Below are 230,686 nucleotides of genomic sequence, written 5' to 3'. Positions count from 1 at the left end.
GGTGCCACGATAAGGACAGTCACTCGCAAAGGCTATACAGAAGAATGCCCAAATGTGGGTAAACTACTAAGCAATCTAGAATTTGGCCTGAAGATGGAGAATGAAATAATCGCTTCAGCTGAAAAACCAGAGCAAGCAGCCGCCAGCTGGATTAAAGCTCATCCTGAAATATTAGATAAATGGCTACAAGGTGTAACAACTTATGATGGAAAACCAGCATTACCAAGCGTCAAAAAACAACTTGGCCTAATGTAGCGCAAATTTAAAAACTAAAAAACCGCACAATTTGACATTATGCGGTTTTTCATTCCAGTACTTCCAGCCTTATAAATTACCAAACTTTACTGGCGCGTTAAACGATCATTCCCTAACACCAATGGCGCTGTTGAACGATATGGATTGATATCCAATCCTCCACGCCTTACATAGCGTGCATAGACAATTAAACTCTCAGGCTTACACTGACGCATGATATCAATAAAAATCCGCTCAACACATTGCTCATGAAAGTCCGTATGCTCACGAAATGAAACAACATACTTCAACAAGCTTTCGTGGTGAATCTTAGGCCCTTTATAATCGATAAAAACTGATCCCCAATCTGGCTGATTGGTCACAGGACAATTTGATTTTAAAAGATGGCTCACTAATCTCTCTTCGACCACCCCCATTGATTCATCAGTTTCTAACAAACCAGAATTTGGGTGATATTCTGATATATCAACATCCAATTCATCGATGCAATAATCAGGCGTTAATACCACCAATGAAGCCATTGAATCAACATCGCGAATAATAACCGTCACTTCTGCACCAGCAGCACTTGAAAGATCCTTCTCGAGTATGGCCTGCACTTCTTCAACTGAGCCATACCGCATTTGATTCAATGAATTCAAATACAATTTAAAGGATTTGGATTCAATGATATTTGGCGAATTACAAGGCAAACGAAATTCAGCCAAGGCAACCATTGGCTTACCTTTCAAATTTAGCCATGACAACTCATAAGCATTCCAAACATCTTCACCAAAAAATGGTAGACGCTCAGACTCAATAGCCATCTCAGTCCATTTATCAACTCTTGCAATGGGGTAAAGCAACCCTGCATCGTATTCAGAAACATATTCTGTTTGCTGACCTAAGGGTAAAAAGCCCATATAACACTACCTCAACTTCTAATACCTTTGCCCTGATTGAGCAAACGTAGACCGAACCCAAACAACACCACAATAAATACGCAAACAATGACAAGTGCCCAATATACGTTGATATCAGAAACACCCAAAATACCGTAACGAAACGCATTAACCATATAAAGAACTGGGTTTAATAGCGAAACAGATTGCCAAAAATCAGGCAATAAATCGATAGAATAAAAAACCCCGCCTAAATAAGTGAGCGGTGTTAAAATAAAAGTCGGAACAATAGATACATCGTCAAAACTTCTAGCGTATATAGCGTTAACAAAACCGCCTAGAGAAAACATAATTGCAGTCAAGCACACCACAAGAATGGTTAGAAACAAACTCTCTAACGCTAAATGAGTAAAAAACAACGACAGCACGGTAACAATCAAACCAACACACAAACCACGAGCCACACCGCCAAGCGTGTATCCCATTAGAATCACCCAATTTGGTGTAGGTGAAACCAATAATTCTTGCACACTATGTTGAAACTTCGCAGAGAAAAACGACGAAGAAACATTCGAATAGGAGTTGGTAATGACAGACATCATAATCAAGCCCGGCACAATGTACTGCATATAACTAAAGCCACCCATTTCACCAATTCGATCACCGATTAAGTTTCCAAAAATAGCAAAATATAATGTCATCGTAATGGCTGGCGGCAATAATGTTTGTGGCCAAATACGAGTAAATCGACGAATCTCTCTTACCAAAATCGTATAAAATGCGACCCAAATTTCCGAATTTTTCATCTATCTAGCCTTTAATTAATTTAACGAAGAGCTCTTCGAGTCGATTAGACTTGTTACGCATACTCACGACGTTAACGGAAATTGCATCAAGCGCTTGAAAAATAGCGTTGATAGACTGCCCTTTAATCACTTCAACTTCGATCGTACTCGCATCTTTACTCATTACCACACTGAAGCCAGGCAAAGCCCAGCCATTGGGCAGACTAGTATCTAAATCCAAAATAAAGGTTTCTTGATTAAGTGTTTTCAACAAAGCCTTCACACTGGTATTTTCAACAATCTCACCAGCATTAATAATGGCAATATTGCGGCATAACTGTTCTGCTTCTTCCAAATAATGTGTGGTTAAGATAATTGTCGTACCTTGCTCATTAAGTTTTTTAATGAATTCCCACATTGAACGACGAAGCTCAATATCAACCCCTGCAGTGGGCTCATCTAGAATAAGCACTTCAGGCTCATGAATTAACGCCCTTGCTATCATCAGGCGACGTTTCATACCACCAGATAACATTCTCGATTGATCGTTTCTTTTATCCCAAAGATCCAACTGCTTCAAATATTTTTCCGCTCGCTCTTCTGCTACGGAGCGACTAATGCCATAAAAGCCCGCCTGAGTTACCACCACATTAAAGACGGTTTCAAAAACGTTAAAATTAAACTCTTGAGGTACAACACCTAAATATTTTTTAGCTTTAGCAAAATCCTTATCAATATTTGTACCAAAAATGGAAACATTGCCCGATGTTTTATTCACTAACGAGCATAAAATACCGATTGTCGTAGATTTGCCCGCTCCATTTGGGCCGAGTAACGCAAAGAAATCTCCTTTTTCAACTTTTAAATCGATACCTTTTAGTGCTTCAAAGCCGCTATCATAGCGCTTTTTAAGGTCACTAATTTCGATTGCATATGTCATAATTGAAGTTCTCGTACGGCAGTAGCCGACTAAATAGTTACTTAATTAAATAGGGTTTTACGTGGAATCACGCACACAATACATACTTGACGCTTTTGCTGATTTACGTCAGCGCATCGCAGAACACACACCTTTTGATCAGCCAGAATTGGCAGAAGAAGAATTAGACTTCTTAGAAAAGTGGGACGACCTGATAAAAAATATTCAGGAAAACACCCATGATTATACTTTTGATGCCCAAGAAGTATTATCACGCTTCATACGATGCTACGCAAATCTAGTCCCACTAATAAAGAGGGAGCTATTATGGTTTATCGGTGGCGAATGCCTGCATTTTCTAGGTGATGAGGAAATTGCTCTTTATCAACAGCTAGAAGATCATTTATATGAGCTAGACAGTCAAAATAAAAGCTATGATATATCAAAAGAAATTAGTGCATTACGCGGCACACCAACTCAAATCCATTAAAAAGTTAGCTAAGGTGGACGGATAATAATCCGTCCACACAGTAGTGCCTAAGATATTTTCTTAAACACCAGCGTTCCATTCGTCCCACCAAAACCAAACGAGTTGTTCAAAACAACGTCTATTTTACGTTTTTGAGGCGTTCCAGGAACGTAATTTAAATCGCAACCTTCACCAGGCTCTTCTAAGTTAATCGTCGGTGGTGCAACCTGATCTCGAATGGAAAGTATCGAAAATATTGACTCGACTGCCCCAGAAGCACCAAGCAAATGCCCTATCATCGATTTAGTCGAGCTCATAGCAACATCCGAAGCATCTTCACCCATAAGAGCTTTTACAGCCTGTGTCTCCGCAAGATCACCGGCAGGTGTCGATGTACCATGGGCATTAATATAATCAATATCTAAAGGCGTGAGATGCGCATCTTTCAAAGCTGCTCTCATCGCAGATGCTGCGCCTTCACCACCTTCAGGTGGTGCTGTCATATGATATGCATCATCACTCATACCAAAGCCAGCGAGTTCGGCATAAATCTTCGCACCACGAGCGACAGCATGTTCGTATTCTTCTAACACTAAAATACCCGCACCATCCCCCATAACAAAACCATCACGGTCTTTATCCCATGGTCGACTTGCTGTTTTGTGGTCATCATTGCGAGTAGACAAAGCTCTAGCCGCCCCGAAGCCACCAATACCTAATGGGGTAATGGCCATTTCAGCTCCGCCAGCAATCATTACGTCAGCATCGCCATAAGCAATCATACGGCCAGCCATACCAATATTATGCGTACCAGTAGTGCATGCAGTAACTATAGAAATATTAGGGCCTTTAAAACCAAAACGAATTGCAACATGACCTGAAATCATATTAATAATCGCGCCTGGAACAAAAAAAGGAGAAATACGTTTTGGGCCTGACTCATTCAACAGCTCTAAGTTCTTTTCAATCATTGGCAAACCACCAATTCCTGAACCTATAGCGCAACCTACACGGTTTAAATCCGCCGTATCGGCATTAAGATTGGCATCATCCAAAGCTTGCACTGCGGCTGCGATACCATATTGAATGAAAAGATCCATTTTGCGAGCTTCTTTGACACTCATATACTGAGTCGCATCAAAACCATTTACTTGCGCTGCAAAACGGGTGGAAAACTGGCTAGCGTCAAAAGAAGTGATCTCCGATACACCACTTTTGCCTTCCAATATATTATCCCACGTATCTTTCACATTATTGCCAAGGGGTGTCACCATTCCCATTCCTGTGACTACAACCCGACGACGAGACATAAGATTTCTCCAGCAATTCGCCCTAAATTCTCTAAGAGCTATTAATAAGAAAAGCCGCTGTAAAGAATACAAGCGGCTTTTCGGAAAACTCAGTTCACCAATATCTTACAAGTTAGCGTTGATGTAATCGTTCGCTGCTTGTACGGTAGTGATTTTTTCAGCTTCTTCATCAGGAATTTCAGTATCAAATTCCTCTTCAAGAGCCATTACAAGCTCAACTGTATCTAGGGAATCTGCACCTAGGTCATCAACAAAAGATGCTGAAGCAACAACATCCTCTTCTTTAACGCCTAGTTGTTCACAAACGATTTTCTTAACGCGTTCTTCAATGCTACTCATTAGAAGTTCCTACTCTACTCATTAACAGCTCAGTGTGAGCATATTATAAAAATTCGATCACCAAAAAAAGTGTGATTCTCGACATGAACCGGAGACGTATTTTCGTTGAATTAAATATAAAATTCAACTCAAATTACGACATATACATACCGCCATTGACATGTAATGTCTCGCCGGTGATGTAAGCAGCGCCATTAGACGCCAAAAATGCGACTGCTGCCGCAATTTCTTCTGGTTGACCAAGGCGTGATGAAGGCACTTTTTCGACCAATTTGGCCTTGTGCTCTTCAGGCAACACTTTAGTCATATCTGTTTCAATGAATCCTGGAGCAACACAATTTACAGTGATACCACGAGACGCAATCTCTGCCGCCAAAGAACGACTAAAACCTTCTAGTCCAGCTTTTGCTGCAGAGTAATTGGTTTGTCCGCCATTGCCCATAGAACCAACAACAGAGCTAATACTAATGACACGACCGAATTTTGCTTTAGTCATGCCGCGTAAGCAAGCTTTTGTAACACGAAAAACAGAAGTTAAATTGGTGTTGATCACTTGATCCCACTCATCTTCTTTCATTCGCATCATTAAATTATCACGAGTAATGCCGGCATTGTTAACAAGAACCGTTGGCGCACCAAATTCCGCAGTAATTTCTTTAATTACCGCATCAACTGACTCACTTGATGACACATCAAGTACCCAGCCTTTACCATTAGCACCCAAATATTCAGTAATACTTTGCGCACCAGACTCGCTAGTTGCCGTACCAATAACGGTTGCACCCTGCTCAACCAAAGCAACAGCAATCGCTTTACCAATGCCGCGAGTAGCTCCAGTTACCAGAGCAATTTTCCCTTCAAGACTCATGCTTGCCTCCAACAATCTATTTCAAAAAATGCATTTCGGATCGTTTGTTACGAACCATGCACTTGTAGTACCTATAATAAAATTCTATTACGCAGATAAAGCCGCTTCAAACCCAGCCAAATCACCCAGAGAAGAAACCTCCAAGCCTTTAACGATGCGCTTATTAAGACCACTAAGCACTTTACCAGGCCCACATTCTACCGTCGAAGTTACACCTAACTCGGAAAGCAATATAACAGATTGCGTCCACAAAACTGGCTCGCTCAATTGAGTAACCAAGTTTGCCTTAATTACAGAAGGGTCAGAAACTGCTTGAGCCGTAACATTCTGCACCAAAGTACAAGAAGGCGAATTAAATATAATCGTCTCAAGCTTTTCAGCCAACTTAGCACCCGCTGAAATCATAAGCTCACAATGAGACGGAACACTCACTGGTAAAGGCAAAGCACGCTTAGCACCCGCTTCTTTTGCATTTACCATCGCAGCTTCTACCGCCGCTACATGACCTGCAATAACCACTTGACCAGGCGAGTTAAAGTTAACCGCACTAACAATACCTGGAGCCGCCACGCACGCAGCAACCACTTTGTCATCACCAAGACCGATGATGGCAGCCATAGCACCTTCACCTGCAGGAACAGCTTGCTGCATGTATTCACCACGCAACTTAACAAGTTCTACCGCGTCAGTGAAAGCAATCACACCAGCACAAACCAAAGCAGAATACTCACCAAGACTATGACCTGCAACATACGCAGGCTTATCACCGCCTTGCTGCTCCCAAAGGCGCCATAAAGCAACACTAGCCGTCAACAAAGCGGGTTGCGTTTTATCCGTTTGACTAAGTCTCTCAGCATCATTTTGCACAAGATCCCATAAATCATAACCAAGAACATCAGATGCTTCGGCGAAAGTTTGCTTTATTATATCGTGTTTTTCCGCCAAATCAGCCAACATCCCCAACTGCTGAGAACCTTGACCCGGAAAAACAAAAGCTAATTTAGTGCTCATTTAATCTCCTAGCTATAAAGCCTAACTACAAAGACGCGCTTCTATCGCAGAATATAAATCTGCTCGCGCAATATCAATTCCATACTCAATTGCACCGATCATAGCAGACAAATCTGAACTACCATGACCTTTTACCAAATTGCCACGCACTCCAACTAAACAAGCGCCATGCCTGCGTTCAGTTTGGTAAAAAGTCTCAAATAAGGATGACACACCGTCCACCCCTTTAAACTTACTCATCATAAAAGACAAAAGCCCTTCTGATGCTTTTAGCACAGCATTCCCAACCATACCATCACAAACAATGACGTTTTTATCGCCATCAAACAACTCAGTACCTTCAGCATAACCAAAATACGCCGGCCATTTTTTACTAGCTAAAAGTCGATCTGTTTCTCGGATAACTGCACTTCCCTTCGAGCTTTCAACACCGACATTTAGCAGCCCAACTCTTGGCTTTTCATCACTTAACGCTTCAATATACGCTGCACCTAATTCAGCAAAACCAACCAGCATGGATGGCGGACAATGAACATTGGCACCCAAATCCACCAAACAACGCAACGGATTAGAATAAAGTTCTCTTATTAACGCAGGATACAATTTAGGACGTAACACACCCAGTATGTGACGCGCTAATGCAACCATAGCTCCCGTATTACCCAAGGTCACAACGACATCTGAAGACTGCTGAGCCAATGCATTTAAAGACTGATACAGTGTACTGTTTCGACGACGAAACAAAGATAATACTATCTCTTCATCACCATCGATAACATCAGAGCAAGCAATCAGAGATAAACGTTCATGAGGCGCAGGAAGTTCAAGACCGGAATTAGGGGAATAATAGATGGTTATGACGACATCGTGATGGCGAGAAAGAATCTCCACTGCACCGTCAAATGCAATGCGGGGACCTAAGTCCCCGCCCATAGCGTCTAAAGCTACCCTGATCATGGGTATCTTAGTTACTCACCTTTAGGGGTGATAACTTGACGACCACGGTAAAAACCATCTGCAGAAATGTGGTGACGACGGTGAAGTTCACCAGTTGTCTTTTCTACAGAAAGAGTTGGACCAGTCAAAGCATCGTGTGAACGGCGCTGGCCGCGACGTGAACGAGTTACTTTACTTTTTTGTACTGCCATTTTTTGGAGCTCCTAACTTTACTTGGCCTTTAATTGGGCCAATATACTAAATGGATTCGGTTTTTCGTCATCCGGTGCGTCATCGGTAGACGAGGCATACTTTACAGCTGTTGGGTTGCAACCACTTTCTTCGTGATAGGCGACGATTGGCAGGGCAAGTATAATTTCTTGCTCAACCATGTCTGCCAAAATTACTTCACCATCGGTCATGACAACAGGATCGTAATTGTTCGGTAGATTCTTAGCATGATCTTCGTCATAAACGAATCCCAGCGACAAATCTAACGCCAGATCATGTGAAACAGCCCCCATACAACGTTGACAAACAACTTGTACCTGAGCTGTTAATGAACCGGTAGCAATATAGCGCCTATCCTCATCAACTCTAAAGTCTAGATGAATAAAAGCATTACCCTCATCAGAGGCTAATATAGCACAAAGCTCCTTAAATTCATTAAGGGGCACGTACCCTTCGAACGCTTGCTCATAGCTAGCGTATTTACGAGGGTCAAAATATTTAGGTAACGTATCATTCAACATGGCGGGGGATAATATTGCTAAGGGCCCATTTTGTCAAAGTCTAACTGCTCTTAAAGCACTTTTTTTCACTTTTTTAAGCCATTAGAGGCAAAAAAAAGTAGAATTCTCTTTCATCCCAATAAAACGATTAGAAAACAATGCAAAAAAAACTCATACTCGGCTCATCTTCTCCTTACCGAAAAGCACTTTTAGAACGCCTAAGAATCCCTTTTGAATGCCACTCACCCAACATTGACGAAAGCCCACACCTACGAGAATCCGCTGTTGATTTAGTCAAACGCCTTAGTATTGCCAAAGCGCATGCCGTTAACCTTGAGCGTCAACAAAATAATCAAGACTCAGAAGACCTCATTATAACATCAGATCAAGTTGCAGTATTAAATAGCCAAATTTTAGGAAAGCCCCATACGGTAGAGAATGCCATAAAGCAGCTATCTAGTTTTAGCGGAAAAAAAGTAAGTTTTCTAACCGGTCTTTGTGTTTTTAATCAACAAGACCAATCTTATCAGTACTCATTAAGTGAATACCACGTCCACTTCAGGGCACTGACAACAGAAGAGATAACTCACTACGTTTATCTTGAACAACCACTTGATTGCGCTGGCAGTTTCAAATGCGAAGGCTTGGGAGTTTGTCTTTTTGAAAAAATGGAAGGAGATGACCCAAATAGCTTAATTGGATTACCGCTTATTTCTTTGTGTCGCTCACTTAGAGAGCTAGACGTAAACCCAATAGGCTAAAAGCAAACGCTAATAGCCTTTAGGGAAAGAAAAATAGCTAGACTTTGGCGACTCAAGACCATCAATCGCTTTTAAAGCGGTTTCATAACCAAATTCAACCAACTCTTTAGCTCGCCAAAACTCATAGAAGCCAGAGATATCCTTAGGTATAGAGATAAGTAAATCTGGTGGATAGCCAGCTAATTTATACTGAGTAAGAGACTCTTGCATAGTCTCAAACATCATATTAATGGTCTGTAACCTTCCCCAACTTTCTGGCGAATACTTAGCTTTCTCTTCCAATCCATCTTTGTTTTTGCCAAAAAAACCTTTAGTGCTCAACCACCAAGCAGGTCCTTCTGGATCACTATCAGAGACGCTATCAATAACACGCTCGGCAGGACCATTAAGATCAACCGCGACAATATAATCCGCTCCAGCTGGCACAGAAGGAATTATAGGCAAAGGATTCAACACCCCACCATCAACATACATTTGACCATTAAGCGTAACAGGCAGCACTAGAGACGGTATAGCAGAGGATGCTCGCATAGCGTTTATCAAATCGCCACGCTGAAACCAAAATTCTTTCTGATTCAATAAGTCGACCGCAACAGAGGTGTAGGCTATAGGCAGAGACTCAATAGTTGGTTCCCCTATCATTTCTTGAATTTTCTCAAAAAAGCGATCACCTTTTACATAACCACCGTTCAATATAGACATATCCAATAGACGAATAACATTTATTCTGTCTAATGATTCTGCCCATTCACGATATTCAGGCAGTTTACCCGCAGCAAAAACACCACCAATAATAGCGCCAATAGAGCAGCCAGAAATACTCACTATGTCATATCCACGATCTTCAAACGCTTGGATCACACCAATATGCGCATTACCACGCGCTGCGCCACTCCCCAAAACAAGAGCAACCGTTTTTTTCATATTCACTACTACCGCCTAAGGACGCACATAAACAAAAGAGATACGATTAACACCAAGAGACACAAGCCCCAGATCCGCTAAATTAATAAACCTAACCTTGGTTTTGAGTCGGTCCCCTAACCCCGCGGATAAAGTTGAGATAAGTTGATCCCCCCTCTCTATTGCACTTAAACTTCCTGTTTTCTGGCTAGTTACAAAACCAACCACATTTTGTCCTGCAGGTAAGTCATTAACAAAACGACGTATTCTAGGAATATCTTGGGCATCCATTTGAGCAACAATTTCAAACTCTGTGTCGTTCGCTTCAGTAGATTTCACTTCATCCAAACGAACCATAACATCGCCCGCGCCGCGACGATTAAGGTACAAGACCTGATAGACATCTTGCTTATTCTTCACCACAAGTAAAAATTGACTTTGATCCGAACCATACAAGAGATAATCGCCAAAGAAATTATTCGCCCAAGCATTGCTACTACCACAACTACGACTATCACACTCAAATAAGACACTACGCCCATCACTTAACATCTGCGAACGGTAATGAGCATAAACATCAGACAAAAGTGCATTGCGATTGATTTTGTATAGTGAAGAGAAATAGTCACCTTTCAAGCGAATAACTGTCTCAGGCTCCCATCCACTGCCAGCACGACGAATTTTACTTAAAGGAATCTCGACAAATTGTTCAGCCTGAGAATTACTTTTAACTAACTGTGCATCTCGATAAGGTTCAATCCCTAAAATCCCAGCAAAAGAAACACTGCTAAAAGTAGCCAATAGACATAACACAACACGAAATTTAACCATACAACCTTCCTTTCATCCTAGCTAAGGATGGGTTACGCATTAGTTTTGATCAATAAATCGCTGGATCTCAGTCGCTACTGCAAAACAAGTATCTGGTTCAAGATGAAAATGGTGATTTCCTTCAAGCCATTTCAACTTTATCCATGGGAATTGAGCCGCACGCTTTTCCACTAACTGATGATCATTTTGATAAATCCCGTCTTTAGCGACCAAAGCCAAAGTTGGGCATTTAATTTCTTGCATAAAAGCCTGAACACTTTCTTCATCCATCCGAAATGGCGAAGGAAAAGTCAATTTACCATCATGACGCCACGTCCAAATTCCATCAACGTTCTGCTTTGCACCACGCTCCACTAGCATTTTCGACGCAGATTTAGATAACTGAGTGAAACCGTCCATACGAGCAAGCACCATACCTTCTTTGGTTGGATAGCTGGTGTCTCTACCTAAGCGATATTTTGCCATTTTATTAACCGCTCGCTGCAACGTCACCACGCGATCTTCTGGTGTGCCACTTAACGGCCCCATATTATCAAGCACAATCAGCCCACGAACTTTATCAGGAGCAATAGCCGCCACCAACATAGCAACAGCCCCTCCCATACTATGACCAATCAACCAAACACTTTGCTTGGACTGGTTCAAAATAGAAACCACATCCAAAACATAATCCCATAAATGATAAAAACTTCCCGCTGGACGGTGTAAAGACAAACCATGTCCTGCAAGATCTAACGCAACATGAGAAAAATCAGACAAATGAGGAGATAAATTAGAAAAAGTGGCCGCATTATCAAGCCAACCATGCAGCGACAACACTTTAAGCGCTGATGTATTTTTAGGTAACCATTGAAGCGCTGCAATTTCAGTATGCGCGAGCTTATAAACGATTTCATTTCCCATATTTGCTTTTAACCAACCCATTAAATTCAATTAAATAATTTATGATGGTGAAACACACCAACGAAATTGACAGCATGCTCCGGCAAAAAACTCACCTTCAACAGAAGCTAACGTCGCTGTTGTCATCGCAAAACTAACAGGCAAGGGCTCATCAACTAAAAAATCTATAAACTGATGAGCAAAAGGTTGATGAGTCACTAGCAAAATAGAATCATAAGGCTGATCATTTAGCCAATTAGCCACATCCATACTTTGGCCTTCTGGTGTAATTAGAGGACAATCTTTCACCTCAACAGAAACATCAAGATCAGCCAAAAAAACTTTTGCTGTTTGCTGCGCCCTAATATAGGGACTGACAAAAACCACATCAAACATCTCGCTTTTGTTACGATAAGCACGGGCCGCTGTTTTCACCTCAGCCACCCCTAGCTCTGTTAGCTCACGACGCTCATCATGGTCATAACCATATGGTTGAGCATTGCCATGGCGCAAGACATATAGGCGCTTAAGCTTCTTCATCCGTATTCACCTGAGGCCATGGCTGAAATGGAAAAGGTTTTTCTTCTGACTCAAAAGACAAAAATGAGAAAATTTGACCGATAAAAGCCGTCACACTTTTTAACCAAGAAGACAATGTAACGGGTTCATGTTTGGAGCCTAATTTCACCAAGCTTACCAAAACAAGCAAAACACCAAATACAGTGATAGTAATATTCAAAACCACCCAATACAGCAGCATAAAAATCACACGAAACCAAAAACCTTGATCAGCATAACCTGGCTTAGACATTCTTATTCCCCTCATTTGTCGCAAATTCGACATCCCATTTTTGCTCGCCAGTCATCATCGAACCAATCAATGACTCCAGCTTAGCGCCTTCAAATAATAATTTAGATAAACCTTCCGCAAGAGGCATGTACAAGCCATGTTTATGCGCTTCATCCACCACCATTTTTAAGGTGTTAACTCCTTCCGCGACCTCACCAATCCCACCAATGGCTTCATCTAAGTCGTGACCCGAACCAATAGCAAATCCGACACGATAGTTTCGACTCAAAGGTGATGTACAAGTTGCAATTAAATCTCCCATTCCTGCCAAACCAAGAAATGTCATCGGGTTAGCACCAAAATGTACAGCAAACCGACTCATTTCAGCTAAGCTTCGAGTCATAATCATCGACATTGTGTTTTCGCCAACATTTAGAGCTTTAGCAAGACCACATACAATCGCATAAATGTTCTTCAACGCTCCAGCCAATTCAACACCGGTGCTGTCGGTATTTTCATATACTCTAAAAGTAGGAGACTTCAACAGCTCAATAACTCGCTGACGAACTTTGTCATCCGCACTGGCAATTACTGTTCCTGTCATCTGCCCTGCCGCGATTTCTTTCGCTAAGTTTGGACCGCTCAATACGCCAATTTTCTGAGTAATAGGGTTTCGACGCAAAACATCACTCATAAGTTCAAATCGATTTGGATTAAAACCTTTAGTCGTGCTAATTAATATTTTATCCGCTGTTAATAAAGGCTCAATACGCTGAACAACCTGTTCAAACGATTTAGAAGGAATTGATACAAAAATCGTATCACTATCGCGGATTGCTTGTTCTAGATTACTTGTCGCCAATAACTCACGATGCAAAGGAGCATTAGGCAAATAACGACTATTCAGCCCTGTCAGATTGATTTCCTCAACCTGCTCTTCATTACGCATCCACTGGCTAACTTGATGACCATTTTTGGCCATAATATTTGCCAAGGCAGTACCAAAACTACCACCACCTAATACACACACAGAATGCTTCATAATGACCGTTTCTCTTTAAAAAATATCGTCTTACTATATAAAAACGAACAACACTAAGACGAACAACTCACTTCTAATGACTTACCCCACTCTGGCGCCCTTTGCGCCAACGCATCAGACTCCATATGCTCATCGAATGGATGGGTGAGCACGTTCAATAAATGGCGAAAGGGCAAATAGTCCCCTTGCTCTGCGGCAAGAATCGCATCATGAGCCAAATAATTTCTTAGAATAAACTTCGGATTTACTGAGAGCATGGAAGCACTCACTTGAGCCCATTCCACACCACTTTTCATTCGCACAGATTCATAACGCTCAAGCCAAGCTAACAGCCGCTCTCGATCAATTACTTCATCCAGTAAAAATGCGAATTCGCCTTGTTCATAGTGACTTAATAAACGGAAAAACACTGTGTAATCCATTTTTTCAGCGGCCAATATTGTAAACAACGCTGGCAATAATTCATGCACATCTTGCGTAGAAGTTAATCCCATTTTGCTCATCATCAATGAATCATAATGAGTCTGCAATTCTGGCTCATAACATTGCAAAATAGCGATAAGCTGATCACGCTCAAGATGCTTTGAAAAACACCGCATCAAGCAATTGAGATTCCATAAACCCACACCCGGCTGACGAGAAAAAGCATAACGCCCCTCATGATCTGAATGATTACAAATCCAATCTGGCTCATAGTCTTCCATAAAGCCATAAGGACCATAATCAATCGTCTCACCAGTAAAAGAAAAATTATCCGTGTTCATGACGCCATGTTGAAAACCCACAGCTTGCCATTTAGCAATCATTCTAGCGGTACGTTTCACCACTTCTGTCAACATGCTTTCTAGAGGGGAATCCGTTGCCAAACACTCTGGATAATAGTGTTCAAGGCAATACTCAATAAGCTGATCCAGTTCCGCTTGCTTACCTTGATAGAAAAAGTATTCGAAGTGGCCAAAGCGGATATGCCCTTGTGCAACCCTAAGCAGCATAGCCCCGGCCTCTGGCGTTTCTCGATACACTGCTTCTCGGCTGTCATAAAGCGCCAAAGCACGAGAAGAAGGCACCGATAGAGCAGTCATTGCCTCACTGGCCAAATACTCACGAATGCAAGAACGCAAAACAGCCCGACCATCCCCGCGTCGAGAATAAGGCGTAGGCCCAGCCCCTTTCATATGCAAATCATACAAAAGGCCATCTTGACCACGAACTTCCCCCAACAATACACCACGACCATCACCCAATTGAGGTGAAAAGCCACCAAACTGGTGACCCGCGTAGACCATACTTATGCTAGAAGGCAAAGTCTCTTCGCCACTCAAAAGGCGTTTAGTTTCGGTAGATTTAATATTAATAGACAAAAAAGTAGCGAGCGATTGGTTAAATTCAACCAATCGCTGCTCTAGAAGTGGCTGGATAAGGGTTTTCGAAGAAAATGCCTCACCCAAACTTGCAAAATGGTGTTCTAAATTCATCTTATCTCACTTAAAAATTAAGCGATATTTATAGAGATGTATCAACCATGTACTCACAGCGGATGCTCTCACCAACGACTCTTTCGATTTCAGGAATCATGAAAGCATCGTCTTCACTGGCAAAACTCACAGATTTACCCGTTTCACCACCACGACCAGTACGGCCGATACGATGCACATAATCTTCTGGGTCTTCAGGTAACGAATAGTTTACAACTAATTCAACGTTGTCTACGTGTATACCACGTCCAGCAACGTCCGTTGCCACAAGAACTTGGATAATACCTTCTTTGAAGTTTGCCAAGGTTTTCACACGTTTATCTTGCGCAACTTCGCCAGACAATATCGCACAATTAATATTGGCTTTGCGTAAACGCTCATAAAGATCACGAGTTTCATCACGGCGGTTAGCAAAAATAATAGTGCGTTGGCCGCCATTTTTTTCGATCAACTGTTGCAATACTGGCCATTTTTGATCTGCTTCAACAGTATAAATAACCTGATCAATATTTTGGTTTGTCGCTTCTTTTGGGACAACAGACACTTCTTTAGGGAAGTAAGTCCATTGTTGTGCCAGTGCTTGAATATCTTTCGGAAAAGTCGCACTAAACAACATCGTCTGTCTTATTTCCTTATGCGGAGTCATACGAATAATGCTTTTTACATCTGGAATAAAACCCATAGACAACATGCGGTCAGCTTCATCTAACACCAAGCACTCCACTTTACCCAGTTGCACTTTGCGACTGCGGGCAAAATCTAACAAACGACCCGGTGTGGCAACCAAAATATCAACATTTTCAGTTTCTAATGCGATCTTTTGTTTTTCATAACTCAAGCCGCCAACTAAAGTCACAACATTCAAATGACAGTTCGACGTTAGCTTGACTGCCTCGTCAGCGATTTGTATCGCCAATTCACGAGTTGGTGCGATAATCAGACCACGTGCAAAATTATTCGCTCGTTTTTCTTCAAGAGGATAATCAAGAAAATCACTGATCATCGCAATTAAGAAAGCAGCTGTTTTACCTGTACCGGTTTGAGCCTGACCAATAATGTCATAACCTAACAATGTCATTGGCAAGGTTTCAGCTTGGATTTCACTGCAATATTCAAAACCCATTTCAGCAATAGACTTAATCACTCGATCAGGAAGATTTAAGTCGTGGAAACGCATCTTGCCTTCAACATCAGCAACAGGAAAATCTTCTATGGACCAAATTTTAGAGTTTGCATTCCCTGCAGGCTTTGTCTCATTACTTACTTGTGTATTAGCTTGAACACTTGCAGGACTATCATCATTATTTCTTGGACGCTTATTTGGGCGACGTGTACGTTTTGGTTTTGCTGTGGTTTCTGATGGTGCTTCTTGAGTTTGGTTTTCCATATTGGAATCTATACGCTTCTATTGTGTTTTGAGGTTAATAATCTTTGCAAGGAGTGTACCTAATTGGTAAAGCTTTATCACCCCTTGCTTACGCTTTGTTGAACCTAGAGAAGGTACGAATAAGACATCTTATCTCAGCATGTGGATAAAAATCTGTTATTTGCACCTTCCAAAGCTACTGATACTTATACGGCGGCAAGCTATTAATTAACTGCAAACCATAACGTTTAGTCCGCAAGCGCTTATCCAAAATATGTATTTCCCCCGTGTCTTTTTCGCTTCTTAGTAACCGTCCAGTTGCCTGCACTAAGCGTAAAGAGGCATCCGGTATGGTTATCTCCATAAATGGATTACCACCACGCTTTTGAATCCACTCGGCTAAGGTTGCTTCAACAGGATCATCCGGCACCGCAAAAGGAATCTTGGCGATATATACGCAGGTCAAATAATCACCTGGCAAATCCACACCTTCGGCAAAGCTGGCTAAACCTAGCAGCAAACTCCCCTTTCCGTCATCGATACGAGACTTATGCGAATCTAAAATAACTCGTTTAGATTGCTCACCTTGCATCAAAAGTATCTCTTGCAATCCAGCTGAAACAGACTGAGCCACTTCTTCCATTTGACGTCGAGACGAAAACAACACCAAACTGCCCTTTTCCGTATTAACATGCTTATCTAAATAAGCAACAATTTCGGCGGTATGTTGCTCTACTCTATTAGGTTCATTCTCCATATCTGGAACCACTAAAAGACCATTTTCTTGAAAATTAAACGGACTAATAACCCGCAGATATTCGCTCTCGCGAGGCACACCTGAGCGCATATTAAAACGATGAAACTGATTAAGTGCCGTTAACGTAGCAGACGTAACAACAGCACCGAAACATTTATCCCACAATTGCTGCTTTAACGTGTTCGCCGCAAGAATAGGAGAACCACCGAGTTCAATATCTTGCTCCATACCTTGACCAGATAAAACCAACCAACGAGCATTAGGTGGGTAGTTCTGATCATCTACGGCAGAATACAAACGCCATAGCCCCACACATTGCTCTAATCGACCAAGAATGACACCCAAAATAGGCTGCCAAGTTTCCGCTGTTTCAGGAGTCACGCCCATCCCTTCATTTTGCTTAGTCTTTTTACATTCGTCTTGGATACTTTCAATGTTGTTGAATAATTTTTGATAAGACGTTTGCAAACTATAAGACAACTGACGCAGCTCATCTGGAATCTGACCGAATTCAAATCGGTGTTGATTATTTTCTTGGTCCAAGCCCAAGCCCTGAATATAAGGAGCTAAACCTTGCTGTGCGTATTGGATGAAGTTAACAATGCTTTGGATTTGCTGAGGGATTTTTAATAATAACTGCCCCGTTAAACTAACATCGCCTGTTAGCTCTTGCTTCAAATTAACCAGATTTTTTTCCAACTGGCGCAACCAAGTAATGCTTTGCTGCAAACGAACTTCATGACGAAAGTGCCCTATCGCTTTATCAGGAAGATGATGACCCTCATCAAAAACATAGATGGTTTCTTTTGGCGGGGTAAGAATCGCTCCACCGCCCAATGACAAATCCGCTAATACCAAATCATGGTTGGCAACAATCACATCAGCCACTTCGATTTCAGCACGCGCTTTAAAAAACGGGCAGGCAGAATAATTAGCACAATTACGGTTAGTGCATTGCTGATGATCTGTGGTTAAGCGACGCCAATCTTGATCTCGAACGATGCCAGCCCAATTATCTTTATCACCGTCCCAATCGCCTTTTTGCAAAGCTGCGTCCATTTCTTGATATAGAACCGTATTGATATCATCTGAATGTAGATGTTGCTCAAAAAGCCCAGCAAACATATCGTCCATTGACTGCTCTTCTGAGCTCAGAAACCCCTCAAGATTATTCAAGCATAAATAACGCCCTCGCCCTTTCGCAAGAGTGTATTTAAAAGTCAGCTCTGTATGCTCAAGCAAATCAGGCAATTCTTTATGTAAGATCTGCTCTTGAAGCGCCACAGTTGCAGTAGAAATAATTAGTTTGAGGCCACGGGCTTTTGCGATAGGAATCGCCGCAAGACAATAAGACAAGGTTTTACCCGTGCCTGTTCCAGCCTCGATAACGGCAACATGCTTCTCTTCAAGGCGCTCACCTTCCGAGCCTTGCTTAATGTTACCCAAGGTTCGAGCGATCGCACCAATCATCTGGCGCTGTCCAGCCCTTGGTTTATGGGACTTCGCATCCAAAGATGCTCGGTATGCAAGTTGAATCTGTTTTTTTAGTTCGTCTGAAAGCATTTATATCATTGAGTATAGTTAGGAATGCTGTATATAATAACAGTAACTGTATAAACAACCAGATAACCTATGATTAAATTAACCAAAAGACAATCTGACGTACTAGAAACCATTCGCGAATTTATTAGTGAAACAGGTTTTCCACCGACTAGAGCAGAAATAGCGCGCCGGCTTGGGTTTAAATCTCCTAACGCCGCCGAAGAGCATCTAAAGGCCTTAAGTAAAAAAGGTGCAATAGAGATGCTGTCTGGCGCATCAAGGGGAATACGCTTAATTGATCGTGCTTCAAATGACGACCCAACAGCGGACCTTGGCTTACCTGTTATCGGCAAAGTCGCTGCAGGTTACCCTATTTTAGCTCAGGAAAACATTGCTTCCCATGTGAACATCCCTGCAAACATGTTCTCTCCTCAAGCCGATTACTTCTTGTCTGTCTCGGGAACCAGCATGAAAGACATCGGAATCATGGAAGGAGACCTATTAGCCGTCCATAAAACCACCACAGTGCGCAACGGCCAAATTGTCGTGGCCCGTATTGGTGACGAAGTAACGGTTAAACGCTTCGAACAAAAAGGCAGTATCGTTCGACTAATTCCAGAGAATGAAGAATTCAACGACATCATTGTCGACCTTGAAAGCGAAGAGTTCGCCATTGAAGGTTTATCTGTTGGTGTGATTCGTCAAGGGCTTTAAGTAAGAGCCTCCAAATCCGCACCTTGTAAATAAAAAAGCGAAGCTTAGGCTTCGCTTTTTTATTTCAGTTCATACTTCATTCCATCGACATCATCAAAGATGATTTAGTGCAAAATCTTAGGACGGAAATCTTCGTCATCAATATACTCTGAATCTTCATCAAAAAACGAATCATCTGAATATACAAAATCAATGCCCGCATGGAACATACATTTTGCCAACTCAAAATAACGGTCTTTTAAATAAGATCGAGTATCATCTGAAATCTGTAATGTTGCTAATGGAACGGTTTCCTCACCATCTTCACTGGCTGGACGCAGCACAATATCGCCATTATCCAGCTCAACAATTTCTAGGTAGGACTCTTTCATATTCAATACTCTGATGACTCTTCTCTAAAACGTAATACCAATTCGACCAACTTGGTCAAATAGAAACTCACAGACGCACCCGCATCACTTCCACGGCCAATCAGATTGTCACTTTGCACCACTGATGACATAGAAGAACGGCATTCAAACTGAACCAAATACGCTTGATTCAACTGAGAACACCAGGAATCTGTTCGCGAAGACAAGTCCGCCAACTCTGCCAATACAGGAATAACAATTTGCTTATCTTCTGACTCAGCCAATAACTTAACAACATCCAGCGACCCAGATAACGAATAAGCGGCAGTGACTTCTTTCAGCAAACCATTAAGAGCACTTCTTAACTGAAAAATAGCCGAGCTTTCCAGCCCGACTTTTAACCATGCCTCATCACTGTCTTGACTCTGCTTAATAAAGCGTCTTGCCGTATCGAGTTTTTGATTGGTTAAGCTAGCTAAACTGGCTCCGCTCATTTTTTCTTACCTTCCTCAATCACCCATTTAGAGCCAACATAAAATGCCTTCCAACCTGTTGGCTTGCCTTCTTCTTCCGTCATGACATATTGCTCTTTCGTCTTACGGCTATATCGAATGATGGCTGGGCGACCTTCAGAATCTTTTTTAGGCGCTTTTGCAAAAAAATGATACTTAGGATCTATTTGATCCATGTATGGGAGCAATTCTTCAACCAACGGTGCACGAGTTTCGCGTTTACGTGGAAATTGACTTGCCGCCAAAAACAAACCCGTTGCACCGTCACGAAGCACATAGTGATCTTCTACTTTTTGACAAGCAAGATCGGGCATTGGTACTGGATCCATCTTCGGTGGCGCAGCTTCACCACTCTTCAGTAACTTACGAGTATTTTTACACTCATCGTTAGTACAGCCAAAGTACTTACCAAAACGGCCAGTTTTAAGCTGCATTTCTGATCCACACTTATCGCATTCAAGAGTCGGGCCATCATAGCCTTTAATTTTAAAGACACCAGTTTCTACTTCGTAACCAGAACAAGCCGGATTATTGCCACAAACATGAAGTTTACGATGCTCATCCATTAAATAGCTATCCATGGCCGAGCCACAAATTTTGCATCGATGCTTATTAATAAGCGCTTTCGATTCGCCTTCTTCATCATCTACGGCAATAGCTTCATCACCACGAGTCAAGTTGATGGTTGCTTTGCAACGCTCTTTTGGAGGCAAGGCATAACCAGAACAAGACATGAACACACCTGTACTCGCAGTACGGATCTGCATTGGTCGAGAGCAGGTTGGGCATTCTATGTCTGTTGGCGTTGGCTCATTTAGCATCATGCCGCCTTCTGGCGATTCTGCTTTAGCTAACACCGAGCTAAAATCTTTATAAAACGCATTAAGCGTTTTAATCCAATCTTTATTACCTTGAGCAATATCATCTAGCTGCTCTTCCATTTGAGCCGTAAAACTGAAATTCATCAAAGAATTAAAGCTATCGACCAAGCGCTCAGTAACGATATCACCCATTTTTTCAGCATAAAAACGACGATTTTCAACGCGCACATAACCACGATCTTGGATCGTAGAAATGATAGAGGCATAAGTTGATGGGCGGCCAATTCCGCGCTTTTCAAGCTCTTTAACCAAACTTGCTTCACTAAAGCGCGCTACAGGTTTAGTAAAATGCTGCTCAGGAAATAACTCTTTAAGTGCCAGATATTCACCCTGCCCCACGTCTGGCAAAATATTATCTTCGCCTTTTTTAGCAACCGTCTGCATAGCGCGAGTATAACCATCAAAGCGCAAAATACGTCCCTTGGCTTTAAACTCGTATTCACCACTGGTCACAGTAATAGTTGTAGAGGTGTATTCCGCAGGCGTCATTTGGCAGGCCATAAATTGGCTACGAATCAAATCGTACAAGCGATGCGCGTCTTTTTCCATGCCAAGTAAATCATCCACACACACATTCACATCAGAAGGCCGAATGGCTTCATGCGCTTCTTGAGCGCCTTCTTTGCTACTGTAACGAATAGGATCAGCTGGTAAATAAGCCTCACCAAAGTTGGAAAGAATATAGCCTCTCAACGCCTCTACCGCATCAACACTTAAATTGGTCGAGTCAGTACGCATGTAAGTGATATAACCACCTTCATACAGGCGCTGAGCAAGCATCATGGTCTTCTTAACACCATAGCCCAAGCGAGTGCTTGCCGCTTGTTGTAACGTAGAAGTAATGAACGGCGCAGATGGTTTGCTGCTTGTTGGCTTGTCCTCTCGACTACTAACCAGGTATTTCGCATCATTTAAACGAGCAACATGCTCATCAGATTGCGCTTTGTTAACGGGTCGATATTCTTTATCTTGGTATTTTGCAGCCTCGAATTTAATAACCTCTTTCGATGGCGTCGCAAGCATTGCATCCAATTCCCAGAACTCATCAGGAATAAACGCACGAATCTCTTTTTCGCGCTCGACAATTAATCGCACAGCAACCGATTGAACTCGGCCAGCTGATAAACCTCTCGCCACTTTTGACCAAAGTAGCGGCGACACCATAAAGCCAACCACTCGGTCTAAGAAACGACGAGCTTGTTGAGCATTCACCCGATCCATATCTAATTCGGATGGTGTTTCAAATGCTGCTTTAATGGCTTTTTTTGTAATTTCGTTAAATACCACTCGCTTGTAGCGGCTATCATCACCACCAATGGCTTCACGAAGATGCCATGCTATTGCCTCTCCCTCTCTATCCAAATCGGTTGCGAGATAGATGGTGTCAGCATTTTTTGCCAAACGCTTTAATTCATCAACAACCTTTTCTTTACCCGGCAGAATTTCGTAGTGAGCCTTCCAGTTACTCTCTGGATCAACTCCCATTCTAGAAATTAACTGTTTACGCGCTTTGCTACTTTTATACTCAAGTTTTTCTTCCGGACTCATTTTACGCGTCAAAGCAGCTTGCTTTGCACGCTCTTGAGGCGTAGAGGTGGCAGTTGTACCTGAAGGTAAGTCACGAATGTGTCCCACACTCGATTTGACAATAAAGTCGTTACCTAGGTATTTGTTGATGGTTTTCGCCTTTGCTGGCGATTCCACGATAACCAGTGATTTTCCCATTGAACTGTGTAAGCCTTTTAATAAAGTAGGTCTGCAAATCCACGTTGCACGAAGTTTAATCTCTAGGGGCGCTGATATTAAGCAAACACCTTTTATATGACAAGCGATCCCTGTATTGTTTCACATATTAAATCTTGCTGAACTTAGTATTTCTTATTTAACATACTGAATTCGTTGCTTAAGGACAATCATGGCTACCCTTCAAATATTAACAATTGCAATTTTGATCATTATTGTACTTTTGTCTGTGGTCATTGGATCACGCGCACATCAAAAAGAAAAAGAAATTACTGAAAGACGCGTAAAACAATTGCAACTATCAAATCGTGCGGATCGCGTTGAGCAACATATCCGCGGTTTAAAGGATATTAATACCGATACCATTGCCACCGATGTGCTTTATGATTTCTATCTAGACACACTTCGAGAGCTTCTGCAATATTCTGATGATCCTGAAAAGATCGAAGTACGCATTGCAACCGCCGAAGAAGGTCGAGATAACGATCCGATTGAATTTAACCCAGAGCCCGATCTTTTTAGCTTCCAAGAAAAAACAAATTATAAAGAACGCCTTACGAAACTGGCTAAAATGTTACTTTATTTACGTCGCAAAGGACGTATAAGTAACACACACTATCAAGCCTGTTATGAATATCTTCGCTGGCTCAATTTGTGGATTCAACTAAACCGCCAAATGGTTCAAGCAAATAAAAACTTTGCCAGCGGAGATATGCGCGTTGCACAAACCCTGTATGGCGTAATATTGTCACACATTAAATCAGACGCAACAGAACGACCAGAAAAAAATACTCTCAAAAACTTCGTAACAGATCGAATGAAACAAATACTGTCACCTAAAATTGAAGCAATGAAAGACAGCGACAACCCAGAAGACGTATTGAGCGAACTCCTTCAAAACTTAGAAATCCCTAAGAACTCTTAAGCCTTTCAGCGTCACGCAATTACGTGACGCTTTTTAACTCTACCAATGAATATATTAGTGTAGACAACTCATCCAAGACCAACTCATCGCCTGCCTCATCCCAATACAATGACACACTCTCTGGTGTTATTTTTATCGCCACAAGCAATGCCCCGTGTTTTTCCAACACTTTTTGGGCATCAGCAGTCAATGGAAATAATTCACTAGACCACCACCCATCAAGCAAGGCATTATATTTCCATACCTCATAAGGTAGCAGCCAAATACAATCTGGCAAGGAAGTCACAGGCTTCAATCGGTAAAAAGCATAAGCAATTGTTTTTTGCCTATTCATTGATTTATCCCACTTGTCAGGGAGATCAATTGATGTAAGCTGAACTGTGAGACCAAGTTTTCGAGCATGCATACGTAAAGCCATGCGTTGACGCTCTTTTTTAGGAGGCATAATCCATAACGCTGACCCCATTAAAGATAATGTAATGAAAATAACAATAAGAGCGGTCATATTTTAATGTCTCTCTAGTTTTAAACTAAAATAAATAAATCGAGCCAAATTTGGAGGTGTTCTATGATGTATAGCAGAATTCTACTCGCTGTTGACTTAACCGATGAAAGTATCAAGGTAGCTAACAAAGCCGTTGCACTTTGCAAAGCAACGGGTGCGGAACTTACCATACTTCATGTTATTGAATCACTCAATTATGCCTATGGTGGTGATGTCCCAATCGATATCACAGATATCCAAGCACAACTACAAGAAACAGCCAAAGAGCGAATTGCCATCCTTGAAGCTCAATTGGATGTTCCTGTTCAAGAAAGCTGCATTTCTCAAGGCGGCATAGAAAGCGAAATACACCGCATAGCCGAAGAGAAACGAGTCGATCTGATTGTAGTTGGAAGTCATGGTCGTCACGGTCTTGCTCTATTACTAGGATCCACAGCAAATGGCGTTCTTCACGGCGCACCATGCGACGTATTAGCGGTTAAAGTGGCTAAAGACAAAGACTAACGTAAACTAATCACACAATAAAAAAGGCGATGATCCCATCGCCTTTTTCGTTTTAGATCAATACCTTAACTTCTGGTCCAAGTTGTCCCTTCTCGACTATCGAGAAGTTCAATTCCTTGACCAGCCAACTCATCACGTATCTCATCACTACGAGCAAAGTTTTTATCTTTGCGAGCTTGCGTTCTTTCGTCGATCAAAGCCTGTATTGCAGCTTCATCCAATCCCTCAGACACAGTGCTGTTTTGCAAAAAGTACTCTGGATCTTGATACAACAAGCCAAGCAATTCTGCCAAAGAGCGTAACTCTGCCGCCAACACTAACGCTTTGTCTGCATCTTCTGTTTTTGCTTTATTTAGTTCGCGAACTAGCTCAAACAACACAGAAACAGCAACCGCTGTATTAAAATCGTCTTTCATAGCCTCTTCAAAGCGCTCAGTGAAGACTGTCGGCTCAAATGATTCAGCAACTGGCTGCTGACGCAATGCAGTGTAAAGACGCTCTAGAGCAACCTTAGCTTCCATCAAACTTTGATCGGAGTAATCAATCGCACTACGATATTGACTTGAAACCATCAGGTAACGAACCACCTCAGGGTTAAACTTAGCCAAGACATCGCGCACTGTAAAAAAGTTACCCAAAGATTTTGACATTTTTTCGTTATTAACACGAACCGCACCACAGTGCATCCAGTAGTTAACATAATCCTTACCAGTCGCTGCTTCAGACTGAGCAATTTCGTTTTCATGATGCGGAAACTTAAGATCAGGCCCGCCGCCATGAATATCAAAATGACTACCAAGACAGTTAGTCGACATGGCAGAACATTCAATGTGCCAACCAGGACGACCATCACCCCAAGGAGAAGGCCAAGATACTTCGCCAGCTTTCGCTTGTTTCCACAAAACGAAATCTGCTGGATGCTCTTTGGCTACTTCAACATCAATACGCGCACCAGCTAACATATCTTCAAGCTTACGGTTATTCAGCTTACCGTAATCTTTGAATTTAGTGGCTCGATAATAAACATCACCTGAAGTGCCCTGATAAGCAAAACCTTTATCAATAAGGATTTGCACCATATCGATAATTTCTTGCATGAACTCAGTGGCTTTTGGCTCACGATCTGGCATTTTATTACCAAGACGCAGTTCATCTTCACGCTGTGCAGCAATCATACGCTCAGTTAACGACTGCGTTGATTCGTTATTTTCTTCTGCACGCTTAATGATCTTGTCATCAACATCGGTAATGTTGCGAACGTAATTCAGCTCATAACCGAGATGACGAATAAAACGCGAAATAATATCAAAGGAGATCATCGCGCGAGCATGTCCAATGTGGCAGAAGTCGTATACCGTGTTACCACAGACATACATACCCACTTTGCCTTCTTCAATGGGTTTGAAAATTTCTTTCTTCCCGCTTAGGGTGTTGTAAATCTTCAACATGCGATTAATTTCCTTTTGCTTCGATTTTCGCCCAAGAATCACGTAATGTCACAGTACGGTTAAATACCATACCGTCTTCTTTCAGATCGCGACAGAAGTACCCTTCACGCTCAAACTGGAAGCCTTGACCTTTGTCAGACGCCAACAAAGATGGCTCAACTTTAGCATTTGTCAATACCGTCAAAGACTCTGGATTAATAAAGTCTAAGAAATTCTTATCTTCATAATTTGCATCAGGCGCTTCATTTACGAACAAACGATCATAAAGATTAACTGTTGCATCTACTGAATGTTTTGCGCTCACCCAATGAATCACACCTTTTGGTTTGTAATCTTCTGGATTCACACCAAGCGTGTTTTCATCATAGCGACAAAGTAATTCGACCACTTCGCCCGCTTCGTTTTTAATCGCTTCATCACAAGTAATGACGTAACCGCCACGAAGACGAACAGCACCATCAAGTGTCAAACGCTTCCATTTACGAGGAGGCACTTCGGCAAAATCCGCAGCATCTATGTATAACTCTTTGCTAAACGGCACTTCACGAGTGCCAGCATCTTCGTTTTTCGGATGATTGCTAACAGTGAAGATTTCTTCTTTGTCTGCTGGGTAGTTGGTCAAGGTCACCTTAATAGGATTTAGCACAACCATGACGCGATTTGCGCTTGCATCCAAATCTTCACGAATAGCATGTTCTAGCATACCAACATCCACAACACTGTCAGACTTGGTCACACCAATACGTTCACAGAAGTTACGGATGGACAAAGATGTATAACCACGACGACGCAAACCAGAAATCGTAGGCATCCGTGGGTCATCCCAACCATGTACATGCTTTTCATCCACTAACTGCTTCAATTTACGTTTACTTGTCACTGTGTAGTTTAAGTTCAAACGAGCAAATTCAATTTGCTGTGGATGAGCTGTTTTTAACGTCTCCAATACCCAATCATACAAAGGACGATGATCTTGGAATTCCAATGTACATACAGAGTGAGTAATGTTTTCCAATGCATCAGACAAGCAATGAGTGAAGTCATACATTGGGTATACACACCATTTGTCACCTGTTTGGTGATGGTGCACATGGCGAACACGATAAATGATCGGATCGCGCATATTGATATTTGGGCTCGCCATATCAATCTTAGCACGCAGAACCACTTCGCCATCTTTGTATTTACCATTTCTCATGTCCATAAAAATAGCCATGTTTTCTTTAACGGTACGATCACGGAATGGGCTATTTTTACCTGGCTCTTTTAGGGTGCCACGGTATTCCCGCATTTGCTCAGCATTAAGTTCACAAGCATAAGCTTTGCCTGCCTGAATAAGCTGCACAGCAAAATCAAATAACTGATCAAAATAGTCTGAAGCAAACTTAGGTTCGCCTTTCCATTCAAAACCAAGCCATTCAACATCACGCTTAATAGACTCAATGTATTCAACACTTTCCTTCTCTGGGTTAGTGTCATCGAAACGTAGATTACATTGACCGTTGTAACGCTGCGCTAAGCCAAAATTAAGGCAAATAGATTTAGCATGGCCGATATGTAAGTAGCCATTTGGTTCAGGTGGAAAGCGAGTAAGAACCTTACCGCCATGCTTGCCTGATTCGTTATCTTTATCAATGATTTGGGTAATGAAATTACCTGGTTTAGACGTTTCTGACATGTTTGATGTAAGTCCCGATAAGTGTTGGTCTAACAATATTGTTACTTTGATCGGCAAGTATATAGTATTTAGGTTTCCATGGGATATTGAGCAGAAAATCTTTTCTGCCTTTTTCTCTTTTTTATAAAGAAAATCCGTATTTCGCCACGAAAAAAACCAAAACGCCCACTAGAATAGTTAGCAATTGCTGCTGACGCCAAATACCCACAACAAAAGCCGCTAACGCACCAAGTAACCAAGGGTTAGATAGCGAAATATCTATCTGCTGCGTTGGCATCAAAATCATCGGTGTGATGATGGCTGTCAAAACCGCAACGGGAACAAACTTCAACGCTTTTTCAATAAAAGTAGGCATGACAACTTTATCTGCTCGTGCAAACAAAACAAACCTCACGCCAAAGGTCACAGCAAACATGCCAAGAATAATGATAGTCCCTTGCCACAAAGTCATTTGCTTACCTCTTGCATACTTGCTTCTGATTTTGAAATTGTTTTATTAGAAGAATCACTCACAAATCCCATTGCCACACCGATTACCGCAGAGACCAGCAGCCCTAAATTATTTGGCAAATCAGATAGGATAATTGACGACACACCAGCACTTAACAAGCACAACCAAAAAGCTTTATGTTTCAAATATGGTGTAATGATGCCTATGAAAGTGGCAACCATAGCGAACTCCAACCCCCATTCGCTCATCCCGGGAATTAGCTCACCAGACAGTACACCCAAAACCGTGGTCACATTCCACATTACATAAAACGAGAGAAACGAACCGAGGTAGACTTTATGTCCATTTTTTTCATTCGCTGAACCTACTTCATACATGGGGCGAACCGCTGCATAAGTTTCATCAGTCAGACCAAAGCCCATGACAATTCTCATCGACATAGGTAAATGTTTCACAAACTTAACTAGATCTGCTGCGTACAAAAGATGGCGTAGATTAACGATAAAAGTTGTCGAAACAATTACCCAGATGGGTGCATGTAATGCGATCAAGCCAAGTGCGACAAATTGTGCAGAGCCAGCAAACACGAAGGCCGACATAGCAACAGCAAACCAAGGACTCAATCCATAGCTGGATGCTAACGAACCAAACAGCAAACCAAAAGGAATGCCACCAATAATCATAGGAATGGAAGCTACAGCGCCTCGACGCATATCTTGCATTGTATTCATGAAAGATCTCGATACGTATTTAATATTAATGATTTTTCCATGTAAACATCCGCTCTTGCGTACAAAGAAGGAGCGGGGAACTCTTTCTCAACAAAGCCATTTTTATCATAGAGACGCCTTGCTAATTTTAGGCATGAAGCAGTTTCTAGCGACAACACCGAAAAACTTTGTTGGCGGGCAAATGCAATGGCTGTAGAAAGTAGAGCTTGAGCCACTCCTTTTCCTTGAGCATGCTCAATAACAGACAATTTAAACACTTCGCCTTTTTTATTATTTGAAGAACCATCTTCTATAGAAGCAAAAGCAATAGTTCCAACGACTGAATCGGCCGATTTTGTTTTGCGAATTGCTACCCAAACCACTCCGCCTTTTTCAATAATTTCTTGTTGCGGATTTCGCAATATACTTCGATCTTTATCGGTGATCTGATCTGGGAAATAACGCTCAAGCCAAGCCATATTAAGATCATAGAAGGCTTTTTCGTGCTGACGTTCCAGTAAGACAATCTCAATAGACCCTAAACGATCCAATACTTTGTCAGCCAAACTTCCGCTTAAAACCTGCGATTCTAGGTAAGACAGACCATCCATAAAATTTTCACTAGAAAAACACGTCATTTTTTCAAGGACAACTTTCATTTCTTGTAAGACAGGCTCCACGCGCTGCATAGCATTTAAGCCAAACTCAGAAAGGTGCAAGGAAGATCTTCGTTGATCTTGCTCATCCACTATTTTCTCTAACAAGGTTTCTTTGATCATCTTAGTCGTTTGCTTGCTCACCGCTGGATGACTTAGATGCAAGCGTTCAGCAATTTCCATCACGGACAAACTGCCTGTTTTTTGCAATAACCTAAGGATGGGGAAGTAGGTTGCTGAAATAGGTATATCGCACTGGGAATAGATTTCTTGTACTTGAATAAACAAGTGATCACTTAACCGCTTCAATCGACTACCTAGTGTTAATACTCCAAATTGTTCCATACGATTTCCAATATACAAACTCGATTAATAAAAAACATAAAAAAATAGGTAACCAGTTACGCAAATAAAATTATCGCAAAGCTTAAGTGGTTACAAGCCCTATTTCCTCTTAGATTTCTAGTTTGAATGATTGGCTGTCTGCTATACTCCGCGCTTTATCAACCCTCGCCTTGCTACTGTAATTTTTACAGAGGCTAATGAGGTTTATTTTGAGGAGCCAAAAGATGTCTGAAAAAGCCGTCGTTGTATATTCAGGAGGAATGGATTCATTTACCGTTCTGAATACAGCAATTCAAAACGGATTGGATGTTTATGCTTTATCCTTTAACTACGGACAAAAGCACAGTAAAGAATTAGAAGTCGCCGCACGAGCCTGCCGTGAATTAGGCGTATCCCATAAAGTTGTCGATATCACCGCAATCAATAGCCTAATGGCAAACTCATCGCTCACCAGTGATGCAGAAATTCCAGAAGGCCATTACGAAGACGACAACATGAAGTCTACCGTAGTGCCAAATCGCAACATGGTCTTGCTTTCTATGGCGATTGCTTATGCCGTTTCATTAGAAGCAGGCAAAGTCTATTACGGTGCTCATTCAGGCGATCACCATATTTATCCTGATTGCCGTCCAGAATTTGTGGAAGCGATGAACGCGGTATCTAAAATTGCCAATTATCAGTCTGTAGAAATCGTCACGCCATTTTTACATTCATCAAAAGGTGAGATCTTAAAAGCCGGATTGGATATGAACCTTAACTATGCCAATACATGGACTTGTTACAATGGTCGCGAAAAATCTTGTGGTAAATGTGGCGCTTGCTACGAACGTTTAGAAGCGTTTGCAGAACAAGGCCAAACAGATCCATTGGATTACGAAGCTTAAACAAGAAGTTAGACAAAGAATTATTCCTGATTTTAGTGTGTTTGTTTTAGTGCCGATTGGTTTTTGTTCCACAAATCCCCAATTTGGCGATTAAATTATCAACTAAAGTTATAACCCTTACCTCGACTGTTTTTCGAGATGCTGCTTGTCAGTATGTAATAGGTATAACCAAATGTATTCTATTAAAGAAGCCTTTTATTCGTTACAAGGCGAAGGTGCGCATGCTGGACGCCCTGCTCTATTTTGTCGTTTTACCGGCTGTAATTTATGGTCTGGCTTAGAAAAAACACGCGCTAAATCCGAATGCCAGTTTTGTGACACCGATTTTATCGGTACAGATGGGCAACATGGCGGAAAATTCAAAACCGCCGAACTATTACGGGCCCATATAGATGCGCTTTGGCCGGAAGGTCAAGGACACAAATACGTTGTTTTTACTGGCGGCGAACCTGCTCTTCAGCTGGATACCGAGCTGATTGCTGAAATGAAGCGATACGGTTATACCATCGCGATTGAAACGAATGGCACTATGGTATTACCCGATGGGATTGATTGGATATGTGTTAGCCCAAAAACAGCTAAACCCTTAGTTGTAACCAAAGGCAATGAACTCAAGCTGGTATATCCACAATCACATATTTCACCTGATTTATTTGAAAAGCTAAATTTTCAGCACTTTTACCTTCAACCGATGGATCAAAGTCACTTAACAGCAGATCAAATTCCACTCGTTGACACTCAACAAGCCACTTTACATTATTGTTTATCGCATCCACGGTGGCGTCTTAGCTTACAAACACATAAAATGCTCAACATTGATTAGATAAACGACACTTTACTATTAATTAAACAAGGAATCTTAAATGATTATTCTACACACAAATCACGGTGACATTCACGTTGAACTAGATTACGAAAAAGCGCCTAAATCTGCTAAAAACTTTGAAGACTACGTAACTTCAGGTTTTTACGATGGTGTTATTTTCCATCGTGTAATCAATGGCTTCATGGTTCAAGGTGGTGGCTTTGAACCAGGTATGACTCAAAAAGAAACTCGTACTGCAATTGAAAACGAAGCAGACAATGGACTTAAAAATGAAGTTGGCACATTAGCGATGGCTCGCACCATGGACCCACACTCGGCTTCTGCGCAGTTTTTCATCAACGTTGCAGACAACAGCTTCCTAAACCACCGCAGCAAAACACCAGATGGTTGGGGCTACGCAGTATTTGGTAAAGTAACCGCCGGTATGGACATCGTTAACAAAATCAAAGAAGTGAAAACAACAATGAAGTCAGGACACCAAGACGTTCCTGCTGAAGACGTTATCATTGAAAGCGCTGAACTGGTAAAAAGCGAAGGCTAATGATTCGTTATTTTATTTCAGATCTACATCTAAGTGACAAACGCCCGGATTTAATCCGAGCGTTTGTACAAATGAGTAAAGAGCTTATTGCACGTGAAGAAAAGGCAACACTGTATATTTTAGGAGATTTCTACGAAGCTTGGATCGGTGACGATTATCAGGCAAATTGGAATACTGAAATAGAAAATGCCTTAACTGAGCTGTCTGAGTCTGGAATCGCTTTGTACTTTTTACATGGCAACCGAGACTTCTTGATAGGTAGCGATTGGATCAGTCGTGTTGGTGCTACGCTTATTCAAGAACAAACCAAGTTACTTCTTGAAGATAACGCTGTGCTGTTAACACATGGTGACGAATACTGTTTGGAAGATACTGAATACCAAGCATTCAGGAAAACGGTACGCTCCAGCGCTTGGCAGGAACATATTCTTGCTTTGCCGCTTGAGCAACGTGTCGCGTTAGCAGCCCAACTTCGCAATGACAGCAAATCAATGGCATCTGATAAATCCATATTAATCATGGACATCACGCCATCGGCTGTTGAAGAGTCTTTAGCGCAACACCACTGCAAAACATTGATACATGGTCACACACATCGCCCTAATGTACACAAAAGCGATCAGCATCTGCGCTGTGTACTTGGTGATTGGGATGACTCTATCTGGCTAGCGAGCATTGAAGGTAATACCTACACTCAAAGCAAAGCTTCTGTAGATAATTTCTTGCAGAACGGATTAGCTGGACTAGAAGCGATTCATAAAGAAACGCTTTATTAGATATCGCACTCGTCATTTTGAAAAGCACTACTCAAAAATGCCAGCTTAAGCTGGCATTTTTTAATGCTCATTTAACGATTCAAAAGTTCTCTCACCCAAAGCGTTTCTTCTGAATTACGAGATCGACTAAATTCAACATTGCGATTGTGCAGCATTGCTACAGCACGAAAAAAGGCATTATTAACAATCACCGGACTCAATTGAATACCGTAAGCTTGCCACCAATATTGCTGCACTTTACAAGTAAGCAATTGGTACAAGAAATCTAGCTCAAGAGATCCTTTATACATCACGTCCAAGTCTACCAAAGGGTCTACTTTCGCAATTTCCAATGCAAGCCAATACGTAACATCTGACAGGGTTTCGCTCTTATGAATGCCCATTATATTCTCCAGAAACTCTGACAATAATATGAGTGTAGCACCCTGATGAAAAGACACCATTAAGATGCGAAAGTAGATTGTGGCGTTTTGTAACTTACATCAAGCTTGTGGTGGGCCACTGTGCATACGGAACTCTTCATCAGGCTCAGTGATAAGCTTTTCTTCTAAATCGCGGAAAAAAGCCACGCGATCATCAATTGGTTCGTTTGAATATTCTTTTGCAAGCTCAAGGTAATCTTCAAAATGCCTTGCTTCTGATTTTAGCAATGAAATATAAAACTTCGACAACTCTTCATCAAGATGCGGAGCCAAGGCAGCAAAACGCTCGCAAGAACGTGCCTCAACAAAAGCACCGATAATCATAGTATCAACCAGACGCGCAGGTTCATGGGTTCGAATGTGTTTGCGAAGACCGTCAGCATAGCGTGAGGCCGACAAGTGATCGTAAGTAATCTCTCGTTTGCGCATAATTTTATGAACTTGCTCAAAATGCAATAATTCCTCACGGGCCAAACGAGACATTTTATGAAGCAAGTTATCGCGATCAACGTAGCGATACATTAGACTCATAGCCGTTGAAGCCGCTTTTTTCTCACAGTGAGCATGGTCATTTAATAGCAGAGTTTGATTTTCTAGAGCCCAATTTACCCATGCCTCAGGAGACTCACACGGAAGAAATTCAACAAGCTCTGGGTACGCTGATAACATTACTCTACCTTTTTATGTTAAAAAACGTGATTATACCCTGTATTAAGCACTTAGGCAGCAACGTCTTGATTTGGATATCAAATTCGTAATGAATGATTTTTATGACCCCAAAAAACTGAAAATTGGCCAACATGTTGGCGTCGAGCTAGATCCGTATGTTTTAAACTACCCTATGGATAGCCATAAAACCACTTGGGTTGCAGATCAGGGTGGGCGCCCTTTTGTGCTGCGTTTCTTTCAATCTAGCAAAGGAAAGGTTGAAGATTTTTTACAAAACTCTAGGAAATACGCCAGCGTAAAACACCCTGCAATCACTCCAAATTACCCGCCTTTTTATTCTAATTTGTGGGTTTTTTCATGTTCTGCTGTCTGTGGTGGTGAAAACCTCTACAGCTTTTTAGGCAAATATCCTGACGGAGCACCTCTTAATGTTGTCATTAGCTTATTCGACAATATTGCCAAGGCATTGGATCAAGTCCATCGTAACGGTCTATTCCATGGTCATTTAGATTTAAACTCTATCCATGTAGTGAATGGACTAGGTTTAATGACAGGGTTTGGTTCGCATAACTGGATGAAAAGAATTGAGTCCAGTGAGATGGACTCTCGTTTTTTTCCTCCTGAATATCTAAAAAAAGAGCAACAGCGCACACCCGCTTCAGATAGCTTTGCTTTTATGCGCCTCTTGATGGCTGCACTATTGGGCGAGTCTATTCTTGATAAAGATTTCACTACTGGACTTCCAGATACTCACCCTAATTTAAGCGATGCTACATGGAGCCGTTTACTAAAATGGAGTCGTGAAAACGAACGCCACCGCCCTAAATCCTTAACCGAAGTAATTCGGATCATCCGAGCGAATCTTTATAAACCAGAAGTAAGTGATAGTTCAGCAACAAAACGAGCAGTGAAACGCTATATTCGTACTGTGTCGCCCATCACTCTTGGTGCTGGCGCTTTTATCGCCACAAGCCTTATTGCGGCGATTGTCCTATGGCCTGATTCACCACCACCTGAAAAGGTGGTTATTACTCCTAAAGCAGAACAACCGGAAGTTGTAATAGAAACGCCATTCGAAGCCTTGCCACAAGTATTAGAAGAACCCCTCATATCTGGTGGCACAGCACCTAAAATTGAAAAAATCCCTCCTGCGACTTTTATTATGGGCGATCAAGGTCATATGGGTGACGATAATGAGAAACCGGCTCATGAAGTCGACATACCTAATGGGTTTTACATCAGTAAATATGAAGTCACCTTTGACCAATATGACAAATTCGCCAAAGCGACCAATAGAGAACTTCCTCCAGACAATGGTTGGGGGCGAGGAGAACGCCCCGTCATTAATGTCAGCTGGCACGATGCCAAGGCCTACACTGCTTGGATATCTAGCGAGACGAATGCTGAATACCGTTTGCCAACAGAAATAGAATGGGAGTATTCCGCCAGAGCAGATTCAAGCACCGCCTTCTGGTATGGCGATAATGTAAAACAAGGCTATAGCGTCTGTGATAGCTGTGGGAGCAAGTGGGACGGCATATCGTCTGCGCCAGTTGGCAGTCAAGCGAGTAATCCACTAGGCTTATTTGATATGCACGGTAACGTCGCAGAATGGGTAGAAGACTGCTATCACGACACGTATGACGGTGCGCCAACTAAAAATCAGGTTTGGTTAGCCAATCAATGTGATAACAGAGTACTTCGGGGAGGATCTTGGTTTGATATCCCACGAGTTGGCCGTAGTTCTACTCGTTATAGAGCTCAACCTGATTTAAAAGCCAGCAATTGGGGCTTTAGGGTGGTGAGGATTATTCAGCAAGCTGATGATTTAGCTAAATCAGAATAATTCCGCTAAATGTCACCTATTCGAAATTGTTATGGCGCATAGTAAGTCTTGAGCGCTTTTTTTCTATAAAATAAGTGCATCAAAAAATGATAAAAGCATCTCACGACTTATTTTTTGTTTTAAAGCAAGTCGGCGTTTTTAACATTGAGATCTGTAAAGTCAAAAAATTAAACTAAGGGGAATCAATATGCTAATAACATATTGTAGACAGGTCGAAAGACTTGTATTGGGGGACATCCCTGCATCTACCCCTTGATGCAAAAAAACGATCTGTATAGAAACAGCTAATCAAAGGAATGAAGAAATAAGGTTAGTCGCACTATTTTCTTTAGGGCAAATATAGTTAACCTAAATTCCATTATTAGCACATAACATTATCGTAAATTATTATTCAGAGGTGCAAATGAGCTTATATTTAGAGTACTTACAAGAAATAGAGAATCGTAAAAGCCAGGGATTGCATCCTAAACCGATTGATGGCGGCGACTTATTATCTGAAATCATCGCTCAAATCAAAGACACCGAGCATGAACACCGTAAAGAATCTCTAGACTTTTTCATCTACAACACCTTGCCTGGCACAACAAGCGCTGCAGTCGTTAAAGCAGAATTCTTGAAAGAAATTATCCTAGGCGAAAGTAATGTAAAAGAAATCTCACCTGAGTTCGCTCTAGAACTACTTTCTCATATGAAAGGCGGTCCATCAGTTGAAGTATTGATTGACCTTGCATTGTCAGATGATTCCTCTGTTGCAACTCCTGCTGCTGAAGTTTTAAAAACCCAAGTATTTCTGTATGAAGCAGATATGGAGCGCCTAGAATCAGATTACAAAGCTGGTAACACTATCGCTAAAGACATTTTAGAAAGCTACGCTAAAGCAGAGTTTTTCACTAAGCTTCCTGACATCAGCGAAAAAATTGAAGTGGTAACTTACATTGCCGCTGAAGGTGATATCTCTACAGATTTGCTATCTCCAGGTAACCAAGCTCACTCACGCTCTGACCGTGAACTTCACGGTAAGTGCATGATCACACCTGAAGCTCAGCAAGAAATCAAAGCATTACAAATCAAACACCCAACAGCGAAAGTTATGCTTATCGCAGAAAAAGGCACAATGGGCGTTGGTTCTTCACGTATGTCTGGCGTAAATAACGTCGCGCTTTGGGCTGGTCAACAAGCAAGCCCATACATTCCATTCGTGAACTTTGCTCCAGTTGTTGCGGGCACGAACGGCATCTCCCCAATTTTCATGACGACTGTTGGTGTTACTGGCGGTATCGGTCTAGACCTGAAAAACTGGGTTAAGAAAGTGGATGCTAATGGTAAACCAGTTCTTGATGCTAATGGCGATACAGTTCTTGAGCAAGCCTACTCAGTAGAGACAGGTACTGTTTTAACAATCAACACTAAAGAAAAGAAACTTTACAACGGCGATAAAGAATTAGTCGATGTTTCTTCCGCTTTCACTCCACAACAAGTTGAGTTTATGAAAGCCGGTAGCTCATACGCTGTTGTCTTTGGCAAGAAACTACAAACGTTTGCCGCTGAAACACTAGGTATCCCAACGCCTACTGTCTATGCTCCTGCACAAGAAATATCTAATGATGACCAAGGTCTAACGGCAGTTGAGAAAATCTTCAACAAAAATGCAGTGGGTGTTAAATCTAAAAAAGCACTACACGCTGGGTCTGATGTTCGCGTAAAAGTAAACATTGTTGGCTCGCAAGACACGACTGGCTTAATGACGGCCCAAGAATTAGAGTCTATGGCAGCTACTGTCATTTCTCCAAGCGTTGATGGTGCTTACCAATCTGGTTGCCACACTGCGTCTGTTTGGGATTCAAAAGCGCAAGCTAACATTCCAAAACTTATGTCTTTTATGAACAAATTTGGATTAATCACAGGTCGTGATCCAAAAGGCGTTTATCCTCCAATGACTGACGTTATTCATAAAGTCTTGAATGATATTACTGTTGATGACACAGCGATCATCATTGGTGGTGACTCTCATACTCGCATGTCTAAAGGCGTCGCTTTTGGTGCCGATTCTGGAACAGTTGCGTTGGCTTTAGCGACAGGTGAAGCAACTATGCCAATCCCTGAATCTGTCAAAGTAACCTTTAAAGGCGAAATGAAGAGCCACATGGATTTCCGTGACGTTGTACACGCTACGCAAGCTCAGATGCTTAAACAATTTGGCGGCGAAAACGTATTCCAAGGTCGTGTAATCGAAGTACACATCGGCACGTTGATGGCTGACCAAGCGTTCACCTTTACTGACTGGACTGCTGAGATGAAAGCAAAAGCTTCCATCTGTATTTCTCAAGACAAGACTCTTATTCAATCGCTTGAATTAGCAAAAAAACGCATTCAGATCATGATTGATAAAGGCATGGAGAATGAAGCTCAAACGCTTCATGGCTTGATTGCTCTTGCTGACAAGCGTATTGCCGGTATCACTTCAGGCGAACAACCTGCCTTGGTTCCAGACAACAATGCCCATTACTATGCTGATGTCGTTGTTGACCTTGATGAAATCATTGAACCAATGATTGCCGATCCAGACGTTAACAACGATGACGTTTCTAAGCGTTACACTCACGATGTGATTCGCCAAATATCTTTCTATAAAGATAAACCTGTTGATCTAGGTTTCGTTGGTTCTTGTATGGTTCACAAAGGCGATATGCAGATCATCGCTCAAATGCTTCGCAACCTTGAAAAACAAAATGGTAGCGTATCATTCAAAGTGCCACTAGTTGTTGCGCCACCAACATATAACATCGTTGATGAGCTAAAAGCAGAGGGTGACTGGGATATTCTGAAGAAATATGCTGGTTTTGAATTTGACGATGCTAAACCAAAAGGCGAAGCACGTACTAAATACGAAAACATCATGTACTTGGAACGCCCTGGATGTAACTTGTGTATGGGTAACCAAGAGAAAGCAGAGCCAGGCGATACGGTTATTGCGACCTCTACTCGATTATTCCAAGGTCGTGTTGTAGCGGATTCTAAAGAGAAGAAAGGCGAATCTTTGCTTGGCTCCACTCCAGTCGTTGTACTTTCTACAATATTGGGACGTTTCCCAACATTAGAAGAATACAAAGCTGCTGTAGCAGGCATTACACTAACGGATTTCGCTCCACCGCTAGATGCAATGACAATGGCTCCAGTAGAGTTTATTCCTGTAAACAACATCTAAACCCTACAGTAAAATCATATTGCTAATATGATGCAATGCCGGTGTTAATCTACAAAAAGCCTTACAGGCAATGCGTAGAGGTTAACACCGGCATTTTTTTATTGGGCTAAAACGATAAAACCAGTAACTTACAAGATAGCGACCAACAAAAACAAAAAAGCCCCGCATAAGCGAGGCTTTATCCTAGAAGATTTGGTTAACTAAATAACTTCACGCTCAACAAGCTCATCAAATTCAGCTTGCAGCTGACGCTCTATAGGGCTTTCCACATCCTTAGCGTTAATATGGTGCTGTCGACCAGCATGTTTCGCTTTATGTTTAATTAACTGTTTCTCCAACTTGCCAACTAACATGTCAAGGGCAGGTTTGAGTTGTTTATCTGTTTGTACCATTGCAAAAAGGTCATGACCAGGAATATGAACACTGGCTTCTACTATTAATTCATGAGTCCCATGCTTCTCTGTATTTAAGGTCACATTAATGGTGGTTATCTGATTATTGATACGCGCCAAGTGATCCATTTTTTCTTTTACTACTTCTTGAACTTCTTCACCAGATTGGACGTGGTGACCGCTAATATTCAATGTATACATAGAGAATTTCCTTCTGTTTTGGTCAGGTTTTTTTATTAACTTAAGTCTTGTTCCTCCTCTGCTGCCCTTACCTATAATCTAAGGATGGTATGATCAGATTTCAATGCTCAGATTGTAAATACTTGTTCAAGATCATGAACGAACCCAATAATTTACATTCCAACACAAATAAACCTCCTTAAAACACTTTATATATCAATATCATAAGTCTAAATATCTAGCAAACATTTCAGTCTATATTATTTTAAAATATGCAATTATTTTCCCTGCAACAAACTCAAGCATCACCATAACAAATCTAAATAGCCATTTTCTTTGCCTAAACTGGCTCTACATCTCGCATCAAACGGCTACTGTACAACCGATAGAGAATCGCAAGAAATACACACAATCCAGCCGGTACAGATAACGCATAAAAACTAAACTGATGAAATAGCCATGCGCCTATTGATCCGCCAAAAATAAAACCTGTCACTATGATGATAAACAAAAAAGCTCTGCGTTTATCAAGAGTCTTTCCCTGCAAAGCCCCTCCCAACATAATCCCTAAATCCGTAAAGATCCCTGTTAAATGAGTTGTTCGCACTACAGCACCGCTGTAGGTCGTTGCAAGAGCATTTTGCAGGCCGCAAGCTGCTGACGCGAAATAATGTCCAGAGGTATGATTACTTAACAAAAAATACATAGCAATTAATAAAAAAGCGGCCTCAACAATTAATAAGACATCGTACAAGCGACCCAGTTTCAACGATGTTCCCGTCAACATAAAACCAGAAAGCGCAGAGCCAAATAAGAAGCTTAGCAGTATTCCAATTAGATGCAAAAGTGTCTCAGGTATTGGGTTTAACAACGCGCTACCTATAAGTGTAGCAGTCCCCGATAAATGCGACACGGCCTGATGTTGAAAACCCAATAAAGCAACGGCATTAACACTTCCAGCGATCAAAGCGAGCAAAAATGCACCGTACTCTACCCACTTTGGTAATCTTGATAACACACACCCTCCTAGAGCTTCTATATTGTCTTGGCCACGTAATCCTACATATCAATAAATGGAGCATGCAACTCATTGATAACATCATGCCCTTACCCACCAAGCAAGCAAAAAAAAGCGCCAGTCACGAATGACTGGCGCTTTCATTTAAAGCCAAACTAGATGTATCTAGTCATTTAGTAAGATGCGTAACATGCGACGTAATGGCTCTGCTGCACCCCATAATAGCTGGTCACCAACAGAGAAAGCGCTGATATATTCAGGCCCCATGTTCAACTTACGAATACGGCCAACAGGAATGTTCAATGTACCTGTTGCCGCTGTCGGAGTTAAACGCTCCATAGTCGCTTGCTTATCATTAGGAACCACACTCACCCAATCGTTATGCTGAGCGAGCATGCCTTCTATGTCCGCAACAGGAATGTCTTTGTTTAGCTTGATAGTATAAGCCTGACTATGGCAACGCATCGCACCGATACGAACACAGAGACCATCAACTGGTATTGGTTTTCCATCAATACCTAAGATCTTGTTACACTCAGCCTGTGCCTTCCACTCTTCGCGGCTTTGACCATTATCAAGCTGACTATCGATATAAGGAATCAAAGAGCCAGCCAGTGGCACACCAAACTGATCAGTAGGCAATTTACCAGAACGCATTGTTTCTGCGACCTTACGATCAATTTCAAGAATCGCGCTAGCAGGATCAGCGAGCTCTCCGGCAACAGAATCTTGCAGCATGCCCATTTGATTGATTAATTCACGCATGTGGCGTGCACCGCCACCAGAAGCGGCTTGGTAAGTCATAGAGGTCATCCATTCAATATGACCTTTCTCGAACAACCCACCTAGCGCCAATAACATCAAACTAACGGTACAGTTACCGCCAACAAACGTTTTTACGCCATTGCTCAAACCTTGCTTGATAACATTTAAGTTAACAGGATCAAGCACGATAATGGCATCTTTATCCATACGTAGAGAAGATGCCGCATCGATCCAGTAACCTTTCCAACCAGCATTACGCAACTGTGGGTAAATAGCCTTGGTGTAATCCCCGCCTTGACAGGTAATAATAATATCCATCTTTTTCAATGCTTCAATATCGCTTGCATCTTGAAGTAATGGAATATCTTTACCAATTTCTGGACCTTTCTGCCCCGTTTGAGATGTAGTGAAGAAAACAGGATCAATATGATCAAAGTCTTTTTCTTCCATCATTCGTTGCATCAACACGGAACCGACCATTCCGCGCCATCCGACTAAACCTACAGTTTGTTTTGACATGGTTAACGTTACCTTTTTTTGTGGGGCCACTCATACCAAGAGCAGTATCCCTAATGAATACCCAATATCGTTATGATATTAAGCTTTTAATGCTGCTAGAACGGCATCGCCCATGGCTTGCGTACTAACCGTTTCGCATCCTTTTGATGCAATATCTGCCGTTCTTAGACCTAGATCTAGAACCTTACTTACTGCCGCTTCAATAGCATCCGCCGCATCTTTTGCGTCTAAAGAATAACGCAACATCATAGCAACTGACAAAATTGTCGCCAATGGGTTAGCGATTCCTTTGCCTGCAATATCTGGCGCAGAGCCGTGACATGGCTCATACATACCGCGACCTTCAGCATTTAGAGAAGCAGAAGGTAGCATACCAATAGAACCTGTCAACATGGCAGCAGCATCAGAAAGGATATCACCAAACATATTACCAGTAACCATTACATCAAACTGTTTTGGTGCACGAACAAGCTGCATTGCAGCATTATCTACTAGCATATGAGTCAATTCGACGTCTGGATACTCTTTCGCCACTTCCTCCATAACTTCTTTCCAAAGAACCGTTACTTCTAGCACGTTGGACTTATCAATTGAACAGACGCGCTTGCCACGTTGTCGAGCCGCTTCAAAAGCTGAACGACCGATGCGACGAATTTCTGACTCATTGTAAACATAAGTATTAAAGCCTTCGCGTTCGCCATTTTCTAATACACGAATACCACGAGGTTGACCGAAATAAATACCACCCGTTAACTCACGAACAATAAGGATGTCCAAGCCAGCAACGATTTCTGGTTTCAAACTAGACGCATCCGCTAGCTGCGGGTACAAAATTGCAGGACGAAGATTCGAAAACAGCTCAAGATTAGAACGTAAGCCAAGTAAGCCTTTTTCAGGGCGAACAGACATGTCTAACTTATCCCACTTAGGACCCCCCACAGCCCCAAGCAAAATAGCATCTGCTGCTTTCGCTTTTGCTAATGTCGCTTCTGGCAATGGTGAACCCGTTTCATCGTAAGCAGAACCACCAACCAAGGCGCTTTCATGCTGAATATTCAATGAGAACTGTTCGTTCACCGCATCTAACACACGAACCGCTTGCGCAACGATTTCTGGACCAATACCGTCACCCGGTAATACCAATACATTTTTAGTCATTTTAAACCCTTAAAAGCTATGTCTTTTATTTACTGACCGCGTGGCAAGAAAAGCCAAGGCGCATCATTCATACGTTTTTCTTCGTAACGGCGAATCGCAGAATCTTGTTGTAAGGTTAAGCCAATATCATCCAAGCCATTCAACAAACAATGTTTACGGAAGTTATCGACATTAAACTCAAATGTCGCACCAGAAGGCGATGTGACCGTTTGTTTTTCAAGATCGACAATCACTTGAGCACCTTCGCGCAATGCCACTTCTGCAAACAATTGATCTACTTCTTCTGCTTGTAAAACGATAGGCAACAAGCCATTTTTGAAGCAATTGTTATAGAAGATATCAGCAAAGCTTGGCGCAATAATCGCGCGAAAACCATAATCATCCAATGCCCAAGGCGCATGCTCACGGCTAGAACCACAACCAAAGTTTTGTCGAGCCAATAATACGCTCGCACCTTTATAGCGATCTTGGTTCAGCACAAAATCCTTACGTATTGGTCGACCATCGCATTCTTGATCCGGCTGGCCTTCGTCTTCATAACGAAGCTCATCAAATAAATTTTTACCAAAGCCCGTACGCTTGATGGATTTCAAGAACTGCTTAGGAATAATCATATCGGTATCAACGTTTGCCAAATCCAAAGGAGCGGCTAAACCTGTGTGTTTAGTAAAAGGACGCATGCTCTTCTCTCCTAGTGTTTAACAAACTCATTAACATCAACAAAGTGACCAGCAATCGCAGCCGCCGCAGCCATCGCAGGACTAACCAAATGCGTACGACCACCAAAGCCCTGACGACCTTCAAAGTTACGGTTTGAAGTTGACGCACAATGTTCCCCAGAACCAAGTTTGTCAGCGTTCATTGCCAAACACATAGAGCAACCAGGCTCACGCCATTCTAATCCAGCCGCTTCAAAAATCTCATGCAAGCCTTCTTTTTCAGCTTGTGCTTTGACTAAACCAGAACCTGGAACAACAATAGCTTGCTTAAGTGTTGATGCCACTTTACGGCCTTTGACAACCTGAGCAGCAATGCGAAGGTCTTCAATACGCGAGTTCGTACAGGAACCAATGAAAACGCGGTCTAGCACAATGTCAGACAACATAGATTTACCTTCGAGCCCCATATATTTCCAAGCTCGAGCGTAACCTTCTTTTTTCACTGGATCTTTTTGATCTTCTGCACGTGGAATTGGCTCATCAATGGCGATAACCATTTCAGGGGAAGTTCCCCAGGTTACTTGTGGCTTGATATCTTCGGCTTTAATTACAACAACTTCATCGAACTGTGCATCTTTGTCAGATACAAGATCTTTCCACGCCTCAACAGCCATTTTCCAATGCTCGCCTTTTGGTGCATAGGGACGACCTTTGACGTATTCAATCGTCGTCGCATCAACAGCAATCAAGCCAACACGAGCACCCGCTTCAATCGCCATGTTACAAACCGTCATACGGCCTTCCATGGATAATGATTGGATGCCAGTGCCGCCAAATTCAATCGCGTAGCCAGTACCACCCGCTGTACCGATCGCACCGATAATCGCCAAAACAACGTCTTTCGCAGACACCCAAAGCGATAATTCACCATCAACACGAACCAACATGTTGCGGCTTTTCTTTTGTACTAAGCACTGAGTTGCCAATACATGCTCAACCTCAGACGTACCGATACCATGCGCCAAAGCACCAAATGCACCATGTGTCGATGTATGGGAATCACCACAAACCACTGTCATACCTGGAAGCGTTGCACCCTGTTCTGGCCCAACTACGTGAACGATTCCTTGGCGAATGTCTTTCATATTGAATTCAGTGATGCCGAATTCGTTACAGTTATCATCTAACGTTGTTACTTGGATTTTAGATACTGGATCAGCAATACCATCTACGCCAGAAATACGTTCTTTCTTGGTCGTTGGTACGTTATGGTCTGGCGTTGCCAAACTTGAAGACACACGCCAAGGCTTACGCCCAGCCAATCGAAGCCCTTCAAAAGCTTGCGGTGATGTCACTTCATGGAGCAATTGCAAATCAATATAAATCAATGCACTGCCGTCATCTCGTTGCTGAACAAGGTGGCTATCCCACAACTTGTCATAAAGGGTTTTACCGGACATAAGTTCTCTCCTCAGAAATCTATTGCGCTATCCTAAAACTTTGGCTTAAATTACTCAAATTCATATTTTTCATGTTTTGGATAATTTTTTGGAATGATAGATATTGCCGAACTGCTTACCTTTATAAAAGTCGCCGAAACCAGCTCCTTCTCAGAAGCTGGTACACAGCTTTTTGTTACGCAACCAGCCGTTAGTAAACGCGTCGCCGCGCTGGAAAGCAGCTTAGGCGTTCGGCTTTTTGATCGCATCGGTCGCCAGGTTCAATTAACCGAAGCTGGCATTCGTCTATTACCCAAAGCTCGAAAAATGGCGGAAGACTTACAAGATATAAAACGCAGCATGACATTACAGATGCAGGACGTAAGCGGTGAATTACGCATATCCACCAGCCATCACGTTGGCTTGCATCGTTTACCTAAATCGTTAAAACGATTTCAAGAAGATTTTCCCAGCGCGCAATTGGAAATTGAATTTGCGCAATCTGAAGAAGCCTACCAAGATGTTCTGAAAGGGCGAGCAGAACTTGGGATCATTACGTTATCCAACAAAGAAAATCCGCTCATTGAGTCTCTGCCTATTTGGTCTGACCCACTCACTTGCGTCGTCAGTAAAGATCACCCTCTTGCACTTTCTAAAAATCTGAGCCTAATTGAATTAGCCCAACATGCTTGTGTTCTACCTAATAAAAATACCTTCACTAGACAAATTGCCGAGCAAGCCTTTGGTAAACAAGGACTAAAGCCCCAAGTACGAATGAATACGAACAATTTAGAAACATTGGCAATGCTGGTGAATATTGGTTGGGGATGGTCACTACTGCCTTCTACCTTAGTTGATGAAAAGCTAGTAGTGTTGAATTTGCCGGATTTGAACGTAGAAAGGAAACTAGGGGTCATTCACCACAAACAAAGAACATTAAGCCGTGCAGCCATTGCCTTTATTGAATTATTAAAAAGCGATGGCAGCAGCTTATAGATAATAACACCTTGACTAACTAGCGGCGCTGACTAATTAAAAGAATCGTTAGCGCCAGCGCACTAACACAAGCAGCCAAAGTGAAAACCCATGCTCCACCGATCCATTCCCATAAATATCCAGAAATAACCATTCCTAGCCCGCCGCCCAATCCTATAGCAAAAGCGCTGTACATGGCTTGCCCTTGACCAGCAAAACGTTCTGGAAAAAGACGTCGAATCTGTTCGATGGACACCATATGAAACAAAGCAAAGGTAATACAGTGAAGTAACTGAGTTAGAATAAGCACCCAAACTACCGATGCAAACCACCCCACCAGAAACCAACGAACGATGCCACAAATAAAACAAAGGGTGATGATGTGAACCACATCAAAACGCTTGATGGTATTACCGAAGAATAAAAACAAGAAAATTTCAATCACCACCCCCAAAGCCATTAACAAGCCTATGTACTGACCGCTGTAGCCTAAGTTCGACAGATGGACAGCAAAAAACACATTAAAAGGGGCATGAGACATAAAAGCCAAAAAAGCCAATCCGAAAAACAACATGGACTCAGGCGTTCTAAGCAAGGACAGAAAAGAAGTCGTGGCCTTTTGCGTATGAACCTCGTAAGCCTGCTCTTTAATAAAAAACGAAGTGACAACGGCAAGCGCCAAAAACACACACATTGTGGGAATAACAATGCCAATACCAAACTGACCGATCAAAAAGCCAGCGCCCGTCACCGCAAAGACATAACCAATCGAACCACCTACCCTTAAGCGCGTATAAGGCACATCTAGTTGGCGAATGCTTCTAACCGCTAACGAATCTGTCATTGGTATCAAAGCAGAATAAAACAGCGCCATAGTACAAGTTAGCAGCCATAATGTTTCAAACTGGTCATTCCAATTGAATGGAATAACAGCAATAAAACAACCTAGTATTGCTATTTGTAAGATCCGCTTTGGTAAACCTACTTTCGCCGTTAACCAGCCCCAAAAATGTGGAATCAGTATGCCAGATAAAGTAAATGTAGACATCAAGCGGCCAATCTCAGAAGCCGTTAAGCCAATCGATTTATAATACAGCGATATATAAGGCATCATCACGCCAACAAGCGCGCAGAAGAAAAAATAAAAGAAAAATAAAGGCCAAGCGACAGGACGAGCATTTTCAGAAAACATCAGGGCTCCAAAAAATTGTGATGTTTACTGCCAAATAAGACAACAAAGATCATGCATTAACTATAATGATTAAGTATGCTGGAAATATTGTGAAAAAGCACGACAGGTAATGGCGTAAATCCTCTACAAATTTAAGCAATTCTGTTAATGCTTATATCAGAAATATTCCTATTTTACAGCGAGGACAATCATGACAGACAAACAAGAATGGTGGCGTGGCGCAGTAATCTATCAAGTTTATCCTCGTAGTTTTTTCGACTCAAATAACGATGGCATCGGCGACCTTCCTGGTGTCACTGCGAAGATGAAATACATCGCTTCATTAGGTGTTGATGCTATTTGGTTATCGCCCTTTTTCACTTCGCCAATGAAAGACTTTGGTTACGATGTTTCCGACTACTGCGACGTAGACCCTATTTTCGGCAACCTAGCTGACTTTGATGAGCTGATTACTTCAGCACATCATCATGGCCTTAAAGTGATGATCGACCAAGTTCTAAATCACAGTTCAGATCAGCATCCTTGGTTTGTAGAATCGCGCAATAGTCACGACAACGACAAAGCTGATTGGTATGTTTGGGCTGATGCTAACCCTGACGGTACTGTTCCTAACAATTGGCTATCTGTTTTTGGTGGTCCGGCTTGGCATTGGGACAGCCGTCGTCGCCAATATTACCTTCATAATTTTTTAGACAGCCAACCTGACTTAAACTTCCACAACCCTGATGTCGTCGATGCTCTACTTGACACCGTCGAGTTCTGGCTAAAACGCGGTGTAGACGGCTTCCGACTAGATACAGCAAATTATTACTATCATGACATTGAGCTAAGAAGTAACCCACCTAAAAAAGAAGTGGTTGAAGGCAGTATCGGTGTTCGCCTGGATAATCCATATGCCTATCAACTACACCTGTATGATAAATCCCGACCTGAAAACATTACCTTTTTACAACGCTTACGCAGCTTGTTAGATCAATACCCAAACACCACAACAGTTGGTGAAGTGGGATGCGATTTTGCATTAGAAACCATGGCAGCTTATACGCAAGGCAAAGACAAGCTGCATATGTGCTACTCATTCGATCTATTAACGCATGATTCTTCTATGACGCACATACGCAACACAATGGAAACAATAGAAGCGGGGTTAGGCGATGGCTGGCCTTGTTGGTCGATAGGTAATCATGACGTAGAACGAGTAGCAACCCGCTGGGGCAACAATCACGACCCGATTGCCAAAAGCAAAATCTACATGGCGATGCTTTTAACTTTACGAGGTAGTGTTTGCTTGTATCAAGGTGAAGAGCTTGGACTGCCTGAGGCTGAACTAACATTTGACCAACTAGTTGATCCTTTTGGCATTGCCTTTTGGCCAGAGTTTAAAGGCCGAGATGGTTGCAGGACCCCTATTCCATGGAAAAACGAAACATTGGGAGGTTTTACTCAATCCACTCAACCGTGGCTACCTATTGCAAAAGATCAGCTAGCATTAGCGGTTAGTGAACAAGAAGGCAACCGCCATTCCGTTTTGCATGCTTATCGCGACTTTCTTCATATACGACGCAATCATCCGGAGTTACGTCATGGTGACATTAAATTTATCTACAACGATGAGACAACGCTGACATTTTTGCGCAGCTATAAAGGCAAGCGCCTTTATGTGGCCATCAATACCGCCAACCAAGACATCATTTTGCCAATCGAATTTAAGCTATCAGCATTAACATTGCCAGAAGCAATACACAGCGGATACATAGACGGCAACACTGTCATACTTCCTCCATTTAGTATTTTAATCGCATCCGTCTTAAAGTAAGGTTTTTCTAGACACAACGCCTCTAATACAAAAAAGGCTCACTCTAAAATTTAAGAGTGAGCCTTTTAGTTGGTTAGTTTTAAAAAAATGACTAAGAGGTTAGTTGTTCCTGACTTGGCCAAGCATTAATAATGGCTTTTACCAGAGTAGCCAGTGGGATCGCAAAAAATATCCCCCAGAACCCCCATATACCACCGAAGAACAACACCGCGACAATGATAGCCAACGGATGCAGATTCACAGCCTCTGAGAAAAGCAAAGGAACAAGCACATTACCATCCAGTGCTTGAACAATTAAATATGCAACCACCACATAAATAAATTCACTCTGTGTGCCATATTGATAGAAAGCCACCAATACAACCGGAATAGTAACGGCAGCCGCCCCAATGTAAGGAATCAATACTGATAAACCAACAAGCAAAGCCAGCAATTCTGCGTACTTTAAACCAAATACTAAAAAGACAACATAAGTCACCACGCCAACGACGAACATCTCAATAAACTTACCACGTATATAATTTGCAATTTGTCCATTCATTTCATGGGCAATATTGCGCATCATTTTTCTTTCTTTTGGCAACCATGACGTCAAATAACTAAGGATTTTGCTTTGGTCTTTTAACAAGAAAAAAATCACCAAAGGCACCAATACCACATAAATTACGACAGAAAACAATGACGGAATACTCGACAATGAAAAAGACAACAACCATTGCCCAAGATTTGTTGATTCGTTAGCTAGTGAGTTGGTTATTTCATCTATTGCCGCTTGGCTAACAAGTTCACTGTGCCCATCAGCAAACTGCTGTACTTCATTACGGATAACCGTAAACATCCTTGGAGCGTCTTGGACAAGTCGCACAGCCTGACGCCATATTATTGGAACCATGACACCGATAAAAACACTGCATGCTGTCAGGAAGCTAAAAAACACAATAAAAACAGAAGGAAGATGACCTAGTCTAAGTCGTTGCAACCTATCAACTAACCCCTGCAATAGAAATGCTAAAACAATAGCTATCAAAATTGGCGCTAGAATCCCGCCCCAAAATGCCAACACACAAAGTGTAGCAATCATCAATAAAAGAAAGACCACCACTTCTTCATTAGAAAAATACCGTTTAATCAGCGTATCAACAATTTTAAACATATCGAGTCCGTTTCAGCTTTTCTGAATCACAAAGGTATATACATCATTGTCTTCACATGTTGACAATAAAGAGAATCCGACAAGAGCAACATATTGAGGAATATCTTTTAACGAACCTGCATCACAGGTCGTCACACATAAACACTCTCCAACCGCCATCTTACTTAACGCCATTTTCGCCTTTAACAAAGGCATTGGGCAACGATCTTCTCTTGCATCCAAGATTACGTCATACTGATTGCCTAGATTGATCATCATTTTATAATTTACCCAATAAATGCATTAGCCATATTATGAGACTATTTTCAAACCTTACAACAGGCTTAACCATCTTAGCTGTTGTTTTTACAAGCACTTTATCCAGTGTAAGCTCTGCGAGCATCCCTGATTTAGAAGCAAACAAAGATGAAAGAGCCCTATCGAACCCATCTTACATACTAGGACAATATTGGTTTCGCAAGCTCAATGGCAGTCGGGCATTAATCGATTTCCCCCCAGCCTACGACTATTTGAAAGATGCGTTATCGCGGATTCTTCCACAAACGAATCTTTATAACACCACAGTCGAAATGACACTTTTAAATAGTTCCCAGAGCAATGCCTTTGTCATTCCTGGCAATCACCTTTTCATTTACTCAGACATTATGGAAATGATTACCAGTGAAGATATGTTATTTGGTCTATTGGCGCACGAAGTCGCCCACCTAGATCTTCGGCATTACGAGCGCCAGACCAAACATTCAGGTGAAGAATTACAAAAAACATTAGTAATGCTGGGAGCTGGTATTGCTGCAGCCCTAGCTGGAGCTGGTGGTGATGCAACAACAGCACTTTGGTTGGGAGGCATCGCCAACCAAGCGGAAAACACTCTAACCTATAGCCGCAACCAAGAACAAGAAGCAGATCGTCGCGGTCGTGAATATTTAATCAACGCAGGGCTCGCCCCAGAAGGAATGACAAAACTATTTCAGGCTTTCTTTAAAAAAGCATTAGGCCGTCCAAAACTAGAATTTTTATCGACTCACCCGTCACCTAATTCAAGACTATCTGATTCTTTTAGTACTGCAACTAAAGAAACAATATTAAGTAACAAGACAACAACAGACTTTGAATATTTTAGAGCAACTCTACTAGCTTACAGAGCCGGCATTGAAGATAAGCCATTCATCTATTTAGACCAAAAGATTCAAGACAACGATGCGAAGATTTTTGCCAAAGGGCTTTTCTCCTATCTCATTCAATCTCCTGACCGTGCTCTAGATTATTTAAAAAAACTAGAAAATCACAATCAATTTACGGACTACCTAGAAGCTCTAAGTTATGCGGCTGCAGGAAAAAAAGATCAAGGGCTTAAAATTACTAATATGCGACTGGAACTTGCACCAAAAAACATCCCTTTTTCGATGTTAGATGCAGAATTAAAAAAATCAAAACCTATTTCAGTTTATTCTAACTATATCTATGAGCAGCGCTTAATTTGGAGAGCAAACATCCAATATTACCAGTCTATAAATAACATACCTATGGCACTAAACTATCGAGCATTATTAGACTTCAGCCAAGGAAAAGACAAGACAGCAGAGTATCTAATTAAACGTGCTGAAAATGATGCAAAAGAGAATGAAAAAAACACCATTCAACAGACATCGGCAAGATTTAAAATCATTAATGAAGCAGAAAAACAAGAGGATCTAGACGAAGAAAATAACAACTAAAAAATAGACATAAAAAAGCCAAACTAGAAGTTTGGCTTTTTTATCGACAGCAAATCAGCAGCATCACTCTGCAGATTGAGCGTGAAGCTCATCAAACTGTGCTTGCAATTCAGCGTGCTTAGCTTTGTAAGCGGAAACTTTTTGATCAACGCTGTATGCGCCATTCAAGTCAACATTAGTGTCTACGTCTGCACCCATGTTTTCAAGGGTAACAGCCAATGCTTCTACACTACCTTTCGCACTTTGAATACGGTCAGTTGGGTTTTCGCCAGAAGCAGCAAACGCGCTTGTAGCCATAACAGATGCTGTAACTAATGCTAAAATCGTTTTGTTTAAAGTTTTCATAGTGTTGTCCTCTATAATCTATTAATGCGTATATTATTCAGCTGATTGAGCGCGTAATGCATCGAATTGACTTTGCAATTCTTCGTGTTTTGCATTGTAAATTGCCGCTTTTTGATCAAAAGTATAAGCACCGTTTAAATCAACGCTTGTATCTACATTAGCACCCATATTTTCTAGAGTTGCCCCCAACGCTTCTACACTACCTTTTGCACTTTGAACACGTTCAGTACCAGTCTCAGCAAAAGCAGAAGTTGTCATTACAGAAGCCGTTAATAGAGCTAGGATAGTTTTATTTAGAGTTTTCATATTAGTCACCTTAATATTAAATAGTAATAAATTTAGTTTTAATCAAAAGATAATTATTCAGCTGATTGAGCATGTAGAGAATCAAATTGTGCTTGAAGCTCATTATGTTTAGCTTTATAAACAGCTGCTTTTTGATCAAAAGTATAAGCACCATTTAAATCAACACTAGTATCAACAGTAGCACCCATATTTTCTAAAGTAGCACCTAATGCTTCAACACTGCCTCTTGCACTTTGAACACGTTCAGTACCTGTTTCAGCAAACGCAGCTGTTGTCATTACAGAAGCAGCTAATAGAGCTAGAGTTGTTTTAGTAAAAGTTTTCATATTTATCTCCTTGAGAGAATATTCGTTTATATTTAAAATCTAAATTTGTGTAACGTTTCGATAAATTCATAATAGTCTTTTATAAAAATATAAAAAGCCCCAAACCTTACCTTCCACTGTTGTTTCAAATACGAATTAATAAATGTAAGATTGCTTAAAAATCACACAAAATAGGTACAAAGCTAAATAAATAAGACTAAAAGACCACTGAATAAGGAATAAAAAGACAAACTATGACCGCCTGACATAGGCCGAATACAGGTTGAGGACAAATCGATAGGGATAGATCGAAAAATTTGCTAATATGGATCATCTGTTTGGATATAAAAGATTATGACTCCGCTTGCTTTAATAGATAATTTGGAACATTTACCCAATCCTTTTACTCAGTTCGAAGGCATTGCCGACCATCTAAAAAAAACAACCCCTCAACTTAATGACCCTGAGTATCGTCGAGATCTTCAGCTCGCGTTGTGCTTTATCTATAGCTACAACGGTTCTCTGGCAACATTTAATTCATACCGCCGGGAAGTTGAACGATTACTACTTTGGTCATGGAATATAGCCAACTGCCCAACTACTCAGTTACGGCGCGACCAAATTGAAGAATTCATACACTTTTGTATATCACCGCCAGAAAGCTGGATCGGTACAAAAAACGTTGCTCGTTTTAAATTGCACATGGGACAAAGATCTGCCAATAAAGATTGGCGCCCATTTGTTGCCCACGTTAGTAAGTTAGAATTTAAAAACGGCGATATTCCAGAAATAAAACAACATTCATTATCTCAAGCTGCTATTCGAGCAACGTTTTCTATTTTATCGTCTTATTATGGCTTCCTTATGCAAGAAGATGCCGCCCAACAGAATCCAGTTGCTCTAATTCGTCAAAAAAGTAAATTCGTTAAAAAAGAAGTGACACGCAAACAAGTAAGACGCATTTCAAATTTACAATGGGATTATGTAATCGAAACCGCTGAAATGTTGGCAGAAGAAGACCCAGCACATCACGAACGCACTCTATTTATCATGAACGCCCTACTCGGTATGTATTTACGAATTTCTGAACTCGTCGCCGATGAACGATCTGCGCCCGTTATGGGAGACTTCATAAAAGACTCTGACGGACATTGGTGGTTTAAAGTTCTTTCAAAAGGCAACAAAGAAAGACTTGTAGCTGTATCTGATGACATGTTGAATGCATTAAAACGCTATCGACAGTTCCGTGATCTGCCATTACTGCCAACCATTGCAGAAAACACACCGCTCGTACCTAAAAATCGCGGCCAAGGTGCAATGACAAGCTCAAGACAGGTTCGCAACATAGTTCAGCTCTGCTTTGACAAGGCTTACGAGCGCATGTGTGAAGATGGCATGAAAGCCGATGCAGACGACCTCCGCGTAGCAACCGTCCATTGGTTACGCCACACAGGCATATCAGAAGACGTAAAAACAAGGCCAAAAGAACATGTTAGAGAAGATGCCGGCCATGCCAGCATGGCCACGACTGATAAATACATTGATACAGAATATCGAGAACGTCATGCTAGCGGCCGAAAGAAAACGCTTCGGCCTCATTAACTACCACTCACAACAAGAACCAGCACTTCTCTTTATTGTGAGTTGTGCTATTTAGACCAGCGTTCCAGACTTTCTTCGTCATTAGTATTAGCTTCTACCCAATGACTTTGTGAGCCTTCAGATTCTTTTTTCCAAAACGCGGCTCGGCTTTTTAGGTAGTCCATTATAAAATCGCACGCTTGAAAAGCTTCGGCCCGATGAGATGCACTGACACCAACAAAAACAATCTGATCATCAACTGACAAACGACCCACACGGTGTACAACACAAACATCTAATAAAGGCCAACGAGCATTAGCTTCGTCAACAATAGCTTGTAAATTCCGCTCAGTCATTCCTGGATAATGCTCAAGCTCGAAGCTGCAAGCTTCTTTGGGTAAGTCCGAAAACTGGCGCACTAACCCAACAAACATAGCCACAGCACCTGTTTGATTAGCTTTCAGTAAACTTTTATATAAAGTATCAACTTGAAAATCCTCTTCCTGTACAAGAATCATTTAACCTCCGGTGACTGGTGGAAAAAAAGCCACTTCATTAACAGTATTAGGCACAACATCTAAGTCCCTTGCGAATTCAAAATCAATTGAGGATTGAATTCCTTTTGCAAGAAGCGCCTGTCCATTATCTAATTCATTGGCTAATTGATGTTTTAATTCACTAATGCTCAAAGGTAATGCTAACTCTGCGATATATTCACTCTGCCCAATGCTTTCTTTAAGAGATGCAAAAAAAACCACTCTAACCTTAGGCATTTCCTTTACTCCAATTGCCACTTTTGCCACCTTTTTTTTCTAACAAAGACACATGTTGAATAACTATGCCCTTATCAACCGCTTTGCACATATCATAAAGTGTTAGGGCTGCGATACTAGCTCCCGTTAGCGCCTCCATTTCAACACCTGTTTTACCCGATAGAGAGCAAGTACATAACACTTCCAACTCGCAATCGCTGATGACATTAATATCTACCGTCACTTTCGTTAGCATTAAGGGATGGCACAAAGGAATTAAGTCAGACGTCTTCTTGGCAGCTTGAATACCAGCAATACGTGCCGTTGCCAACACATCACCTTTCGGCAAGCCTCCTTCTATTACTTTCGTTAATGTCGTAGGTTGCATTAAAAGAATAGCCTGAGCAGTCGCAGTGCGCTTTGTAATGTCCTTATCAGAGACATCGACCATGTGTGCATGGCCTTGATGATCTAAGTGAGTAAGTTTGTCGCTCATAAAAATCCTAAACAGTGTACAGAGATGAAAAATGTGGCCTATATTTTAAGAAAGCCAATAGGATTGCAAGTAAAGTCTTACAAGCTGCCACCTTAACACAGCAATATGATTGCTCTAAAGCAAACACACTAACCATCAAATTTTCAATTAGGAACAGCAGGAATGGTATCCAGATGTACTCTTTTATTCCTTTTTCTAGCATCATCATTGTGGGCGCAAGGTGTAATGCTCTCAGGAAAGATAGAGGAAAAAATCAATACACCTATTCCAACATTCAAAGAAACACATGCTATCTCTGCTCAGGATGCCCTACTAACAGGTAAATTCAAACAAACTACATATGACGAATCTCAAGGTTTTTCGAAAGATGCTTATTGGCATAAATTAAGTTTCCCAAAAGTAACAACACCAAATGCAAAGAAATCGATTTATCTTGGTTTAAATTACTACGTAATTGAATATCTAGATTTTTATTTATTCCATGGCTCGCAACTTCAAGCTCAATGGAAAAGAGGCGCTTTAGAAAACTGGCAAGGTGGTACGCCGCACTACGAAGGTATTTGGATCCCAATTTTACTCTCAGATCATGATGATACAACCCTATTAATACGCAAGCAGGGTAACAGCCCACTACTGACGCCATTTAAGTTGTTTGACAATAAAAGTGCCGAAACAAAAAAAGAGCAAAAGCTCATTTTCTGGACCTTTATCATCAGTAGCTTGGCTATTTTACTCGCCCACAACGTATTTGTTTTTATCTTGCTCAGACAGCCCGGATTCATTTACTACCTAGGCTTAAACATCGTCATATTTATTGCCCTATCTGTTGTTACTGGATTCAGTCGTTGGATTTTTTCAGAAGAGGTTAGTCAATGGATTATTAAAAACCTATTTGTCATATTTGGCATAGGAGCCTGGATACTCTTTCGCTTCAGTCTGCGTTTTTTAAAAGAAGTTCAAATCCCCTCCCCTGAGTCATTGATTAGAAAATATGGCGATTCTATTTTCATCACTTTTTTAATATTTACTCAATTGCTATCAGTAAAAAACGTGGCTTTTCTTTTTGCTGCAATAGAAATTTTCATGTTTCTGATTTGTACCTATTGGGGCATAAAGGCTTATGTTAAGGGTTTTATAGCAGTTCGATTTTATCTATTTTCTTGGTTCTTTTTGATCATCGGCAGCATACTAAACACGCTAATTTTTTGGAAAATACTGCCAATAAACTTCATCACAGAGTCGATTCTTCCTGTGTTTAGCATACTTCAATTACTTGGTTTTTCTTTTGCCTTTGCTGATAAAGCGAAACAATTTGAACGCAATCGAAAACTGCAGGCACTAACCGATTCACCAACAGGTTTACCGAATCGAACCTACTATTTCAGTAAGTTGCCAGCATTAGTTGCAGAAATGGCGAAAAATCCACCACAGCTAGCACTTATCATGATAGACATCAGTAACTATCAAACTCTATGCCAAGCCTTTGGTCCCGCAAAAGCAGACTCCGCTATATCAGAAGTAATTCAAAATATTCAACGACAATTGATAAACATGGAAGGCATTTTATCTTTCCCTTTACCCAATAAAAACAGTTACAAAGTCATTCGGATAACGGCAACCAACATTATTTTGATTAGTACAAAGCCAGAGCAAATAAAACAACAAATACTTCACATTCAAGAAATTCTCGATGCCCCAACATTGGTTAACAAAATTCATTTCAGGCATCAGTACAAAATTGGTAGTGCTCTTTACCCTTCACAAGGATTAGATCTAGACAAGCTTTATCAAAATGCACTCATCGCCAATCATTCTGTTAGTTATTCGTCTGGGAGCTGGGTTGCATTTACCGATAATCTAAAAAGTAACCACGCTCATCAATTGGGCTTAATTACTCAGTTAACAAATGATATTGAACATGAAAAGCTCTATTTTCACATTCAGCCTCAAGTCAAATTAGTTGATCGAAGTATTATCGGTGGTGAAGTGCTTATTCGGTGGCACAATGAACATTTAGGGCAAGTATCACCAGCAGAGTTCATTCCGCTAGCAGAACAAACTGGTCTTATATATAAGCTCACCGATATGTTGTTTGAAAAAGTGTTTCATTGGACATCAGAACACCCTAAAGCTTTATCATTACAAAGCCTATCCATCAATATATCTGCGTTGGATTTACTACAAGAAGGCTTTGCCAAGCGCGTTATTGATCAACTTCAAACGTACCGTTTAGCGGCCAGCAAGTTCACAATAGAAATCACTGAAACCAGTATTTTTCAAAATAACGATATAGTTCATGACAACGTTAAACAGCTACATCAAGCAGGCTTTAGGCTTGCCATCGATGATTTTGGTGTCGGTTATAGCTCTATGCAAAACCTCGTAGCCTTAGAAACAGATGAGTTAAAAATTGACCAGTTCTTCGTGATGAACTTACTAAACGATTCACAAAGCCAGACCTTATGTCGCAATATGATAGATCTCTGCAAGGCTCTGAATATTGTTAGTGTTGCAGAAGGTATAGAATCAGAAGAGATATTGCAGTTATTAAAACAATGGCAATGCCAAGTTGGACAGGGTTATCACTTATACAAACCTATGTCACCGACCGATTATCTAACGCTTTTAGATGAAAAAGTTCCACCTTTGTCAGCGCCAACAAATCGTGCATAATGCGTTAGACATTTATCTACCAACCCATCCACTACAAAGACACGGTTAATAGCTGACATCGCATGAGCCTAATAGACGATTATCAACTACTGGAAATTCCAACTACCGCCAGCGAGCAGGAAGCAAAGACCGCGTTTAGACGTTTGGCGAGGCGCTATCACCCTGACAAAAATCCTGACAAAGACACAACAGAACTTTTCCAGCGTCTTCAGGCCGCTTATGAAAATGTCACCAATGCTATTCGCCAAGGGGCACAAGTCAACGACTGGAAACCTTTTACTTTCACCAAAGAAAATACGCAGAGCTCTGGTGCAAAAAATCGCTACACAAACTATTCGACCACCACAGACAAAGAACAAGAAGCCTTTGTCAAAGAACGGCAACGTGCCTACGAAGAAATGAAGCGTAACAACGCGCACCATGAAAAAACACGTAACGATGCCATCAAAGCAGCACGAAATACCCTAAATGAAAAGCGTGTTAAAGCCCTTTACGAAGAAGCCTTCAAAGCATCTAAAAACTTCACTTCACAAGGCTACAGTTACACCGACAACCAAAGCAGTGAAAAACCAGACATACCGCCTTATCAATCCTTTGTTGACGATGAAGAAGAATTTACTCAATCCACGCAGTCATTCTATAACGATCCTGTGAGCCAGCCGATTAGATTAGACGCAGCAAAAGCCGCCTTTCGCGCAGCAACCTATATTGCTTGTTTTGCTGCCGGTATTTACAGCACACTCTATTGGCAATCATCAAAGCAAGAGGCAACTGCCGAGCAAAAAGTAGCCTCCTACATAAGTGGCTTATATCCGCAGTTTCGTGTCGGAATAAGTTACACCTTGGCAGATACAACGCTTTATGCTGAACCAGATGTATCCAGTGCTATCTTGCAAACCATCCCAGTACAATCTGACCTACAAAGCATTAAATCACAAGGCAACTGGTTAACCGTAAGCTATAACGGTGTGAGCGGCTGGGTACAAGCAAAAAACATCGGCTTTGGTAGCGCGCAACATGCAATCCAAACTGGCTGCTACGGTCAACCCGGTGCCGCACCTCAGCATGGTGAGTTAATTGGTGTAGCTGACGGAAGTAGCCGCTTACGCATTCTCAATCAATTACCTGAGCACAGCATGCTCACCTTCGAGTCCTATGACGGACAAGCACCCTTTTCCATCTATTTGTATGGAAAACAAGCTTACGCAGCCAATTACATCCCAAGAGGCAACTACCGGTTGGTGTTGGAGACAGGTTCCCTGTATCATCACGCCTGTAACCAATTCCTCTTTAATGACACAACCAAAGTCATCTTAGACAATGTCGATTTCGCCAGCACCGAGCAATCACTCACGCTGAAGCCATAATCACCCTAACTGATAAACAACCCTGAGTACTTCACGACCCATGCTAAGTAACATCCGAATCGTACTGATCAACACCTTTCATCCTGGTAACGTCGGCGCTATTGCCAGAGCCATGAAGAATATGGGACTAACCAACCTTTATTTGGTTGACCCAAATGACTATCCATCGGAAGAAGCCACCAGCCGCGCTGCCGGTGCTGTTGATCTCCTTGAAAATGCTACTATCGTTTCTACCTTAGAAGAAGCCATCGCAGACTGCAGTCTTGTCATTGGCACAAGCGCTCGTCATCGCACTTTTCAGCTTCCTATTATGAATGCTCGTGAATGCGCCGAAAGCGTGATTCCAGAAGCCGTTGATCATAATGTCGCTATTGTTTTTGGCCGTGAGACGACCGGCTTATTAAACGATGAAATCGCTCAATGTCACCGCCAAGTCTATATCGACGCTAACGATGAATATCCGGTGTTGAATATTTCGCAAGCCGTACAAATTGTTGCTTATGAAATATGGATGGCAAATCAAAATAAAGAAAACTACAAAAAAGAAACGCCTGAATACCCACATAAGAAAGACATGGATCTTTTCTACGAACATTTAGAAGAAACACTGTATGGCATCAACTTCATCATCCGTAGCCATCCAGGTAAAGTTTTAGACAAGCTGCATAGATTCTTTAATCGCTCTCGTCCTGAGAAACAAGAACTGGGGATTTTGCGCGGAGTATTGGCTGCGGTACAACGCGAAGCTGGACTGACAGAAGCAAACAATCATCCAGAGAAAAAAGCCAAAGACGCAATGAAAGAGGCGGCTAAAAAGAGTAAGTAAGCTCTTTCTTATTCTTGATTTCCAAAACAAAAATGCAGCCGATTGGCTGCATTTTTTAATTTTAACAAAGACGGTGGAAGAATTACTTCTCAGCACGACCTGCAAACTTACGCTCTTCTACGTTAACCTTAATACGGTCGCCAGTAGAAATATGCTCAGGCACTTGAATCACCGCACCAGTAGACAATTTAGCCGGTTTGTTACGAGAGGTTGCAGAAGCGCCTTTAATAGAAGGATCGGTTTCGACGACTTCTAACTCGACGTTAGTCGGCAATTCGATAACAACAGGCACGTCGTTAACTAAGACAACCTGAATACCCACTGTCTCTTCGTTAACAAAAAGAATTTCTTCTTCAACAGCACTCTTATTCAAGCTGTAAGGCGTGTAGTCTTCGTTATCCATGAAAACATATTCATCACCATCAGAATAAGAAAACATTACTTGACGACGAACAAGATCGGCAAGGTCGATCATATCGGAATCTTTGAACGTTTCATCCAATTTACGGCCAGTTACCACATCGTACATACGCATACGATAAAGACTACCGCCAGCACGGCCCTGTGGTACAGAACGCTCAATGTCTTTTACTATGTACGTTTTATTGTCATAGCTGATAGCAATATTCTTTTTGATCTCACTTGCCTTAGGCATTTTTCTTCGTCCTAAAATTACGTTTTATAAAAATAAATATGGGCATTAAATTCATTGCAATTTTGAAAGCCAGATCCTAATCCAGTTTGCTTAAATTCGCTAGATACCAAATCAAGATTTACTCTACAATTAACGGAAAATAGCCACAAATAGAACAATTAAAGGCCGAGCGTTAATACTGATTGTATTTTTTCGAGCTACCTTTCACTTTTTCGGCTGGATAACGCTCGGCATTTTTGGCAATTTTGTCTTTTGCTGCCGAAAATAAATCGACGTTCAATTTATCCGCTAAACGAACCGTAAAAAGCAACACATCCGCAAGCTCATCTTTCACTGCCGACATCTGATCATCATCCAATTGATAAGATCCCTCTTCTGTCAACCAGCGAAAGCAATCCAACAATTCAGCTGTCTCGCCCGCCAAGGCCATAGACAAGTTTTTAGGAGAATGGAATTGCTCCCACTCTCTTTCCTGTGCGAATTGGCGCATGGCGAGTTTTAATAACTCTAATGAGTCGTTATTTACAACCGACATAAATCAATCATTCGCTTTCATGTGAGCGCTATTAATCACTTGATGGATTGGATACAAGACATCTGCTCCCAAAATTTTCGCGCGCTCCGGAGACCAACCAACAACATCATCAGGCAAGTTTTTGTTATCTTTAAATGGCATTTCTAGGGTGAAAGACAAACACTTATAGGTTTCCCCTACCCATTTGGTTGCCACAGTTAAATTCGCTTCACCAAATTGTGATGGCGTATAACCGATCTCGGTCTGAAAATCTGGGCTGACCGCCGTAAAGACATCTTTAAACAGAGTCTCCATCGCTTCCATACGAGCATCAAACGACGGTACGCCTTGGCAACCATCCACAAAATTAACTGGCAAAGCTTCGTCACCATGAATGTCCAAGAATAAATCAACGCCAGTTTCAGCCATTTTCTTTTGAACTGCCAACACTTCTGGACTGAATTCTGCGGTTGGATTCTTCCACTCACGGTTCAAATTTACGCCTTTGGAGTTCACACGCAAATTACCGTGCACTGCGCCATCTGGGTTCATATTTGGCACAACATAAAAGCGACATTGCTTTAAAAGCGAGCGCGCTATCGGGTGCGATTCATCAAACAAACGCTCAAGTAAACCTTCGATAAACCATTCCGCCATGGTTTCACCAGGATGCTGGCGAGCAATAATCCAAATGTTTTTTGCCAAGCCTTGGGTTTTGCTAATCTCCAACAAAGTGATATCACGACCTTCGGCTGTTTCGCCCAAATGATCGGTAATACAATCTTCATTGCTGGCTGCCCAAGCAATCATATCTAAATGACGCTCGTAGCTGTAAGGTGCAAAGTACGCGTAATAAACACTGTCTTGTTCAGGCTGATGAGTTATCACCAATTTACCGTCTACATATTCGGTTGGTACGCGGAACCAATACTCACGGTCGTAAGACGCTACAGCTTGGTAATCTACCCAGCCATCTGGGTAAGCTGCGTCGCTGGCGTTCTCAAATTGGATGACACATTGCTCACCCATTCCGCCTTGCAAACGAAAATAAAACCACTGCAAAAATTTAGAGTTTGTATCATTAGGGATCTTTACTCTAATATTGTCCGGCTCCGAAGCATTAATAACGGAGATGTTACCGCCATCAAACGCACTACTGATCTTGATTCGGCTGGTCATTTACTCTTCCTTAACAATCAAACATTGGTTCTAAATTATGGCAAGTTTACCTATATTCATGACGGCTGTCGCCAACTCTTCCGACGAGCCAGCCTTTCCATTACTTTTTACCTGGTCGACTCACGAAGCACAAGTCAAAGAGGTACTGGTGATACCTGACGACGAATGGTTAGAAAACCATCGTATCGAGCCTAACGCACACGACCTTGATGAACAACAACTCTACGAATTTGGTTTTGAAGCCAGCGACATATTGGCAGAATGGATCAATGAATTTGATACCGATGTGATTTATGCCCTTGAGCCAGAATCGCTTAATCTTTTAGTCGAAGCCACTTACGAGATAAAAGGACTAGAACCAAGTTTCGAAGTACAAAGTATTCACTCGTGGTTTCAAGAACGGGACGTTGACCTAGACGATGCCGTAGCAGAACAAGGCCAAACAACGCCTTTGCACCTGCTACCACCAGATGAACTCGTCATTTTGCTGCTACAAATAGCGGTAGAACATGCTCTAATCGACCCAAGCGACATTCCTGCAATAGAAGACTAATCAGATCACTGAATATTGAATATCCGCTAGAAAAACTGGCCATTTAATAATCACCTGTTTAGAGTCAATAACACCACTTTTGATTCTAAACGGGTGTAAACATGAAAGACCTCCTCCCTGATCTATGCGATCTGTACCCAGAACAACTGCAAATCGCAGAACCTATTTTCACCTCTTACGGAAAACGCACTCACTTTTATGGTGAAGTGGTCACCGTATCGTGTTTTGAAGACAACAGTCGAGTACGAGAATTAGTCGCTGAAAATGGCAAAGGAAAAGTCATGGTTATTGATGGCGGCGGCAGTAAACGACGTGCCTTGCTTGGCGATATGTTGGCAGAAAAAGCCGTCAACAATGGTTGGGAAGGATTTGTGATAAACGGAGCCATTCGTGACATAGCAGCTCAATCACAACTAAACATCGGCATTCACGCTTTATGCGCGCACCCAATGCCAACGGAAAAGCGCGGCTTAGGCGATTTAGGTAAAACACTTCACTTTGCGGGAATGACGATCGCCCAGGGGGATTATATCTATTGCGACCTAAATGGGATTGCTGTATCCAAACAACCATTAGCCCTTCCGTAGAAGGGTTTATGGTTCATTTATGTCAGCTACAATGAAGCTAGCGTGTGGGTAAACAAACTACGCACACCGTTCACTAGCATCTGCACCGACATCATCAATAGCAACATCCCCATCAAACGTTCTAGCGCTGCCAAGCCTTTCTCTCTCAGTATTCGATTCAACAAAGGTGCCATTGCTAAAATAATCACAGAAATAGCCCAAGCCGCACCGACTGAAATTAATAAGTCTTGCTGATCATTTGGGTAGCTTTTTACCATTACCAACAGCGTCGCCAAAGTGGACGGCCCTGCCAACATAGGAATAGAAATTGGCACGATAAAAGGCTCCATCACGGGACCTGCGTCTTTCGTATAAGGCGATGGAAAAATCATCTTCAAGGCAATCACGAACAATACCACACCACCGGCAATAGAAATGGATTCCGTTTCCAAATGCAGCAGGGCCAAAAACTCTGCACCAAAAAACAAAAAACACACCAAAATAACCAAACCAATCAAGCCATCGCGTACCACAATTTGGTATTGACGTTTCTGCGGAACACCCTTCATCACCGACAACAAAATAGGAATATTGCCAAACGGATCGATAACAAACAAAAACAACAAGGTGGCAGATAAAATAGAAAACTCAGCGCTCATTAGATACTCGGGTTAGTGTTAGGGGAAATTGCGGGCACGCAGTTTAACCCATTACAACTCTTGGTGATAGTTGGAGCTATTTAGACCCAGCAAATAAGAATCTCTGCTTTACTTCCAAACCAGTCAATTTTTATCTCTGAACAAAAGTAAATAGACCATGCATAACCGACAATCCAACTCGCTAAAAAAGATCACTAGATTACTCATACCATGACTTTATTATTCGAATTAATTGATAATTGTCAGTAATAGGTGTGATTTTTTTCATTCAATTTGACTTCCAACAGTGCGCTCCGTAGCTTGGCTGAGTCACTTTTTTAATCAAACACAAGGAAAGCCAAATGAAAGCTGCTCGTTTTTACGATAGAGGTGATATCCGTATCGAGGATATCCCAGAGCCTAGTGTTGAACCTGGCACGGTAGGCATTGATGTTGCTTGGTGTGGTATATGTGGTACAGATTTACATGAATTTATGGAAGGACCTATTTTTATTCCGCCTTGCGGCCATCCTCACCCTATTTCGGGAGAATCTGCACCAGTTACCATGGGGCATGAGTTTTCTGGTGTTGTTTACGCGGTTGGTAAAGGCGTAGAAGACATTAAAGTCGGTCAACATGTTGTCGTAGAACCATATATTATTGCCGATGATGTACCGACTGGCCCCGGCGAAAATTATCACCTTTCTAAGAATATGAACTTTATTGGTCTTGGTGGCTGCGGTGGTGGTTTATCCGAAAAAATCGCTGTAAAACGCCGTTGGGTTCATCCTATTGCGAATTCAATTCCTTTAGATCAAGCTGCTTTAATTGAACCGTTGGCCGTTGGCTACCATGCGTTTGTCCGCAGTGGAGCAAAAGCTGGTGATGTTGCGTTAGTTGGCGGCGGTGGCCCTATCGGTTTATTGTTATCAGCAGTTTTAAAAGCAAAAGGCATCACTGTCATCATGACAGAGCTAAGTGCGAAGCGAAAAGAAAAAGCTCTCGACACAGGCGTAGCGGATTACATTTTAGATCCAACTGAAGTGAACGTCACAGACGAAGTAATGAAGATTACGGAAAACCGTGGTGTAGATGTTTCTTTCGAATGCACCAGTAACAACAAGGTTTTAGATACTTTGGTTGAAAGCACCAGAGCGACAGGGACAATTGTGATTGTCTCCATTTGGAGTCATCCAGCTACAGTCAATGTTCATAGCGTTGTCATGAAAGAACTGGATATTCGCGGTACGATTGCTTATGTAAACAACCATGCAGAAACCATTAAACTGGTTGAAGAAGGAAAGGTAAACTTAGAACCTTTTATTACTCAAAGAATAGAATTAGATGACCTGATTTCTCAAGGGTTCGATACCTTAATTCACAACAATGAATCCGCTGTGAAAATTATTGTTCGTCCTTAAAACCACCGAATGGTATCGGCTTGTACTCGGTACCATTCTCTTTTTTTCCATATCAAGACGGAAAATAAGTCCTCTAAGTGTTTATTCAAACCTTCTTTCCATCACATAATTAGTCAGTTCCTGACCACGCACAGAAATTTTCTGCTCATTCACAAGCGAAAAGCCAAAGCACTCAAAGAAAGGGCGTGCGGTAATACTGACATGAGCATAAAGACGAGAAACGTCTCGTTCGTCTGCTAAGCATAAAATATAGTTCATCAACACTCTTCCTATGCCTTGCCCCTGATATTCATGATGACAAAAGAAATGATCAATCAAACCATCTGGCTGTAAGTCGCAATAACCCACAATCACATCATCTAACTCAGCGACTAAAGGTTGGAGGTCCGTCATCTTGTTTTGCCAAACAGACATATCAAAAGACTCTGGCGCCCAAGCCTCAATCTGAGCTTGAGAGTAATCCCGAGCATTCACAACACGAACCGTATTAAAAAATAAATGCCACAGGGCTTCAGCATCGTTAGCTTGATATGGACGAATTTTAATCATGATATTTCCCTATAAAATCTATATTGGTTAATAACGGCATCAATAACATTGCAAATACGACCATCAAAACATTAATGTCACAATAGCTTTGTAGAATGCCCACATTGAATTGAGCCCTAAGGAACCATTTAATGAAATTTAAAGCTCTATTGCCGTTGCTTTCTGCTGTATTAATTATTGTTTCTACGTTTACCAATGCCGAGACGTTATACGCCGGTAAGGTAACTCAAGTAACGCTTCGCGATTTGATCCCTACTCAACCATCAATTGGCTATGATCAGGTGTATTACAAATTGGGACGCTATAAGCTGGATAGTAAGAAAAAATTTGATGAAATCTGTGAAGCAAATGGCCAAAAGGGCTTGGCGCATTTCGATACAAACTCAACACCAAACGATGCCACAAGCTTTCAATGCGATGAACCAGTAGGTTCGCGCCTTAAAGACATGAAAACCATTGTGATTGCCCCTAACGGTCATTACTACTTAACAGATGGCCACCATACTTTAAATGCATTTTGGCATATGCAAGGTGGCGGAGAGCAATTTAAAATAAATGTCGTTGTCGCCAAAGATTATCGTAATCTAACCAATATGAGTCAATTCTGGAACGCGATGATAGCGGATGGCAATACTTGGCTACAAAACAGTAAGGGTAACGACATCACTTATAAAACCTTGCCAACATCACTGGGGATGGAGCATTTCGAAAACGATAAATATCGTTCACTTATGTACTTTTCACGAGATATTGCTTGGGATAAACCTGCAGAGCCAGTGCCCTTTCTAGAGTTCTATTGGTCACGAGAACTACGCAAAGACATTGATCTCGATAAGTATGACTTAACCACAAAAGATGGCTATCGCAAAGCGGTCTCTGACGTTAGCCATTATTTAGTTGCCATGAACAACGATGATTTGGGAGGTTCTGGAAAATCAACAAAAGAGATGGGGCAGTTCGATAGCTTTAATGATAAAAACCTAAATAAATTGTTCGATCCTAAAAAAGGCAAAGCGACGTTCATGCTGAAATATAAGAACAATCTATAAGCTCAAACCTTGCTCTTTGTATCACTTGGCGCTTCTTCTAAAGTTTTTTGATAGAAGCGTTATAACAATGTTTGATGCGTTTCAACATTTATATCCAATCGGTCAAAACATTGAATTTTAAACATCCTCAAATGCACCACATTCCATTAGTTTTATGAATGAAACATGCAAAAAACCTTATATTTTCCGGTTATTTAGCGCTAATTTAAATGTCATATAAAAACACCATGATCAGTGAGTTTATTTCATCATTTTAGTGAAAATACGTCGTTTGTTGAGCAGAATATGCGGCCCTATTATCAGTGCACAAACCAACCTGAAGGGGAAAAAACCATGAAAAAAATGGCGACAAAAAACAGCCTACAAAAAATCAAAAAAACACTGGCTCGCGCTTATGCGGTATACATGATGAAAGGCAGCTTCTACAAACTATCTACTTTCAATATTGGCGGTGTTAGACGTATAAATTGGAGCGGTTGCGACTTATAATTCAGCGTTACCTTCTCCTCTTCGATGCTTTGGTAAGTCATGTACGAACTTACCAAAGCCATCAGTAGAGGATAATAAACCGCTGTTCGTAAAAGCCATTTTTTAGTACTCTGCGCTTCCCTATTTACTATGTTGCTTTTATTTCCTCATGCTAAAAAACACGTTAATTTTACTGTCTCTTTTGACTGTAATGCCTTTCCAATTGGCGTTTGCAGCACCTGATTTTGCCATTATTAAAGCCCAAGCCAAATTATCAGACGATACCTATCTAGAAGCCAATACGCTCGAACAACGCCTTCAAGAACAAGGCCAAACATTAGTACATCAGTCTTTAATTCCCTTATCTCAAGTGAGTTATTTTTTAAGCCGCACCAATGGCGTTCAGACTATTGCCATTCGGGGCACCGCAAACCTAGAAAATGCCATGTTGGATTTAGACTTAGAGTTAAAGCCAGACGCCATTCTTGATATAAAACTACATCAAGGTTTTGGCTCTGGCGCAAAAGCCGTTTACGAAGACATCAAACCTTTCCTAACGAAAGACCAGCCAATTCACCTAACAGGCCACAGTTTGGGCGGTGCTATTGCCGTTATTCTGGCTATGTACTTGCAAAAAGATGGCTATCCAATAGAACAGGTAATTACCTTTGGTCAGCCTAAAGTCACCAATGTTACAGGCGCGAATAAGTTTGATAACTTACCTTTGATTAGAGTGGTAACGCCTAACGACATTGTGCCTTTGGTGCCACCCATTAGCCCTATGCAAATTAGAGACTTAGATATTTTTTGGCACATGGGCGAAGAAGTGATTCTGTTAGAAAGAAAAGAGTTCACCCAAACTAATGGGATTAAAAGCATGTTGCGAGCCACCAAGTTTACAACCTCTATTCCTAGTGACAAAAATCTGTTGGCGCATCAAATGACCACTTATTTAAACCTAATAGAACAGCTACAAACCAACCCGAAAGAAATCCCTTATAAAACCGACCTAAATCTATTTGGCTTTTCGTTCGATTAATCTTAGTCGTCCTCTCGTTACTTTTCAAAACCTCCAAATACGACGTCTGAATAATCATTAGACGTCGTATTCTTGCTTTTCAGAACCAAAAAATAAGCGCTTAGTATTACTTTTTAACAAAAAACCATCACCAACCGTCCTCCGATTCAACTCACTTAATATTTCTTCACCTTAAGAAAATAACTTAACTAATTGTTTCTAAATGTTTTTATTGAAAAATAAAACAAACAGATAACTAACTTTTATCAAACAACTATTGACTCTATTGGTAATACATCATACAACTTATCTGGAAGATAAATGAAATAGCGTTTTATTTTTAAAAACCTATCGTTTTAGCAAGCGAATTTATCTTGCCTCATATACAAAAAAGTTTCTTAAAAGATAAAAATATTAAACAGGATGCTTACTTTATGATCATTAAATCCATTTCAGTGGACGTTTTTACTTTTCTCAGCCGTCGATCAGTAGATACCGCTGGCCATGCTCATCCTGGCGATGAAAAGCAAACCAAAATGGCTATGCTGCGCATAACTACCGAGTCTGGTGACGAAGGTTATGCCTTTGGCCCTCCTGAAGTTATTCGCAAACACATCTTAGATGCCTTTGCTCGAAAAGTACTTATCGGACAAAACGCCATGCACAGAGAGCGCTTATGGCAAGAGCTTGCTCATTGGCAACGTGGCAGTGCTGGCCAATTAACAGACCGTGCCCTCGCATTAGTTGAACAAGCCCTGTGGGATCTTATCGGCCGTAAATTTAACACTCCTGTTTATCAACTACTTGGCGGTTACCGCGATAAAGTATTGGCGTACGGCAGTACCATGTGTGGCGATGAACTTAAAGGCGGCCTAGCAACGCCGGAAGACTACGCAAACTTTGCCGAAACATTGGTAAAACGTGGTTACAAAGCCATCAAACTTCACACTTGGATGCCTCCTGTTTCATTCGCTCCTAGCCCAAAAATGGACATTCGTGCCTGTGCCGCAGTGCGTGAAGCGGTTGGGCCTGACATAGCCTTGATGCTTGATGGTTACCATTGGTATAGCCGTACTGACACATTCAAAATTGGTAAAGAACTAGAACGCCTTAACTTTGAATGGATCGAAGAACCTATGCCAGAAGAGTCCACCGAATCTTATGCTTGGTTAGCAAAAAACTTAGATATCCCTGTGTTAGGACCAGAATCTCTATCTGGTAAACACTTTAGCCGTGCAAGCTGGGTTAAAAATGAAGCCTGTGACATTTTACGTGCTGGCGTAGCTGGTGTGGGTGGTATTGGGCCTTGTATGAAGGTCTCTCACCTTGCTGATTCATTCGGAATGAACTGCGAAATCCACGGTAACGGTGCGGCTAACCTTGCGGTTGTAGGTGCGATTAAGAACTGTGCTTGGTATGAGCGTGGCTTACTGCATCCGTTCCTAGAATACGATGACGTTCCAGCTTACTTAAATAGCATTGTCGATCCTATGGATAAAGACGGATATGTCCACCTTCCTCAAAGACCTGGTCTAGGTGAAGACATTAACTTTGAATACATCGCTAACAACACGGTAGAAACTTATTAATCAAACCAGATAACAAATGAAACGCCGCTGTCCATTGCTTGAAACAAATGGTTCACACACGTCAGCGGCAATGCTTATCCATTACAAAAATAAAGAGGAAGCAAAATGAACGTTTCAAATCTACTCAAATACTGCGCGCTTTCCATGGCAATCAGTGCAGCGATTGCACCAAGTGCATACGCTGTTACACCAGACGACCAACTGGTTATCGGTATGAGCATGGACAATTTATTATCGCTAGATCCTGCTTCAGCAAGCGGTCTGGATGTAGTTGGTGTCAACTCAAACTTGTATGACATGTTAGTCGAACTTGCGCCAAAAGATGCGTCACAAATTTCGCCAGCTGTCGCTAAGAACTGGACAATCAGTGAAGATGGCACTCACATCACGTTCCAATTACGTGATGACGTCACTTTCCACTCTGGCAATAAGCTAACGGCACAAGATGTTGCTTGGTCATTGCAACGTGTACTAAAGCTCAACTTAGCTCTCGCCTCCACTTGGAAAACCTATGGTTTTAGTGCCGACAATGTCGAGCAAGCTATCCAAGCAACGGATGATTACACTCTTGAAATAACGCTTCCGGAAAAAACCGACCCTAAATTAATACTATACACATTAGGCAGTTCCCCAAGTGCTTTTATCATTGATAAAAAAGAAGCGTTAAAACACGAAAAAAATGGCGATTTAGCTCACGCGTGGTTAACTACAAACGTGGCAGGGTCTGGTCCATTTGAGCTAAAAGATTGGCGTGCAAAAGATCGCGTTTTAATGAATCGTTTTGATGATTACTGGCGTACGCCGTCTGAAATGAAACGCATCGTCATGCGCCATATGACAGAGTCTCAATCACTACGTCTAATGCTAGAACGTGGCGATATAGATGTTGCCATGGGCATGTCTATTCCTGACATCGAAGCCTTAAAAAAGGACGATGATGTTCGCACTGAAGCAGACATTCGCGGCACACTTTATTACGTTGCTGTGAGCATGAAAGATCCGAAATTTTCTAATAAAAAAGTACGCGAAGCCGTACGCTATTTGATTGATTATCAAGGCATCAATGATTCGATCATGCCAAACTACGGTGTTTTGCACCAACGTCCAGTCAAATTAGGGTTACCAGCAACCCTTCCTGAACCTGGATATGCCTTAAATATCGAAAAAGCCAAAACATTATTGGCAGAAGCCGGTTACCCTGATGGCTTCAAAACTAGCATTAGAGTGCTGTCGCAATTACCTTTCATCAATATCGCCACCAGCGTGCAATCCACACTGGCTCAAGCTGGCATTAATGCTGAAATTATTACCGGTACAGGCAATCAGGTTTATGGCGCGATGCGCGAGCGTAACTTTGAAATGCTAGTCGGTCGTGGTGGCGGCGGTATCGAACCACATCCTCATTCTAACCTGCGCTCATTGGTCTACAACCCAGACAACAGTGACGAAGCAAAACTAACCAATTTCCAAGGCTGGCGCACAGCATTCTACAGCCCAGAAATTAACACTCTGATTGAAACGGCATTATTGGAAAAAGACGCTCAGAAACAAATCAAAATGTATCAGGACGTCCAGAACCTTTATGACACTCAAATTGGCGCCATTTTCCCAATTTCACAAATGGTTGATACCGTTCTACTCAGAACCGATGTGAAGCACTACGAAGGTCACCAAGCCGCTACGACACGACTAAGAGAAGTCACTAAAGAGCGTTAAGGAATGACATTTCCAACTAAAGTATTGGCCTGATTTTGCTAGTACTAGCCACTAAGCACTTAGGTGCTGGTGGCTTATCCTCTTTATTTTTGGAGACTTATTTTGCTTACTTTCCATTTATCTAACTCGCGCATTAAGCGCGTTCTTGGCGGCCTAAGCTCCGTCGCCATCACCCTATTGGGGCTGCTTGCATTGACGTTTTTTATCGGTCGGGTCATGCCTATCGATCCGGTTCTTTCCGTTATCGGGCCCGATGCTGATAACTCAACGTATGAGCAAGTTTATCAAGAAATGGGTCTAGATAAGCCCATCTACGTTCAGTACTTTTATTATTTGAATGATCTTGCTCATGGTGATTTTGGCAACGCCCTACTCACTGGCCGTCCAGTCATAGAAGATATTGCACGTGTCTTTCCAGCGACCTTAGAACTTGCCACGGTTGCCATTATCTTTGGTATTTTTATCGGCATTCCTTTAGGCGTATACGCTGCCGTCAATAAAGGGAGAACGGTGGATCATATCATTCGTGTTATTAGTCTATTTGGCTACTCAACACCTGTATTCTGGGTCGGCATGATAGGCCTGATCATATTTTACGCTTGGCTTAATGTTGTTGGCGGTTCAGGTCGTGTCGATTTAGCCTACGATGGTTTTGTCGATCCAGTCACTGGCATGTTGCTAATTGATTCAGCCCTAGCAAAAGATTGGGATGTTTTTCAAAGCGCCATCAAGCACATTATTTTACCTGCCTTTATATTGGGTTTAAACGCAGTGTCGTTTATCACTCGTATGACGCGTAGCTTCATGCTAGAGCAACTTTCACAAGAGTACATTTTAACCGCTCAAGTTAAAGGTTTACCTAAACATGTAGTCATCTGGCGTCATGCATTTCGCAATATTCTCGTGCAATTGCTCACTATTATTACTCTATCCTATGGATCCCTATTAGAAGGTGCGGTGTTAATTGAAACTGTCTTTGCTTGGCCAGGGTTTGGTCAATATCTCACCAGTAGCCTCTTACTTGGTGATATGAATGCCGTTGTCGCCTCAGTATTACTCATTGGTCTTATCTTTATTTCAATGAACTTGCTGACAGATTTGCTTTATCAAGTATTCGATCCGAGGACACGAAAATGATTACAAACTCTACTATGGCGCCATCCGCCACCTCAAAATCAGCCAGTGCTAGCATGCTGATGCTATTACAAACGCTAGCACACGGCTGTAAACGAATTATTCGTAATCCTTTGACCGCAGCAGGGCTTGTTGTCGTGATGTTATTGCTTATCGTCGCGATGTTCGCACCATGGATTGCAACACACAACCCTCTTGCTCAGGAACTTAGTAACAGTTTGCAAGCGCCTAGCTCCGAACATTGGTTTGGTACCGATGAATTCGGTCGCGATATCTTTAGTCGCCTTGTTTATGGCTCTCGCATTACTTTATATATCATTACCTTAGTCACTGTTATTGTCGGCCCAATAGGCTTAGCCATTGGAACGATTTCTGGTTACTTCGGCGGTGTAATCGATACCATATTCATGCGTATAACCGATATCTTTATCTCTTTCCCTGGACTAATACTTGCGCTTGCTTTTGTGGCGGCATTAGGGCCTGGCTTAGAGCATGCGGTGATTGCCATTGCCTTGACCAGCTGGCCGCCAATCGCCCGTTTGGCTCGTGCAGAAACCCTGCAATTGCGCAAAGCGGATTACATTGTGGCCGTTCAGTTACAAGGTGCGTCTTCTACTCGTATCATTTTCCGTCATATTGTTCCTATGTGTTTATCCTCCGTTATTGTGCGTCTTACCATGAACATGGCGGGGATTATTTTGACAGCCGCTGGCTTAGGTTTCTTAGGTTTAGGGGCACAAGCACCACTACCTGAATGGGGTGCAATGATCTCCACTGGCCGTAGTTATATGTTAGAAAACTGGTGGCTCGTCGCCGCTCCTGGCGCTGCAATTATGCTTGTCAGTCTAGCGTTCAATTTACTTGGCGATGGTCTACGTGACCTACTCGACCCTAGAAACTAAAGGCGTGCTTTCTTATGCAAAATACAAAGTTAGAAGTCAAAAATCTCCAAATTAGTTTCTCTCATGAAGGGAGCCAAGTGAATGCGGTACGCGACGTATCCTTTACGCTAGGACAAGAGAAGCTCGCTATTGTAGGAGAATCAGGTTCAGGCAAATCCACGGTAGGACGCAGTTTATTAAAGTTGCATCCTAAAAATGCCACCGTTGAAGCAGAAAAACTGCTGTTTGGTGATATTGACTTGTTAAATGCCAGCGAAAAAACCATGCGCGATATTCGTGGTCGTCGTATATCAATGATAATGCAAGACCCAAAATACTCGCTGAATCCTGTTATGAAAGTAGGCGACCAAATTGCCGAAGCCTATTTAGCCCATTACAAGGTAAGCAAAAAAATCGCACAAGAAAAAGCCTTAATCATGCTTGAAAAAGTTCAAATCCGTGATCCTAAACGGGTCTATTCGCTCTATCCTCACGAGGTTTCTGGGGGTATGGGTCAGAGGGTTATGATTGCTATGATGCTGATTCCTGAGCCAGAAATTATCATTGCCGACGAGCCAACGTCTGCCCTTGATGTATCAGTGCAACGTCAAGTACTGAACTTACTTGATGAGCTGATCAGCGAGCGAAACATCGGACTGATCTTTATCAGTCACGACCTCGATCTGGTACGCAATTATTGTGATCGCGTACTCGTTATGTATGCTGGTCGTGTCGTGGAATCTATCAAAGCCAGTGAGCTGGAAAATGCTCAACATCCTTACACTCAAGGTTTGCTAAAAGCACCACCAAGAATAGGCGACATTCGCAACCGCCTCCCTACTTTAGAGCGAGATCCTAGCTGGTTATATAATTGAGGGCGTTTTTATGAACATGATAAACATTGAAGGGCTCGACCTATCTTTTGGTACGGGCGCAAACGAAAGCAAAATTTTGCATGACGTAAACATCCAGATTCAAGCAGGCGAATCTTTTGGTCTAGTGGGTGAATCTGGCTCTGGAAAAACCACTGTCCTACGCTGTCTAGCAGGACAATACAATCATTGGTCTGGGCAGCTTTCTGTTAATGGTAATCGTCTGCTACATAAGCTCGACAAAAAACGCTGCATCGATATGCAAATGGTCTTCCAAGATCCGTATGGGTCTTTACACCCAAGACACAGCATTGAAACCGCACTTGCTGAACCGTTAAAAATTCACAAAATAGACAATAGAGACGAGCGAATTAGCGCTATACTCAAAAAAGTGGGACTGGATGACAGCTTCCGTTACCGCTCACCGCACCAACTGTCTGGTGGTCAGCGTCAGCGCGTTGCTATTGCCAGAGCCTTGATACTTGAGCCTAAAATCCTGTTGTTAGATGAACCAACTTCAGCATTGGATGTGTCTGTTCAAGCAGAAATCCTCAACTTACTAAAAGACTTAAAAGAAAAAGAAGGTCTGACTTATCTAATGGTGACTCATGATCTTGGTGTGGTGACTTATCTATGTGATCGCATTGCCGTTATGCAAAATGGTCATATTGTCGAAACCATTTCATCAGTGAATCTTGCTAACCATGGTGCCTCAGAGCCTTATACGCGAATGCTTTTGGATTGTTGTTATCACACAGAAACGACACAGAGTTCAGAAGCATTAAGTGCCTAATCAAGGCTTATTATTAATATCTTCAAGCGCTCGGTAAACGAGCGCTTTTTTCAATAAATTTCATTTCCGCCTCCACCTAGATGTGAATGCAAGCATGCAGTTTGTAAAACGATGCGTTCCGCATCCCGTCATACTTAATTAAGCATAACCAGTTAAAAAGAATAATAAGAAGCGTTATCATTAGCGCCGCTTATTATCCTACTAAAGCACTTCTGCGTTGTTGATTACTTGTTGCTCAGTAACAACCATACAGCTGCTATAGATATTCAAACCAAAGGAATTCGTTATGTTGCTTAATCGCCCCTCTTTTAAGAAAATCTTGCTCTGTGCCTGCATTACGGCTTCATTAAATGCTTTTGCTGGTGAACATAACGTCACTACAAAATATGGCGAAGTAAAAGTTAATAATGAAGTGAAGCGCGTCGTCACCTTGTCTGAAGATGCCCTAGACAGCGCAATTTCACTGGGTGTGAAACCGCTAGGCGCTATTGCGACTCGTGGTGGAGATTCTGTAGCAGAATACATTCAACAACGCGCTAGTGGCGTTAATATAGTAGGCACTTCTCGTCAAAACAACTTAGAAGCTATTGCAGCACAACGTCCAGATTTGATTTTAGCGTCGGCGAACTTACCTCAGGATCAATACAACATCTTGTCTAAAATTGCGCCAACTATCGTCCCTCTTTCCCCTGGAATGGTATCTGATAGCTGGATCACGGTGGCCAAAGTGTATGCACAAGCACTAAACAAAAGCGAGCAGATGGATGACATCCTGAATAACATAAAAGTTCGTGAAAACGCTCTGAGAAATGTCATTACTGCAAAACTACCAAAAGACGAACGCTCTGCAACATTAGCGCGCTGGATGCCACAAGGCCCTATCGTAATGTCATCACAGATTTTCTCTACCGATGTTCTCGCAGCAACTGGATTTATCATCAACGATGCAGGCGTGATAAAAGAAGGCCGCCCCCATAGTAGCCCTCTTAGTTTAGAGAATTTATCTAAAATCGACAGTGACTGGTTGTTCTTAGCAACACTAAATACTGAAGGTAAAGACGCACTTGAAGCAGCCAAAACTTCCCCCTCTTTCTCACGTCTTAATGTTGTAAAAGAAGACAAAGTTTTTTCAGTAAATGGCCAATTATGGACGAGCGCTGCTGGCCCGCTTGCTGCCCATGCCATTCTTGATGACATTCAAAATATCATTGATAGCACAATAAAATAATTAGACAAATAACCTAGATGATTAGTTGGTTTCATATACCTCCCGCACAACGCCCCTTGTTTAGCGTATTTGTGTCAGCACATTTAGTGTTGGCACTTTGCTGTATCTGCAGTTTATTGTTTGGCGCTGGCGGCTTAAGTTTACAAGCTTCTTTTCAAACACTACTCGGCAATGGTTCCGCAGACGATCAATTCACTGTCTTTCATTTACGCGCAACCAGAACAGTCATTGGCTTGTTTATTGGTTTAACACTTGGCATTGCTGGTGCTTTAATGCAGGCTGTAGCACGCAATCCATTGGCTGAACCTGGTTTACTTGGCGTTAGTGCTGGAAGCTCCCTTGCAGTTGCCATTACTTTGGTTCTAGGTGCCAGCACGGCAACATTAACGGTTGGTATTGCCCAATTTGGCGCTTTGCTAGGCTGTTTGTGTGTGCTTAGCGTCGCTCGAATGCAAGGACAGCAAAACGACCCAATTCGCTTAGTTCTGGCTGGCGCCGCGCTTTCAAGTCTGTTACTCGCTGTAACTTCTCTATTGTTACTATTTGACCAAAGAGCCGCCGATGAAATTCGCTTTTGGGTAACAGGCAGCGTTGCAGGTAGAGACACCGACACCCTATTATCGGTTTTGCCTTCCATGCTGATTGCGGGACTTTGTATCTTATACGCAGTAAAGCCTCTGGCATCATTAGCACTAGGTGAGCGAGTTGCCATTGGCTTGGGACACAAGCCGCAACGTATCCGCGCTGTTGTCATTGTAGCTGTTGCTTTACTCGTTGGTGGTGCAACCGCGATTGCTGGTCCCGTTGCTTTTATAGGCCTAGTGGTTCCTTTTGCGGCACGCGCTTTGGTTGGGCCAGATATTCGCCGTACTTTATGGCTATGTTTACCACTCGGACCAATTATTGTGATTTCTGCAGACATCGTATCACGCCTTGTTGCTCAACCAGCTGAAATGCCATTAGGAGTATTGACCGCCATTATTGGTGCCCCTGTACTACTGTTGATTGTGCGATCTCGAAGAATGCCTACCTTATGATGAATCAAAGTCTCTCCCTTCCTAATAACGAAGAAAACCCTACAGCACCAAGCGGTCATAGCTTATTGTCTCTAGGTCGTCATCTGACGCTATTGATCGAGAAACAAGCAGTTATCCGCAACACTTGGCTACTAATCCTGTTATCAGTCGCTTGTATTGCAACACTTGGTATTGGCACCATGCCAATCTCGCCAAAAGATGTTATTGCCGTATTATTTGGCCACGGCAATCCGATGAGTCAGTTCATTGTGCAAGATTTACGTTTACCACGTTTATTGGCTGCACTATTTACTGGAGCTGCTTTCAGTTTGGCTGGCTGTTTAATGCAAACCATGGCTAGAAACCGCTTAGCGACACCAGGCATAATTGGCATAGATAACGCTGCGATGGCATTCGCTGTGTCGTCAGTGGTTGGTATGGGGGTTTCGCTCGCGCCTTCTGCTATGGCATTGGCTGGTGCTGCAACAGCAACCGCTTTGGCATTTGGCCTTGCTGGTGGCAGTGGCACACGGGGCTATCGCTTCATCGTTGCCGGTATCGGCATTGGTGCCATTGCGGGTGCGGTAACGCAATTACTATTAAGCCAAGTCAGTATCGATGTGGCAAACAGCGCCTATCCTTGGACGGTTGGTAGCTTGAGTGCTCGCGATCCTATGATGGTAAAAGTGTTAGGCATTGGGCTTGGCATCTGTTTAGTAGCTTGCTTATTTTTGGCCTCTCAGTTTGCTTTGATGCCCTTTTCCGACCAAGTCATTACAGGTCTTGGCGCAAATATCAAACACATTCGAATCACCGCTTTAGTTTTGTGTATCACACTAACTGGCCTTGCCGTTGCGGTAGCTGGCCCTGTCGGCTTAGTTGCCTTGGTTGGCCCTGAGATCGCTAGAGTTCTGGCACGTTATCGTGGTATTCCCTTGATAAGCTCTGCACTCACTGGCGCCTTGGTGATGATTCTAGCCGATCTATTTGGTCGAACGATATTGTCACCAATAGAATTACCCGTTGGTATAGTCACTGCCGTTATAGGTGGTCCTTACTTAATTTGGATACTTGTACGACGCACTTCAAGGACTTCGTTATGACGGCCACGTCTCTACAATTTAAACAGACATCTGAAATAAACAACCTAGCTCGTCTCGGGGCTGAAAGGCTCACCCTAAAACATGGCAAAACCAGCATTATTGAAAATCTAGATGTTTCTCTTCCAGAAGGGAAAGTCACTGCTATTGTTGGGCCAAATGGCTGCGGTAAATCCACCTTGTTAAATGGCTTATCTCGCGTTCATTCACCAAGTTCTGGGGTTGTACTGCTCGATGGAAAAGACATTCATTCTCTTCCTTCCAAAGAAGTCGCTAGACGACTCGCACTATTACCACAAGACACTTTAGCACCGGATGGCATTACCATTGAAGAATTGATTCGCTTTGGCCGTCACCCCCACCAAAGTCTACTAAAACAATGGGCTATGGATGACCAACAAGCCATAAACTACGCCCTAAACGCCGCAGATTTAGAAGGGCTAAAAAATCGACTGCTGGACACGCTCTCTGGCGGACAACGCCAACGAGCTTGGATTGCTATGTCAATTGCACAAGAAACGCCTTTGCTCTTATTGGATGAGCCAACTTCAGCTCTGGATTTAGGGCATCAGATTGAAGTCTTCGAGCTAATACGCAATTTATCAAGACAAGGCAAAACTCTCGCTATGGTAGTTCATGACCTACCAAGCGCTTGCCGGTATTCGGATCATATTATTGCTATGAAAAAAGGCGAGATAATCACCCAAGGCAGCCCAAAAGAGGTGATGACAAAAGAGCTGGTGCGTGAATTATATGGCGTTGAATGCGACCTGATTCCAGATCCGATGACTGGCAGCCCGATTCTTATTAATATGAAGCGAGTTAGAAACTAGTTTTTTAGTTTCTGGAAGTAAAATGAACTTTCAACGCCCTTTAGCTATCTCTTTACTAAAGGGCGTTTAATCTAAGTAAACACCTCTAATTATAGAATTTTTCTTGATCAATCCGTCCAGCTTTCATTGTAACCGCATGGTCACACATGTAATCCACTACATCAGGATCATGACTGACCATCACCATGGTTAAATCTCGCTTGGCTTTTAAATCATTTAATAGATTCAGAATTTCCGCCTGCACAGACATATCCAAGGCTGACGTGGGTTCATCTAATAACAAAAGCTTTGGTTCCAGCAACAAGGCACGAATAATCGCTACTCGCTGACGCTGGCCGCCAGACAATTGATGGGGATATCGATCAATCATGTTTTCAGCTAAACCAACCTGCTTAAAACCTTCACTCAAACGATCATCAATATCTTGATAACCCAGCAATTTCAAAGGTTCTGACAAAGCACGACGCAGACGATGTTTCGGGTGCAAAGAAGCATAAGGATCTTGAAATACCATTTGCACACGACGGCGCAAGTCACCAGTGAACACCTTGCCAGCACTCAATGGCTGATCCAACATGTTTATACTACCGCTCCAATGCGGATTTAACCCTGCCAACACCCAAAGCAAAGTCGACTTACCACATCCAGAAGGGCCAACCAAACCAAAGCACTCGCCAGCTTTAACAGTCAAATTTACGTCATGAACAACGGTATTACGCTCCGAGCCTTGAACATGACTGATACTGACGTCATTTAATTCGATCAAGTTCATCGAGCGGCTCCTTCGGTTAAACTGGCTATCTGTTTCCGATCCAAGATAGGCAATGATTCCCCTCGTTTATCAATATTCGGACGACATGACCACAAGGTTTTCGTATACGGATGTGACGCGTTGGATAATTCAGATGCCGCCAACTGGTCAATCAACTGACCTTGATACATAACCAATACCCGCTCGCAATAATCTGCCACTTGCTGCAAATCATGACTAATCAATAACAAGCCCATATTGCGCTCTTCAACCAAGGAAGAAATTAACTCTAAGACCTGATCTCTCACCGCATGATCTAGTGCCGACGTTGGTTCATCAGCAATCAAAAACTGCGGATCATTGATCAATGCTATTGCTAACATCACTCGCTGCCCCATTCCGCCTGACAACTGATGAGGATACATCTTGCGTAGTTGGGCTGGATTCGGTAAACCGACGGCATCCAGCATATGCTCGACTTTTTCGATTCGCACTTTTTTCGATAAAGACTGATGTAGCACCAAAGGCTCAGCCACTTGTCGGCCAATATTTTGTGTCGGATTCAACGCGTATTTAGGATCTTGCAGCACCATAGCAACTTGCTTGCCACGCAATTGATTCCATTGTCTTTGATTATAAGGCAAGACGGCTTCGCCAAGCAGTTCAAAGCGATCCGCCTGAACGTGTAAAGAATCTGGTAGCAATCCCATTAACGAACGTGCGGTAAGTGATTTTCCTGAGCCAGATTCTCCAACAAGCGCAACCCGTTCACGCCCCATCGAAAAATCAATGCCTTTGACCAATTCTGTACCGTCTTCCAAACCAATTTTCAGGCTCTCGATGCGAATCAAACTTGAATTATTTGTCATGACGAGGATCCATTTTATCTCTAAGTCCATCACCCAGCAGGTTAAAAGCAAGGCTAGCGAACAAAATAGCAAAACCGGGCACCGCAGCAACCCACCATTGATCAAATATCACGCGGCTACCGCTGGATACCATAGACCCCCACTCTGCCGTCGGCGGCTGAATGCCCATACCTAAAAAGCCAAGACCAGCTGCAGCAAGAATAATCCCCCCTAAATTCAGCGCAGCTCGAACAATCGCACTCGGCAAAACCAAAGGTAAGATATGACCCACAATCAAACGTAAACCTGTTACACCTTGCATTCTAGCCGCTGACAAATAATCACTGCGACGAATAGACAAGGTTTCTGTTCTCGCTTGTCGCGCAAATGAAGGCCAACTAGTAAACGCCAAAGCTAATGCGCCATTCATTAAGCCTGGTCCTAAAATAGAAACCAAAGCCAATGCAATAACCAAACTAGGTAAAGACATAACAATGTCAGTAATACGCATCAAGATGCGCTCGACCCAACCGCCAAAATAGCCTGCAAAAATGCCCACAGCCAAGCCAATAGGAACCGTTAGAATGACAACCAAACTTACTAAAATAAGTGTTGGGCGAGCACCAAATAAGACGCGGGAGAATAAATCGCGGCCAAAACGGTCAGTACCAAACCAATGCACGGCATCGGGAGCCAATAATCTGTCTTGGATATTTTGAACATTAGGATCAAAGGGTGATAAAAGCGGCGCTAGCAAAGCCAAGCCTAATAGCATCATCACCATGATCAAGCCGATATTAAAAGTATTCAACCAGCGAGGTAACCGAAAGCGACGCTTCTTCTGTACTGTATGAGGGGTAAGGTTATTTGTTGAATCCATCATCTTGTTCTTGGGTCCACCCATTTAGTGAGTGCGTCGGCAAATGTATTTAGCAAAATAAAACAGGTACCAATTAATAACGTTGAACCTAATATCGCAGAAATATCCGAAGCAAATAATGCACTGGTTAAGTAACGACCAAGCCCAGGCCAAGCAAATACCGTTTCTGTTAATACGGCACCTTCTAACAAGCTTGCATAAGACAAAGCCAGAATTGTGATTAAAGTGCCCAATACGTTAGGAAAGACGTGCACCACTAGAATTCGAAGACGACTTGCGCCCTTAGCTTGCGCCAAAATCACATATTCCTTATTGGTCTCTTCTAGCATGACAGCACGCAACAATCGCGTAATCGACGCCATAGAAAGTAGCGCCAGTACAGCCACAGGTAACCATAAATGCGCAATCGCATTTTTAATTATTTCCACATCCCCACTACGAATGGCATCAACTAAAATAAAACCGCTGTTTTGCGTCATCGTATAGGTATAAATATCGTCTAATCGGCCAGGCCCTGCTGACCAATGCAAAGTGGCATAAAACAATAATAGCCCCAATAAACCAAGCCAAAAAACGGGTACAGAATAACCCAGCAAGGACACAAATCGCGCCAAATGATCCATCCAACTACCTGGCTTATACACCGCCATTCCAGCAAGCAAAATACCAAAGAAAGCACCGAAAAACATGGCACAGGTTGCCAGCTCAATCGTCGCTGGAAAAGTGCGCATCAAATCACTAACGACTGGTTGCTGAGTTAACTGAGAAACACCCAAATCGCCCTGAGATAATCGCCCCAAGTAATGAAGAAATTGCATTGGTAAAGGCTGATCTAAACCTAATTCATGATGAGCCTGTTGGTACGTCGCCTCACTGGCATGATCTCCTACTAGCTGCAAAACAGGATCAACTGGTGCAGCACGAGACAATATAAAGGTAAAAACCAGCAAGCCGAATAAGGTCAGCGCCAATGAAACAAGGCCGCTCGCCAGAGTCTGGACGCGGCCTATCCAAAGTCGGCGCGTTTTCGCGCCGACTGACAGTGTTGAAGCGCTCATTGTTTAGAGGTGCCCATTATTTAGAAACGTTCTTGTAATAAACCATATCTGGCATGATGCCCTGTACGTAGCCTTGCAAGTCTTCTCGAATCGCAACTAGCTTTTTGTTTTGCAAGCCAACAACAATAGGTGAACTTTCACGAACTTTTTTCTGCAAGGCTTGGTACATTTCAGTACGTTTTGCTTCATCTGTTTCAGCACGAGCCGCAATGGTCATCTTGCTTAATTCAGGAATCTGCCAGTTAGCACGCCATGCTAGCGTTTTAGAACCATTTTCAGGGTTATACGCAAAAGCTGATGCATTGGTGTTTGGATCAAAATAGTCTGGGCCCCAAGCAGTCACTGTGGCTTCAAAATTATGACTCTTCACTTCACTAGAAACCTGACTACTAATGCCCGGAATCAATTCCACTTTAATGCCTGCACGCTCAAAACTCGCTTGCAAAGCTTGCGCCACATCCAAATACGGCGGCTGATTGCTGACAATTAACTTGAAGTGAGGGTTTTTAATGCCCGCTTCTTTCAGGATGGCTTTCGCTTTTTCTGGATCATAGCTGTATGGCTGATCAGTCAACGCACCATTGAAACCAACTGGTAAAAACGATTGCTGAACTTGAAACTGACCGCGCATCAAATCAACACCAATACCTTTGTAGTCAAACGCCCAATGTGCGGCTTCCCAAAATTTTGGATTGCCCAAATCTGGGTTATTTTCCACCTTGGTATTAAACAAAATGTAGTACAAAGAAGCATAAGGTAAAGCCAAAGTTTTCACGCCTTTTTTACCTTGCAATGATTGAAACTGATCCGAACCTAAATTACGGGCAATGTCTGCATCACCTTGCTCAATCAATAACTGACGAGTTGCCGCATCAGGCACATTCTTCATCAAAATCAAATCTAGCTTAGGCGCGCCACCTGGCGAAGTTTTATTCGCAGACAACACCAAGGCTTCATGGGGAATGTATTGTTTAATCTGAAAAGGACCACTACCTGCTGAATGATTATTCAACCAAGCATGACCAAGATCGCCGTTCTCAGCATTCGCCATTGCGGTCTTCTCATCAACAATAGAAGACGCAGGTGCAGACAATAGGCTCAATACAAATGAAGGTCCAACACTCACATCCCAAGTAATTTTCACTTTATCATCGGCAATTTTCTGAATGTGACTATCAACATTGTCTTTATCCCAACCCAATTGGGTCAAAATAAACGACGGCGCTAGATTCAGCTTAACCACGCGCCCCAAAGAAAAGATAACATCTTCTGGACGAACTGGATTACCACTAGCGAACTCCGCACCTTTGCGCAGAGTTAACGTTAAACTGTTGGATGTTGATTCCCAACTAGACGCCAAAGTAGGCTCCAGACTGGTTGGATTTTGTGGGTCAGATTGAACCAAACGTTGATAAACATTGGTAAAGGTTTGTACTGAGGTTAATTCAAAACCTTGTGCTGGATCTAAGCTGGTAACATCGTCTAATGATTGTGCCACAACTAAGGCATTTGGTGGCGTTGCTGCAAAAGCAGAAAAGCTACTGGCACAAACCAGCAAACTTGTTGCTAATAGTTTTTTCATAAATATAGCATCCTGATAATCGGTTCATTGTATGTAAAATAATGAATGTCAAAGAATAAGCTAAAACAATAGCCATGTTATCTATATAAAAATATAGATCTCTTTAGTAATTAAAATAAGTGGATTTTTTAGAGTTATTGTTTGATGTTCTTGTTTTAGAGTGATCAGACCGCTTTATCTAACAAAATTAAGCAGTAGAGCACACAAAATTTATGCTCTGGCTGACATGATAACAATCTAAACATAAAACAGATAATCAGCATTACTGATAAGCTTATTACCTGATAACCAACATCAAACTGCATAAGTAAAAAACGCCCAATGCAATACATCGAGCGTTTTTTATAACTAAAGATAGAACCTAAACCTGATTACTATACAAGGCCTACTTGAAAGGCACTACAAACGTAATCCAATGGGCAAACTTTCACCAACTAAGGCATTAAGTTCGTCGCTGTTAATCTCAATTTGGCTTTCTAAACGCTCAAGCCATTGAGCTGGGCATTTGTCTTTTTTGAGTTTGTTCGCCACTTTTTTGCGTAAAGCGCTGAGTTTATCGGATTCACCAACGCTGACTTGGCTCATCAGAACGGCTGCCAAACCTGCTTGCTTACGCTTTTTCCAATCTTCTTTAAGCGTAACTTCTAGGATAGGAAAGAGCTTATCCTCAGCAATTCTTTGCTCTTGCTTTCCAGATAATAGATGACGGGAGGCAATTCGTCCTATCGTCCACCAAGCCGTGTCTGGCTCAGAAGTTTTCTGCAAACGCTTTAGTAACCAATCTATTGCGGTGGTTTTATCTTCATTTGATAAACTCTCTAACGCACCAACCAAACGAATTAAATCGTCACTGGACTTAGTGGTCAGAGCTTTCATCTTGTCACGAGAACGCTGCCCTGTTGGCGAATAGTATTGGCTAAATTGTTTGAACAAGTACGCTTGTTGTTCAATAGATAAACCGCCTGCGATGCGGCGATATAAGGTCCAGTACTGCCCCCAAACTGGCGCGGTGTCGAACTGAACACCAGCTTTAGTGGCATTCACCACTTGCTGTACACGAGCCAAGTCATCCATAGCGCCAAAGCCAGGGCGAAGACAGTAGCCCATCAACTGCAACCATTGACGCTCATGTTGAGCACTTTTGGTCCGACCAGATTTAAGACTTAAAAGCTTATCGACCAAACGTCGCGATGTGGCAAGGTTCCAATCATCACGATTACCCAGTAACTGATCCAAATCCTGCTTAAGGGATTTTACCAAATCAGGATTTTGCTTTTGACCCGCACTAGAAAAACACTTCGCTAAATGCTCTTCCGCTTGGCCCATATTGGCATGCAGTAAACCGCTTTCATCAGATTGCTCAGAGTCTTGCGAAGAACTAGCTTGGGTTGAAAAATCCAAACGCCATTGGTCTTTCTGGTTGTTCGCGTTTAACACTACTTGCAACACACCCACTTCGGTCATTTGCACCGATAGCGTTACCGACGTTTCTTGCGAATCGATGGAGCCATCCAGCTCGGTCATCAAGGTAGAAATATAGTGCAATCCATCTTGATCACGTACTCTGCCAACCACACATTCAAGATGATCGTCAGAGCGATACAAAGGGAACTGTACTTGCTGGCCCAGAGTGACAAAGAACTCTTGTTCTAAGCAAATGGCTTCACTTTTTAAAGTATCTTTTGGCAAGATACCAACGAATTGATCCTCGCCAACTTTTAAATACAAGCTGTGCGCCACGCCACTTTCAATGCGTGTACTTTCGCCTGCCAAAGCGTTTAAATACATGGCGGCGCCTTTGGCAACCGCATCGTCAGGTTCTTCTGCAGAACAGGCAAGAATAGGCTCAGAAGACCAAATATTCAGCTGCTCTAATAAGCGAGCTTTTAACACAGGGCTATTAAACAAACCGCCGTTAAACAACACGGCATCAGGCATAGCCGAGCCAGTTGCCGCTTTGATTACTGCTTTATGTTGCTGTAAAAATGCCGCTAAATGCCGCGTAAACGCAGGATCTGACTCATAAGGCAAGCCCAAGGTGTGCATGGCATAATCGCTCTTTTGCACCTTTTCATCCTGATTAACCAAAGGAAAAAATCCACTACGAATTTGTTCCAACAAGGTTTCTCTTGATACATCAAATTTTTGCGAACCACCGATTAAACGACTACCACCACCAAGTACGGTGATACTTAACGATTCCGGTGCATCTTTACCTAATAAGGTTTCTTTAGCTTGACGAGTTTGCTGAACCAAAGCCGCTAAACGCGTAGCAGATAACGCAGATATCTGCTTAGGATCTAACTGAAACGCCAAGGCTTGATCAAGGTTATCGCCACCAAGCAACAGATGTTCACCTACTGCGATACGCTTAAGAGAAACACCTTTCGCCTTGCTTGATGTAGGCTGAATAGCAACCAGACTAAAGTCACAGGTACCACCACCTATATCGACCACCAAGAGCATTTTTTTATCAGCTAACGCAGCGAGCTTTTCGTCATCGCTGATGTAGTGATAACAAGCCGCTTGCGGCTCTTCGAGAAGATATAAATCGTTTAGACCGGCCAGTTTGGCTGCTTCCAAGGTTAACGCTCGCGCTTCTTCATCAAACGATGCCGGCAAGGTTAACGCTATGGATTGAGATTCTAACGGTGCATCAGCAAAGCGATGATTCCAGCTCTGCTTAATATGTAATAAAAGAATCTTACTCGCCTCGAGTGGGCTGAGCTTTTTAGAAAATTCGCTCGCCCAAGGCAAAATCGGCGAACGACGATCTACCTGACGATGGCTCAACCAGCTTTTCGCACTTTGTACTAATTGCCCAGCTCGACGCTGGCCTAAAGCTAACGCTCCAACACCAACGATTCGTTCTTTATCATGGTGACGCCAGGGCAAAACTGGATCAATTTTACCCATCTCATCTGACGCCAACACATAAATTGCACTCGGTAAATAAGTAAACTCTTGTACCGAGCCATCCGCCATCACTTGCGGAATAGGCATCAAGGCTGGCGCATTTGCATTCGAATGTTCCGCTACGGGAACGTAAGAGACGACACAATTAGTTGTCCCTAAATCGATCCCAACTCGATAAGCAGAATGAAAAGCTGGTTGTGCCATGGTTTAAGACTCCCTAACTTGAAACTCAATTGTCCAACTTAGGTCAGATTGGGTATCGTGCGCTTGCAATAGCAACAACCCCAACTCGGTAACACGAGCGGTTAAATATACTCGCACCATGTCACCCGCTTGATAATGACCCGCATCCAAACGAACCGACAAAGGATTCAATTCATCGAGTTGCGCAACCGAAAAAGACGCAATAACTTTACCGACAGATTGCGCTTCGCTGTTTTTTGATTGGAAGAAACGGAAGGTCACACTTTCACCTACAATCAGTGAAAACTCATTCGGCAGCATTTGCTCTTCAGAGCCTTCTTCCAAACCAAAAGGTGCTACACAGATAGCATCCACTGGTGGTGCCATACCTGGAATCGCAGGCATTGGGCTAGCCACCCCAATGTAATAGTTAGCCGCTAAACCACTTTTAACTTTAACACCGCCCTCTGCTTGCACTTGAGCATAGTAAGTCGCGCCTTTGGCAACCGCGTGATCCAAATGCGATGGTGTCAACATGGTTAATTTTCTGCCGCTCAACGACTCAGACAACATTACATCCAAACGAGTTTCTATCGTGCTGCGAATCGCATTGGCGTTAAACACACCGCCGTTTAGCAAAATCTTCGTAGGCGTCACATCATGTTGAGCTAAGAACTCACTGATATGACGGGTAATCGCTGGATCACCTTCGTAATCCAAATTGATCGCACTAAAACCACTGCGGGCTGTTTTTTGAGCTTGCTCACCTAACTGCACTTGCGGGAAGAAACCATCAATCAAAAGCTGCTGCACATCGTTTTGCGTCAAGGTCGCTTTAATGCTGTTATTGAACAAGCTACGACCGCGACTTGGCACAACAACGCTGACTTCTTCTAGATCAGCATTGGATAGCAAACGTTCTTTCGCTTCACGGCAAGCTTGAGTCAAACCGCTGATTTGCCAAGGTTCAAGATTAGTTCCATTTTGTGCTAATTGAGCAGCCAAATGGTAGGTCAAGGTCAAATCCATGTTGTCGCCACCAAGTAAGATATGACGACCAACCGCCACGCGCTCGAGGCCAAGAGCACCCTCTTGTTCGATTGCTTTGATCAAGGATAAATCTGTCGTGCCACCACCCACATCGACAACCAAAATATGCTCGTTCACCTCTAGGCTTTCTGACCAATTTTGTTGGTCACTCAACCATGCGTAAAACGCGGCTAATGGCTCTTCGATCAAGCGAGCACGCAAGCCAACTTTTTCAGCCGCTTGCTCGGTGATAGCGCGAGCCGCAGGATCAAATGAGGCTGGCACAGTAATGACGACTGTTTGCTCAGTAATCGGCGCATTAGGAAATTGATTTGCCCAGGCACTGACTAAATGCGCTAGCAAGGTTTCCGTGACTTGCGCTGGAGAGACTTTTTCGACTTCTTCCAATGCATCCACCGGCAAAACCGCTTCATCAGCACTAACACGAGAATGGCACAACCAGCTTTTAGCGCTTTGCACCAATCGTCCAGAAGATTTTGCGCCCAATTCACGAGCCAATTGACCCACAATAGAAGGCGCTTTGCCCCAAGCCAATTGCAGATCGCTTTCTAAAAATTCAGTTTTATGGGGAAAATACACAAAAGATGGTAATAAAGGACGAGCATCCACTTGGCCTGCCGCAATAAACTGCGGAATCGCCAATTGTTGAATACGCCCGACTTGATTAGTTTCTACTTCAGCTTGATTAGATGGAGAATAATAGACAGCCGAATGCGTGGTACCTAGGTCGATACCAATAAAATATTGACTCATGAGTTATACCTCGATTTCAGCTGGCGCTAGAATGTTCAGACTTTCAGTATTGGTTACTTTTGGTAGACGCGTTTCGGTTATTTTCCAACCAGGGTGAATCAGCGTGCCAACGTATGGGCCATCGCCTTCCACTCGACCTTCCAGCTTGATCTGTTTTGCATCATAACCTGATGGTACTTCTACGCGGCTGTTTTCCGCAGCTGTGTTCACTACGTCGATAGATACGACATCAATGGTAAAGTGTTGCTTCAATACTTTCGAACAACCAGCGTGGATTTGGCGAGATGCTGCCCCCACATCCGCATCGCTGTAGTCATCTATGCTTTCTTGAATAAAGTCGATAAAGCGCGCTTCTTGTTGCAATAGTTGCAATAACTGATGCGCACCATCGGCGTTAACCGTATCTAACACAGGCGCAGCGACTTCGATTTCACGAATTACTTCGACTTCTTCTGTAATGACTTTTGGTTCAACTTCAAAGGCAAATTGCTCGCCTTGACCAACCGTTTGACAGCGAGCGGCGTAATCGCCGCTCCCCATATATTTAAAAAACTGACCAAATGCGCCAAAAAAGCGCGGTACAAATGAAACTGGTTTTACTTTATTCGTCATAATTTACCCGTTTTGCGCAGTTTATCCGTTTTGCATCTCTTCAAGCTCTAACCAACGCTCCATGGTTGTTTCAAGCTCTTCTTCTTTATGAGCTAGCTTTGCCAAGGTTTTTTGAACTTTATCCGCATCACCAGTATAAAATTCTGGTGCGCTGGTTGTTACATGCAAAGCCGCAATTTCTTCTTCCAACTTCGCAATGGTCGCTGGCATATCATCAAATTCGCGCTGAATTTTATAACTTAGCTTGGCTTTTGGTTTAGCTTGCACAGTAGATTTCTGGCTAGCCTCTTCCGCTTTTTTCGCTTCTGCTTTTGCTTTCTCTTTTTTGCTTGGCGCGTCATCTGTTTGAGAAGTAGATTCTGTTGGGAATTTACCACCTTGACGAATCCAATCTTGATAGCCGCCAACGTATTCTTTCACTCGGCCTTCGCCTTCAAAAGCAATCACACTAGTGACCACGTTATCTAGAAAAGCACGATCATGGCTTACCAATAATAAGGTGCCATCGTAGTTCATCAGTAGCTCTTCAAGAAGCTCCAATGTTTCTACATCAAGGTCGTTGGTTGGCTCATCCATAATCAAAAGATTAGCTGGGCGAGTAAATAGTTTTGCCAGCAATACACGGTTTCGTTCACCACCAGACAAGGCTTTTACTGGCGTGCGAGCACGCTCAGGTGGGAAAAGGAAATCGCCAAGATAACCGATAACGTGTTTGTTCTGCCCATTGATTTCGATAACGTCTTTGCCTTCGCCAACGTTTTCAGCAACGGTTTGTTCTGGATCAAGTTGCTCACGTAACTGATCAAAATACGCCACGTTAAGTTTAGTACCTTGACGAACAGAACCTGTCTCTGGCTCTAGATCCCCTAAAAGAATTTTCAGAAAGGTACTTTTACCACACCCATTTGGACCGATCAGACCAATTCGGTCTCCACGATTCACAATAAAATCCATTGGTTGTAGGATCACTTTGTCAGCAAAGGAGTGACCAACTTGAGTGAATTCCGCCACTAACTTGCCAGACTTGTCTTTGGTCTCAATTGCCATTTTTGCATTGCCTTGGCGACTAATACGCTCAGATCGTTCTTCACGTAACGCTTTCAAAGCACGAACTCGGCCTTCGTTACGAGTACGACGCGCTTTAATACCCTGACGAATCCAAACTTCCTCTTCAGCCAAACGTTTGTCGAATAAAGCGTTGGCGCGCTCTTCTTCTTCAAGCATTTTTTCTTTAAAAGCAAGGAAGGCGGTGATATTGCCGCTAAAGGAAATAAGATTGCCGCGATCTAATTCGATGATGCGGTTAGCCAATTTTTCTAGGAAACGACGGTCATGGGTAATGAACAAGATCAAACCACGAAATTGCTGAAGCTGTTGCTCCATCCATTCTATGGTTGGCACGTCCAAATGGTTAGTCGGCTCATCTAGTAACAAGACATCTGGGTTAGAAATCAACGCTTGCGCTAAAATAACGCGACGACGCCAACCACCAGAAAGCTCTGACATCAGCTTATCAGCTGGCAAAGCCAAACGCTGAATCATGTGATTCACACGCTGTTCTAAATCCCAACCTTGAATTCGATCTAACTCAGTTTGAATATCACTTAATTCATTTGAGTGATCATTCTCGAAATCTTCTAATAATTTGAAGTAACGTGTCATTAAAGAATGCGCTTCACCAGCACCTTCGCTTACGACTTCACGTACGGTTTTTTCATTCGCATCAGGCAGCTCTTGAGGTAACTGTCCTATGGTCATACCGCCTTCTAGACGAACCACACCTTCATCGGCAACTTGCTCACCAGAAATGACTTTTAACAGTGTGGATTTACCTGCACCGTTACGACCGATAATAGCAACACGCTCTCCAGCTTCTGCTGAAAAACTGATTTTTGACAGCAGCGGATTATGCCCAAAAGCAACACTGATCTGTTCTAACGACAATAGACTCATATCTATCCATATAAAGTAAAAATTTTGTGGCGGTATAGTATCATCCTTCTAAGCGAAGGTTCAGCAAATAGACGTGTCTAGTCACTAAAAAGAAATGAATTTTCATAGAAAGAAAATATTTTCGGCACCTTTGCTCGTAAAATAGAGACTTAACATTGCTATTCTATTTACAAGGTTTAAACAAAACTTCTTCCTTCCTCAATATTTGCGAATATACTTAGCACACCAAATGATAAATTTTCTATTTCATGGAGTGTTAAATGGAGTTTAAAAGTAAGGTAGGGCCAATTACTGCAGTGGTCGTTACCGTAGCAGCCGTAACTTGGATGATTGCAGGAGGCAATGGCATTACAGTTAGTCCAACAGGCACAAACCCTAAAGAAAATACCGCTACGTCACAATCAACAGAGAGCAAACCAGCCTACCCAGTCCAAGCAAAAACCCTGACAACCAAAAGCATTGAAATGCATTTACCGCTAAGTGGACAAACCTTAGCCGATGAAACACTACAACTTATAAACAGCTATCAGGGACGAATTACAAAACTACCAGTAGAAAAAGGTCGTTTTGTAAAAAAAGGCACTTCCCTCCTACAAATAGACACTCGCACACTGAAAATCCAAATAGAGCAAGCAGCCTTACTCGTCAAACAGCGACAACTTGAGTTAGATGGCATCAAGAAATTAAATGCGGGGAACTTAGCTTCAAAGGTGAACTTAGCCCAAGCCGAAACAGACCTTGCCTCAGCAAAAGCAACAGAGAGAGCACTCTTAGTTGATTTAGAAAATGCAAACCTAACTGCCCCATTCTCCGGCATTTTAAACGTTCTGGATGTACAAGAAGGACAAGTGTTAGCCGTCGGCGCCACTATTGGTACATTGGTTTCGGTTAATCCAATAAAAGTCTCAGTGAATATTCCGCAAAATAAAATTCAATTAATAAAGCTTGGCACTCAAGGCAATATACGTCTTGAATCTGGCTATGAAGCTGAAGGTTTTGTCTCTTATATTAGCGCAACGGCTAACGAATCTAGTCGAACCATTACAGTAGAAATGCAGGTTGATAATCCCGACAATGTTATTCCTGCCGGTTTAACTGCGGCAGTGGACTTTATTCTCGATGAACAAAGAGCTCATGCTTTTTCCCCTGCATTACTTACATTAGATGACTCCGGCAGAACAGCCATAAAAACCATAGATATAGACAACAAGGTTGTTGTTTCACCAGTGGAAATCGTCAAATCAGAACGCGATCAAGTTTGGGTGCGCGGCCTTCCAGATAATGTGAACATTATTACCGTAGGACAAGGTTTCGTGTCTGCTGGCGATAAAGTTGAAGCTCACTATCAAAACTAAGGAGGCCCGATATGCAAACATTGATTGAGGCGGCCTTAGCTCGCTCTCGTACCGTTATGATGTTCTTCGTGCTCATTCTCATCATGGGTACGGTTTCTTACATTGAAATCGCGAAAGAAAGCGACCCTGACATTACCATTCCGATGGCTTATGTCTCTGTCACTTTGGAAGGCATCTCGCCCGAAGATGCTGATAGCTTACTAGTCCATCCGTTAGAAAAAGAACTCAAAGGACTGGAAGGCTTAAAAGAACTGAAATCAACTGCCTCAGAAGGCCACGCTTCTATCATTCTTGAATTCGAATCTGGCGTAGACATTGACCAAGCAATTAGTGATACACGAGACAAGGTAGATAGAGCCAAAAGCGAGCTACCTGACGATGCCGATGAGCCAACAGTAACGGAAGTGAACCTTTCAACTTTCCCTGTTTTGCGAGTTAACTTATCGGGCAATGTAAGCTTCGCCACACTCAGTCGAACAGCAAAAAACCTTCAAGACTCCATTGAAGCCATTGATGGCGTGTTAGAAGCAAAAATCAGTGGCGACCGTGAACAAGAAGCGCAGATCATCATTCGCCCTGAGCAACTTGAATCGTACAATCTTTCACTGTCTGACGTTGCCAACTTCGTTTCTGGCAATAACCGTCTAGTCGCGGCAGGCAATCTAGACACAGGAGCCGGACGCTTTTCGCTAAAAGTCCCGGGCTTACTTAAAACCGAAGAAGACATTCTAAACTTACCTATTAAAGCAGATGGCGACCAAGTCGTTCTTATGAAGGATATAGCTACCGGCGAGTTGACCTTTGAAGATCCGACCAGTTACGCACGTGTAGAAGGCAAACGCAGCATCACACTCGCTGTCTCAAAACGAGTCGGCGTTAACATCATAGAAACCATAGATGCTGTTAAAGCCGCGGTGCAAAACGAAAGTGAACAATGGCCAGAAGGCATCGAATACAACCTTACTGGCGATAAATCCACCGATATTGAGACATCACTAAACGATCTATTCAATAACGTGCTAGCGGCGACATTGCTAGTAATGATAGTGATTGTCTGGGCACTTGGTGTACGCAGCGCCATATTGGTTGGCTTAGCCATCCCCGGCGCATTCTTATCCGGTATTTTAATTCTCGATTTACAAGGCTACACCATTAACATGGTTGTTTTATTCGCCTTAATACTCAGTGTTGGCATGCTAGTAGACGGAGCTATCGTTGTTACTGAGTATGCTGACCGCAGGCTGGCAGAAGGAGCATCCAAACGACAAGCCTACAGTGAGGCTGCTAAACGCATGGCGTGGCCAATCACCGCCTCTACAGCTACCACTCTAGCTGTTTTCATGCCCTTATTATTTTGGCCAGATATCGCCGGTGAATTCATGCGTTTCATGCCTATAACCATTATAGCGACGCTTTCCTCATCCTTGGTAATGGCGTTAATTGTATTACCAACTATAGGTTCCATTATCGGCAAAAAAGGCGCCTATACAGAAAAAACAATACATGCCTTACGAGTTGCAGAAACCGGTGACTTAAAAGAGCTTACTGGTCCAACTGGGTTCTATGGTCGAATGCTAACTCGCCTAGTAGAACGCCCTATTTGGGTTTTATTGTTCACTATTGCTCTACTGCTTAGCATTTTTGTTAGCTATGGCAAGTTTGGCAAGGGCATTGAATTCTTCCCTAACATCGAACCCGAATCTGCTAATTTAGACATACGAGCTCGCGGTGACCTTTCTCTTGAAGAAAAGGATGCATTGGTCAGACAAGTTGAACAGCAAATCATTGGCACACGAGAACTAAAGAGTGTTGTTTCCACTTCCTACTCAACACCTGGAAACAATGCCGCACCAGATAGCATTGGCTCAATAAGCATGGAGTTTATTGACTGGTACAAACGCGACTCTGCGGGCGTTATACTGGATAGAATAAGAGAAAAAACCAAGCAAATCCCTGGTATCGAGATCAGTGCAGAAAAAGAACAAGGCGGCCCGCAATCTGGTGCCGACATCCAATTGCAACTTAGTTCAAACTATTCTGAAGCCCTTAATCTTGCTGCTGACGAAATCAGCAAACAGCTCTTAATCAGAGATGAGATAATAACAGTAAATGATGACAGGTCTCTTGCAGGCATTGAGTGGCGTATCGACATCAATCGCGAAGAAGCCAGCCGTTACGGTGTCGACGTTAACAGTCTCGGCAACGTCATTAAATTAGTCACCACAGGCATTACATTAAGCGATTTCTTACCTGAAGGTGCGGATGACAAAATTGATATCGTTTTACGTTATCCAGTTAATCAACGCAGTCTGGATCAATTGGATCAACTGCAGATTCCAACTAATCAAGGCAGCATTCCAGCCAGCAACTTCATTCATCGGTATGCCGCTCCTAAACAAGGTGTCATAAACAGAACGGACGGCAAGAAAACCATTAAAATTGAAGCCGATGTAAAAGACGGCTTAGTAGTCGATGAAGTAATCAAAGCCATAAAAGTAAAACTGGATGCTGCTGGCATTGATAAATCCGTTAGCTATGAGTTCCGTGGTAATACCGAAGACCAACAAAAATCCATGATATTTTTGATTAAAGCCTTTGCTGTTGCTTTCTTCATCATGGCTATCATTTTAGTCACCCAGTTTAATAATTTCTTCCAGTGCCTATTGATATTGAGTGCAGTCATCTTTTCGACCATGGGTGTTTTTATTGGACTTATGGTGAAAGGACAGCCATTTGGCATTGTAATGAGCGGGGTTGGAGTGATCGCCCTTGCAGGTATTGTTGTAAACAATAACATTGTTTTAATCGATACCTTCAATGGGCTCCGCAAGCAAGGCATGATGGTTCGGGAAGCAGCGATACGAACAGGTGTTCAGCGCCTAAGACCGGTTATGCTGACAACTATCACAACCATTCTTGGACTAGTACCGATGGTTTTTCAGCTTAATATTGACCTTATTCACCAGTCTTTTAGCATTGGCGCACCATCGGCTCAATGGTGGACACAATTATCCACCGCCATTGCTGGCGGCCTCACCTTTGCCACACCATTAACACTTATTCTCACGCCTTGTTTATTGGTTCTAGGTTATCGCCGCAAAGAACAAAAACAGCTCCAAGCATTGGAGGAGCAAGCTTTAGACCAGCAAACCCAACAGGAAGAAACAAAAGACAGTTAAGCCCAGCCTCCCTGAAGAGAATTCACTGAAAACAAAAAAGCGGACTTAGAGTATTTTCTAAGTCCGCTTTTTTATAACTTGTTATTAGCAGCAGGCAAACATTAAACCAACTGTGCTAACGCCTCTTTGACATCTGCAATAATATCGTCAATATCTTCCAAGCCAACAGATACGCGAATTAAGCCTTCTGCAATACCAGCTTTGGCTTTTTCTTCATCCGTCAAACGGCCATGAGTCGTGGTAGCTGGATGAGTCACCAAGGTTTTGGTATCACCTAAGTTACCCGTAATAGACATCAGCTTAGTAGCATTGATTACCGTCCAAGCAGCCTGACGACCACCATCAACTTCAAAGGATAACAAACCACCAAAGTCTTTTTGCTGCTGTTTAGCAAGTTCATGGTATTTGTGGCTAGGCAATCCACCGTAATTCACTTTAAGCACTTTAGGATGTGCTTCTAAGAACTCTGCCAACTTCAAAGCGTTTGCTGAATGCGCTGTCATACGTAAAGACAAGGTTTCAAGGCCATTCAACAACACCCACGCATTGAACGGGCTCATACATGGCCCAGCACTGCGCATAAAGGCGGTAAAGACATCAACTATCTCTTGGCTGGCAATTAAAGCACCACCTAGGCAGCGACCTTGCCCGTCAATGAACTTAGTGGCTGATTGCATCACTATATCCGCACCTTGCGTCAAAGGATTCTGCAATGCTGGCGTAGCCAAAACCGTATCAACACAAAGCAAAGCACCTTTGGCATGCGCTAATGCGGCCACACGAGCAACATCTACTACTTCATAAAGCGGATTAGATGGTGTTTCGAAATAACAAAAACGTGTGTTTTCGTTAATCGCTGCTTCCCACGCGGCGTAGTCTGTCGCATCAACATAAACTACTTCGACGCCAAATTTTGTTGTGTAAGTATTAAAGAATTTAACCGTAGAACCAAAAATATTGCGTGAGCAAACAACGCGGTCACCTGCACTTAACAAACTGTATGCTAAGGTCATTAGCGCAGCCATACCAGAACTCGTCGCAATGGCCGCCTCACCTTTTTCTAAAGTGGCTAAGCGTTTTTCAAATAACTCAACGGTTGGATTGGTAAAACGAGAATAAACGTTACCATCCTCTTCACCAGAAAACTTTCCTGCCGCCTCTTCTGCACTGCCATAAGCAAAGCTCGAGGTCATAAAAATGGCTTCACTGTTTTCTTGCTCTTGCGTTTGACGAATACCTGCACGAATCGCATTCGTTGCGTCTTTATAATCAGCCATTACTTCACTCCAAGCCACTTTTCAAAAAATCATTTTCCAAAAACAACTAAGCCAGGCGTGACCTGGCTTAGTTTTATCCGTCACAAGATAATGCAAATATTACATAGGATGCATCATATCGCTAGCTTCTTGGTCTTCGACCGCAGCTTTATTTAAATCATTACGCGCGCCTTCAATACCCGCTAAGTAAGCAGCATCAATATTGCCTGTAATGTATTTTGCGTCAAACACAGAAGTATCAAATTCACGAACATCTGAGTGTTTTTCATCAATACATGCATCGATCAAATCTTGCAAATCTTGGAATATCAATTTATCCGCACCAATTAATTCGCAAATTTCATCGACATTACGATCGTGGGCAATAAGTTCTTTAGCCGCAGGCATATCGATACCGTAAACATTCGGGTAGCGAACTTCTGGTGCCGCTGATGCGATATATACTTTCTTCGCACCTGCTTCTCGTGCCATCTCGATAATTTCTTTACTTGTCGTACCACGAACAATGGAATCATCAACAAGTAGTACCGTTTTATCTTTAAACTCAAAAGGCACAGGGTTCAGCTTTTGACGCACAGATTTTTTACGAATAGCCTGACCTGGCATGATAAACGTACGACCGATATAGCGGTTTTTAACCAAACCTTCACGGAACGGAATATTTAATGCTTGCGCAATTTGTAAAGCAGCAGTTCGACTTGTATCTGGAATTGGAATAACCACATCAATATCGTGATTTATCCATTCACGCTGAATTTTCGCTGCAAGACGATCCCCCATGTTGATACGTGCTTTGTAGACAGAGATACTGTCAATAACCGTATCTGGACGAGCAAAGTAAACATATTCAAACAAGCAAGGACGCGCTACTTTTTTCGGTGTGCACTGACGTACATGAACGTTGTGGTTTAGATCAAAAAAGATTGCTTCACCTGGCTGGATATCACGCTCAATTTTGAAACCTGCCGCATCAAGCGCCACACTTTCAGAAGCAACCATGTATTCAACACCCTCATCTGTTTGACGAGAGCCATAAATCAATGGACGAATACCATCTGGATCACGAAATGCCAAAATACCATAACCTGTGATCAAGGTAACAACCGCATAACCACCTTCGATACGTTTATAAACACGCTCAAGTGCATTAAAAATATCTTCAGGGGTTGGCACCAACTTTCCTTCTTCATGAAGTTCGTGAGCCAAGACGTTTACCAAGACTTCAGAATCAGAGGTCGTATTGATGTGACGTAAGTCAGACTCAAATACTTCCTGCTTCAGTTTAGCGGTGTTCGTTAAATTACCATTGTGTGCAAGTGAAATGCCGTAGGGAGAGTTAACATAGAATGGTTGAGCTTCTGCTGAACTAGAAGTCCCTGCCGTTGGATAACGGACATGGCCTATACCTATGTTACCGTGTAGTTTTTTCATATGGCGAGTGCGAAATACCTCACTCACCGGACCATTGTCTTTGCGTAAACATAATCGTCCGTTATGGCTTGTAACCATACCCGCAGCATCTTGCCCACGATGCTGAAGAAGGGTTAACGCATCAAAAATTGCTTGGTTAACCACAGACGTGCCTACGACACCAACGATACCACACATGTTCTAGATCCTCGTGTTGGGGAATTGCGACAAACGCCGCAAAGGTTCTTTATCTATTTGGCTGCTACATTGAGCAACTAATTTCCAAGGGCGCGGTCAATGAGAGACGAATCCATAAGATTCGAGCTCTTGCCTAACATATCACGCGTCCAGTCATTCAACTGTCCCAATTGAGGGATCAATTGTGAAGTTTTCCAAAACTCTGTTTTTTCAATAGCTGGACTTAAGCTCAATAAAGAAACAAAAGCCACGACAATCAAGCCACCACGAGCAAAGCCAAATAACATGCCTAATACTCTGTCAGTGCTCGATAAACCGGTTACTTGAATAAGGGAACCTAGCAAAAAACTCACCAAGGCCCCAACAATTAAAGTAGCTATAAATAAGGAAACAAATGAAACAATATAGCGGATCTGATCATTTTGAACCTGATCAATAAGCAGAGATTGCATCTGATCTGAGAACTTAACCGATACAACAAAAGCAACCACCCAAGTTAGAAGCGATAAAACTTCCTTAACAAAGCCTCTTTTTAAACTTAAAAGCGTGGAAAGAACCACTACAGCAATTATCAACCAATCAATCGTCGACATTGAACTTACTTGCTCCATGAATACCTCTAAAAATCGCTGCGGAGTTTAACAGATGCCTAAGATTTTCCAAATACCGAGACACAAAACCTCGAACTAATTAACTGAATATTTAACGACAATGCCGTTTAAGTTAAATTTCTTCTTAATATCATCACGCATTTTTTCAGAGGTTTCCCGCTTGAACTCGGGGCCAACATACACTTTATAAAGCGAATTAGTCGTCAAGCTATAGGCATCGTAATTAGCCCCTTTAAGCTTTTCGACTAAGCGAACAGCATTATCCTTACCCTTAAATGTCGCGATTTGCAGCGCCCAACGGTCGGCAATTTCTGCTGGTGTCGCTTTTTCAACGGGCGCTTTCACTTCAGGTTTTGTTTCAGGCTTTACTTCGGATTTAGCCTCAGACTTAGCAGAAACAGTAGACTCAGCTTTACTAATGCTTGCCACATCTTTTGCTGATTGAGGAACTGGAATCAAACGAATATCTTCGGCGGCCTTTTCTTCCCCAACTAATTGCTCAACAGGCAAACTATCGACAGGTTGAACAGGGGCGATATCCACAACAGGGAAAGCTGGCGGCGTGGTAACTTGAACTTGAGCATCCAACTCTGCTGGACGCTCACCATCCAAAATTAAAGGCAATATTATTGCTGCCGATAGCACCATGATACCGGCACCAATAAGTCTGTACGTAACGGTTCTATCTATCATAAATCACTCTTTTGATTGATTAAGCGCCAAATAATCCGAGACAGTTACAAAGGAACCAAAAACAATCACTGAGCGCTGTTCTGCTTGAGCTATTGATAACGCAGCATGAAACGCACTAGCAACAGACGAAAAGGCATTTGTCTTCGACACAAGGCCTGGAGAGCTATGCATAATATGCTTCACAAGCTCACTTGCCTTCGCACCTCTGGGCCCAGCCAGATCACAGCACAGCCAATCTGAAAAACTGTCAGCCAGATGCACCATCACACTAGCAATATCTTTGTCCTTCAACATACCACAAACAGCAACCGGCTTACGTGGCAAGCTGCTGATACGATGAGCTAATTCAATAGCAGCCTCAGGATTATGAGCCACATCAATGTATACATCAGGAGACGTTGCCACTTTCTGAAAACGCCCCATTAGCTGTGCACGGCTAAATAAAGAAACTAGATCGTCATGCGTAGGAGAAAGCCCCATATACACCAAGACTGCAACAACAGTAGCTGCATTTTGCAAGGGTAGCGATGGAATAGGTAAACTCTCAAATTGAACACCATCACCAGACCAAGACCAAGTGTGTTTGCCTAGCTCAAAATGAAAATCGAGACCTTTTTGGCGTAAATGTGCACCGACTTCTAGCGCTGTACTCGCGATAGTACTGGGTGGATTAACCACTCCACTAACAAGCAGCTTATCTTTTCTCGCAATGCCTGTTTTTTCCCGAGCAATAACATCCAAGTTATCACCCAACCAATCAATATGGTCCAAAGAAATAGAAGTCACAACAGCAACGTCAGTATCTATCATATTGACAGAATCTAAGCGCCCTCCTAACCCTACTTCAAGCACCCAATAGTCCAACTCAGACTGATCAAAAATCCATAGCGCAGCGAGCGTACTGAATTCGAAATACGTTAAGGCAATATCTTCTCGCGCAGCCTCAATGACCTCGAAAGCACGACAAAGAATCTCATCGTCGCAAGGCGAATCGTTCAATGCAATCCGTTCGTTAAAAGCAAGAAAATGGGGAGATGTGTAGGTACCAACAGAATAGTTTTGTGAACACAGATACTGAGTCAGCATGGCGCAAGTTGATCCTTTGCCATTTGTTCCAGCTACAGTGATCACTTTATGCTTAGGTCTAGATAAGTTTAGTCGAGCTAATACCTTGCTCCCTCTTTCTAGACCTAACTCTATTTCCGAAGGATGCTGACTCTCAATATATGAGAGCCAGCTAGCTAATGACGTGTGCGTCATCTAATTAAGCCGCCTTGTTGGTCAACAAAGACAAAATATTGAATAAGCGGTTACGCATTTCATCACGCTTGATAATCATATCTAACGCGCCTTTTTCCAACAAAAACTCACTACGCTGAAAACCTTCTGGTAATTTTTCACGAACGGTTTGCTCAATAACGCGAGGGCCAGCAAAACCAATCAAAGCATTTGGCTCAGCAACGTTCAAATCGCCTAACATAGCCAAAGAAGCAGACACACCGCCAAAAACTGGATCCGTCATAACAGAAATATAAGGGATACCTTCTTGCTTCAAGCGCTCCAAACCAGCACTTGTTTTTGCCATCTGCATCAAAGAAATTAGCGCCTCTTGCATACGCGCACCACCACTGGCAGAAAAGCATACAAGCGGAATACGTTTTTCTAAACAAACGTTAACCGCTTGGATAAAACGCTCTCCGACAATAGCGCCCATAGAACCGCCCAAAAAGCTAAATTCAAACGCTACTGCAACCACTGGCATACCATTCAAAGCACCTTGCATAGCAACCAAGGCGTCTTTTTCGCCAGTCGCTTTTTGAGCATCAGCTAAACGATCTTTATAACGCTTTGAGTCTTTGAATTTTAATTTGTCTTCAGGCTCAAGGTGAGCACCAATTTCATGACGCCCCTCTTTGTCCAAGAAAATATCTAAACGACGACGAGCACCAACACGAAGATGATGATTACATTTTGGACAAACATCTAAGTTTTTTTCCAACTCTGGACGATATAGAACATTTTCACATTTAGGGCACTTTTTCCAAAGACCTTCAGGCACAGAACCTGTACTACGCTTTGATTCACTGCGCACAATGGAAGGGACAAATTTATCTAACCAGCTACTCATTTACTTCTCCACATTTCTCGTTTGCTGTCGCTTAAGCATCCATTTCATTACGCATAGGCAATAAAATAGCGCTTAGAGCGTCAGCCACATATTCTTTTTGATGATCTTTATTCTCAGCGATAGCATTAACTAATACACTACCAACAATAACGCCATCAGCACATTTACTTACTGAAGCTGCAGTTTTTGCATCGCGTATACCAAAACCAACACCAATAGGTAATGTCGTGACTTTGCGCAATGCATCAACATGCTGCTTAACGCTATCGACATCTAGCTCAGCAGAACCAGTTACACCTTTCACAGAAACGTAGTAAACATAGCCTGATGCCAAGTCACAAATTTTCTTTGCGCGCTCTGGTGTTGTCGTAGGTGACAGCAAATAAATAAGATCTATCTCGTTCTCTCGGAAGCATTCTACTACATCTGTTGCCTCTTCAGGAGTCAGATCTACTAATAAAATGCCATCAACACCCGCTTCTTTTGCAGCATCAGAAAATGCCTGATACCCAAAAAACTCAATTGGGTTCAAATAGCCCATCAAAACAACCGGTGTTTGCTTATTACCTTGTCTAAATTCAGTAATAATTTGCAGTACTTTTTTAACGCTGGTTCCAGCAGCTAAACTACGTTCACAAGCCAACTGAATGACTGGGCCGTCCGCCATTGGATCAGAAAAAGGCATACCAATCTCAATAACATCAGCGCCAGACTCAACCAAAGCATTCATCAAGGTCACTGTATAATCAGGACTAGGATCACCAGCGGTAATATACGGAATGAGCGCCTTTTTACCAGATTTTTCTAAATTCTCAAAACATTGTTTAATGCGACTCATACTTCAATCCCATCCAATTCAGCAACGGTAAGAATATCTTTATCACCACGACCCGAAAGATTAATCACAACAATCTTATCTTTTTCCATCGTCGCCGCTAACTTCATGCCATAAGCAACGGCATGACTTGACTCAAGCGCAGGCATAATCCCCTCCAAACGAGTTAAATCTCGGAAGCCATCCATCGCCTCATCATCATTAATCGCCACATAGTTAGCACGGCCAATATCTTTCAACCAAGCGTGCTCAGGACCGACACCAGGATAATCTAAACCAGCAGAGATAGAATGAGTACCAATGATCTGACCATCGTCATCAGCCATGACATAAGTACGATTCCCATGAAGAACACCAGGACGACCAGCGCTCAATGGAGCGGCGTGACGACCGGTTTCAATACCATCACCACCCGCTTCAACTCCATACATTGCGACACTTTCATCTTTGATGAATGGATGAAACATGCCAATGGCATTTGAGCCACCACCAACACAAGCAACAACAGCATCAGGCAAACGACCTTCCTGCGCCAAACATTGAGCTTTCGTTTCACGACCAATAACGGATTGAAAATCTCGAACTAATTTAGGATACGGATGAGGGCCAGCAGCAGTACCAATAATATAAAAGGTATCATCTACATTCCCTACCCAATAGCGCATCGCTTCATTAAGCGCATCTTTTAATGTCTTAGTACCTGATTCGACAGGAACGACTTCCGCACCTAACAACTTCATTCGATACACATTAAGTGACTGACGACGAATATCCTCAGCCCCCATAAACACCTTACACTTCAACCCCAACCGAGCCGCAACCGTCGCAGAAGCGACGCCATGCTGTCCCGCTCCAGTTTCTGCAATAATATTTGGCTTGCCCATATGCTTAGCTAGCAAGGCCTGCCCAATTGTATTGTTTATCTTATGGGCACCCGTGTGGTTCAAATCCTCACGCTTCAGGTATATCTTCGCACCACCGGCTTTTTCTGTTAGCCGCTCGGCAAAATAGAGCGGAGATGGACGGCCAACATAATGCGCCAAGTCATAGTCAAAGGCTGCTTGAAAAGCACTATCTTTAGATAAGCGCTCATACATTTCAGCCAAATCTTCTAGCGCCGACATCAGCGTTTCAGAAACAAATATGCCGCCATAGGGACCAAAACGACCATGAGAATCAGGTAAATCTAGATTAATATCTTTGCTATCCACATTTTGCTCCACTAATAAATTCTTGAACTTTAGGCTCACTCTTGATGCCTTTTGATAACTCAACACCACCACTAACATCTACGGCGTAAGGCTTAACTTGTTTTATCGCTTGCTCGACATTACTTGGGGTTAAGCCACCCGCCAGCACAATCGGTTTAGACAAATTATCTGGAATCAAAGACCAATCAAACACCTCGCCAGTTCCGCCAGGCACACCTGCTTTATAGGCATCCAACAACATAGCGCTAGCACTCGGGTATTGATTCACCAAAGCTGTAACATCATCCCCCTTCTGCACTCGTAATGCTTTCATATATGGACGCTGATAAGAAAAGCATTCAGATTCAGACTCACTACCGTGAAACTGAATAACCCAGCGCGAGCTGCCACTTATTACAGAATTAATTAGAGTCCCATCAGCATCGACAAATAAAGCCACGGGCGTTACGAAAGGCGGCAACTGAGACACAATAGAGTTTGCCACTTCAGACGATACATATCTGGGGCTTTTTTCGTAAAAAACAAATCCCAAAGCATCAGCACCATGACTGCACGCCATAAGCGCGTCTTCTAGATTTGTTATCCCGCAAATTTTAACTCGGCAGTTCATAGGCTGGCTCGTCTACATAGGGTAAAAAATGAGGACCTAAAGGTCGTTTAGGTACATTAAAGACATCGGGGTATTGAGCATCAACAAAATACAACCCAGTTGGCGGTGCTGTGATACCACCCTTGGTACGATCCTTTGCCTCTAAGGTCTGTTTTGCCCAAGAGATAGGCTTTTCACCTGCACCAATAGACATCAAGACACCGGCGAAATTTCGAATCATATGATGCAAAAAAGCATTGGCTCGAACATCCAAGACAATATATTGCCCCAGCTGCTGCACATCGAAATTTAAAATCGTTCGGATAGGCGTATTGGCTTGACAGCCAATCGCACGAAAAGAGGAGAAATCATGAGTACCTAAAAACTCTTTCGCAGCAGCCTTCATGGCATCAACATCGAGTGTCTTATATGTCCAAGTCACACCTTTGGCCAATATAGCAGGACAAAAAGCCGACGAATATATGACATACCGATAACGACGACTTAAAGCACTAAAACGTGCATGAAAGTCTTCTGATACAGAACTTGCAGCCACAACGGTAATATCAGCTGGAAGATAAGTATTAACACCTATTGTCCAAGCTCGCTCATTTCGCTCCACATCAGTTTCAAAGTGAACAACTTGAGCACTTGCATGGACGCCTGAATCTGTTCGACCAGCGCAAACCACCTTAACAGGATGGTTTGCAATGACAGACAACGCTTTTTCTAAATTCTCCTGGACACTTGGAACACCAAATTTCTGCGCTTGCCAGCCCTTATATTCAGAGCCATTATATTCAACAACTAGTACTACTTTTTTAGTCACTTGGGAACATTCGCTCCATCATATTCTGTGCTTCAGCGATTTGCTGCTCATTACCTGACTCAATAACATCATCCAGAATAACTCGTGCACCCTCTTCATCCCCCATATCCATATAGGCTCTTGCTAAATCTAGCTTGGTTGCAACTTCATCACCGCTGGCATCAAAGAAATCGAACTCTTCCTCTTCATCACTAACTTCTTCATCTGCGGCCGCTTCAGCCTCACCAAATGAAGGAATTTCCATTTCATCTTCTTCTTGCTGAGCTTCCGCCAATGTTTCTTCTATTGAATTAGCTAAGGAATCATTTGGAGCACCACTAAAAATAGACGATTCATCAACATCATCTTGATCTGCGTCATTTAGCAAACTCGAAACAAAAGACTCTTCTTCGCTTTCAACTTCTTCATCATCAATCGATTCAGCAGATTCCGGCGTCATTGTTGGTATATCATCTTCAACGAAGGCCTCCAAATCATCTAGTTCATCTTCTTCATCAAGATCAAGCACTGGATCTGGCAAATCATCAGACGCAAACATATCATCATCAATAGCGTCGTCTTCTGATGCGCCCTCAAGCTCATCTTCCGGATCATCAGAAAAATCCATTTCGTCATCAACCGTTGGATCCGTGAACTCCACAGAAGCAATCTCTTCTCCGAAAGAACCGAAATCTTCAAGATCATCATCTTCATCCGGTGTATCAAAATCAAATGCGAAAGGATCTTCTTCTTTTAACTCTTCTTTTTCTTCGAGCTCATCGTCTAGGGCATAATCGGCCACCGCAACGGCGGCGACTGGAGCAGCCACCGCGGCTGGCGAAAGATCAAATTCATCCTTTTTTGATGATTCTTGCTCCTCTTGTTTCTTTCCAGCCCTACGCATAACCAAACCTATCAAGAAACCAAGCAGTAACAAGACTACCGCACCAATTGATACAACAATTGGATTACCGAATATCTTATTTACAATTGAATTATTTTCTGCCTGTTCTTTTTCTCGACGAATTTGATCGGCTTCCAAAAGCTGATCTACCGTATTTTTTTGTTCCTGAAGAGCCTGCTGAGCGCTAGCAAATTGCTGCTGCAAGTCTGCCATTTGCTTATCTTTCAAACTAATCAGCTGTTCAAGAGTTTCAAGCTGTTTGTTCAAATCACCCAATTGAGCGGATAGTTCGCCTTTTTCACGCTGCTCTTTATCTAGCATCTCTTGTGAAGCGGACAGCTCACTCTGTAAAGCGCTTAGTGTTGCGTTACTGTCATCCCCAGTATTAGAGCTCGCTGCACCTTCAGGCAATAAACTCTGCCCAGAAGCTAAGGTTAACTTATCACCGCCAGCTGCAGGCGCATTAGCCGCGGCTTTCGCTTTCGCTTGCGTATTTAACTGAGCCTGCTCTATAGCTGCACTACCGTTGGAACCTTTTAGCGCCATCCAAGCATCATGCTGACGTTTAAACTCTGTCTCTGAAATTGTTTTGTTAAAAAGTGCAATTTGATCCTGAGTTGGCAAACGCAGAATGGCACCTTCCTTCAATAAATTTATATTATCTGAATAAAAAGCGTCTTTATTAAGTGCCTGTATCGCCATCATTGTTTGATAAATGGTCAGCTGATTCGAGGGGCGATTTTGCCCTGCAATAGACCAGAGCGTATTTCCTTTGGCCACATTAAGCTGACCCTTAGAAGATAGTTCCTCTGCAGCAATAGTCGCTTTACGGAAGACTGTTTGACTAGATATAGCGGAAGCAGATGCAACAGGTACAGATTGAACCACTTCTTTTTGAGATTTCTTAACGAGAGCAGATTGATTTAATGGTGTTTGATATTCTCGAACAACCTGCCCACTAGGCCAACGGGCAGCCAATACGAAACGCAGCTCATCGACCCGTAAAGGTTGATCAGACGAAACAGAAACAACAAGATTGCCGTTATCGCGAACGACATCAAATTTCAACTGAGATAGAACTCTAGTCTGTGCAAAGCCAGCTTGGCGGAATTCACTTTCACTGCCCAAACGAATCAATATATCGTTATTTGTCAAAGACCCAACATCAGAAAGTTCAATTTTTCCGCGATAAGGTTCGCCCAAATTTGATTGAGAGGTCAACTCACCCAGTTCCAATGCGTAACTGCTGGACACATATAGCGCACCTGACACAGCAATACTAACGAGGGTTTTTCTGAGCATAAGCTTCCCTTTATTTACAAATTATGGACATAAATATCTAAACAAGTATCTTACACAGGTGACCATTTATCAATAGCTTTAGAATCAATGGTTTGCACTAAACGCAAGAGAAAGATAAAAAACGCAAAAGCAATACATTTTTTCCCCCTAATGACTTAAGAAACCATCTCGAAAATAAAACCCTTGCACAAAATCCACACCTATCTTTCGAGCAAAAGCTAAGTCATCCTGCACTTCCACTCCCTCAAGAATAACTTGCTTACCTGTAGCATGAGCAAATTCTATGATCTTTGATACAAACACCATAAAATTAGCATCTAATCTCTGCTCTAGCACACATTTATCCAACTTTACCCACTCCACTAGCTGCAACACCGCAACAGATAGCATAGATTTTGGATTACACAAATCATCCAATGCAGTACGAATACCCAACCCATTAAACAACTCAATCATAGATAAACTCATTAGAGCATCACTCATTTCAGAGTTTTCTATTAATTCAACTACCACTCGACCTCGCCCCGCTGACTGTATCAGATCAACAAAAGGGTTATCTTCTGAATCCTGTCCGCAGGCATAAAAAGCATCTTGATCTAAATTAACAAAAACATTTTCTGAATTGGATAGATGCTCCAACTGTATCTTTTTTTGAGCGAGCTCAACCTGAAATAATAGCAATGGATTGTCGTGTAGCGCAGCATACACATAATCGGGCCTTATTAATTCACCAGCCACAGACCTAAATCTTGAAAGAGCCTCATACGCGAACACATCGCCCGTTTTCAGTTCCACAATGGGCTGATACTCAACCCCAAATCGTTTAGATTCAACCAACTCCAACAACACCTTTTGTGACAACACATCCATTTAGAAAAACCCTAATACAAAGACCAAGAATAACACTCATTAGCATGAAAATTAATTTAAAAAAAAACCCCGCCAAATAGCGAGGTTTTCTTTATTATCAATGAGTTAGAGAAGGATCACATCATCCCGCCCATACCACCCATTCCGCCCATACCACCCATATCAGGCATACCAGCGTCGTCTTTTGGCAAATCAGCAATCATTGCTTCAGTAGTGATCATAAGACCTGCTACAGATGCTGCCGCTTGAAGTGCAGAGCGAGTTACTTTTGCTGGATCTAGGATACCCATTTCCAACATATCGCCGTATTCACCAGTGGCAGCATTGTAACCGAAGTTACCTTCACCTTTTTTCACTTTATCAACAACAACAGAAGCTTCAGCGCCTGCGTTGATTACGATTTGACGCATTGGTGCTTCCATCGCACGTAGCGCAAGAGTAATACCAACACTTTGATCTTCGTTGTCGCCTTTTAGGTCAACGATTTTAGTAAGAGCGCGAACAAGTGCAACACCGCCACCAGCAACAACACCCTCTTCAACCGCAGCACGGGTTGCATGAAGAGCATCATCTACACGTGCTTTCTTCTCTTTCATTGCCAATTCAGTTGCCGCGCCAATTTTGATGACAGCAACCCCACCAGCCAATTTAGCAACGCGCTCTTGAAGTTTTTCTTTATCGTAGTCAGAAGAAGAGTTAGCAATCTCAGCACGAATTTGCTCAACACGGCTGGTGATGTTTGCTGCATTACCAGCACCATCTACAATCGTTGTACTTTCTTTTGTCAAAGTAACGCGCTTTGCCGTACCTAGCTGCTCAAGAGTAGCCGTTTCTAGACTCAAGCCGACTTCTTCAGAAATAACGGTAGCGCCAGAAAGAACGGCAATATCTTCAAGCATTGCTTTGCGGCGATCACCAAAACCAGGTGCTTTAGCAGCAGCTACTTTTACAATGCCGCGCATAGTGTTCACAACCAAAGTCGCTAGGGCTTCGCCTTCAACGTCTTCAGCAATAATCAATAAAGGGCGAGACGCTTTGGCAACGCCTTCCAATACTGGTAGCAAATCACGGATATTAGAAATTTTCTTGTCAACAAGAAGGATGAATGGGTTTTCAAGCTCCGCACTCATAGTCTCTTGATTGTTGATGAAGTAAGGAGATAGGTAGCCACGATCAAATTGCATACCCTCAACCACAGCTAGCTCATCTTCAAAGCCTGAACCTTCTTCTACTGTGATAACACCTTCTTTACCAACACGCTCCATCGCTTCTGCAATGATTCTACCAACAGAAGAATCAGAGTTAGCAGAGATAGTACCAACTTGCTCAATAGCGCGAGTATCAGTACAAGGCGTAGATTGCGCAGCGATCTCTTTTACTACCGCAGCAGCGGCTTGATCAATACCACGCTTAAGATCCATTGGGTTACGACCCGCTGCAACGGCTTTAAGGCCTTCAGCCACAATTGCTTGCGCAAGTACAGTCGCTGTTGTTGTGCCATCACCGGCAACATCATTGGCTTGAGAAGCAACTTCTTTCACCATTTGCGCGCCCATGTTTTCGAACTTGTTTTCAAGCTCGATTTCTTTCGCTACTGTCACACCATCTTTAGTAACAAGCGGTGCGCCAAAAGATTTCTCAATAATAACGTTACGACCTTTTGGTCCCAATGTTACTTTAACTGCATCTGCAAGAACGTTCACACCTTTCAGCATTTGCTGACGAGCGCTATCTCCAAATTTAACTTCTTTAGCTGCCATTTTCTTATACCTTAACTGTTGTAAATGCTATGAATCGTAATAGAGCTACAGGAGGAAATTTAGGCTTCAACAATGCCGTAAATTTCGTCTTCCTTCATGATAAGTAGCTCATCACCTTCGATTTTAACGGTTTGGCCGGAGTATTGGCCAAACAACACAGTATCACCAACTTTAACGGCTAAAGCTTGCACATCGCCATTTGATTGAATACGGCCAGTGCCAACAGCCAAAACCTCGCCTTGAGTAGGCTTTTCTTTAGCAGATCCGGGCAGGACGATACCAGATGCAGTTGTTGTTTCTTCTTCTTTACGTCGAACAACGACACGATCGTGCAAAGGACGAATATTCATTGATCAATCTCTCCAATTAAAAACGATACCAGGACTCCCCTGGCTGGATAACCCTACTGCATACATAGTAGGAATCTTTAACAAGGTTCTATATACGGCTATACATACCGATTTCAACCCTTAAATTAAATTATTTTTTATCTATTAAGTCATTGTCATCTTTAGGTTCTTTCGAGTACTCGCCGTCAATGGTTTCGCCTTGAGGTTGAGCACCATAAGATCCATTCGGAGCCCATTTAGATCCTTTTTTAACCATGGATGCAACGAAATTCACCAATAGACCTGCCGCAAATAATTTGCGCAATGGTGGAATTAATAATAAACCACCAATAATATCTGTCACAAAACCTGGCATTAATAAGCACAAGCCTGCAAAAATCAGCATAACCCCTTCTGCAACTTCAGAGGCTGGCAACTCGCCGCGGCGCATTTTCTCTTGCGCTTTAAGAGATGTTTCTAAGCCTTGCTTACGAATTAAGGTCACGCCTAAAATAGCTGTCAGGAATACCAAACCAACTGTTGCTAATGCACCAATTTGACTACCAACTTTTATTAATACGGATAGCTCAATAACGGGAATGAGTATGAAAAGCAAAAGTGCAAATCTCATATTTACCTTCTTTATTTTAAATGTAGCTATTTATCTAAGGGCAAAAAATGACGAATCAACCGATAGATAGATTTAAATCTCAGGTGTTTCATATTTTAAGTGAAATCCCTAAGGGCGAATGCATTGCTTACGGAGAACTTGCAAAACTAGCGGGTTTTCCAGGTTATGCAAGACAAGTTGGCAGTTTAATGAAAAATCTACCTAAAGACACCAAACTGCCATGGTATAGAGTCGTGAATGCTCAACGTCGCATTAGCTTTGGCGAAAACACGGACGGCTATTTAAGACAAAAAGAAAAGTTAGAAAAAGAAGGTTGGGTCATTGTGGGTAACAAATTAACCATAAATGAGAAGCCAATAAAAAAGTGAAGGGGCCGCCACCTAACAATAGGCAGCGACTCTTAAAATAAATTTAATCTCTAAAATTGGTAAATTGAACTGGCTGAGCCAACTCAGCACCACGCAGCAACGCCATCACTTGTTGAAGATCATCTCGTTTTTTACCAGTAACGCGAAGCTGGTCACCTTGGATCTGCGCTTGAACTTTCGCTTTGCTATCTTTGATCATTTTAACGATTTTTTTTGCTTCGTCTGTTTCAAGACCTTCTTTCATCTTAACCGCTTGGGAGGCGCGCATATTCCCCTTAATCACATCTTCTTTTTCTAAACTTTTTAAATCAATGCCACGGCTAACCAATTTTTGATTTAAAATATCAGACATCTGGCGAAGTTGAGGTTCTGCCTCAGCCTCCATGACGACGCTTTTTTTGTCTTTAATTTCGTAGTGCGCTTTTACGCCTTTAAAGTCATAACGCGTTGTAATCTCTCTGTTTGCCTGATCGACTGCGTTAGTGACTTCGTGCCAATCTAACTCAGATACTACGTCAAATGATGGCATTTTCTGCTCCTTTGCATTTCCAATAATGTATTTTGGGGCGATAATAACAGGGATTGAAATAAAACACCTAATGGAAACCTATTATGAAGAATACGCCTTGGTTAGTCATCGGCGCTGGCGCTATCGGTCTTTTTTGGGCCTGTAAGCTAGAAAAACTCGGCAATAAAGTCCATCTAGTGTATCGATCGGAGAGTCCGGGAAAAAAAATCACCCTAGAATCATTAACCGATGAAGACGGTCAACAACAAGTTTCTATTTCTAAACATAAGATCAAAAGCTTCAAAGCAGAGGAGCTTACCGAACAATATGACAAGATACTAATTTGCACCAAGTCTTTCGATCTTAAAAATGCATTTGCCCAAGTAGCAGCTCATGTTAGTGACGATGCGGACGTCGCTTGCCTATGCAATGGCATAGGTGCACAAGAAGAACTTCAAAGCATTTTATTAGACACACAAACCCTATGGGCCGGAACAACCAGTGAAGGCGTTTTAAAAATTGAAGCGAACCATATCAAACACACAGGTTTAGGTGACAGCTACTTTGGTGAATGGCGACAAACGACACCAGCAAAGACCTTTCCAATTGAGAGCCTAACAGTTGCTAACATTCACCAAAGAATGATCGAAAAACTCGCCGTTAACGCAGTAATCAATCCAATCACTGCAATTTTCAACATTCATAATGGCGATATTCTCAATGATGAATTTAAGCCGCTAATCGATGCAACTCTGTCTGAATTATCAAACGTCTTTACTCATCCGAAATTTAGTTATTCACAACAAAGCCAACACCTCACCCAAGAAAATCTCAAAAACCGGGTGCACACTATTGCTCAACTTACTCGCTTAAATCGATCTTCAATGCATGAAGATATTCGATTACAGCGCCAAACCGAAAACAGCTTTATATCAGGTTTTTTACTTAACAACAGCCCTATTGAACTACCAGTACAGCGTTTGCTTTTCGATGGTGTTGCTTGTGCAGAACAGCGTGAAGAGGTCAAAAAAAAGCTGCTAAGTCTTCCTTAGCAGCTTTTTTATTGATCAATGCAAGCTAGATTTTAGAAATTTTCTCTTTGGTAAGAAGAATTTTCTTCTCTTTATAAAGCGCACCTAATGCTTTTTTATAGGTTGCTTTACTTACTTTAAACACGGCATAAATGGCCTCTGGTGACGCCTTGTCGGTCAATGGAGATTCACCACCATGAGCATCTAAGTAATCCAGAATATCATCCAAGATATTGCGTACTTTCTTGTAACCGACTTCTTGCAAGCTCAAATCGATCTTGCCGTCTTCACGCATCTGCTTTATAAAACCAACCGTCTTTTCGCCTTTACGAAGCTGCCTAAACGCATCTTCAAAAAACAAAACACCCCAAAAGCGATTATCGATAACACACTTAAAGCCAATATTGGTTTTATCGCCAATAATGATAGAGACCTTATCACCTACGCGATACGGCGCTTCTTCGCGGTTCAACAAAGCATCCACTTTGGTAGTCGCGACAATACGATTTGTCGTTTGATCTAGGTAGATGAAAAGCAAATGTGTTTCACCTTCTTCTACACGGTTTTTCTGCTGACTAAAAGGCACCAATAAATCTTTAGGTAACCCCCAATCAAAAAACGCTCCAACTTGGTTTACTGCTATTGCCGTTAATGCAGCAAATTCCCCAACTTGAGCTTTAGGGAATTCAGTAGTTGAAATCAACTTATCATCTGAATCCAAATAAACGAAAACTTCGACTTCATCATCCACCGTCACACCTTTTGGTACGTAACGCTTAGGAAGCAAAATTTCGCCTAATTGGTCGGCGTCTAAATACACACCAAAATCTTTCTCTTTAACGACTCTTAATGTATTTAAGCGCCCGATTTGTGTAGCCATGAGTTCTCCGGCAAGCAATTTTTTCGAACTATACGCACTTCACATGTCTGCGCATATAGATATTTTGAAATCTTAATTTAATCGTTATCCGCTTTCATACAACCAGTAAATATAGCCTCTAACTTGGATCTCCCAAGCCCTTCCATTTTCTCAATATTTTGATTCGGTATCTCAGTCGTATCGCCATAGAACTCAATCGCTTTATCAACACTAGCCTCTCTTAAAAGATGCAACATTGGATAAGGCGAACGGTTGGTATAATTGGATACATCATCTGGCTCTGCGCCTGAAAAACAATAATCAGGGTGAAAAGTTGCCAATTGATAAACCCCTTCACAACCTTGATCGAACATAAGGTTTTCAGCCGTTTCAACAAAGTCTAAGTAACGATGAAAATCCTTAAATAAGGTCGGAAAAATCAGCAGCGTCGTTTCTGTCTCTGGATGCTCATCCAGCCATTGAACTTCCGCTATTAACTCTTCTAGCGCTACATCCATTTTCTTTGATCGCAATACCATACAACGTACGCTATCCCGCTCCACTTCCCGTTTAGCAAAAGGGCAAACATTTAACGCCACAATAAACTCTTTTACCCATGCCATTGTTTGGGTAGTGACCAATTCATCTGATAGCAGCATAACGTGTCTTCTTATAAATATTTGTTGGTATTTTAGAGCAAAGCGTACAAAGGGTCTAACTTATCAAGCCATCATCAGAGGTTTAGATTTCGAATCCTCAGAAAACAAGGTATCATGACTATTAATACAGTCCATTATAGTGGTCATACGCCCAAATTCATTATGATTTTCATAGTTAATTTATGACAATCATAGTTGGTCGTACCACTTATCCCGCTACAGAGAGTTTACATGTCATTTGCTGAATTAGATTTGGATTTCACCATAGAACAAGCCATTAGTGATCTTGGCTTTGAAACCCCGACAGAAATCCAAGAACAAGCTATACCAATCGCCTTAGAGGGTTCTGACCTACTTGCAACTGCCCCGACTGGCACGGGCAAAACCATCGCCTTCTGTGCGCCAGCTATTCAGCATATTCTTGACCGTGATGAGCAATCCACCACCGCACCAAAAGTATTGATTTTGGCACCAAGCCGCGAGCTAGCACGTCAAATTTTTAATGTAGTAGAGCAACTAACACAACACACTCGTATTCAATCTCACCTCATTATTGGCGGCACACCTTATGGTATGCAGCAGCAGCAACTGAGTGAGCCATGTGACATTCTGGTTGCGACACCGGGTCGATTAGTTGAATTAGACGAGAAACAATGGCTTGATCTAACCGATGTGTCTTATTTTGTGATCGACGAAGCTGACCGCATGTTAGACATGGGCTTTGTTAGCGCCATTAACCACATCGCTAAAGAACTACCAAAAGAACACCAAACCTTGATGTTCTCTGCAACTCTAGAAGGCGAAAAAATGGGACGTTTTGCCAGCGCCCTACTAAACAGCGAGACACAACAAATTCGCCTAGGTGAATCATCCCGCACAGTACCGAGCCAAATTCGACAAATCGCCTACCGCGTAGATGGCGAAGAACATAAAGAAGCCGTACTGAAACACCTGTTAACACAAGAGCGCGTTCAGCAAGCGGTATTATTTGTTTCCAACCGCGAGCATGTTGACATATGGGTTCAACGCATCCGTAAAATGGGTTTGATGTGTGACGGTTTGCATGGCGAAATGAAACAAGGCGACCGCAGCGAACACATGAAACAAATGAAGCGCGGACGCTTGCAAGTATTAGTTGCAACTGACGTTGCATCACGCGGAATAGACCTTCCTGAAATCAATACGGTAATCAACCTTCGCCTTCCACGTAAAGCTGACTCTTACATCCACCGTGCTGGACGTGCTTCACGTGAAGGCGCACCGGGCGATTGTATTTCGTTGATTGATATCAACGACTTGCCAATGATTGAAAAGATTCAACGCTTTATGCAAGCCAACATTAAATTTGGCCGCATTGAGGGACTTGAAGCAAAAACAAAAGCTCGCTCACCAAGCAACAAGAAGAAAAAGAAAAAACCAGCCCCTAGTAAAAAATAAGGCTAGTTCAGCACTTATAGAAACAACAAAGGCGCTTCACCAGCGCCTTTGTTGTTTCTATTTCGCTACTTATCTAAACGCAAAACTACCGCACTGCTCTCAGTCAAACTTCAACGTATGCAACTTGCGCTTAGCCTTAGTTTCTAAATAGGAACGATTATGTTGATTCACATGCACCTTGGTCGGAACCAATTCAGCAACATCAATACCATGCTCTATTAGCTGCTGCGCTTTATCAGGATTATTGGTTAACAAGCGCACCTTGGAAACTCCAAGCGCTTGCAGCATATCAGCTGCAATACCAAAATCACGACCATCATCTGGTAAATGCAACATTTCATTAGCTTGATAAGTGTCATAACCTTGGTCTTGCAAAGCATAAGCTTCTAGCTTGGCGTACAAACCGATACCACGACCCTCTTGACGTAAATAAAGAATATAACCACCCTCTTCATTGATACGATCAATCGCTTCATCAAGCTGCTCACCACAATCACAACGGCCAGAACCAAAAACATCACCGGTCAAACACTCTGAATGCAAACGAACTAATGGAATGCTGTTGTCAGCTTTTGCTTTTGTACCTTCGAAAAATATCCCTATATGCTCTTTGCCAGAATCATCTCCATTGAAGGAAATAAATTCTGCCATCACGTCGCCCGCCCTCACGGGAATCATCACTCGACGCTTAATTGTCAAATCACTCATACTACTTCTCTACTAGGGACTTTTTTACTGTAACAAGTATAACGCCCATTAATTTGGTCAAAAGCTAAAATATCAATGCGAAATAAGGAAATAACTTCTAAATCAAATGATCTAGGGGTAAAGACGTGCTCTCTTTCACACTGCGCAACAAAAAGCTCGACTGAACACCAGTGACACCAGGGATTCGCGTTAACTTACCTAATAAGAAATCATGGTACTTTTCCATGTCTTCTACTACGACTTCCAATAAGTAATCGCAGTTTTGGCCAGTCACCAGATTGCAATTCCTTACCTCAGGAAAAACATCTACCTGATCTTCAAAAACACTAAAGCGATCTGGAGTGTGCCTATCCATACTGATTTGCAAAAATGCGGTCAATTTTAAACCCAAGCTCGACTTTTTTAAGATGGTTACTTTACGATCTATAACACCATTTTCTTCCAGCACTTTCACTCGACGCAAGCAAGGTGATGCCGATAATCCAACTCGATCCGCCAATTCTTGATTTGTTAAGCTAGAATCTTGCTGTAACTCGCGCAAAATATTTAAATCGATTTTATCAAACCCCATAACAGCAACCCCAAATTACTAATTTTAGTATTTAATACGCAATATAATGCCATAGAAATTGATTTTTTCATAAAAAACGCAATCTTTTACTCATATTTTTTGGGTACACTATACAAATTGAAAAATAAAGAAACACCAAGAAAAAAGCGCCTACTCAAGACGCACTAATAACAACGAGGTTTACCGACCTCCTATTAATAAGGACAAGATCATGTCGTCTTTTGACCATACAAAGTACACGCCATTCAAGCCAGTCGCTATTACAAACCGCACATGGCCTGATAAAGCAATCACTAAAGCGCCTATCTGGTCTAGTGTCGACCTGCGTGATGGCAACCAAGCATTGGTAGAACCAATGACAGTGGAACAAAAGAAACAGTTTTTTGCTCTATTAGTAGATGTTGGATTCAAAGAAATCGAAGTCGGCTTCCCTGCCGCTTCTCAATTGGATTTTGACTTTGTTCGCTGGTTGATTGAAGAAGACCAAGTACCAGACGATGTTTACATTCAAGTATTGACTCAAGCGCGCCCAGAATTAATTGAGCGTACTTATGAATCACTAAAAGGTGCCAAAAAAGCCATCGTTCATGTTTACAACTCAACGTCTACAACACAACGTGAGCAAGTATTCCGCATGGACATGGAAGGCATCAAACAAATCGCAGTTAATGGCGCTAAATGCGTAAAAGAACACGCCGCAAAACACCCTGAAACAGAATGGGTGTTCCAGTATTCACCAGAAAGTTTTACTGGCACTGAAATCGACTACGCCATTGAAGTCGTTAATGCGGTTGCCGATGTTTGGCAACCAACACCAGACAACAAAATCATTATCAATTTGCCTGCAACGGTAGAAGTATCCACTCCTAACCGTTATGCAGACCAAATTGAATACTTCTGCCGCAATGTTAAGCAGCGCGACAGCATGATTGTCAGCTTGCACACCCACAACGACCGCGGCTGTGGTGTAGCGGCAGCAGAATTAGGCGTTATGGCTGGCGCAGACCGTATCGAAGGCACATTGCTAGGTAACGGCGAGCGTACAGGCAACATGGACATCGTTACTATGGCGATGAACATATACAGCCAAGGTATTGATCCAGAGTTGGCGTTGGGCGATATGGACCGCATCATAAGTGTGGTTCAAGCTTGCACCTTATTACAAGTTCACCCGCGTCACCCATACGCAGGCGAATTGGTGTTCACCGCCTTCTCTGGCTCTCATCAAGATGCGATTAAGAAATGTTTGGCTAACCAAACCGACGACAAACCTTGGGATGTGGCGTACTTGCCGATTGACCCTCGCGATGTCGGCCGTAGTTACCAAGAAGTCATTCGTGTAAACAGCCAATCAGGTAAAGGCGGCGTCGCTTATACACTTGAGCAAGAATACGGTTTGGCTTTGCCACGTTGGTTGCAAGTAGAATTCAGTCCAATCGTTCAGCAGTTTGCTGAAAAAGACGGCGGCGTTGTGGATGCTGAGTCTATGAAGAACTTGTTTGAAAATAGCTTCATGACAGGCACGACACCATACAAATTGGGCAAATACGATCTTGCAAAAGACGATGTTGATACTGTTCATGCCGAACTTATCTGCAACAACTCTAGCATTAAGATTACAGGTAACGGCAACGGCGCGTTGTCTGCTTTCAGTGAAGCATTAGGCAAGCACTTCAATATGCGTGTCGATATCATCCAGTATCAAGAGCACGCTTTGACGGTAGGTAGCGACTCACAAGCCATTGCCTATGTTCAAGCCAACATAGACGGTGACCGTTACAATGGCGTCGCCATCGACAACGACATTGTATCTGCGTCAATCCAAGCACTATTGGCCACAGTGAATCAGAAAATCACTGAAAACAAAGACTCTGCTGTTGCGTAATGAATTACCTTTAGTAAATTGAAGGCAATAAAAAGCCGAAAATCCAATCGATTTTCGGCTTTTTAATGTGTTCGTTTCTGATTTTATAAAACTCTATTGAGGGTGGTAAACCACCTTATTTCTGCCAGTATCTTTTGCCTCATACAAGCATTCGTCTGCACGCTTTAATAATACAGTTTTATCTTCTAACTCACCTGTATACATAGCTACACCAATACTGGCTGTAATAGGGATTTCAATACCTTCATGCACAACTGGAAGCTCGGCAACAATGCTACGATAGCGATCAAATACTTTGAAAACATCTTCTTCTTTAACATTATGTAGAATAATACCGAACTCTTCACCTCCCAAACGGCCAATAATATCACTGTCTCTTAGGGCTATTTTGATTCGTTTTGACACTTCAACCAAAACAGCATCCCCAGCATCATGCCCATAGGTATCATTGACGACTTTAAATTTATCAAGATCAAACATGGCAAATGCCATAGGAACGCCATAACGACGAGTGAAAGACATTTCTCGATCTAACATAAGTTCAAAAAAACGACGATTGGCAACATCTGTTAAGTGATCAGTTGATGCTAAATGCTCAAGAGCAAGGTTTGAATCCACAAGACGACGCCGCATATCGGCAATGCGTTGCATAGCCAACATTTTAGCCGACAGAACTTTTTGGCTAATTGGCTTCATAAGATAATCATCGCCACCAGCTAAAATAGCTCCTTCTATATCATCATCTTCAGCACTAGCACTGAGAAATATGACTGGCAACCACTCTTGATGTTGTTGCTCTTGTATTTTACGAATCGACCTAACCGCATCGAAACCATTCATATAAGGCATTTGAACATCCATTAAAATAAGATCCAAATCCTGTGAATGTTCCAAAAATTGATCTATCGCTTCCTGACCATTACTGGCTTCTATTGTTCGATAGCCTAACTTTGACAAGTGAAGCTTCAGTAACAAACGGTCCGTGTTTGTATCATCTACTACTAACACTTTCATTGGCATTAGAGCATATCCTGTAGTTTAGTCTTCACATTTTGATACATTGCTAGTACTTCTCGCAATTTAGTATTCAGTTCAGGCACACCCCCCTGACGACTTTCTTGTTCTAGCTGCGCAGCCATTGCTGACATCGTCATTGCACCTACATTTTGGCTGACAGATTTCAAGCTATGAGCAAGACGAGAAACCGCTGCGCAATCGATATCACCCTCTTCACTCAACATCTTGTCAAATGATGTCATGATGCTTTTTGCGTCATCAAAAAAGGCATCAATCAACAAGGTAAAATCACTTCCCAACAAAACTTTTAATTCATTCAAAACAGATTCATCAATTACAATATCCGACTTCACATCAAAAATAGAATCAGCCGCTTGCACAGTTTTCTCCAGAGTATCATCTTTTGATTGATGACTATGAGGCAACCACTCATCCAACATATTAATAATCTCCTTTTGCTTAAAAGGCTTTGGCACTAAACCATCACCACCAGCACGCAGCACTTCCGATAATGTTTCAGTCATGAGATCAGCCGTTAATGCAATAATAGGCACGCGTTTATGTTGACTGTATTTTTCGGCTTGCCTAATACGACGCATAGCCGATAATCCATCCATTACTGGCATGTGTAAATCCATAAAAATAAGGTCTGGCTGATGGGCACCCCACATTTCTACGCCAATCGAGCCGTTTTCAGCACCAATAACATCAAAACCCATTCTCGTTAAAATTCCCTGCGCTACTGCCATATTGGCTTTCATATCTTCAACAACTAAGATGAGCCCCCTCTTATTGCCATTATCACTAACATCTGATACTTCGTCATCATCACTGCTATCTGCGTATGAAAGTTGATGCCCAAGCACATTATCAGACAATGCCGTAATCAGACCTCTCTTCAAGGCCAAAGCATTCATGGGTTTAGCAATACACATATTAACGCCAGCAGTAGCCAACTCACTTTGAGTTAGCTCACCGGCAGAAGAAGTCATCAAAACTATAGGTTGATACAAAGAGCCGCTCATTTCTCGAATCGCTGTAGAAAGCATCAAACCATCTAACTCTGGCATCATGTAATCTATAACCACCAGCTGATACGGCACATTTTTATCCATCGATTGCCTAATGAGACGTAAAGCATTCACAGGGCTTAGCTCTGTATCTGCATAGATATCGCACGACTTCAGCTGATTTTTAAGTATAGCTAAGTTGGTTTCATTATCGTCAACGACTAAGGTTTTCTTACCAAGTAATAGATTTTCATCAACCACAGTTTCGATGTGAGACATTGCATGACTTTCTGATAGTGCAAATGACACCGTAAAAACAGATCCGACACCCAATTGACTCGACAAAGAAATATTGCCATCCATTAAACCAACCAATTGTTTCGTAATCGCCAAACCTAAACCGGTTCCACCAAACTTACGTGTTGTTGAACTATCTGCTTGCACAAAAGCACTAAACAATTGCGGCTGCACATGATCTGCAATGCCCACTCCAGTATCAGCAATACTCAGAGTGATGGCGGCTACCCCTTGTTGATCAACGGCACCTTTTGCGGATACCAATACATGGCCCGAGTTGGTGAACTTAATCGCATTACTAATAAGATTAGTTAACACTTGCTTAATACGAAACACATCGCCCACCAAAAAGCGTGGACAAGATTCATCATATTCCACCAATAAATCGATGCCTTTTTCTTCCGCCTTCATCAGCAATAAGCGCACAACATCATAAATGGCTTTTTCTAAATTGAAATCAACACGTTCGATAGAAAGATGACCCGCCTCTATTTTGGAAAAATCCAACAAGTCATTAATTAAACCCAAAAGCCCCTCGCCGGACTCTTTCAGTATGCGCAATTGCTCCTTTTGCTCTGCGTTTAACTTACTACCAGAAAGTAATTCAGCCATACCTAATACACCATTTAATGGTGTTCTGATTTCATGACTCATGGTAGCAAGAAAATTGCTTTTTGCCTTACTGGCTGCAACCGCTTGATCGCTCGCTTCCCGTAAAAGCACTTCTGTTTCTTTTCTAGAAGTAATATCCATGTTCACACCAATAAGATGTGATGCATGGCCTTTTTTATCAAATACAATGGCAGCATTGGATTTCAAATAACGAACCTGCCCATCTTTTCGCATGATCCTAAAATCAAAATCTAAATCTTTAGAGATATGGGAAGCATCCTCTTTACTGGTAAAATACGCTCCGCTTTCTTCTAATCCAGCAAACACATCTCTTAATCTGACTTTATCTTCCGGATAAACACAATCATCCCAAACTAGAAGTGGCTGAGCTCGCTCACCTATAGAAAAACCATAAAGTCGATACATCCAGTCATCCCAATGCAAAGTACTTTCTTGCAGATCGAATTCCCAGACACCTATGCCAGCAGCATCCGCTGCGATAGATAAACGCAAATTGGTATCTATCATTTTCTGCTCAACTTCTAGACGCTCTGTCACATCACGAATATGGGCGATATAGCCGCCGAGGCTTCCGTCAGCATTTCGAATCATGCTACCAATCGTTTCGGTATGAAAAATCTTACCCTGTTTATTTTTATAGCTCACACGATAACGATTTAAAACATCTTCTACATCATCTTTATAAGCTTGGCCTTGCCGAATAAAATCGCTTTCATCCGCATACAAAACTTGGGTGGTTTTACCTCGTAAATCATCAAGACTATAACCAAACAGCTCAGTGAAAGCTGGATTTAACATTTTTATTTCACGATTTCGTCCGACAAGCACGATCGCCTCTGGCGCATTTTCAAAAAGCGACTCAAAGAATATTTTTTGCTCGCGCAGATCATTCTCATATTGAGCCTGTACAGATCTATCGTAGGCAAGAGTCATCTCATTACCAACCCACTGAGCAAGCAATTTCATTACTTCATAATCATCATCACCAAAAGGCTGATTCTTCGGGTTTGGACTAGAGAAATTGAGTGTTCCCCAACGCTTACCACTGACATAGATAACAATGCCAATGTAAGCTTCTAATCCAAAGCCCTTATAACAAGGATGCTCTTTAATATCACTAATCGCTGTATGGTAATAAGATGTCGGCAAATCACTACCAAGAGTGTGAACACAATAGGTGTTTCCTAGCTCAAACTGTGCACCTGGAAGCACTTCTCCGTTTGGAGTATGGCTGTATTCCACTTGATAAATATCGCCGTTAATTGAGCTGATAAGCCCAATCGGTAAGGCAAAATGTTCGACGCCAACTTGTAGAATTTTTTGCAGTTTTTCATCTAATGATAAATCTGAATTGGCCGTCACTTCATGCAAGTTCTTTAACGTTTTCAACGTTCGTTTTTGTGCAGTTGCACCATCACCAATTGATATAGGTTTTCCATCTACATGCGGCAGTGAAGATAATTGCACTGGAGATGAGGCCATTAAAGTTGAAAAAAGACCTACCAAGGAATCAATATGCTCTTCCAGCAATTCATTATTGAGTAAACAAGGAGTATCACTTAAGGAAATCAATCGAACATCATGAATGCCTAAAGGCTCGATAACACAGCTAGCAATATTTGGTAAATCAGAAAATAAAACGTGAGCGGAAGGCGTACTTTTTATATCGAAATATCGGGAAGAAGCAAAAGTATTAAAGCGAAATAGTTTAGTGGAACAATTTATCTGATGAAGGCCATCGACTTCACCAGATAAAACCACACGACCATCTTTAAAAAGTAAACCAGCACAAGACATACCTAAAAGAGACCTAGCTACTTTTAAAGCAGCCTCAAATTGACCCATTCACTTCCCCTTGGCTTATGCATGTCAAACGCAATCAGAAAAACTAATTAAGCACCACCCTACTTATAAAACATATCAGAAAATCAGGATTCTGCTAGGCAAAAGATAGAAATACTATGGCAGTAACTTATCGATCAAAACACAATCCTTAGTATCATTACGGCTGGCTTTGACTTTATCTAATACTTTTTGCGCGACATCTTTTTGGCGTTCTGAAACATATTTTGAATCAACTGTCTTTTGAACGTTGCTCAAGTAAGCATCTAACTTTGGCGTGCAATAATCGTCAAATGCCAAGGCGCTAGTTGAAGTAAGTAATGCAGAGATCCCTACCAAGCCAACAGAGAGTGAAGTTTTGAACAACATAATATTTTCCTAAACAGTCTATTTAATTAGGAAAAATTAGACCATAGACGAAGCTAAAGTGAAACCTTAAGCTGAGCCGCAATCACTCATTTACATGTTTAAATCATCAAGTCGTTGTAACACCTTGTTACGAACATTAAGCAAAAGCACTTAGCAACTTCCATCTCAATGCCGCAACAAGATAAGGCCATTTATATCGAAATAACCTGATGACAAGTTTTTTGAACCAATGCAGCATCATGACTAACCAACAGCACAGCGCAGCCTGCTTCACAGGCCAACTCGACTAATAAGGCCGTCACCTCTTTTGCCGTGATTGGATCAAGCCGAGAAGTCGGCTCATCAGCGAATAAAAACACTGGATCCAATAACAAGGCTCGCAATATAGCAAAACGCTGTAATTCGCCACCAGAAACCGCTAAGCAATTACGCTCAAGAATCCCATGCGGCAAACTCAAGCGATCCATCAAAGGTTCAATACGAGCTTTATCAATGCCATGCAAAAGTATCAAATCTTCCAGTAACTGACCAAGCGACACACTAGACGAAAACGCCGACGGCGGATCTTGATACAGTTTTAACCATTGATGCGGCTTAGCTGTTTTATTCGAGCGAAGAATACTCCCAGCCGAAATCGGCAACAGGTTCAGCAAGGCATCACCAAGCGACGATTTACCACAACCACTGTCACCGACAATGCCAACCACCTCGCCTTGCTTGATAGTAAAAGACAGTCCATCAAACAAGATTCGTCCACCTCGCTCTAACGTTAACTTATCAGCAACAAGAATACTTTCGGCGCCGTCTTGTCTAGACGTTGGAGCCATATCAGACCAAGCACTAGGCTCGGCAGCTATCAACTCGCGCGTATAATCGTCTTTTGGATAATCAAGCACTTGAACCGCCTCGCCTTGTTCTACCAAACAACCTTCTTTCATCACCAATAGCAAACCACCTAACTGACGAGCAACCGCTACGTCATGCGTAATCGTCAGTAAGCTGCCCAAATTCGAACGAGCTTGAAGCAACTGTACAATGCCATCACGACGTGATACATCCAGTCCTTTAGTTGGTTCATCCGCCAAGATAACATGCGCACCACCTGCTGTAGCGGCGGTAATCGCAAGGCGTTGTGCCATACCGCCAGACAGTTCATCTGGTCGTTTATGTCCGCTGTCTTCCAAGCCAACACGACGTAGATCATCTTCAGCAATGGAAAGAGACTCTTGCGCACTCTTCTCTCGTACGAACTGATACACCTCTTTAACTTGATCCACCCCCTTCATTAAAGGATCAAGGGAATGCCAAGGCTCTTGTGGCAGCATTACCATCTCTTTGCCCCACAACGCCCGACGTTCATCAATCGACATTACTTTGCCAAACACTTCCACGTCACCAGCCATACTTAAATCATCCGATAATAACCCCATAATAGCTTGTGCCAATAAGCTCTTACCGGAACCAGTCTGACCCAAAATCGTGAGCGGTTCACCTTGCTTTAATTCCAAAGAAATTGGCTCTAGCAAACAAGTGTCACCCACATAAACCGCTACATTGGTTAATTTCAGCAATACACTCATGCTCGTTTCCCTGCCAATAAATGAAATGAAAACACCATCAAAGCGATGACAATCAAAGGCTGTGCCAACAACCAAGGCGCGTCACTGTAATAGGGGAATAACTCAACTGTCATCAACCCCAACTCAGCAAGCGGAGGCTGAATACCTACATAAACAAAACCCAACGACGCCATAGTTAAAATCGCGTTTGCGCCACCAAATGCCGCTAAGGTAAAAACCGAAGGTGAAATGGCAGGCCAAATATGACGTTTAAATTGATACCAACGACCAAACCCCATCATCTGTGAAGACTGTCTTGCTGGGCTTTGAATCACACCCTGCGTTACTGCCCGTACGACACGGAAATATTCTACCCACTGCACCAATGAAATGGCCAAATACAACACCAAGAAAGAACCCGGCGCTATGGCAGCAAATAACAGCACCACCACCAATCCAGGCAAAGCAAGTAAAATATTCACCACAATACCTAAGATATTATCGACCTTTTTACCGCCCCAAACTGCCCACACACCAAATGCCGTGCCCACTAGGGACGATGTCAACATACATAAAAGACTTAGCGCAAAGGACAAGCCCACAGCATGCGCCATACGCGTTAACATGCTACGACCAAAATGATCTGTGCCGAGCCAATGAGACGCCGAAGGCGCTTGCAAAATAGCGTCTAAATTTTGCTCTGACAAGCTATAAGGTGAAAACAAAATACCAAACAAAGAAAACGCCAAAAGACCAAGTAAAACACTCAAACCTAACCATTGGGAATGTGTCATTTTCATAAGGTTTTCGCTCCTCTTGGATCAATCCATAAGCAGATAATATCCACCAAGGTATTGAGCAAAACGAAGAGTATTCCCATCACCAAGGCAGCCCCTTGAATCACAGGAATATCACGAGCAAAAATAGCATGAGCCAAACCATGACCAATTCCCGGCCACGAAAATAACGACTCAATCATCACAATCCCTTCGATCATACTGACTAACTGAATACCGAAAAACGCCACGACCGGCACCGCAATATTGCGTACACCATGCTGACGAAATGTCTGCCAAGCAGACAAACCTTTCACTCTGGAGAATTGGTAAAACGCAGCCTGAAAGGTTCTCTTAGCGGAATCCCTAACAACTCGGTTGGAGACCGCTGCTAAGCTCAACGCCAAGGTGATAGCCGGCAAAACCAAATGCGCTGGCGTGCCAAATCCAGCAACCGGAAACCAGTTCCAATGCAATGCAAATAGCAAAATGAACAACACACCCAATACAAACACCGGCATAGCACGAATTACACTGGACAAGCCCATCAACACAGAATCCAAAGGATTCCCGCGCCAAGCACTTAATAAACCCAACGGCACGGCAATCAACACAGACAACATAAGTCCAGCAACCGCCAACAACAAGGAATGACCTAACATATGTTTAAGCGCATCCACTACAGGCAAGCCACTAACTAACGAATCACCTAAGTTGAATTGCAGAAGATCAGACAACCAATGCCAATAAGCCATTAATGCGCCTTGATCCAGTTTCAACTCTTCACGCACTAAAGCAGCGGCATGAGAGTCTACGTTATCCTGACCGTAACGACTGGCGGCAATTCGATACGACATATCACCAGGTAAAGAACGCATCAATATAAAAGTCAAGGTGCCAACCCCCCAGACCACAGTTATCAATTGAAGCGCCCTTTTAAACAGCATTGCCTTCATTGTTTTACGAACTCCATTTCATTTAAATAAAAGCTGCGCTCAAAAGGATCAAAACGAAAACCTTTAATTCGCGTATTTACAGACGTTTGCTGAACATAGGAAGAAACTGGAATCATCGGACGTTCGTCATAAATAATCTGCGCGCTGCGTTGAGCAATTTCTTTGTATTTAACCGGATCAGAGGTTTGTTCTAATGCCAATAAATCAGCACTTAACGCCTTATTATTCCAATTCATTGCACCCCAATCGCCACCGCCATTGGAACCAAAATCAGACAATATCACGCCTAATGGATCGGCAATAAAGCCATAATTACGCGCAATCAACGCCACTTCTAACGAACCATCTTGATGCCCCATTGGAATAGCGCTGGAATTAGTAACTTCTACTTTTGTTGTTACACCAATAGCTTGCCACTGAGCCTGAATAGCCGTCGCCACCGTAGTCAGTTCTGGTCTATCCGCGTAAGTTATAAGCGTCAATTCAAACAACTCACCGTCTCTCTCTAACATTCCTTGTGAGTTTTTCTTCCATCCCAAAGATGCCAACAATGATTCAGGCGTACCAGCATCTGCTTCGGTTTCAGAAGTGACATTCTGCAAATACCAATTAGACATAGATGCTGGCAATAATTGCTCAGTTTCTGAACCGGGAATACGCAGCACACCTCTGGCGATACCCTGTCTATCAATGGCTAAACTCAAGGCTTTACGGGCTCGCACATCGTCTAAAAACCGATGACCGCTATTTAGCTTTAACACTATCGTTCTAGGAATAGGATTTGAGTACAGATTTAAAATATCCACACGCTGCAGCGAAGGCAAACTGGCAGGATCTAAGCCAAAAACAATATCTACTTGGCCACTTCTTGCTTGCAACACGCGGCTTTCAGCGCGATGCCCCGTTAAATAACTCGCGTAAGGAATACTGGCTTTCTTTCCCCAATAGTTATCGAATTTCTCAACAACAAGTTTATGTGGCGGCGCAAATTGAAAAACCTTATAAGGACCAGTACCTGATAATGCCAACACTTTTTTATCTTTGTCATAAGCGGCTGGAGATAAAATACCATTGGCATAATTCGCTAACACCGCACCTAACAAGGTATATGGACGAGATAAAGAGATAACGACGGAATGATCTCCTACCGCTTGGATACTTTCAATTGGCGCATTGCGTAATGCGCCATGCTTAGATTGAGCAATCAAAAGGCTATTCACTACCTTATCGGCATCCATCAAAACGCCATCGTGAAAATAAACACCATCACGTAAGTCAAATGTCCAAATTCTCGCGTCTTCACTGATATGCCAATCTTTTGCTAGCGCTGGAATGAGCAAGCCATTTTCATCCACATCCAAAAGGGTTTCTAGTACTTGCATTCGACTAAAGACAAAACCATTTTTGGCTGGATCTAAACTGGTAAACTCAAAAGCCGCGCTAACAGATACAGTGTTAGATGATGTTGGCCCAGAACAAGCTGTCAACGCCAAGAGACCACTCAGTATTGAGACGCAAAAAAATATTCGTTTAAAAAAAGGTATTACTCTCATGTCCATATTATCCATAACAATAAAATAAAAAGTTATGATATAACATATTAAACAATTCTGACAATCATTTGAGAACAACTTGCATTAACGTCTAATATTTGATCAATAAAGTACCTATTAAAACTTATCTGATTGATGTACTAATCAAAAAAAAACCAGTCCAACGGATGTTGAACTGGTTTTTAACGAACTTGCTTATTTTACCTTCTGCTCACTAAGCAGAAAGCTATCTCATGTCTATTATTTGAAAACGCGTTTTCTAACGCCTTCCAATCGTTTCAGAATTGCATCAAGACGCTCAGGCTTCACCATAAACTCTTGGAAACCCTTCATGCCCTCTTGAGCCATGCTTGGATCAGTATCACGATCATAAAACTGAGCGGTACCAGCAGCACTGTTCAACATTGCTACACCTTTATTCAAGAAAAAATCATCCGGTGCTTTGGCTTTATTGTTAGGTGGAATTTGTAACAAGACACCATTTAACATGGTTTGATTATCGGCACGTGCCATAAACTCCAAGAATTTCCGAGCATCAACTTTGTTTTTTGCTTTTGCTGGGATATGAACTGTTTCCATTGGTGCATCTTCGGCAATAGGAATAGCTGGATCAATAATAGGAAATTGGAAAAAGCCCATCTTACCATCTAGCTCTTTGGGAAAGTTAGGCACAATAAAGTTACCAATCAAGTACATGGCTGCTTGGCCGTTGTACATAAATGGCTGCGCTTCTTGCCAAGAATAAGAAGCATGGTTTTCTAGGAAATAACCTTTATCAATAAGTTCTTTCCAATGTTCAAACGTTTTGCGCACGCGAGGGTCTGTATAAGGGATTTTACCGTCCATCAAATCGATGTGGAACTCCAAACCATTAGTGCGCAAATTCAAGTAATCAAACCAACCTGCTGCTGTCCATAGATACTTAGTACCTATCGTAATGGGAGTAATGTCATTGGCTTTTAGCTTCGCGTTAACCGCAAGAAATTCATCCCAGGTTTTCGGCTCAGACAAACCTAACTTATCAAAGATATCTTTGCGGTAATAAATCCCCCACTGATAGTAACTATAGGGAATGCCCCACTGTTTATTATTCAATGTAGAAGCTGCCGTCGCTGCAGGCATGATTTCTTTTAGACCTAATTTCTGCCAAATATCGCTAACATCTTCAAAAAGATCACGATCAACAAAGCTTTTCATACGATTACCTGAGTACCAGAAAACGATGTCTGGCGGCGTAGTCGATAGCCAATTACGAATGGCGGTTTTATAACCTTCTTTGTCGTACAGATTGTATTTCACTGTGATGTCAGGGTTTTCACTTTCAAATTTCTGCACCATTTCCGTAAACGCTTTCTTCGGTGCAGGGTCAGCCTGATCGGAGTTGATTACCAAGGTACCAGCATTAGCAATAGAGACAGCACCTAATGCCATTGCCCCTACTAATAAGGATTGTATTTTTTTCATGTAAATAAGCCCTCTTTTTGTTTTTATTAATTGGAACCAAGTTTCAGTATTGACCAAACAAAACGATTAATCAATAAACGAAACAAAGTTCCATTTAAACAGCCACTTTTACTGTCTATCGTTTTTTCCAAATAGCAACGTCAGCGGTACCTAAAGACTTAGAACCAATAACAAGCTCTGCATCTTGTGGCTCAAAAACAACCGTATTTGAGCTATAATTAAATACAAAAATCACATTGCCTCGCTCTCTCACTCGAACGCCTTTTGGCAAATAGTAAGTCAATAATCCCGCCACTTCAGACAACTTAGCTAAGCTGGCTTTTAACAGAGTATTATCAATACAAGAGCCAAGATAATAGTGACGGCCTTCTCCCATCAACACAGGATTACCGCCATCATCTTTTAACAAACAAGGCAATTCTGTCTTAATTTGTTCATGCCAATGCTTCAAGTTACCCGCGCCCCAACGGCCAGAAACAGCTGGCTGAGTATGCTCAGGCAAAGCATCAACACGCTCCACCGTTAACGGCAATAAGCTCGCCAACGGTCCCGGTGCAAGGTTTTCTGGGATTTGATAGGTTTCTGTTTTGCTACCTGTTCTTGGACCCGCAAGCAACACACCTTGATAAGCATTCAAACGCTCTTGCAACTCTGGAGTGATATGTGCCTGAGCAGGTAAAACCAACAATTCATAGGTATCCAATGACCTAGAGCTTGGAATAATGTCAACGGATAAGCCAAGTTCGCGCATGGCTTCATACATTCGGTAACACCAGAAAAAGTAACGATATGCACGGGACTGAGGCTGAATATCCAAAGACCAACAAGCGTCATAATCAAACATCAAGGCCACTTTTCCAGCACTTGGCAGGGACATTAACTCATCTGCATCAAGGCCAATTGATTCAGCCAAGACTTTCACTTCTTGCGCCACCAAGGTCGCTTCTTTTGCCGCTTCAGCTTCTTGCGCATCTGGACGTAATAAGCCAGCATGCATTTGCTCTTGACCAAATGGCGCCTGACGCCAGCGGAAATACGACACCAATTCAGCGCCATGAGAAAAAGCTTCCCACGTCCATAAACGTACTGCACCATCGGCAGGTGTTGGATTGTGTGGCGCCCAATTCACCGGTCCTGGCTGCTGCTCCATAATCCATAAACGACCATTACCGCAGCCGCGATACAAATCATGATGAAATGCACCTGCATCCGGATGACCGACTCGCAAATAAGTATGTTTTTCATCTACAGTATAAAGTGGCTCTTTGTCTAAAGACCCCAATGGATAACTGTCCCAGCTCGCCACATCAAGATCTTGGCCAACTTTATGATGATCAAATGCTGTAAAGAACCCCATGTAGTTATGCACTAAATCTCGACCGGCAGAATATTCACGCAAGATATCCACTTGCAGCTTGTTGAAAGCAACCACTTGATCTGAACAGCAACGTTGAAAATCTAAACGATGGGAAGGATTGGCTTCGGTCACGGTTAAATTCGGCAATTCGATTTCATCGAATGAGCGATAATCCATACTCCAAAATACGTTACCCCAAGCTTTATTTAGGACTTCAACCGTGCCGTATTTTTCTGCCAACCAAAGACGAAAAGCCGCAAGGTCGGCCTCGGCATAACTTAAAATAGTGTCATGGCAGCCGTATTCATTGTCGGTCTGCCAAGACGCCACGGCGGGGTGCTGACCATAACGCTCTGCCATTAATGTCACAATGCGACGACATTCTTCTCTATATTCCAAACTCGCAAAAGTATAATGACGACGCGAACCAAACCCCCTTAACCGGCCTTGTTCATCTTTTGCCAACATAGACGGGTGGCGATCAACCAACCATTTTGGTGGTGTCGCGGTTGGCGTACCTAAAATGACTTTTAAACCCTGAGAATGCAAAATATCTAGCGACTCATCCAGCCACTCCCAATGCAGTTCACCCGGAGTTGGCTCAATCGTACTCCAGCTAAACTCGCCAACTCGAACATACTGAATACCAATGCGTCGCATATGTTGAGCATCTTCAACCCAACGACTTTTTGGCCAATGTTCTGGGTAATAACACACACCTAATTTCATTTTAAGCTCCTGCAAATGGCTGGCTCGGCGCGCCAGTAATATTTATTGTTGTTAAATCAATCGCAACGACGTGACCTGCAAGCGGCTGCCTAGCCAAGTCGTCTTCGCTAGTCGCCACACTGGCGGATGTGATAAATAGCGTGTTGCCATCAGGGCCACCAAACACGCAACTGGTTGGCTTAGAAAAAGGCAATTCAATTGTCTGCAGCACTTCGCCTTCTGGGTTATAACGAACCACGCGCCCTCCATCCCAATTGGCGTTCCAAATACAGCCTTCTGAGTCAATACAAGAGCCATCGGCTCCGATGCCTTCTTTCACCTCAAAAAATGGTTTTTGGCTACGGATGTCATAAAATTCTGGGTACGGAAAAATATGCACTTTTCGTGTCATGGAATCGCCAAAATAAAAGCGACCACGAGACTCGTCCCATGCCAAAGTATTGGAAATACCAACCCCTTCAAGCATCAATGTCTTTTTGCCTTCCGGCGTAATCTTCCATAACCGACCCGACGCTTTCTCTTCTGCATCATCCATAGTGCCAAGCCACAACACACCGCTTGGATCACATTTAGCATCGTTGCTACGATTACCCGGAATATCGGTATCCAAATCACATAGGTGCTCTAACTCACCTGTCGTCTTATCTAAATAAGCAACAGAATCCGCCAACGCCACCAACAAACGATCACTTTGCGTCGTAAATACAGCTGATACTTTCTTTGGTAACGTCCAATGTTGGTATTCATTCGATCCCTGATGCCAACACCATACCTGGCAGGCTGGAATATCAACCCAATACAATGCTTGCTCTGATTGGCTCCAAAATGGCCCTTCGGCTAACTGATGGCGTTGAGTACTAATTTGCTTCATTGTTTTTATTCTCCAATTTGTCTTGTCTACTTAAAAAGAACTATTTTTGATAAGCCTTCCAAGCAGCCATAAAAGCTTCCGCATTGGCTTTCGTCGTTTCGACAGATTGGCCTTTTTTGTACAAAGCCGAACCTAGACCAAAGCCACGAGCACCAACATTTAAATAATCAGCCACATTGTTTGGCGTCACACCGCCAACCGGACACAGCCAAGTCTCAGCGGGAATCACCGCACCCAAGGCTTTAACCACATTGATCGTAGGCAAAGCTTCAGCAGGAAACAGTTTCACCGCATCCGCACCAGCGTGTAGTGCTGCAAAGGCTTCACTCGCGGTAAAAAAACCTGGCATAGCGTATAAACCAGCTACTTTCGCGGCTTTAATCAGCTCGACATCTGTATGTGGGCAAACCATTAATTTTGCGCCCGTAGCTACCAATTCAGTCAACTGCGCCATAGTCAAAACGGTGCCAGCGCCAATCAATACTTGCTCTCCAAACTTATCCTGAAGAGAACGAATACTAGTAAAAGCATCAGGCGAGTTAAGTGGTACTTCGATCAAACGAAAACCAGCATCAATTAAAATTTGAGCGTGCTCAATCACTTCATCAGGTTTAATACCACGAAGAATGGCAACCATCGGGAATTCTTTCATCAATGCATTAAAAGAATGTTTCATTTAATTAAGCTCCTATTGTCGAATTGTTTTCCGACCTAGCCTGACGATTCGCCAAGCGCTTTAGACCACGAATACTGGCTTCGTTAGCCGCTAAGAATTCACAGGGAAGATTTCGCGAAGACAAAGCCAGAGCGTAACGAGCACTAAGCGCTTCACTACCTATAATAAATACTGGAGCTGTTGGCGTATCGATAGATGACAAAATGTCATTCACGTCATGACCAATCACCACACCAGATAAGTAATCTCGCACTTCATCTGCGGCTAACTCGCCACATACAAAACGACTACGGGCACTAAATAAATGATGCAAAACACCGCCCGCTTGCTGGCTAGCCAAAACGCCTTTTTTAAAGGCCGCTTCGTTCAGCAAATCCGACTTAGGTAAGCCTTTTACCAAACTAGATTCATCATTCAAACGCGCAAAAAGCTCGCCTGTAATTGAGGTAGAAAACTGCGTCACCTTGCCTTCAGTGATTTGCGCCCATTTACAATGGGTTCCTGGCAAGCAAAATACGGGGGATTCATCAGCACGATCTTGCTCTTCTAACCAATCAAGCGCACCCAGCAATTGCGTTTCTTCGCCACGCATAACATCAAGCAAACCTCCGACACTCCTACCTCGTAAGCCCGGCACAATCGCCACCTTATTTGGTAACGACGTGGTCAGCCAAAAAAGATGATCAGATAAATCGTCTAATTTTATAGGACAATGCTGGTAAGGCACTTCTTGCCAACCACCACGACTGCCAACCATTCCGGCCATATAAATAGGCAGATCAGGCGTTAGCCAATCAGCCAACAAATCAGATAAGACACTTTCAAACTCAGCAGAACCGAGCTTTAACATACCTCGGTCACTGTCGCGCTGAGCTTGAATACAACCATCCTGATTCATCAAAAAGACACGTAAATTGGTGGTTCCCCAATCAACGGCAATAAAGCGGGAACGCCTATCATTCATTATATTCTCCATCGCAATTTTCCGATTCAGGCTCGGCTTGAATCGCTAGCAATACTAGAGATTCAGGGTCAAATATAGGCAATCTGAGTCCAACTTGACTCAAACTCGCACCGTTTAAAATAAGGTCTTTTTTCCACAATTCAGGTAAAGCTTTCATAAGATGGCCTGGCAATGGGCTATGCTCCAGAACCTTCACTCGATAGAGCTGATCTGGTAATAAATTAGGTAGGCGAACCGGTAAGGTTTGCGCTTGCTTTGGCATGGTTAATTGACTGTAAACAGCCAATCCTTGCATTCTGTCTTGGCTCAGCGCCCATTGAGTTTGCGCTCGACCATCGGCACTAGGCAAACGCCAGTTATTGCCTTCATGCAATACGCTTCGATACTGTTTGTAATGTGATAGCCACTTGGCAATGATGGCTTTTTGTTCCCTGTTAGCATCCAGCAAATTCCACTCAATACCCAAATGTCCCAGCATCGCGGTTCCCGCCCGGAAAGCCACATCATGAACTCGGCTTGTCGTATGGCTCTTATCAGGGCCAATATGGGATCCCATTACTTCAGGCGGTAGGAAATAACTAAAGCCTCGCTGAATAGTTTGACGCTCCAAAGCATCGTTGCAATCAGACGCCCAAAAGCGTTTGGTGAAATTCAAAATACCAAAATCCACTCGTGCGCCGCCAGAGGAGCAGCTCTCAATTTCCATATCAGGAAAAGCCTGATTGAGCTCGCTCAACAAACGATACAATGCCTCAACTTGCACGTGAGCCTGTGGTGCAATATCACCACTTGGTTGAGTGTAATCTCGGTTCATATCCCATTTCACATAATCAATCGGATATTCGGTAAACAAAGCAAACAAACGCTCGCGAATGTATTGATAGGCTTCCGTCTTCGCCAAATTGAGAACCAGCTGATTACGTGCGAGTGCAGGCTCGTAATGAGGCAATTGCAAAGCCCAATCAGGGTGTGCACGGAACAAATCAGAATCTGGATTGACCATTTCCGGTTCAAACCACAGACCGAACTCCATTCCTAAATTGTCTTTTACATAACGGATCAATGGCATTAAGCCATCAGGATATTTTGTTTCATCAACGAACCAATCACCCAATGCCGCCTTATCGTTATCGCGACCACGGAACCAACCATCATCAAGAATGTAACGTTCAACACCAACGTCATCTGCGGCTTTCGCCAGCGCTTTTAGCTTGTTCATATCGTGATCAAAATAAAAGGCTTCCCAAGTATTGAGATGCACAGGACGAGGCTTGGTTAATTTCAGGCGATGACGTGCTTCCTGATGAAATTGATGGCTCATGGCATTTAAACCAGAAGCACTGTGTGCTGCTAAGAATTCTGGTGTCGAAATAGATTCATTGGCAGCCAGCACGATTTCACCTGGTAAATACAGGACTTCAGCTTGCAAGTAACGATGACCTTCGGCGGTGTAATCGGCTTTTAATCTGTGATTACCGCTCCACGCCAAATGCGCGCCGACAAGCTCGCCTTGTTGTTCACCAAAGCCTTGTTCACCAACAATCACCGCAGGAAAGTTTGCTTGAGAGTTACGACCATTGCGATTTTCTTGCAACCAAGTGGCTTGCCAATCACTGCGCTCTTGTTGAAATTCCTGACACCAGCGACCATAGAATCCCATTCGTTCAGTAAATTGACTGGCAACTGGTAAAGTACACGCCAAGCGTTGAACGGTAACATCCCCCTGCCCCTGGTTCGTTAAGCTCAATTGTTGGCGTAATACGCCTGATGGCAATAAACCAATTGCCAGCGAAACCGACAATTGAGCCACTTGGTCTTCCAAACGAATCACAAAACCGCTTTCTAGTTCTTCCACATCAAGCAAGGTCCAGCATGCAGCCCACGTGGGGCGATCTTGCGCACTGGCTTCCACGGCTGGCGTTTGCAACCAGCCACGCCCTGCTTCAGGGAGTAAAGACATAGGAACAGGCTTGTCCATCATGGCTTGTGGAATGGCAGCTTGTTGCGACATATAAACCGCACTTAAGTCTGTTTCCTCAGGTAAAACATCACCAAAGTAGAGTAATTCTGGCGAACCTTGTTGGGGACAGGCAATCACCAAGGTCTTGCTTTGGTCTTTTGAGTCTTGTCGATAAAAACGTAGGTTCCATTCATTTTTCATTGTCTTACCCTTTCGTCGCACCCAAAGTTAAGCCTGCAATAAAATGGCGCTGCATAGCGAAAAATAAAATAACTGGCGGTAACGCGGCAATAACAGAGCCTGCTGCAATCAACTGCCAAGACGCCATCCACTGACCTTTCAATGCACTAATACCGGCCGTAATCGGACGCACTTCATCGCTTTGTACCAATACCAAAGCCCAGAAATAGTCATTCCAAATGAAGGTAAAAACCAGCACGGATAAAGCAGCCAATGCAGGACGCACCAAAGGCAACACAACATGCCAGAAGATTTGCCACTCGCTCACCCCTTCAACACGCGCCGCTTCAATTAACTCATCTGGTAAACCGACAATAAAGTTGCGCATAAATAAGGTGCAAAAACCAGTTTGAAAAGCGATATGGAACAGAATTAAACCCGACGCCGTGTCATACAATCCCATGCTGATGGTTAAATCACGCACTGGAATCATCAGGATTTGAAACGGAACAAAGTTACCCGCAATAAACGCTGCAAAAAGCGCCACGTTGCCGCGAAACTTGTATTTGGCCAAGGCGTAACCTGCTAGCGTCGACAAGGCAACAGCGCCAAATACCGCAGGTAAGGTAATAATGAGAGAATTAAGCAAATAGCGCAGCATTGGCGTTTGCGTAAACACCATGGTGTAGTTTTCAAAAAACATCCATTCAGTCGGAATTCCCCAATAATTGCCTCCATTAATATCTGCCATTGAACGAGCCGAGGTCATCATGACGGCAATCAGAGGTAACAACCAAAGCAATAAAGCAATCCACACCGCAACGCGATAACTTAAATTAAAGGGTAATGATCTTTTTTCTATAGGAGTTGGAAACATTAGGCTTTCTCACTCTTCAGCATACGCCACAAAAAGTAGGCGATATAAATATCCATAATCAAGAACAATACTGTCGCAATCGCAGCGCCATAACCTGCACGGTAGTTAAAGATGGATTGCTCATACATGAAGTAAGCAAGCACGCTAGATGAACCAAATGGACCACCGCTGGTCATGGTTGCCACAAGGTCGAAACTGCGTAATGCTCCAATCACTGTCACCACAACAGCAATGAATGTAGCAGGACGTAGTTGAGGCAATATAACGTGACGCAACATTTTCCAACCATGAGCACCATCTAAACGCGCAGCTTCAATTTGATCGGGATTTAAGTTATTTAAGCCTGTGAGATACAAGATCATGCAATAAGCAATTTGTGGCCAAAGCCCTGCCACAATAATGCCGAAGGTCACCCAATTTTCATCGGACAAAATCGCCACAGGTTCCATTCCAAATAAGCCAATTGCCTTATTAAAAAGTCCGAAAGAAGGGTCATAGAACCAAGAGAAAACCAAACCCACGACTACTTGAGAGATAACAAAAGGAAAGAAAAACATAGACTTAACTAAACGTATGCCCATGATTTTTTGATTAAGGAAAAGCGCAATGCCCAAACCGATTGGCGGCGCCAACATGAAGAAAACCATCCAATATAGATTGTTCTTTAACGCCACCCAAAACTGATAATCGTCAAAAAGTTCTAGATAGTTACTAAAACCGACAAAGGTCTTTTCACCAATTCCGTCCCATTCATAAAAGCTCAACCAGATACTTTGCAAAATAGGAAAGATAACGTAGACCACAAACAAAATGACTGCTGGCGCTAAGAATAAAACCGGCATCCATTGCTGTTGCTTGCTATGCAACTTTTGCATGGTGCACATACCTCTTATTTTTATTAGTTTATAAATTGTCCCACTTGTTACCCGTTTTCAATCAACGAACAACCAGCCCAATAAAATAATGGAATAAAGTTCCATTTTTTGCAATACTGAATTTAGAACATTTTTTCAGGTCTCTTTTTTTGAGGCCAAATTAACCTTAAAAAAATATAAAAACAGAGATTAAGGAAACTTAACCATGTCGGAGCAAGACACTAAGAGCGGAGGCTCATCGTTAGATAAAGCTCTTAGCTTACTGCAGGAAGTCTGTATGACACCTGTACCACTGCGCTTTGCCGAACTGGTTGAAAAAACTGATTTACCAAAAGCCACAGCGCATCGGACTCTAACTTCTCTGACAGAGAAAGGCTTGATCCGCTTTGACGAAGCAACGCTTCTTTATCATCCAGGTTACGGATTACTCGAATTAGCTCACCAAGCCTGGTCTAAAATTGATGTGCGCGATATTGCAGCGGATCAGATCAAACATTTGTGGGATGAAACGAGCGAAACTATCCATCTTGCCGTTTTAGATCGTGGGGACGTCATTTACATAGACAAACTGGAAAGCCAGAAAAGCTTGCGCTTATTTTCAGCCGTCGGCAAAAAAGGCCCTGCCTATTGCACAGGTGTCGGCAAAGCCATGATGGCCTTTCTCAGTGAAGATCAATTGGCTGCCGCCATCAAAGAACAAAACTTTATCAAGCACACAGATTCCACGCTGATTAACGAAGACATGTTAAGAGAAGATCTTCGCAAGATTCGTGAAAGCAAAATTTCCTTGGATTTAGAAGAACATGAAGAAGGCATTCAATGTGCTGCTTCGGTGATTTTAAACCATAGAAACGAACCCATTGCCGCGCTCAGTATTACCGCACCCAAATTTCGTGTAGACGACGCGCGTTTCCAACACTTTCAAACATTGGTCAAAGACGCCTGTAAGAAAGTATCCACCCGAATGGGGGCTATGGCCTCTAACTAGCATAGGAAAGTCCATTATGGCGACGATAAAACTAACAAACGTCATCAAACGATTTCATGACATTGAAACGATTCATGGCGTCAATTTAGATCTAGAAGACGGTGAATTTGTGGTCTTTGTAGGTCCATCTGGTTGTGGTAAATCCACCCTACTGCGCTTAATCGCAGGGCTAGAAGACATTACCGATGGCATACTAGAAATCAATGGCACCAACATGAATAACGTGGCGCCCGCCGATCGCGGAGTCGCTATGGTATTTCAATCCTATGCCTTATACCCGCACATGACTGTAGAAGAAAACATGAGCTTTGGCTTACGCATGAATGGTGTAGACCCAGAAAAAATAAAAGCCCAAGTCAGCAATGCCGCCAACATCCTACAACTGAATGAACTGCTGGATCGTAAACCCAAACAATTATCTGGTGGCCAGCGTCAGCGTGTTGCCATCGGCCGCGCCATTGTTCGTCAACCAGAAGTCTTCCTATTTGACGAACCGCTTTCCAACCTAGACGCAGAACTTCGTGTCGACATGCGCATTCAGATCGCACAGCTGCACAACAAGCTAAAAGCCACTATGGTTTACGTGACACATGATCAGGTTGAAGCCATGACTTTAGCTGATAAAATCGTCGTACTACGTTCAGGTAACGTAGAGCAGGTCGGTTCTCCGTTAGAGCTTTACCACAACCCTGCCAACGAATTTGTAGCAGGGTTTATTGGTTCACCGCGCATGAACTTCCTCGAAGGTAAAGTAGTAAGCATCGACAATAAAGATGTTGCTGTGATTGATATAGCAGGTCAGCGCATTGAGATGGAAGTGGATGGCACCAAGATTTCTGTTAACGAAACCGTCAAACTTGGCATTCGACCAGAACATGTCAAAGAAAACACCCAAAATGCCGATCTGACTATTGACCTTGATATTGATGTGGCCGAACACCTAGGTGGCCTAACGTATCTTTACGGCCAATTTGAAGGCAGCAAACTTACCATTGAAGTCAGCGGCTCTAACCTCACTCGCAATGGCGAAAGTGTAAAAGTTGGCATCAAAAAAGAAGACTGTTACTTGTTTAATCGTGGTGGTGAAGCACTGGTTGATCGCCCTGTCCCAGCGAGATAAAAACAAGACTTCAACAAAAAATAGCCTTCGATGAGGGCTATTTTTTTCAAAGCGAAAAAAGAATCAGCACCATAATATGCTTTAGTGAAAACGACTACTTTTAACCACTTCAGAAAAGTAGTGCATCATACTGTCTAAAAATACCCTTAGCGCTGGCGTCATACTTTTTCTATTTGAATATATTGCCTGAACAATACTCACCTTGGTTGTCCAATCAGGTAAAACACGCACTAAACCTCCCGATTCTATGTCTTCGCTCGCCACTATCTCTGGTACCAACCCGACACCAACACCTTGCAGAGCAGAACTAAGTAATAACCCACGATTCAAGCATACCAGCCTTGGATGATGCTGCACCAAACAGATAGAGCTCTCTGGACCAAGCAATTCCCACTGATGCAAGGACTCTTGTTTACCAAATGTTTCTGTTAAAGTCGGCATTTTTGACAACTGACTCGGATGACTAGGCATACCGAATTCTTCAATAAATTGCGGACTAGCCACCAAAATCATCTTACTAGTGGCTAGTTTTTTAGCGACTATGCCGGCTTCGTTTACTATCGCGCCTCGTGTTCGTAACGCGATGTCAATGCGCTCTTCCAACACCTGAACATCTCTATCCGTTGCATCCAAATACACAGAAACCTTGGGATACTTCTTCATAAACTCAGGCAAAAAGACCGAAAAGTGGTGTTGCGCCAATAAAACAGGACAGCTCACCCGAACCACACCAGAAGGCACAGACTGCAATAACGCCACAGACTCATAAGCAGATTGGCCTTCCGCCACCATATTAATAGCGCCTTCATATAATTGCAGGCCAGCATCAGTCAGGGTAAATTTTCGACTGTTACGCTGAATTAATTGAATCCCCAACTTGTCTTCTAACTGTGCGATACGACGGCTCAATAAAGATTTGGTGATACCTGACACACGCTCGGCCGCGGTAAAACCACCATTTTCAGCGGTCAGGTAAAAATAGTAGATATCGTTAAAATCCATAAATCGCTTCATCACCCTGAAAAAAAGCCCTAAAAAAGAAATTGAAAACAAACTAGTTTAGGCTTTTTTGACGACTCATAACAATCACACCAATGATTCCGACTGCAAACAACAGAGAAAAATAATCAATCCCAGCAAGAATAACTGCATTTTTATGCACCTCACTGGCAATCCATGCAAAACCGGCTTTACTCGCTAAGTCGCTATTCATATGAGTGCTATAAACGCTGGATATTTGACTCAGAGTTTTAACAAAAACAGGATCATTCGTTGCAACATGCTGATTCAACACACCGTAATGAATCGTAGTACGCCACTGCAACCCAATGCTCGCCAAAGATATACCCAACGCCACACTCATTTGAGACACCATATTTTTCACCTGTTGAGCATGAGAGAAAATCGTTTCGTCATGTTGCAGTTCTGCAAATGCTTTTGCCGCTACCGTTCCTTGAACACACACAGTGAAAAACACAAAAACAAACAAGGCGGGGACTATGTAGGTTTGAAGGCTTGTAGTCGGCGTCAATCCCATCATGACAAAGCCATAAACCAACAAACATAAAAACCCTGTCACATAGAATTTTTTGCCATTAGGTCTTTTAGGGAGAATCTTCATCAAAATGATCAATCCCAAAACCCCTGCGGCCTGCCCAAGAGCATACCAATTACCAATTGTACTCCAGCCAAATCCAAGACCTTGCTGCAAAATTTGTGGTATCAGATAACTGTTTGAGCCCATGATCAAGTAACACACAAAGAACAACATCACACCATTACGATAAAGCTTGCTACTAAAGAGAGATTTCAGCGATAACAATGGTCGGTTTTCATTATGACGAACCATGCTGCGCAAAAAATAATAAAGACTGCTCAAGCCCAACAACAAAAATACGCAAACCAAAACCGTATTACTAAAAAAAGCATAGTTTCCATGCTGAAAACCATACAGAATCAAAAAAGACCCTGCAGCTAATGCCATCAAAATATAGGGATGGCTTTGGCTACGCATTTCTTCTTTAGCAGGTATTCCTGGCAAACAAAAAGCAGCAGTAATCGCACTCAATAAACTCACAACCATCAAAATAACAAACAGATAATGCCATGAAGCAGTCATGAACAAATGCGCTGCCAAAAATGGTGCAAGCGCAGAGCCTATTGTCAGTCCATAAGCATAAGATTTAATTCCGGTTAAACGAATCAATCCTGGGGGAAATAAATTGATAATGACACGGGCACCTGTCATGAAAGCCGCGCCACCAAACCCCATGATGACATAACCCGTCAAAAAGCCATCGAAGCTCCGACAGTTAAAACCAACAATACAACCTATAAAGAAGATGAACAAAGAGCCCAATATGTAATATTTCCAGCCCATTCGCTCAACCAACCAGCGCTGCTTAGAAATCGTAACCACGGCAACACATGCGTATGCTGCCGTCGCTAAGCTATACTCTTGTGGTGAAACACCAAGCTCTCCCATCAAAGGCGCGGCTGCAAACACTATCATGCCAGTCTGTAAAAAATTCAGCAGCATAAGTAAAAAGATAGTCGCCAACATCAACCATTCATGGGATGGCGCTGGCACATATTTATGACGACTAATTCGGCTGATCATTCGTTACATACTTTCTTTAATGATCTTTTGAATAATCACATTGACATCATCGTCGCGGTGATCAAATACATTCGTCCGCCAAGGCGTTTGGCTTTTAGCAAGAGAAGTTAATACTGGTGCACCTGCATTATGCGTATCCACATTGACACTCATAGACAAACCTGGGCGCAGTGGATGCTCTCTTAACTCCACAGGATCTAACACAATACGCACAGGCACCCTTTGTACTATTTTGATCCAGTTACCTGTCGCATTAGAAGCCGGAAGTAAAGAAAACGCACTGCCCGTACCAGGCTCAATGCCTTTTACCTTGCCATGATAAGTCACACTCGAACCATAGACATCAGAGTTCAAGGTTGCTTCCTGCCCAGCACGAATATTCCCAAGCTGAGTTTCTTTAAAATTGGCCGTAACCCAAACATTTTTTAATGGAATAACCGACATCAACGCGCTACCTGCAGAGACATGCTGCCCCACTTGAACGCTACGCTGGGCGATGTAACCACTTGCGGGAGAAAGAATCGTAGTTCGATTCAACGTCAGCCAAGCCGCCTTCAAGGCTGACTGCGCTTTTAGCACATCGGGATGAGTTAATATTGTGGTGTTATCCACCTTGGTTTTATTGGTATCGTATGACTTTAGTGCCAGATTATAAGAGGCTTTTGCACTGGTTAGCGTGCTTTCGTAGTGGCTTAGATCTTCATTTGAAATCAGGTTGTTTTTCTTCAAATTCACTCGACGTTTATAGTCTGCTTCCGCTTTATCTAAAGAAACTTTAGCTAAATCCACATTGGCTTTTTGCTCTTCCAGTGATGCAAAACTATTACGCACAGATCGTATAGTGCTGGCAAAATTCGCCTCTGCTTCTAACAGGGCTAACTGAGCATCCACTGGGTTGATTTTTACCAACACATCCGACTCACCAACCAAGCTGGTATTATCAGCCATAATATCTGTGACCATTCCAGAGACCTGAGACATGACATTAACAATATTGCCAGACACATAAGCGTCTTCTGTTGTTTCGTAAAATCGTCCTATTTTTGTCCACCAAATATAAATACCAACACAAACAACAACGACACCTAGAGCCAACAAAACAATGGTGTTCTTTTTCTTCAGTGAATGCTTATCTATCTCAGTCATCGCTCGCCTATACTCTCAAAAAACAGTCAAATTAGGATTTTAATCTGCTAAGAATAAGGCGATAAAACAACAAGAACAATATCGAAAAATGGGACTTATCATCCTATAAACAGGATGATAAATGAGATATAAATTTTCCTTATTATTTACCTAAAAGTTGTGCAAACATCGACATATTGACGAGCAAAACCTATTGCAAATTTGAAAAACACACAGTTTCTAAAAACATTTTGTCGTATAGTAGTTTCAAAAATAAAAAGAAGGGACCATAACCATATTGCGAAAGGTATTGCTAGAGTAGACTCTAATCATGAGTTCATCACTGCAAAAAGAATAAACGGAAGCTTCTTTGCCTCCGTTAACCCTAATCAGTTTGTTTATACAAACTCTTCCAAGAAGTTTTCTAAATAACTGTAAGCACGTTTCGCCACAACTGGATTGTATTGGCTGTTATGTTCTGGATTATTGGCGCTTGGCAGCATAAAAGAGTGAACAGTATTACTGAAATCAACAAATTGGAAATCCATCCCTAAACTTGTCCAATAACGTTTCGCTTCCTGAGCATCTTCGTCAGTAACCATAGCGTCTTGATGACCATTTAATACCAAGATTTTCGTTTTAGTATTGGCCTTTTCCTCTGACTGAGCACGGAAAAAACTCATCAAACCATGAAAGCTCACTGCACCAGCACTATCAGCAAGATGCAAACCTGCTTCCAAAGCCAAGCGACCACCTAAACAAAAACCAACGTGGACAATGGTTTTACCATGAATGGCATCACAAGCAGATTGCGTCAGCTCATTTTGTAAATCATGTAGAGTATCGGCTTCAGCAAGCAAAGCCCCCATCTTCGCCATTTTCTCATCCATCTCGACCGGATTCTGATCGATACCATACAAATCCAACGCGGTTGCTGAAAAACCTAATGATGCAATACGATCAGCAATGCCTTTTTCGAAATCCGTCAACCCAGAAAAGGTTGGCCAAATCACAACCTGAATATGACTTTTATCCGAACTCAGCCCATCAACTTGATAATGCATACGTTTAATATTGTCTTTGAATATCGACTCAAATGTCTGGCTCACTGGCAACCCCTTTATATATGGATGAATGATCGTAATCGCATATTCAGTGTAACCAGCAAAATAGAATGAAATCAATCCATTTTACGGCAACTTCTCCGTTTGATCTCATTCTAAAAGGTAAGATCATCGACTCAATCTAGACCATTTCTAGCGCTAACAGGTCGTTTATACTTTGTCGTTTTCGGATAAGACGACACTGCCCATCATCAATCAGAATCTCTGGCGCCAACGGTCGACTGTTGTAATTTGAAGACATTGACGCACCGTATGCACCAGCATCGTTAAATACCAATAAATCACCAACCTTAGGATTGTCTAATATTTGATGACAAATCACGCCACTGGCATCTTGGGTAAAAACATCGCCAGATTCACACAAAGGCCCAGCCACAGCATATTCAAGAGCATTAGAAATTGACTCTAAACCCTGCTGATTCGAGTATTGATGAACCACCTCTATTTTATGATAACTTCCATACATACTTGGCCTTAACAAGTCATTAAAACCGGCATCAATTAAAACAAAATTATGCTCCGCTGTTGATTTCAAACAATGCACTTCTGCCAATAAAGCACCGGCATTGCCGACCAAATAGCGCCCTGGCTCTACTTCTAATTTAACACTATGACCTAAATGACTTTCTATCTCTTTACGTGCATCATTCCATAAGCGAAAAAATGTCATGGTATCTAATTTATCTTCATGACTAGAATAAGGTATTGGCAACCCTCCTCCTGTTGAAATTGCACGAATATCCACGTTAGCAAGTTTCACTATCCCTACCATGGCTTGACAGGCTTGTGACAAGTGTTCCAAATCAGAGCCCGAACCTATATGCATATGAATTCCAATTAAGTCCAAACCATATTGTTGAATCAGAGCAACAGTCTGCGGCAAATCTTCTAGCGAAATACCATGTTTGCTATTTGGTCCACCAGTATTAGTTTTTTCACTATGACCATGGCCAAACCCAGGATTCACACGAATCCAAACTGAATGATGAGGAGCGACTTCTGCAATTCGATGCAACATATCCATAGAGCCAATATTGACAGGAATATCGTGTTGAATAACCAATTCTATTGTTTCGCGATCTATCAGATCTGCGGTAAAAACAATGCTTTCAGGATTGTCACTGTTGCTGTAGCCCGCCACTAAACTTCTTTCAATTTCTCCAGCAGACACCGCATCTACCATTACACCTTCTTCTCGCATCAATCGTAAAATATGTGTATTTGAGCAGGCTTTTTGTGCAAAACGAATGACATCAAAATCCCTTAGCTGTTTTATCTGTTGCCGAATAGTAGCCGCATCGTATACCCAAGCTGGCGTACCAAACTGCTGGGTTATTTCTACTAATGTATTGGGATTAAAAATAGTCACTTAGCCTTACTCCTATAGATCACTCGAATCAATTTTTTAAGTTATTTAAGATGAATCAATCATAGCGCTCGACCAAAAATACAAATAATATCTATTTATTCAAATTCTATTCATTTCTGATATGGTCTATGAAACTAACATTCCGACAAATTGAAATATTCAATGCTTTGATGACAGCAGAAAGCGTAACCAGCGCCGCCGACATGTTGCATACCTCACAACCGACCATTAGCCGAGAACTGGCAAGACTTGAACAGGTATTAGGGTTCAGCCTATTCGAACGAGTGCGCGGCCGACTCAAACCCAGCAACGCGGCTTACACACTTTTTGAAGAAGTAAAACGTTCGTATATTGGCTTAGAACGAATTTGGTCAACCGTTGAGGATTTACGCACAGATCAGATAGGAAGACTCTCAGTACTAACATTGCCAGCTTTTTCCCAGTCTCTGTTACCGGGTGCATGTCTGAAGTTTTTAGATACAAACCAAAATGTCGGTATCTCCATCTCTGTGCAAGAGCCGCCATATTTAGAACAAAGCTTAACTTATCAGCAATATGATCTGGGGTTGACTGAAAACAACTACTCACCTTCAGGCACCACACTTAAACCTTTGTTAAGCATTGATGAGGTGTGCATTTTGCCAAATGACCATCCATTATTAGCAAATGACATCATTGATATTCGTGATTTCGAAGGCCAGTCTTTTATTAACTTATCACCTAACGATCCATATCGAATAAAATTGGATGAAGATCTATATCGGCTTGGGATTAATCGAAAAACCGTGATAGAAACACCAACTGCCGTATCTGTCTGTCAGCTGGTAAGTAAAGGCGCGGGAATTGCTATCATCAATCCACTAACAGCATTGGACTTCATTGATCATGGTCTGCAAATTCGTCCATTAAATGTGTCTTATCCATTTACCATCAATATACTTTTGCCCTTACACCGCCCCTTTAACCCTTTTTTAGACGACTTTATTGCAGCACTAGAAGAAGAAGCAAAAGAGATCAAAACCAAAATTAATCAGTACTCAACTCATTCAATGTAGGCACGCTTATTTATAAGCTCTGAACACATTTTTTCTGTTACACTTTTCTGCATAAGTAACAAACAATAGCTCGCATATTTTTTGGCAAGTACAAAGGAAGACACAATGACGCAATTGGCTTTAAGTGATCTCATTGGCAAACAAGTACTCGGTGTAGCAGGCACTTACGGCTCCCGAGAAAACGTAATGGATGTTTATATTTGCGGTGTGAACATTCTATCTGACACGTCATTGGAGCTTTTCTTCCCCAATGGACATCAACTCAAAGCCAACCAGAAAGTTACCGTACATTTAGACAATCGCACCGGCGTATCTGAATACGATGCAGATTTAAAAGTATATCGTTCCTCTTTCAAAGGTATCGTTGCCTCAACAACAGGAAGAAAAGCACAACTAACGGCCATCGAATACGAAGTTTACTACGGCGCCAGCATCGTTAAATCTTTCCAAGCGGATAACTATGAGCACCCAAGCGACAATCGCCCTGCTGTTGATTTGCCATACAGCCCGCTTACCGCTGCGCCCGAAATTGATGACAGTGAAAACGACAATAAAATTGGCGTTTTGATGACCTTCGCCAAACAACAGCCACACTCTACTGTGATGGCGTTCTTATCTTCTGTTGACGATGATATTTTCTTCATCACTTTCCCGAGTACATTCAAGGCTAAACTGTTAAGCCGCAATAATCAGTGCTACTTTGCCATTGATGGTCGAGCGACTTTTACTTTTGAAGAAGCCATCGAATGGAACTACAGCATCATCAAAAGTGATGTTTATGAAATCCCCAAAAGCAACCCAGTTTTCCAACAAATCCAAGAACTCTTTATCCAGAAAAACCCTTGGGAAATGGGTTTCTTTAGCCATCCAGAAGTGACTATGTATCACCTAAAAGCAGCAAAAGTCGTCTGCCCAAAGCAAAGCGTTTAACTGGAAACTGGTAAGGCCAACCTCAATTAAGGAGAAAAACATGTTATCTGGAAGCTGTTTATGCAATGGCGTGCAATACGAAATAAAAGGCGAATTGGGCGACATCATGCAGTGTCATTGTCAAAAATGTCGTAAAGCCAACGGCTCAGCGTTTGCCGCCAATGCTGCTATTCCAACCACTGCCTTCACACTTTTAAAAGGCAAAGAGCTACTGGCTGAATACGAATCGACTCCTGGTGTTTTTCGTGTTTTTTGCAAACAATGCGCGTCACCACTTTATAGCCGACGCCCAAACATGCCAGAACTGCTTCGCCTTCGTATCGGCACACTTGATACAAAAATAGAAGGCAAACCGTCTTCACATATCTTTGTTGGTTCAAAAGCCGAATGGTATGAAATTTGCGATGATATCCCGCAATACGAAGAACGCCCTGTTGTTTAATTACTCAGTGTGTGTCGTCCTAAAATAGGTTGACAGTTTTTAGGTCAGCTCCTGTAGCTGGCCTTTCTCTTTTCGCACTTGATTACTGGCTCGCCAGTATCGGTCCATTAAGCCTAATTGATTCGGTGTTAGTGCTGCGGTTTGCATCGTGGTTTTTGGCACAGTGAGATGCTCCTATTATTTGCTGGCGATTTCTTTCTTGATGCGAGAAAACTCTGCTTGCTCAATATCACCGCGAGCATAACGCTCGTTCAATATATCCAGCGCCGTTTTATTGGCTAGCCCAAAGTAACGACGATTCGAGCGATAGCTGTAACCCCAATGCCCAAAACTAGAAATCAGCAAGAACCAAAAACCAATCCACAATACCCAACCCCAGCCGTTCCAATATTCGTTATACATATCAATCTCCATGTTCAGCGTCGAAAATCAGATGACTTTTAAACAAACTCGATAGTTCACTCTATAACGATAGGAAGATGCGACTCTGTGCGGTAACGAACGTTTAAAAATTCATCACCGCAGATAGAAAAAAAAGCCCATTTAATATGATCAGGATCAAGTCTTTACTAAGAACACACATTTGCTAACAAATCCTTTCAAATCCCCAGAATCTAAACGCCCTGCACTTCCCTACAATCCGCTGCATTACTTATCTTGAGAGCTAATTATGTTACGCAGTCTGTTTGTGTTTTTTATGTTGTGTTCAGCGTATGCTTCGGCAGGTTATTACGATGGTACAGAAGGGTTAACGGGCGATGCGCTTAAAGCAAAACTGCACAGCATCATCGATGGCCAAAAGCCACTTAAATACACGCAAAGCGGAAATACTGATTGGTACGACGGCAAGAATATCGACGTGTGGGAAGCACTGGTTTACACCGATTCAGCCTGCCCTGATGACAAACCAAAATGCGGCCTAGTGCAAATGCTTTACCTAGATGACGTGAGAAACATCAACCAAGCAAACCGAGGCAAAAGCAAAGACGATGCGTGGGACAGAGAACACGTTTGGCCAAAATCACGCGGCTTTGCCAAACAAAGCCAAGACGGCTACACAGACTTGCATCACCTGCGCCCTGCTGACCGCAACCTAAACGGTGCGCACAGTAACTATGGTTACGGCATGGGTGGCGAACCGGTATATGACGAGCTGGCCGACGGCAGCAAAGTACTGTCTGGCGCCTACCTAGATAAACGCAAACAATCCTTCGAACCAACCGACCGAGCCAAGGGCCAAATCGCCCGCATGGTCTTCTACATGGCGGCTCGATACGAAACTGGCGACAACGCCTCACCAGAGAACATGCCCGACTTAATCATCACCAAAGGCAACGACAAACAAAGCGGACAACCCAGCATCGGCGACCTTTGTACACTCGTTGCGTGGAACGATACATTCCCCGTCACCGCCTTTGAAAAACGCCGCAACGACCGAGTGCAAGAGCTACAGGGAAGTCGGAATCCGTTTATAGATCATCCAGAGTTTGTGGATGGGATTTGGGGGAATGAATGTCAAACGAAATAGTTTTTACAAATAAAAACGGCAATGGCTGAAGTTCCGCGACAAAGATCAGGTAAAACAGACGAAAATTTGGACACGAAAAAACACGCGATGCGTGTTTTAGGATGCTTTGGTGCAGACGGGGTGGTATTCCCGACACTGGATTTTGCCAGCGCAAGAGAAATACTAGATCAAGATGCGGGTGGGGTCAATCAGGAAAATATCTTAAAAAAACCAAGCTAAATTCCTAAGTCAAATTACAGCTTATTATTACGTAATATATCTACTATCTTACTTGAATTCACGTTTCAATTTAGCAACCCGGTTTACTTTAGTAAGTACAGATATGTCACTATTTTTATCAGTCATTTTAGTGGCCTTATCTTCAATGAATTCGGATATATTATTTATTGCTGGAAATAAATCCCTAGCCATTTTAGTACCTCCTTTTAGTAGCTTTTTACCTGTTCCCCAAAAGGGGATAAACAAGCCTAAAGTATCCTCACCTAAATCTAATCCATGTTTAGTTACTTTTTTATTTCTAAGAGCTTTATCTACTTCAATATTATAATCAGCGATACGCAGCCTCCTTTCCTCATTATTAAGTAAATTCAGTTCTGAGAATAATGAACTCATGCCTTTACGAACAACTCTACTAGAAACTTCTTCCTCAAACTCTAAAACAGGGATGTAATCGTTAATATCAAAAGTAGAGATAAGTCCTAAACTAGGATTTCGAACTGAATTTATATCATCAACATCAATTAGATTAGAAATATTTTGACAATTTGAATTTTTAAAGAAATTAAGCATCTCACCCATCATTAGAGCATAAGGATGATCAGAGTATTTACTATCATCAACAAAAAAAGGAAAATACGTAGCATCCAATGCATGTGAAAGGTGAATTTGGTCACTATTCACAATAAATTCAAATTCGATTTTTTCTTTATTTTTTGTAGGCAAAGAATTAATAATAGGTATATTAACCCCATAATTTGATATACCCATTGGTCCAGCGCGATTTAATGTATCAAGACTTTTTCTTAGTGCTTGCTTAGGCCACAGTAAAAAATCACTAATAGTAACAATATCTTTGCCTGTAAATTTTGAAAGCTCCTGTAATAACGGATAAATATACCTATATATCTCAGGGTCGCTCAAAGCATAAGACTGATTCATTTCAACTAAATCAATTGCACATAAAGCTGATAATGCGCGCCTACTAACCACAGCCGATGGATTCTCTTGAAAAGCCTCATTTATAAAGCCATGGTCTAACCTACTCTCAGGCTGCATGTTTAATATTTTTAGCCTTCCTCGTTTAACTAATCTAAGTATTTCATCTCGTGAAATTTTTTGGTCTACAAGGAAGTTCGACATCTCTTGGGCTAACGGAAGAACACAATAAACTACATCATATAGCAGTAGGTGATTCCTCAAATTTGCATTCTGAAATTTAGAAAAATTAACAAGACATGCTGTTTTACTAGGATCAAAAAAATAAAGATCAGTTTTTTTATACGAGCCATTATAAATACTTTCAACATTCTCAAACCATAAAGCTTCATCTCTCTCGATAAAGGCACAATTCAATTCTTTTTTTGTCTGAGATGGAGCAATATTAAAGACTTCATCACTAAATTTAAAACTGTAATCAACTGCTTCTCCTCCATTTTTAATTTTAAAAGAGTATGGAGCTTTTAGAGCAGTCACTGTCTCTTCAACACCTTCTATTATTTTTGAACTATAATCCCCTGAAAGCTCTACAATTATTTTTCGATCATCATGATCCTCTTCAATATTATTAATTTTTACATTAGGATGAATTGAAAGAATATGACTATATAATTGAGGAATACTTAATGGGTAGCCTTCAAATTTCGATGGTATTTTATCATCTTTAATTTTTTCAATTTCAATTACATAAGTTTTTGGAAGCTCCATTACCAACTTAATAGGAACTGTTAAGAACCTTATTTCTCTATCGAAAATAGCCTTAATTTCGTCAAAATCATCAATATCGTCAACTAAAAAAAGTTGGTATTTAGATTCATTAAGTTTGAATAACCTAGTATTTAGATATGGAAATCTAGATCGAAAATTTAAATCAATCCTTCGACACCACCCGTCATAGTTAAGTTTCAAATCGGCCTCTCCATTACTGACTTCCAATAAAAATTTTAAGAGAACACATGTGACTTTATCCTAAACAAACTACACCATAGACTCTGATTTATTATAGTATTTTCTCTGTTTTAACCAGAAAAATGAGAATTAAAGCTATCATCTTTTAGAGAAATCAAACTACCTTACTAGATACAACAGTACACTGATACCCTGCTTTGCTGTAGCCGCGTGCTATGATTTTGCACTTGTATCTGCTGTTGCTATAGTTCACGTACCGCTGCGCCCATTGCAGTATTACTAACATTTATGTATGGCATTAACGCTGATTGAACCCATACTGTTGTATCCATTCCAGATATTATTAAATTTATATGTTGCTTTTGTTTAACATAAATAATGCTTTTAGCATCCATACTATCAATTATTCCGCCCGTAAAAACAGTATCATCAGGGCCAACTAAAATTTTAACTTCTGTATCCATTCCTGAGACGGTAAGCGTAGGGGCTAAAATATTGGTTTTATCAAATAACTGTTCAGTTGTTGGCTCAAAAACTGAACTTTGAGTTACTCGCAAACTGGGGACTGATGCATTCATATATGAATTTCCAACATTATTAACTACGCTCGTAGTGACAATACTAGAGTTAACGACGTTATTTGAACCATAAACTACATTTGATACAGAATTTATATTACTGGAAGAATTAACAGGAAAGAGCCAATCACCAATTGCAATGACAAGACCAGCTAGTGCAATAACAAGACTAGCCAGACTAATCCAAATTTTTGCGTTTTTTATCACTCTATTCTCCATGAGTTATGTCAATTTTGTTATTTATTGATATTAACCTCTTACCCTGCACCTTCCAACAACAAAACACCTAAACCACCTCACTCGCGACAACGGTACACCGATACCCTGCTTTGCTGTCGCCGTGTGCGGTGACTTTGTCGATGGACCAGTTGCCTTTCATTTCGGGTGGGAAGGTGTCGTTTAGGGTGAGGATGCCTTCTGCGACGAGTTGGGTTGCCCGTACCTAGTCAATAAGAGCGTCGAGTGTGACGCTGGTACCTTGGCGTTGGCTTTTGATAAGGTCGTCTTGGCAGGCTTGTTGGGCGGTGGTTGGGTTGTCGTAACTTTGGCGTCGTTTCTTATACGGTGCGGTGCCGACGTGTACCGTGTTCTTCCCCTGTGTTGTTTGTCCAGTTGGCTTTTACGCCGGTGATGGCGCTGCGGCTGGGTCGGTCGAGTTGGCAGTTGATGAATTGCCCTAGTTGGCTTGGTGAATTCTGGCTCATTCCTTTTAATCAATTAGCGTAATTTTTAGTTTGCAGCCAAAAACGCCTAACAACTTAGTGATTGTTTCGAGCTTTGTCATTTATTTAAATTATCATGTCGAATTTTTTAAAGAATCAGGCAAGAAAAACAGAGGAATGAGATAACCGTTTGCTAAAAAACACGCGAAGATATCAAGTTAAAATAGGGCTATACAGCCCTATTAAAATCTTGACCATGAAATCAAAAAAAGGACTCACTTATCATGAAGTCTAAATTTCTAGCTATTAGGATCACGATAGTTTTAAGTTTGTCGGTGCTTGTCGGCAGCTACTTCATATTGCGTCCTGCAGTGTCTTTTGCCGAAGAAAATGCGGTGACATTCCCCGCTCTTGATCAGCTTGAGCATTATACAACGGTTAAACGCGGCATTACTCGAGAGCATATGCTAACCAATCCGGCAGCGCTTACTGCAATAAAAGCAGGAAAACCTGTTCCTGTAGGAACACATGTTGTTCTCGTCGATTATCAAGATGACGTTTTAACTCGCTACCTAGTCGCTGAAAAAATGAATGAAGGCATCGATGATTGGGAATATCAATGGTTCTGGCCAGACAAGTCAGTCAAGACCAGCGAAAATATTGAGCAATGCTATGCTTGTCATCAGCGTTCACGCCGTGATGAACAGTTTATGTTTACTTACCGAGACGCACAGCGATTCGAGCAATGATAAGAAAAATTAGATGAATAGGAAACTGAAGATGAAACAATCAACAGCAATTAAACGTCTTGCATTACCTTCTGCCATGTTGATTTTCCTACTACTATCTTTGGCTTATTGGTGGCTTAACAATATTTCACACGAGCTGTTCGGCAGCATCCTTTTTGCATTCTTATCATGGCACATTGTCAGCAATAGACTTTGGTTTAAGAACATATTCAAAGGACGATACAACTTACGGCGTTCGCTTTCTACCTTGTTGCACCTACTACTAATAGCCAACATGACCGTGTTATTTGTTACCAGCGTCGCTGTATCAAAATCCATTTTTGCCTTTTTTGCGGTATCAGGCACCACCACGATGCAAACAATTCACTTATTTTCAGCGTATTGGGTGATGATAACTGTTGGAATCCATGTAGGACTACACTGGAAACGAGTTATCTCTGGGTTATGTCTCTTGTTGAAATTACCTAAGCCCAATATGATCAGCGCATGGATACTTCGTTTAGCTGCTGCGTTTATTTTTATTTTGGGTATCAATAGTTTAACACCCATTGATATCTGGAATAAATTAACCTTCACATACAGTCTGGCATTCTGGGATTTTACCGATTCAGTATCACCATTCTTCGGACATTGGATCGCAATAATTAGCCTTCCCGCCATAGCAACACACTATGCTATGCTTTTGATAGGGAAATCATCGAGCTTAATTGCCTATTCCAAACAGTTACGAAATTGACTCTTCGAACATTGCAGATGGTTCCTTAGCTTTTAAAGTTTGGTCTGTTTCACGCAACGCTTTTATATCTCTTAATGGGGATTCACCAAAAAAACGACGATATTCTCGACTAAACTGAGAAGGACTTTCGTAGCCTACTTTAAACGTAGTCTCTGTCGCATCTAGATTTTCGGTCAACATGAGGCGACGAGCTTCATTAAGGCGTAGCTTTTTCTGAAACTGCAGAGGCGTCATAGAAGTCACTAAACGGAAATGTGTATAAAATGCAGATAGACTCATTCCACTGTAAGTCGCCAGCTCACTAACAATGAGCGGTTTAAAAAAATTATTTTTAAGCCATTCAATTGCCTTTGAAACTTGATAGCTACGACTCTCAGCCGTGACAATTTGATGAAGTAAAACACCTTGTTCTGTTGTTAAAAGGCGATAAAGAATTTCTCTCTGGATAATTGGAGCAAGGATTTTGACATTATCGTGTTCGTCTAATAATCCCAGCAGTCGAGTAAACGCATCTAGCAACGACTCAGAAAGGAGACCGACGGCGATTCCCTTTGACGTTTTTATGTTATGACTAAAAAGATGCTTACTCTCCACAATCAACTCAGAAATTACTTGTAAATCTAGTTCCATGATCAAGCCTAGATAAGGTGTATCTGGAGTGGCTTCTATTATGTTAGCAATGATGGGCAGATCTACAGATGATACAAGAAAATGACTCGCATCATAAACGTAACTTTCTTCCCCCAAAAGAACCCGTTTTTTCCCCTGAGCAATCAAACAAATACTAGGATTGTGGGTATAGCTCGTCGGCGGTGTAATCGATTCCCATCGGGTTAACCTAAGACCAGGAATCTCCGTATCAACTTGATTAGCGCCGTTCTCTATCCACTTATTAATCTGCTGAGCGAGTTTTTCTGCTGCAAGAGTTTTGCTTTTTAAGCTACCCATAATCACCCTATTGACGACGTTAGTAATCTTTATTGATTCCGTCATTATTCTACACAACCCAAGTCATAAAAGAATATTAGGCAAATACAAATATCATAAGATTAATCGAGAAACAAAAAAAATAACCTTAAAAAACAATAGGTTAAATTTTATTTATGCAATATTAAATCAGCCCTCTCTTTCATCTCTAGTGGTGAAACTATAGAGCCGAGAGGATTAGGCAATTTTTAAATAATATCAGGCTAACGAGTATCATCGTTAAAGCACTAAACTAAATCCAGATCCTAACGACACCCTAACAACTATTAAGAGGTCACATTCACATAAAACAGTTAATAAATCAGAGGAGCTAAAACAGCTAAAACTAGCGGTAGATTGTTCATATCAAGCAACCAAAAGAACACTTAAATGACTAATTTTCAATACTTTTCGAAAGCCTTCTCTTTTCTAATCATCAACTTAGTGGGGACCTTTTTTATGACGACTGCCTCAGCTGCGAACACTCTAAATACTAAAGATCAAGCCATCATCCCAATTGCGGCATTTACTGCAAACGGAGACATCAACAAACTTAAAAAAAGCTTAAATAAAGGCCTAAATGCAGGCCTAACAATCAACGAAATTAAAGAAATTCTGGTTCAAATGTATGCCTACGCAGGCTTTCCTCGTAGCTTAAATGGTCTCTCTGCATTTATGACAGTATTGGATGAACGACAAACAAAGGGTATTACAGATGTTGTGGGGCATGAATCCAAGCCTTTACCGCCAGACCGTACCAGCCTCGAATTCGGTACAGATAACCAAACCAAGCTAATTGGTACGGAAGTAAAAGGTCCATTATTTGAGTTCTCTCCCGAAATTAACACCTACCTGAAAGCGCATTTATTCGGCGATATTTTCGAACGAGATACCTTGAGCTGGAGGCAAAGAGAAATTGCCACCATAGCCGCTTTAGCAAGCTTAGAAGGAGCCAACAATCAGTTAAGTGCTCACTACAACATTAGTATGAATAACAATATATCCATCAGTGAACTTAAGACATTCATTCGTATTATTGAAACGCATTTCGGTACTCAGGTTGCCGAAAACGCTCAACAAGTACTCGAAACGGTACTTGAAAACAAGTAAGAAATATTATGTCAGAACCCACTTCTTTGATGATGTTTCCATAACGTAACTAGGAGCTAATATCATGAAAAAAAATATATCTTCGACTTTAAAGGCCACATTACTATCAAGTATAACAGCGGTTTCAGCAACAAGTATTGAAGCCGAAACCAAAACAGAACAGCAAGTTTATAGAACTGGTGATCTTCAGTCTTTTGAAGGCCCTGACAACCTTTTTACTGGCAACGTTAACGTTAGCATCTTGTTTCCAGAAAATGATGTTGCGAATTACAGTGCTGCGTATGTCACCTTCCAACCAATGGCGCGAACAGCTTGGCATACCCATCCCGCGGGACAGCATATGATAGTAACAAAAGGAGTTGCTATGACTGGAACTCGTGACGGTAAAGTCATTCATTTTCATGAAGGTGAAAGCGTCTGGTGTCCGCCGGGAATAGATCATTGGCATGGCGCTACACCTGATGCTGCAATGACACATCTTGTTATTACAGCGTCAAAAAATGGTGAGAATGTCATTTGGAAAGATAAAGTCACTGACGAGCAATACGAAGCAGCAAGCAAATAAGAAAGCCATCTTAATTTTAAAACTAGACACATTAAGGATTCAAAATGAGTAATAGTATAGAAAACAAAATTATCGTAATAACAGGTGCCTCTAGTGGTATGGGCGAAGCAGCCGCTCGTCATCTTGCCGCTATGGGAGCGAAAGTGGTTCTCGGTGCACGCCGTGCTGATCGCATTGAAAAATTGGTTGCTGAGATTAAAGCAAATGGTGGTGAAGCGCTGGCGTTAGCGACTGACGTTACCAATAAAAACGATGTTAAAAACTTAGTTGATACGGCGATTAATACCTATGGACGCATTGACGTTCTGATCAATAACGCAGGAATAATGCCTCTTTCTATGCTGGAAAGTATCAAAGTGGATGAATGGGACCAGATGATTGATGTCAATATCAAAGGCGTTCTATACGGTATCGCTGCTGCATTACCGAAGATGATAGAACAGAAAGCTGGACATATTATTAATACAGCATCTGTAGCAGCTCACCTTATTTTTCCAGCCTCATCAGTATACTCAGCCACTAAATTTGCGGTTCGTACACTAACCAATGGTTTAAGAGAGGAAGTAACGCCATACAACATCCGTACCACATTAATTAGCCCTGGAGCAGTTACAACAGAATTACTTGATCATATTAGTGATAAAGACGTTCAAAGCGCCAACCAAGACTATGTAGGTCAAGTTGGGATACCAGCTTCTAGCTTTGCAGATATGGTTGCCTTTGCAATTAGTCAGCCAGAGAATGTTGATGTGAATGAGATAATTTTCCGACCAACAGCGCAAGCATTGTAATACAAGGGTTACGCACCTTTTCGTAATGCTTCGATATGTCGCTTTGGCGATTGCCCAAAAAGACGAGTATATTCGCGGCTGAAATGAGAAGGACTTTCGTAACCTACTTTAAATGCAGCGCTTGAAGCATCAAGACTATCATTCAGCATCAAGCGCTGTGCTTCATTTAGTCGTAACCATTTCTGATACTGCAAAGGACTCATCGCTGTGTGTTCACGAAAATGATGGTACAAAGTGGTGCTACTCATTTGAACATAAGCAGCCAACTCTTCAATCTGAAAGGATTTTGCATAATGTGCTCTAAGCCAAGTGACGGCTCTTGAAATTCTGTGGGCCTGGCTACCTGTGGAAGCAATCTGCCAAAGCCGACCCGCTAGATCACTATTCAAAAGACGATAATGAATTTCTCTGACAATGAGTGGAGAGAGCGTTGCAACAGCATCTGGTTCATCAAGTAAAGCCAATAAACGAGTAAAAGGCTCCAATAAAGATGTTGTAACCGTTCCTATTGCCGAGCTTCCACTAATAGAACCTTCATAGGGAGGAGGCATGCCATTTTGAGAGATAATATCCGCCATAAGTAGCATATCGAGCTTGAGCATTAGCCCTAAACAAGGACTCCCTGTACTGGCGTCTAGAACTTGCGAACTCGCTGGTAAATCAAGTGAATTCAATAAGAAATGCTGAGTATCATAAATAAAGCCTTGTTCCCCAACCAACAGCTGCTTACTACCTTGAACAACAAAAAGAACACTTGCCTCAATCGTGCAAGGACAAGGTTCTGTTATTGCTTCTCGTCGAAAAAAAGATAATCCGTCGATTAACGTAGGACAATCTTCCTGCCCTATTGTTTTTTCTTCGATTGTCTTAGCCAAATCATTTTGTATGCTGCTGATATCTCTATTCATGTATTTGCTTCTAATAATGGAAATGCGTTTGCTTGTACGGAATATCTTCAAAAGATAATTTTTTAATAATAGTTTGAGCCAAATCCTAGGTCACGAGAAATTCTGCCATTCAGGAGTATCAGGCAAGAATCAAGCAGGATCCTGCTACCCCCAAATACCCAGAGCTGTAAAACTAGATACTAATGAATACTTTCAGAAAGACGATGCTTAATAACTCTTTGTGATCGACAACCGTTTTGCCTAACTTACTTATCTGGAGAATGACCATGGATAAACATACTGAAATTACAAATGCTTTAACTGAAAAGGATGTTCCTGACGAAGGGCGTCGCAATATGATGAAATTAACAGGGGCAAGCATGGTGGCATTAGGTGTTGCCTCGCTCACCAGTGGCAAAGCCTTTGCTTCGTCGATAAAACTAAATAATGACTGGGACAAAAAATTCGCCAAAAGTGACAAGGTTGATCATAAAAAAATAACGTTCAAGAACCGCTATGGTATTACCCTTGCCGCTGATCTTTACCAACCCAAAAATGCGTCTGGCAAATTACCAGCCATTGTCGTTGGTGGCCCTTTCGGTGCGGTGAAAGAGCAATCTTCTGGTCTGTATGCTCAAATAATGGCAGAGCGTGGCTTCGTCACGCTGGCGTTTGATCCATCCTATACAGGAGAAAGTGGTGGTGAGCCTCGTAACATTGCTTCGCCAGACATCAATACAGAAGACTTTAGCGCTGCAGTAGACTGCATTGGTATGCAAGGCAATGTGGATCGTGAACGCATAGGGATGATAGGCATCTGTGGTTGGGGTGGAATGGCATTAAATGCCGTCGCGGTCGACAAACGCGTCAAAGCAGTTGTAGCAAGCACTATGTACGACATGACTCGAGTCATGTCAAAAGGCTATAACGACAGTGTCACCTTAGCTCAACGTACACAAGGATTAGAACAACTAAGCCAACAACGTTGGGAAGATGCAGGTAACGCTGCTCCAGCTTACCAAGCCCCCTACAACGTATTAAAAGGTGGCGAGCCGCAATTCATGGTCGATTATCATGATTACTATATGACACCTCGTGGCTATCACCCGCGCGCGGTCAACTCTGGTAACGCTTGGTCACAGACGACACCACTATCCTTTATGAACATGCCTTTACTGACCTATATCTCTGAAATTTCTCCTCGTCCAGTTTTGTTCATCCATGGCGAAAAGGCACATTCTCTTTATATGGGCAAAACAGCCTATGAAAATGCGGCTGAACCAAAAGAGATGATGATCATTCCAGGGGCAAGCCATGTTGATTTATATGATCAAGTGGATGTCATCCCATTCGACAAGCTAACAAGCTTCTTTAAGCAACACCTAGCTTAACCGTAATCAGAATAGTTAAAGTAACTTCTGCACCACACGAGCTCAAAGGGCTCGCGTGGTGCTTTTTTTGTAAAAATCGAGGCGTAACAAAAAACTATGGCACTCACAACATCTGATACTCATGATGGAACATCAACAGACAAGACTAATAACACGGCTCATTGGAGTGGCGTTTTTGCCATGTCGCTATGCGTATTTACGCTAATAGCGTCCGAATTTATGCCGGTTAGTCTGCTAACGCCCATTGCCAACGACTTACAAATTACAGAAGGAATGGCAGGCCAAGGTATTGCAATTTCTGGCGCCTTTGCCGTATTAACTAGCCTTTTACTTCCTATGCTAATTGGATCAATGGACCGTAAAAAGTTAATGCTAATACTGACAGTCTTGATGGGAATATCTGGAAGCATTGTCGCGCTGGCTCCAAACTACTCAGCTTATATGATTGGTCGTGCGCTCATCGGTGTGGTTATCGGTGGATTTTGGTCAATGTCAGCCGCCATGGCTATTCGGTTAGTTCCATCTACCAAAGTACCTAAAGCTTTGGCTATTTTTAATGGCGGTAACGCACTAGCAACAGTAGTTGCCGCGCCATTAGGAAGTTATTTGGGCTCTATTGTAGGGTGGCGAGGCGCCTTTTTAGCCATCATACCTATCGCACTAATCACTTTAATTTGGCAGTGGATCGCATTACCCTCTATGAAGGGAAAGGCGCGCGAACCAGGTTCAGGCAATATTCTCAAGGCACTAAAAAGCCGTGCCGTTGCCTATGGTATGGCTGGATGCGGTGCCTTCTTTATGGGCCAGTTTGCCCTCTTCACTTATCTACGCCCTTTCCTTGAAACCGTTACTAAGACTAGCGTATCGACACTGTCTCTTCTATTGCTCACCATTGGGTTTTCAGGATTTATCGGTACGTTAATCATCAGTTCAATTCTAAAACGCACGCTATATGGCCTACTTATTGGCATCCCAGTTTTTATGGCTGCCATTGCTCTTATACTTATTCCTGCTGGTAGCTATATTGCACCGGTTGTACTATTGCTCGCAATGTGGGGATTGGTCGCTACGGCTGCGCCTGTGGCTTGGTGGACTTGGCTGGCGAAAGCGATGCCACACAACGCTGAAGCTGGCGGCGGTCTGATGGTTGCCGTGGTTCAATTATCCATTGCATTGGGCTCGACAATAGGTGGCATACTCTTCGATGCAGATGGCTACCAAAGCACCTTTATTGCCAGTGCGGCAGTCTTACTCATTAGTGCTTTTCTGACATTTCAAGCTTATCGAATGCAAACGCAGTAAAGCACTTAACCATATACAAAATAAAGTAATGAGGCTCCTATTATGAATAAAAACCTTCATGTCAACACTGATAACATAAACACTTTAACCTTAATAGCCAGCCGCCAAAAAGCACGAACCCTTAATAGAGTTGGTCTTTCACTGCTGCTTTTTTTAACGCTCTGTAACGGTTATGCAGCGCAGTCAACAACACAGCCTGCCACTACTCAACAAGCATCCATAAACTCGGAGGAATCACGTATATGGATAACCATTGGAGAACGTCGCTTCGCCGCCACCTTAGCCGACACTGATGCGGCACGTGAATTTGCAGCTATGTTACCGCTGACTTTAGACATGAATGATCTGAACAGTAACGAGAAGGAAGCCGATTTACCCAAGGCACTGACGACGGATACCTATCGACCTGCTACGATTAAAAATGGCGATCTAATGTTGTGGGGGTCACGCACTATGGTTATGTTTTACAAAACGTTTAATACCTCATACTCATATACCCGTATTGGGCATATAGAAGAGGCAGCAGATCTGCCACAAAAATTGGGACGGAAAAGAGTACAAGTAACATTCTCCAGAAATTAATCGTAAAAAGATAAAAAAAGAGCCTCATCTGAGGCTCTTAGTACAAAAGTTGTGCAGCAGCACCCTATCAGAACCAGAAAAAGCTTATTTTCGGCTTAAAAATTATCAGTCGTCGTTTGAATCGTCCCAGAAATCGTCGCTGTCATCTAGGTCGCCATAGTATGGTTCGCCATCATCTTCGTCGTCAAACTCATCAAATTCGTCGTATTCATCACTTAGAGAATAATGACTAGCAGTGGCTGGCTCTGAGATAAAGAAAATACTTGGTAGTGTTATGGTTTGTGTAGTTTGTAGATACATTAGACAGCCCTCCATTCTCAGGCTAATCAAACAGGAATCCTAAGCTTAGCAGGGAATATCTGATTTGGTAAAAGCAAATAATCTGAATTAATATTTCTACAATCTATAGTGATTATTTTAAAATTGATGCCCTCTCAAAGGCCTTTAGAAGGCTTGTTATAGAAGTCTACGGTGTGACAAACAAGGCATTTTTTGTCGACAATCTCTTAATGCTGTCTTTGTTATATTAAATACAAAATAATCAGGCTCTTCTTGCAAATTGGCTAGACTTTCACCAAAGGGCGAGTACAAAACACTATGCCCGTAGGTTTGTCTAGTTTCGTTATGCCAACCACATTGACCAACACCTAGAACGTAACACTGGTTCTCGATGGCTCGTGCCGCCAAAAGAATATCCCAGTGAGCCTTGCCAGTCACATAGGTAAATGCCGCAGGCACTAGCAATACTTCAGCACCTAACTTAGTTAGTTCTCTGTATAGCTCAGGAAAACGCAAGTCGTAACAAATGCTTAAGCCGACTTTAAAACCATCTACGTCGATTACCTTTAAGGCTAACTCACCTGGCTCGATCACATCTGACTCTTTGTACGATGCGGCCTTGTCATCGACAGTGACATCAAACAAATGAATTTTGTCATAGCGCTCAAGTAAAAGACCATCTGGCCCAAACACCCAGCATGTCTGCCTCACTCGCTTATCAGCAACCAGATCACCATTTGGCCTTAATAGTGAAGGATGGGATCCGACCACTAGATAAATTGAGTGTTCTTTAGCGAGTGCTGAGATTTCTATAAATATAACGCTCTGATCATCAGACTCCGCTAAACCTCGCATTCTTTTACCATGAAATAAAAATACATTTTCTGGTAATACAACCAAACGAGCACCATCTTTTACTGCTGAAGCAACAAGACACCTCACTTCATGCAAATTGTCTTGCCAACTGATCGTGCTAGTTAATTGAAGGGCTGCAACACACAAAGCACTCATTATTTCGATTTCTCTAATGGTTGATAGCGGATCGGCGTCATAACAGGATCATTAAATGAGCCTTCTATTTTATATTGAACACTGGTTACTTTAGATAGCTGATCACCGATTAGTTTATCGGTAATAAACAGCAAGCCAGCTAATTGCGGTGTGCCCCATAACAACCCTGCTAATGGCAGTGTTCCACTTATAGGGAAAGTTGCAGTAAGCTTTTCATTTAGGGTTTCCGTCACAATATTGGCTTCCCCCGTAACAACGAGCTCAGCCGAAGGTGCAATAATTGAAATAGGCGATACAGTTTTTAAGACGCCTTTATCAAGAGAAAGCGCACCACTAAATTTGTCATAGGTTAGCCCTGGCTTATATACATCAGAAAAGTCTAACAACAAACGCCTGCTGAGTGCTCCAATATTAAAAATACCTAATGCCTTTAAGAATGCTGGAAGCTCATCCATATTTTTGAAATTACCGTCATTAGCAGAAAAAGCAATACGACCAGAAACAGACTCACGATCAAAGTAGAACGGATGCCCTTTCCAGCTTAAGCCGACATCAATTTTGTAGTTCTTCGAAGAGACAATCGCCTCGTTAGAAAACTTTTTCGTCAATTCAGTGAGATCAGCACCAGTTGCCGAAAGAACTAATTCAACGCTGGAGTTATTGCCTTTGTCTTGCCAAAACAAACTGCCTTTTAGATTACCTGTTTTTAATTTAGACGAAATAGGATCTATCCGGACCACATCGTTATCTCGGGAAATAGCTAACTGCCAGTCACCATAAGGCTTTTCATTAAAATAAAGCTGGTCAACAGACAACATCATATTGGGGATTTGTTTCGCTGAAATTGGCGATGCCTTTGAGACTGGTTCAGAAGGGTCGGATGGTGGCGTATTCCAGCTCAAAAAGCCAAAGTGGAGATTTGGGTTACCATTTTCCTCAGTAAGTAAGGAAAAGTTCATTTCATCGGAGCTGACAAAAAGGGATTTATTTGCAGCCGAGTTATAAGCCACTTTAAAATTATGCCAAGTATTACTAGGATTAACGATTACCTCATCTACAATAAGGTCTACTTTACTTAACCATTTAGGAAGCTCTGGAACTTCTGCACCTTCTGAAGAGGCTGATGCACCACCTGATAAATCAGAAAAAGTAGATTGCCAATCCTGAACATAGAAACGATCAAAGTCACCGGTCAGAACCAGCCCTTTGGGAATATTTGCACTTAACGTTTGGTTTTTGTTAGGGTTCAGCATCAACTCACCACCAACAAATTCACTATTTTGTAGTAAAAATCTTGCCTTAGATAAGGCCGCATAATCAGCATCAATTACAATATCTTTCTCGTGCTGCATCACTTTTATTCGCAAAGCATTAGCTTCTTCAGCACCTTTTCCCATAGGGGCTGGCAAGTTGAGAGCAACTCCTAATAATTCGCTATCAATCGCTAAATCAACTTGGCCATTCTGGGACTGATTGACCGATAAACGCCCAGTATAAGATGTCTTGCCAGATACTTTTTTAATCGCAGCCTCTGGCAATTTCTTCCACGCAGCAACCTGTTTTATATCCACATCACCAGAAAAATCACCTAAAACCGCAAGTCCGCCATTAGGTGCTACGGCAGAAGACAATTTTAGATGCGATAAACCACCCAAAACTTGAACATCAAATTCTGAGTTAGTTATTCCCTTATCTGAACTGTAGTTTAGATGCCCATTTTTAACCTGAGTAGAAAGATCAATATCATTAATCGTTAAGGGGTTATCTTTAAAATCAAGATCCAATTGGACTTTTGGCTCAACACCTTCTTTAAAAGGAACCGCGACATCAAAACGCCCTTTGGCTTTGCCATCTAGCTGCCAGTTCGCGAACGGTTGCAGCACAGAGTCAGCTAATGGCGTTGCTCTCAAAGTTGCTAAAATAAGCGGCGCGTTATTGCTAACCTCTCCTTTTAGGTTTAACCAATCCGCAGCCCCATTAGTGATAGGGACTGTTAGCAGTAAATTACTAACGGGTAAATCGAGCAACTTACCAGACTTAACCTGAACAGAAACACCCGTTTTATCAAACTCAAATAGACCATTTACATTGGTTGCTGTAGGCCAGTTCTTATCAAATGTCACATCCGCATCGCTTACAGCTAGCTGCACACGAACATGTGGTTCAGCGCCATCAGATAATTCGCTTTGCACTAATACATCGACACTATCAACTTTACCTTTATCTGCGAACGCCTCTTTTATCCAAGACATGATATCGCCACTAAGAGCTTTGGGAGGAAGGTAAGTTAAACGATCAGTAACCGATAAATTACGACCATGTAAATCTAGTGCAATCCAATCAGGCTGGTCTTCTCGCACTTCTAGCCGGAAGCCTCCATTTACATTAGCACCATTACGTTGAATAGCTAGATCACGCCCTTCAACCAAGAAAGTATCTTGCTGTTGCTGCCAGCCCACATAACCTGACAGAAAGTCTGTACGCCAAGACTCATCGTATATAGTGTCAAAGGCTATCTCGCTATCTCTTCCACGAAAGTCAACGTAACCACTTTCATTAGACAGGCTGAATACCGCATTAATATTACTCGCCTTAGGAATGCCGTTATAACCTTTGATAGAAGCAGACTGTAAATTACTTAGAAACTGAAAAGACCACTCATCATTTTCACGCCATAAGCTAACAGAGCCATTTTTGGCCATGCCGCTAGGATCAAGTCCGTTTAAAATTTTTGACGCATTTGTTTCTTCAGGCAAAAAATGAGCCGCTATTTTATGGGCTAATCCTAAATCTGCTCGATCAAAGCGCACATTAGAACGATTTGTCACCGACGACCAATCAAACGATAAATCGGTTGTTGGGTATGTTAAACCATCTTTATCTTTGACGAGTATATTGTGAACATCCATTCGTACACTCGGATGCTTTTGAGAGTAACGAAGTTTAACAGAGGACGTCACCTCATATTGCTGACCATCATCAAATGCTACATCTAGCTGCGTTGCTTGTGTTCTTATTTCCAACTCCTTACCAACTAATGCATCCAGCCAGATATCACCTCCCAGCTCAACAGAAGAAAGTAAATATGGATTCTCTGGAAACATATCAGCTAATGGAATAGAAATACGAGGTGCTTTAATAGACGCTTTAACTCGATAACTACCAAACAAACTAAGAGCTTCCTCGATACGAGCATTTATTTGAATCGGAGATTGGTACTCGTCTAAATAAAGTTCTGAGGTTAATAAAGACTCAAATGATTTTTGGAATATATAAACATGGGGGATGCGAACAGAATGCTGGCCAAATTGATCACTATCAATCTGTAATTCGGCATCAAAAATAGAAAAATTTCGTTGTGCGGACAAATAATCCAGAACACGTTCAACGCCTACGTCATTGCCAACATTACGAGAAGGTTTAGCGCCATTCAATCGCCACTGCCCATCGCTTTCTTGTAAGGCAATTGAAGGACGTACAAAACGAAAATAAGTAAATTGAGGACTCAAACTAAGAATGGATTTAACCGTATCAAGACGCACGCGCATTTCATCAACGCTAATCGAGGTTTTACCATTAGCAAGTAATTTAAAGCCACTAACCGATACCGTCGGATCGACACCTTCAAGGCGTCCATCAATTCCTTCTAACGTAACGGGATAACCCGTAATTTGCTGAAGGTTTCGCTCTATCTGAGGGCGGTAATGATCCATATAAGGAAGAAGCTGCCCTACACTGACCGCAAAAATAGCAAGCAATACAGAGAAAGCAATCGCTGCCCAGAAAGTAAAAAGGATCAGTTTACGCAACAACCAACGCATTTTAAGTCCTTTTTTTGCTAACGCAATACAACATCATATTGATCTTGCGTATAGACAGAGTCCACTTGAAAACGAATCGTTTTGCCAATAAAAGCCTCTAATTCAGCAACAGCAGCACTTTCTTCATCATGAAAGCGTTCTACTACAGTACTTGCAGCCAATACGGTATATGTTTGCGAATTATAGGCACGATCCGCTCTTAAAATTTCGCGAAATACTTCATAACAAACCGTTTCTGGTGTTTTTACTAGGCCACTTCCACGACAAGAGCGACAAGGCTCACATAACGTCTGACCAAGACTCTCACGAGTTCTTTTACGAGTCATCTCGACTAGACCAAGTTCAGAAACACCGGTGATTTTGGTTTTGGCATGATCGGCATCTAATATTTTTTCGAGCATTCGCAGCACTTGACGCTTATGTTCTTCATCTTCCATATCAATAAAGTCGATAATAATAATACCGCCAAGGTTTCTTAATCTAAGCTGCCTTCCTATGGCCGTTGCGGCTTCCAAATTCGTCTTATAGATAGTCTCTTCAAGATTTCGGCTGCCGACAAATGCACCTGTGTTGACATCTATTGTGGTCATTGATTCAGTTTGCTCAACCAACAAATAACCACCAGATTTCAACTGCACCTTACGGTCTAATGCTTTGTGAATCTCATCTTCAACACTGTACAGGTCAAAAATCGGACGCTCACCTGGATAATACTCAATACGATCTCTCAACTCAGGTATAAAGTCTTCGGCAAATGCCCGAAGCTTAGCGTAGTTTTCTTTAGAATCTATGCGAATTTTTTCCGTTGTTAACCCTACTAAGTCGCGCATAGTACGCAAATGCAAAGGAAGATCCTCATAAATAATAGAAGGTGCTTTTGCATTTTGCATTCGACGTTTAACAGACTGCCATAAGCGTGTCAGAAACTTAATATCAGCAAGTATTTCTTCTTCACCTGCGCGCTCTGCCGCTGTTCGCAATATATAACCACTGTTTTCATCAGCATCGGTTAAGGCTTCAGATACCAGCGACTTAAGACGTTCACGCTCAACTTCGTCTTCAATTCTTTGACTAACGCCTACATGTGCCTGATCAGGCATGTAAACCAAATAACGAGAAGGGATAGACAGATGAGTAGTTAAACGTGCCCCCTTAGAACTAATAGGATCTTTCGTCACTTGAACCACAAGCGATTGCCCTTCACGCAAATAATCACCAATCTGATCACTTGGGTTAACAGCATCACGGCTCACTACTTCCGACACATGAATAAACGCGGCTCTTTCAAGACCGATGTCCACAAAAGCGGCTTGCATGCCAGGAAGCACACGAACGACCTTTCCTTGATAAATATTGCCGACAATTCCCTTACGACTTGAGCGCTCAATGTAGACCTCTTGTAATACACCGTTTTCAACTAGAGCGACACGAATCTCCATAGGAGTAACATTAATGAGTACATCTTCACTCATGAGACATTTCCTCTAGCGAATGAATTCCAAATTGGGCTAATAATTGCGCTGTTTCATAAAGAGGTAAACCGACGACTGCAGAGTAAGATCCTGAAATAGAGCGAACAAACACAGAACCTAGCCCTTGGATACCATAAGAGCCAGCTTTGTCTTTGGGCTCATGGGTTTTCCAATATTGTTCTATTTCGACATCTGAAATTTCACGAAACAACACATCACTAATAACACATTGAGTTGCGACATGCTCATGTTCTAAATTACAAAGGCATAACGAGGTAATAACTTGATGGGAGCGGCCGGAAAGAAGCCTTAACATAGATCTGGAATCTTCAAGAGAATCTGGTTTACCTAGGATACAACCATCAACCACGACACTAGTGTCTGAAGCCAAAAAAATAGCAGTCGCATTAAAGTTAGCCTGCTGTTGATATTTTAATGAAGCCGCTTTGGCTTTTTCAACCGCCATACGAACAACATAGTCTTCAGCCTTTTCTTGATGATTTGGAGTCTCATCTATATCGGCAGGCAATACCTCAAATTCTTTCACCAGAAGGCTAAGTAGCTCTTTTCTTCTCGGCGAAGCTGAAGCCAAAACAAGCATAAACTTTCCCTAAAAACGGCCTAACGGATAGCATAAATACGTCGTACGCTACGCAAAATAATAAATGACCAAGGCCACAATAGCCCTGTAATAACCGCAGGCATAAAGATCATTAAAGTTGGCTCAGCATGACCAAGATAATGATCGATCCAGAAATCAAGCAGCTGATTAATACTGACTAGCATGCAGATAAAAAAGCCCTGTTGCCAGCGATGATACATTCGTAATCGCTTGTAAAATACAGCACAGGTATAAGCAATAATGACATAGGTTAACGAGTGTTGGCCTATTATCCCACCTTGCAATAAATCTACCATTAAACCTAGGAACCAAGCCATGCCCACACCAACACGAAATGGCAAAGCAATAACCCAATAAAGGATGACCAGCAAAGCCCATTCTGGACGGAACCAAACGAGCTCTTCTGGAAAAGGCATCGCCTCAAGCATTAATGCTGTTAACAGAGTAATACAAAAAACAAAAATCGGTTTCATTCTCGCCCTGCCTTCGGCTTTTCAATGAGCATGACATGACGGCTACGCCCCAATTGAGCTAAAGGAACAACGTCAACATCCGCATAAGCCTTACCTTGCGTGTACTTAACGCCTCTGACCACACCAACAGGGTAGCCACTAGGGAAACGCTTATCCAAGCCTGAGGTGGTTAATATATCGCCTTTCTTAATATCGACAGAACGAGGAACACTCATCAACTCTAAGCGTTTTAAGTCTCCTGTCCCTCTCAAAATCCCCCTAAACCCTGTTCGAGTAAGCTGCACAGGAACAAAATGACTTGCATCAGCAATCAGTAAAACTCGACTGCTGTATGCTGCTGTTTCCACCACCTGCCCCAGAACACCCGTTGCATCTAATACAGGCTGACCAACGTAGGCTCCCGAAGAGAAACCTTTGTCTATCATTAACTTATGACTGTATGCATTTTGATCAAAGCCAATAACTTCCGCCATGACAATTTTTTCATCTACTCGTTGAGAAGCATCTAGCAACTCGCGTAAACGAACATTTTCTGCCTGGAGGGAATCAAGACGCTGCTGGCGACTGCGCAGTAATAAAATTTCTGACTGCAGGGACTGATTCTCTTTAACCAACCCTTCTCTACTTGCAAGATGTTCACCAGCCCAATTGAGCATTTTCTGAGGTGTGTTCACCACAACCTGAATAGGCGTGACAAGTAAGGTCAAATATGGCCTTACTTGTGCGAACACAGAGTAACGAACATCTGCAGTGATCATCGCCATAGACAAAATAACCAGCACAACAAAACGCGCGCTAGAAACTTTGCCACTATACTGAAGCGAATTTTTAATGGTGCGCTCCTAACTTTTACTCATTGTCCGCAGTAAAAAGCTCAGATGCGTGCTTATCCATTAATTCTAGGGCCATACCGCCACCACGAGCCACACAGGTTAGTGGATCATCAGCAATAATAACAGGTAAGCCAGTCTCTTCACTGATTAAACGGTCAATTTCACGCAATAAAGCGCCACCGCCAGTTAACACCAAACCAGTTTCACCAATATCTGCCGCCAATTCTGGTGGAGACTGCTCAAGAACGCCTTTAATAGCCTGAACAATTTGCGCCAAAGGTTCTTGTAGTGCTTCTAGGATTTCAGTACTACTCAAAACGAAAGAGCGTGGAATACCTTCTGCTAAGTTACGACCACGAACATCGATCTGTAACTCTTCACCAGTGTGGTAAGCCATACCGATTTCAGTTTTGATTCGTTCTGCAGTTGCATCACCAATCAAACTGCCATATTGACGACGAACATAAGTTGTAATGGCTTCATCAAAACGATCACCACCAACTCGAATGGATTCAGATGTCACGATACCATTCAAGGAAATGATAGCGATTTCAGTAGTACCACCACCGATATCAATCACCATAGAACCTGATGCTTCCGCAACAGGAAGACCCGCACCAATCGCTGCAGCCATTGGTTCTTCAATAATGTAAACTTCACGAGCGCCTGCGCCTAACGCTGATTCTTTGATAGCTCGACGCTCAACCTGTGTAGATTTGCAAGGTACACAAACCAAAACACGCGGACTTGGTTTTAAAAAGCTATTTTCGTGAACTTTGGAAATAAAATACTGAAGCATTTTTTCTGTAACATGAAAATCAGCGATAACGCCATCTTTCATCGGGCGAATAGCCGTAATATTGCCTGGAGTACGGCCTAGCATACGCTTCGCATCGGTACCAACTGATGCTACTGTTTTCTGATTTCCATTGTGACGAATGGCAACAACTGATGGCTCATCAAGCACAATTCCACGGCCACGAACGTAAATAAGGGTATTTGCCGTTCCTAAGTCAATGGACAAATCGCTTGAAAACATTCCCCTGATTTTCTTAAACATGAATTCTTACACCCTGATAATACGATACGAACAGCGTCAAAATGTAACAACCACGGGGCCAATGGGCAAGTTGATTCAGTGTAAAACTGAAAAAAGTTCCCATGTATTTCATTGTTTACTAAAAAATTTTTAATAAATAAAAAATAAGCCCTGTTTTTACCCCTCTTTGCTTTATAGCAATACAACTAAGAGATACAATGGCGGCCATTTACGATAATCAAAACATCAGGTGGAACATGTCCATAGACAAACAAGACGTGCAAAAAATTGCACACTTGGCACGCCTCGCGCTTACTGAGGCAGATGCCGATCAATACCAACTATCGCTTTCTAGCGTTTTATCACTTGTTGAAGAAATGCAATCTGTTAATACCGATGGCGTTGAACCGTTATCCAATCCGCTTGAAATGACTCAACGATTGAGAGAAGACGTAGTCACCGAAGAAAATCGCCGTGACGCATTCTTAGCGAACGCACCGCAGACCGAAGCCGGCCTTTTCCTAGTACCGAAAGTGATCGATTAAGAGAGACAAGCATGTTCGAACAAAGCATCTCGACATTAGCACAGAAATTACGCAACAAAGACATCTCCAGTGTTGAGCTAACCCGCCTTTTCCTAGCGCGCATAGCCAAACTTGACCCACAACTAAATAGCTTCATCACCGTTAGCGAACAACGCGCCTTAGAACAAGCTGCGGCAGCCGATGCACTTCTTCAAAGCGGAAAAGGCACCAGTTTGACAGGCATCCCTGTCGCCCATAAAGATCTGTTCTGCACAGAAGGCACATTAACAACTTGTGGCTCTAGAATGCTGAATAACTTTATCCCTCCTTACGAATCCACCGTCACCAGCCGCATTCAACAAGCTGGCGCTGTCATGTTGGGCAAAACTAACATGGACGAATTCGCCATGGGCTCTTCTAACGAGAACAGTTTTTATGGGGCCGTGAAAAATCCTTGGAATTTAGACATGGTTCCTGGCGGATCATCTGGTGGCTCAGCTGCTGCTGTTGCCGCGGGATTGGCCGTTGCCGCGACAGGCACAGATACAGGCGGCTCAATTCGCCAACCTGCGTCTTTCTGCGGCATCACAGGTCTTAAACCGACTTATGGTCGCGTTTCCCGTTTTGGTATGATTGCTTACGCATCCAGCCTTGATCAAGGCGGCCCAATGGCAAAAAGTGCTGAAGATTGTGCGCATTTAATGCAAGCCATGGCAGGGTTTGATGAAAAGGACTCAACGTCAGCAGATAAACCTGCCGACGATTATTTAGCAAACCTAAATACTCCACTAACAGGCTTAAAAATTGGCCTGCCAAAAGAATATTTCGGTGAAGGTCTAGATCCACAAGTGGCCGACGTCATCATGGCAGCCGTAAAAGAGTTTGAAAAACTAGGCGCAACAGTAAAAGAGATCTCACTGCCAAACCTACAACTTAGTATTCCATCTTACTATGTCATCGCACCGTCTGAAGCCTCTTCGAATCTATCTCGCTTTGACGGCGTTCGCTTCGGCCATCGCTGCGACGATCCAAAAGACTTACTTGATATGTATATGCGCTCACGCGCTGAAGGCTTTGGCACCGAAGTGCAAAAACGCATCATGATTGGTACTTATGCACTATCAGAAGGCTACTACGATGCTTACTACTTGAAAGCACAAAAAATTCGCCGCCTTATTAAAGAGGACTTTGTTAAAGCCCTCGAAGAAGTAGACGTCATTATGGGCCCTGTTGCACCAACCACCGCGTTTGGTCTTGGTAGTAAAACCAGCGATCCTGTTGCTATGTACCTAGAAGACATTTATACGCTATCCGTTAACCTTGCAGGCATCCCGGCCATGTCTATCCCAGCTGGCTTTGCTGATGGCATGCCAGTCGGCCTTCAGGTAATGGGGAACTATTTTGCCGAAGCCAAGCTATTAAACGTAGCGCATCAATATCAGCAACACACCGATTGGCACCTACAAACACCAACTATGGCAAAAGGAGCATAAGCATGAACTGGGAAGTTGTTATTGGCCTTGAGATTCATACTCAGCTCTCTACAAAATCAAAATTATTCTCCGGTGCTGCCGTTGGCTTTGGCGCAGAACCAAACACACAAACCACGCTTGTTGATTTAGGTATGCCTGGCGCATTACCTGTTTTCAACAAAGAAGCTTTGCGCATGGCCGTTATGTTTGGCCACGCTATTAATGCTGAAATTGGCATGACATCGGTTTTTGCACGTAAAAACTACTTTTATCCAGATCTTCCAAAAGGCTACCAAACTAGCCAAATGGATCACCCTATTGTGGGTAAAGGCTATCTCGATGTCATGCTAGAAGATGGCACCACCTCTCGCATTGGCATTACTCGCGCCCACCTTGAAGAAGACGCTGGTAAATCTTTGCACGAAGATTTCCAAGGAATGACCGGAATCGATTTAAACCGTTCTAGCACGCCGTTGCTAGAAATCGTATCCGAGCCAGACATTCGCTCCGCAAAAGAAGCGGTAGCTTACGTCAAAATGATTCATTCTATTGTGACTTATCTTGGCATTTGCGATGGCAACATGGCCGAAGGTTCAATGCGTTGTGATATTAACTTGTCGTTACGACCAAAAGGCCAAAAAGAATACGGTACGCGCACCGAAATCAAAAACGTCAACTCTTTCCGCTTTATCGAAAAAGCCATTTACACTGAGATCGAACGCCAAGCCGACATTTTAGAAGATGGCGGTCGCATCATTCAGGAAACCCGCCTGTATGATCCAGAAAAGAACGAAACTCGCAGCATGCGCTCTAAAGAAGACGCTAACGACTACCGCTACTTCCCATGCCCAGACTTACTTCCAGTAGTGCTGACGCAAGAATACGTAGACAACATCAAGGCCACACTTCCTGAGCTGCCAAGCCAAAAAGCCGCTCGCTTCCAAAGTGAACACGGTTTAAGCGAATACGACGCAAACGTTCTATCATCCTCTCGTGCTATGGCTGATTTCTTTGAAAATGCCAACAATGTAGTGAAAGACCCAAAGCTAACCGCAAACTGGGTAATGGGTGAACTAAGCAAGCTTCTTAACCAAGAGCAGCTAGACATCGAAAATTCTCCGGTCAGTGCGCAGACATTTGGGGAATTATTGGTTCGCATCAAAGACAACACCATCAATGGCAAAACAGCGAAAGACGTTTTACAAGCGATGTGGGATGGTGAAGGGTCAGCAGATGCAATAATCGAAGCAAAAGGCTTGAAACAAGTAACGGATACTGGTGCAATTGAAGCTATGATCCAAACTATTTTAGACGCCAATGCCACACAGGTTGAGCAATACCGCGCCGCTGACGAAGACAAGCAGAAGAAAATGATCGGCTTCTTTGTTGGGCAAGTTATGAAAGCATCGCAAGGCAAAGCCAACCCAGGCTTAGTGAATCCAATTCTTGTGAAAATGCTAAAAGGCTAACCACCCCAACTAGCTCGCTTTATTTATAAGCAAAAACAAAAATCCCGCGCATTTCTTGCGCGGGATTTTTTATTGCAAAACAAACACTATTGACCAACAACAGCTAGCCTTGATGAGCAACCACCCTATCTCGGCCTAATTTTTTCGCCGCATCTAAATTCAGCTCTGCCTCTCGAATCAACTCTTCAAGAGAACTCATTGGCCGACAACAAACCCCAACACTACATGTTAGCGATATTTTAGCCTCTGTAAGTTCTTTTTGGCGCAAGCGACTTAAAAAGACCTCTAGCCTTTCGATCAAATCCTGCCCATCAGTTTTAGCCATGATACAAAACTCTTCACCACCAAAGCGACACACCTGCATATCTGGAAAAGCATTACTAATCTCTCGCCCTATAACTTCCAATAAGCTATCACCAACAATGTGACCATACATGTCATTAACACTTTTAAAACGATCAAGATCAATAATAGCCAACACGACATCAGATGGATCATTACGAAACAAAAGCTCCCATTGATCAAATAAAAAACGTCTATTTTTGAGCTTAGTAAGCGGATCAATGTTTGCCAAATCACGAATGGTTTCAAGCATTTCTTGCGCCTCTAAACTATGAACCACACGACAATGAAACTCTTCATGGTAAAACGGCTTTTTTAGAAAATCATTCGCGCCCGCCTTAATGAACTTGGCAGACAAAGCATTATCCCCTTCCGCAGACAAGCCGATAATAACCAAATCCTGAAAACGAGAGTTAAATCTAAGCATACGAACCAAATCATACCCATTCACCAAAGGCATATTATGATCAGTAATCAGCATCCTAATTTCTGCATCTTCCTCAAGCTTGGCCAATGCTTCTTGACCATTTTCAGCCTCTACAACATTGAAGCGATACTGCTCTAGCAAAATCCGGATAAACAAGCGACTCGTAGACGAATCTTCCGCCACTAACACCTTAATTCCTTGGTTCTTACTTAGACGCTCAATCACTTTAATAACATGATTAAAAGAATATCGACTATCCTTGGTGATGTAATCCAAAACACCTTTATTAAGAAGACTGAGGCGCAATTTATCATCAAAATTCCCAGTTAATACAACGCATGGAATTTTGTTAAATAATACAAGATCAACAATCTCTCCGTTTTTTGCGTCCGGTAAATTTAAATCGACAATAGCGGCGAAAAACTCAGACTCAGAGTCTTTTAGTTTATCTTCTGCTTCTTTATAACAAGCACACAATACTGGCGTAAAAACAGGATTCTGAGACAGCAAATGATGAAGGACCTTCAACACCACAGGACTATCCTCAACCACCAATATTTTTTTCTCTAGCATCATTTGTAAAACCCTATCCTAAAAAGCGATATCTGTACTTTTTAACTATATTTTTTGATTATCCCCTATGACCTACGATTACGATACTCTAAAATGATCATCAAGATGCTGTTTTGTAAATAACCAGCAAAGTTAATAACATAAAGATTACACTTATTCATTCCAAGCAAGGTTGTTTATTATGCAATGTCGGTCAGGTTGTGGTGCATGCTGCACAGCACCTTCCATCACCTCTCCAATCCCTGGAATGCCCAATGGAAAAGCGGCAGGAGAACCTTGCATACAACTGTTGGATGACTATCGCTGCGCTATATTTGGCGATCCCTCAAGACCAAAAGTATGCGCAGACTTTACTGCGGTAGAATACGCATGCGGTAGCAATAGAGAAGAAGCCATCAGCATATTGTCGCACTTAGAAGATGCAACAAGCCCAACAAATACCAGTTCATTAAAAAGGAAATATCAATGACCTCAGCGAAACAGCTACTCTCTTTACTCTGCGTCAGCTTGTTGCTTAGCGCCTGTTCTTCATCTGGCTCAAAAAAACAGTTTGTTGTCGTTCCACCAAGCGAATCACAAATAGAAAGCAGCGTAAAAGATCAAGTATCACTAACGCTGAACGCATTTACACCCGTAGCCGGTCAAGCACTACCCAATCAAAGTGTACTTGAGGCTTACGAAAATCGTGGTTATGACCCAATTTGGATAAAAGATAAAAAAATCAATATGTCGATATACAAACTGGTCGACATACTTGAGCAATCTTATACACACGGCCTAAATCCAATTCACTACCATACAGGCATTATCAAAGAGTATTTAGCACTTAAGCAGCCAACACCTCAGCAATTGGCCGAAATGGACGTTATAAGCACAATCGCATTAACGAGTTACGCTCATGACCTAAGCAATGGCCGCTATGAGCCACAGCTAATTGACCCTAATTGGCAGCTAGACGCACCCAACAACAACTGGAAAGACTTGCTGTATCTAGATTCAGCAACAGACATGGTCAATTCATTGCCATTATTAGCACCTCGCAGCCCACAATACCAAATCTTACAAAAGTGGTTAGTGTATTACCAAGATCTAGCAGCGAAAGAAAAAGACATTTTTGTTAACGCAGGTGTTCCTTTATCTGCAGGCGACGAAGGTCCACGTGTTGCCCAATTAAGAGCAAGACTTGTGCAACTCGGAGACATTCGCTTCTCAACTCGCAAGGTAAACGAAGAGCAGTTCGATACACGCTTAAAAGAAGCCCTTATTCGCTTTCAACAGCGCCATCATCTTACCGCAGACGGAGCCGCAGGCTCGAAAACCATTGAAATGCTCAACATTCCATTAGAAGCCCGCGCAAAACAAATTGCTTACAACTTAGAAAGATGGCGCTGGCTACCAAGCGAACTAGAAGCTAACCGCATATGGGTTGACCTAACAAATTATACAGTGGACATGCACCTAAACGGTGAACTCACCTCGATGAAAGCCGTCATCGGTAAGCCCGATAGAAAAACGCCGGTATTTAAAGGCCTGATGACTTACATGGTAACCAATCCTACATGGCGCGTACCTCACCGCATTGCCAGAGAGAATTTATTGCCTAAGCTACAAGCCGATCCAAACTATCTGGTTAAACATGGCTACAAGGTTTACTCAAGCTGGAGCATTGGCGCGAAAGAACTAGATTCCACCAAAATCAACTGGAAAAGCATTAGCGAAGACAAGTTAGCATTCCGTTTCGAACAAGAACCAGATGAAGGCAACGCACTTGGCCAATACAAGTTCATGTTCCCTAACAAAAATGAAATTTACTTGCATGACACACCTGCAAAACATCTATTTCGTGAAGAAGACAGAGCTTTTAGTTCTGGCTGCGTTCGCCTAGAAAACCCTACAGAGTTTGCCAAAGAAATAACAAAAGGCAGCAAACAATTTAATGACATGAACAAATCACTAAAAACAGGCAGCAATACGGTTATCACATTGCCAACCTATATTCCTGTATATTTGGTTTACTTTACTGTTGTACCAAATGCCAATGGCATGCTGGAATTCCGTAACGACATTTACGAAAGAGATGCTCTGATGGAAGAAGCAATGGGCTATTCTGCTTTTGGCCCTAGAGATTCAATTTAATCACTTCTATTAGCACTTAAATGCAAAACATAAAAAGCCCCATAAACACAGTTTATGGGGCTTTTTAATAGATCAAGATCAAATGATACTTAAGGCGATTTCATTATTTAACCATAATACAAACAGTCACTTCTTCTCGGTCATGATAAAGATGCTTCACTTGATACTGATAACTTACTCCTGCCTTTCTCAACAAATCCTCTATGGTCTGCAAGCATAAAGTCACTTCTTGATAACGCTTTTTCATTGGCAGCTTTAGGTTAAAAATAGCTCTTCTTGTCCAGCTACTCGCCAGCCATTTAGCCATTAACTCTGCGACTTTTATTGGGCGCTCAACCATATCGCAAACCAACCAGTCCACGGTGTAAGGTGGCTCGTATTTAAAACCATCAGCCTTTTCGTGCTCAACCAAACCAGTAGACATCAATTCTTTTTGCATTGGCCCATTATCGATAGCGATAACATGAATGCCTTTTTTAACAAATTGATACGTCCAGCCACCTGGCGCTGCACCAAGATCAACTGCCGTCATCCCTTCAGTCAAATCAGCGTCACGCGATCGCTCAGGAACAAACTGCAAAAAAGCCTCTTCCAACTTAAGTGTTGAACGGCTCGGGCCAGCTGCTGGAAAACGTAAGCGACGAATTCCCATTGGAAACTCACTACGACATGCAGCATAAGACACACCTAAATAAGCAGCTTCACCATCCAACATAAATACATGGTGACGAACACCTACCGCCTTATTTCGCAATACACCAGATTTTTTCCAACCCTCTCGCAAAGGCTTTTCCAGCTTTTTAATCAAGCCAGACAGAGCTTTGGCCTCATTGGTATCAGCCGTTTCAATCCAAATTTCTTCCGCTAACGGCAACTCACGAGCCGCCTCAAGCAATGACTCAACTCGACCACCTTGCTCTAATTCAATTACATCGTTAACAGCAATAATCTGGCGGGCAAAAATGAGACGATTAAAATCCAACTGCTGGATCAATGTTTCACCAGCGTCCGGCTGATCAAAGTTATACACAACGTAACCTGCATCAGGAACCACCTTAGCGTAGCCATAAAACCCTTTACTACTAGCCACCTCGGATAGCTCTGCCGCACAATCTTTTTCGAAGCCTTGACGGCAGTAAACCAAAACATTTTTCATTCAAATTCCTTCTCAGTCAGACATAGCATCTACTGAGTTATATTAATTACTTTTTAGAGGGCCATTTTAATAAAGACTCATCAAATTGAGTCGCAACAAAATCAGATAACTCAGATGAAAAACGCTCCCCTGACTTAGGAAGACTGACGTAACTCTTCACTTCACCCTGCCACTGAAACCGCAAAGAGTAAGCATGTAAATACCCTCTGTCTGCCTCTTCTCCACTGTACCTAAGATCCCCTAAAATAGGCGACCCTAAACTCTTTAATGCAACACGTATTTGGTGCGTTTTACCCGTTAAAGGCCTAACCATAAATACCCTAAGCCCTTGAAATGAGGCAGAAAAAAACTGCGTGACAGCTAGGTTTTGATTGTCTTGAGTCAGCTTCCACTGGCCTCTTCGGCTTGGCACCATACCACCAGCGATGGTCCCTTGTTTCTTTTTAGGCTTTTTTGTAGACAAGGCTAAATAGCGCTTTTCCATCTCATGATTTTCAAACATCCTCCCAAACACGGCAGCTGCCGCTGCGTGACAAGCAACTATCAACAGACCTGATGTCATTTTATCTAAACGATGAACAGGGTAAAAATCCTGGTGCGGATAAGTAATAGCCAGAGCCTGCATCACTCCCAACTCTTCTGACTCCGCATGAAAACTCATACCAGCAGGCTTTTCAATAATCCAATAATCAACAGAGCAAAATAGTATCTGGAGCAAATGAGCCTCATCACGAAAAATAAAGGAAAAATTGATTAGCCAACAAGTTTATCCACAGAGAAAGTGGACAACTCATATGTCAATACAGATAAGTAAATATATTCTAACTTTGATAGTCTGATTGCACAGAAATGCGATTCCGACCACTGCGTTTAGCCGCATACAAACCTTTATCAGCTTGCGCTAGAATTTCTTCATAGCGTGAAACACTTGGAGCAATAGAAGCAACACCAATACTGACGGTTACAGGGATAACAATACCATGCTCAGTCTCGATCAGCATGTTTTCGACCGCCAACCTCATTTGCTCCATAACCACTTCAGCATCCTTCAAAAAAGTACTAGGCATAATGACAATAAACTCTTCACCACCATAACGACCTATTTCATCTTGGGGACGTATAACCGACGCCATCATGGCAGACACTTTTGCCAGAACCAAATCTCCCGCCTCATGCCCAAAGGTATCATTGATTTTTTTAAAGTGATCTAAATCGACAATCGCAAAAACACACGACTCTCTATTGATAACAGAATCGGCAAAAATATTAACCGCATCAGCCAAAACTTTTCTTCGGTTTGAAAGCCCAGTCAACTCATCTATTTCAGCTAAGGTCCGCAGGTGACTATTCACCGACTTCAATCGATTCATCACCAAATTAATAACCATGGCAAAATTGAACGAAAGCCCAAGGAACACCAAAATAATCACGACACTTTGATCGAACGAAGTAAGATAAATTCCTCGTGTACTTAAAAGCTCACACACCAAGAACATCACAATAGACACAACAACTATCCAACACTTGGCAAAACGTTGATCGGCCCTAAAAACGACAAAGGAATAAGCAATAACATTGACAAAAAACCAATGAAATCCGCTATTAGTACCAAAATAAAATAAGCTAAGAATGGATATTTGAGAAATTTTAAGAATAGGCATTAATAATTGAGCACGAGAGAAATACCCAATGTAGTTGTAACGCAAACCAACCAAACCGATCAACAAGCCAATCAAAGAAAAAATAGCAACCGAAGACATCTGACGCAGCGAAAACACAACAAGCATGAACACACAGCTTATGCAGAACATAATGTAGGAAAAATTCACCACATGCTTCTGATTGAGGTCATTCCCAAACTCGTCCTCAAAGCCGATATTTAATAGTTTATATATGATTTTTTTTATCGATGAGAACACAGTACCCTACACTTATTGTCTACATTAAAAGCAATCAAGCTTGAATCGCTATATTTCCCATAAAATATGGTTTCTAGAATGCTGAGGCTAAACGCAACATTCTACAGAATATCAATCACTTTTCATACAAATTCAAACAATGAGAAACATCTTTAAACCCAAAGGTTAAATACTTCAATTCCCTACCATAAAATACCCTTGAATAAAGACAAGCACTTTAAATTTCCGTATTCTAAGCAGGCACAATCAAGCACTTCATTGGCATGAATATTGATTAAATAAACTCATACATCACTAAGACAACCAAAAACATTAACTAATCGGTCAAATATCGTAAATCATCAGCAACATTGCACAAAATTGGTGCACAGAAGAATCCAAAAAAGCGCACGGCGATTTGTTTTTTTTGAACTAGAACAAAAGACAGAATAAAAAAGATCGAAACATGAGCGGCCTCACTTACCCAATCTCTATAAAAAGGTGCTGGAACATTGAAAAAACATAATTTGGTATCACGCCTTGAGCTTGTGAACCTTACCAAACAATACCCTGGCTGCCTTGCCAACGACAACATCAGCATAACGCTGATGCCAGGTGAAATTCATGCACTATTAGGGGAAAACGGTGCAGGAAAAAGCACTTTAGTTAAAACCATTTATGGTGTCGTCGCTCCAGATAAGGGCGATATAATCTGGGATGGCAAAGAAGTTGATATTAAATCGCCATCAATTGCGCGTGATTTAGGCATTGGCATGGTATTTCAGCACTTTTCTTTATTCGAAACACTTACCGTTAGTCAGAATATCGAATTGTGCTTAAGTAAAACGCAATTAAATAAAATTGGCGATTTAGCAAAAAAAATTACTCAACTTTCTGAAGAGTATGGTTTAAACGTTAATCCAAGCCGCTACGTACATTCACTTTCTATTGGAGAAAGACAACGTGTTGAAATCATGCGCTGTCTCGTTCAATCGGTAAAACTGCTGATATTAGACGAACCCACTTCAGTTCTTACGCCGCAAGAAGTAGCTGGGCTATTTGGCGTTTTACGAACATTATCTAAAGAAGGCTGCAGTATTTTATTTATCAGCCACAAACTCCATGAAGTGACAGAAATTTGCCATAAAGCAACTATCTTACGTGGCGGAAAAGTAGTCGACACCTGCGTACCAAATGAAGAAACACCAGCTTCTATTGCCAAAATGATGGTCGGTGACCTTGCAGAACAAGATGCTGGATACGCTAAGAGAGAAGGCAATGAACGAGTCTTTCATGTTGAAAACTTATCTCTTCCAGCCAAACAGCCTTTTGGTACATCTCTGAAGAATATCAATTTCGAATTAAAGTCTGGTGAGATTCTCGGCATTGCAGGGGTTGCAGGCAATGGCCAAGATGAGCTGATGGCAATAATCAGTGGCGAAGACGAACGTAATGTAAAACACAGCCTCTCACTCGACAATCTAGACATAGGCCATTTACATGCCGGTGAGCGTCGTAAACTTGGTATGGCATACGTTCCTGAGGAACGATTAGGACGAGGTGCTGTTCCAGATATGAGCTTAACGGAAAATACCTTATTGACTCACAGCGATGGCTTCTTAAAAAACGGTCTAGTGGAATGGCAAAATGTCAAAGAGTATACCTCTGCCCTAATCGCTAAATATAAAGTGAAATGCCACGGCGAATTTTCAGAAGCCAAAAGTTTGAGCGGTGGTAACTTGCAAAAGTTCATTATGGGGCGAGAAATAGGCCAAAACCCAAAAGTACTTATCTGTGCTCATCCTACCTGGGGCGTGGATGTTGGTGCGGCACTTGCCATTCATCAAGCTTTATTAGAACTTCGTGATCAAGGTGCGGCCATTCTTCTTGTGTCAGAAGACATAGACGAATTATTTTTACTAGCAGATCGCATGGCTGCAGTTTGTGATGGCTACTTATCGCCCGTGGTAAGAACCGAAGCGACCAATATAGACCAAATAGGACAATGGATGGCAGGAACCTTCATTAATAACACATCGAATCGCACCCAAGAGGCCAAGGCATGATCCGCATTCAAGCTCGTACTGAGCCAAGTTCCATCATGAAAGTAGTCTCGCCATTACTTGCTATTACATTAACCCTAATTTTCGGCTGCATTCTCTTTTCGGCTATTGGCAAATCTCCGACTCAAGCCTTACATGTGCTACTAATTGCACCTTTGGCAGACAGCTATAACATCGGTGAAATGTTCGTCAAAATGGGGCCTCTGTTACTTTGTGCCGTCGGTTTATCTTTATGTTATCGAGCCAACATGTGGAATATCGGCGCGGAAGGACAATTACTGGCAGGCGCATTAGGCGGTTCTGCGATGGCACTTTATTTTATCGACTCAGAGTCTGCCTTTTCCCTTCCCATTACCTTATTGGCCGGCATTATATCAGGCATGCTTTGGGCGGCTATTCCGACTTTTTTGAAGTTACGCTTTAACTCTAACTTAATTTTAACCACCATCATGTTTAACTACATTGCCTTGTATCTTCTTATTTGGGCCGTACACGGACCATTACGAGACCCTCAAGGTTTTGGCTTCCCCGAATCTGCGATGTTCGCTGACTCAACACTCTTGCCAACTCTATTTGAAAGCAGCCGAATTCATCTCGGAATTGTTTTCGCCATTGTGTCTGCTTTTATAGCTTGGTTTATTTTGAGTAAATCCCATCTTGGTTTTCAAATTAGAGTTTTTGGTTCCGATGAGCCGGCAGCAAGATACGCAGGATTTAGTAGTAAAAAGTTAAGTTGGTTTGTCATGTTATTTGCAGGTGCCTTAGCAGGACTAGCGGGGGTCAGTGAAACAACAGGGCCGATAGGACAATTAGTGCCAAACGTATCTCCAGGCTACGGCTATTCAGCGATTATTGTCGCTTACCTGGGAAGGTTACATCCTCTTGGCGCCATCCTAGCGGCGGTTTTCATGGCCGTACTTTATATGGGTGGAGATTTAGCCCAGATTGAAATGGGTATTCCCGTTGCTGTGGTCAGCATGTTTCAAGGCGTTTTATTGTTCTTTCTTTTGGCTTGTGACTTTTTTATCAATAATCGTCTCGCCTTTTCGAATCAAGCGACAAACTAGGAGCCTATTTTGGACTCAGATCTAATTGTACAAATATTGTTTGCCGCCGTGAAAACTGGCACACCACTACTTTTCATAGCCTTAGGCGAAGTAATTTGCGAAAAGTCCGGTGTATTAAATCTCGGCCAAGAAGGCATGATGCTCATGGGTGCAGTAGTTGGGTTTCTAGCCGCTTACGGCACAGGGAGCGCGGGTTTAGGCGTACTTGCTGCTATGCTAATGGGCTGCGTAATGAGCCTTATTTTTGCAGTTCTTGTACTTCATCTTGGCGCAAACCAAGTCGCAACAGGGCTGGCCTTAACCATCTTTGGTACAGGTTTGAGCGCTTTTATCGGCTCAGGTGTGGTTGGCCAAACCATACAAGGCTTCCAACCCATTGCTGTCCCATTACTATCCGACATTCCTTTTATCGGCAAGATTTTGTTTAGCCATGACATATTGGTTTATTCCTCTTTTGTGATGACTTTTGTGCTCATGTTTGTGGTGAATAAAACTCGTATAGGCCTAACTCTTAAAGCGGTTGGCGAAAACCCACATGCAGCCAATGCTATTGGTATAAAAGTACTAAGAGTTCGCTATTTAGCCGTTATGTTCGGTGGTGTAATGGCTGGTATTTCTGGTGCTTACATGTCCTTAGTTTATACGCCAATGTGGGTAGAAAATATGACAGCAGGACGCGGCTGGATAGCACTCGCTTTGGTTGTTTTCGCTTCATGGCGTGTTGGACGAATCATGCTAGGCGCTTACCTATTTGGTTTGGCCAGTATTATGCATTTAGTTCTTCAAGGTTTGGGTTGGTCTATTTCACCAAACTTACTCGCCATGTTGCCGTATGTAGCAACGGTGGTTGTTATGGTTATTATCAGCGCAGACAAGTTTAAAGAGAAATTATTGGCTCCTAGAGCACTAGGAAAACCTTTTGATCCAAGACAAATGGCCTGATTTTAAATAAAAATTTAAACATTAAATAAAACGCCCTCGGGCACAAAGGAGCAAGCAATGAAACTTAAAAGTTTACTGGTAAGTCTAGGTCTTTTAGCTGGAGCAAGTATTGCTCAATCAGCAGAGCCATTGAAGGTCGGTTTTGTCTATGTGGGACCCGTTGGTGATTTGGGTTGGAGTTACGAGCATGACATGGGCCGTAAAGGTTTAGAAGAATATTTTGGCGACAAAGTAAAAACAACTTACGTTGAAAACGTGCCAGAAGGCGCTGATGCTGAACGAGTTATCACTCAACTAGCCAAAGCAGGCAATGACCTGATCTTCACCACCTCTTTTGGTTTCATGAACCCAACAGTGAAAGTGGCAAAACGCTTTCCTAAAGTGAAATTTGAACATGCGACGGGTTACAAGCTTGATAAAAACTTAGGCACTTATGTTCTTCGTACTTATGAAGGTCGTTACATTTCTGGCGTAACAGCAGGTATGATGACAAAAACCAATACTATTGGTTATATCGGTTCTTTCCCAATCCCAGAAGTTATTCGTGACATCAACGCTGCATATATGGGCGCAAAAAGTGTTAACCCTGATGTGAAAATGAAAATTGTTTGGGCCAACACTTGGTACGATCCAGGCAAAGAAACGGACGCTGCAAATGCTCTAATGGACCAAGGTGTAGACGTAATGCTACAGCACACAGATAGCCCTGCTCCACTGATTGCGGCAGAAAAACGCGGTTTACGTGCTATCGGCCAGGCTTCAGATCAAAGCAAGTTTGCCCCTAGCGCGCATATCTTCTCAGTTCGAGACAACTGGACACCTTATTACATCAAAGAAGTTCAGGCTGTTATGGATGGCACTTGGAAATCTCAAGATTTCTGGGGTGGATTCCACGATGACATGCTAACGCTAGCATCGATTAATCCGAATCTTCCTAAAGATGTTCGCGCTAAAATTGATACGACATTAGCATCAATCAAGTCTGGCGAATTCAAACCATTCACAGGACCAATCAAAGATAACAAAGGCAATATAGCAGTTCCTGCTAACCACTCGTTAACAGATCAAGAGCTTGCTCAAGTTAACTGGTATGTTGAAGGTATCACAGACGAAATCCCTCACTAACACCTGTATTCCTATACTTTTTTATATACGGCCAGCTCTGCTGGCTGTATATTCTCCTGCTTTTTTAAACGACTACTCCACAAACACTGCCGCCCATTCTTTTTCATCTTCGTTTTTATCGTTATATTTAAGAATCCAAGGCAAGCATCAAAAGGTAAAACTATGGAAACACTGATCGAACTATCAAAGAAAATGCCCAAAACTGAGCTTCATCTACACATTGAAGGCACCTTTGAGCCAGAACAGATGTTTGCCATAGCACAGCGCAATCAGGTCGCCTTAAAATACAACACTGTCGATGACCTAAAAGCGGCGTATCAATTTACCAATCTACAAGATTTTCTAGACCTTTATTACCAAGGCATGTCAGTACTTCTTCATGAAGCCGATTTCTATGACCTTACCATGGCGTATTTGAAAAAAGTGCGCAGTGAAAATGTTGTCCACGTAGAGATCTTCTTTGACCCTCAAGGTCATTTGTCTCGCGGTGTCAGTTTTGATGTTCAAATCCAAGGTATTTACAACGCCCTTCAAGACGCGGAGAAAAAATGGGGCATGACATCAAAACTCATTATGTCTTTTCTAAGGCACCTAAGTGAAGAAAGTGCATTTGAAACCCTTGAACTGGCAAAACCTCATCTAAAATGGATTGATGGCGTTGGGTTAGACAGTTCGGAAGTAGGACACCCGCCGAAAAAATTCTTGCGTGTTTTTGAAGCATGCAAAAACCTCGGATTAAAAGTCACGGCACATGCTGGCGAAGAAGGACCACCAGAATACGTTTGGCAAGCCATCGATCAAATCGGTGTTGATCGAATTGATCATGGCAATAGAGCTTTGGAAGATGACAAGCTAATTGAAGCGATCAAGCAACGCAATTTAACACTAACAGTTTGCCCTCTTTCTAATTTAAAACTTTGTGTCGTTAATGACATGAAAGATCATCCAATTAGAAATATGTTAACACTTGGCCTAAATGCAACGGTTAATTCAGATGATCCAGCCTATTTCGGCGGCTATATGAACGACAACTACGCCTCGTTAATTAATGGCACTAGAATTAGTAAAGAAGAATTATTTCAACTAGCCAAAAATGGCATCACTGGTAGTTGGATGGAAGACCATCACAAAGAACAGCATTTAAAACAACTAAACATCTTGTTCAAATAACCTGTTTTTTTATCTGCCACATTGATTAAGAAAAATTGAATTAATCACTCTTTTGGTCAATGTGGTAAGATGCCATTTTTTATCTTACCGAATTGAGCCAATCCAATGTCGAACCCAATCCTTCTTGATGATACTTTCTACCGCTTACCTAGTAGCGAACGCTATGACCATGTTTTGAACTTGGTAAAAAAAGGCACCTCTGTATGGACACTTGCTGACGCTGAAGGCTGTTTGATCATAGATCTTGGTAGCGACAAAGTATTACCAATTTGGCCAGCTGAAACCTTAGCAACCGCTTGGGGTGAGAAAGATTATCAAGGCTTTAATAGCTTAGAAATTAACGCCGCAGACTGGGCTGAAAAATGGCTACCAGGTATGCAAGGGGATGGTTTTTCTGTCGGTGTAGCACCAAATCTAGCTGGTGAATGTATTGTTTCTTCGGCAGAAGAACATGCCGCTGATCTTAAAAGCTAGTCGCTATTGCTGATAGCAAAGACAAGCACAGTGTACTTTCAATCAAAAAGCTCTCAACTCAAGAGCCATCGAAATAAACTCACACAGTTCGCTGTGTGTGTTTGCTTGTTTGCTGTTTTTCTTATTTATTTTGGTCCGCTGTTCTCACAAATAAGCAATGCACTTTCGTCCCAGCCAACCATGGCGCCAATGTCTATGGAAAACATGGAGATGGAAGCCATGGGTATGCCAGGGCACGACCATGCCAAAATGCTTTCCGAGCAAGCGAACAGCAAGCAAAAACGAGTAAGCTCTGCACATATTAGTCACCACGGGCATCACGCGCACGGTGAAAGCGCTAATTTATTAGAAGCCTGCGGTTATTGTTCCCTGCTCTTCCATCTAAACTGGATGGACGCCAAAACCTTTGAACTTGTTCCACTAACACAAAGCCGTTACCCAAACATGGTAACGACGACTATTTCGCACAAATATAATGTGCCCTTCACCTCCATTCTCCCCAGAGCACCACCTGTAATTTCGGTCTAATTAGTACCATAATTTATATAAAAAAAACGACGCAGCCCTATTCAGATTCAACACTGAACAGATATTTATGTGCGCGTCTTTCATGATGATAGAAAAGTGAGATTGTCACTCAGAGGCGTTATTTTGCCCTTTTCTATAAGACGAGAAATTACAATGTCGACAAAAACGAATAACAAGGCATCCGAATCTTCTTCAAATGCGATGCTACTTTTAATTACACGACTGCATTTTTATATTGGCCTTTTCATAGGCCCATTCATCTTTGTAGCGGCTCTCACGGGAACTATCTATGTGATTACGCCACAAATTGAAAACGCCATCTATAAAGATGTTCTAACAACACAAAGCGTGGGCGAGAATAAGCCTCTCTCCCAACAAATTGCAGTAGCGAAATCTCAGCTAACAAAAGATCTGACCCTATTCGCTGTTCGCCCAGCACCAGAAAAAGGTGATACAACACGCGTGATGTTTCTTGATAAAGAGGCTGAGCTATCTGGTGCTAGAGCAATATTTATTGATCCAGTCACACTTGAAGTGACAGGCAACTTACCTGTTTACGGTACAAGCGGTGTATTACCCTTTAGAACGACCATAGACTTTATGCATCGCCAATTGCTCTTGGGAGAGTTCGGTCGCTATTACAGTGAGCTTGCCGCATCTTGGCTTTGGATTGCAGCGCTTGGTGGACTTTTCCTTTGGTATAAGGGGGGCAAGAAAAACAAAGCAGAATTCGCGAACAAAACAGAACATCTGCGTAAGCGCCGCCGCCATTATCAAGTTGGTCTTTGTCTTTTTGTTGGCCTGATCTTTGTTTCTATTACGGGGTTAACTTGGTCAAAATGGGCTGGCGATAACATCAGTACTTTGCGCAATAGCATTGGCTGGATAACACCTTCAGTCTCACAAGACCTGACAACTATAGATCACAATATGATGATGTCAGATGAGCATGCAGATCATCTCAATCATTCAAGTCATCACAACATGCAGACAAAGAAGCAAACGGCGGAAAAATTTGAAAATGTTGATGCTCTGTTTGATGGTGTACTCAAGGCAGCAAGAGACGCAGGAATTGATGCCAATAAGCTAGAAATAAGACCTTCATCAACAAAAGACAAAGCATGGCGAGTAAGTGAGATCGATCGATCTTGGCCGACTCAAGTAGACAGTGTTGCCGTTGATGCTAGTACTATGACTGTCACCAGTCGTGCCGATTTTGCCACTTTCCCTATTGTTGCCAAGCTGATTCGCTGGGGCATTGATGCTCACATGGGTGTTTTGTTTGGTGTTGTAAACCAAATAATACTGACGGCATTTGGATTATCCCTATGCTTTATGATTATTTGGGGGTACAGAATGTGGTGGATTCGCCGCCCACAGGCCGGATCAACGTCTAAACCATTATTGCAAGCATGGGCAAGACTGACTGGTCCACAAAAAATAATCACCGTACTAATCGCCATTGCACTGGGTATAAGCATGCCAGTTATGGGCGTTAGCTTACTCGCCTTTTTATTAATTGATGTTTATCGCTGGAAGCGTCAATAACTTTATTTCTAGCAGCCCTATATTCATCGAGCCAACCATGGCTCGATGAATATTTTCTACCGAAACACCGAACATCTCCCTTCTGAACACCTTATTTTGGCTTTTTCTGGCCTCTTGGCTTGTTATCAGTAAAATACGTGCTCTTATTTCATCACCATCAGAATACTTATTTTATGGACACGCAGTCACTCGCAACACTTACTGAACACGTTTTGCTCAAGCTAGCCCAACTTCCACAAGGTGCTCAACGACTATTTCATGGGCGAGGACGCTGTTTTCCAGGTTTAGAACAGATCACAGTAGACTGGCTTGAAGGGCAAATCTTGGTAGCTCTATTTAAAGAGCCAACATTCGATGAACTAGACAAACTGAATGAAGAAATCATCAATTGGACAAATAAACCTGAATGGAACGATAGCAAAGCACAATCGCTATTACTTCAGCACCGAAGCCGTGAACGAAGCCCGACTGAATGCCTCTGGGGGAATTATCAAGAGCAACAGATCGTTAACGAAGAAGATCTACTTTTTCAGCTCGATCTAGGTAAGAATCAGAACTCAGGTCTTTTTCTAGATATGCGATACGGACGACGCTGGGTAAAAGAAAACAGCCAACACAAACGCGTACTCAATCTATTTGCTTATACCTGTGGCTTCTCTGTAGCTGCCATAACGGGTGGTGCAGATTTCGTGGTTAATCTAGACATGGCTAAAGCGGTTCTGAGCCGTGGCAGAGAAAACCACCGCCTCAATCAACATGATTTAAACTGTGTGAAATTCTTCGCCCATGATATTTTCAAATCTTGGGGCAAAATCAAAAAATATGGCGAATATGATCTTATCATTATAGATCCGCCTACATTCCAGCGTGGCAGCTTTGCTTTAACTAAAGATTATCAAAAAATATTGCGCCGCTTACCTGAGTTATTAACCGAAAATGGTCAAGTACTTGCCTGTGTCAACGACCCAAGCATTCCTGCGCAATTTTTAATTGATGGCATGCGTGAAGAAGCACCAAACTTAGAATATCAATATCGACTCGCTAATCCTCCAGAGTTTTTAGATATCGATATCGAAAGCGGACTAAAAGCACTTATATTTCAGAAAACATCTGATGAAAAGTTAACTAATTAAGGAAGCAACAATGTCTAAAACAACTGTCACATTCGAATACGAGAAAGAAACTAAAAACAGCGTGCGTTATCAAGAAGTACCTGAAGAAGGAAAAGCCCCAATTATGGGGTCGCTTTATGTACAGAAGTGGTTTGCGGGCAACAGCAAGACGCTAGAAATCACCATAGAGAAAAAAGACTAAGCAAAAATTCCTACTCTTAACTATGCAAACCCACTCGCCTTTCAGCCTTTCTACTATCTTATTTTAATGCGATTGAAGAAAGGCTGCTCTCCCTATTATCTCTACCCTAGACGAAAATCCATTTTTTCTCAAAAACACACTCAATATATGAAAAAAATATAAAAAAACCACAGCAAAAAACAAAAAACACACTAAAAATACTTTTTAATCCACAAAAGAAAAGTTGCTATAAAAAAAATAGAAACTAAGCTTATGCTTACTGTTAATTTAGCAAAAAGTGGCAATCTCAGATGAACTTGAAATTAGAATCATTATTAAAAATCAATAAAACATCCTATTTCCAATTGTCCATATTGATTGCTTTATATTATGCTTTAATTATAAACATTCCATTCTATATCAAGCTATACGATATTTTAGAAAAATCTAATTCTATGAATATTGGTCTTTTTTTATCCATGCCAATTTTTATATTCGCTATTACCAATATTTTATTCAATCTGATTAGTTGGCCCTATATTGCTAAACCAATTTTTATCTTCCTGATTTTAACCTCCAGCATAGTCAGTTATGTGATATATAATTATGGTATATCTGTCGATTATGGAATGATTCAGAACACCTTTGAGACTGATATTGGTGAAGCCAAGTCTTACTTAAGTGTTCACTCTATATTTTGGGTTACTATTACCGGTATCATTCCATCATTAGTGGTGGCTTTTGTGAAGATAAAAAAACGAGTTAGTATAATAAAAAAACTAGTATCAATCTTTATTTCTATTCTTATCATTCTTCTTATCGCTTTTTTTTACTTTAAAGATTTAAGCTATATTGGTCGGAAAAACAGTGAGTTGAAAGAAATGATCGTTCCAACCTACTACCTTTCAAGCTCTTATAAATACATAAGAAACACCTATTTTTCGAGCCCAGTGGTTTACAAAAAGATCGGTGAAGATGCAAAGCAAATCTCTAGCAACACGTCAAAAAAGCCAACGCTATTTTTCTTTGTTCTAGGCGAAACAGCACGTTCACAAAACTATCAATTGAACGGCTACCCAAGACCAACCAATGAGTACACTAGCAAACAAAATGTTATTTCATTTAAAGATGTCGCCTCTTGTGGCACAGCAACCGCCGTATCTGTACCTTGTATGTTTTCCGCTCTAACAAGAGAGGAATACCAGGAATCTATCGCCAAGCACCAAGATAATGCTATCGACATTCTTAAAAGGGCAGGTATTTCATTACTTTGGAAAGAAAATGATGGCGGTGATAAAGATGTCGCTGACAATATAACTAAAACAACATTAAATCGTGAAGAAATAAGTGAATTCTGTAATGGCAACAGCTGCTACGATATGGCTCTATTGGAAAACTTAGATTCCGACATTAACAACATGCAAGGCAATAGAATTATCTTTATACATTTGATGGGAAGCCATGGACCAAACTATTTTAAACGCTATCCAGACAATCAAAAAAAGTTCGCACCGGATTGTCAGAGAAATGATGTTGAAAATTGTTCTTCAGAAAGCATTATAAATTCTTATGATAATACCATTCATTATACCGATTTTGTCATTAGCAAACTTATTGACAAACTTAAAGGCGTTAGCGACCAGTATAATACTGGGCTTTTATATCTTTCAGATCACGGTGAGTCATTAGGGGAAAATGGCGTATTTTTGCACGGCCTTCCCTACTCATTTGCCCCAATTTACCAACGCAGAGTTCCGCTCATGCTATGGATGTCTGACGACTTCGAAAAAACCAAAAATATAGATCAAGCTTGCCTAAAAAATGAAGCTCAGAATAGTAGTATATCGCAAGATTACATCTTCCACTCTCTGCTTGGCATAATGGATGTAACAACATCCATCTATAAGCCAGAGCTGGATCTTTACAAAAAATGCCGAGCAATCAAGTAGAAAAACAAAAAAAACATACGCCATTTTTACCTTTTTTTTACTTTATTCACTATAAATTAGTCACATATAATAATTTATAGAGATAAGATATGCCAAAAGAAAAAAGCTCGATATTACGTGCTCTGTCTCCTCTCAGACCGTATTTGTTTTTTTTAGCTCTCACCCTGCTTTGCTTGTCCCTAAGCCGTTTGTTACTGATGATCTGGAAATGTGATCGAATCGATAGTATTGCCGATTGGATCACATTGCTTGGTTTCGGCTTACGTATCGATATCGCGTCCATCTCATACATCATTGGCATACCAGCGGTTATCAGCTTACTTATCTCTGGCATACCCTATATCAATCGTATTTGGGATTTTCTTACTCGAGTCTGGTTAACCTGTACCTTTGTTCTACTCATTTTCATGGAAGCTTCGACTCCAGCTTTTATTGAAGAATACAGTCTAAGACCTAACCGCCTTTTCGTAGAATATTTGCTCTACCCGAAAGAAGTATTTTCTATGCTTATTGAAGGCCATAAGCTCACTTTACTTCTAACCTCATTAATTACCACTATCACTGTTATTTTGGCCTACCAGTTTTTCCGAAAACAGAGCATAACCAACCGTCCGCAACCTAAATGGTTCGAGCGCCCCGTGTTAGTTGCGATCATTTTTTGCCTTGCTTTTCTTGGCGCTCGTTCCAGTCTACAACACCGACCAATCAACCCAAGCTATACCGCATTTACTAATGACCCTCTAGTCAACAGCTTAACGCTTAACTCGACCTATTCACTTATGTATGCGGTGAGTCAAATGGCCGATGAAGTAAGCTCATTTGAACTATACCCAAAAATGAATCAGGACAAGGTGATTACTGAAATTCATAAGGCTATGGGGCTAGAAAAAGATCAGTTTACATCAGAAGAATTTCCGACTTTGCACACACAACAAGCAACGTTACATTTTGATCGCCCAAAAAACCTCGTTATCATTCTTGAAGAAAGCTTAGGGGCACAATTCGTTGGCAGTCTGGGTGGACTTCCTTTAACACCTGAATACGATAAATTAGTGCCTGAAGCTTGGTCATTCAACAATTTATATGCGACAGGAACTCGCTCAGTACGCGGCATAGAAGCAGTTATCACTGGCTTTGTTCCTACTCCAGCGCGAAGCACAGTAAAACTCCCTAATTCACAAACTAACTTTTTCACGATCGCCAAGTTACTTGGTAAACAAGGTTATGACACCAATTTCATTTATGGTGGAGGGGCTCATTTTGATAATATGAAAACTTTTTTCTTAGGCAATGGCTTCAACTCCATTATCGAAGAGAAAGACTTTGTAAACCCAGAATTTGTAGGCTCTTGGGGAGTAAGCGATGAAGACCTTTTCACGAAAGCCAATCAAGACTTTGTCACAAAATCAAAGACAGGAAAACCTTTTTTCAGCTTGGTCTTTAGTTCCTCAAACCACGACCCATTTGAATTCCCTGACAACAAAATTGAGCTTTACAATTCACCAAAAGCGACTCGAGAGAATGCTGTTAAATACTCAGACCATTCAATAGGTCACTTTTTTAGACTGGCAAAACAAGAGGGCTATTGGAAAGATACCGTATTCTTAGTGGTTGCCGATCATGACGCACGCACCACCCGCTCTGATTTAGTGCCCATTCCAAGCTTTCATATACCTGCTTTAATCATAGGCGATGGAATAAAACCTAAAAGAGATAGTCGATTGGCTAGCCAAATAGACTTAGCGCCAACACTTTTATCATTAATTGGCGTTGATTCCGAACACCCAATGATTGGCCAAGACTTAACAAAAGTCGGTGATGATTATGTGGGACGGGCGATTACGCAATTCAATGAAAACCAAGCTTTCTTAAAAAACGGTAAAGTTGTTATATTGCAGCCGAAAAAATTGCCAAAAACCTTCAGCTATGAAAGTACGATCCTAATACCAGATGAAGACGTCAGTGAGGATTTAATAAACCAAGCCATTGCACATCCACTGTTAGGAACTTGGCTTTACAACGAGAAAAAATACGACATACGCAGAACCAAATAAGTCATCGTCATAAAAATGCCGAACGAAAGCTCGGCATTTTTATATTCAATTGATAACTCAAATTAGGATATTTAGGTTTTAGCCACGCCTTTCTGGTACGACAAAATTTGCCCTTTAAATGGCGACGCTAAGTAATTTGTCGCGCCAGGTTTTCGTTGATGATGAGAATAGCCCAAAAGAATCATTTTTTTACTGAAAGGAGCATGGTGGCCACGACCAGGGTCCACCAGTAACACCAAACAATTATCTGCCGCATGCTTTTCAATAAAAGCGGATAAAAGATCGACATGGAACCGTTCATACAAAATATCGCTGCCGATAATACAATCGTATTTGCCTAAGTCAGTACTCGGATCTTGCCAGCTCGCCCTAATAAAAGGTATCGGCGGATCGCCATTCAGTAGCGTATTTGCTTTAAGAAAATTGCCTGCTTCAGGGTGATAGTCCGTGGCCGTAATATTAGCAAATCTATGATTAAGCACCAAGCTTGCCAACCCAATACCACATCCAACTTCTAGTATTTTTAAACCATCAATTTCATGTTCAAACATTAGATGAGCAAGCACTTCACCAGATGGCCAAATCACGCCAAACAAAGGCCATACTGCAGATGAAATGCCAAGGTTTAACGCAATATTGTCGTCATCTGAAAACTCTTGATTATCACGCAGTGTACGCACATGAATATCGGTCTTATCAAACTCAATGGTTTGATAACGAACACGAAAGTGAGACATAGAAGCCCTAGATGATGCACGGAAATAGCAAACGCTATTAAACTGAAACACCATACTAGCTGTGTTATTTAAAATATCCTAAGTTTAGTTCTATCGCCCCTTTTCAGTATCTCATGCTTAATTAACCGACCAGCGCTCCAACAGGATATTAATAAATAGATCTGCCGCAGGAGATACCGATGTTGAACTGCGTTTGACAAGACCAATCGAGCGGTCAATTTTTTGGCCTTTGAGCGGTCTAGAAGTCAATACCGATGCACTACTTAATGGCATGGCTAATTTGGGTACAATAGATATGCCTAAACCCATTTCCACCAAACCAAGTGATGTAGACAGATGCTGAACTTCATAGAAGCTATTCAGCTGCACTTGATCTCTTGCTAGAGATTTATCCAATAAAATTCGGTTACCGCTGGCACGACCTACAGTAATCAATTTATACGGCTCCATATCCGTCCATGAAACTTCATCTAACTCACATAATGGGTGATCTTTACGTAAACAAACCACAAATGGATCATCAAGAAGCGGCGTAAAAGATACTTCTGGATGCTGAGCTATGGCCATATTTATACCAAAGTCCGCATCTCCACGAATAACTGATTCCAAACCATGATTGGCACTTTCGTCCAAAATTTGAATACGAATACCGGGATAACGTTCATTAAAGACATTAATAACACTGGGCAAAAAATAAAATGCAGCGGTGGGGATACAGGCAATAGTGACTTTACCTTTCTGCTGAGAAGCCATGTCTTTTATGCCTAGAACAGACAACTCAAACTCCTCTACCATGCGGCGGGCTTTTGGCAAAAACTCACGACCTACGGAGGTTAGCCAAGTTTTTCGAGTCGTTCGTTCAAATAATTGCGTACCTAAAATAGCCTCTAATTTTTGCATCCTCCGGCTCAAAGCCGGCTGAGATAAAAAGGTTAATTCAGCGGCATCATGAAAATTCCCTGTCTCCGCAATACGTATAAAGATAACCAAATCTTTAAATTCTATTTGATGCATTACCGCCCCCATTGATTCGTTTTACACATCAATTATGACGTATCTTTGCATTTGATGCACGAATATAGATTGTGAGACTTTAGCTACAAGCTATTACAACAACAAAGGTTTATCACAATGTCACAAACCATATCTTGCATCATCATGCGTGGCGGCACCTCAAGAGGACCCTATTTACAGATCTCAGACCTCCCTCAAGATCGGAATGCCTGTGCAGATGTTTTGTTAAAAATCATGGGATCCGGCCATGAGCTTCAACTTGATGGTATTGGTGGAGGAAATAGCTTAACAAGCAAAGTGGCGATGGTTGGCGCCTCAACTCACCCAGATGCGGACGTTGATTATTTATTTGCTCAAGTAGGCATAGTGGATAAAACGGTAGACTTTGCGCCAAACTGCGGAAATATGCTTGCGGGTGTTGCGCCTTACGCCATAGAAACTGGCTTATTCCCGGCTAGCGAAGGAACGACGACGGTACGCATTCATAATCTAAACACCGGAAAGATTATTCATTCAACAGTACAAACTCCTCAAGGCAAAGTAGAATATACCGGAAATACTATTATTAGCGGTACGAACTCGCCTGGCGCCCCAATTCAGTTAACATTTTTGAATGTAGAGGGCGCAAAAACAGGTAAGTTATTACCCACTGGTAGTGCTCTGAACATTATCGATTCGGTAGAAGTTACTTGTATTGATGCTGCGACACCAGTTGTTTTAATCCAAGCAAGTGATCTTGGAAAAACCGGCTATGAAACGCCAGCAGAGCTAGATAACGATATTGAGTTTATGACTCGTTTAGAAGTTATTCGCCTTCAGGCAGGTGAGCTAATGGGTATGGGGAATGTTTCAGACTCTGTGATACCTAAGCCTATTTTACTTTCTCCAGCTCGTTTTGATGGAACCATCAATGCTCGCTACTTTGTCCCACATAAATGCCATAAATCATTAGCCGTTACGGGAAGTATCGCTATTGTGACTGCGTGTTGCCTTCCAGGAACCGTAGCCTCAAAACTCATTGGTGATAAAGACTCCGAGTCCCATTTCACCCTTGAACACCCTTCAGGAAAGATCGAGCTTAGCGCTCAACGCAAGGAAGACAATTTATCTGCGTTAAATAGTGTATCGGTAATCCGTACTGCAAGAAAAATACTCTCAGGTACGGTTTATCTTAATTAACTATCAATACAAAAAATAATAAACGTATTAAACATTCATAAAAACAAGAAAGGTGAATTCAATGAAAAAACTTTCTAAGCTCTTAGGGGTTTCTGTCTTAACTTTTGGCTGCCTATTGGCGTTACCAACAAAAGCACAAGATACTGAACTTCCGTCAACCATTAACTGGACGATTCCATTTGGGGTCGGTGGTGGTACTGATGTTTGGGCTCGCTTTGTTGCTCCACATTTAACCAAAAGCCTACCAGGTAACCCAACTGTGGTTATAAAAAACCAACCGGGTGGCGGCTCTATCACAGGCACTAATCTTTTTTTTCAACGCGCAAAAAGTAATGGCGAGGATATCTTAGGAACATCGGCATCAACACTTTATCCATTTATGTTAGGGGATAAACGTGTTCGCTATAACTTTGACAAATGGATTCCGTTGATGGCTAGTCCAACTGGTGGTGTCGTATACGTACAACCAGATCTAGGTGTTTCTTCTGCCAATGATATTGCGAAACTTAACGGTGTTACTTTACCGTTTGGTTCTCAAAGCCCAACAGGTTTAGAACTACCCGTATTTCTGGCTTTCGAAATGTTAGGGCTTGATATAAAACCCGTTTTTGGAATGAAAAGCCGAGGGGCTGGCCGCCTTGCATTTGAGCGTGGCGAAGCCAAAATAGATTTTCAAACGTCTTCTGCCTACTTAAGCTCTGTCGTTGATCTTGTTGATAATAAAAAAGCGATTCCGCTATTTTCATTAGGCATTCTTAATAATAAAGGCGAAATCGTTAGAGATCCTGCTTTTGCAGACCTTCCGACATTTGAAGAAGTCTATTTCAAAAAATTTGGTAAACAACCATCTGGTATGGAATACACAGCTTATAAGAAATTCTTAGCGGCTGGATTTGCCTTCCAGAAAGTCATTTTCATCCCTGCGGATACACCAAGTGACATCATCCTTACATACCAAAACTCAGTAAAACAGATGCTACAAGATCCTGCCTTTATCAAAGATTCAGAGATACAAGTAGGACCTTATGAAAACGTTGTAGGTATTGATGCTGCTCAATATCTTAGCGATGCCATTACCGTTTCTCCTGAGTTGTACACTTGGATTTCCGATTGGCTAAAAACGAAATTTGATTACAAGCTGTAAGCTGTAGTTTTAAATTAGGAGTGATTGTTAATGATTGAGTTCCTCAGCGCCCTGGATCAAATAATGTCAGTTGCCCATCTAACCTACCTAATTGCTGGTGTATTGGTTGGATTAGTAGTCGGCATTATTCCCGGACTTGGTGGCATCGCCGGTATGTCCTTACTTTTACCTTTTTTATATGGGATGGAACCTTCCGTTGGTCTTGGTATGCTGATGGGACTCGTTGCAGTAATACCTACTGGTGATACTTTTACCTCTGTGTTAATGGGTATCCCTGGTTCAAGTTCATCGCAAGCAACAGTCATGGATGGCTTTCCTCTTGCGAAGAAAGGCCAAGCAGCTCGTGCACTATCTGCCGCGTTCTTATCATCAATGATAGGCGGAGTGGTTGGAGCAATAGTGCTAAGTGTCTTTATTCTCGTCGCTCGCCCTGTTGTTTTAGCCTTTTCCTCAGCGGAGCTCTTTATGCTTACGCTATTAGGACTAAGCGTTGTCGCTGCTCTTTCCGGCGCCAATGTTTACAAAGGCTTAGCGGCTTGTGGTTTCGGTCTTTTGGTAGGCGCTATTGGCGGAGCACCAGCGACAGGCGAGTTCCGCTTCACTCTAGATATCGACTATCTTTACGACGGCATTCCATTGGTAGTGGTTGGTTTAGGGATTTTTGCTTTACCTGAAATTATTAGCTTATTAGTGAAAAACAGTGCGATTGCCTCTTCACCAAATAAACTGGGACATGGCTTAAAACAAGGCTTTAAAGACGTATTCGCAAACCTTCCATTAGTGGGTAAATCCTCTATCTTCGGCAGTTTAATTGGCGCGATCCCAGGCCTCGGTGGATCAGTCGTCGATTGGATGACATACAGCTTTGCCATCAACTCGAGTAAAGACTCATCTCAATTTGGAAAAGGCGACATTCGTGGCGTCATCGCTCCTGAGTCTGCCAATAATGCCTGCGCATCAGGTAGCATGATTCCGACTATTTTGTTCGGTGTACCAGGCTCTGGCGCGGCGGCAGTTTTTCTAGGCGGTATGTTGTTGCTTGGTATCCAACCGGGCGTATCAATGATAACGACCCACCTTGATCTGACGTACACCATTATTTGGTCTCTTGCTCTGGCTAATATTCTAGGTGCAATTTTCTGTATTTGTTTTACGCGTCCTATATCGCTACTCACTTACATCAAATTTTCAGTACTGACACCTATTATTTTGACTCTTATCTTGTTTGCTGCCTATCAGGCAACACGAAGCTTAGGCGACTTTATTTTATTGGGTGTAGTGGCAACTCTCGGTATCATGATGAAAGGGGCAAATTGGCCTAGACCGGCATTTTTAATTGGCTTTGTATTATCTTCTGGAGCGGAGAATTACTTTTTCCAAAGCATTCAATTTTACGGTTACTCTTGGTTTTTACGTCCTGGGGTTATTGCTATTGCCGCACTCATTATTGTCGGTTTTGTCCTGCCCCCTATTCTGAAAAAAAGGAAGCAGAAAAGCGTTTTGAAAGAAGAGCCATCTCCACAAGAAGTCCAAAAAGACAATATCGTCAAAACGGTTTCTTGGACAGATTGGGGGATAATCGCAATTATGAGTGTATATGCCACTTATGCCCTTGCGAATATTTGGGACACATCTATGCTAACAAAAGCATTTCCCATGATTGCCATAGCAATTGTCTTATTTTCCGTAGTAATGATTCTGAGCAAATACATTAAAGAAAAACACACAAGGATACCATCAGACTTATCCATGCATTTGGTGTATATCGCTGGCTTCTTTGTCATTGCTTATGGGTATTACTTATTTGGCTTTATTTCAACAACCTTTGTATTTTCACTCTTGTTCTTGAAACTCTTAGCAAAAGTGTCTTATCTAAAATCAACGATTATTGCTATTGGTCTGGTTATATTCTTAGTCACTATTGGCAGAGTCATGAACGTGGACTTTCCAGAAGGCTTCTTTGACCCTTACCTACTAAACGCAATAAAAACCTTTATCTAAGTACTATCACCTTGAATCCCAATGCATTTTTACTTGCATTGGGATATTTTTTATAAAATATAGCCTCTACTATTCTTTTACAAATAGATCTCATTTCTTTTTCATGGTAAATTTGCCCCACTTAGGTGCACTTTTCATGCGCAATTTACATTTCCAACGGTAATATTCCGCAAAGTAACAGCGGCCATCCCCACAACCGCCGCACTCTAGTATTACTACAACAACTAAAAAAAGCTCACAGAGCTAATCTTATCGAGGACTATCTATGCAAGAATTCATTGATTTCTTAAACGGAGTCATTTGGAGCCCTGCCCTAATTTATCTATGTTTAGGTGCTGGCTTGTTTTATTCAATACTGACGCGTTTTGCTCAAGTTCGTCATTTCAAAGAAATGTGTTCACTTTTGTTCAACTCCAACGATTCAGACAAGGGCATTTCTTCTTTCCAAGCACTTGCGGTATCACTATCCGGTCGTGTTGGTACAGGTAACATTGCAGGCGTTGCTGCTGCCATTGGTTTTGGTGGTCCAGGTGCTATTTTCTGGATGTGGGTCGTTGCTTTCTTAGGCGCAAGCACGGCTTATGCAGAATCTACTTTAGGTCAACTTTATAAAGTAAGCGAAGGCGGTCAGTACCGTGGCGGTCCTGCGTATTACTTTGAACGTTGCCTTGGCTGGCGCTGGTTAGGCGTATTGTTTGCTTTGTCTTCTATTATTGCCTGTGGTGTTTTCTTACCAGGCATTCAAGCAAACTCTGTTGGCAACGCTGTAGTACAAATCTTCGGTGAAGGTGTTGTTGTATCAAGCTCATTTGGTGAAGTAGGTTCAACTAAATTAGTGGCTCTAGCTGTTATCTTGGTAGTCTTAGCATTCATCATCTTCGGTGGCATCAAACGTATCGCAAGCTTCACTCAAGTAATCGTACCTTTCATGGCACTTGGTTACATTGTGATGGCACTGATCGTGGTTTTCCTAAACCTAGACAAAGTGCCTGGTATTTTCCACCTAATTTTCACGGATGCATTTACTGCTCAAGCAGGTTTTGGTGCCGCGATTGGTTGGGGTGTAAAACGTGGTGTTTACTCTAACGAAGCCGGTCAAGGTACTGGACCTCATGCAGCCGCTGCAGCAGAAGTTCAACACCCTGCGCAACAAGGCCTTGTGCAAGCCTTCTCTGTTTACGTTGATACACTATTCATCTGTACAGCTACAGCTCTGATGATTTTGATCACGCAACAATACAACGTGCAAGGTTCTTTGGCTGACGGTCAATTCATCGTACAAAACGTTGATCCTTCTACTATCATTGCTTCTCCTGCCTTCACTCAAATGGCACTGGCAAGCGTATTTGGTAGTTCAGGTCCAGTCTTTGTCGGTATCGCCTTGTTCTTCTTCGCATTCACCACTATTTTGGCGTATTACTACATCGCTGAAACGAACGTAGCTTATCTACGTCGTGCGTTGAACATCAACGTGTCACTGACCTTCGTAAAACTGCTTATCATGTTCATGGTGGCTTATGGTACGGTTAACACCGCAGGTTACATCTGGAACCTAGGTGACGTTGGTGTAGGCTTAATGGCTTGGTTAAACATCGTTGGTATTATCACCATCTTCTTCATGGCAAAACCAACCATGAAAGCATTGCGTGATTACGAAGACCAAAAAGCATCTGGAGTAACTGAATACACCTTTAACCCGAAAGCCCTTGGTATCAAAGGCGCGGAGTTCTGGGAAAAACGTTACGACAAGCAACAAGCTGAAAAAGCTGCAGAGAACAAATAGTCCCTACGCTTTTAAGCAAAAAAACATTGATATAAAAAAGGCCAGCTATATTTACATTAGCTGGCCTTTTTTCGCTATATGCTTCGATTCTAATCAGATACAACGAATTAGCACTAGGGTTTTATATAAGCAAAGCCTTGCGTTTGCTTTTCAATCAACTCCAACACACCAACAGGAACAACCTTTAAATATTCAGATAAAGATTCGATTGAAATACTCGATCCAGTTAGTGAATTCTGGCACACCGCGAATTCAACACCCTGCAGGGCTAACTCTTTGACAATATCCATATGATTCGGTTGGACTTTTCTATCAAAAGGATGCCCATTGAAAGTCTGCTGATCAAAGATAATCACCGCTTTTGAGTTAACTAATACAATAATTGCAGAAACGGCAACATCCACTACCTTGACAAGATTTCGTACATTCGCGAGAAGCAATGGCCACTTTTCGACTTCATCGATATGAAAAACTACTTTCACTGATTGCATAGTATCCTCATTAAACGGCTAACACGTTTTTGGTTAGTGACCAGCGTAAGGTAAATCCCTCAAACAAAGTAGCAATAAAATAAACATCAGCTCCCATATGTTCGAAGCATGCTATTATTTGCCACCTCTAAAAATTACAAACTATCAAAATGCCCACTAGAATCAGTGTAATGCTATCTATTTACCTATATCTCTTCGCTCTTTTCAGCGTATTCAATGCGAATCTCGCTCTAGCGGACAATCCGATTCGCGTGGGTGGTGATCTCAATTACCCACCTTATGAATTTATCAATGAAGATGGCGAACCTGATGGCTACAACACGGAATTAACTCGCGCTATCGCCGAAGTCATGGGCATTGAAGTCGAAATAAAACTGGGGAGCTGGGACGATATTCGCAGTCGCTTGGAACAAGGCCAACTCGATGTTTTACAAGGCATGGCCTATTCAACAGGACGAACCGAAAAATACGATTTTTCCCCGCCACATGCATTAGTTCATCAATCTATTTTTGCCCGCAAAGGAACTGCGAAAGTAAATGACCTGAACGAACTCACAGGCAAAGAACTAATCGTTCAGCGTGGCGGTGTGATGCATGACTTTTTTCTTCATAGTGACATCAAAGCCAAGTTGATTTTGGCCGACACCCACGCAGCAGCACTGCGCTTACTGTCGGCAGGTAAATACGATTATGCTCTGGTCGCTAATTTACCAGGATTGTACCTTGGTAAAGAGTTAGAACTTTCCAACATCATCCCTGTTGGTCGTCCTTTTGGTGCCAAGCAATATGGTTATGCCGTAATGAAAGGCAATACCGACCTTCTCGCCCAATTCAGTGAAGGTCTCGCCATTCTCAAAAATACTGGGCGACAGCAAAAAATCTACGACAAATGGCTTGGCCCATTAGAGCAAGACGGTTTTCCTTGGAAAAAAATTGGACTAATAACAGGCAGTATCTCTGGAGTCTTGCTGGTGATTCTTGGTGGTATCGTCATCTGGAACCGCATGCTAACCCGAGAAGTAAGCCGTCGCGCCGACGAGTTAAAGCAACAACAAAAGCAATTAATGCAAGCAGACAAAATGGCATCGCTGGGCATTTTAGTATCGGGCGTCGCCCATGAGATCAACAACCCAAGCAGCCTACTTTTGCTTAACTTACCCGTGATCCAAGAGTTTTATGACGATGCCGAAGATATCCTAGAGGCCCATTATCAAGAGCATGGTGATTTTTATATAGCAGGACTCGAATACAGTCGAATGCGCGATGAAATTCCTTCTATGTTGCAAGATATGCTAACCGGCACACAAAAAATTCGCCGAATCGTTAACGATCTTAAAGACTTTGCTCGTGAAACACCTGATGACTTAAAAGAACAAGTTGATCTCAATGAAATTCTAGAAGTCGCTATTCGTCTGGTTGATAAAACCATTCGCCAAAGCTGTGATCAATTCAATGTGGAATATACCCGTCCACTGCCGCGTTTTAATGGTAGCGCTCAAAAGATTGAGCAGGTGATTATTAACCTCATCGTCAATGCGTGTCAGGCACTAGAAACCTCCAATCAAGCCATTACCATTCGAACTTTCCTTAAAGACGAACAACACTTGTGTTTAGAAATTTGGGATCAAGGCAAAGGCATAGAGCCTCATAACTTAACTCGATTATGTGATCCATTTTTTACCACTCGTCGAGAAGAAGGCGGCACTGGTCTTGGCCTCTCTATATCCAGTAAAATCGTCCAAGAACATGGCGGCAGCCTAGTTTATGAATCGATACCCAAGCATGGCACTAAAGCTGTTTTGACCTTTTCAATTGCTTAACTTCATTCGTGACTCTTTGTAAAAGACTTTTTAGGAACTCTTGTATGCAAAAAAACCTTTACCCTCAGTTTGGTATTTTACTAGTTGATGACGAAGAAGCTTTCTTACGCAGCATGAGCATTGCACTCGAACGCAAAGCCGGATTTAGCCACTTATACCAGTGCCAAGACAGTCGTGACGCCATGTCTATGATTGCAGAACTCCCCATTGGCATCGTCCTATTAGACATGACCATGCCTTACATTTCCGGCGATAAGCTACTACAAAAAATCGTAGCAGAATATCCAGACATAAATGTCATTGTCATTAGCGGCTTAAATCAGCTAGAAATCGCATTAGATTGTATGCGACTTGGCGCCTTCGATTATTATGTAAAAACCACCGAAGAGCAGCGTCTAATAGAAGGTATTAAACGTGCTGTGCGTATGCAAGAAATGCACGTCGAAAATCAAGCACTGCGCCGCCATGTATTAACGAATACATTAGAACAACCTAACGTATTCGCCAATATCATAACTCAAGACAAAAACATGCATGCAATTTTTCAGTACCTTGAATCAATTGCATCAAGCCAACAACCCGTGCTGATAACAGGTGAAAGCGGCGTTGGTAAAGAGCAAATAGCTCAAGCTATTCATGAGCTAAGTAATACCGCTGGACCATTAGTAAGTGTCAATGTCGCTGGATTAGACGACAACGTCTTTTCTGACACCTTATTTGGTCACCGTCGTGGCGCCTTTACCGGAGCAGACAGTTCTCGCTCAGGTATGATTGAACAAGCTACGGGCGGCACGTTGTTTTTAGATGAAATTGGCGATTTAAGCCCAACATCACAGGTCAAATTATTACGTCTATTACAAGAAGGTGAATATTACCCCCTAGGCAGTGACCGACCTAAACGCCTGCGTGCCAGAATAGTCGCCGCCACTCATCAAAATCTAACAGATAAACAGGCCTCTGGAGCTTTTCGAAAAGACCTATACTATCGCTTGAAAATCCATCATGTTGAGATCCCGTCCTTGCAGCGACGAGTCGATGACTTACCTCTGTTGCTAGACTTTTTTCTCACACAAGCCGCAGAAGAAATGGGCAAAAACAAACCCACTATCCCCAAGGAACTGCCGATTCTATTGGCCAATTACCAGTGGCCGGGCAACATAAGGGAACTAAAAGCACTCGTTTATGACGCAGTAAGCCGTCATCAGTCTAAAGTTCTCTCGATGGAAACCTTTCGTCACGTGTTGACGAAAGAAAACCTCTCATTACAACAAGCAAACCTTGAAAACACTAGCGCACGAGTGTTCTTTCCAGCCGAGCAACCATTACCATCCATGCAAGAAATCAACGACCTACTCGTTGGAGAGGCCATGAAGCGAGCGCAAGGTAATCAATCCCTAGCATCACGTCTAATCGGTGTGTCTCAACCCGCCTTGAGTAAACGCTTGAATAAAAAATCCGGTTAGCCTGCGCAAACAAACCCATATAACTTTAGTTATAGCTATAACCGCAGTTATATGGCACTCAAGACATTGATATATATAGCTTTCAACTAACATTTTGACAATATAACTATTCTTTATGGAATACCCTTTCAAATCTAAAAAATTTGACGATACAGAATTTAATTACAATTAAATCAATAAGTTAAATAATCTACAGTCAATTGGCACAATGGTTGCTCTTATTTATTGCAAAATCACATACAAAACAACAATAAACGAGAGCACCATGATAGAAAACACCATCGAAGCCGTTCGCTCCGAACACGACTTGCTTGGCGACAGTGATGTCCCTGCCAACGCTTACTATGGCATTCAAACACAACGCGCTTGTTTGAATTTTGATCTCAGCGGCATCCCCCTTCACCACTTTCCAGAGCTTGTTATTGCCATCAGTATGGTGAAATCGGCCTGCGCTGGTGCGAACCGAAACCTAGGCTTTTTAGACGATGATCGTTATCACGCTATTGTTGACGCCGTTACAGACATTCAACAAGGGCATTTTCACGATCAATTTATTGTCGATATGATCCAAGGTGGCGCCGGCACATCAACTAACATGAATGCCAACGAAGTCATTGCCAACATCGCGCTTGAAAAGCTTGGTTATGAAAAAGGCCAGTACCAACACCTTCATCCAAACAATCATGTCAACATGTCGCAATCGACCAACGACGCTTACCCGACTGCCGTTCGTTTGGCCATTTTGCTCAAACACGGTGATTTAGTAACAGCGCTCGCCTCATTGCGTGATGCGTTCAAAGCAAAGTCAGTAGAATTTGCCGACATCATCAAAATGGGACGCACCCAGTTACAAGACGCAGTGCCAATGACTTTGGGTCAAGAGTTTCAATCTTTTGCTTCGACCCTGACAGAAGATATCGATCGTATTGCTGGTTTATCAGAACTACTGAAAGAAGTGAACCTAGGTGGCACAGCCATCGGTACGGGAATCAATACCGACCCAGAATACGCTGCGATGGCAGTCAAAAACCTGTCTAACATCTGTGGCTTCCAACTCGTTCCTGCATACGATTTAGTTGAAGCCAGCTCTGATATGGGCGCATTCGTTTTGTTCTCCTCCATGCTCAAACGTCTTGCTATCAAACTCTCGAAAATATCCAACGATTTACGCCTCTTAAGCATGGGACCTCGCTGCGGACTTAACGAAATAAACCTTCCGCCACAACAACCTGGCAGCTCCATCATGCCAGGTAAAATTAACCCAGTGATTCCAGAAGCCGTCAGCCAAGTGGCATATCAAGTTATCGGCAACGATATGGCCATTACTATGGCAGCAGAAGCAGGTCAACTTCAGCTAAATGCGATGGAACCCCTTATCGCCTATAACGTACTGGAATCTATGCGCATGTTAAAACAAGCCATGGACATGCTAACAACCCGCTGTGTCATCGGTATCACAGCGAACAAAGAGCACTGCCAGCAGCTTGTTGATCAAAGCATCGGCGTGATCACCGCCGTTGTTCCCTATATTGGCTACGACAACGCTAGCCGTATCGCTAAGACAGCACTTGCCACAGGACGTGGAGTTTTAGACTTAATTCGTGACGAGCAACTCATGACTGAAGACGATATCAGCGAGGTACTTAAACCCACCAATATGATTCGCCCTCAAACTCGACGTATTAAGCGTTAATCACCCTGACAAATAACAAATAACAAATAAAAAGGCATTAAGATGACAGACTCTCAAACAACGAAAAAAACAAGCTTCTGGGGCAAAATGCCACTTTGGCAAAAAATCTTAATTGGTATGGTTCTCGGAATCATAGCGGGCTCCATCATGGGGCCAGATGCAGAAATACTAAAACCGCTTGGTACCTTGTTTATTAAAGCCATTAAAATGCTCATTGTACCCTTGGTATTTTGCTCCTTAGTTGTTGGCGTTACCTCCATGCAAGACACTCGAAAAATGGGTCGAGTAGGATTAAAATCCATCGTACTGTATTTAGGAACAACCGCCGTAGCTATCACTATCGGCCTAGGTTTAGGAACGATATTTAGCCCTGGCGCTGGTTTGAATATGGACGCTTCTGCAGTTTCTCAAGCGACAAAAGAAGCTCCGACATTGGTTCAAACACTACTAAACATGATCCCAACCAATCCTGTTGATGCGCTCGCTGCAGGCAATATTCTACAAATCATAGTATTTGCACTGGGTTTAGGTATTGCGTTAACACTGTCTGGCGAGAAAGGAAAACCAGCCATAGCTGTATTTGAAAGTCTTGCAGAAGCTATGTACACACTAACCGGCCTAGTTATGAAACTAGCACCTTATGGCGTATTTGGTTTGATGGCTTGGGTGGCTGGAAAATATGGTCTGGAAATTCTACTACCGCTCATAAAAGTCGTTGCAGTTGTTTATCTTGGCAGCATCATTCACGTGGTTATTTTTTATAGCGGTTTGATTAGTGTATTAGGACACCTCAATCCATTGCCTTATCTAAAAGGCATTGCCAACCCTGCCGCCGTAGCCTTCACCACTACTAGCAGCTCTGGTACATTACCTGCAAGTATTAAAGCGGCTCGAGAAGAACTAGGTGTATCAAAAGGTATTTCTAGTTTTGTATTACCCTTAGGCGCAACAATAAACATGGATGGCACTGCGCTTTATCAAGGTGTTTGCGCTCTGTTTATCGCTCAAGCATTTGGTGTTGATTTGGAGTTTTCGGACTACATTGTCATCATCGCCACGTCGACGCTTGCTTCCATAGGTACAGCGGGTGTTCCGGGTGCAGGCATGATCATGCTGTCTTTGGTGTTAACAACCGTTGGCTTACCAATCGAAGGCCTCGCTATTATTGCTGGTATAGACCGAATCCTAGACATGGCTCGTACAACAGTAAACGTATGTGGTGACTTGATGGTCTCAACTCTCGTTGCGAAAAGCGAAAATGAATTGAATGAAGACATTTACTCTGCTCAACCAACGTCAGATTTAGCGAAGATTTAATTCTTTATTGAAAACAAAAAAGAGCCAGTTGACCTTAATGTCATCTGGCTCTTTCTATAGATTCAAACTGACAATAGAAAACAATGCCGCCACCAGCGCATAAACAAACAGCGGAATAATCGTCCGCTTAATAATAAATCCTTCTTTATTGCTCACACCCAAGATTGTCGATACGGCAATAATATTATTAATGCACACCATATTCCCCATAGCTGCGCCAGCAGATTGCAAAGCAAGTACCAGACTAACAGGCAAACCGACCTTCTCTGCAATACCTAATTGAATACCACCAAAAGTTAAGTTTGACACGGTTGCCGACCCGGAAAAAAAAGAGCCGAGCGCCCCAAGTAGCGCCGCCGCATAACCCCAACTATCGCCCAGTAATCCTGAAAATGCTTGAGCTAATAACAACATTGGAGCTTGGCTTCCACCTTGCATCATCAAATTAACCATCACCAATGCGCCAATTAGGGACAACATAGGCAAAAATAGGCGCTGACCAGTGTTCCGTAAAGCTGCAACAACAAGCCCTTTTGACACACTAAACAAAGGGATACAAACCAATGAAACAATAAGAAAAGGAATCACTGCTGGAACATAAAGGCTTTTATATTGCCAATTTACATTCATACCCAAAATATTGTTGATGCTAAATACCAAAGCCCTACTTACCTCAAAATCAGCATCACCTAAGCGCCAAATTAACCATGGTGTCATATCATTCAGTAAAGCTTTCACGCCCAATTGAGGAATACGCGAAACAGCTAGAATGGCAATTAACAACACAAAAGGCAAAAAAACCTTCATGATCGTTTTTGCTTCCATCACTTTAGCTGGCAATTCTGTATCTGTTGTTTTCTTTAATCCTATGCCCTGTTTTGCTAACAAAATACTTAACCCCAAACCAACAGCACCGCCAATTAACGAAGGAAACTCATAATTCCATTGGGCAAACACGACATAAGGAACCGTACAGGAAAGGATACTCAGCAAGATAAATAAAGTATTTTGACGAATCGCATCCCATGTCACTACAAAGGACAAAGCGATAAAAGGCACAATAAAAGCAGCAAGACTATTGAGTAATGCCGTTTGCCTGGCGATATCCATAAGCTGCATTTCTGATAATGACAAGCCTGATAGACCAAACCAGATTGGCGTACCCACCGCACCAAAAGACACAGGAACCGTATTCATAATCAAGGTGAAAATCGCCACCGGGATAGCAGGAAAACCCAAGCCAATCAAAATAGGGGCAGCAATTGCCGCAGGCGTTCCAAACCCTGACGCCCCTTCAATCATAAAAGCAAAAGCCCAACCTATAATCATCAACTGAGCTACTTTATTCGCACTAATGCCTTTTAACCACTGACTAAGTAAGACTTCAGCGCCAGAAAAAAACATCACCCGATTTAATAAAATCGCCCCCGCAACGATGGAAATAGGCGTCAATACGGACAAAGCACCAGCAATTACATTCGCACGTAACAAACCAGCATTCGCCTGAAAAAATACCAGCTGAATAAAAGCAACCAGAACCGCCACGGCGGGCAAAGCAATATGTGAAGGCACAGCATTACGCTTTGTCATCGCCCAAATTAGTAATAAAATCGGCAATGCAGACAAAATAGTATTCATGCTTTTCCTTGCTCAGTGATGGAGCCATCCTTCGTATCTACAGAAATCATCAGGAAAGATGGACCGTTTTCTTTCATCCTAAGGTTTTATGTCGTATCTTTTACTGATATAAATCATAGTTAAAGAAAATGACAAAAATTATGTTATTCAATCTTATATTGAAATACACAATAAAACGCCTTACCAAGTTAAGGCACTATAAATAAAAGCCAACATCAGCCCAAGCGTTTAACTAAATTTAACTATCTCATCCTCGTGTTTATGGGTCCACTTCCCTCTTGGCTTATCTAAGTACTGAAAATACTCATTTGTAAACGCACCTTGAATACAAACATAACCTCTACGTAGGCAATTAACCTCTTGGTTGTCCAATACTTCGTTTAATACAGTAGGTCCTGTAGTGTTGTAGACGCCTTTCTTTTTCAGTCCCTTGTATCCATTAATATTGAGGACAATCTTATCTATAACACTTTTATAATGCGTATTTTTGGCTATTGTCGCTAAGAAAAAATTAGTGAATTCAGCATCATTCTTTTTGTACTTAATATAAAGAGCATCATATTTTTCCTTCAGAATCATACTAATCGGCCAAACTAGTGTGGCATCTATATCCATATAAATACCACCATTATTATACAAGTTTACCATCCGCCATAAGTCGGCTTGAGCCGCACCATCGTTCAGCTTTAAGTACGCCCGATAGACATCCAACGGCGCATGCTCTTTCATATATAACTCACGCTTTTCTGTACTCACATAACGATAATCATAATCTAAAGACATTAAGCGATTAAAAAGATAATTCATATAAATAGGTAAAGTGCAGCGACTTGAATAATTTGTCTGCCAGATCACTTTTGGAATAGCTGAAGCATTGCGGCTTTTCAGTTTAGCTTTGGAAAATTCAGGTATTGTGAAGCGAAAATTAGGCAACAAAAAATGAAAAGGATGCGAGACTACTTTAACTAGATTACCCACTAACCGGATACATCGATTTGAAACCATTCTTAAAAAAGTGTTCATCAGATAGACCTATTCTAGAATTCAAGACAAGTGGCTCGCATTGAATATTCATGCAAATGACCACTTTGAAAGAACACACTATCTCAGTGAGGTTACAAATAAATGTCAAAGTCTTAGCTTTCTAAACATCGAAAGGCAAAAGCTTCATCACCCTAATCATCAACTTAGGGCTAACTCACATAACTCTTTTCAAAAAACAAACTAAGGGGCGTTTCTTTGAGAAGGATCTTGAGTGAAGGCTCGAATCATATCTTGAGGATTAATCTTCTCTTTGTGATCAGCTGCTGCTTGCGCCCACCAAATTAGCTGATTAAACGTGCGCCCAAAATAACCAAACCATTCAGCTTGGTCTTCACTCTCTAGCAAACCTCCGTCTTCTGAAAAGACATCTTGTGCTTTCGGCACATGAATCATAGACGACACCGGCAAGCAGCCTAATTCAGACAAAAAGGTTCTCATACCGATTGCCGCTCGCATACCACCCCATTGTCCTGCGGAATACGTCACAATGGCACTGGGCTTGTAAGAAAACAAAGAACTACCAAAATGATTCAGCAAGTTCGCTAACGCAGGGCTCATCGAATGATTGTATTCTGGGCTCACCATAATATAAGCATCAACGGATGCTATTTTCTTGGCCAACTCATCTAATTGCGGTGGAACCTGACTCTTCGAATAGGAAAAATGAGGTTTGAAAATAGGTTCAAGTGGAAACTCTAAAGCATCAACCAGCTCTATTTCATGACCGCCATACTGAGATGAAAAAGATGCTAAGCAGGCTTTAGCCACTCTTTCACCTAAACGAGCTGGACGTGGTGGTGTGCTGTTTCTAACAGTACCGAGGAACATCAAAATCTTCATGAAAATCACCTATTAAAACTCATCGTATCTAGATGCTTTAATGGCATCCTTCAACAAAAAATGAAATAAAAACTACACGGAAGCAAATATTTAAAAGAAATAGTTCAGCACTGGTAAATTACCAATGAAAGCTCTATTGTTTAATATTCTATAAAAATCATTGTGATAGGGAACTGTATGCCTAAGATGCATCAAACTACCCCCTATATATAAGCATCAAACAAGAGAATCGCGACATGAAACAGAAGGACTTCCGAAAACTAGGCTGCGCAGAATGCTCAACTGGATGTGACTTAGGCTTCGACTTCACTATGGCGTTTCAGCCGATTATTAATAGCCAAACCAAAACTATTTTTGCACAAGAAGCACTTGTTCGTGGCTTAAATCAAGAAAGTGCATTTCAGGTTTTTCAAAACGTCAATGAAACTAATCGCTATCGTTTTGACCAAAGTTGTCGAGTGAAAGCAATCAAACTTGCAGCAGAACTAGAAATCCACAAACACAGCTTTCTCAGCATTAACTTCTTACCCAACGCAGTTTACAAGCCAGAACTTTGTATTCGAACGACACTAAACGCCGCAGAAAAATACCAATTTCCAAAAGAAAAGATCATTTTCGAATTCACTGAAAATGAACAAATCACCGACAGCAAACATTTAGAATCCATCATTCAGCATTATCAGCAACAAGGCTTTTTAACCGCCACGGATGACTTTGGCTCAGGATTCAACGGTTTAAACCAACTTGCCGACCTTAAGACAGACATCACCAAAATCGACATGGCGCTCATCAAGAACATCGATCAAGACAAAAAGCGTCAAATTATCGTACGAAACTTAGTCAACCTATTTAACGAACTTAATATGATAGTCGTCGCAGAAGGTGTCGAGACAAAAGCCGAATATCATGCACTGCAAGACATGGGCATTCATCTGTTTCAAGGTTACTATTTCGCTCGCCCAAGCTTTGAATCTCTTCCTGAAATCAACTGGGATTGACCCAGAACAAAGCGTAAAAAAGTAGATAACCTCTATTGATAGACAACCTTAAAACGCTCTAGCACCAGCAGCATATCTTCTGCTGGTTCAATATCTAACTCCTCGCATTCGGCAGAGAAAAATGCCCAGTGCGCTTCACGCCACCAAGCTAAAGATTTATCGCCCTCGCCTTCTGCAGCAGCAAACTCTTCGCTAACATCACAATATCGGCATTCTGTGACGGAAGTTATTTCTATGATACACACAGGCTTGCCGTCCCAGTCAGTCACAACTTGCAAGTGACCAACCTCAGGTATGACTTCACCTTCATGGCTATACCAATATTTCATACTGCACGAGGCTTGCTTTTCACCTCGCACAATTAAATCAGCGCAAACATTGGCATTGAACTCGTCGGAACAATAATAATCTGCACTAAAAGACGTGTATTTTTCGGCAACCTCTAGAGGTAAAGAATGGAGAAAGCTATCCAAATACGCTTTGCTTCTTTTTTCCATGAAGTCTTCAACCTCCCTTTGCATCCCACCACCCCCTACAAAATGAGCGTTTACTTCAATCTTGTTAGGCCAACTAAAACACAAACAATACCACCAACCATGCCAACCCAAGCTTCTACTGGTGTCTCACCACTTAGTGCACGAGTTACTTGAGAAGCAGCTGCATCATATATGTTGTAGCCCCATACCGCTAAAGCAGCACCAGCGATCACTAAAATGATGCCGATAATTTTATTGTTCATATTCACTCCAAATGATTAATAGTTTTAAAAAATAACTCAAGCATCATGACACAAACAAGGCAACGATCTGCAATCAATTACTCCAAACCCTTAAAACATTAGCATTTTACAGTTAGAATGGCGGCGATTTAACACTTATCCTACTTCACCTATTTTAAGAGCAAGCGAGCATCCACATGAAGATATTGATAAACCTCATCCGTAACCTACTAGGCTACATCATCATAGCGGTTGATCTTATTACCCGTGGGTCGAAGAAAAAGCGTGAACCAGAGAAACAAAAAGAGATAAACCAAGAGCTTAAAAACTTCTCACTTTATCAATTCGCAGCCTGCCCATTTTGCACAAAAACTCGCAGAGCAATGTATAAGCTTAATCTTCCCATCGAAAAGCGTAACGCGCCTGAAGGGTCAAAACACCGTACAGAATTGCTTGAAGGTGGCGGTAAAGTAAAAGTGCCATGCTTGCGTATTGAGCAAGATGGCAAAGTCCAGTGGATGTACGAATCCTCCGAGATCATCAGCTACCTAGAAAAACGCTTTGCATAAACCTATTTTATAAAGCAAAGCGAAAACGACTCAAAGCCCAAAAAAATGGCTTCTGGAAACAGAAGCCATTTTTTATTAATGATAAAAACTACTCACTTGGTGCTTGAACATAATTCCGCCAATTATGTTGTTCTTTAAAACCCAGCACGTCACGGATTTTACGATTCGAAAACAAGGCTTCATACTCACCCATTTCTCGGGTAAACGGCACACTTGGAAAAAACCGCTCAGCTAACTCTTTCGTAGGAATAATCGCGCCATTGTGGTCGTTACCCGCATTAAACACTTGAAAACCTAAACCGTCTTTTTGCAAACATAAATCCACAATCTGCCCAAGATCACGAGCATCGATATAACAAAAAGCATTCCGACGACGTACTTCGGGATGTTTAAAATAATGTGGAAACAGTTCAGCGTATTCATGAGGCTCGATCACATTACCTATGCGCAGCGCATAAATATCAATTCCTGAACGACGCTGAAAACTACGTGCTGTTTTCTCGTTAACTACCTTAGACAAACCATAGCTATCCATAGGGTCGACATCATAATCTTCTTCTAATGGCAGTGAATGAGGATTGGTTTGTCCATCAGAAAAACAAATACCATAAGTGGTTTCTGACGACGCAATAATCACTTTTTTAATACCAAGTTTTACAGCCGCTTCAATAACGTTGTAAGTGCCGATGGTATTCACTCGAAAGGTTTCGTTATCTGGATTAATCAAGATTCTTGGCACCGCAGCAAAATGCACCACCGCATCAAATGTAGGCACACCTGTACCAGGCTCTAACTCATCAAAACCAGCATACGAACTCATAGCGTTAAACATCTGACCAGAGTCGGTAATATCGGCGATCAGATTATCGACCTTAGGATGATCCAGTAGCGTCAAATCAACATTCAACACTCGATGACCTTGATCAAGAAGATAAGCCACCGCATGCTTGCCAGCTTTCCCCGATCCACCTGTAAATAATATGCGTTTTGCTGTCATAACCTAACCTCCATGAATTCTAATTATTATTGAAAGACTCGACTTCATTCTTAGATAAATAACGCCATTGTCCAACATCAAGATCCAAGCAAACCTTACCTATCTGCTCTCGATGTAAACCAACCACTCTATTGCCAACAGCTGAAAACATGCGCTTAACCTGATGAAACTTGCCTTCGGTGATGCTTAAAAGCACCTCTTTTGGAGTAATAATTTCTAGCTTAGCTGGACGCGTTAACCCCAGCTCACCTTGGAGTTTCAGGCCTTTTTCGAACTGAGCGATAAGGTCTTGGCTGAGCTCTGTTGGAATCGCTTGAGACAACTTAACTCGATAGATTTTACGGCAATCGTTCGTTGGCAGTGTAATATTAAAAGACCAGCGCCCATCATCGGTAATCAGCACCAAGCCAGTTGTGTCAGCATCCAAACGCCCAGCAATATGAAGCTCAGAGACTTTATCAACCTCTAGATAATTAAACAGCGACGGATAGACCTCATCAATATTGGAGCAAACCGTTCCCGCTGGTTTATTCATCAAAATGTAGCGAAAATCACGCGTTTTAAGCTTAACGCCATTCAAGAGTACTAAATTATTTTCATGCACCTGAGTCGCTTCGTTTGTCGCAACTTCACCATTTACGAAAACTTCACCAGAATGAATGCATTGGATTGCTTCCATTCGGGTCAACTCAGTACTTTTACAAACAAACTTATCAAGACGCATAACAGGCAACATTAAATAGTAATAAAGCCAGACATTATCCCCTCTGACAGACCTTTATCAACCTAGATCACACAGAAAGACGCCTTGTTGATGGCCATTACATAAGAGCCTCTTTCTCTTTTTTGTATGAGAGATATTCGTTTCACTAAGTCATTAAACATAAAAAAGTGAAAATAAAGCGAAAAAGGTGAAAAAAAAATGAATTAAAACAAAGAAAAGTGAAAAGATATGAACTGTTACGTCCATTACAAACTCTTACTAGTCCTTTACGTTACAATAAAAAACATAGCGCTTTACCAAATGGACGCAGTAAATTTGCAGTGAAGTTTTTACCCCACTCATACCATATTCCCGTCCTTTCTGTGCGTCACCATTACCTATTCTAAATAGGTAGAGATGAATAATTTTAACGATCTCTGATTAATATATAGCTGGCCATATGGACATAAATCTAAGTGATAAATACTACCTTGCTGAAGGGAGCTGTCGTACAGTTTATAGACACCCTAATAATCAAGAGTTATGTATCAAAATAAATCATAATCCAGAAAAAGACAGAAACATAACCGAAGTTGTGTTCTACAAAAAACACAGCAAACAAAGCTTAGACTTCATCACCAATTTTGCAGGAACAATAGACACTAACCTTGGAAAAGGCGTAGTCACACAAATCGTTCTTGATCATGATGGGAATGTTTCAAAAAGTCTGGAAGATTATATGGAAGAGCGGACTATTACGTTAAAACAAGCTCTGTCTTATATAACTGATTTAAAAGATAAAGTATTCAAATATGGTGTGCTGCTACACGATGACGGAATACAGAATATCTTAATGCGTAAAAATCAAGATGGCACTTTCACTCCAGTATTAGTTGATGGGTTTGGCCCTCGAGACATGACAGTGAAAGCACTTATTTACATGGTTTTACGCCCTCTAGCCAAGCATAAAAGCGCAAAAATCATTAAGAATATGTCAAAAAGAGCCTCGTTATTTAATATTCATTTGTCGAAGCTTAATCAAATATAAAAAAGAGGGGATAAGTAGTACTTATCCCCTCTTATCTTCAAGCCTCAATATAAATACTTTCACTTATATCTCACCAGATCATTTTCTAACATCTAAGCAGAAAAATATCCTAACAATAGTTTTTTATCGTTTAAAATGATGACTGACTTTTGGTAGATTAATGCCTTGATGTAACTGATGGATTTTATCTTGAATAATTTGATCTGCAGTACTCACTCGTTCGTGATGTCGCAAATGTTGAACCCAAGAATTCTCCATAAAATATTCTGTAAAATGTTCTGCATTGGCGGCATCTTGCATGATAAACCAGGCGAAAACACCACTACGTTTACGCGCTTTACCCAACTCTTCCATTAGCTGTAAAAACTTCCCTACATCATCTGGATTGATATGATATTCAATCGTCACCATCACCGGGCCATGTTGAATAACATCAGCATGCTCCTCAACGTTTAACAGTGGCTGTGGCCAGTGTACAGATGGTGCCAATGCATCCCCCTCGTTGACATGTAACTTCTTAGTTGCCACTAAAGGAATCGCAATCAATGCCCCCACGGCGGCTATCGCTAAGGCAATAGGAAGTGAAATAAAACTTGCAAGCCCTCCCCACATCAGACTCCCCATACTCATGGAACCAAAAAAGACCATGAGAAAAATAGATAAACCACGAGCACGCACCCAATCAGGCACCGCCGTTTGCGCGGCTAAATTAAGCGTTGATAACACACCAATCCAGCCCATACCAAACAGGAAACTTGCCACCGCACTAATAATTGAATTATGAATAAAAGCATTGAGCAGCAAGGTAATCGCAATAAGACAGGTACATATATTGACCATACGATCGGCAGACCAGCGCTTCCTTAACGGCGGTAATAACAAGGCACCACTAACCGCTCCAATACCAATACAACCCAATAACACCCCATACAAACTGGGACCACCGTTCAAACACGAACGAACCACTAATGGAAGTAATGACCAAAATGCACTAGCAAATAAAAAGAAAGCAATGGCGCGAACTAAAGCTATTTTAAGAGGTACGCTATGACGAGCATACCGAATGCCAATTGTGATGGCACTCCAGAAATGCTCAGCTGGTAATACAGTTTGTATTTGAGGTTTTGGACGCCACCATATCAGAGCAAGAATAACACCGAGAAATGAGATAGCATTCAATGCGAATGGAGCCCAAATACCAATTCCAGCAATCAAAAAACCTGCAATAGCCGGCCCTATCGCACGGCTAATGTTAATACCAACACCGTTTAATGCTACAGCTGACTGCAAATGACTTTTTTTGACTAATGAAGGAACAATAGCCTGCCAAGCCGGTGCGACAAAAGCAGCACAAGTACCAAGCAAAAAGGTAAAAACCAAAAGTACAGAAGATGTAACCTGATCAGTAAAGACAAGAACAGATAACGACGCCGCCAGCAATGCCATAATACCTTGTACAACAACCAATAGTTTGCGCCGATCAATAATATCAGCCAGTGCTCCTGCCGGTAGAGCAAACAAAAATATTGGTAGAGTAGTTGCCGTTTGCACCATTGCAACCATTAGTGGTGATGGTGCTAAAGAGGTCATCAACCAGCCCGCACCAACATCATTCATCCAAGTTCCAACATTAGAGGCTAACGTAGCAATCCACAACACAGCAAATGCCCGCGACCGAAATGGCGCCCACGGAGAACTAGTTGATATAACCAAAAGAACGCCCTCCTTTTTCTATAAATTTAACGGAATAACCAGCGATGTACTAAATGGGTATAGCGTGGCATCACGATGTAAACCATGGACGCCACGACCAAACAGGTCACTAACAACATACGCAAATAAAGATTATCTTGTATCCCAAGGACTAAAAATGTCTTACCGACTAAAAACGACATAAGCAAGACAAGCGGGTATATTGCACTCCATGTTACTAAAAACTGCTTCCAACGAGTTGGCAACAGTGCCTTACTTCCCTCTGGCGTAAACCAAAAATCCCAGCCTTCTAGCATCTCAAAACGATCATCAACACTCAGTAACGGGCGTACTTTATTAATCAGCTCTTGGCGATCGTTGGACTGCATCCATGCATGCATGTGCTCTTTCGTTTCATAACGGATAATAATAGTGTAAGTAACGGCACTATCAGTGATAGGACGTATAACCTGCACACCTAAATGCCCATTATAACTTTTGCTGATCGGAATAATCTCACTCAGCCATTGCTCATAATCAACCTGTCGATCATCCTTAACATGATGCGTAATCACCACTGTTGCACTACGCTCAATATCTGCTGCTGAAAACATACTAAAACCCCCGTTACTAGAGATTAAATCGATTAAGTTAGGACGCTGATACATTATTACGCGAGCTACGTACCGCAGAAAGGTGTGCAACCAGTACAAATGCGCCTATCAACCCTAAATGCTCAAGAAAAGCGTTCAATTCAGGTACATAATTATTCGCTGGCGCTTCCCAGAATCGATGAGCAATGAGTGTAGCCATGGCTGTAAAAACGGCCAACATCAAGGCTCCCAATACAGTGTAACGACGAAAAAACAACAGTGCACTACCGCCCAACTGTACACCTATTGTGAGTAATACAAGCAACCAAGCAGGCTCCATGTTCAATGAAGAAAACTCAGCTATTGCCTGATCAAAATGTAACAACTTATCAATTCCACTATAAATGAACACAATAACTAGCCCCATAAAGGCAATGCGCTCAAACCAAACTTTCGCTAATAACTCTTCCAGTATCTTCATGCGAATATTCCTTTTAGCTATTATTTAAAATGCCCAACATGAGCAGCCTAGCGCACCCCAAAAACCATTCTGCTGATCATCAGAAATTGCGGCACTGCTCGCACGAGCATGAGAATGACCATGAACATTACATTCAGTACCGCAACCACATCCAGCATGAGCCATAGCGTGCTGCACATTGTGAGTTGGTTTAAAATAGCCTTGATAATAATTAGCTGGAGACCAGTCTGGCATAGCAGGTGGCAGCTTTGGTGACATAAGAGAGAATTCATCGTCGCTGTAGACCACTTTTCCAGCCACAATCGTCATCACAGAGACTAGGTTACGAATTTCTTCGTCTGGTATTGCAAAGAAGTCATCGGACAACAACACAGCATCGGCATATTGACCAACTTTAATCTGCCCTTTCAGCCCTTCTTCGTTTGAGAACCATGTATTGCCTTGTGTATATAGGCGCAACGCTGTTTCACGATCGACAAGATTTTCGCCTGGGTACATGCTCATGCCACCCACAGTTTTCCCAGTACTCAACCAATACAACGCAGTCCATGGGTCATAGCTTGCAACACGCGTTGCATCAGTGCCTGCGCCCACCTGTACACCCATCTCGATCATGCGTTTAAATGGAGGTGTGCGTTTTACCGCCTCTGCCCCATAACGTTGTACAAAATACTCACCTTGATATGCCATGCGATGCTGGATTGCGATACCACCGCCTAACTTAGCAATACGATTTATATTTTTATCAGAGACCGTTTCAGCGTGATCAAAAAACCAGTGTAATCCATCAAATGGAATGTCTTGATTGACCTTTTCAAACACATCCAACATACGAGAGATAGATTCGTCATAAGTAGCATGTAAGCGAAATGGCCAACGATGCTCCACAAGCAAGCGAACAACTTGCTCAAGCTCGTCTTCCATACCAGGAGCTAGAGTAGGTTGCGGCTGACGAAAATCTTCAAAGTCTGCGGCAGAAAATACCAACATTTCACCTGCGCCATTATGACGGTAAAAATCATCCCCCTGCCCAACCTTCACCGACTTCGTCCAGCCAGCGAAATCACTTAGCTCTTCTTTTGGACGTTGAGTAAATAAGTTGTAGGCAATACGTAGCGTCATTTCGCCGCTTTTATGTAAATCTTCGATAACTTGATAATCATCTGGATAGTTTTGAAAGCCACCGCCAGCATCGATAACACTGGTCACACCAAGACGATTTAAATCACGCATGAAGTGACGTGTTGAATTAACTTGATATTCGTAAGGTAATTTTGGCCCTTTTGCTAAAGCAGAGTACAAAAGCATCGCGTTGGGTTCGGCTAATAACAAGCCAGTTGGCTCTCCGCGAGAATCTTTTAAAATTAAACCGCCTGGAGGATTAGGTGTGGTTCGGTCATATCCGACAGCACGTAAAGCCGCACCATTAAGTAATGCTCGATCATATAAGTGCAGGATGAACACTGGCGTATCAGGCGCCGCAGCGTTTAGCTCTTCTATAGTAGGTAAACGCTTCTCTGCAAATTGATACTCATTAAAACCGCCAATAACACGAACCCATTGCGGCGCTGGCGTACGAGCAACTTGCTCCCGCAGCATCGCCATGGCATCACTTAATGATGGCACACCATCCCAGCGTAGCTCCATATTAAAATTCAAGCCACCGCGGATAACGTGGATATGCGAATCGATCAAACCTGGAATCAGTCGACGGCGATTACAATCAACTAATTTTGTATTCTCGCCACGATGCACTAATACATCGTCTTCACTGCCAACAGCAAGAAAACGTCCGTCAGCAATCGCAATCGCGCTAGCTGAAGGATTAACAGGATCTAGGGTGGTAACTTTTGCGTTATATAAAATCAAATCGGCAAGTATTGGCATATCTGAGACCTCCATTAATCTGATTGAAAACGTACTGAATGAAGGCATCATTCAGTACGCCATGACACTTATGACCTGAAAATTAACACGCTGGTACTGGATCCAATACTGGACCGTGAGTAACTCGCTCCTCCGCCTTATGAACCATGGTATAGGCATAATCCACCCCCATACCGTAAGCACCAGAATGCTCTTTAACAATCGCCATTACGGCGTCATAAGTACCCTTATTAGCCCAATCACGTTGCCATTCAAGCATAACTTGCTGCCAAGTTACTGGTACTACACCAGCCTGAATCATGCGCTGCATTGAATAGTCATGGGCTTCTTTAGAAGTTCCACCAGACGCATCAGCCACCATGTAGATTTCGTAACCTGCACCAGCCATTGCAGCTAACGCAAAACCGTTGTTGCATACTTCAGTCCACAAACCAGATACTACAATTTTCTTCTGACCGTTCTTTGCCAAAGCATCACGAACTTTTTGGTCATCCCATGAATTCATTGACGATCTTTCCAATATGTCATTTTCAGGAAACACAGCTAACAATTCAGGAAAGGTATGACCACTAAAAGATAGACTTTCCACCGTTGTAATCGTAGTAGGAATGCCAAATGTTTTAGCTGCTTTTGCTAAACCCACGACATTATTCTTTAAAACCTGACGATCTATCGACTGCACGCCAAAGGCCATTTGTGGTTGTTGATCAATGAAAATAATCTGGCAATTATCAGGGGTTAATAGATCAGTTTTTGTATTCATAATAGAGCTCCATTTAAAAAAATTAATTACATCATTACATTTAAGATCACACTGCTATCGCCACATTATTGTGATATAGCCATGCAAAGGCATGAGGGCTTTATATCTAGCCCACTTTTTTTGTCCGTTGATTTTTATCTGTACATTGCAAAGTTTCTCGTCCTGGCAATTTTCCTAACACATGAGGATAACACTCTTCTTTAATCCAACTTGAACTAACTGGCTCTGACGACATCATTCGTTTTATTAAGGGTATTGATTGTTCGCCAATTAATATTCCCAACAAACCAATTAAGGCAACCACTGGTGGCGCAGGTGATCTGACATTAATTAACGCATAAACCACACCAACCAAAATGCCAGCACCCAGTGAAAATAAATATATTTTCATTACTAAATCCCTAAGACGTTATAAAGGTTATTCTTGAATAAATGCGAGTAAATCAGCATTAATGACATCAGGATGCGTAGTACACATTCCGTGCGGAAATCCCTTATAGATCTTAAGCGTTGTTTTTTTTACAAGTTTGCTTGCAAGTAATGCAGTGTTTTCAATCGGTACGATTTGATCACCATCACCATGCATAATGAGAGTAGGTACATCGATGTTTGTAAGATCGGCTGTAAAATCTGTTTCGGAAAAAGCTTTAATGCAATCATAATGAGCTTGAGATCCGCCCATCATTCCTTGACGCCACCAGTTATTAATAACGCCTTGCGAAATCTCGGCATCAGGAAGGTTAAAACCATAAAATGGACCACTTGCAACATCTAGAAAAAACTGCGCTCGGTTCGCTGCTAGAGCACTACGAAACCCATCGAATACTTCCATTGGCAAACCACCAGGGTTCGCCTCCGTTTTTAACATAATGGGCGGTACAGCACCTATTAACACAGCCTTAGCGACGCGATCTTTGCCATATTTAGCAACATACCGCGCGACTTCCCCACCCCCCGTAGAATGACCAATGTGAACTGCATTTTTTAGGTCCAAGTATTTAACTAACTCTGAGACATCTGCGGCATAAGTATCCATATCATTACCAGATGATGTTTGTGTAGAGCGGCCATGCCCTCGACGATCATGAGCAATTACCCGATAACCTTGCGCCACAAAAAACAGCATTTGCGCATCCCAGTCATCCGAACTTAGTGGCCAACCATGATGGAATACTATCGGCTGACCACTTCCCCAATCTTTATAAAAAATCTGTGTTCCATCCGCTACAGTAATCGTATTCATAGTCCCACTCCCGCTCTCATATTAAAGCTAATTTAATCTTTCATCTGTTCAATGAAATGCTTAGTAAATCTGTCGCGACTACTAACTATTAAATGCTTATTTTCTTTTTCCAACAACAAAACATTGGGGGGGGTATTCGGCCAAATAACACTCAGATATAGACAAAATAATATTTAAAAAGAAGGGAAGATAGACGACTTAGAAGCAATGGCTACATTAAAATAATCGAAAAAATCACAAAATCGAAATTTTAAGTCTAAAGAAAGTAAAAAAGAGAATAACAAAACACAAGGAAATTAAGTTTTTAAAAGGGCAAAAATGTACAAGAAAGAGACAATAAAATATCTAATTTCTTATACATAAATTGAGCCTTCAGGCCATATATTATTTTTTATATCGGGCAATATAAATCATCAGAACAGAATGAGAGAAAAATAAAATAGAAAATTAAATTAATTGGATTTTTTCATTAAAAGTAGATTTGGTAAATATCATCCACTAAAATTTTTCCTATATTGAGAAGGACTTAGCCCTAACTTTTGATTGAAGACTTCACGCATACGTTTATCATCACCGAAGCCACTATGGTAGGCTATCGTTTTTATTGGCATCTCAGTACTTTCTAATAGGTTGCGGGCATGGTCAACGCGTGTATTTTGTACGAATTCTGTCGGAGTAACTCCCATTTCTCGAACAAATACTCGGGTAAAATTCCTTTTACTCATAGAAACGGATTGAGCTAAATTCTCTGTGCTAAGGCTATCTGCTATATTTTGAAGAACAAAACTTTGTACTTCTGAGATCTGTGACG

219 protein-coding genes (2 of these 219 only partly in view) are annotated in these 230,686 nt (G+C 42.1%); 84 read left to right on the top strand and 135 right to left on the bottom strand.

Annotated elements, in window-relative coordinates; genetic code table 11:
- Positions 1-255 carry the 3' end of a choline ABC transporter substrate-binding protein gene (choX, locus tag KPL72_RS04275; protein ID WP_219701985.1) on the top strand. It extends 687 nt beyond the left edge of the window, so only the last 255 of its 942 coding nucleotides appear in the window; its start codon lies beyond the left edge, outside the window; its stop codon occupies positions 253-255.
- Positions 256-341: 86 nt separating this feature from the next.
- Here choX and queF read toward each other — a convergent pair whose 3' ends face one another.
- From queF to KPL72_RS04260, 3 genes are read right to left on the bottom strand one after another with little or no spacing between them, the layout of a single operon-like run.
- The gene (gene queF, locus KPL72_RS04270; protein ID WP_219701984.1) at positions 342-1,157 is read right to left on the bottom strand and encodes an NADPH-dependent 7-cyano-7-deazaguanine reductase QueF; all 816 of its coding nucleotides are present in this window, start codon (positions 1,155-1,157) and stop codon (positions 342-344) included.
- Between the two features lie 11 nt (positions 1,158-1,168).
- Positions 1,169-1,942: an ABC transporter permease gene (locus KPL72_RS04265; protein ID WP_012069838.1), complete on the bottom strand. Its 774-nt coding sequence runs from the start codon at positions 1,940-1,942 to the stop codon at positions 1,169-1,171.
- 4 nt (positions 1,943-1,946) lie between these two features.
- On the bottom strand, positions 1,947-2,861 hold the full coding sequence (locus KPL72_RS04260; RefSeq protein ID WP_212918786.1) for an ABC transporter ATP-binding protein: 915 nt from the start codon (positions 2,859-2,861) through the stop codon (positions 1,947-1,949).
- 61 nt (positions 2,862-2,922) lie between these two features.
- Here KPL72_RS04260 and KPL72_RS04255 point away from each other — a divergent pair, with 61 nt between their 5' ends.
- Positions 2,923-3,330 (top strand): PA2817 family protein, encoded by a 408-nt coding sequence (locus KPL72_RS04255; RefSeq protein ID WP_212918785.1) that lies wholly within the window; start codon positions 2,923-2,925, stop codon positions 3,328-3,330.
- A gap of 47 nt (positions 3,331-3,377) precedes the next feature.
- On the opposite strand, the gene fabF is transcribed toward KPL72_RS04255, so the two are convergent.
- From fabF to KPL72_RS04220, 7 genes are all read right to left on the bottom strand, one after another.
- The gene (fabF, locus tag KPL72_RS04250) at positions 3,378-4,619 is read right to left on the bottom strand and encodes a beta-ketoacyl-ACP synthase II (RefSeq protein WP_212918784.1); all 1,242 of its coding nucleotides are present in this window, start codon (positions 4,617-4,619) and stop codon (positions 3,378-3,380) included.
- Between the two features lie 105 nt (positions 4,620-4,724).
- Positions 4,725-4,958 carry an acyl carrier protein gene (gene acpP, locus KPL72_RS04245; protein WP_012069834.1) on the bottom strand — a complete coding sequence of 78 codons (234 nt, stop codon included), beginning with the start codon at positions 4,956-4,958 and terminating at the stop codon, positions 4,725-4,727.
- 133 nt (positions 4,959-5,091) lie between these two features.
- Positions 5,092-5,826 carry a 3-oxoacyl-ACP reductase FabG gene (gene fabG, locus KPL72_RS04240; RefSeq protein WP_212918783.1) on the bottom strand — a complete coding sequence of 245 codons (735 nt, stop codon included), beginning with the start codon at positions 5,824-5,826 and terminating at the stop codon, positions 5,092-5,094.
- Positions 5,827-5,913: 87 nt separating this feature from the next.
- The gene (gene fabD / locus KPL72_RS04235; protein WP_219701983.1) at positions 5,914-6,837 is read right to left on the bottom strand and encodes an ACP S-malonyltransferase; all 924 of its coding nucleotides are present in this window, start codon (positions 6,835-6,837) and stop codon (positions 5,914-5,916) included.
- Between the two features lie 21 nt (positions 6,838-6,858).
- Positions 6,859-7,794, bottom strand: a complete 936-nt coding sequence (locus KPL72_RS04230; RefSeq protein ID WP_219701982.1) for a fatty acid synthesis protein — start codon at positions 7,792-7,794, stop codon at positions 6,859-6,861.
- Between the two features lie 11 nt (positions 7,795-7,805).
- Positions 7,806-7,985 carry a 50S ribosomal protein L32 gene (rpmF, locus tag KPL72_RS04225; RefSeq protein ID WP_072839128.1) on the bottom strand — a complete coding sequence of 60 codons (180 nt, stop codon included), beginning with the start codon at positions 7,983-7,985 and terminating at the stop codon, positions 7,806-7,808.
- An 18-nt stretch (positions 7,986-8,003) separates the two neighbouring features.
- Positions 8,004-8,525, bottom strand: a complete 522-nt coding sequence (locus tag KPL72_RS04220; protein ID WP_212918780.1) for a YceD family protein — start codon at positions 8,523-8,525, stop codon at positions 8,004-8,006.
- Between the two features lie 137 nt (positions 8,526-8,662).
- Between KPL72_RS04220 and KPL72_RS04215 the strand changes: the two genes are divergently transcribed.
- On the top strand, positions 8,663-9,265 hold the full coding sequence (locus KPL72_RS04215; RefSeq protein ID WP_219701981.1) for a Maf family protein: 603 nt from the start codon (positions 8,663-8,665) through the stop codon (positions 9,263-9,265).
- 9 nt (positions 9,266-9,274) lie between these two features.
- Here KPL72_RS04215 and KPL72_RS04210 read toward each other — a convergent pair whose 3' ends face one another.
- From KPL72_RS04210 to dinG, 9 genes are all read right to left on the bottom strand, one after another.
- Complete coding sequence (locus KPL72_RS04210; protein ID WP_212918886.1) at positions 9,275-10,189, bottom strand: patatin-like phospholipase family protein; 915 nt, start codon at positions 10,187-10,189, stop codon at positions 9,275-9,277.
- A gap of 15 nt (positions 10,190-10,204) precedes the next feature.
- Entirely contained in the window at positions 10,205-10,999 is a 795-nt protein-coding gene (locus KPL72_RS04205; protein ID WP_212918778.1) for a DUF4892 domain-containing protein, read from the bottom strand.
- A gap of 39 nt (positions 11,000-11,038) precedes the next feature.
- Entirely contained in the window at positions 11,039-11,902 is an 864-nt protein-coding gene (locus tag KPL72_RS04200) for an alpha/beta fold hydrolase (RefSeq protein ID WP_249422092.1), read from the bottom strand.
- A 39-nt stretch (positions 11,903-11,941) separates the two neighbouring features.
- A complete protein-coding gene (gene sixA / locus KPL72_RS04195; protein ID WP_219701979.1) occupies positions 11,942-12,421 on the bottom strand; it encodes a phosphohistidine phosphatase SixA in 480 nt (159 codons plus the stop codon).
- Positions 12,408-12,692: a DUF4389 domain-containing protein gene (locus KPL72_RS04190; protein WP_219701978.1), complete on the bottom strand. Its 285-nt coding sequence runs from the start codon at positions 12,690-12,692 to the stop codon at positions 12,408-12,410. The genes sixA and KPL72_RS04190 overlap by 14 nt, the downstream gene beginning before the upstream one ends.
- Entirely contained in the window at positions 12,685-13,713 is a 1,029-nt protein-coding gene (locus KPL72_RS04185; RefSeq protein ID WP_212918774.1) for an NAD(P)H-dependent glycerol-3-phosphate dehydrogenase, read from the bottom strand. The genes KPL72_RS04190 and KPL72_RS04185 overlap by 8 nt, the downstream gene beginning before the upstream one ends.
- 53 nt (positions 13,714-13,766) lie before the next feature.
- Complete coding sequence (locus KPL72_RS04180; protein ID WP_219701977.1) at positions 13,767-15,188, bottom strand: protein adenylyltransferase SelO; 1,422 nt, start codon at positions 15,186-15,188, stop codon at positions 13,767-13,769.
- Positions 15,189-15,216: 28 nt separating this feature from the next.
- Positions 15,217-16,575 carry a DEAD/DEAH box helicase gene (locus tag KPL72_RS04175; RefSeq protein ID WP_212918772.1) on the bottom strand — a complete coding sequence of 453 codons (1,359 nt, stop codon included), beginning with the start codon at positions 16,573-16,575 and terminating at the stop codon, positions 15,217-15,219.
- Between the two features lie 175 nt (positions 16,576-16,750).
- Positions 16,751-18,874, bottom strand: coding sequence for an ATP-dependent DNA helicase DinG (dinG, locus tag KPL72_RS04170; protein ID WP_219701976.1), 2,124 nt, complete (start codon positions 18,872-18,874; stop codon positions 16,751-16,753).
- A gap of 69 nt (positions 18,875-18,943) precedes the next feature.
- On the opposite strand from dinG, the gene lexA reads away from it, so the two are divergent.
- The gene (lexA, locus tag KPL72_RS04165; protein ID WP_212918770.1) at positions 18,944-19,567 is read left to right on the top strand and encodes a transcriptional repressor LexA; all 624 of its coding nucleotides are present in this window, start codon (positions 18,944-18,946) and stop codon (positions 19,565-19,567) included.
- A 104-nt stretch (positions 19,568-19,671) separates the two neighbouring features.
- On the opposite strand, the gene KPL72_RS04160 is transcribed toward lexA, so the two are convergent.
- The 3 genes from KPL72_RS04160 to topA are packed head-to-tail and all read right to left on the bottom strand — an operon-like array spanning position 19,672 to position 23,035.
- A complete protein-coding gene (locus KPL72_RS04160; RefSeq protein WP_212918769.1) occupies positions 19,672-19,938 on the bottom strand; it encodes a hypothetical protein in 267 nt (88 codons plus the stop codon).
- Positions 19,939-19,940: 2 nt separating this feature from the next.
- Complete coding sequence (locus tag KPL72_RS04155; RefSeq protein ID WP_219701975.1) at positions 19,941-20,411, bottom strand: DUF6586 family protein; 471 nt, start codon at positions 20,409-20,411, stop codon at positions 19,941-19,943.
- Complete coding sequence (gene topA / locus KPL72_RS04150) at positions 20,408-23,035, bottom strand: type I DNA topoisomerase (RefSeq protein WP_219701974.1); 2,628 nt, start codon at positions 23,033-23,035, stop codon at positions 20,408-20,410. Before topA ends, KPL72_RS04155 begins: the two co-directional genes overlap by 4 nt.
- Before the next feature lie 190 nt (positions 23,036-23,225).
- Here topA and KPL72_RS04145 point away from each other — a divergent pair, with 190 nt between their 5' ends.
- The gene (locus KPL72_RS04145; RefSeq protein WP_212918766.1) at positions 23,226-23,978 is read left to right on the top strand and encodes a DNA topoisomerase I; all 753 of its coding nucleotides are present in this window, start codon (positions 23,226-23,228) and stop codon (positions 23,976-23,978) included.
- A 19-nt stretch (positions 23,979-23,997) separates the two neighbouring features.
- Here KPL72_RS04145 and KPL72_RS04140 read toward each other — a convergent pair whose 3' ends face one another.
- Positions 23,998-24,483: a hypothetical protein gene (locus tag KPL72_RS04140; RefSeq protein ID WP_212918765.1), complete on the bottom strand. Its 486-nt coding sequence runs from the start codon at positions 24,481-24,483 to the stop codon at positions 23,998-24,000.
- Between the two features lie 63 nt (positions 24,484-24,546).
- Here KPL72_RS04140 and KPL72_RS04135 point away from each other — a divergent pair, with 63 nt between their 5' ends.
- Positions 24,547-24,987: a universal stress protein gene (locus tag KPL72_RS04135; protein WP_212918764.1), complete on the top strand. Its 441-nt coding sequence runs from the start codon at positions 24,547-24,549 to the stop codon at positions 24,985-24,987.
- Positions 24,988-25,052: 65 nt separating this feature from the next.
- On the opposite strand, the gene cysS is transcribed toward KPL72_RS04135, so the two are convergent.
- The 5 genes from cysS to KPL72_RS04110 all read right to left on the bottom strand — a co-directional run bounded on the left by cysS (position 25,053) and on the right by KPL72_RS04110 (position 30,275).
- Entirely contained in the window at positions 25,053-26,435 is a 1,383-nt protein-coding gene (cysS, locus tag KPL72_RS04130; RefSeq protein WP_219701973.1) for a cysteine--tRNA ligase, read from the bottom strand.
- A gap of 4 nt (positions 26,436-26,439) precedes the next feature.
- Positions 26,440-28,113 carry a glutamine--tRNA ligase/YqeY domain fusion protein gene (locus KPL72_RS04125; protein ID WP_219701972.1) on the bottom strand — a complete coding sequence of 558 codons (1,674 nt, stop codon included), beginning with the start codon at positions 28,111-28,113 and terminating at the stop codon, positions 26,440-26,442.
- A gap of 121 nt (positions 28,114-28,234) precedes the next feature.
- Positions 28,235-28,564 (bottom strand): AzlD domain-containing protein, encoded by a 330-nt coding sequence (locus KPL72_RS04120; protein ID WP_212918761.1) that lies wholly within the window; start codon positions 28,562-28,564, stop codon positions 28,235-28,237.
- Positions 28,561-29,295, bottom strand: a complete 735-nt coding sequence (locus tag KPL72_RS04115; protein WP_219701971.1) for an AzlC family ABC transporter permease — start codon at positions 29,293-29,295, stop codon at positions 28,561-28,563. Before KPL72_RS04115 ends, KPL72_RS04120 begins: the two co-directional genes overlap by 4 nt.
- Entirely contained in the window at positions 29,292-30,275 is a 984-nt protein-coding gene (locus KPL72_RS04110; RefSeq protein ID WP_219701970.1) for a bifunctional helix-turn-helix transcriptional regulator/GNAT family N-acetyltransferase, read from the bottom strand. Before KPL72_RS04110 ends, KPL72_RS04115 begins: the two co-directional genes overlap by 4 nt.
- A gap of 224 nt (positions 30,276-30,499) precedes the next feature.
- Between KPL72_RS04110 and queC the strand changes: the two genes are divergently transcribed.
- From queC to KPL72_RS04090, 4 genes are all read left to right on the top strand, one after another.
- On the top strand, positions 30,500-31,159 hold the full coding sequence (gene queC, locus KPL72_RS04105; RefSeq protein ID WP_212918758.1) for a 7-cyano-7-deazaguanine synthase QueC: 660 nt from the start codon (positions 30,500-30,502) through the stop codon (positions 31,157-31,159).
- A 172-nt stretch (positions 31,160-31,331) separates the two neighbouring features.
- On the top strand, positions 31,332-31,982 hold the full coding sequence (gene queE, locus KPL72_RS04100) for a 7-carboxy-7-deazaguanine synthase (RefSeq protein ID WP_212918757.1): 651 nt from the start codon (positions 31,332-31,334) through the stop codon (positions 31,980-31,982).
- Positions 31,983-32,022: 40 nt separating this feature from the next.
- Entirely contained in the window at positions 32,023-32,526 is a 504-nt protein-coding gene (locus KPL72_RS04095; RefSeq protein ID WP_219701969.1) for a peptidylprolyl isomerase, read from the top strand.
- Positions 32,526-33,302 carry a UDP-2,3-diacylglucosamine diphosphatase gene (locus tag KPL72_RS04090; RefSeq protein ID WP_219701968.1) on the top strand — a complete coding sequence of 259 codons (777 nt, stop codon included), beginning with the start codon at positions 32,526-32,528 and terminating at the stop codon, positions 33,300-33,302. Before KPL72_RS04095 ends, KPL72_RS04090 begins: the two co-directional genes overlap by 1 nt.
- A 71-nt stretch (positions 33,303-33,373) precedes the next feature.
- Here KPL72_RS04090 and KPL72_RS04085 read toward each other — a convergent pair whose 3' ends face one another.
- Together KPL72_RS04085 and KPL72_RS04080 are read right to left on the bottom strand one after the other, a co-directional pair.
- Positions 33,374-33,685, bottom strand: coding sequence for a hypothetical protein (locus KPL72_RS04085; RefSeq protein ID WP_219701967.1), 312 nt, complete (start codon positions 33,683-33,685; stop codon positions 33,374-33,376).
- 99 nt (positions 33,686-33,784) lie between these two features.
- A complete protein-coding gene (locus KPL72_RS04080; RefSeq protein WP_219701966.1) occupies positions 33,785-34,393 on the bottom strand; it encodes a MiaE family protein in 609 nt (202 codons plus the stop codon).
- An 88-nt stretch (positions 34,394-34,481) separates the two neighbouring features.
- On the opposite strand from KPL72_RS04080, the gene KPL72_RS04075 reads away from it, so the two are divergent.
- Complete coding sequence (locus KPL72_RS04075) at positions 34,482-36,239, top strand: formylglycine-generating enzyme family protein (RefSeq protein WP_219701965.1); 1,758 nt, start codon at positions 34,482-34,484, stop codon at positions 36,237-36,239.
- A 403-nt stretch (positions 36,240-36,642) separates the two neighbouring features.
- Positions 36,643-39,444 carry a bifunctional aconitate hydratase 2/2-methylisocitrate dehydratase gene (locus KPL72_RS04070; RefSeq protein ID WP_219701964.1) on the top strand — a complete coding sequence of 934 codons (2,802 nt, stop codon included), beginning with the start codon at positions 36,643-36,645 and terminating at the stop codon, positions 39,442-39,444.
- Between the two features lie 200 nt (positions 39,445-39,644).
- On the opposite strand, the gene hpf is transcribed toward KPL72_RS04070, so the two are convergent.
- The 6 genes from hpf to leuC all read right to left on the bottom strand — a co-directional run bounded on the left by hpf (position 39,645) and on the right by leuC (position 45,595).
- The gene (gene hpf / locus KPL72_RS04065) at positions 39,645-40,037 is read right to left on the bottom strand and encodes a ribosome hibernation-promoting factor, HPF/YfiA family (protein ID WP_212918751.1); all 393 of its coding nucleotides are present in this window, start codon (positions 40,035-40,037) and stop codon (positions 39,645-39,647) included.
- A 319-nt stretch (positions 40,038-40,356) separates the two neighbouring features.
- Positions 40,357-41,034 (bottom strand): YoaK family protein, encoded by a 678-nt coding sequence (locus tag KPL72_RS04060; RefSeq protein WP_212918750.1) that lies wholly within the window; start codon positions 41,032-41,034, stop codon positions 40,357-40,359.
- A gap of 165 nt (positions 41,035-41,199) precedes the next feature.
- Positions 41,200-42,318 (bottom strand): aspartate-semialdehyde dehydrogenase, encoded by a 1,119-nt coding sequence (gene asd, locus KPL72_RS04055; protein WP_219701963.1) that lies wholly within the window; start codon positions 42,316-42,318, stop codon positions 41,200-41,202.
- Between the two features lie 78 nt (positions 42,319-42,396).
- A complete protein-coding gene (leuB, locus tag KPL72_RS04050; protein ID WP_219701962.1) occupies positions 42,397-43,476 on the bottom strand; it encodes a 3-isopropylmalate dehydrogenase in 1,080 nt (359 codons plus the stop codon).
- Positions 43,477-43,505: 29 nt separating this feature from the next.
- Positions 43,506-44,156, bottom strand: a complete 651-nt coding sequence (gene leuD / locus KPL72_RS04045; RefSeq protein WP_212918747.1) for a 3-isopropylmalate dehydratase small subunit — start codon at positions 44,154-44,156, stop codon at positions 43,506-43,508.
- Positions 44,157-44,167: 11 nt separating this feature from the next.
- The gene (leuC, locus tag KPL72_RS04040; RefSeq protein ID WP_219701961.1) at positions 44,168-45,595 is read right to left on the bottom strand and encodes a 3-isopropylmalate dehydratase large subunit; all 1,428 of its coding nucleotides are present in this window, start codon (positions 45,593-45,595) and stop codon (positions 44,168-44,170) included.
- A gap of 93 nt (positions 45,596-45,688) precedes the next feature.
- Here leuC and KPL72_RS04035 point away from each other — a divergent pair, with 93 nt between their 5' ends.
- A complete protein-coding gene (locus KPL72_RS04035; protein WP_212918745.1) occupies positions 45,689-46,570 on the top strand; it encodes a LysR family transcriptional regulator in 882 nt (293 codons plus the stop codon).
- A gap of 19 nt (positions 46,571-46,589) precedes the next feature.
- Here the strand turns inward: KPL72_RS04035 and KPL72_RS04030 are convergent, their stop codons facing one another.
- Positions 46,590-47,741: an MFS transporter gene (locus KPL72_RS04030; protein WP_212918744.1), complete on the bottom strand. Its 1,152-nt coding sequence runs from the start codon at positions 47,739-47,741 to the stop codon at positions 46,590-46,592.
- A gap of 190 nt (positions 47,742-47,931) precedes the next feature.
- On the opposite strand from KPL72_RS04030, the gene KPL72_RS04025 reads away from it, so the two are divergent.
- Positions 47,932-49,557 (top strand): alpha-amylase family glycosyl hydrolase, encoded by a 1,626-nt coding sequence (locus KPL72_RS04025; RefSeq protein WP_219701960.1) that lies wholly within the window; start codon positions 47,932-47,934, stop codon positions 49,555-49,557.
- Positions 49,558-49,648: 91 nt separating this feature from the next.
- Here the strand turns inward: KPL72_RS04025 and KPL72_RS04020 are convergent, their stop codons facing one another.
- Entirely contained in the window at positions 49,649-50,710 is a 1,062-nt protein-coding gene (locus tag KPL72_RS04020; protein WP_212918742.1) for an AI-2E family transporter, read from the bottom strand.
- Positions 50,711-50,722: 12 nt separating this feature from the next.
- Positions 50,723-50,968 (bottom strand): sulfurtransferase TusA family protein, encoded by a 246-nt coding sequence (locus tag KPL72_RS04015; protein WP_219701959.1) that lies wholly within the window; start codon positions 50,966-50,968, stop codon positions 50,723-50,725.
- Positions 50,969-51,219: 251 nt separating this feature from the next.
- On the opposite strand from KPL72_RS04015, the gene KPL72_RS04010 reads away from it, so the two are divergent.
- On the top strand, positions 51,220-52,425 hold the full coding sequence (locus tag KPL72_RS04010; protein ID WP_249422091.1) for a M48 family metallopeptidase: 1,206 nt from the start codon (positions 51,220-51,222) through the stop codon (positions 52,423-52,425).
- A 63-nt stretch (positions 52,426-52,488) separates the two neighbouring features.
- Here KPL72_RS04010 and KPL72_RS04005 read toward each other — a convergent pair whose 3' ends face one another.
- Genes KPL72_RS04005 through KPL72_RS03995 form a run of 3 tightly spaced genes read right to left on the bottom strand, consistent with a single transcriptional unit; the run spans position 52,489 to position 53,402 of the window.
- Positions 52,489-52,770 (bottom strand): hypothetical protein, encoded by a 282-nt coding sequence (locus KPL72_RS04005; protein ID WP_212918739.1) that lies wholly within the window; start codon positions 52,768-52,770, stop codon positions 52,489-52,491.
- 33 nt (positions 52,771-52,803) lie between these two features.
- Positions 52,804-53,076: a hypothetical protein gene (locus tag KPL72_RS04000; protein WP_212918738.1), complete on the bottom strand. Its 273-nt coding sequence runs from the start codon at positions 53,074-53,076 to the stop codon at positions 52,804-52,806.
- 53 nt (positions 53,077-53,129) lie between these two features.
- On the bottom strand, positions 53,130-53,402 hold the full coding sequence (locus KPL72_RS03995; protein ID WP_219701957.1) for a hypothetical protein: 273 nt from the start codon (positions 53,400-53,402) through the stop codon (positions 53,130-53,132).
- Between the two features lie 333 nt (positions 53,403-53,735).
- Between KPL72_RS03995 and KPL72_RS03990 the strand changes: the two genes are divergently transcribed.
- Complete coding sequence (locus KPL72_RS03990) at positions 53,736-54,983, top strand: tyrosine-type recombinase/integrase (RefSeq protein WP_219701956.1); 1,248 nt, start codon at positions 53,736-53,738, stop codon at positions 54,981-54,983.
- Between the two features lie 47 nt (positions 54,984-55,030).
- Here KPL72_RS03990 and KPL72_RS03985 read toward each other — a convergent pair whose 3' ends face one another.
- Genes KPL72_RS03985 through moaC form a run of 3 tightly spaced genes read right to left on the bottom strand, consistent with a single transcriptional unit; the run spans position 55,031 to position 56,210 of the window.
- Complete coding sequence (locus KPL72_RS03985) at positions 55,031-55,480, bottom strand: molybdenum cofactor biosynthesis protein MoaE (RefSeq protein WP_219701955.1); 450 nt, start codon at positions 55,478-55,480, stop codon at positions 55,031-55,033.
- A complete protein-coding gene (locus KPL72_RS03980) occupies positions 55,481-55,756 on the bottom strand; it encodes a MoaD/ThiS family protein (RefSeq protein WP_346729491.1) in 276 nt (91 codons plus the stop codon).
- The gene (moaC, locus tag KPL72_RS03975; protein WP_212918733.1) at positions 55,728-56,210 is read right to left on the bottom strand and encodes a cyclic pyranopterin monophosphate synthase MoaC; all 483 of its coding nucleotides are present in this window, start codon (positions 56,208-56,210) and stop codon (positions 55,728-55,730) included. Before moaC ends, KPL72_RS03980 begins: the two co-directional genes overlap by 29 nt.
- Positions 56,211-56,435: 225 nt before the next feature.
- On the opposite strand from moaC, the gene KPL72_RS03970 reads away from it, so the two are divergent.
- From KPL72_RS03970 to trmJ, 3 genes are all read left to right on the top strand, one after another.
- A complete protein-coding gene (locus tag KPL72_RS03970; protein ID WP_249422090.1) occupies positions 56,436-58,883 on the top strand; it encodes an EAL domain-containing protein in 2,448 nt (815 codons plus the stop codon).
- A 62-nt stretch (positions 58,884-58,945) separates the two neighbouring features.
- The gene (locus KPL72_RS03965; RefSeq protein ID WP_219701953.1) at positions 58,946-60,250 is read left to right on the top strand and encodes a DnaJ domain-containing protein; all 1,305 of its coding nucleotides are present in this window, start codon (positions 58,946-58,948) and stop codon (positions 60,248-60,250) included.
- Positions 60,251-60,290: 40 nt separating this feature from the next.
- Positions 60,291-61,076, top strand: a complete 786-nt coding sequence (gene trmJ / locus KPL72_RS03960) for a tRNA (cytosine(32)/uridine(32)-2'-O)-methyltransferase TrmJ (protein WP_219701952.1) — start codon at positions 60,291-60,293, stop codon at positions 61,074-61,076.
- 82 nt (positions 61,077-61,158) lie between these two features.
- Here the strand turns inward: trmJ and efpL are convergent, their stop codons facing one another.
- The 3 genes from efpL to KPL72_RS03945 all read right to left on the bottom strand — a co-directional run bounded on the left by efpL (position 61,159) and on the right by KPL72_RS03945 (position 63,424).
- A complete protein-coding gene (gene efpL, locus KPL72_RS03955; protein WP_219701951.1) occupies positions 61,159-61,731 on the bottom strand; it encodes an elongation factor P-like protein EfpL in 573 nt (190 codons plus the stop codon).
- 172 nt (positions 61,732-61,903) lie between these two features.
- Positions 61,904-62,266, bottom strand: a complete 363-nt coding sequence (locus tag KPL72_RS03950) for a nucleotide pyrophosphohydrolase (RefSeq protein ID WP_219701950.1) — start codon at positions 62,264-62,266, stop codon at positions 61,904-61,906.
- A 3-nt stretch (positions 62,267-62,269) separates the two neighbouring features.
- Complete coding sequence (locus KPL72_RS03945) at positions 62,270-63,424, bottom strand: M14 family metallopeptidase (RefSeq protein ID WP_212918727.1); 1,155 nt, start codon at positions 63,422-63,424, stop codon at positions 62,270-62,272.
- Between the two features lie 37 nt (positions 63,425-63,461).
- Between KPL72_RS03945 and KPL72_RS03940 the strand changes: the two genes are divergently transcribed.
- Positions 63,462-63,977: a hypothetical protein gene (locus KPL72_RS03940; RefSeq protein WP_212918726.1), complete on the top strand. Its 516-nt coding sequence runs from the start codon at positions 63,462-63,464 to the stop codon at positions 63,975-63,977.
- A 101-nt stretch (positions 63,978-64,078) separates the two neighbouring features.
- Positions 64,079-64,564: a putative 4-hydroxy-4-methyl-2-oxoglutarate aldolase gene (locus tag KPL72_RS03935; RefSeq protein ID WP_219701949.1), complete on the top strand. Its 486-nt coding sequence runs from the start codon at positions 64,079-64,081 to the stop codon at positions 64,562-64,564.
- Positions 64,565-64,590: 26 nt separating this feature from the next.
- Here KPL72_RS03935 and KPL72_RS03930 read toward each other — a convergent pair whose 3' ends face one another.
- Positions 64,591-65,202: a MarC family protein gene (locus KPL72_RS03930; RefSeq protein ID WP_212918724.1), complete on the bottom strand. Its 612-nt coding sequence runs from the start codon at positions 65,200-65,202 to the stop codon at positions 64,591-64,593.
- A gap of 341 nt (positions 65,203-65,543) precedes the next feature.
- Between KPL72_RS03930 and KPL72_RS03925 the strand changes: the two genes are divergently transcribed.
- Entirely contained in the window at positions 65,544-66,602 is a 1,059-nt protein-coding gene (locus tag KPL72_RS03925; protein WP_212918723.1) for a 2,3-butanediol dehydrogenase, read from the top strand.
- Between the two features lie 81 nt (positions 66,603-66,683).
- On the opposite strand, the gene KPL72_RS03920 is transcribed toward KPL72_RS03925, so the two are convergent.
- On the bottom strand, positions 66,684-67,151 hold the full coding sequence (locus KPL72_RS03920; RefSeq protein ID WP_219701948.1) for a GNAT family N-acetyltransferase: 468 nt from the start codon (positions 67,149-67,151) through the stop codon (positions 66,684-66,686).
- A gap of 131 nt (positions 67,152-67,282) precedes the next feature.
- Between KPL72_RS03920 and KPL72_RS03915 the strand changes: the two genes are divergently transcribed.
- From KPL72_RS03915 to KPL72_RS03855, 13 genes are all read left to right on the top strand, one after another.
- The gene (locus tag KPL72_RS03915) at positions 67,283-68,200 is read left to right on the top strand and encodes a ParB/Srx family N-terminal domain-containing protein (RefSeq protein ID WP_219701947.1); all 918 of its coding nucleotides are present in this window, start codon (positions 67,283-67,285) and stop codon (positions 68,198-68,200) included.
- A 333-nt stretch (positions 68,201-68,533) separates the two neighbouring features.
- Positions 68,534-68,689 (top strand): hypothetical protein, encoded by a 156-nt coding sequence (locus KPL72_RS03910; protein WP_212918720.1) that lies wholly within the window; start codon positions 68,534-68,536, stop codon positions 68,687-68,689.
- A gap of 148 nt (positions 68,690-68,837) precedes the next feature.
- Positions 68,838-69,707, top strand: a complete 870-nt coding sequence (locus tag KPL72_RS03905; protein ID WP_219701946.1) for a lipase family protein — start codon at positions 68,838-68,840, stop codon at positions 69,705-69,707.
- 413 nt (positions 69,708-70,120) lie between these two features.
- A complete protein-coding gene (locus KPL72_RS03900; RefSeq protein WP_219701945.1) occupies positions 70,121-71,275 on the top strand; it encodes a mandelate racemase family protein in 1,155 nt (384 codons plus the stop codon).
- 105 nt (positions 71,276-71,380) lie between these two features.
- Complete coding sequence (locus KPL72_RS03895; protein ID WP_219701944.1) at positions 71,381-72,991, top strand: ABC transporter substrate-binding protein; 1,611 nt, start codon at positions 71,381-71,383, stop codon at positions 72,989-72,991.
- A 102-nt stretch (positions 72,992-73,093) separates the two neighbouring features.
- On the top strand, positions 73,094-74,128 hold the full coding sequence (locus KPL72_RS03890; protein ID WP_249411755.1) for an ABC transporter permease: 1,035 nt from the start codon (positions 73,094-73,096) through the stop codon (positions 74,126-74,128).
- On the top strand, positions 74,125-75,027 hold the full coding sequence (gene nikC, locus KPL72_RS03885; RefSeq protein ID WP_219701943.1) for a nickel transporter permease: 903 nt from the start codon (positions 74,125-74,127) through the stop codon (positions 75,025-75,027). Before KPL72_RS03890 ends, nikC begins: the two co-directional genes overlap by 4 nt.
- A 14-nt stretch (positions 75,028-75,041) precedes the next feature.
- Positions 75,042-75,881: an ABC transporter ATP-binding protein gene (locus tag KPL72_RS03880; RefSeq protein WP_219701942.1), complete on the top strand. Its 840-nt coding sequence runs from the start codon at positions 75,042-75,044 to the stop codon at positions 75,879-75,881.
- 10 nt (positions 75,882-75,891) lie between these two features.
- Positions 75,892-76,671 carry an ABC transporter ATP-binding protein gene (locus tag KPL72_RS03875; protein ID WP_219701941.1) on the top strand — a complete coding sequence of 260 codons (780 nt, stop codon included), beginning with the start codon at positions 75,892-75,894 and terminating at the stop codon, positions 76,669-76,671.
- A 286-nt stretch (positions 76,672-76,957) separates the two neighbouring features.
- Positions 76,958-77,899: an ABC transporter substrate-binding protein gene (locus KPL72_RS03870; RefSeq protein ID WP_219701940.1), complete on the top strand. Its 942-nt coding sequence runs from the start codon at positions 76,958-76,960 to the stop codon at positions 77,897-77,899.
- Between the two features lie 17 nt (positions 77,900-77,916).
- Entirely contained in the window at positions 77,917-78,936 is a 1,020-nt protein-coding gene (locus KPL72_RS03865; protein ID WP_219701939.1) for a FecCD family ABC transporter permease, read from the top strand.
- A complete protein-coding gene (locus KPL72_RS03860) occupies positions 78,933-80,018 on the top strand; it encodes a FecCD family ABC transporter permease (RefSeq protein ID WP_219701938.1) in 1,086 nt (361 codons plus the stop codon). The genes KPL72_RS03865 and KPL72_RS03860 overlap by 4 nt, the downstream gene beginning before the upstream one ends.
- Complete coding sequence (locus KPL72_RS03855) at positions 80,015-80,848, top strand: ABC transporter ATP-binding protein (RefSeq protein WP_219701937.1); 834 nt, start codon at positions 80,015-80,017, stop codon at positions 80,846-80,848. The genes KPL72_RS03860 and KPL72_RS03855 overlap by 4 nt, the downstream gene beginning before the upstream one ends.
- An 85-nt stretch (positions 80,849-80,933) precedes the next feature.
- On the opposite strand, the gene KPL72_RS03850 is transcribed toward KPL72_RS03855, so the two are convergent.
- The 9 genes from KPL72_RS03850 to KPL72_RS03810 form a co-directional block, all read right to left on the bottom strand.
- Positions 80,934-81,620, bottom strand: a complete 687-nt coding sequence (locus tag KPL72_RS03850) for an ABC transporter ATP-binding protein (protein ID WP_212918708.1) — start codon at positions 81,618-81,620, stop codon at positions 80,934-80,936.
- Positions 81,617-82,468, bottom strand: coding sequence for an ABC transporter ATP-binding protein (locus tag KPL72_RS03845; protein WP_219701936.1), 852 nt, complete (start codon positions 82,466-82,468; stop codon positions 81,617-81,619). Before KPL72_RS03845 ends, KPL72_RS03850 begins: the two co-directional genes overlap by 4 nt.
- The gene (locus KPL72_RS03840) at positions 82,458-83,330 is read right to left on the bottom strand and encodes an ABC transporter permease (RefSeq protein ID WP_212918706.1); all 873 of its coding nucleotides are present in this window, start codon (positions 83,328-83,330) and stop codon (positions 82,458-82,460) included. Before KPL72_RS03840 ends, KPL72_RS03845 begins: the two co-directional genes overlap by 11 nt.
- Positions 83,327-84,385, bottom strand: coding sequence for an ABC transporter permease (locus KPL72_RS03835; RefSeq protein WP_219701935.1), 1,059 nt, complete (start codon positions 84,383-84,385; stop codon positions 83,327-83,329). The genes KPL72_RS03840 and KPL72_RS03835 overlap by 4 nt, the downstream gene beginning before the upstream one ends.
- Before the next feature lie 16 nt (positions 84,386-84,401).
- Positions 84,402-85,967 (bottom strand): ABC transporter substrate-binding protein, encoded by a 1,566-nt coding sequence (locus KPL72_RS03830; RefSeq protein ID WP_219701934.1) that lies wholly within the window; start codon positions 85,965-85,967, stop codon positions 84,402-84,404.
- A gap of 399 nt (positions 85,968-86,366) precedes the next feature.
- Positions 86,367-89,087, bottom strand: a complete 2,721-nt coding sequence (locus KPL72_RS03825; RefSeq protein ID WP_219701933.1) for a hsp70 family protein — start codon at positions 89,085-89,087, stop codon at positions 86,367-86,369.
- 3 nt (positions 89,088-89,090) lie between these two features.
- Complete coding sequence (locus tag KPL72_RS03820; RefSeq protein ID WP_219701932.1) at positions 89,091-90,869, bottom strand: Hsp70 family protein; 1,779 nt, start codon at positions 90,867-90,869, stop codon at positions 89,091-89,093.
- Positions 90,870-90,872: 3 nt separating this feature from the next.
- Positions 90,873-91,481 carry a DUF2760 domain-containing protein gene (locus KPL72_RS03815; RefSeq protein WP_219701931.1) on the bottom strand — a complete coding sequence of 203 codons (609 nt, stop codon included), beginning with the start codon at positions 91,479-91,481 and terminating at the stop codon, positions 90,873-90,875.
- A gap of 21 nt (positions 91,482-91,502) precedes the next feature.
- Positions 91,503-93,434 carry an ATP-binding cassette domain-containing protein gene (locus tag KPL72_RS03810; protein WP_219701930.1) on the bottom strand — a complete coding sequence of 644 codons (1,932 nt, stop codon included), beginning with the start codon at positions 93,432-93,434 and terminating at the stop codon, positions 91,503-91,505.
- A 260-nt stretch (positions 93,435-93,694) separates the two neighbouring features.
- On the opposite strand from KPL72_RS03810, the gene KPL72_RS03805 reads away from it, so the two are divergent.
- Together KPL72_RS03805 and KPL72_RS03800 are read left to right on the top strand one after the other, a co-directional pair.
- Positions 93,695-94,789, top strand: a complete 1,095-nt coding sequence (locus tag KPL72_RS03805; RefSeq protein ID WP_212918699.1) for an efflux RND transporter periplasmic adaptor subunit — start codon at positions 93,695-93,697, stop codon at positions 94,787-94,789.
- Positions 94,790-94,800: 11 nt separating this feature from the next.
- Positions 94,801-97,968, top strand: a complete 3,168-nt coding sequence (locus KPL72_RS03800) for an efflux RND transporter permease subunit (RefSeq protein ID WP_212918698.1) — start codon at positions 94,801-94,803, stop codon at positions 97,966-97,968.
- 101 nt (positions 97,969-98,069) lie between these two features.
- Here KPL72_RS03800 and KPL72_RS03795 read toward each other — a convergent pair whose 3' ends face one another.
- From KPL72_RS03795 to KPL72_RS03725, 15 genes are all read right to left on the bottom strand, one after another.
- The gene (locus KPL72_RS03795) at positions 98,070-99,245 is read right to left on the bottom strand and encodes an O-succinylhomoserine sulfhydrylase (RefSeq protein ID WP_219701929.1); all 1,176 of its coding nucleotides are present in this window, start codon (positions 99,243-99,245) and stop codon (positions 98,070-98,072) included.
- A 99-nt stretch (positions 99,246-99,344) separates the two neighbouring features.
- Positions 99,345-100,853, bottom strand: coding sequence for an amidophosphoribosyltransferase (gene purF, locus KPL72_RS03790; RefSeq protein WP_219701928.1), 1,509 nt, complete (start codon positions 100,851-100,853; stop codon positions 99,345-99,347).
- A 77-nt stretch (positions 100,854-100,930) separates the two neighbouring features.
- Positions 100,931-101,464: a CvpA family protein gene (locus KPL72_RS03785; protein ID WP_212918695.1), complete on the bottom strand. Its 534-nt coding sequence runs from the start codon at positions 101,462-101,464 to the stop codon at positions 100,931-100,933.
- Positions 101,465-101,539: 75 nt separating this feature from the next.
- Positions 101,540-102,157 (bottom strand): SPOR domain-containing protein, encoded by a 618-nt coding sequence (locus tag KPL72_RS03780; protein ID WP_249411754.1) that lies wholly within the window; start codon positions 102,155-102,157, stop codon positions 101,540-101,542.
- 3 nt (positions 102,158-102,160) lie between these two features.
- On the bottom strand, positions 102,161-103,417 hold the full coding sequence (gene folC, locus KPL72_RS03775; RefSeq protein ID WP_219701927.1) for a bifunctional tetrahydrofolate synthase/dihydrofolate synthase: 1,257 nt from the start codon (positions 103,415-103,417) through the stop codon (positions 102,161-102,163).
- A 4-nt stretch (positions 103,418-103,421) separates the two neighbouring features.
- Positions 103,422-104,285: an acetyl-CoA carboxylase, carboxyltransferase subunit beta gene (gene accD, locus KPL72_RS03770; protein ID WP_219701926.1), complete on the bottom strand. Its 864-nt coding sequence runs from the start codon at positions 104,283-104,285 to the stop codon at positions 103,422-103,424.
- 31 nt (positions 104,286-104,316) lie between these two features.
- Positions 104,317-105,123, bottom strand: a complete 807-nt coding sequence (gene trpA / locus KPL72_RS03765) for a tryptophan synthase subunit alpha (RefSeq protein ID WP_212918692.1) — start codon at positions 105,121-105,123, stop codon at positions 104,317-104,319.
- Positions 105,120-106,331, bottom strand: coding sequence for a tryptophan synthase subunit beta (trpB, locus tag KPL72_RS03760; protein WP_212918691.1), 1,212 nt, complete (start codon positions 106,329-106,331; stop codon positions 105,120-105,122). The genes trpA and trpB overlap by 4 nt, the downstream gene beginning before the upstream one ends.
- Complete coding sequence (locus tag KPL72_RS03755; RefSeq protein ID WP_219701925.1) at positions 106,324-106,941, bottom strand: phosphoribosylanthranilate isomerase; 618 nt, start codon at positions 106,939-106,941, stop codon at positions 106,324-106,326. The genes trpB and KPL72_RS03755 overlap by 8 nt, the downstream gene beginning before the upstream one ends.
- A complete protein-coding gene (gene truA, locus KPL72_RS03750; RefSeq protein WP_219701924.1) occupies positions 106,925-107,749 on the bottom strand; it encodes a tRNA pseudouridine(38-40) synthase TruA in 825 nt (274 codons plus the stop codon). Before truA ends, KPL72_RS03755 begins: the two co-directional genes overlap by 17 nt.
- Positions 107,742-109,934 (bottom strand): motility hub landmark protein FimV, encoded by a 2,193-nt coding sequence (locus KPL72_RS03745; protein WP_219701923.1) that lies wholly within the window; start codon positions 109,932-109,934, stop codon positions 107,742-107,744. The genes truA and KPL72_RS03745 overlap by 8 nt, the downstream gene beginning before the upstream one ends.
- 147 nt (positions 109,935-110,081) lie before the next feature.
- Positions 110,082-110,804, bottom strand: coding sequence for an EAL domain-containing protein (locus tag KPL72_RS03740; protein WP_219701922.1), 723 nt, complete (start codon positions 110,802-110,804; stop codon positions 110,082-110,084).
- Between the two features lie 116 nt (positions 110,805-110,920).
- Positions 110,921-112,564, bottom strand: coding sequence for a chaperonin GroEL (groL, locus tag KPL72_RS03735; RefSeq protein ID WP_212918683.1), 1,644 nt, complete (start codon positions 112,562-112,564; stop codon positions 110,921-110,923).
- A gap of 59 nt (positions 112,565-112,623) precedes the next feature.
- Positions 112,624-112,914: a co-chaperone GroES gene (locus KPL72_RS03730; RefSeq protein ID WP_012069737.1), complete on the bottom strand. Its 291-nt coding sequence runs from the start codon at positions 112,912-112,914 to the stop codon at positions 112,624-112,626.
- 130 nt (positions 112,915-113,044) lie between these two features.
- Complete coding sequence (locus KPL72_RS03725; protein ID WP_219701921.1) at positions 113,045-113,524, bottom strand: FxsA family protein; 480 nt, start codon at positions 113,522-113,524, stop codon at positions 113,045-113,047.
- A 47-nt stretch (positions 113,525-113,571) separates the two neighbouring features.
- Between KPL72_RS03725 and KPL72_RS03720 the strand changes: the two genes are divergently transcribed.
- The gene (locus tag KPL72_RS03720; RefSeq protein WP_249422088.1) at positions 113,572-113,892 is read left to right on the top strand and encodes an MGMT family protein; all 321 of its coding nucleotides are present in this window, start codon (positions 113,572-113,574) and stop codon (positions 113,890-113,892) included.
- A 43-nt stretch (positions 113,893-113,935) separates the two neighbouring features.
- Here the strand turns inward: KPL72_RS03720 and KPL72_RS03715 are convergent, their stop codons facing one another.
- On the bottom strand, positions 113,936-114,421 hold the full coding sequence (locus tag KPL72_RS03715) for a YajQ family cyclic di-GMP-binding protein (protein WP_212918681.1): 486 nt from the start codon (positions 114,419-114,421) through the stop codon (positions 113,936-113,938).
- 83 nt (positions 114,422-114,504) lie between these two features.
- Here KPL72_RS03715 and KPL72_RS03710 point away from each other — a divergent pair, with 83 nt between their 5' ends.
- Positions 114,505-115,452, top strand: coding sequence for a ketopantoate reductase family protein (locus KPL72_RS03710; protein WP_219701920.1), 948 nt, complete (start codon positions 114,505-114,507; stop codon positions 115,450-115,452).
- Positions 115,453-115,477: 25 nt separating this feature from the next.
- Here KPL72_RS03710 and KPL72_RS03705 read toward each other — a convergent pair whose 3' ends face one another.
- On the bottom strand, positions 115,478-116,311 hold the full coding sequence (locus KPL72_RS03705) for a CvfB family protein (RefSeq protein ID WP_212918679.1): 834 nt from the start codon (positions 116,309-116,311) through the stop codon (positions 115,478-115,480).
- A 77-nt stretch (positions 116,312-116,388) separates the two neighbouring features.
- Entirely contained in the window at positions 116,389-116,949 is a 561-nt protein-coding gene (locus KPL72_RS03700) for a DUF1415 domain-containing protein (protein ID WP_212918678.1), read from the bottom strand.
- 231 nt (positions 116,950-117,180) lie between these two features.
- Here KPL72_RS03700 and KPL72_RS03695 point away from each other — a divergent pair, with 231 nt between their 5' ends.
- A complete protein-coding gene (locus KPL72_RS03695) occupies positions 117,181-118,386 on the top strand; it encodes a DEAD/DEAH box helicase (RefSeq protein WP_219701919.1) in 1,206 nt (401 codons plus the stop codon).
- Between the two features lie 99 nt (positions 118,387-118,485).
- On the opposite strand, the gene ribA is transcribed toward KPL72_RS03695, so the two are convergent.
- Positions 118,486-119,094, bottom strand: coding sequence for a GTP cyclohydrolase II (gene ribA / locus KPL72_RS03690; protein WP_212918676.1), 609 nt, complete (start codon positions 119,092-119,094; stop codon positions 118,486-118,488).
- 97 nt (positions 119,095-119,191) lie between these two features.
- Positions 119,192-119,665 (bottom strand): Lrp/AsnC family transcriptional regulator, encoded by a 474-nt coding sequence (locus KPL72_RS03685; RefSeq protein WP_219701918.1) that lies wholly within the window; start codon positions 119,663-119,665, stop codon positions 119,192-119,194.
- Between the two features lie 211 nt (positions 119,666-119,876).
- Between KPL72_RS03685 and leuA the strand changes: the two genes are divergently transcribed.
- Positions 119,877-121,550, top strand: a complete 1,674-nt coding sequence (gene leuA, locus KPL72_RS03680; RefSeq protein WP_219701917.1) for a 2-isopropylmalate synthase — start codon at positions 119,877-119,879, stop codon at positions 121,548-121,550.
- A gap of 93 nt (positions 121,551-121,643) precedes the next feature.
- Here leuA and KPL72_RS03675 read toward each other — a convergent pair whose 3' ends face one another.
- The 15 genes from KPL72_RS03675 to KPL72_RS03605 all read right to left on the bottom strand — a co-directional run bounded on the left by KPL72_RS03675 (position 121,644) and on the right by KPL72_RS03605 (position 141,515).
- Positions 121,644-122,570 (bottom strand): GGDEF domain-containing response regulator, encoded by a 927-nt coding sequence (locus KPL72_RS03675; RefSeq protein ID WP_219701916.1) that lies wholly within the window; start codon positions 122,568-122,570, stop codon positions 121,644-121,646.
- Entirely contained in the window at positions 122,570-126,352 is a 3,783-nt protein-coding gene (locus KPL72_RS03670) for a response regulator (protein WP_219701915.1), read from the bottom strand. The genes KPL72_RS03675 and KPL72_RS03670 overlap by 1 nt, the downstream gene beginning before the upstream one ends.
- A 114-nt stretch (positions 126,353-126,466) precedes the next feature.
- Positions 126,467-126,718 (bottom strand): hypothetical protein, encoded by a 252-nt coding sequence (locus KPL72_RS03665; RefSeq protein ID WP_219701914.1) that lies wholly within the window; start codon positions 126,716-126,718, stop codon positions 126,467-126,469.
- Positions 126,719-126,909: 191 nt separating this feature from the next.
- Positions 126,910-128,298, bottom strand: a complete 1,389-nt coding sequence (locus KPL72_RS03660; RefSeq protein WP_219701913.1) for an ABC transporter ATP-binding protein — start codon at positions 128,296-128,298, stop codon at positions 126,910-126,912.
- The gene (locus tag KPL72_RS03655; RefSeq protein WP_219701912.1) at positions 128,295-129,077 is read right to left on the bottom strand and encodes an ABC transporter permease; all 783 of its coding nucleotides are present in this window, start codon (positions 129,075-129,077) and stop codon (positions 128,295-128,297) included. The genes KPL72_RS03660 and KPL72_RS03655 overlap by 4 nt, the downstream gene beginning before the upstream one ends.
- Positions 129,074-129,967 (bottom strand): ABC transporter permease, encoded by an 894-nt coding sequence (locus KPL72_RS03650; RefSeq protein WP_346729492.1) that lies wholly within the window; start codon positions 129,965-129,967, stop codon positions 129,074-129,076. Before KPL72_RS03650 ends, KPL72_RS03655 begins: the two co-directional genes overlap by 4 nt.
- Positions 129,968-130,005: 38 nt before the next feature.
- Positions 130,006-131,502 carry an ABC transporter substrate-binding protein gene (locus tag KPL72_RS03645; RefSeq protein WP_249422087.1) on the bottom strand — a complete coding sequence of 499 codons (1,497 nt, stop codon included), beginning with the start codon at positions 131,500-131,502 and terminating at the stop codon, positions 130,006-130,008.
- Positions 131,503-131,802: 300 nt separating this feature from the next.
- On the bottom strand, positions 131,803-133,026 hold the full coding sequence (locus KPL72_RS03640) for an ABC transporter substrate-binding protein (protein ID WP_219701909.1): 1,224 nt from the start codon (positions 133,024-133,026) through the stop codon (positions 131,803-131,805).
- A gap of 115 nt (positions 133,027-133,141) precedes the next feature.
- Positions 133,142-135,112, bottom strand: a complete 1,971-nt coding sequence (locus tag KPL72_RS03635; RefSeq protein WP_219701908.1) for a beta-galactosidase — start codon at positions 135,110-135,112, stop codon at positions 133,142-133,144.
- A gap of 1 nt (position 135,113) precedes the next feature.
- A complete protein-coding gene (locus KPL72_RS03630; RefSeq protein ID WP_212918666.1) occupies positions 135,114-135,983 on the bottom strand; it encodes an SMP-30/gluconolactonase/LRE family protein in 870 nt (289 codons plus the stop codon).
- A gap of 40 nt (positions 135,984-136,023) precedes the next feature.
- Positions 136,024-136,659 (bottom strand): 2-dehydro-3-deoxy-6-phosphogalactonate aldolase, encoded by a 636-nt coding sequence (locus KPL72_RS03625; protein ID WP_212918665.1) that lies wholly within the window; start codon positions 136,657-136,659, stop codon positions 136,024-136,026.
- A gap of 4 nt (positions 136,660-136,663) precedes the next feature.
- Positions 136,664-137,623 (bottom strand): 2-dehydro-3-deoxygalactonokinase, encoded by a 960-nt coding sequence (locus KPL72_RS03620; RefSeq protein ID WP_219701907.1) that lies wholly within the window; start codon positions 137,621-137,623, stop codon positions 136,664-136,666.
- Entirely contained in the window at positions 137,616-139,784 is a 2,169-nt protein-coding gene (locus KPL72_RS03615) for an alpha-galactosidase (protein ID WP_219701906.1), read from the bottom strand. Before KPL72_RS03615 ends, KPL72_RS03620 begins: the two co-directional genes overlap by 8 nt.
- Before the next feature lie 4 nt (positions 139,785-139,788).
- Entirely contained in the window at positions 139,789-140,640 is an 852-nt protein-coding gene (locus KPL72_RS03610) for a carbohydrate ABC transporter permease (protein WP_219701905.1), read from the bottom strand.
- A complete protein-coding gene (locus KPL72_RS03605) occupies positions 140,640-141,515 on the bottom strand; it encodes a carbohydrate ABC transporter permease (RefSeq protein WP_212918661.1) in 876 nt (291 codons plus the stop codon). Before KPL72_RS03605 ends, KPL72_RS03610 begins: the two co-directional genes overlap by 1 nt.
- Before the next feature lie 205 nt (positions 141,516-141,720).
- Here KPL72_RS03605 and KPL72_RS03600 point away from each other — a divergent pair, with 205 nt between their 5' ends.
- Complete coding sequence (locus KPL72_RS03600) at positions 141,721-142,503, top strand: IclR family transcriptional regulator (RefSeq protein WP_219701904.1); 783 nt, start codon at positions 141,721-141,723, stop codon at positions 142,501-142,503.
- Between the two features lie 16 nt (positions 142,504-142,519).
- Complete coding sequence (locus tag KPL72_RS03595) at positions 142,520-143,623, top strand: ABC transporter ATP-binding protein (protein WP_219701903.1); 1,104 nt, start codon at positions 142,520-142,522, stop codon at positions 143,621-143,623.
- An 81-nt stretch (positions 143,624-143,704) separates the two neighbouring features.
- Here the strand turns inward: KPL72_RS03595 and KPL72_RS03590 are convergent, their stop codons facing one another.
- The 5 genes from KPL72_RS03590 to lysA form a co-directional block, all read right to left on the bottom strand.
- A complete protein-coding gene (locus KPL72_RS03590) occupies positions 143,705-144,625 on the bottom strand; it encodes a LysR substrate-binding domain-containing protein (protein ID WP_212918658.1) in 921 nt (306 codons plus the stop codon).
- Between the two features lie 52 nt (positions 144,626-144,677).
- The gene (locus tag KPL72_RS03585; RefSeq protein WP_219701902.1) at positions 144,678-146,243 is read right to left on the bottom strand and encodes an MFS transporter; all 1,566 of its coding nucleotides are present in this window, start codon (positions 146,241-146,243) and stop codon (positions 144,678-144,680) included.
- Between the two features lie 3 nt (positions 146,244-146,246).
- On the bottom strand, positions 146,247-147,389 hold the full coding sequence (locus KPL72_RS03580) for an HlyD/EmrA/EmrK family protein (protein WP_219701901.1): 1,143 nt from the start codon (positions 147,387-147,389) through the stop codon (positions 146,247-146,249).
- Positions 147,390-147,766: 377 nt separating this feature from the next.
- Positions 147,767-148,477: a dienelactone hydrolase family protein gene (locus KPL72_RS03575; protein ID WP_219701900.1), complete on the bottom strand. Its 711-nt coding sequence runs from the start codon at positions 148,475-148,477 to the stop codon at positions 147,767-147,769.
- Positions 148,478-148,613: 136 nt separating this feature from the next.
- Positions 148,614-149,861: a diaminopimelate decarboxylase gene (gene lysA, locus KPL72_RS03570; protein WP_219701899.1), complete on the bottom strand. Its 1,248-nt coding sequence runs from the start codon at positions 149,859-149,861 to the stop codon at positions 148,614-148,616.
- A gap of 128 nt (positions 149,862-149,989) precedes the next feature.
- Here lysA and KPL72_RS03565 point away from each other — a divergent pair, with 128 nt between their 5' ends.
- The 3 genes from KPL72_RS03565 (at position 149,990) to KPL72_RS03555 (ending at position 152,288) form a co-directional block, all read left to right on the top strand.
- Positions 149,990-150,916, top strand: a complete 927-nt coding sequence (locus KPL72_RS03565; protein ID WP_219701898.1) for a LysR family transcriptional regulator — start codon at positions 149,990-149,992, stop codon at positions 150,914-150,916.
- Positions 150,917-151,021: 105 nt separating this feature from the next.
- Positions 151,022-151,846 carry a pyridoxamine 5'-phosphate oxidase family protein gene (locus KPL72_RS03560; RefSeq protein WP_219701897.1) on the top strand — a complete coding sequence of 275 codons (825 nt, stop codon included), beginning with the start codon at positions 151,022-151,024 and terminating at the stop codon, positions 151,844-151,846.
- 40 nt (positions 151,847-151,886) lie between these two features.
- Positions 151,887-152,288 carry a GFA family protein gene (locus KPL72_RS03555; protein ID WP_219701896.1) on the top strand — a complete coding sequence of 134 codons (402 nt, stop codon included), beginning with the start codon at positions 151,887-151,889 and terminating at the stop codon, positions 152,286-152,288.
- A 39-nt stretch (positions 152,289-152,327) separates the two neighbouring features.
- Here KPL72_RS03555 and KPL72_RS21335 read toward each other — a convergent pair whose 3' ends face one another.
- Positions 152,328-152,450 carry a hypothetical protein gene (locus tag KPL72_RS21335; protein WP_283247974.1) on the bottom strand — a complete coding sequence of 41 codons (123 nt, stop codon included), beginning with the start codon at positions 152,448-152,450 and terminating at the stop codon, positions 152,328-152,330.
- Positions 152,451-152,465: 15 nt separating this feature from the next.
- Complete coding sequence (locus tag KPL72_RS03550) at positions 152,466-152,690, bottom strand: SHOCT domain-containing protein (protein WP_219701895.1); 225 nt, start codon at positions 152,688-152,690, stop codon at positions 152,466-152,468.
- 268 nt (positions 152,691-152,958) lie between these two features.
- Between KPL72_RS03550 and KPL72_RS03545 the strand changes: the two genes are divergently transcribed.
- Positions 152,959-153,816, top strand: coding sequence for an endonuclease I family protein (locus KPL72_RS03545; RefSeq protein ID WP_219701894.1), 858 nt, complete (start codon positions 152,959-152,961; stop codon positions 153,814-153,816).
- 21 nt (positions 153,817-153,837) lie between these two features.
- Positions 153,838-154,035 (top strand): hypothetical protein, encoded by a 198-nt coding sequence (locus tag KPL72_RS03540; RefSeq protein WP_219701893.1) that lies wholly within the window; start codon positions 153,838-153,840, stop codon positions 154,033-154,035.
- Positions 154,036-154,083: 48 nt separating this feature from the next.
- Here the strand turns inward: KPL72_RS03540 and KPL72_RS03535 are convergent, their stop codons facing one another.
- Positions 154,084-155,940 carry a hypothetical protein gene (locus KPL72_RS03535; RefSeq protein WP_219701892.1) on the bottom strand — a complete coding sequence of 619 codons (1,857 nt, stop codon included), beginning with the start codon at positions 155,938-155,940 and terminating at the stop codon, positions 154,084-154,086.
- 242 nt (positions 155,941-156,182) lie between these two features.
- Positions 156,183-156,725, bottom strand: coding sequence for a hypothetical protein (locus KPL72_RS03530; RefSeq protein WP_219701891.1), 543 nt, complete (start codon positions 156,723-156,725; stop codon positions 156,183-156,185).
- A 739-nt stretch (positions 156,726-157,464) separates the two neighbouring features.
- Here KPL72_RS03530 and KPL72_RS03525 point away from each other — a divergent pair.
- Together KPL72_RS03525 and KPL72_RS03520 are read left to right on the top strand one after the other, a co-directional pair.
- The gene (locus tag KPL72_RS03525; RefSeq protein ID WP_219701890.1) at positions 157,465-157,929 is read left to right on the top strand and encodes a hypothetical protein; all 465 of its coding nucleotides are present in this window, start codon (positions 157,465-157,467) and stop codon (positions 157,927-157,929) included.
- Between the two features lie 31 nt (positions 157,930-157,960).
- Positions 157,961-158,665 (top strand): DUF4405 domain-containing protein, encoded by a 705-nt coding sequence (locus KPL72_RS03520; protein ID WP_212918642.1) that lies wholly within the window; start codon positions 157,961-157,963, stop codon positions 158,663-158,665.
- On the opposite strand, the gene KPL72_RS03515 is transcribed toward KPL72_RS03520, so the two are convergent.
- Entirely contained in the window at positions 158,654-159,613 is a 960-nt protein-coding gene (locus tag KPL72_RS03515) for an AraC family transcriptional regulator (RefSeq protein ID WP_219701889.1), read from the bottom strand. The two genes, KPL72_RS03520 and KPL72_RS03515, sit on opposite strands and share 12 nt — an antisense overlap.
- 477 nt (positions 159,614-160,090) lie before the next feature.
- Here KPL72_RS03515 and KPL72_RS03510 point away from each other — a divergent pair, with 477 nt between their 5' ends.
- The 3 genes from KPL72_RS03510 (at position 160,091) to KPL72_RS03500 (ending at position 162,097) form a co-directional block, all read left to right on the top strand.
- Complete coding sequence (locus tag KPL72_RS03510; protein ID WP_219701888.1) at positions 160,091-160,741, top strand: carboxymuconolactone decarboxylase family protein; 651 nt, start codon at positions 160,091-160,093, stop codon at positions 160,739-160,741.
- Positions 160,742-160,805: 64 nt separating this feature from the next.
- On the top strand, positions 160,806-161,306 hold the full coding sequence (locus KPL72_RS03505; RefSeq protein WP_212918639.1) for a (R)-mandelonitrile lyase: 501 nt from the start codon (positions 160,806-160,808) through the stop codon (positions 161,304-161,306).
- Between the two features lie 44 nt (positions 161,307-161,350).
- Positions 161,351-162,097: an SDR family oxidoreductase gene (locus KPL72_RS03500; RefSeq protein WP_219701887.1), complete on the top strand. Its 747-nt coding sequence runs from the start codon at positions 161,351-161,353 to the stop codon at positions 162,095-162,097.
- A gap of 8 nt (positions 162,098-162,105) precedes the next feature.
- Here KPL72_RS03500 and KPL72_RS03495 read toward each other — a convergent pair whose 3' ends face one another.
- Positions 162,106-163,005, bottom strand: a complete 900-nt coding sequence (locus KPL72_RS03495) for an AraC family transcriptional regulator (protein ID WP_219701886.1) — start codon at positions 163,003-163,005, stop codon at positions 162,106-162,108.
- A 266-nt stretch (positions 163,006-163,271) separates the two neighbouring features.
- Between KPL72_RS03495 and KPL72_RS03490 the strand changes: the two genes are divergently transcribed.
- From KPL72_RS03490 to KPL72_RS03480, 3 genes are all read left to right on the top strand, one after another.
- The gene (locus tag KPL72_RS03490) at positions 163,272-164,375 is read left to right on the top strand and encodes an alpha/beta hydrolase (protein ID WP_219701885.1); all 1,104 of its coding nucleotides are present in this window, start codon (positions 163,272-163,274) and stop codon (positions 164,373-164,375) included.
- 96 nt (positions 164,376-164,471) lie between these two features.
- On the top strand, positions 164,472-165,677 hold the full coding sequence (locus KPL72_RS03485) for an MFS transporter (RefSeq protein WP_219701884.1): 1,206 nt from the start codon (positions 164,472-164,474) through the stop codon (positions 165,675-165,677).
- A 42-nt stretch (positions 165,678-165,719) separates the two neighbouring features.
- Positions 165,720-166,259: a cyclophilin-like fold protein gene (locus KPL72_RS03480; RefSeq protein ID WP_219701883.1), complete on the top strand. Its 540-nt coding sequence runs from the start codon at positions 165,720-165,722 to the stop codon at positions 166,257-166,259.
- Positions 166,260-166,364: 105 nt separating this feature from the next.
- Here the strand turns inward: KPL72_RS03480 and KPL72_RS03475 are convergent, their stop codons facing one another.
- The 8 genes from KPL72_RS03475 to KPL72_RS03440 all read right to left on the bottom strand — a co-directional run bounded on the left by KPL72_RS03475 (position 166,365) and on the right by KPL72_RS03440 (position 175,830).
- Positions 166,365-166,559: a hypothetical protein gene (locus tag KPL72_RS03475; RefSeq protein ID WP_212918633.1), complete on the bottom strand. Its 195-nt coding sequence runs from the start codon at positions 166,557-166,559 to the stop codon at positions 166,365-166,367.
- 156 nt (positions 166,560-166,715) lie between these two features.
- Positions 166,716-167,549, bottom strand: a complete 834-nt coding sequence (locus KPL72_RS03470) for a carbon-nitrogen hydrolase family protein (RefSeq protein WP_212918632.1) — start codon at positions 167,547-167,549, stop codon at positions 166,716-166,718.
- The gene (locus KPL72_RS03465) at positions 167,549-171,370 is read right to left on the bottom strand and encodes a YhdP family protein (protein WP_219701882.1); all 3,822 of its coding nucleotides are present in this window, start codon (positions 171,368-171,370) and stop codon (positions 167,549-167,551) included. The genes KPL72_RS03470 and KPL72_RS03465 overlap by 1 nt, the downstream gene beginning before the upstream one ends.
- Positions 171,371-171,387: 17 nt before the next feature.
- Positions 171,388-172,842 (bottom strand): ribonuclease G, encoded by a 1,455-nt coding sequence (gene rng, locus KPL72_RS03460; RefSeq protein ID WP_212918630.1) that lies wholly within the window; start codon positions 172,840-172,842, stop codon positions 171,388-171,390.
- Positions 172,835-173,443, bottom strand: a complete 609-nt coding sequence (locus KPL72_RS03455) for a Maf family protein (RefSeq protein WP_212918629.1) — start codon at positions 173,441-173,443, stop codon at positions 172,835-172,837. The genes rng and KPL72_RS03455 overlap by 8 nt, the downstream gene beginning before the upstream one ends.
- A 20-nt stretch (positions 173,444-173,463) precedes the next feature.
- Positions 173,464-173,937 (bottom strand): rod shape-determining protein MreD, encoded by a 474-nt coding sequence (mreD, locus tag KPL72_RS03450; RefSeq protein ID WP_212918628.1) that lies wholly within the window; start codon positions 173,935-173,937, stop codon positions 173,464-173,466.
- On the bottom strand, positions 173,934-174,719 hold the full coding sequence (gene mreC, locus KPL72_RS03445; protein WP_346729490.1) for a rod shape-determining protein MreC: 786 nt from the start codon (positions 174,717-174,719) through the stop codon (positions 173,934-173,936). The genes mreD and mreC overlap by 4 nt, the downstream gene beginning before the upstream one ends.
- Positions 174,720-174,786: 67 nt before the next feature.
- The gene (locus KPL72_RS03440) at positions 174,787-175,830 is read right to left on the bottom strand and encodes a rod shape-determining protein (protein WP_012069640.1); all 1,044 of its coding nucleotides are present in this window, start codon (positions 175,828-175,830) and stop codon (positions 174,787-174,789) included.
- Between the two features lie 236 nt (positions 175,831-176,066).
- Between KPL72_RS03440 and gatC the strand changes: the two genes are divergently transcribed.
- The 3 genes from gatC to gatB are packed head-to-tail and all read left to right on the top strand — an operon-like array spanning position 176,067 to position 179,274.
- A complete protein-coding gene (gatC, locus tag KPL72_RS03435) occupies positions 176,067-176,354 on the top strand; it encodes an Asp-tRNA(Asn)/Glu-tRNA(Gln) amidotransferase subunit GatC (protein WP_212918627.1) in 288 nt (95 codons plus the stop codon).
- 11 nt (positions 176,355-176,365) lie between these two features.
- Complete coding sequence (gene gatA / locus KPL72_RS03430; protein ID WP_219701880.1) at positions 176,366-177,826, top strand: Asp-tRNA(Asn)/Glu-tRNA(Gln) amidotransferase subunit GatA; 1,461 nt, start codon at positions 176,366-176,368, stop codon at positions 177,824-177,826.
- Positions 177,827-177,828: 2 nt separating this feature from the next.
- Positions 177,829-179,274, top strand: a complete 1,446-nt coding sequence (gene gatB, locus KPL72_RS03425) for an Asp-tRNA(Asn)/Glu-tRNA(Gln) amidotransferase subunit GatB (RefSeq protein WP_219701879.1) — start codon at positions 177,829-177,831, stop codon at positions 179,272-179,274.
- Positions 179,275-179,377: 103 nt separating this feature from the next.
- On the opposite strand, the gene KPL72_RS03420 is transcribed toward gatB, so the two are convergent.
- Entirely contained in the window at positions 179,378-180,619 is a 1,242-nt protein-coding gene (locus KPL72_RS03420) for a GGDEF domain-containing response regulator (protein WP_249422086.1), read from the bottom strand.
- 178 nt (positions 180,620-180,797) lie between these two features.
- Between KPL72_RS03420 and KPL72_RS03415 the strand changes: the two genes are divergently transcribed.
- On the top strand, positions 180,798-181,085 hold the full coding sequence (locus tag KPL72_RS03415) for a YkgJ family cysteine cluster protein (protein ID WP_212918624.1): 288 nt from the start codon (positions 180,798-180,800) through the stop codon (positions 181,083-181,085).
- Complete coding sequence (locus tag KPL72_RS03410; protein ID WP_212918623.1) at positions 181,082-182,752, top strand: L,D-transpeptidase family protein; 1,671 nt, start codon at positions 181,082-181,084, stop codon at positions 182,750-182,752. Before KPL72_RS03415 ends, KPL72_RS03410 begins: the two co-directional genes overlap by 4 nt.
- Positions 182,753-182,855: 103 nt before the next feature.
- Here the strand turns inward: KPL72_RS03410 and rlmM are convergent, their stop codons facing one another.
- The 3 genes from rlmM to KPL72_RS03395 all read right to left on the bottom strand — a co-directional run bounded on the left by rlmM (position 182,856) and on the right by KPL72_RS03395 (position 185,695).
- The gene (gene rlmM, locus KPL72_RS03405) at positions 182,856-183,908 is read right to left on the bottom strand and encodes a 23S rRNA (cytidine(2498)-2'-O)-methyltransferase RlmM (protein ID WP_219701878.1); all 1,053 of its coding nucleotides are present in this window, start codon (positions 183,906-183,908) and stop codon (positions 182,856-182,858) included.
- Between the two features lie 46 nt (positions 183,909-183,954).
- Positions 183,955-184,626 (bottom strand): TIGR01621 family pseudouridine synthase, encoded by a 672-nt coding sequence (locus KPL72_RS03400; protein ID WP_219701877.1) that lies wholly within the window; start codon positions 184,624-184,626, stop codon positions 183,955-183,957.
- A 103-nt stretch (positions 184,627-184,729) separates the two neighbouring features.
- On the bottom strand, positions 184,730-185,695 hold the full coding sequence (locus KPL72_RS03395; RefSeq protein ID WP_249422085.1) for a GGDEF domain-containing protein: 966 nt from the start codon (positions 185,693-185,695) through the stop codon (positions 184,730-184,732).
- A gap of 623 nt (positions 185,696-186,318) precedes the next feature.
- Between KPL72_RS03395 and KPL72_RS03390 the strand changes: the two genes are divergently transcribed.
- The 12 genes from KPL72_RS03390 to KPL72_RS03335 all read left to right on the top strand — a co-directional run bounded on the left by KPL72_RS03390 (position 186,319) and on the right by KPL72_RS03335 (position 200,019).
- Positions 186,319-187,872 carry an ABC transporter ATP-binding protein gene (locus KPL72_RS03390; RefSeq protein ID WP_219701875.1) on the top strand — a complete coding sequence of 518 codons (1,554 nt, stop codon included), beginning with the start codon at positions 186,319-186,321 and terminating at the stop codon, positions 187,870-187,872.
- A complete protein-coding gene (locus KPL72_RS03385) occupies positions 187,869-188,936 on the top strand; it encodes an ABC transporter permease (protein WP_219701874.1) in 1,068 nt (355 codons plus the stop codon). The genes KPL72_RS03390 and KPL72_RS03385 overlap by 4 nt, the downstream gene beginning before the upstream one ends.
- A 9-nt stretch (positions 188,937-188,945) precedes the next feature.
- Complete coding sequence (locus tag KPL72_RS03380) at positions 188,946-189,878, top strand: ABC transporter permease (protein WP_219701873.1); 933 nt, start codon at positions 188,946-188,948, stop codon at positions 189,876-189,878.
- 57 nt (positions 189,879-189,935) lie between these two features.
- Positions 189,936-191,003, top strand: coding sequence for a BMP family ABC transporter substrate-binding protein (locus KPL72_RS03375; RefSeq protein ID WP_219701872.1), 1,068 nt, complete (start codon positions 189,936-189,938; stop codon positions 191,001-191,003).
- Between the two features lie 162 nt (positions 191,004-191,165).
- Positions 191,166-192,173: an adenosine deaminase gene (locus KPL72_RS03370; protein WP_219701871.1), complete on the top strand. Its 1,008-nt coding sequence runs from the start codon at positions 191,166-191,168 to the stop codon at positions 192,171-192,173.
- Between the two features lie 105 nt (positions 192,174-192,278).
- Entirely contained in the window at positions 192,279-192,647 is a 369-nt protein-coding gene (locus tag KPL72_RS03365) for a DUF2750 domain-containing protein (protein ID WP_219701870.1), read from the top strand.
- A 30-nt stretch (positions 192,648-192,677) separates the two neighbouring features.
- Complete coding sequence (locus tag KPL72_RS03360) at positions 192,678-193,175, top strand: DUF2946 domain-containing protein (RefSeq protein WP_212918613.1); 498 nt, start codon at positions 192,678-192,680, stop codon at positions 193,173-193,175.
- Between the two features lie 153 nt (positions 193,176-193,328).
- Positions 193,329-194,723 (top strand): PepSY-associated TM helix domain-containing protein, encoded by a 1,395-nt coding sequence (locus tag KPL72_RS03355; protein ID WP_219701869.1) that lies wholly within the window; start codon positions 193,329-193,331, stop codon positions 194,721-194,723.
- Positions 194,724-194,896: 173 nt separating this feature from the next.
- A complete protein-coding gene (locus KPL72_RS03350; protein ID WP_219701868.1) occupies positions 194,897-195,856 on the top strand; it encodes a class I SAM-dependent methyltransferase in 960 nt (319 codons plus the stop codon).
- A 10-nt stretch (positions 195,857-195,866) separates the two neighbouring features.
- On the top strand, positions 195,867-196,037 hold the full coding sequence (locus KPL72_RS03345) for a hypothetical protein (RefSeq protein ID WP_012069620.1): 171 nt from the start codon (positions 195,867-195,869) through the stop codon (positions 196,035-196,037).
- 290 nt (positions 196,038-196,327) lie between these two features.
- Entirely contained in the window at positions 196,328-197,965 is a 1,638-nt protein-coding gene (locus KPL72_RS03340) for a phosphoethanolamine transferase (RefSeq protein ID WP_219701867.1), read from the top strand.
- A gap of 89 nt (positions 197,966-198,054) precedes the next feature.
- Entirely contained in the window at positions 198,055-200,019 is a 1,965-nt protein-coding gene (locus tag KPL72_RS03335) for an LTA synthase family protein (protein WP_219701866.1), read from the top strand.
- 71 nt (positions 200,020-200,090) lie between these two features.
- On the opposite strand, the gene KPL72_RS03330 is transcribed toward KPL72_RS03335, so the two are convergent.
- Both KPL72_RS03330 and KPL72_RS03325 read right to left on the bottom strand, forming a co-directional pair.
- Positions 200,091-200,756 carry a class I SAM-dependent methyltransferase gene (locus tag KPL72_RS03330; RefSeq protein ID WP_219701865.1) on the bottom strand — a complete coding sequence of 222 codons (666 nt, stop codon included), beginning with the start codon at positions 200,754-200,756 and terminating at the stop codon, positions 200,091-200,093.
- A 117-nt stretch (positions 200,757-200,873) separates the two neighbouring features.
- On the bottom strand, positions 200,874-201,770 hold the full coding sequence (locus KPL72_RS03325) for a LysR family transcriptional regulator (RefSeq protein WP_212918607.1): 897 nt from the start codon (positions 201,768-201,770) through the stop codon (positions 200,874-200,876).
- Positions 201,771-201,887: 117 nt separating this feature from the next.
- On the opposite strand from KPL72_RS03325, the gene KPL72_RS03320 reads away from it, so the two are divergent.
- The 4 genes from KPL72_RS03320 to KPL72_RS03305 all read left to right on the top strand — a co-directional run bounded on the left by KPL72_RS03320 (position 201,888) and on the right by KPL72_RS03305 (position 207,877).
- Entirely contained in the window at positions 201,888-202,949 is a 1,062-nt protein-coding gene (locus KPL72_RS03320; protein WP_219701864.1) for a 4-oxalomesaconate tautomerase, read from the top strand.
- Positions 202,950-203,010: 61 nt separating this feature from the next.
- Positions 203,011-204,093 carry a Bug family tripartite tricarboxylate transporter substrate binding protein gene (locus KPL72_RS03315; RefSeq protein WP_212918606.1) on the top strand — a complete coding sequence of 361 codons (1,083 nt, stop codon included), beginning with the start codon at positions 203,011-203,013 and terminating at the stop codon, positions 204,091-204,093.
- A 30-nt stretch (positions 204,094-204,123) separates the two neighbouring features.
- On the top strand, positions 204,124-206,094 hold the full coding sequence (locus KPL72_RS03310) for a tripartite tricarboxylate transporter permease (protein WP_212918605.1): 1,971 nt from the start codon (positions 204,124-204,126) through the stop codon (positions 206,092-206,094).
- 265 nt (positions 206,095-206,359) lie between these two features.
- Positions 206,360-207,877: an alanine/glycine:cation symporter family protein gene (locus KPL72_RS03305; protein WP_212918604.1), complete on the top strand. Its 1,518-nt coding sequence runs from the start codon at positions 206,360-206,362 to the stop codon at positions 207,875-207,877.
- A gap of 113 nt (positions 207,878-207,990) precedes the next feature.
- On the opposite strand, the gene KPL72_RS03300 is transcribed toward KPL72_RS03305, so the two are convergent.
- Entirely contained in the window at positions 207,991-208,368 is a 378-nt protein-coding gene (locus KPL72_RS03300; protein WP_219701863.1) for a DsrE family protein, read from the bottom strand.
- Between the two features lie 170 nt (positions 208,369-208,538).
- Here KPL72_RS03300 and KPL72_RS03295 point away from each other — a divergent pair, with 170 nt between their 5' ends.
- The 4 genes from KPL72_RS03295 (at position 208,539) to KPL72_RS03280 (ending at position 214,661) form a co-directional block, all read left to right on the top strand.
- Positions 208,539-210,188, top strand: a complete 1,650-nt coding sequence (locus KPL72_RS03295; RefSeq protein WP_249411748.1) for a transporter substrate-binding domain-containing protein — start codon at positions 208,539-208,541, stop codon at positions 210,186-210,188.
- A gap of 44 nt (positions 210,189-210,232) precedes the next feature.
- On the top strand, positions 210,233-211,651 hold the full coding sequence (locus KPL72_RS03290; protein ID WP_219701862.1) for a sigma-54-dependent transcriptional regulator: 1,419 nt from the start codon (positions 210,233-210,235) through the stop codon (positions 211,649-211,651).
- A gap of 265 nt (positions 211,652-211,916) precedes the next feature.
- Positions 211,917-213,344: an aspartate ammonia-lyase gene (locus KPL72_RS03285; protein ID WP_212918600.1), complete on the top strand. Its 1,428-nt coding sequence runs from the start codon at positions 211,917-211,919 to the stop codon at positions 213,342-213,344.
- Positions 213,345-213,386: 42 nt separating this feature from the next.
- The gene (locus KPL72_RS03280; RefSeq protein WP_219701861.1) at positions 213,387-214,661 is read left to right on the top strand and encodes a dicarboxylate/amino acid:cation symporter; all 1,275 of its coding nucleotides are present in this window, start codon (positions 213,387-213,389) and stop codon (positions 214,659-214,661) included.
- A gap of 54 nt (positions 214,662-214,715) precedes the next feature.
- On the opposite strand, the gene KPL72_RS03275 is transcribed toward KPL72_RS03280, so the two are convergent.
- The 3 genes from KPL72_RS03275 to KPL72_RS03265 form a co-directional block, all read right to left on the bottom strand.
- Positions 214,716-216,299: an L-lactate permease gene (locus tag KPL72_RS03275; RefSeq protein WP_219701860.1), complete on the bottom strand. Its 1,584-nt coding sequence runs from the start codon at positions 216,297-216,299 to the stop codon at positions 214,716-214,718.
- 228 nt (positions 216,300-216,527) lie between these two features.
- Positions 216,528-217,322 carry a glycosyltransferase family 32 protein gene (locus KPL72_RS03270; protein ID WP_219701859.1) on the bottom strand — a complete coding sequence of 265 codons (795 nt, stop codon included), beginning with the start codon at positions 217,320-217,322 and terminating at the stop codon, positions 216,528-216,530.
- Between the two features lie 201 nt (positions 217,323-217,523).
- Positions 217,524-218,183 carry an NADPH-dependent FMN reductase gene (locus tag KPL72_RS03265; RefSeq protein ID WP_219701858.1) on the bottom strand — a complete coding sequence of 220 codons (660 nt, stop codon included), beginning with the start codon at positions 218,181-218,183 and terminating at the stop codon, positions 217,524-217,526.
- 236 nt (positions 218,184-218,419) lie between these two features.
- Here KPL72_RS03265 and KPL72_RS03260 point away from each other — a divergent pair, with 236 nt between their 5' ends.
- Positions 218,420-219,181 (top strand): EAL domain-containing protein, encoded by a 762-nt coding sequence (locus KPL72_RS03260; RefSeq protein ID WP_219701857.1) that lies wholly within the window; start codon positions 218,420-218,422, stop codon positions 219,179-219,181.
- Between the two features lie 32 nt (positions 219,182-219,213).
- On the opposite strand, the gene KPL72_RS03255 is transcribed toward KPL72_RS03260, so the two are convergent.
- Together KPL72_RS03255 and KPL72_RS03250 are read right to left on the bottom strand one after the other, a co-directional pair.
- Positions 219,214-219,702 (bottom strand): ASCH domain-containing protein, encoded by a 489-nt coding sequence (locus tag KPL72_RS03255; RefSeq protein ID WP_219701856.1) that lies wholly within the window; start codon positions 219,700-219,702, stop codon positions 219,214-219,216.
- Between the two features lie 26 nt (positions 219,703-219,728).
- Entirely contained in the window at positions 219,729-219,920 is a 192-nt protein-coding gene (locus KPL72_RS03250; protein ID WP_219701855.1) for a DUF3185 family protein, read from the bottom strand.
- A gap of 176 nt (positions 219,921-220,096) precedes the next feature.
- Between KPL72_RS03250 and KPL72_RS03245 the strand changes: the two genes are divergently transcribed.
- Positions 220,097-220,468: a glutathione S-transferase N-terminal domain-containing protein gene (locus tag KPL72_RS03245; RefSeq protein WP_212918592.1), complete on the top strand. Its 372-nt coding sequence runs from the start codon at positions 220,097-220,099 to the stop codon at positions 220,466-220,468.
- Positions 220,469-220,556: 88 nt separating this feature from the next.
- Here the strand turns inward: KPL72_RS03245 and KPL72_RS03240 are convergent, their stop codons facing one another.
- Together KPL72_RS03240 and KPL72_RS03235 are read right to left on the bottom strand one after the other, a co-directional pair.
- Positions 220,557-221,465 carry an NAD-dependent epimerase/dehydratase family protein gene (locus KPL72_RS03240; RefSeq protein ID WP_219701854.1) on the bottom strand — a complete coding sequence of 303 codons (909 nt, stop codon included), beginning with the start codon at positions 221,463-221,465 and terminating at the stop codon, positions 220,557-220,559.
- A gap of 19 nt (positions 221,466-221,484) precedes the next feature.
- On the bottom strand, positions 221,485-222,189 hold the full coding sequence (locus tag KPL72_RS03235; protein WP_219701853.1) for a pseudouridine synthase: 705 nt from the start codon (positions 222,187-222,189) through the stop codon (positions 221,485-221,487).
- A gap of 439 nt (positions 222,190-222,628) precedes the next feature.
- Between KPL72_RS03235 and KPL72_RS03230 the strand changes: the two genes are divergently transcribed.
- Entirely contained in the window at positions 222,629-223,216 is a 588-nt protein-coding gene (locus tag KPL72_RS03230; RefSeq protein WP_219701852.1) for a YrbL family protein, read from the top strand.
- 123 nt (positions 223,217-223,339) lie between these two features.
- Here the strand turns inward: KPL72_RS03230 and KPL72_RS03225 are convergent, their stop codons facing one another.
- From KPL72_RS03225 to KPL72_RS03190, 8 genes are all read right to left on the bottom strand, one after another.
- Positions 223,340-224,929 carry an MFS transporter gene (locus KPL72_RS03225; protein ID WP_219701851.1) on the bottom strand — a complete coding sequence of 530 codons (1,590 nt, stop codon included), beginning with the start codon at positions 224,927-224,929 and terminating at the stop codon, positions 223,340-223,342.
- Positions 224,930-224,955: 26 nt separating this feature from the next.
- Positions 224,956-225,522, bottom strand: coding sequence for an antibiotic biosynthesis monooxygenase (locus KPL72_RS03220; RefSeq protein WP_219701850.1), 567 nt, complete (start codon positions 225,520-225,522; stop codon positions 224,956-224,958).
- A gap of 37 nt (positions 225,523-225,559) precedes the next feature.
- Positions 225,560-225,982 carry a DoxX family protein gene (locus KPL72_RS03215; protein WP_219701849.1) on the bottom strand — a complete coding sequence of 141 codons (423 nt, stop codon included), beginning with the start codon at positions 225,980-225,982 and terminating at the stop codon, positions 225,560-225,562.
- Positions 225,983-226,006: 24 nt separating this feature from the next.
- Positions 226,007-227,869, bottom strand: coding sequence for an amidohydrolase (locus tag KPL72_RS03210; protein WP_219701848.1), 1,863 nt, complete (start codon positions 227,867-227,869; stop codon positions 226,007-226,009).
- Between the two features lie 82 nt (positions 227,870-227,951).
- On the bottom strand, positions 227,952-228,632 hold the full coding sequence (locus KPL72_RS03205) for a hydrolase (RefSeq protein WP_249422083.1): 681 nt from the start codon (positions 228,630-228,632) through the stop codon (positions 227,952-227,954).
- A 106-nt stretch (positions 228,633-228,738) separates the two neighbouring features.
- Positions 228,739-229,023, bottom strand: coding sequence for a XapX domain-containing protein (locus KPL72_RS03200; protein ID WP_219701847.1), 285 nt, complete (start codon positions 229,021-229,023; stop codon positions 228,739-228,741).
- A 27-nt stretch (positions 229,024-229,050) separates the two neighbouring features.
- Positions 229,051-229,875 (bottom strand): alpha/beta fold hydrolase, encoded by an 825-nt coding sequence (locus KPL72_RS03195; protein WP_219701846.1) that lies wholly within the window; start codon positions 229,873-229,875, stop codon positions 229,051-229,053.
- Positions 229,876-230,366: 491 nt separating this feature from the next.
- On the bottom strand, positions 230,367-230,686 hold the 3' end of the coding sequence (locus KPL72_RS03190; protein ID WP_219701845.1) for a GlxA family transcriptional regulator. Its footprint extends 634 nt past the window's final position; the window shows 320 of its 954 coding nt (coding positions 635-954); its start codon lies beyond the right edge, outside the window; its stop codon occupies positions 230,367-230,369.

This window comes from Marinomonas lutimaris, from assembly GCF_019426345.1.
Lineage (GTDB): Bacteria > Pseudomonadota > Gammaproteobacteria > Pseudomonadales > Marinomonadaceae > Marinomonas > Marinomonas lutimaris.
The sequence above is the reverse complement of the archived record's forward strand: the minus strand, read 5'-3'. Positions and strand labels throughout refer to the sequence as shown.

Bases quoted from the DNA above. Each gene is read 5' to 3' on its own strand.
- queF (WP_219701984.1), bottom strand. From the start codon at position 1,157: ATGGGCTTTTTACCCTTAGGTCAGCAAACAGAATATGTTTCTGAATAC.
- KPL72_RS04265 (WP_012069838.1), bottom strand. From the start codon at position 1,942: ATGAAAAATTCGGAAATTTGGGTCGCATTTTATACGATTTTGGTAAGA.
- KPL72_RS04260 (WP_212918786.1), bottom strand. From the start codon at position 2,861: ATGACATATGCAATCGAAATTAGTGACCTTAAAAAGCGCTATGATAGC.
- fabF (WP_212918784.1), bottom strand. From the start codon at position 4,619: ATGTCTCGTCGTCGGGTTGTAGTCACAGGAATGGGAATGGTGACACCC.
- acpP (WP_012069834.1), bottom strand. From the start codon at position 4,958: ATGAGTAGCATTGAAGAACGCGTTAAGAAAATCGTTTGTGAACAACTA.
- fabG (WP_212918783.1), bottom strand. From the start codon at position 5,826: ATGAGTCTTGAAGGGAAAATTGCTCTGGTAACTGGAGCTACTCGCGGC.
- fabD (WP_219701983.1), bottom strand. From the start codon at position 6,837: ATGAGCACTAAATTAGCTTTTGTTTTTCCGGGTCAAGGTTCTCAGCAG.
- KPL72_RS04230 (WP_219701982.1), bottom strand. From the start codon at position 7,794: ATGATCAGGGTAGCTTTAGACGCTATGGGCGGGGACTTAGGTCCCCGC.
- rpmF (WP_072839128.1), bottom strand. From the start codon at position 7,985: ATGGCAGTACAAAAAAGTAAAGTAACTCGTTCACGTCGCGGCCAGCGC.
- KPL72_RS04220 (WP_212918780.1), bottom strand. From the start codon at position 8,525: ATGTTGAATGATACGTTACCTAAATATTTTGACCCTCGTAAATACGCT.
- KPL72_RS04215 (WP_219701981.1), top strand. From the start codon at position 8,663: ATGCAAAAAAAACTCATACTCGGCTCATCTTCTCCTTACCGAAAAGCA.
- KPL72_RS04210 (WP_212918886.1), bottom strand. From the start codon at position 10,189: ATGAAAAAAACGGTTGCTCTTGTTTTGGGGAGTGGCGCAGCGCGTGGT.
- KPL72_RS04205 (WP_212918778.1), bottom strand. From the start codon at position 10,999: ATGGTTAAATTTCGTGTTGTGTTATGTCTATTGGCTACTTTTAGCAGT.
- KPL72_RS04200 (WP_249422092.1), bottom strand. From the start codon at position 11,902: ATGGGAAATGAAATCGTTTATAAGCTCGCGCATACTGAAATTGCAGCG.
- sixA (WP_219701979.1), bottom strand. From the start codon at position 12,421: ATGAAGAAGCTTAAGCGCCTATATGTCTTGCGCCATGGCAATGCTCAA.
- KPL72_RS04190 (WP_219701978.1), bottom strand. From the start codon at position 12,692: ATGTCTAAGCCAGGTTATGCTGATCAAGGTTTTTGGTTTCGTGTGATT.
- KPL72_RS04185 (WP_212918774.1), bottom strand. From the start codon at position 13,713: ATGAAGCATTCTGTGTGTGTATTAGGTGGTGGTAGTTTTGGTACTGCC.
- KPL72_RS04180 (WP_219701977.1), bottom strand. From the start codon at position 15,188: ATGAATTTAGAACACCATTTTGCAAGTTTGGGTGAGGCATTTTCTTCG.
- KPL72_RS04175 (WP_212918772.1), bottom strand. From the start codon at position 16,575: ATGGAAAACCAAACTCAAGAAGCACCATCAGAAACCACAGCAAAACCA.
- dinG (WP_219701976.1), bottom strand. From the start codon at position 18,874: ATGCTTTCAGACGAACTAAAAAAACAGATTCAACTTGCATACCGAGCA.
- lexA (WP_212918770.1), top strand. From the start codon at position 18,944: ATGATTAAATTAACCAAAAGACAATCTGACGTACTAGAAACCATTCGC.
- KPL72_RS04160 (WP_212918769.1), bottom strand. From the start codon at position 19,938: ATGAAAGAGTCCTACCTAGAAATTGTTGAGCTGGATAATGGCGATATT.
- KPL72_RS04155 (WP_219701975.1), bottom strand. From the start codon at position 20,411: ATGAGCGGAGCCAGTTTAGCTAGCTTAACCAATCAAAAACTCGATACG.
- topA (WP_219701974.1), bottom strand. From the start codon at position 23,035: ATGGGAAAATCACTGGTTATCGTGGAATCGCCAGCAAAGGCGAAAACC.
- KPL72_RS04145 (WP_212918766.1), top strand. From the start codon at position 23,226: ATGGCTACCCTTCAAATATTAACAATTGCAATTTTGATCATTATTGTA.
- KPL72_RS04140 (WP_212918765.1), bottom strand. From the start codon at position 24,483: ATGACCGCTCTTATTGTTATTTTCATTACATTATCTTTAATGGGGTCA.
- KPL72_RS04135 (WP_212918764.1), top strand. From the start codon at position 24,547: ATGATGTATAGCAGAATTCTACTCGCTGTTGACTTAACCGATGAAAGT.
- cysS (WP_219701973.1), bottom strand. From the start codon at position 26,435: ATGTTGAAGATTTACAACACCCTAAGCGGGAAGAAAGAAATTTTCAAA.
- KPL72_RS04125 (WP_219701972.1), bottom strand. From the start codon at position 28,113: ATGTCAGAAACGTCTAAACCAGGTAATTTCATTACCCAAATCATTGAT.
- KPL72_RS04120 (WP_212918761.1), bottom strand. From the start codon at position 28,564: ATGACTTTGTGGCAAGGGACTATCATTATTCTTGGCATGTTTGCTGTG.
- KPL72_RS04115 (WP_219701971.1), bottom strand. From the start codon at position 29,295: ATGAATACAATGCAAGATATGCGTCGAGGCGCTGTAGCTTCCATTCCT.
- KPL72_RS04110 (WP_219701970.1), bottom strand. From the start codon at position 30,275: ATGGAACAATTTGGAGTATTAACACTAGGTAGTCGATTGAAGCGGTTA.
- queC (WP_212918758.1), top strand. From the start codon at position 30,500: ATGTCTGAAAAAGCCGTCGTTGTATATTCAGGAGGAATGGATTCATTT.
- queE (WP_212918757.1), top strand. From the start codon at position 31,332: ATGTATTCTATTAAAGAAGCCTTTTATTCGTTACAAGGCGAAGGTGCG.
- KPL72_RS04095 (WP_219701969.1), top strand. From the start codon at position 32,023: ATGATTATTCTACACACAAATCACGGTGACATTCACGTTGAACTAGAT.
- KPL72_RS04090 (WP_219701968.1), top strand. From the start codon at position 32,526: ATGATTCGTTATTTTATTTCAGATCTACATCTAAGTGACAAACGCCCG.
- KPL72_RS04085 (WP_219701967.1), bottom strand. From the start codon at position 33,685: ATGGGCATTCATAAGAGCGAAACCCTGTCAGATGTTACGTATTGGCTT.
- KPL72_RS04080 (WP_219701966.1), bottom strand. From the start codon at position 34,393: ATGTTATCAGCGTACCCAGAGCTTGTTGAATTTCTTCCGTGTGAGTCT.
- KPL72_RS04075 (WP_219701965.1), top strand. From the start codon at position 34,482: ATGAATGATTTTTATGACCCCAAAAAACTGAAAATTGGCCAACATGTT.
- KPL72_RS04070 (WP_219701964.1), top strand. From the start codon at position 36,643: ATGAGCTTATATTTAGAGTACTTACAAGAAATAGAGAATCGTAAAAGC.
- hpf (WP_212918751.1), bottom strand. From the start codon at position 40,037: ATGTATACATTGAATATTAGCGGTCACCACGTCCAATCTGGTGAAGAA.
- asd (WP_219701963.1), bottom strand. From the start codon at position 42,318: ATGTCAAAACAAACTGTAGGTTTAGTCGGATGGCGCGGAATGGTCGGT.
- leuB (WP_219701962.1), bottom strand. From the start codon at position 43,476: ATGACTAAAAATGTATTGGTATTACCGGGTGACGGTATTGGTCCAGAA.
- leuD (WP_212918747.1), bottom strand. From the start codon at position 44,156: ATGCGTCCTTTTACTAAACACACAGGTTTAGCCGCTCCTTTGGATTTG.
- leuC (WP_219701961.1), bottom strand. From the start codon at position 45,595: ATGTCCGGTAAAACCCTTTATGACAAGTTGTGGGATAGCCACCTTGTT.
- KPL72_RS04035 (WP_212918745.1), top strand. From the start codon at position 45,689: ATGATAGATATTGCCGAACTGCTTACCTTTATAAAAGTCGCCGAAACC.
- KPL72_RS04030 (WP_212918744.1), bottom strand. From the start codon at position 47,741: ATGTTTTCTGAAAATGCTCGTCCTGTCGCTTGGCCTTTATTTTTCTTT.
- KPL72_RS04025 (WP_219701960.1), top strand. From the start codon at position 47,932: ATGACAGACAAACAAGAATGGTGGCGTGGCGCAGTAATCTATCAAGTT.
- KPL72_RS04020 (WP_212918742.1), bottom strand. From the start codon at position 50,710: ATGTTTAAAATTGTTGATACGCTGATTAAACGGTATTTTTCTAATGAA.
- KPL72_RS04015 (WP_219701959.1), bottom strand. From the start codon at position 50,968: ATGATGATCAATCTAGGCAATCAGTATGACGTAATCTTGGATGCAAGA.
- KPL72_RS04005 (WP_212918739.1), bottom strand. From the start codon at position 52,770: ATGAAAACTTTAAACAAAACGATTTTAGCATTAGTTACAGCATCTGTT.
- KPL72_RS04000 (WP_212918738.1), bottom strand. From the start codon at position 53,076: ATGAAAACTCTAAATAAAACTATCCTAGCTCTATTAACGGCTTCTGTA.
- KPL72_RS03995 (WP_219701957.1), bottom strand. From the start codon at position 53,402: ATGAAAACTTTTACTAAAACAACTCTAGCTCTATTAGCTGCTTCTGTA.
- KPL72_RS03990 (WP_219701956.1), top strand. From the start codon at position 53,736: ATGACTCCGCTTGCTTTAATAGATAATTTGGAACATTTACCCAATCCT.
- KPL72_RS03985 (WP_219701955.1), bottom strand. From the start codon at position 55,480: ATGATTCTTGTACAGGAAGAGGATTTTCAAGTTGATACTTTATATAAA.
- moaC (WP_212918733.1), bottom strand. From the start codon at position 56,210: ATGAGCGACAAACTTACTCACTTAGATCATCAAGGCCATGCACACATG.
- KPL72_RS03970 (WP_249422090.1), top strand. From the start codon at position 56,436: ATGCTCTCAGGAAAGATAGAGGAAAAAATCAATACACCTATTCCAACA.
- KPL72_RS03965 (WP_219701953.1), top strand. From the start codon at position 58,946: ATGAGCCTAATAGACGATTATCAACTACTGGAAATTCCAACTACCGCC.
- trmJ (WP_219701952.1), top strand. From the start codon at position 60,291: ATGCTAAGTAACATCCGAATCGTACTGATCAACACCTTTCATCCTGGT.
- efpL (WP_219701951.1), bottom strand. From the start codon at position 61,731: ATGCCTAAGGCAAGTGAGATCAAAAAGAATATTGCTATCAGCTATGAC.
- KPL72_RS03950 (WP_219701950.1), bottom strand. From the start codon at position 62,266: ATGTCGGTTGTAAATAACGACTCATTAGAGTTATTAAAACTCGCCATG.
- KPL72_RS03945 (WP_212918727.1), bottom strand. From the start codon at position 63,424: ATGACCAGCCGAATCAAGATCAGTAGTGCGTTTGATGGCGGTAACATC.
- KPL72_RS03940 (WP_212918726.1), top strand. From the start codon at position 63,462: ATGGCAAGTTTACCTATATTCATGACGGCTGTCGCCAACTCTTCCGAC.
- KPL72_RS03935 (WP_219701949.1), top strand. From the start codon at position 64,079: ATGAAAGACCTCCTCCCTGATCTATGCGATCTGTACCCAGAACAACTG.
- KPL72_RS03930 (WP_212918724.1), bottom strand. From the start codon at position 65,202: ATGAGCGCTGAGTTTTCTATTTTATCTGCCACCTTGTTGTTTTTGTTT.
- KPL72_RS03925 (WP_212918723.1), top strand. From the start codon at position 65,544: ATGAAAGCTGCTCGTTTTTACGATAGAGGTGATATCCGTATCGAGGAT.
- KPL72_RS03920 (WP_219701948.1), bottom strand. From the start codon at position 67,151: ATGATTAAAATTCGTCCATATCAAGCTAACGATGCTGAAGCCCTGTGG.
- KPL72_RS03915 (WP_219701947.1), top strand. From the start codon at position 67,283: ATGAAATTTAAAGCTCTATTGCCGTTGCTTTCTGCTGTATTAATTATT.
- KPL72_RS03910 (WP_212918720.1), top strand. From the start codon at position 68,534: ATGAAAAAAATGGCGACAAAAAACAGCCTACAAAAAATCAAAAAAACA.
- KPL72_RS03905 (WP_219701946.1), top strand. From the start codon at position 68,838: ATGCTAAAAAACACGTTAATTTTACTGTCTCTTTTGACTGTAATGCCT.
- KPL72_RS03900 (WP_219701945.1), top strand. From the start codon at position 70,121: ATGATCATTAAATCCATTTCAGTGGACGTTTTTACTTTTCTCAGCCGT.
- KPL72_RS03895 (WP_219701944.1), top strand. From the start codon at position 71,381: ATGAACGTTTCAAATCTACTCAAATACTGCGCGCTTTCCATGGCAATC.
- nikC (WP_219701943.1), top strand. From the start codon at position 74,125: ATGATTACAAACTCTACTATGGCGCCATCCGCCACCTCAAAATCAGCC.
- KPL72_RS03880 (WP_219701942.1), top strand. From the start codon at position 75,042: ATGCAAAATACAAAGTTAGAAGTCAAAAATCTCCAAATTAGTTTCTCT.
- KPL72_RS03875 (WP_219701941.1), top strand. From the start codon at position 75,892: ATGAACATGATAAACATTGAAGGGCTCGACCTATCTTTTGGTACGGGC.
- KPL72_RS03870 (WP_219701940.1), top strand. From the start codon at position 76,958: ATGTTGCTTAATCGCCCCTCTTTTAAGAAAATCTTGCTCTGTGCCTGC.
- KPL72_RS03865 (WP_219701939.1), top strand. From the start codon at position 77,917: ATGATTAGTTGGTTTCATATACCTCCCGCACAACGCCCCTTGTTTAGC.
- KPL72_RS03860 (WP_219701938.1), top strand. From the start codon at position 78,933: ATGATGAATCAAAGTCTCTCCCTTCCTAATAACGAAGAAAACCCTACA.
- KPL72_RS03855 (WP_219701937.1), top strand. From the start codon at position 80,015: ATGACGGCCACGTCTCTACAATTTAAACAGACATCTGAAATAAACAAC.
- KPL72_RS03850 (WP_212918708.1), bottom strand. From the start codon at position 81,620: ATGAACTTGATCGAATTAAATGACGTCAGTATCAGTCATGTTCAAGGC.
- KPL72_RS03845 (WP_219701936.1), bottom strand. From the start codon at position 82,468: ATGACAAATAATTCAAGTTTGATTCGCATCGAGAGCCTGAAAATTGGT.
- KPL72_RS03840 (WP_212918706.1), bottom strand. From the start codon at position 83,330: ATGATGGATTCAACAAATAACCTTACCCCTCATACAGTACAGAAGAAG.
- KPL72_RS03835 (WP_219701935.1), bottom strand. From the start codon at position 84,385: ATGAGCGCTTCAACACTGTCAGTCGGCGCGAAAACGCGCCGACTTTGG.
- KPL72_RS03830 (WP_219701934.1), bottom strand. From the start codon at position 85,967: ATGAAAAAACTATTAGCAACAAGTTTGCTGGTTTGTGCCAGTAGCTTT.
- KPL72_RS03825 (WP_219701933.1), bottom strand. From the start codon at position 89,087: ATGGCACAACCAGCTTTTCATTCTGCTTATCGAGTTGGGATCGATTTA.
- KPL72_RS03820 (WP_219701932.1), bottom strand. From the start codon at position 90,869: ATGAGTCAATATTTTATTGGTATCGACCTAGGTACCACGCATTCGGCT.
- KPL72_RS03815 (WP_219701931.1), bottom strand. From the start codon at position 91,481: ATGACGAATAAAGTAAAACCAGTTTCATTTGTACCGCGCTTTTTTGGC.
- KPL72_RS03810 (WP_219701930.1), bottom strand. From the start codon at position 93,434: ATGAGTCTATTGTCGTTAGAACAGATCAGTGTTGCTTTTGGGCATAAT.
- KPL72_RS03805 (WP_212918699.1), top strand. From the start codon at position 93,695: ATGGAGTTTAAAAGTAAGGTAGGGCCAATTACTGCAGTGGTCGTTACC.
- KPL72_RS03800 (WP_212918698.1), top strand. From the start codon at position 94,801: ATGCAAACATTGATTGAGGCGGCCTTAGCTCGCTCTCGTACCGTTATG.
- KPL72_RS03795 (WP_219701929.1), bottom strand. From the start codon at position 99,245: ATGGCTGATTATAAAGACGCAACGAATGCGATTCGTGCAGGTATTCGT.
- purF (WP_219701928.1), bottom strand. From the start codon at position 100,853: ATGTGTGGTATCGTTGGTGTCGTAGGCACGTCTGTGGTTAACCAAGCA.
- KPL72_RS03785 (WP_212918695.1), bottom strand. From the start codon at position 101,464: ATGGAGCAAGTAAGTTCAATGTCGACGATTGATTGGTTGATAATTGCT.
- KPL72_RS03780 (WP_249411754.1), bottom strand. From the start codon at position 102,157: ATGATAGATAGAACCGTTACGTACAGACTTATTGGTGCCGGTATCATG.
- folC (WP_219701927.1), bottom strand. From the start codon at position 103,417: ATGACGCACACGTCATTAGCTAGCTGGCTCTCATATATTGAGAGTCAG.
- accD (WP_219701926.1), bottom strand. From the start codon at position 104,285: ATGAGTAGCTGGTTAGATAAATTTGTCCCTTCCATTGTGCGCAGTGAA.
- trpA (WP_212918692.1), bottom strand. From the start codon at position 105,123: ATGAGTCGCATTAAACAATGTTTTGAGAATTTAGAAAAATCTGGTAAA.
- KPL72_RS03755 (WP_219701925.1), bottom strand. From the start codon at position 106,941: ATGAACTGCCGAGTTAAAATTTGCGGGATAACAAATCTAGAAGACGCG.
- KPL72_RS03745 (WP_219701923.1), bottom strand. From the start codon at position 109,934: ATGCTCAGAAAAACCCTCGTTAGTATTGCTGTGTCAGGTGCGCTATAT.
- KPL72_RS03740 (WP_219701922.1), bottom strand. From the start codon at position 110,804: ATGGATGTGTTGTCACAAAAGGTGTTGTTGGAGTTGGTTGAATCTAAA.
- groL (WP_212918683.1), bottom strand. From the start codon at position 112,564: ATGGCAGCTAAAGAAGTTAAATTTGGAGATAGCGCTCGTCAGCAAATG.
- KPL72_RS03730 (WP_012069737.1), bottom strand. From the start codon at position 112,914: ATGAATATTCGTCCTTTGCACGATCGTGTCGTTGTTCGACGTAAAGAA.
- KPL72_RS03725 (WP_219701921.1), bottom strand. From the start codon at position 113,524: ATGAGATTTGCACTTTTGCTTTTCATACTCATTCCCGTTATTGAGCTA.
- KPL72_RS03720 (WP_249422088.1), top strand. From the start codon at position 113,572: ATGACGAATCAACCGATAGATAGATTTAAATCTCAGGTGTTTCATATT.
- KPL72_RS03715 (WP_212918681.1), bottom strand. From the start codon at position 114,421: ATGCCATCATTTGACGTAGTATCTGAGTTAGATTGGCACGAAGTCACT.
- KPL72_RS03710 (WP_219701920.1), top strand. From the start codon at position 114,505: ATGAAGAATACGCCTTGGTTAGTCATCGGCGCTGGCGCTATCGGTCTT.
- KPL72_RS03705 (WP_212918679.1), bottom strand. From the start codon at position 116,311: ATGGCTACACAAATCGGGCGCTTAAATACATTAAGAGTCGTTAAAGAG.
- KPL72_RS03700 (WP_212918678.1), bottom strand. From the start codon at position 116,949: ATGCTGCTATCAGATGAATTGGTCACTACCCAAACAATGGCATGGGTA.
- KPL72_RS03695 (WP_219701919.1), top strand. From the start codon at position 117,181: ATGTCATTTGCTGAATTAGATTTGGATTTCACCATAGAACAAGCCATT.
- ribA (WP_212918676.1), bottom strand. From the start codon at position 119,094: ATGAGTGATTTGACAATTAAGCGTCGAGTGATGATTCCCGTGAGGGCG.
- KPL72_RS03685 (WP_219701918.1), bottom strand. From the start codon at position 119,665: ATGGGGTTTGATAAAATCGATTTAAATATTTTGCGCGAGTTACAGCAA.
- leuA (WP_219701917.1), top strand. From the start codon at position 119,877: ATGTCGTCTTTTGACCATACAAAGTACACGCCATTCAAGCCAGTCGCT.
- KPL72_RS03675 (WP_219701916.1), bottom strand. From the start codon at position 122,570: ATGCCAATGAAAGTGTTAGTAGTAGATGATACAAACACGGACCGTTTG.
- KPL72_RS03670 (WP_219701915.1), bottom strand. From the start codon at position 126,352: ATGGGTCAATTTGAGGCTGCTTTAAAAGTAGCTAGGTCTCTTTTAGGT.
- KPL72_RS03665 (WP_219701914.1), bottom strand. From the start codon at position 126,718: ATGTTGTTCAAAACTTCACTCTCTGTTGGCTTGGTAGGGATCTCTGCA.
- KPL72_RS03660 (WP_219701913.1), bottom strand. From the start codon at position 128,298: ATGAGTGTATTGCTGAAATTAACCAATGTAGCGGTTTATGTGGGTGAC.
- KPL72_RS03655 (WP_219701912.1), bottom strand. From the start codon at position 129,077: ATGAAAATGACACATTCCCAATGGTTAGGTTTGAGTGTTTTACTTGGT.
- KPL72_RS03640 (WP_219701909.1), bottom strand. From the start codon at position 133,026: ATGAAAAAAATACAATCCTTATTAGTAGGGGCAATGGCATTAGGTGCT.
- KPL72_RS03635 (WP_219701908.1), bottom strand. From the start codon at position 135,112: ATGAAATTAGGTGTGTGTTATTACCCAGAACATTGGCCAAAAAGTCGT.
- KPL72_RS03630 (WP_212918666.1), bottom strand. From the start codon at position 135,983: ATGAAGCAAATTAGTACTCAACGCCATCAGTTAGCCGAAGGGCCATTT.
- KPL72_RS03625 (WP_212918665.1), bottom strand. From the start codon at position 136,659: ATGAAACATTCTTTTAATGCATTGATGAAAGAATTCCCGATGGTTGCC.
- KPL72_RS03620 (WP_219701907.1), bottom strand. From the start codon at position 137,623: ATGAATGATAGGCGTTCCCGCTTTATTGCCGTTGATTGGGGAACCACC.
- KPL72_RS03615 (WP_219701906.1), bottom strand. From the start codon at position 139,784: ATGAAAAATGAATGGAACCTACGTTTTTATCGACAAGACTCAAAAGAC.
- KPL72_RS03610 (WP_219701905.1), bottom strand. From the start codon at position 140,640: ATGTTTCCAACTCCTATAGAAAAAAGATCATTACCCTTTAATTTAAGT.
- KPL72_RS03605 (WP_212918661.1), bottom strand. From the start codon at position 141,515: ATGCAAAAGTTGCATAGCAAGCAACAGCAATGGATGCCGGTTTTATTC.
- KPL72_RS03600 (WP_219701904.1), top strand. From the start codon at position 141,721: ATGTCGGAGCAAGACACTAAGAGCGGAGGCTCATCGTTAGATAAAGCT.
- KPL72_RS03595 (WP_219701903.1), top strand. From the start codon at position 142,520: ATGGCGACGATAAAACTAACAAACGTCATCAAACGATTTCATGACATT.
- KPL72_RS03590 (WP_212918658.1), bottom strand. From the start codon at position 144,625: ATGGATTTTAACGATATCTACTATTTTTACCTGACCGCTGAAAATGGT.
- KPL72_RS03585 (WP_219701902.1), bottom strand. From the start codon at position 146,243: ATGATCAGCCGAATTAGTCGTCATAAATATGTGCCAGCGCCATCCCAT.
- KPL72_RS03580 (WP_219701901.1), bottom strand. From the start codon at position 147,389: ATGACTGAGATAGATAAGCATTCACTGAAGAAAAAGAACACCATTGTT.
- KPL72_RS03565 (WP_219701898.1), top strand. From the start codon at position 149,990: ATGAAACTAACATTCCGACAAATTGAAATATTCAATGCTTTGATGACA.
- KPL72_RS03560 (WP_219701897.1), top strand. From the start codon at position 151,022: ATGACGCAATTGGCTTTAAGTGATCTCATTGGCAAACAAGTACTCGGT.
- KPL72_RS03555 (WP_219701896.1), top strand. From the start codon at position 151,887: ATGTTATCTGGAAGCTGTTTATGCAATGGCGTGCAATACGAAATAAAA.
- KPL72_RS03550 (WP_219701895.1), bottom strand. From the start codon at position 152,690: ATGTATAACGAATATTGGAACGGCTGGGGTTGGGTATTGTGGATTGGT.
- KPL72_RS03545 (WP_219701894.1), top strand. From the start codon at position 152,959: ATGTTACGCAGTCTGTTTGTGTTTTTTATGTTGTGTTCAGCGTATGCT.
- KPL72_RS03540 (WP_219701893.1), top strand. From the start codon at position 153,838: ATGGCTGAAGTTCCGCGACAAAGATCAGGTAAAACAGACGAAAATTTG.
- KPL72_RS03525 (WP_219701890.1), top strand. From the start codon at position 157,465: ATGAAGTCTAAATTTCTAGCTATTAGGATCACGATAGTTTTAAGTTTG.
- KPL72_RS03520 (WP_212918642.1), top strand. From the start codon at position 157,961: ATGAAACAATCAACAGCAATTAAACGTCTTGCATTACCTTCTGCCATG.
- KPL72_RS03515 (WP_219701889.1), bottom strand. From the start codon at position 159,613: ATGGGTAGCTTAAAAAGCAAAACTCTTGCAGCAGAAAAACTCGCTCAG.
- KPL72_RS03510 (WP_219701888.1), top strand. From the start codon at position 160,091: ATGACGACTGCCTCAGCTGCGAACACTCTAAATACTAAAGATCAAGCC.
- KPL72_RS03505 (WP_212918639.1), top strand. From the start codon at position 160,806: ATGAAAAAAAATATATCTTCGACTTTAAAGGCCACATTACTATCAAGT.
- KPL72_RS03500 (WP_219701887.1), top strand. From the start codon at position 161,351: ATGAGTAATAGTATAGAAAACAAAATTATCGTAATAACAGGTGCCTCT.
- KPL72_RS03495 (WP_219701886.1), bottom strand. From the start codon at position 163,005: ATGAATAGAGATATCAGCAGCATACAAAATGATTTGGCTAAGACAATC.
- KPL72_RS03490 (WP_219701885.1), top strand. From the start codon at position 163,272: ATGGATAAACATACTGAAATTACAAATGCTTTAACTGAAAAGGATGTT.
- KPL72_RS03485 (WP_219701884.1), top strand. From the start codon at position 164,472: ATGGCACTCACAACATCTGATACTCATGATGGAACATCAACAGACAAG.
- KPL72_RS03480 (WP_219701883.1), top strand. From the start codon at position 165,720: ATGAATAAAAACCTTCATGTCAACACTGATAACATAAACACTTTAACC.
- KPL72_RS03475 (WP_212918633.1), bottom strand. From the start codon at position 166,559: ATGTATCTACAAACTACACAAACCATAACACTACCAAGTATTTTCTTT.
- KPL72_RS03470 (WP_212918632.1), bottom strand. From the start codon at position 167,549: ATGAGTGCTTTGTGTGTTGCAGCCCTTCAATTAACTAGCACGATCAGT.
- KPL72_RS03465 (WP_219701882.1), bottom strand. From the start codon at position 171,370: ATGCGTTGGTTGTTGCGTAAACTGATCCTTTTTACTTTCTGGGCAGCG.
- rng (WP_212918630.1), bottom strand. From the start codon at position 172,842: ATGAGTGAAGATGTACTCATTAATGTTACTCCTATGGAGATTCGTGTC.
- KPL72_RS03455 (WP_212918629.1), bottom strand. From the start codon at position 173,443: ATGCTTGTTTTGGCTTCAGCTTCGCCGAGAAGAAAAGAGCTACTTAGC.
- mreD (WP_212918628.1), bottom strand. From the start codon at position 173,937: ATGAAACCGATTTTTGTTTTTTGTATTACTCTGTTAACAGCATTAATG.
- KPL72_RS03440 (WP_012069640.1), bottom strand. From the start codon at position 175,830: ATGTTTAAGAAAATCAGGGGAATGTTTTCAAGCGATTTGTCCATTGAC.
- gatC (WP_212918627.1), top strand. From the start codon at position 176,067: ATGTCCATAGACAAACAAGACGTGCAAAAAATTGCACACTTGGCACGC.
- gatA (WP_219701880.1), top strand. From the start codon at position 176,366: ATGTTCGAACAAAGCATCTCGACATTAGCACAGAAATTACGCAACAAA.
- gatB (WP_219701879.1), top strand. From the start codon at position 177,829: ATGAACTGGGAAGTTGTTATTGGCCTTGAGATTCATACTCAGCTCTCT.
- KPL72_RS03420 (WP_249422086.1), bottom strand. From the start codon at position 180,619: ATGATGCTAGAGAAAAAAATATTGGTGGTTGAGGATAGTCCTGTGGTG.
- KPL72_RS03415 (WP_212918624.1), top strand. From the start codon at position 180,798: ATGCAATGTCGGTCAGGTTGTGGTGCATGCTGCACAGCACCTTCCATC.
- KPL72_RS03410 (WP_212918623.1), top strand. From the start codon at position 181,082: ATGACCTCAGCGAAACAGCTACTCTCTTTACTCTGCGTCAGCTTGTTG.
- rlmM (WP_219701878.1), bottom strand. From the start codon at position 183,908: ATGAAAAATGTTTTGGTTTACTGCCGTCAAGGCTTCGAAAAAGATTGT.
- KPL72_RS03395 (WP_249422085.1), bottom strand. From the start codon at position 185,695: ATGCTTGTTGTGTTTTCGCTGCGTCAGATGTCTTCGGTTGCTATTTTT.
- KPL72_RS03385 (WP_219701874.1), top strand. From the start codon at position 187,869: ATGATCCGCATTCAAGCTCGTACTGAGCCAAGTTCCATCATGAAAGTA.
- KPL72_RS03375 (WP_219701872.1), top strand. From the start codon at position 189,936: ATGAAACTTAAAAGTTTACTGGTAAGTCTAGGTCTTTTAGCTGGAGCA.
- KPL72_RS03370 (WP_219701871.1), top strand. From the start codon at position 191,166: ATGGAAACACTGATCGAACTATCAAAGAAAATGCCCAAAACTGAGCTT.
- KPL72_RS03365 (WP_219701870.1), top strand. From the start codon at position 192,279: ATGTCGAACCCAATCCTTCTTGATGATACTTTCTACCGCTTACCTAGT.
- KPL72_RS03355 (WP_219701869.1), top strand. From the start codon at position 193,329: ATGTCGACAAAAACGAATAACAAGGCATCCGAATCTTCTTCAAATGCG.
- KPL72_RS03350 (WP_219701868.1), top strand. From the start codon at position 194,897: ATGGACACGCAGTCACTCGCAACACTTACTGAACACGTTTTGCTCAAG.
- KPL72_RS03345 (WP_012069620.1), top strand. From the start codon at position 195,867: ATGTCTAAAACAACTGTCACATTCGAATACGAGAAAGAAACTAAAAAC.
- KPL72_RS03340 (WP_219701867.1), top strand. From the start codon at position 196,328: ATGAACTTGAAATTAGAATCATTATTAAAAATCAATAAAACATCCTAT.
- KPL72_RS03335 (WP_219701866.1), top strand. From the start codon at position 198,055: ATGCCAAAAGAAAAAAGCTCGATATTACGTGCTCTGTCTCCTCTCAGA.
- KPL72_RS03330 (WP_219701865.1), bottom strand. From the start codon at position 200,756: ATGTCTCACTTTCGTGTTCGTTATCAAACCATTGAGTTTGATAAGACC.
- KPL72_RS03325 (WP_212918607.1), bottom strand. From the start codon at position 201,770: ATGCATCAAATAGAATTTAAAGATTTGGTTATCTTTATACGTATTGCG.
- KPL72_RS03320 (WP_219701864.1), top strand. From the start codon at position 201,888: ATGTCACAAACCATATCTTGCATCATCATGCGTGGCGGCACCTCAAGA.
- KPL72_RS03315 (WP_212918606.1), top strand. From the start codon at position 203,011: ATGAAAAAACTTTCTAAGCTCTTAGGGGTTTCTGTCTTAACTTTTGGC.
- KPL72_RS03310 (WP_212918605.1), top strand. From the start codon at position 204,124: ATGATTGAGTTCCTCAGCGCCCTGGATCAAATAATGTCAGTTGCCCAT.
- KPL72_RS03305 (WP_212918604.1), top strand. From the start codon at position 206,360: ATGCAAGAATTCATTGATTTCTTAAACGGAGTCATTTGGAGCCCTGCC.
- KPL72_RS03300 (WP_219701863.1), bottom strand. From the start codon at position 208,368: ATGCAATCAGTGAAAGTAGTTTTTCATATCGATGAAGTCGAAAAGTGG.
- KPL72_RS03295 (WP_249411748.1), top strand. From the start codon at position 208,539: ATGCTATCTATTTACCTATATCTCTTCGCTCTTTTCAGCGTATTCAAT.
- KPL72_RS03290 (WP_219701862.1), top strand. From the start codon at position 210,233: ATGCAAAAAAACCTTTACCCTCAGTTTGGTATTTTACTAGTTGATGAC.
- KPL72_RS03285 (WP_212918600.1), top strand. From the start codon at position 211,917: ATGATAGAAAACACCATCGAAGCCGTTCGCTCCGAACACGACTTGCTT.
- KPL72_RS03280 (WP_219701861.1), top strand. From the start codon at position 213,387: ATGACAGACTCTCAAACAACGAAAAAAACAAGCTTCTGGGGCAAAATG.
- KPL72_RS03275 (WP_219701860.1), bottom strand. From the start codon at position 216,299: ATGAATACTATTTTGTCTGCATTGCCGATTTTATTACTAATTTGGGCG.
- KPL72_RS03270 (WP_219701859.1), bottom strand. From the start codon at position 217,322: ATGAACACTTTTTTAAGAATGGTTTCAAATCGATGTATCCGGTTAGTG.
- KPL72_RS03265 (WP_219701858.1), bottom strand. From the start codon at position 218,183: ATGAAGATTTTGATGTTCCTCGGTACTGTTAGAAACAGCACACCACCA.
- KPL72_RS03260 (WP_219701857.1), top strand. From the start codon at position 218,420: ATGAAACAGAAGGACTTCCGAAAACTAGGCTGCGCAGAATGCTCAACT.
- KPL72_RS03255 (WP_219701856.1), bottom strand. From the start codon at position 219,702: ATGCAAAGGGAGGTTGAAGACTTCATGGAAAAAAGAAGCAAAGCGTAT.
- KPL72_RS03250 (WP_219701855.1), bottom strand. From the start codon at position 219,920: ATGAACAATAAAATTATCGGCATCATTTTAGTGATCGCTGGTGCTGCT.
- KPL72_RS03245 (WP_212918592.1), top strand. From the start codon at position 220,097: ATGAAGATATTGATAAACCTCATCCGTAACCTACTAGGCTACATCATC.
- KPL72_RS03240 (WP_219701854.1), bottom strand. From the start codon at position 221,465: ATGACAGCAAAACGCATATTATTTACAGGTGGATCGGGGAAAGCTGGC.
- KPL72_RS03235 (WP_219701853.1), bottom strand. From the start codon at position 222,189: ATGCGTCTTGATAAGTTTGTTTGTAAAAGTACTGAGTTGACCCGAATG.
- KPL72_RS03230 (WP_219701852.1), top strand. From the start codon at position 222,629: ATGGACATAAATCTAAGTGATAAATACTACCTTGCTGAAGGGAGCTGT.
- KPL72_RS03220 (WP_219701850.1), bottom strand. From the start codon at position 225,522: ATGTTTTCAGCAGCAGATATTGAGCGTAGTGCAACAGTGGTGATTACG.
- KPL72_RS03215 (WP_219701849.1), bottom strand. From the start codon at position 225,982: ATGAAGATACTGGAAGAGTTATTAGCGAAAGTTTGGTTTGAGCGCATT.
- KPL72_RS03210 (WP_219701848.1), bottom strand. From the start codon at position 227,869: ATGCCAATACTTGCCGATTTGATTTTATATAACGCAAAAGTTACCACC.
- KPL72_RS03205 (WP_249422083.1), bottom strand. From the start codon at position 228,632: ATGAATACAAAAACTGATCTATTAACCCCTGATAATTGCCAGATTATT.
- KPL72_RS03200 (WP_219701847.1), bottom strand. From the start codon at position 229,023: ATGAAAATATATTTATTTTCACTGGGTGCTGGCATTTTGGTTGGTGTG.
- KPL72_RS03195 (WP_219701846.1), bottom strand. From the start codon at position 229,875: ATGAATACGATTACTGTAGCGGATGGAACACAGATTTTTTATAAAGAT.